The 224,757-nt window shown below is 72.4% G+C and carries 201 protein-coding genes, 5 tRNA genes and 2 riboswitches (1 of these 208 cut by a window edge); of the genes, 53 read left to right on the top strand and 153 right to left on the bottom strand.

Annotated features, from left to right (window positions below):
* A protein-coding gene (locus ACIP5O_RS08425) for an aminoglycoside phosphotransferase family protein (RefSeq protein ID WP_401290063.1) crosses the window boundary here: on the top strand, positions 1-541 show its 3' portion. Its footprint begins 359 nt before the window's first position; only the last 541 of its 900 coding nucleotides appear in the window; its start codon lies off the left edge, out of view; the stop codon is at positions 539-541.
* Positions 542-689: 148 nt separating this feature from the next.
* Complete coding sequence (locus tag ACIP5O_RS08420; protein ID WP_401290060.1) at positions 690-1,649, top strand: slipin family protein; 960 nt, start codon at positions 690-692, stop codon at positions 1,647-1,649.
* Between the two features lie 65 nt (positions 1,650-1,714).
* Here the strand turns inward: ACIP5O_RS08420 and ACIP5O_RS08415 are convergent, their stop codons facing one another.
* The 9 genes from ACIP5O_RS08415 to ACIP5O_RS08375 form a co-directional block, all read right to left on the bottom strand.
* The gene (locus tag ACIP5O_RS08415) at positions 1,715-3,415 is read right to left on the bottom strand and encodes a proline--tRNA ligase (RefSeq protein WP_401290057.1); all 1,701 of its coding nucleotides are present in this window, start codon (positions 3,413-3,415) and stop codon (positions 1,715-1,717) included.
* Between the two features lie 71 nt (positions 3,416-3,486).
* Entirely contained in the window at positions 3,487-4,032 is a 546-nt protein-coding gene (locus ACIP5O_RS08410; RefSeq protein WP_401290055.1) for a GNAT family N-acetyltransferase, read from the bottom strand.
* 28 nt (positions 4,033-4,060) lie between these two features.
* Positions 4,061-4,906, bottom strand: coding sequence for a GNAT family N-acetyltransferase (locus ACIP5O_RS08405; protein ID WP_401290052.1), 846 nt, complete (start codon positions 4,904-4,906; stop codon positions 4,061-4,063).
* A gap of 163 nt (positions 4,907-5,069) precedes the next feature.
* On the bottom strand, positions 5,070-6,227 hold the full coding sequence (gene ispG, locus ACIP5O_RS08400) for a flavodoxin-dependent (E)-4-hydroxy-3-methylbut-2-enyl-diphosphate synthase (RefSeq protein ID WP_356546995.1): 1,158 nt from the start codon (positions 6,225-6,227) through the stop codon (positions 5,070-5,072).
* Positions 6,228-6,330: 103 nt separating this feature from the next.
* Positions 6,331-7,638: a M50 family metallopeptidase gene (locus tag ACIP5O_RS08395; protein WP_401290048.1), complete on the bottom strand. Its 1,308-nt coding sequence runs from the start codon at positions 7,636-7,638 to the stop codon at positions 6,331-6,333.
* Positions 7,635-8,885 carry a 1-deoxy-D-xylulose-5-phosphate reductoisomerase gene (dxr, locus tag ACIP5O_RS08390; protein ID WP_401290046.1) on the bottom strand — a complete coding sequence of 417 codons (1,251 nt, stop codon included), beginning with the start codon at positions 8,883-8,885 and terminating at the stop codon, positions 7,635-7,637. The genes ACIP5O_RS08395 and dxr overlap by 4 nt, the downstream gene beginning before the upstream one ends.
* A gap of 34 nt (positions 8,886-8,919) precedes the next feature.
* Entirely contained in the window at positions 8,920-10,155 is a 1,236-nt protein-coding gene (gene aroA, locus ACIP5O_RS08385; protein ID WP_401290043.1) for a 3-phosphoshikimate 1-carboxyvinyltransferase, read from the bottom strand.
* Between the two features lie 177 nt (positions 10,156-10,332).
* Positions 10,333-11,778 (bottom strand): aldehyde dehydrogenase family protein, encoded by a 1,446-nt coding sequence (locus ACIP5O_RS08380; protein ID WP_401290041.1) that lies wholly within the window; start codon positions 11,776-11,778, stop codon positions 10,333-10,335.
* A gap of 160 nt (positions 11,779-11,938) precedes the next feature.
* On the bottom strand, positions 11,939-12,898 hold the full coding sequence (locus ACIP5O_RS08375) for an EamA family transporter (RefSeq protein ID WP_401290038.1): 960 nt from the start codon (positions 12,896-12,898) through the stop codon (positions 11,939-11,941).
* Between the two features lie 144 nt (positions 12,899-13,042).
* Here ACIP5O_RS08375 and ACIP5O_RS08370 point away from each other — a divergent pair, with 144 nt between their 5' ends.
* Entirely contained in the window at positions 13,043-13,261 is a 219-nt protein-coding gene (locus ACIP5O_RS08370) for a hypothetical protein (RefSeq protein WP_401290035.1), read from the top strand.
* A 50-nt stretch (positions 13,262-13,311) separates the two neighbouring features.
* Here ACIP5O_RS08370 and ACIP5O_RS08365 read toward each other — a convergent pair whose 3' ends face one another.
* Together ACIP5O_RS08365 and ACIP5O_RS08360 are read right to left on the bottom strand one after the other, a co-directional pair.
* Positions 13,312-14,865: a PucR family transcriptional regulator gene (locus ACIP5O_RS08365; protein WP_401290033.1), complete on the bottom strand. Its 1,554-nt coding sequence runs from the start codon at positions 14,863-14,865 to the stop codon at positions 13,312-13,314.
* A gap of 84 nt (positions 14,866-14,949) precedes the next feature.
* Positions 14,950-17,367, bottom strand: a complete 2,418-nt coding sequence (locus ACIP5O_RS08360; protein ID WP_401290030.1) for an ATP/GTP-binding protein — start codon at positions 17,365-17,367, stop codon at positions 14,950-14,952.
* Positions 17,368-17,689: 322 nt separating this feature from the next.
* Here ACIP5O_RS08360 and gabT point away from each other — a divergent pair, with 322 nt between their 5' ends.
* Both gabT and ACIP5O_RS08350 read left to right on the top strand, forming a co-directional pair.
* Positions 17,690-19,024 (top strand): 4-aminobutyrate--2-oxoglutarate transaminase, encoded by a 1,335-nt coding sequence (gabT, locus tag ACIP5O_RS08355; protein ID WP_401290028.1) that lies wholly within the window; start codon positions 17,690-17,692, stop codon positions 19,022-19,024.
* Between the two features lie 105 nt (positions 19,025-19,129).
* Positions 19,130-19,879: a phosphatase PAP2 family protein gene (locus ACIP5O_RS08350; RefSeq protein ID WP_401290026.1), complete on the top strand. Its 750-nt coding sequence runs from the start codon at positions 19,130-19,132 to the stop codon at positions 19,877-19,879.
* Here the strand turns inward: ACIP5O_RS08350 and ACIP5O_RS08345 are convergent.
* The 8 genes from ACIP5O_RS08345 to ACIP5O_RS08310 form a co-directional block, all read right to left on the bottom strand.
* A complete protein-coding gene (locus ACIP5O_RS08345) occupies positions 19,830-21,635 on the bottom strand; it encodes a chitinase (protein WP_401290024.1) in 1,806 nt (601 codons plus the stop codon). The two genes, ACIP5O_RS08350 and ACIP5O_RS08345, sit on opposite strands and share 50 nt — an antisense overlap.
* Before the next feature lie 122 nt (positions 21,636-21,757).
* Complete coding sequence (locus tag ACIP5O_RS08340; protein WP_401290022.1) at positions 21,758-22,237, bottom strand: hypothetical protein; 480 nt, start codon at positions 22,235-22,237, stop codon at positions 21,758-21,760.
* Positions 22,238-22,360: 123 nt separating this feature from the next.
* Positions 22,361-23,779, bottom strand: a complete 1,419-nt coding sequence (locus ACIP5O_RS08335; protein WP_401290020.1) for an NAD(P)/FAD-dependent oxidoreductase — start codon at positions 23,777-23,779, stop codon at positions 22,361-22,363.
* A 36-nt stretch (positions 23,780-23,815) separates the two neighbouring features.
* Complete coding sequence (locus tag ACIP5O_RS08330; RefSeq protein WP_356546967.1) at positions 23,816-24,613, bottom strand: ABC transporter permease; 798 nt, start codon at positions 24,611-24,613, stop codon at positions 23,816-23,818.
* Positions 24,613-25,545, bottom strand: a complete 933-nt coding sequence (locus tag ACIP5O_RS08325) for an ABC transporter permease (protein WP_401290016.1) — start codon at positions 25,543-25,545, stop codon at positions 24,613-24,615. Before ACIP5O_RS08325 ends, ACIP5O_RS08330 begins: the two co-directional genes overlap by 1 nt.
* Positions 25,542-26,723, bottom strand: a complete 1,182-nt coding sequence (locus tag ACIP5O_RS08320; protein WP_401290013.1) for an ABC transporter ATP-binding protein — start codon at positions 26,721-26,723, stop codon at positions 25,542-25,544. Before ACIP5O_RS08320 ends, ACIP5O_RS08325 begins: the two co-directional genes overlap by 4 nt.
* Before the next feature lie 45 nt (positions 26,724-26,768).
* The gene (locus tag ACIP5O_RS08315) at positions 26,769-28,016 is read right to left on the bottom strand and encodes a spermidine/putrescine ABC transporter substrate-binding protein (protein ID WP_401290010.1); all 1,248 of its coding nucleotides are present in this window, start codon (positions 28,014-28,016) and stop codon (positions 26,769-26,771) included.
* A 75-nt stretch (positions 28,017-28,091) separates the two neighbouring features.
* Complete coding sequence (locus tag ACIP5O_RS08310; protein WP_401290008.1) at positions 28,092-29,606, bottom strand: gamma-aminobutyraldehyde dehydrogenase; 1,515 nt, start codon at positions 29,604-29,606, stop codon at positions 28,092-28,094.
* A gap of 175 nt (positions 29,607-29,781) precedes the next feature.
* Here ACIP5O_RS08310 and ACIP5O_RS08305 point away from each other — a divergent pair, with 175 nt between their 5' ends.
* The gene (locus ACIP5O_RS08305; RefSeq protein ID WP_401290005.1) at positions 29,782-30,330 is read left to right on the top strand and encodes an NADAR family protein; all 549 of its coding nucleotides are present in this window, start codon (positions 29,782-29,784) and stop codon (positions 30,328-30,330) included.
* 72 nt (positions 30,331-30,402) lie between these two features.
* Here ACIP5O_RS08305 and ACIP5O_RS08300 read toward each other — a convergent pair whose 3' ends face one another.
* Positions 30,403-31,077: a DUF4190 domain-containing protein gene (locus tag ACIP5O_RS08300; RefSeq protein WP_401290002.1), complete on the bottom strand. Its 675-nt coding sequence runs from the start codon at positions 31,075-31,077 to the stop codon at positions 30,403-30,405.
* Positions 31,078-31,152: 75 nt separating this feature from the next.
* On the opposite strand from ACIP5O_RS08300, the gene ACIP5O_RS08295 reads away from it, so the two are divergent.
* From ACIP5O_RS08295 to ACIP5O_RS08285, 3 genes are all read left to right on the top strand, one after another.
* On the top strand, positions 31,153-32,184 hold the full coding sequence (locus ACIP5O_RS08295; protein WP_401289999.1) for an adenosine deaminase: 1,032 nt from the start codon (positions 31,153-31,155) through the stop codon (positions 32,182-32,184).
* Positions 32,185-32,252: 68 nt separating this feature from the next.
* Positions 32,253-32,939: a glycerophosphodiester phosphodiesterase gene (locus ACIP5O_RS08290; RefSeq protein ID WP_401289997.1), complete on the top strand. Its 687-nt coding sequence runs from the start codon at positions 32,253-32,255 to the stop codon at positions 32,937-32,939.
* Between the two features lie 73 nt (positions 32,940-33,012).
* Positions 33,013-33,792 (top strand): SAM-dependent methyltransferase, encoded by a 780-nt coding sequence (locus ACIP5O_RS08285; RefSeq protein ID WP_401290198.1) that lies wholly within the window; start codon positions 33,013-33,015, stop codon positions 33,790-33,792.
* Between the two features lie 4 nt (positions 33,793-33,796).
* Here ACIP5O_RS08285 and ACIP5O_RS08280 read toward each other — a convergent pair whose 3' ends face one another.
* The 4 genes from ACIP5O_RS08280 to ACIP5O_RS08265 all read right to left on the bottom strand — a co-directional run bounded on the left by ACIP5O_RS08280 (position 33,797) and on the right by ACIP5O_RS08265 (position 37,570).
* Positions 33,797-34,339, bottom strand: a complete 543-nt coding sequence (locus ACIP5O_RS08280) for a hypothetical protein (RefSeq protein WP_401289996.1) — start codon at positions 34,337-34,339, stop codon at positions 33,797-33,799.
* 62 nt (positions 34,340-34,401) lie between these two features.
* Positions 34,402-34,932, bottom strand: coding sequence for an HXXEE domain-containing protein (locus tag ACIP5O_RS08275; RefSeq protein WP_401289994.1), 531 nt, complete (start codon positions 34,930-34,932; stop codon positions 34,402-34,404).
* A 200-nt stretch (positions 34,933-35,132) separates the two neighbouring features.
* A complete protein-coding gene (locus ACIP5O_RS08270) occupies positions 35,133-36,008 on the bottom strand; it encodes a hypothetical protein (protein ID WP_401289992.1) in 876 nt (291 codons plus the stop codon).
* Complete coding sequence (locus tag ACIP5O_RS08265; protein ID WP_401289989.1) at positions 35,993-37,570, bottom strand: polymorphic toxin-type HINT domain-containing protein; 1,578 nt, start codon at positions 37,568-37,570, stop codon at positions 35,993-35,995. The genes ACIP5O_RS08270 and ACIP5O_RS08265 overlap by 16 nt, the downstream gene beginning before the upstream one ends.
* Here ACIP5O_RS08265 and ACIP5O_RS08260 point away from each other — a divergent pair.
* Together ACIP5O_RS08260 and ACIP5O_RS08255 are read left to right on the top strand one after the other, a co-directional pair.
* Positions 37,523-38,164 (top strand): hypothetical protein, encoded by a 642-nt coding sequence (locus ACIP5O_RS08260; RefSeq protein ID WP_401289986.1) that lies wholly within the window; start codon positions 37,523-37,525, stop codon positions 38,162-38,164. The genes ACIP5O_RS08265 and ACIP5O_RS08260 overlap by 48 nt on opposite strands.
* A 173-nt stretch (positions 38,165-38,337) precedes the next feature.
* Positions 38,338-38,850, top strand: a complete 513-nt coding sequence (locus ACIP5O_RS08255) for an FG-GAP repeat domain-containing protein (RefSeq protein ID WP_401289983.1) — start codon at positions 38,338-38,340, stop codon at positions 38,848-38,850.
* A gap of 67 nt (positions 38,851-38,917) precedes the next feature.
* Here ACIP5O_RS08255 and ACIP5O_RS08250 read toward each other — a convergent pair whose 3' ends face one another.
* The gene (locus ACIP5O_RS08250; RefSeq protein WP_401289980.1) at positions 38,918-40,108 is read right to left on the bottom strand and encodes a spermidine/putrescine ABC transporter substrate-binding protein; all 1,191 of its coding nucleotides are present in this window, start codon (positions 40,106-40,108) and stop codon (positions 38,918-38,920) included.
* Positions 40,109-40,249: 141 nt separating this feature from the next.
* Positions 40,250-41,686 (bottom strand): gamma-aminobutyraldehyde dehydrogenase, encoded by a 1,437-nt coding sequence (locus ACIP5O_RS08245; protein ID WP_401289977.1) that lies wholly within the window; start codon positions 41,684-41,686, stop codon positions 40,250-40,252.
* Between the two features lie 205 nt (positions 41,687-41,891).
* On the opposite strand from ACIP5O_RS08245, the gene ACIP5O_RS08240 reads away from it, so the two are divergent.
* The 4 genes from ACIP5O_RS08240 to ACIP5O_RS08225 all read left to right on the top strand — a co-directional run bounded on the left by ACIP5O_RS08240 (position 41,892) and on the right by ACIP5O_RS08225 (position 45,832).
* Complete coding sequence (locus ACIP5O_RS08240) at positions 41,892-42,383, top strand: Lrp/AsnC family transcriptional regulator (protein WP_062751981.1); 492 nt, start codon at positions 41,892-41,894, stop codon at positions 42,381-42,383.
* The gene (locus ACIP5O_RS08235; RefSeq protein ID WP_199812276.1) at positions 42,368-43,747 is read left to right on the top strand and encodes an aspartate aminotransferase family protein; all 1,380 of its coding nucleotides are present in this window, start codon (positions 42,368-42,370) and stop codon (positions 43,745-43,747) included. Before ACIP5O_RS08240 ends, ACIP5O_RS08235 begins: the two co-directional genes overlap by 16 nt.
* 214 nt (positions 43,748-43,961) lie before the next feature.
* Positions 43,962-44,690 (top strand): ABC transporter ATP-binding protein, encoded by a 729-nt coding sequence (locus tag ACIP5O_RS08230; RefSeq protein WP_401289973.1) that lies wholly within the window; start codon positions 43,962-43,964, stop codon positions 44,688-44,690.
* Positions 44,672-45,832 carry a hypothetical protein gene (locus tag ACIP5O_RS08225; RefSeq protein WP_401289970.1) on the top strand — a complete coding sequence of 387 codons (1,161 nt, stop codon included), beginning with the start codon at positions 44,672-44,674 and terminating at the stop codon, positions 45,830-45,832. The genes ACIP5O_RS08230 and ACIP5O_RS08225 overlap by 19 nt, the downstream gene beginning before the upstream one ends.
* A gap of 27 nt (positions 45,833-45,859) precedes the next feature.
* Here the strand turns inward: ACIP5O_RS08225 and ACIP5O_RS08220 are convergent, their stop codons facing one another.
* From ACIP5O_RS08220 to rpsB, 10 genes are all read right to left on the bottom strand, one after another.
* Positions 45,860-46,507: a dihydrofolate reductase family protein gene (locus ACIP5O_RS08220; RefSeq protein WP_401289968.1), complete on the bottom strand. Its 648-nt coding sequence runs from the start codon at positions 46,505-46,507 to the stop codon at positions 45,860-45,862.
* Between the two features lie 114 nt (positions 46,508-46,621).
* Positions 46,622-47,653: an ABC transporter ATP-binding protein gene (locus ACIP5O_RS08215; RefSeq protein ID WP_401289965.1), complete on the bottom strand. Its 1,032-nt coding sequence runs from the start codon at positions 47,651-47,653 to the stop codon at positions 46,622-46,624.
* On the bottom strand, positions 47,653-49,266 hold the full coding sequence (locus tag ACIP5O_RS08210; RefSeq protein WP_401290196.1) for an ABC transporter permease: 1,614 nt from the start codon (positions 49,264-49,266) through the stop codon (positions 47,653-47,655). Before ACIP5O_RS08210 ends, ACIP5O_RS08215 begins: the two co-directional genes overlap by 1 nt.
* A 131-nt stretch (positions 49,267-49,397) precedes the next feature.
* Positions 49,398-50,489, bottom strand: a complete 1,092-nt coding sequence (locus ACIP5O_RS08205; RefSeq protein ID WP_401289962.1) for a thiamine ABC transporter substrate binding subunit — start codon at positions 50,487-50,489, stop codon at positions 49,398-49,400.
* 80 nt (positions 50,490-50,569) lie between these two features.
* Positions 50,570-50,680, bottom strand: a riboswitch (TPP riboswitch).
* A 33-nt stretch (positions 50,681-50,713) separates the two neighbouring features.
* Positions 50,714-51,820, bottom strand: coding sequence for a 23S rRNA (adenine(2503)-C(2))-methyltransferase RlmN (rlmN, locus tag ACIP5O_RS08200; protein WP_125661713.1), 1,107 nt, complete (start codon positions 51,818-51,820; stop codon positions 50,714-50,716).
* A gap of 200 nt (positions 51,821-52,020) precedes the next feature.
* Positions 52,021-53,124, bottom strand: a complete 1,104-nt coding sequence (locus tag ACIP5O_RS08195; RefSeq protein ID WP_356546926.1) for a phosphatidate cytidylyltransferase — start codon at positions 53,122-53,124, stop codon at positions 52,021-52,023.
* The gene (frr, locus tag ACIP5O_RS08190) at positions 53,124-53,681 is read right to left on the bottom strand and encodes a ribosome recycling factor (RefSeq protein WP_383441537.1); all 558 of its coding nucleotides are present in this window, start codon (positions 53,679-53,681) and stop codon (positions 53,124-53,126) included. Before frr ends, ACIP5O_RS08195 begins: the two co-directional genes overlap by 1 nt.
* Before the next feature lie 94 nt (positions 53,682-53,775).
* The gene (gene pyrH / locus ACIP5O_RS08185) at positions 53,776-54,540 is read right to left on the bottom strand and encodes a UMP kinase (RefSeq protein ID WP_030217948.1); all 765 of its coding nucleotides are present in this window, start codon (positions 54,538-54,540) and stop codon (positions 53,776-53,778) included.
* 163 nt (positions 54,541-54,703) lie between these two features.
* Positions 54,704-55,540: a translation elongation factor Ts gene (gene tsf / locus ACIP5O_RS08180; RefSeq protein WP_401289955.1), complete on the bottom strand. Its 837-nt coding sequence runs from the start codon at positions 55,538-55,540 to the stop codon at positions 54,704-54,706.
* Positions 55,541-55,648: 108 nt separating this feature from the next.
* On the bottom strand, positions 55,649-56,560 hold the full coding sequence (gene rpsB / locus ACIP5O_RS08175) for a 30S ribosomal protein S2 (RefSeq protein WP_356546920.1): 912 nt from the start codon (positions 56,558-56,560) through the stop codon (positions 55,649-55,651).
* Between the two features lie 253 nt (positions 56,561-56,813).
* Between rpsB and ACIP5O_RS08170 the strand changes: the two genes are divergently transcribed.
* Positions 56,814-57,290: a murein hydrolase activator EnvC family protein gene (locus ACIP5O_RS08170; RefSeq protein ID WP_401289952.1), complete on the top strand. Its 477-nt coding sequence runs from the start codon at positions 56,814-56,816 to the stop codon at positions 57,288-57,290.
* A gap of 71 nt (positions 57,291-57,361) precedes the next feature.
* Here ACIP5O_RS08170 and ACIP5O_RS08165 read toward each other — a convergent pair whose 3' ends face one another.
* The 17 genes from ACIP5O_RS08165 to ACIP5O_RS08085 all read right to left on the bottom strand — a co-directional run bounded on the left by ACIP5O_RS08165 (position 57,362) and on the right by ACIP5O_RS08085 (position 70,917).
* The gene (locus tag ACIP5O_RS08165; protein WP_401290193.1) at positions 57,362-57,910 is read right to left on the bottom strand and encodes a TetR/AcrR family transcriptional regulator; all 549 of its coding nucleotides are present in this window, start codon (positions 57,908-57,910) and stop codon (positions 57,362-57,364) included.
* A 71-nt stretch (positions 57,911-57,981) separates the two neighbouring features.
* On the bottom strand, positions 57,982-58,818 hold the full coding sequence (gene whiG / locus ACIP5O_RS08160; RefSeq protein WP_062751998.1) for an RNA polymerase sigma factor WhiG: 837 nt from the start codon (positions 58,816-58,818) through the stop codon (positions 57,982-57,984).
* 245 nt (positions 58,819-59,063) lie between these two features.
* Complete coding sequence (gene dprA, locus ACIP5O_RS08155; protein WP_401289949.1) at positions 59,064-60,464, bottom strand: DNA-processing protein DprA; 1,401 nt, start codon at positions 60,462-60,464, stop codon at positions 59,064-59,066.
* Entirely contained in the window at positions 60,461-62,074 is a 1,614-nt protein-coding gene (locus tag ACIP5O_RS08150) for a YifB family Mg chelatase-like AAA ATPase (protein ID WP_401289946.1), read from the bottom strand. The genes dprA and ACIP5O_RS08150 overlap by 4 nt, the downstream gene beginning before the upstream one ends.
* Positions 62,074-62,520: a YraN family protein gene (locus ACIP5O_RS08145; RefSeq protein WP_401289943.1), complete on the bottom strand. Its 447-nt coding sequence runs from the start codon at positions 62,518-62,520 to the stop codon at positions 62,074-62,076. The genes ACIP5O_RS08150 and ACIP5O_RS08145 overlap by 1 nt, the downstream gene beginning before the upstream one ends.
* A 242-nt stretch (positions 62,521-62,762) precedes the next feature.
* On the bottom strand, positions 62,763-63,071 hold the full coding sequence (locus ACIP5O_RS08140; RefSeq protein WP_005311352.1) for a DUF2469 domain-containing protein: 309 nt from the start codon (positions 63,069-63,071) through the stop codon (positions 62,763-62,765).
* 55 nt (positions 63,072-63,126) lie between these two features.
* The gene (locus ACIP5O_RS08135; protein ID WP_401289940.1) at positions 63,127-63,630 is read right to left on the bottom strand and encodes an NUDIX hydrolase; all 504 of its coding nucleotides are present in this window, start codon (positions 63,628-63,630) and stop codon (positions 63,127-63,129) included.
* Between the two features lie 176 nt (positions 63,631-63,806).
* Positions 63,807-64,571, bottom strand: a complete 765-nt coding sequence (gene lepB / locus ACIP5O_RS08130; RefSeq protein ID WP_401289937.1) for a signal peptidase I — start codon at positions 64,569-64,571, stop codon at positions 63,807-63,809.
* Positions 64,572-64,624: 53 nt separating this feature from the next.
* Positions 64,625-65,545: a signal peptidase I gene (lepB, locus tag ACIP5O_RS08125; RefSeq protein WP_356546906.1), complete on the bottom strand. Its 921-nt coding sequence runs from the start codon at positions 65,543-65,545 to the stop codon at positions 64,625-64,627.
* Positions 65,514-66,497, bottom strand: coding sequence for a signal peptidase I (lepB, locus tag ACIP5O_RS08120; RefSeq protein WP_401289934.1), 984 nt, complete (start codon positions 66,495-66,497; stop codon positions 65,514-65,516). The genes lepB (ACIP5O_RS08125) and lepB (ACIP5O_RS08120) overlap by 32 nt, the downstream gene beginning before the upstream one ends.
* Positions 66,490-67,404 (bottom strand): signal peptidase I, encoded by a 915-nt coding sequence (lepB, locus tag ACIP5O_RS08115; RefSeq protein ID WP_401289931.1) that lies wholly within the window; start codon positions 67,402-67,404, stop codon positions 66,490-66,492. The genes lepB (ACIP5O_RS08120) and lepB (ACIP5O_RS08115) overlap by 8 nt, the downstream gene beginning before the upstream one ends.
* Positions 67,405-67,473: 69 nt before the next feature.
* Positions 67,474-67,824 carry a 50S ribosomal protein L19 gene (gene rplS, locus ACIP5O_RS08110; protein WP_030223083.1) on the bottom strand — a complete coding sequence of 117 codons (351 nt, stop codon included), beginning with the start codon at positions 67,822-67,824 and terminating at the stop codon, positions 67,474-67,476.
* Between the two features lie 129 nt (positions 67,825-67,953).
* On the bottom strand, positions 67,954-68,775 hold the full coding sequence (trmD, locus tag ACIP5O_RS08105) for a tRNA (guanosine(37)-N1)-methyltransferase TrmD (protein ID WP_356546898.1): 822 nt from the start codon (positions 68,773-68,775) through the stop codon (positions 67,954-67,956).
* Entirely contained in the window at positions 68,772-69,374 is a 603-nt protein-coding gene (gene rimM / locus ACIP5O_RS08100) for a ribosome maturation factor RimM (protein WP_401289927.1), read from the bottom strand. The genes trmD and rimM overlap by 4 nt, the downstream gene beginning before the upstream one ends.
* A gap of 108 nt (positions 69,375-69,482) precedes the next feature.
* The gene (locus ACIP5O_RS08095; RefSeq protein ID WP_020868149.1) at positions 69,483-69,722 is read right to left on the bottom strand and encodes an RNA-binding protein; all 240 of its coding nucleotides are present in this window, start codon (positions 69,720-69,722) and stop codon (positions 69,483-69,485) included.
* Positions 69,723-69,724: 2 nt separating this feature from the next.
* Positions 69,725-70,168, bottom strand: coding sequence for a 30S ribosomal protein S16 (rpsP, locus tag ACIP5O_RS08090; RefSeq protein ID WP_030690646.1), 444 nt, complete (start codon positions 70,166-70,168; stop codon positions 69,725-69,727).
* Positions 70,169-70,323: 155 nt separating this feature from the next.
* Positions 70,324-70,917 (bottom strand): hypothetical protein, encoded by a 594-nt coding sequence (locus ACIP5O_RS08085; protein ID WP_030223094.1) that lies wholly within the window; start codon positions 70,915-70,917, stop codon positions 70,324-70,326.
* 413 nt (positions 70,918-71,330) lie between these two features.
* Here ACIP5O_RS08085 and ACIP5O_RS08080 point away from each other — a divergent pair, with 413 nt between their 5' ends.
* On the top strand, positions 71,331-72,062 hold the full coding sequence (locus ACIP5O_RS08080; protein ID WP_401289925.1) for a class I SAM-dependent methyltransferase: 732 nt from the start codon (positions 71,331-71,333) through the stop codon (positions 72,060-72,062).
* Between the two features lie 85 nt (positions 72,063-72,147).
* On the opposite strand, the gene ftsH is transcribed toward ACIP5O_RS08080, so the two are convergent.
* The 6 genes from ftsH to ACIP5O_RS08050 all read right to left on the bottom strand — a co-directional run bounded on the left by ftsH (position 72,148) and on the right by ACIP5O_RS08050 (position 81,929).
* On the bottom strand, positions 72,148-74,106 hold the full coding sequence (gene ftsH / locus ACIP5O_RS08075) for an ATP-dependent zinc metalloprotease FtsH (protein WP_401289922.1): 1,959 nt from the start codon (positions 74,104-74,106) through the stop codon (positions 72,148-72,150).
* 133 nt (positions 74,107-74,239) lie between these two features.
* Positions 74,240-75,793, bottom strand: a complete 1,554-nt coding sequence (gene ffh / locus ACIP5O_RS08070; protein ID WP_401289919.1) for a signal recognition particle protein — start codon at positions 75,791-75,793, stop codon at positions 74,240-74,242.
* A 113-nt stretch (positions 75,794-75,906) separates the two neighbouring features.
* Complete coding sequence (locus tag ACIP5O_RS08065) at positions 75,907-78,375, bottom strand: [protein-PII] uridylyltransferase (protein ID WP_401289916.1); 2,469 nt, start codon at positions 78,373-78,375, stop codon at positions 75,907-75,909.
* Positions 78,376-78,397: 22 nt separating this feature from the next.
* The gene (locus tag ACIP5O_RS08060) at positions 78,398-78,736 is read right to left on the bottom strand and encodes a P-II family nitrogen regulator (protein WP_015036464.1); all 339 of its coding nucleotides are present in this window, start codon (positions 78,734-78,736) and stop codon (positions 78,398-78,400) included.
* Positions 78,733-80,082 (bottom strand): ammonium transporter, encoded by a 1,350-nt coding sequence (locus ACIP5O_RS08055; RefSeq protein WP_401289913.1) that lies wholly within the window; start codon positions 80,080-80,082, stop codon positions 78,733-78,735. The genes ACIP5O_RS08060 and ACIP5O_RS08055 overlap by 4 nt, the downstream gene beginning before the upstream one ends.
* Positions 80,083-80,447: 365 nt before the next feature.
* Positions 80,448-81,929, bottom strand: coding sequence for a hypothetical protein (locus ACIP5O_RS08050; RefSeq protein ID WP_401289911.1), 1,482 nt, complete (start codon positions 81,927-81,929; stop codon positions 80,448-80,450).
* A gap of 425 nt (positions 81,930-82,354) precedes the next feature.
* On the opposite strand from ACIP5O_RS08050, the gene ACIP5O_RS08045 reads away from it, so the two are divergent.
* A complete protein-coding gene (locus ACIP5O_RS08045) occupies positions 82,355-83,008 on the top strand; it encodes a bifunctional DNA primase/polymerase (protein ID WP_401289909.1) in 654 nt (217 codons plus the stop codon).
* A gap of 71 nt (positions 83,009-83,079) precedes the next feature.
* On the opposite strand, the gene ftsY is transcribed toward ACIP5O_RS08045, so the two are convergent.
* The 5 genes from ftsY to ACIP5O_RS08020 form a co-directional block, all read right to left on the bottom strand.
* Positions 83,080-84,306, bottom strand: coding sequence for a signal recognition particle-docking protein FtsY (gene ftsY, locus ACIP5O_RS08040; RefSeq protein ID WP_401289906.1), 1,227 nt, complete (start codon positions 84,304-84,306; stop codon positions 83,080-83,082).
* A 176-nt stretch (positions 84,307-84,482) separates the two neighbouring features.
* Positions 84,483-85,916 (bottom strand): sugar porter family MFS transporter, encoded by a 1,434-nt coding sequence (locus ACIP5O_RS08035; protein ID WP_401289903.1) that lies wholly within the window; start codon positions 85,914-85,916, stop codon positions 84,483-84,485.
* Positions 85,917-86,131: 215 nt separating this feature from the next.
* Positions 86,132-89,677 (bottom strand): chromosome segregation protein SMC, encoded by a 3,546-nt coding sequence (smc, locus tag ACIP5O_RS08030; RefSeq protein WP_401289901.1) that lies wholly within the window; start codon positions 89,675-89,677, stop codon positions 86,132-86,134.
* Between the two features lie 234 nt (positions 89,678-89,911).
* On the bottom strand, positions 89,912-90,130 hold the full coding sequence (locus ACIP5O_RS08025; protein ID WP_055641131.1) for a hypothetical protein: 219 nt from the start codon (positions 90,128-90,130) through the stop codon (positions 89,912-89,914).
* A 386-nt stretch (positions 90,131-90,516) separates the two neighbouring features.
* Positions 90,517-90,798: an acylphosphatase gene (locus ACIP5O_RS08020; protein ID WP_030690661.1), complete on the bottom strand. Its 282-nt coding sequence runs from the start codon at positions 90,796-90,798 to the stop codon at positions 90,517-90,519.
* Between the two features lie 169 nt (positions 90,799-90,967).
* Here ACIP5O_RS08020 and ACIP5O_RS08015 point away from each other — a divergent pair, with 169 nt between their 5' ends.
* Positions 90,968-91,966: a CAP domain-containing protein gene (locus ACIP5O_RS08015; protein ID WP_401289894.1), complete on the top strand. Its 999-nt coding sequence runs from the start codon at positions 90,968-90,970 to the stop codon at positions 91,964-91,966.
* A gap of 40 nt (positions 91,967-92,006) precedes the next feature.
* On the opposite strand, the gene mutM is transcribed toward ACIP5O_RS08015, so the two are convergent.
* The 9 genes from mutM to ACIP5O_RS07970 form a co-directional block, all read right to left on the bottom strand.
* The gene (mutM, locus tag ACIP5O_RS08010) at positions 92,007-92,870 is read right to left on the bottom strand and encodes a bifunctional DNA-formamidopyrimidine glycosylase/DNA-(apurinic or apyrimidinic site) lyase (RefSeq protein ID WP_401289892.1); all 864 of its coding nucleotides are present in this window, start codon (positions 92,868-92,870) and stop codon (positions 92,007-92,009) included.
* 156 nt (positions 92,871-93,026) lie between these two features.
* Positions 93,027-93,833: a ribonuclease III gene (rnc, locus tag ACIP5O_RS08005; RefSeq protein WP_401289889.1), complete on the bottom strand. Its 807-nt coding sequence runs from the start codon at positions 93,831-93,833 to the stop codon at positions 93,027-93,029.
* 20 nt (positions 93,834-93,853) lie between these two features.
* Positions 93,854-94,027, bottom strand: a complete 174-nt coding sequence (gene rpmF, locus ACIP5O_RS08000; RefSeq protein ID WP_015036448.1) for a 50S ribosomal protein L32 — start codon at positions 94,025-94,027, stop codon at positions 93,854-93,856.
* 2 nt (positions 94,028-94,029) lie between these two features.
* On the bottom strand, positions 94,030-94,683 hold the full coding sequence (locus ACIP5O_RS07995) for a YceD family protein (protein ID WP_401290189.1): 654 nt from the start codon (positions 94,681-94,683) through the stop codon (positions 94,030-94,032).
* A 162-nt stretch (positions 94,684-94,845) separates the two neighbouring features.
* A complete protein-coding gene (locus ACIP5O_RS07990; RefSeq protein ID WP_401289886.1) occupies positions 94,846-95,922 on the bottom strand; it encodes a cell division initiation protein in 1,077 nt (358 codons plus the stop codon).
* Between the two features lie 110 nt (positions 95,923-96,032).
* Positions 96,033-96,512, bottom strand: coding sequence for a pantetheine-phosphate adenylyltransferase (gene coaD, locus ACIP5O_RS07985; RefSeq protein WP_356549163.1), 480 nt, complete (start codon positions 96,510-96,512; stop codon positions 96,033-96,035).
* 26 nt (positions 96,513-96,538) lie between these two features.
* Complete coding sequence (gene rsmD, locus ACIP5O_RS07980) at positions 96,539-97,123, bottom strand: 16S rRNA (guanine(966)-N(2))-methyltransferase RsmD (protein WP_401289883.1); 585 nt, start codon at positions 97,121-97,123, stop codon at positions 96,539-96,541.
* Positions 97,124-97,205: 82 nt separating this feature from the next.
* The gene (gene recG / locus ACIP5O_RS07975; protein WP_401289880.1) at positions 97,206-99,398 is read right to left on the bottom strand and encodes an ATP-dependent DNA helicase RecG; all 2,193 of its coding nucleotides are present in this window, start codon (positions 99,396-99,398) and stop codon (positions 97,206-97,208) included.
* Between the two features lie 59 nt (positions 99,399-99,457).
* A complete protein-coding gene (locus ACIP5O_RS07970; protein ID WP_401289877.1) occupies positions 99,458-101,287 on the bottom strand; it encodes a DAK2 domain-containing protein in 1,830 nt (609 codons plus the stop codon).
* 237 nt (positions 101,288-101,524) lie between these two features.
* On the opposite strand from ACIP5O_RS07970, the gene rpmB reads away from it, so the two are divergent.
* On the top strand, positions 101,525-101,710 hold the full coding sequence (rpmB, locus tag ACIP5O_RS07965; protein WP_003957616.1) for a 50S ribosomal protein L28: 186 nt from the start codon (positions 101,525-101,527) through the stop codon (positions 101,708-101,710).
* Positions 101,711-101,871: 161 nt separating this feature from the next.
* Here rpmB and thiD read toward each other — a convergent pair whose 3' ends face one another.
* Entirely contained in the window at positions 101,872-102,672 is an 801-nt protein-coding gene (gene thiD, locus ACIP5O_RS07960; protein WP_356549149.1) for a bifunctional hydroxymethylpyrimidine kinase/phosphomethylpyrimidine kinase, read from the bottom strand.
* Complete coding sequence (locus tag ACIP5O_RS07955; protein WP_053644559.1) at positions 102,669-103,631, bottom strand: thiamine-phosphate kinase; 963 nt, start codon at positions 103,629-103,631, stop codon at positions 102,669-102,671. The genes thiD and ACIP5O_RS07955 overlap by 4 nt, the downstream gene beginning before the upstream one ends.
* A gap of 233 nt (positions 103,632-103,864) precedes the next feature.
* Between ACIP5O_RS07955 and ACIP5O_RS07950 the strand changes: the two genes are divergently transcribed.
* Together ACIP5O_RS07950 and ACIP5O_RS07945 are read left to right on the top strand one after the other, a co-directional pair.
* The gene (locus ACIP5O_RS07950) at positions 103,865-104,098 is read left to right on the top strand and encodes an Lrp/AsnC family transcriptional regulator (protein WP_015036438.1); all 234 of its coding nucleotides are present in this window, start codon (positions 103,865-103,867) and stop codon (positions 104,096-104,098) included.
* A gap of 20 nt (positions 104,099-104,118) precedes the next feature.
* On the top strand, positions 104,119-104,616 hold the full coding sequence (locus ACIP5O_RS07945) for a DUF3515 domain-containing protein (protein ID WP_401289873.1): 498 nt from the start codon (positions 104,119-104,121) through the stop codon (positions 104,614-104,616).
* Between the two features lie 136 nt (positions 104,617-104,752).
* Here the strand turns inward: ACIP5O_RS07945 and ACIP5O_RS07940 are convergent, their stop codons facing one another.
* From ACIP5O_RS07940 to ACIP5O_RS07930, 3 genes are all read right to left on the bottom strand, one after another.
* Positions 104,753-105,892 carry a D-alanine--D-alanine ligase family protein gene (locus ACIP5O_RS07940; RefSeq protein ID WP_401289871.1) on the bottom strand — a complete coding sequence of 380 codons (1,140 nt, stop codon included), beginning with the start codon at positions 105,890-105,892 and terminating at the stop codon, positions 104,753-104,755.
* Between the two features lie 114 nt (positions 105,893-106,006).
* The gene (locus ACIP5O_RS07935) at positions 106,007-107,008 is read right to left on the bottom strand and encodes an NAD(P)H-dependent glycerol-3-phosphate dehydrogenase (RefSeq protein WP_125663985.1); all 1,002 of its coding nucleotides are present in this window, start codon (positions 107,006-107,008) and stop codon (positions 106,007-106,009) included.
* Complete coding sequence (locus tag ACIP5O_RS07930) at positions 107,005-107,757, bottom strand: lysophospholipid acyltransferase family protein (protein WP_401289868.1); 753 nt, start codon at positions 107,755-107,757, stop codon at positions 107,005-107,007. Before ACIP5O_RS07930 ends, ACIP5O_RS07935 begins: the two co-directional genes overlap by 4 nt.
* 126 nt (positions 107,758-107,883) lie before the next feature.
* Here ACIP5O_RS07930 and cofC point away from each other — a divergent pair, with 126 nt between their 5' ends.
* The gene (gene cofC / locus ACIP5O_RS07925; RefSeq protein ID WP_401289866.1) at positions 107,884-108,531 is read left to right on the top strand and encodes a 2-phospho-L-lactate guanylyltransferase; all 648 of its coding nucleotides are present in this window, start codon (positions 107,884-107,886) and stop codon (positions 108,529-108,531) included.
* Between the two features lie 10 nt (positions 108,532-108,541).
* A complete protein-coding gene (locus tag ACIP5O_RS07920) occupies positions 108,542-108,751 on the top strand; it encodes a hypothetical protein (protein WP_030220621.1) in 210 nt (69 codons plus the stop codon).
* A 79-nt stretch (positions 108,752-108,830) separates the two neighbouring features.
* Here ACIP5O_RS07920 and ACIP5O_RS07915 read toward each other — a convergent pair whose 3' ends face one another.
* The 4 genes from ACIP5O_RS07915 to leuC all read right to left on the bottom strand — a co-directional run bounded on the left by ACIP5O_RS07915 (position 108,831) and on the right by leuC (position 112,029).
* Entirely contained in the window at positions 108,831-109,529 is a 699-nt protein-coding gene (locus ACIP5O_RS07915) for an HU family DNA-binding protein (protein ID WP_401289863.1), read from the bottom strand.
* A gap of 143 nt (positions 109,530-109,672) precedes the next feature.
* Entirely contained in the window at positions 109,673-109,900 is a 228-nt protein-coding gene (locus tag ACIP5O_RS07910; RefSeq protein ID WP_356549155.1) for a hypothetical protein, read from the bottom strand.
* Between the two features lie 104 nt (positions 109,901-110,004).
* Positions 110,005-110,598: a 3-isopropylmalate dehydratase small subunit gene (gene leuD, locus ACIP5O_RS07905; RefSeq protein WP_356549156.1), complete on the bottom strand. Its 594-nt coding sequence runs from the start codon at positions 110,596-110,598 to the stop codon at positions 110,005-110,007.
* Between the two features lie 6 nt (positions 110,599-110,604).
* Positions 110,605-112,029: a 3-isopropylmalate dehydratase large subunit gene (leuC, locus tag ACIP5O_RS07900; RefSeq protein WP_356549157.1), complete on the bottom strand. Its 1,425-nt coding sequence runs from the start codon at positions 112,027-112,029 to the stop codon at positions 110,605-110,607.
* 140 nt (positions 112,030-112,169) lie between these two features.
* Between leuC and ndgR the strand changes: the two genes are divergently transcribed.
* The gene (gene ndgR / locus ACIP5O_RS07895; RefSeq protein WP_005311436.1) at positions 112,170-112,886 is read left to right on the top strand and encodes an IclR family transcriptional regulator NdgR; all 717 of its coding nucleotides are present in this window, start codon (positions 112,170-112,172) and stop codon (positions 112,884-112,886) included.
* A gap of 149 nt (positions 112,887-113,035) precedes the next feature.
* Here the strand turns inward: ndgR and ACIP5O_RS07890 are convergent.
* From ACIP5O_RS07890 to ACIP5O_RS07850, 9 genes are all read right to left on the bottom strand, one after another.
* A tRNA-Glu gene (locus ACIP5O_RS07890) sits at positions 113,036-113,108 on the bottom strand.
* Positions 113,109-113,149: 41 nt separating this feature from the next.
* A tRNA-Gln gene (locus ACIP5O_RS07885) sits at positions 113,150-113,221 on the bottom strand.
* Positions 113,222-113,235: 14 nt separating this feature from the next.
* Positions 113,236-113,308 (bottom strand) — tRNA-Glu (locus tag ACIP5O_RS07880).
* A 61-nt stretch (positions 113,309-113,369) separates the two neighbouring features.
* Positions 113,370-113,442: transfer RNA gene (locus tag ACIP5O_RS07875), tRNA-Glu, on the bottom strand.
* A gap of 41 nt (positions 113,443-113,483) precedes the next feature.
* Positions 113,484-113,555, bottom strand: a tRNA-Gln gene (locus ACIP5O_RS07870).
* A 92-nt stretch (positions 113,556-113,647) separates the two neighbouring features.
* Complete coding sequence (locus ACIP5O_RS07865) at positions 113,648-114,370, bottom strand: HAD family hydrolase (protein WP_401289859.1); 723 nt, start codon at positions 114,368-114,370, stop codon at positions 113,648-113,650.
* 87 nt (positions 114,371-114,457) lie between these two features.
* Positions 114,458-115,972: a glutamate--tRNA ligase gene (gene gltX, locus ACIP5O_RS07860; protein ID WP_401289857.1), complete on the bottom strand. Its 1,515-nt coding sequence runs from the start codon at positions 115,970-115,972 to the stop codon at positions 114,458-114,460.
* Positions 115,965-116,768, bottom strand: a complete 804-nt coding sequence (locus ACIP5O_RS07855) for a fumarylacetoacetate hydrolase family protein (protein ID WP_401289855.1) — start codon at positions 116,766-116,768, stop codon at positions 115,965-115,967. Before ACIP5O_RS07855 ends, gltX begins: the two co-directional genes overlap by 8 nt.
* 127 nt (positions 116,769-116,895) lie before the next feature.
* Positions 116,896-117,099 carry a hypothetical protein gene (locus ACIP5O_RS07850; RefSeq protein ID WP_401290185.1) on the bottom strand — a complete coding sequence of 68 codons (204 nt, stop codon included), beginning with the start codon at positions 117,097-117,099 and terminating at the stop codon, positions 116,896-116,898.
* A 570-nt stretch (positions 117,100-117,669) separates the two neighbouring features.
* On the opposite strand from ACIP5O_RS07850, the gene ACIP5O_RS07845 reads away from it, so the two are divergent.
* From ACIP5O_RS07845 to ACIP5O_RS07810, 8 genes are all read left to right on the top strand, one after another.
* Positions 117,670-121,479 (top strand): nitrate- and nitrite sensing domain-containing protein, encoded by a 3,810-nt coding sequence (locus tag ACIP5O_RS07845; RefSeq protein ID WP_401289853.1) that lies wholly within the window; start codon positions 117,670-117,672, stop codon positions 121,477-121,479.
* A gap of 9 nt (positions 121,480-121,488) precedes the next feature.
* Positions 121,489-121,902 carry a roadblock/LC7 domain-containing protein gene (locus ACIP5O_RS07840; protein ID WP_015036421.1) on the top strand — a complete coding sequence of 138 codons (414 nt, stop codon included), beginning with the start codon at positions 121,489-121,491 and terminating at the stop codon, positions 121,900-121,902.
* Between the two features lie 175 nt (positions 121,903-122,077).
* Complete coding sequence (locus tag ACIP5O_RS07835; protein ID WP_017235980.1) at positions 122,078-122,482, top strand: DUF742 domain-containing protein; 405 nt, start codon at positions 122,078-122,080, stop codon at positions 122,480-122,482.
* The gene (locus tag ACIP5O_RS07830; protein WP_062752054.1) at positions 122,463-123,044 is read left to right on the top strand and encodes an ATP/GTP-binding protein; all 582 of its coding nucleotides are present in this window, start codon (positions 122,463-122,465) and stop codon (positions 123,042-123,044) included. The genes ACIP5O_RS07835 and ACIP5O_RS07830 overlap by 20 nt, the downstream gene beginning before the upstream one ends.
* Before the next feature lie 335 nt (positions 123,045-123,379).
* Positions 123,380-126,664 carry a nitrate- and nitrite sensing domain-containing protein gene (locus ACIP5O_RS07825; protein ID WP_401289851.1) on the top strand — a complete coding sequence of 1,095 codons (3,285 nt, stop codon included), beginning with the start codon at positions 123,380-123,382 and terminating at the stop codon, positions 126,662-126,664.
* Between the two features lie 7 nt (positions 126,665-126,671).
* Positions 126,672-127,085: a roadblock/LC7 domain-containing protein gene (locus ACIP5O_RS07820; RefSeq protein ID WP_026057603.1), complete on the top strand. Its 414-nt coding sequence runs from the start codon at positions 126,672-126,674 to the stop codon at positions 127,083-127,085.
* A 106-nt stretch (positions 127,086-127,191) separates the two neighbouring features.
* Positions 127,192-127,740, top strand: a complete 549-nt coding sequence (locus ACIP5O_RS07815; RefSeq protein ID WP_356549451.1) for a DUF742 domain-containing protein — start codon at positions 127,192-127,194, stop codon at positions 127,738-127,740.
* On the top strand, positions 127,721-128,302 hold the full coding sequence (locus ACIP5O_RS07810) for an ATP/GTP-binding protein (protein WP_015036414.1): 582 nt from the start codon (positions 127,721-127,723) through the stop codon (positions 128,300-128,302). The genes ACIP5O_RS07815 and ACIP5O_RS07810 overlap by 20 nt, the downstream gene beginning before the upstream one ends.
* Before the next feature lie 168 nt (positions 128,303-128,470).
* On the opposite strand, the gene ACIP5O_RS07805 is transcribed toward ACIP5O_RS07810, so the two are convergent.
* The 4 genes from ACIP5O_RS07805 to ACIP5O_RS07790 form a co-directional block, all read right to left on the bottom strand.
* Positions 128,471-128,674, bottom strand: a complete 204-nt coding sequence (locus tag ACIP5O_RS07805) for an acyl-CoA carboxylase subunit epsilon (protein WP_401289848.1) — start codon at positions 128,672-128,674, stop codon at positions 128,471-128,473.
* Between the two features lie 16 nt (positions 128,675-128,690).
* Positions 128,691-130,274, bottom strand: coding sequence for an acyl-CoA carboxylase subunit beta (locus tag ACIP5O_RS07800; protein WP_401289846.1), 1,584 nt, complete (start codon positions 130,272-130,274; stop codon positions 128,691-128,693).
* Between the two features lie 257 nt (positions 130,275-130,531).
* Positions 130,532-134,413 (bottom strand): endo-alpha-N-acetylgalactosaminidase family protein, encoded by a 3,882-nt coding sequence (locus tag ACIP5O_RS07795; RefSeq protein ID WP_401289843.1) that lies wholly within the window; start codon positions 134,411-134,413, stop codon positions 130,532-130,534.
* A 145-nt stretch (positions 134,414-134,558) separates the two neighbouring features.
* Complete coding sequence (locus tag ACIP5O_RS07790) at positions 134,559-135,068, bottom strand: hypothetical protein (protein ID WP_401289840.1); 510 nt, start codon at positions 135,066-135,068, stop codon at positions 134,559-134,561.
* 226 nt (positions 135,069-135,294) lie between these two features.
* Here ACIP5O_RS07790 and ACIP5O_RS07785 point away from each other — a divergent pair, with 226 nt between their 5' ends.
* Positions 135,295-135,906 carry a YceI family protein gene (locus ACIP5O_RS07785; protein WP_401289837.1) on the top strand — a complete coding sequence of 204 codons (612 nt, stop codon included), beginning with the start codon at positions 135,295-135,297 and terminating at the stop codon, positions 135,904-135,906.
* Between the two features lie 108 nt (positions 135,907-136,014).
* Here the strand turns inward: ACIP5O_RS07785 and ACIP5O_RS07780 are convergent, their stop codons facing one another.
* Positions 136,015-137,172 carry a serine hydrolase domain-containing protein gene (locus ACIP5O_RS07780; protein WP_401289834.1) on the bottom strand — a complete coding sequence of 386 codons (1,158 nt, stop codon included), beginning with the start codon at positions 137,170-137,172 and terminating at the stop codon, positions 136,015-136,017.
* A 176-nt stretch (positions 137,173-137,348) separates the two neighbouring features.
* Here ACIP5O_RS07780 and dnaN point away from each other — a divergent pair, with 176 nt between their 5' ends.
* Positions 137,349-138,452 carry a DNA polymerase III subunit beta gene (gene dnaN, locus ACIP5O_RS07775; protein WP_401289832.1) on the top strand — a complete coding sequence of 368 codons (1,104 nt, stop codon included), beginning with the start codon at positions 137,349-137,351 and terminating at the stop codon, positions 138,450-138,452.
* A gap of 14 nt (positions 138,453-138,466) precedes the next feature.
* Here the strand turns inward: dnaN and ACIP5O_RS07770 are convergent, their stop codons facing one another.
* From ACIP5O_RS07770 to ureA, 7 genes are all read right to left on the bottom strand, one after another.
* A complete protein-coding gene (locus tag ACIP5O_RS07770) occupies positions 138,467-139,816 on the bottom strand; it encodes a hypothetical protein (RefSeq protein ID WP_401289830.1) in 1,350 nt (449 codons plus the stop codon).
* A gap of 52 nt (positions 139,817-139,868) precedes the next feature.
* Complete coding sequence (cimA, locus tag ACIP5O_RS07765) at positions 139,869-141,485, bottom strand: citramalate synthase (RefSeq protein WP_401289828.1); 1,617 nt, start codon at positions 141,483-141,485, stop codon at positions 139,869-139,871.
* A 282-nt stretch (positions 141,486-141,767) separates the two neighbouring features.
* Positions 141,768-143,099, bottom strand: coding sequence for an MFS transporter (locus tag ACIP5O_RS07760; RefSeq protein WP_401289826.1), 1,332 nt, complete (start codon positions 143,097-143,099; stop codon positions 141,768-141,770).
* A gap of 75 nt (positions 143,100-143,174) precedes the next feature.
* Complete coding sequence (locus ACIP5O_RS07755; protein WP_401290182.1) at positions 143,175-143,720, bottom strand: TetR/AcrR family transcriptional regulator; 546 nt, start codon at positions 143,718-143,720, stop codon at positions 143,175-143,177.
* Positions 143,721-143,845: 125 nt separating this feature from the next.
* Entirely contained in the window at positions 143,846-144,862 is a 1,017-nt protein-coding gene (locus ACIP5O_RS07750; RefSeq protein ID WP_401289823.1) for an agmatine/peptidylarginine deiminase, read from the bottom strand.
* A 12-nt stretch (positions 144,863-144,874) separates the two neighbouring features.
* Entirely contained in the window at positions 144,875-146,557 is a 1,683-nt protein-coding gene (locus tag ACIP5O_RS07745; protein WP_401289821.1) for an urease subunit alpha, read from the bottom strand.
* Positions 146,557-147,285, bottom strand: coding sequence for an urease subunit gamma (gene ureA, locus ACIP5O_RS07740; RefSeq protein WP_401289820.1), 729 nt, complete (start codon positions 147,283-147,285; stop codon positions 146,557-146,559). Before ureA ends, ACIP5O_RS07745 begins: the two co-directional genes overlap by 1 nt.
* Before the next feature lie 190 nt (positions 147,286-147,475).
* On the opposite strand from ureA, the gene ACIP5O_RS07735 reads away from it, so the two are divergent.
* Positions 147,476-148,900, top strand: a complete 1,425-nt coding sequence (locus tag ACIP5O_RS07735) for a cytosine permease (protein WP_401289818.1) — start codon at positions 147,476-147,478, stop codon at positions 148,898-148,900.
* Between the two features lie 3 nt (positions 148,901-148,903).
* Here ACIP5O_RS07735 and ACIP5O_RS07730 read toward each other — a convergent pair whose 3' ends face one another.
* From ACIP5O_RS07730 to ACIP5O_RS07720, 3 genes are all read right to left on the bottom strand, one after another.
* Positions 148,904-149,992, bottom strand: a complete 1,089-nt coding sequence (locus ACIP5O_RS07730; protein WP_401289816.1) for a branched-chain amino acid aminotransferase — start codon at positions 149,990-149,992, stop codon at positions 148,904-148,906.
* Between the two features lie 259 nt (positions 149,993-150,251).
* Positions 150,252-151,292 carry a 3-isopropylmalate dehydrogenase gene (locus ACIP5O_RS07725; RefSeq protein WP_401289813.1) on the bottom strand — a complete coding sequence of 347 codons (1,041 nt, stop codon included), beginning with the start codon at positions 151,290-151,292 and terminating at the stop codon, positions 150,252-150,254.
* 81 nt (positions 151,293-151,373) lie between these two features.
* Entirely contained in the window at positions 151,374-151,514 is a 141-nt protein-coding gene (locus tag ACIP5O_RS07720) for a hypothetical protein (RefSeq protein ID WP_356548324.1), read from the bottom strand.
* A 409-nt stretch (positions 151,515-151,923) separates the two neighbouring features.
* Here ACIP5O_RS07720 and ACIP5O_RS07715 point away from each other — a divergent pair, with 409 nt between their 5' ends.
* On the top strand, positions 151,924-152,265 hold the full coding sequence (locus tag ACIP5O_RS07715; protein WP_383433645.1) for a PadR family transcriptional regulator: 342 nt from the start codon (positions 151,924-151,926) through the stop codon (positions 152,263-152,265).
* The gene (locus ACIP5O_RS07710; RefSeq protein ID WP_401289811.1) at positions 152,262-153,011 is read left to right on the top strand and encodes a hypothetical protein; all 750 of its coding nucleotides are present in this window, start codon (positions 152,262-152,264) and stop codon (positions 153,009-153,011) included. The genes ACIP5O_RS07715 and ACIP5O_RS07710 overlap by 4 nt, the downstream gene beginning before the upstream one ends.
* A gap of 66 nt (positions 153,012-153,077) precedes the next feature.
* Here ACIP5O_RS07710 and ACIP5O_RS07705 read toward each other — a convergent pair whose 3' ends face one another.
* Entirely contained in the window at positions 153,078-153,614 is a 537-nt protein-coding gene (locus ACIP5O_RS07705) for a GNAT family N-acetyltransferase (RefSeq protein ID WP_401289809.1), read from the bottom strand.
* Positions 153,615-153,731: 117 nt separating this feature from the next.
* Here ACIP5O_RS07705 and ACIP5O_RS07700 point away from each other — a divergent pair, with 117 nt between their 5' ends.
* Positions 153,732-154,619 carry an alpha/beta fold hydrolase gene (locus tag ACIP5O_RS07700; protein WP_401289807.1) on the top strand — a complete coding sequence of 296 codons (888 nt, stop codon included), beginning with the start codon at positions 153,732-153,734 and terminating at the stop codon, positions 154,617-154,619.
* Here the strand turns inward: ACIP5O_RS07700 and ACIP5O_RS07695 are convergent.
* The 3 genes from ACIP5O_RS07695 to ACIP5O_RS07685 all read right to left on the bottom strand — a co-directional run bounded on the left by ACIP5O_RS07695 (position 154,609) and on the right by ACIP5O_RS07685 (position 157,606).
* A complete protein-coding gene (locus ACIP5O_RS07695) occupies positions 154,609-154,845 on the bottom strand; it encodes a hypothetical protein (RefSeq protein ID WP_401289805.1) in 237 nt (78 codons plus the stop codon). The two genes, ACIP5O_RS07700 and ACIP5O_RS07695, sit on opposite strands and share 11 nt — an antisense overlap.
* Positions 154,846-155,013: 168 nt before the next feature.
* Positions 155,014-156,645: an L-glutamate gamma-semialdehyde dehydrogenase gene (gene pruA, locus ACIP5O_RS07690; protein WP_401289803.1), complete on the bottom strand. Its 1,632-nt coding sequence runs from the start codon at positions 156,643-156,645 to the stop codon at positions 155,014-155,016.
* A 34-nt stretch (positions 156,646-156,679) separates the two neighbouring features.
* A complete protein-coding gene (locus tag ACIP5O_RS07685; protein WP_401289800.1) occupies positions 156,680-157,606 on the bottom strand; it encodes a proline dehydrogenase family protein in 927 nt (308 codons plus the stop codon).
* 190 nt (positions 157,607-157,796) lie between these two features.
* On the opposite strand from ACIP5O_RS07685, the gene ACIP5O_RS07680 reads away from it, so the two are divergent.
* The 3 genes from ACIP5O_RS07680 (at position 157,797) to ACIP5O_RS07670 (ending at position 161,457) form a co-directional block, all read left to right on the top strand.
* Entirely contained in the window at positions 157,797-158,909 is a 1,113-nt protein-coding gene (locus ACIP5O_RS07680) for a PucR family transcriptional regulator (protein ID WP_401289798.1), read from the top strand.
* A 236-nt stretch (positions 158,910-159,145) separates the two neighbouring features.
* Positions 159,146-160,294 carry a DUF1266 domain-containing protein gene (locus ACIP5O_RS07675; protein WP_401289796.1) on the top strand — a complete coding sequence of 383 codons (1,149 nt, stop codon included), beginning with the start codon at positions 159,146-159,148 and terminating at the stop codon, positions 160,292-160,294.
* Positions 160,291-161,457: a DUF1266 domain-containing protein gene (locus tag ACIP5O_RS07670; protein WP_401289793.1), complete on the top strand. Its 1,167-nt coding sequence runs from the start codon at positions 160,291-160,293 to the stop codon at positions 161,455-161,457. Before ACIP5O_RS07675 ends, ACIP5O_RS07670 begins: the two co-directional genes overlap by 4 nt.
* 16 nt (positions 161,458-161,473) lie before the next feature.
* Here the strand turns inward: ACIP5O_RS07670 and ACIP5O_RS07665 are convergent, their stop codons facing one another.
* From ACIP5O_RS07665 to ACIP5O_RS07635, 7 genes are all read right to left on the bottom strand, one after another.
* The gene (locus ACIP5O_RS07665) at positions 161,474-162,049 is read right to left on the bottom strand and encodes a TetR/AcrR family transcriptional regulator (protein WP_401289791.1); all 576 of its coding nucleotides are present in this window, start codon (positions 162,047-162,049) and stop codon (positions 161,474-161,476) included.
* 76 nt (positions 162,050-162,125) lie between these two features.
* Entirely contained in the window at positions 162,126-163,715 is a 1,590-nt protein-coding gene (serA, locus tag ACIP5O_RS07660; RefSeq protein ID WP_401289789.1) for a phosphoglycerate dehydrogenase, read from the bottom strand.
* 236 nt (positions 163,716-163,951) lie between these two features.
* Positions 163,952-164,953, bottom strand: a complete 1,002-nt coding sequence (gene ilvC / locus ACIP5O_RS07655) for a ketol-acid reductoisomerase (RefSeq protein WP_030222543.1) — start codon at positions 164,951-164,953, stop codon at positions 163,952-163,954.
* Positions 164,954-165,049: 96 nt separating this feature from the next.
* Positions 165,050-165,577, bottom strand: coding sequence for an acetolactate synthase small subunit (gene ilvN / locus ACIP5O_RS07650; protein ID WP_125663775.1), 528 nt, complete (start codon positions 165,575-165,577; stop codon positions 165,050-165,052).
* Positions 165,578-165,614: 37 nt separating this feature from the next.
* Complete coding sequence (locus tag ACIP5O_RS07645) at positions 165,615-167,462, bottom strand: acetolactate synthase large subunit (RefSeq protein ID WP_401289786.1); 1,848 nt, start codon at positions 167,460-167,462, stop codon at positions 165,615-165,617.
* 240 nt (positions 167,463-167,702) lie between these two features.
* Positions 167,703-170,540 (bottom strand): putative bifunctional diguanylate cyclase/phosphodiesterase, encoded by a 2,838-nt coding sequence (locus ACIP5O_RS07640; protein WP_401289784.1) that lies wholly within the window; start codon positions 170,538-170,540, stop codon positions 167,703-167,705.
* A 498-nt stretch (positions 170,541-171,038) separates the two neighbouring features.
* Positions 171,039-172,004, bottom strand: a complete 966-nt coding sequence (locus ACIP5O_RS07635) for a 2-hydroxyacid dehydrogenase (RefSeq protein ID WP_401289782.1) — start codon at positions 172,002-172,004, stop codon at positions 171,039-171,041.
* Between the two features lie 75 nt (positions 172,005-172,079).
* Between ACIP5O_RS07635 and ACIP5O_RS07630 the strand changes: the two genes are divergently transcribed.
* The 3 genes from ACIP5O_RS07630 to ACIP5O_RS07620 all read left to right on the top strand — a co-directional run bounded on the left by ACIP5O_RS07630 (position 172,080) and on the right by ACIP5O_RS07620 (position 174,767).
* Positions 172,080-173,081: an aldo/keto reductase gene (locus ACIP5O_RS07630; protein ID WP_401289779.1), complete on the top strand. Its 1,002-nt coding sequence runs from the start codon at positions 172,080-172,082 to the stop codon at positions 173,079-173,081.
* A gap of 175 nt (positions 173,082-173,256) precedes the next feature.
* On the top strand, positions 173,257-174,411 hold the full coding sequence (locus tag ACIP5O_RS07625; protein ID WP_401289776.1) for a PQQ-dependent sugar dehydrogenase: 1,155 nt from the start codon (positions 173,257-173,259) through the stop codon (positions 174,409-174,411).
* A 26-nt stretch (positions 174,412-174,437) separates the two neighbouring features.
* Positions 174,438-174,767 carry a DUF6191 domain-containing protein gene (locus ACIP5O_RS07620; protein ID WP_401290179.1) on the top strand — a complete coding sequence of 110 codons (330 nt, stop codon included), beginning with the start codon at positions 174,438-174,440 and terminating at the stop codon, positions 174,765-174,767.
* Here the strand turns inward: ACIP5O_RS07620 and ACIP5O_RS07615 are convergent.
* The 10 genes from ACIP5O_RS07615 to ACIP5O_RS07570 all read right to left on the bottom strand — a co-directional run bounded on the left by ACIP5O_RS07615 (position 174,651) and on the right by ACIP5O_RS07570 (position 187,541).
* Positions 174,651-177,680 carry an AAA family ATPase gene (locus ACIP5O_RS07615; protein WP_401290177.1) on the bottom strand — a complete coding sequence of 1,010 codons (3,030 nt, stop codon included), beginning with the start codon at positions 177,678-177,680 and terminating at the stop codon, positions 174,651-174,653. The two genes, ACIP5O_RS07620 and ACIP5O_RS07615, sit on opposite strands and share 117 nt — an antisense overlap.
* A 271-nt stretch (positions 177,681-177,951) precedes the next feature.
* A complete protein-coding gene (locus ACIP5O_RS07610; protein ID WP_401289774.1) occupies positions 177,952-178,155 on the bottom strand; it encodes a hypothetical protein in 204 nt (67 codons plus the stop codon).
* Between the two features lie 374 nt (positions 178,156-178,529).
* Positions 178,530-179,039 (bottom strand): hypothetical protein, encoded by a 510-nt coding sequence (locus ACIP5O_RS07605; RefSeq protein WP_401289772.1) that lies wholly within the window; start codon positions 179,037-179,039, stop codon positions 178,530-178,532.
* 84 nt (positions 179,040-179,123) lie between these two features.
* Positions 179,124-179,642 carry a hypothetical protein gene (locus tag ACIP5O_RS07600; protein ID WP_401289769.1) on the bottom strand — a complete coding sequence of 173 codons (519 nt, stop codon included), beginning with the start codon at positions 179,640-179,642 and terminating at the stop codon, positions 179,124-179,126.
* Between the two features lie 29 nt (positions 179,643-179,671).
* Positions 179,672-181,018, bottom strand: a complete 1,347-nt coding sequence (locus ACIP5O_RS07595) for a hypothetical protein (RefSeq protein WP_401289766.1) — start codon at positions 181,016-181,018, stop codon at positions 179,672-179,674.
* Between the two features lie 31 nt (positions 181,019-181,049).
* Positions 181,050-181,466: a hypothetical protein gene (locus tag ACIP5O_RS07590; protein WP_401289764.1), complete on the bottom strand. Its 417-nt coding sequence runs from the start codon at positions 181,464-181,466 to the stop codon at positions 181,050-181,052.
* Positions 181,467-181,808: 342 nt separating this feature from the next.
* Complete coding sequence (locus ACIP5O_RS07585) at positions 181,809-182,408, bottom strand: hypothetical protein (protein WP_401289761.1); 600 nt, start codon at positions 182,406-182,408, stop codon at positions 181,809-181,811.
* Positions 182,409-182,462: 54 nt separating this feature from the next.
* Positions 182,463-183,047 carry a GNAT family N-acetyltransferase gene (locus ACIP5O_RS07580; RefSeq protein ID WP_401289758.1) on the bottom strand — a complete coding sequence of 195 codons (585 nt, stop codon included), beginning with the start codon at positions 183,045-183,047 and terminating at the stop codon, positions 182,463-182,465.
* Entirely contained in the window at positions 183,025-185,262 is a 2,238-nt protein-coding gene (locus ACIP5O_RS07575) for an MMPL family transporter (protein ID WP_401289756.1), read from the bottom strand. Before ACIP5O_RS07575 ends, ACIP5O_RS07580 begins: the two co-directional genes overlap by 23 nt.
* 200 nt (positions 185,263-185,462) lie before the next feature.
* Positions 185,463-187,541, bottom strand: a complete 2,079-nt coding sequence (locus ACIP5O_RS07570; protein ID WP_401289753.1) for a phosphocholine-specific phospholipase C — start codon at positions 187,539-187,541, stop codon at positions 185,463-185,465.
* A gap of 390 nt (positions 187,542-187,931) precedes the next feature.
* Here ACIP5O_RS07570 and ACIP5O_RS07565 point away from each other — a divergent pair, with 390 nt between their 5' ends.
* Positions 187,932-189,953, top strand: a complete 2,022-nt coding sequence (locus ACIP5O_RS07565) for a protein kinase (protein ID WP_401289750.1) — start codon at positions 187,932-187,934, stop codon at positions 189,951-189,953.
* A 78-nt stretch (positions 189,954-190,031) separates the two neighbouring features.
* On the opposite strand, the gene gatB is transcribed toward ACIP5O_RS07565, so the two are convergent.
* The 12 genes from gatB to ACIP5O_RS07505 all read right to left on the bottom strand — a co-directional run bounded on the left by gatB (position 190,032) and on the right by ACIP5O_RS07505 (position 203,671).
* A complete protein-coding gene (gene gatB / locus ACIP5O_RS07560) occupies positions 190,032-191,543 on the bottom strand; it encodes an Asp-tRNA(Asn)/Glu-tRNA(Gln) amidotransferase subunit GatB (protein ID WP_401289748.1) in 1,512 nt (503 codons plus the stop codon).
* A gap of 16 nt (positions 191,544-191,559) precedes the next feature.
* On the bottom strand, positions 191,560-191,793 hold the full coding sequence (locus tag ACIP5O_RS07555) for a hypothetical protein (RefSeq protein WP_356548322.1): 234 nt from the start codon (positions 191,791-191,793) through the stop codon (positions 191,560-191,562).
* Between the two features lie 5 nt (positions 191,794-191,798).
* Positions 191,799-193,298, bottom strand: coding sequence for an Asp-tRNA(Asn)/Glu-tRNA(Gln) amidotransferase subunit GatA (gene gatA, locus ACIP5O_RS07550; RefSeq protein ID WP_401289746.1), 1,500 nt, complete (start codon positions 193,296-193,298; stop codon positions 191,799-191,801).
* A gap of 6 nt (positions 193,299-193,304) precedes the next feature.
* Positions 193,305-193,601 carry an Asp-tRNA(Asn)/Glu-tRNA(Gln) amidotransferase subunit GatC gene (gene gatC, locus ACIP5O_RS07545; RefSeq protein ID WP_015036350.1) on the bottom strand — a complete coding sequence of 99 codons (297 nt, stop codon included), beginning with the start codon at positions 193,599-193,601 and terminating at the stop codon, positions 193,305-193,307.
* Positions 193,602-193,687: 86 nt separating this feature from the next.
* Positions 193,688-195,808: a putative bifunctional diguanylate cyclase/phosphodiesterase gene (locus ACIP5O_RS07540; RefSeq protein ID WP_401289744.1), complete on the bottom strand. Its 2,121-nt coding sequence runs from the start codon at positions 195,806-195,808 to the stop codon at positions 193,688-193,690.
* A gap of 316 nt (positions 195,809-196,124) precedes the next feature.
* Complete coding sequence (ligA, locus tag ACIP5O_RS07535) at positions 196,125-198,314, bottom strand: NAD-dependent DNA ligase LigA (protein WP_401289742.1); 2,190 nt, start codon at positions 198,312-198,314, stop codon at positions 196,125-196,127.
* A 32-nt stretch (positions 198,315-198,346) separates the two neighbouring features.
* Positions 198,347-199,360: a methionine synthase gene (locus ACIP5O_RS07530; protein WP_401289740.1), complete on the bottom strand. Its 1,014-nt coding sequence runs from the start codon at positions 199,358-199,360 to the stop codon at positions 198,347-198,349.
* A gap of 37 nt (positions 199,361-199,397) precedes the next feature.
* Positions 199,398-200,096, bottom strand: a complete 699-nt coding sequence (locus ACIP5O_RS07525; RefSeq protein ID WP_401289737.1) for an SDR family oxidoreductase — start codon at positions 200,094-200,096, stop codon at positions 199,398-199,400.
* A 14-nt stretch (positions 200,097-200,110) separates the two neighbouring features.
* Entirely contained in the window at positions 200,111-200,695 is a 585-nt protein-coding gene (locus ACIP5O_RS07520) for a hypothetical protein (protein ID WP_401289735.1), read from the bottom strand.
* Entirely contained in the window at positions 200,692-202,515 is a 1,824-nt protein-coding gene (locus ACIP5O_RS07515; RefSeq protein ID WP_401289732.1) for an alpha/beta hydrolase, read from the bottom strand. The genes ACIP5O_RS07520 and ACIP5O_RS07515 overlap by 4 nt, the downstream gene beginning before the upstream one ends.
* Entirely contained in the window at positions 202,512-202,955 is a 444-nt protein-coding gene (locus ACIP5O_RS07510) for a hypothetical protein (RefSeq protein WP_401289729.1), read from the bottom strand. The genes ACIP5O_RS07515 and ACIP5O_RS07510 overlap by 4 nt, the downstream gene beginning before the upstream one ends.
* 182 nt (positions 202,956-203,137) lie before the next feature.
* Positions 203,138-203,671, bottom strand: coding sequence for a TIGR00730 family Rossman fold protein (locus tag ACIP5O_RS07505; RefSeq protein WP_401289726.1), 534 nt, complete (start codon positions 203,669-203,671; stop codon positions 203,138-203,140).
* A gap of 76 nt (positions 203,672-203,747) precedes the next feature.
* On the opposite strand from ACIP5O_RS07505, the gene ACIP5O_RS07500 reads away from it, so the two are divergent.
* Both ACIP5O_RS07500 and ACIP5O_RS07495 read left to right on the top strand, forming a co-directional pair.
* Complete coding sequence (locus ACIP5O_RS07500) at positions 203,748-204,347, top strand: hypothetical protein (protein WP_401289724.1); 600 nt, start codon at positions 203,748-203,750, stop codon at positions 204,345-204,347.
* A gap of 9 nt (positions 204,348-204,356) precedes the next feature.
* On the top strand, positions 204,357-204,737 hold the full coding sequence (locus ACIP5O_RS07495; RefSeq protein WP_401289721.1) for an NIPSNAP family protein: 381 nt from the start codon (positions 204,357-204,359) through the stop codon (positions 204,735-204,737).
* Here ACIP5O_RS07495 and mnmA read toward each other — a convergent pair.
* Positions 204,734-205,879: a tRNA 2-thiouridine(34) synthase MnmA gene (mnmA, locus tag ACIP5O_RS07490; RefSeq protein ID WP_401289718.1), complete on the bottom strand. Its 1,146-nt coding sequence runs from the start codon at positions 205,877-205,879 to the stop codon at positions 204,734-204,736. The two genes, ACIP5O_RS07495 and mnmA, sit on opposite strands and share 4 nt — an antisense overlap.
* A 61-nt stretch (positions 205,880-205,940) precedes the next feature.
* On the opposite strand from mnmA, the gene ACIP5O_RS07485 reads away from it, so the two are divergent.
* Positions 205,941-206,591 carry an N-acetylmuramoyl-L-alanine amidase gene (locus ACIP5O_RS07485; RefSeq protein WP_401289715.1) on the top strand — a complete coding sequence of 217 codons (651 nt, stop codon included), beginning with the start codon at positions 205,941-205,943 and terminating at the stop codon, positions 206,589-206,591.
* 22 nt (positions 206,592-206,613) lie between these two features.
* Here the strand turns inward: ACIP5O_RS07485 and ACIP5O_RS07480 are convergent, their stop codons facing one another.
* The 12 genes from ACIP5O_RS07480 to ACIP5O_RS07425 form a co-directional block, all read right to left on the bottom strand.
* Positions 206,614-207,777, bottom strand: coding sequence for a cysteine desulfurase family protein (locus tag ACIP5O_RS07480; RefSeq protein WP_401289712.1), 1,164 nt, complete (start codon positions 207,775-207,777; stop codon positions 206,614-206,616).
* A gap of 158 nt (positions 207,778-207,935) precedes the next feature.
* Entirely contained in the window at positions 207,936-208,799 is an 864-nt protein-coding gene (locus ACIP5O_RS07475; RefSeq protein WP_401289709.1) for a thioesterase family protein, read from the bottom strand.
* Positions 208,800-208,822: 23 nt separating this feature from the next.
* Entirely contained in the window at positions 208,823-209,500 is a 678-nt protein-coding gene (locus ACIP5O_RS07470) for a trimeric intracellular cation channel family protein (RefSeq protein ID WP_125663640.1), read from the bottom strand.
* Positions 209,501-209,888: 388 nt separating this feature from the next.
* Positions 209,889-210,116, bottom strand: a complete 228-nt coding sequence (locus tag ACIP5O_RS07465; protein ID WP_401289707.1) for a hypothetical protein — start codon at positions 210,114-210,116, stop codon at positions 209,889-209,891.
* Between the two features lie 47 nt (positions 210,117-210,163).
* Complete coding sequence (locus tag ACIP5O_RS07460) at positions 210,164-211,528, bottom strand: ABC transporter ATP-binding protein (protein ID WP_401290174.1); 1,365 nt, start codon at positions 211,526-211,528, stop codon at positions 210,164-210,166.
* Between the two features lie 8 nt (positions 211,529-211,536).
* On the bottom strand, positions 211,537-212,646 hold the full coding sequence (locus ACIP5O_RS07455; RefSeq protein ID WP_401289705.1) for an ABC transporter ATP-binding protein: 1,110 nt from the start codon (positions 212,644-212,646) through the stop codon (positions 211,537-211,539).
* Positions 212,643-213,641: an ABC transporter permease gene (locus ACIP5O_RS07450; protein WP_401289703.1), complete on the bottom strand. Its 999-nt coding sequence runs from the start codon at positions 213,639-213,641 to the stop codon at positions 212,643-212,645. The genes ACIP5O_RS07455 and ACIP5O_RS07450 overlap by 4 nt, the downstream gene beginning before the upstream one ends.
* A gap of 114 nt (positions 213,642-213,755) precedes the next feature.
* Positions 213,756-215,525 (bottom strand): ABC transporter substrate-binding protein, encoded by a 1,770-nt coding sequence (locus ACIP5O_RS07445; protein ID WP_401289701.1) that lies wholly within the window; start codon positions 215,523-215,525, stop codon positions 213,756-213,758.
* Between the two features lie 109 nt (positions 215,526-215,634).
* Positions 215,635-216,663 carry an ABC transporter permease gene (locus tag ACIP5O_RS07440; protein WP_401289698.1) on the bottom strand — a complete coding sequence of 343 codons (1,029 nt, stop codon included), beginning with the start codon at positions 216,661-216,663 and terminating at the stop codon, positions 215,635-215,637.
* Between the two features lie 353 nt (positions 216,664-217,016).
* A complete protein-coding gene (locus tag ACIP5O_RS07435) occupies positions 217,017-217,808 on the bottom strand; it encodes an enhanced serine sensitivity protein SseB C-terminal domain-containing protein (RefSeq protein ID WP_401289696.1) in 792 nt (263 codons plus the stop codon).
* A 57-nt stretch (positions 217,809-217,865) separates the two neighbouring features.
* The gene (locus ACIP5O_RS07430) at positions 217,866-218,606 is read right to left on the bottom strand and encodes an enhanced serine sensitivity protein SseB (protein WP_401289693.1); all 741 of its coding nucleotides are present in this window, start codon (positions 218,604-218,606) and stop codon (positions 217,866-217,868) included.
* 125 nt (positions 218,607-218,731) lie between these two features.
* Entirely contained in the window at positions 218,732-219,394 is a 663-nt protein-coding gene (locus tag ACIP5O_RS07425; protein WP_401289692.1) for an AAA family ATPase, read from the bottom strand.
* Positions 219,395-219,562: 168 nt separating this feature from the next.
* A riboswitch (glycine riboswitch) is annotated at positions 219,563-219,677 on the top strand.
* A 168-nt stretch (positions 219,678-219,845) separates the two neighbouring features.
* Here ACIP5O_RS07425 and gcvT point away from each other — a divergent pair.
* The 4 genes from gcvT (at position 219,846) to ACIP5O_RS07405 (ending at position 224,277) form a co-directional block, all read left to right on the top strand.
* Entirely contained in the window at positions 219,846-220,970 is a 1,125-nt protein-coding gene (gene gcvT / locus ACIP5O_RS07420; protein WP_401289690.1) for a glycine cleavage system aminomethyltransferase GcvT, read from the top strand.
* Positions 220,971-221,047: 77 nt separating this feature from the next.
* Positions 221,048-221,428: a glycine cleavage system protein GcvH gene (gcvH, locus tag ACIP5O_RS07415; protein WP_030218599.1), complete on the top strand. Its 381-nt coding sequence runs from the start codon at positions 221,048-221,050 to the stop codon at positions 221,426-221,428.
* Between the two features lie 31 nt (positions 221,429-221,459).
* Complete coding sequence (glyA, locus tag ACIP5O_RS07410) at positions 221,460-222,725, top strand: serine hydroxymethyltransferase (protein ID WP_401289687.1); 1,266 nt, start codon at positions 221,460-221,462, stop codon at positions 222,723-222,725.
* A 181-nt stretch (positions 222,726-222,906) separates the two neighbouring features.
* The gene (locus ACIP5O_RS07405; protein ID WP_401289685.1) at positions 222,907-224,277 is read left to right on the top strand and encodes an L-serine ammonia-lyase; all 1,371 of its coding nucleotides are present in this window, start codon (positions 222,907-222,909) and stop codon (positions 224,275-224,277) included.
* Between the two features lie 57 nt (positions 224,278-224,334).
* On the opposite strand, the gene ACIP5O_RS07400 is transcribed toward ACIP5O_RS07405, so the two are convergent.
* On the bottom strand, positions 224,335-224,550 hold the full coding sequence (locus ACIP5O_RS07400) for an EF-hand domain-containing protein (RefSeq protein ID WP_015036303.1): 216 nt from the start codon (positions 224,548-224,550) through the stop codon (positions 224,335-224,337).
* Positions 224,551-224,757: the final 207 nt, after the last annotated feature.

Raw genomic sequence — 224,757 nt, 5'->3', positions numbered from 1 at the left:
GCCGGAGGCGAAGGCGCTCCTGGAGGCGGCCGGGACCGTGCGGAAGCTGTGGGTCGAGCCCCCGGCGGAGCACGGCTTCGAGTCGGTGGCCGGGCGGACGGCCCGGCAGGCGGAGGCGATGGACCGCTACCGCGCGGACGCGACCGTCGGCGAACTGACGGCGGCGGCGCTGGCGGCGCGCGAGGAGCTGGTGGCTGGGGAGGCCGAGACGGTGCTCCTGCACGGCAACTTCCGGCAGGGCAAGGTCCTGGCCGGCGACCGGGCGCCCTGGCTGGCCGTGGGACCCGAGCCGCTGGTCGGCGAGCGGGCCTACGACCTGGCCCGGCTGGTGCGGGACCGGGTGGAGGACCTGGTGGCGGCCTCGGCGGGCGCCTCGGCGGCCCGGCGGCGGGTGAACAAGCTGGCGGACTCGCTCGACGTGGACCGGGAGCGGCTGCGGGGCTGGACCCTGTTCCGCGCGGTGGAGTCGGGGACGCGGGCGCTGACGGCGGGGCGGCGGCAGGACGCGGAGCTGCTCCTGGAGTTCGCGGGCTGGCTGTAGGCCGCGCCGCGGGCCGGTCCCGGTTCGCCGGTCGGCCGTGGTTCGCCGGTCGGCCCGAGTTCGCGGGCGGACTGGAGGGGAATACCCTTTTTGTACCGTTCGCCGGGCGGCCGGGCCTCGACGTCCGGCCCGACTCCAGGGGGCCGTGATGATCGAAGAGCTGCTGATGGCGGTGGCCGGCGCGGGCGCGGCGGCCGCGGTGTACGCGGGCGCGGCGGCGCGGGTGGTCAAGCAGTACGAGCGCGGGGTCGTCTTCCGCTTCGGCCGGCTGCGCGGCCAGGTGCGCTCCCCCGGGTTCACCATGATCGTCCCCGTGGTCGACCGGCTGCACAAGGTGAACATGCAGATCGTCACGATGCCGGTGCCCGCGCAGGAGGGCATCACCCGGGACAACGTGACGGTCCGGGTGGACGCGGTCGTGTACTTCAAGGTGGTCGACCCGGCGGACGCGCTCGTGCGGGTGGAGGACTACCGGTTCGCGGTCTCGCAGATGGCGCAGACCTCGCTGCGGTCGATCATCGGCAAGAGCGACCTCGACGACCTGCTGTCCAACCGGGAGAAGCTCAACCAGGGCCTGGAGCTGATGCTCGACAGTCCGGCGTTGGGGTGGGGCGTCGCCATCGACCGGGTCGAGATCAAGGACGTGTCGCTGCCGGAGACCATGAAGCGGTCGATGGCCCGGCAGGCGGAGGCGGACCGGGAGCGGCGGGCGCGGGTGATCAACGCGGACGCGGAGCTCCAGGCGTCGAAGAAGCTGTCCGAGGCGGCGGCGGTGATGTCCGACCAGCCGGCGGCGCTCCAGTTGCGGCTGCTGCAGACGGTGGTGGCGGTGGCCGCCGAGAAGAACTCCACGCTGGTGCTGCCCTTCCCGGTGGAGCTGCTCCGCTTCCTGGAACGCGCGACCCCGGACGCCAAGCCGGACGCGGCGCCGCACGCGCCGCACCGGACCCCGGAGCGGGAGATACCGCCACTGATCGACGACGCCGACGCCGACGCCGACGCCGACACCGGCGCGTACCCGTGGAGCCGGACGGCGGCGGCGGAGGACGCCATCGAGGACCTGACGGGCACGTCGGTGGAGCCCGCTCCGGCGCCCCGGGAGGACTGACACGGCGACGGCCCCCGCTCCCCCCTGCGCAGGGGGGAGCGGGGGCCGTCGTGCGGCGGAGTGGGTCAGGCGGTCAGGCGGGCGATCGCCTCGTCCACCGTCAGCTCCTCGCGCTCGCCCGTGCGGCGGTCCTTCAGCTCCACGACGCCCTCGCCGGAGCGGCGGCCCGCGACGAGGATCTTCGGGACGCCGATGAGCTCCGCGTCGGTGAACTTGACGCCCGGGGAGACGCCCGCGCGGTCGTCGACCAGGACGCGCAGGCCCGCGGCGGACAGCTTGTCGGAGACCTCCAGGGCCAGCTCGATCTGGAGGGCCTTGCCGGCGGCGACCACGTGGACGTCGGCCGGGGCGACCTCGGCGGGCCAGCACAGTCCCTTGTCGTCGGCGGTCTGCTCGGCGAGCGCGGCCACGGCGCGCGAGACGCCGATGCCGTACGAGCCCATGGTCACGCGGACCGGCTTGCCGTTCTGGCCGAGGACGTCGAGCTTGAGGGCGTCGGCGTACTTGCGGCCGAGCTGGAAGATGTGGCCGATCTCGATGGCGCGGTCCAGCTTGAGGCCGGTGCCGCACTTCGGGCAGGGGTCGCCCTCCTCGACGACGACCACGTCGACGTACGCGGTGGCCTCGAAGTCGCGCCCCGCGACCACGTTCTTCGCGTGGACGTGCTCCTTGTTGGCGCCCGTGATCCAGGCCGTGCCCGGCGCGACGCGGGGGTCGGCGATGTAGGTGACCTTGTCGAGGCCCTGCGGTCCGACGTAGCCGCGCACGAGGTCGGGGCGGCCGGCGAAGTCGGTCTCGGTGACCATCTCGACGGTGGCCGGCGCGAAGTGCGCCTCGACCTTGCCGAGGTCGACCTCGCGGTCGCCGGGGACGCCCACGGCGACGATCTCGCCGTCGACCTTCACCAGGAGGTTCTTGAGGGTGGCGGAGGCCGGGACGCCGAGGGAGGCCGCGAGGGTCTCGATGGTCGGGGTGTCCGGGGTGGGGATCTCCTCGAGGACGGGCACGGCGGAGCCGTCCACGGCCTCCAGGGCGAAGGAGACCGCCTCGGTGTTGGCGGCGAAGTCGCAGTTCGGGCAGTCGGCGAAGGTGTCCTCGCCGGCCTCGGCCGGGGCGAGGAACTCCTCGGACTTCGAGCCGCCCATCGCGCCCGCCGTGGCGGCGCAGATGCGGTAGTCGAGGCCGAGGCGCTCGAACACGCGCCGGTAGGCCTGGCGGTGCAGGGCGTAGGCCTCGGCGAGGCCCTCGTCCTCGGTGTCGAAGGAGTACGAGTCCTTCATCAGGAACTCGCGGCCGCGCAGGATGCCGGCGCGGGGGCGGGCCTCGTCGCGGAACTTGTTCTGGATCTGGTAGAGGATGACCGGCAGGTCCTTGTAGGAGGACGCCTGGTCCTTCACCAGGAGGGTGAAGATCTCCTCGTGGGTCGGGCCGAGGAGGTAGTCGCCGCCCTTGCGGTCCTGGAGGCGGAACAGCTCGGCGCCGTACTCGTCCCAGCGGCCGGTCGCCTCGTAGGGCTCGCGGGGCAGCAGGGCCGGCAGGGAGACCTCCTGGGCGCCGATGGCGTCCATCTCCTCGCGGACGATCCGCTCGACGTTGGAGAGGACCTTCTTGCCGAGGGGCAGCCAGCTCCAGATGCCGGCGGCGGTGCGGCGCACGTACCCCGCGCGGACGAGGAGCTTGTGGCTGAGGACCTCGGCGTCCGCCGGGTCGTCGCGCAGCGTCTTCGCCATCAACTTCGACATGCGCTGGACCGGTGCGTTGGCCATGGTTCTCGTACTCCTGCCGGGACTTTGGGTGATGGGCCCGAGGTTAGCCGGGCGGCCCCGGGGACGAGAAATCAGTTACCCCGCGGCAGCGGCAGCGGGGCGCCCATCACGGCGTACGGGCGGGGGGCGCTCGGGAAGTGCACCCGGCGGGCGAGGTCCCGGTAGCCGAGGAACCGGTAGAGGGCCCGGGCGGGGCTCTCGGTGTCGATCGCGGAGAGGATCGAGCGCGGCTCGTCGGCCGTGTCGGTGATGGTGGTGATCAGCGCGCGGCCCGCGCCCCGGCCCTGGAAGTCGGGGTGGACGTGGAGCTCGGTGATGGTGAAGGAGTCGTCGAGCCAGTCGGCGGTGCCGGTGGCGCGCAGGTACGTCTCGACGACGGTGGACCACCAGTGGGTGCGGTCGTTGGGCATCCCGTACACGAAGCCGACGAGCCGTCCGCCGGGGGTGGTGGCCCCGTAGGCGCGGGCGCCGGGGCTGAGCAGGTGGCGCAGCACGATGTGGCGGCGCACGGCGACCTCGTCGGCGTCCAGGCCGAAGGCGACCGCCTGCACGGCCAGGGCCTCGTCCACCCGGGCGGCGAGGTCGACCGGCCCGATCACGATCTCCGCGTCATCCATGCGGCGCACCCTACAAGCGGCCCGCCCCTCAGAACAGCACGCTCGTGAAGGCCCCGGTCTCCCGGAAGCCGACGCGGCGGTACGCGGCCCGGGCGGGGGTGTTGTAGTCGTTGACGTACAGGCTGGCCACGGGGGCGACGTCGGCCAGGGCGTAGCGCAGGACGGCGGCCATGCCGGTCTCGGAGAGGCCCCTGCCGCGGTGCTCGGGGGCGACCCAGACGCCCTGGATCTGGCAGGCCTGGCGGGTGGCGGCGCCGATCTCGGCCTTGAAGACGACCTTGCCGTCCTCGATGCGGGCGAAGGAGCGGCCCGCGCCGACGAGTTCGGCGACCCGGGCCTGGTAGAGCAGGCCGCCGTCGTTGGCGAGCGGGGAGACGCCGACCTCCTCGGTGAACATGGCCACGCAGGCGGGCATGATCGTCTCCATCTCGTCCTTGCGGACGCGGCGCACCAGCGGGTCGGGCTCGACGGTGGTGGAGGGTTCCTCGGCGACCATCAGGGGCTGGTTGGCCCTGACGTCCCTGGCGGGGCCCCAGCTGGGCTCCAGGAGGCGCCACAGCTCGGTGGTGGGCCCGGCGGGGCCGACGATGGAGGAGCAGCGGCGGCCGGTCCTGCGGGCCCGGTCGGCGAAGGCGCGGACGGCCTGGGGGGTGGCGCAGATCGGGACCAGGTTGGCACCGGAGTAGCAGAGCGAGCGCAGCCGCCCCCCGGCGTACCAGCCCCACATCTCGCCGCCGAGGCGCCAGGGGTCGAGCCCGGCGAGCTGGACGCGGGCGGTCACGAACGCGTTCTCGACCGGGGCGCTCTCCAGGACGGCCAGTGCGGCGCCGAGGTCGGTGGGTTCGAGGACCCGAGTGGTGGTCTCTGTCAACACGAGGGGGCCTCACCGTGCGGTTCCGCTGATTCCACGCACTTTACCCGGAGGGCCCCGGACCACGCCTCCGACGGCGGAAAGCCCCGCCTCCCGGAGCGGGGGGCGGGGCTTCGCGGGGTCTTCCCGGGTGCTTTCCGGAAGGGTCCGGGAGAGGTCCGGGCCGTCAGCCGGCGACGGCGACCGACGGCTCGCCGCTGGCGACGCCGTCCTTCTCCATCTGCTCGGCGATCTTCAGCGCCTCCTCGATGAGGGTCTCGACGATCTTCGACTCGGGCACGGTCTTGATGACCTCGCCCTTGACGAAGATCTGGCCCTTGCCGTTGCCGGAGGCGACGCCGAGGTCGGCCTCGCGGGCCTCGCCGGGGCCGTTGACGACGCAGCCCATGACGGCGACGCGCAGCGGGACGGTCATGCCGTCGAGACCGGCGGTGACCTCCTCGGCGAGCTTGTAGACGTCGACCTGGGCGCGGCCGCAGGACGGGCAGGAGACGATCTCCAGGCGCCGCTGGCGCAGGTTCAGCGACTCCAGGATCTGGATGCCGACCTTGATCTCCTCGGCCGGGGGCGCGGAGAGCGAGACGCGGATGGTGTCGCCGATGCCCTGGGAGAGCAGCGCGCCGAAGGCGACGGCGGACTTGATGGTGCCCTGGAAGGCCGGGCCCGCCTCGGTGACGCCGAGGTGCAGCGGGTAGTCGCACCGGGCGGCGAGCTGGCGGTAGGCCTCGACCATGACGACCGGGTCGTTGTGCTTGACCGAGATCTTGATGTCGCGGAAGTCGTGCTCCTCGAAGAGGGACGCCTCCCAGAGGGCGGACTCGACGAGCGCCTCGGGGGTCGCCTTGCCGTACTTCTTGAGCAGCCGCGCGTCGAGCGAGCCGGCGTTGACGCCGATCCGGATCGGGGTGCCCGCGTCGTTGGCGGCCCGGGCGATCTCCTTGACCTTGTCGTCGAACTGCTTGATGTTGCCCGGGTTGACGCGGACGGCCGCGCAGCCCGCGTCGATCGCGGCGAAGACGTACTTCGGCTGGAAGTGGATGTCGGCGATCACCGGGATCTGGGACTTCCGGGCGATCGTCGCGAGGGCGTCGGCGTCGTCCTGGGTCGGGCAGGCCACGCGCACGATCTGGCAGCCGGAGGCCGTCAGCTCGGCGATCTGCTGGAGCGTGGCGCCGATGTCGGACGTCCGGGTGGTGGTCATCGACTGCACGGAGACGGGTGCGTCACCGCCGACGGCCACGGTGCCGACCTGGATCTGACGGCTCTTGCGCCGCTCGGCGAGCCGGGTCGGGACGGTAGGGATACCGAGAGAAATCGCGGTCATCTGTTGTGCAACCTCAAGGTTGTGCGTCGGCGGGCTCAGGTCTCCGAGGTTACCGCCCCGGCGGCGGAGGGCCGGACACCACCGGGTCCGGCCCCCCTGGGGTTCACGTCAGCTTCACCGGGTTGACGATGTCGGCGGCGAGGACGAGCAGGGTGAAGCAGACGAAGACGCCGGCCACCACGTACGCGGCGGGCATCAGCTTGGCCACGTCGAACGGGCCGGGGTCGGGGCGCTTGAAGATCCGGGCCGTGTGGCGGCGGACGGACTCCCACAGGGCGCCCGCGATGTGGCCGCCGTCGAGCGGCAGCAGCGGGAGCATGTTGAACAGGAACAGCGAGACGTTGAACATGACCAGCAGGTTCATGAACATCACGAGGATGCGCTCCGGCGGCGCGTCCACGGTCATCAGCTCGCCGGTGAGGCGGGCGGCGCCGAGGACGCCGACGGGCGAGTCGTCCGCCCGCTCGCCGTCGCCGAAGGTGGCGTCCCAGAGACCGGGGATCTTGCCCGGGAGGGCGATGACCGAGTGGACGCCGTTCTCCAGGAGGTCGGTCATCCGGTCGGTGGTCTCGCCGAAGGTGAGGGGCGCGACCTCGGTCTTGGAGGCGAAGCCGAGGTAGCCGGCGTCGATGTAGGTCAGCGGCTGGACGACCCTGCCGTCCTCGTCCTTCTTCGGGACCTTGTTGGTGACGAGGGTGGGGTGCAGGTCGACGCGCTGTCCGGCCCGCTCGACGGTGACCGTGGCGGGGCCGAGGGTGTCGCGGATGCGGTCGGAGAGGGTGTCCCAGTCGCTCACCGGCGTGCCGTTGAAGGCGACGATCCGGTCGCCCTCCTTCAGGCCGGCCGCGAACGCCGGGGAGACGGGGTCGCCCGCCGCGCACGTGTCGCGCTTCTCGCTCTGCTCGATGACGCACTTCTGGACGCCGGCGACCGCGGTCGTCTGGCCCTCCATGCCGAGCGTCATCATCGAGCCGAAGAAGAGCGCCGCCGCCAGGACCAGGTTCATGAACGGTCCGGCGAACATCACGATGACGCGCTTCCACGGCCTGCGCGTGTAGAAGAGCCGGGTCTCGTCGCCCTCCTGCAGCTCCTCGTACGAGGCCTCGCGGGCGTCCTCGATCATGGAGCGCCACGGAGAGGTGGAGCGGGCCTCGATCCGTCCGTCGTCGCCGGGCGGGAACATGCCGATCATGCGGATGTAGCCGCCGGCCGGGATCGCCTTGATGCCGTACTCGGTCTCGCCGCGCTTCCTCGACCAGATCGTGGGGCCGAAGCCGACCATGTACTGCGGGACGCGGATGCCGAAGAGCTTGGCCGTGGAGAGGTGGCCGAGCTCGTGCCAGGCGATGGAGACGAGCAGTCCGAACGCGAACAGCACGATGCCCAGGACGTACAGGAGCGTTTCGTTCATGCGCGGGCCTCCGCTGTTGCCTTCGCTGCGAGCTCTCGGGCCCGGGCCCGTGCCCAGGTCTCCGCTTCCAGGACGTCCGGCACGGTGAGGGAGGTTCCCGCGGCGGGGACGCCGTGCTCCGCCACGACCGCCGTGACCGTGTCCATGATGCCGTTGAACGGCAGCCGGCCGGCCAGGAACGCCTCGACGCACTCCTCGTTGGCGGCGTTGAAGACGGCGGGGGCGGTGCCGCCCAGCTCGCCGACGTGCCGGGCCAGGCCGACGGACGGGAAGGCCTCGGTGTCCAGCGGGAAGAACTCCCAGGTGGAGGCCTTGCTCCAGTCGAAGGCGGGGGCCGCGTCCGGGACCCGCTCGGGCCAGCCGATGCCGATGGCGATCGGGCCGCGCATGTCGGGCGGGGTGGCCTGGGCGAGCGTGGAGCCGTCGGTGAACTCCACCATCGAGTGGACGTACGACTGCGGGTGGACGACGACCTCGATGCGGTCGAAGGGGATGTCGTAGAGCAGGTGGGCCTCGATGACCTCCAGGCCCTTGTTCACCAGGGTCGCGCTGTTCACCGTGATCACCGGGCCCATGGCCCAGGTCGGGTGGGCGAGGGCGTCCTCGCGGGTGACGTGGGCCAGCTGCTCCCTCGTACGGCCGCGGAAGGGGCCGCCGGAGGCGGTGACGACCAGCTTGCGGACGTCGGCGCGGGTGCCGGCGGCGAGCGCCTGGAAGAGGGCCGCGTGCTCGGAGTCGACCGGGATGATCTGGCCGGGCTCGGCGAGCGCCTTGACGAGGGGGCCGCCGACGATCAGCGACTCCTTGTTGGCGAGGGCGAGGGTGCGGCCGGCTTCGAGGGCGGCGAGGGTGGGCGCGAGGCCGATGGAGCCGGTGATGCCGTTGAGGACGGTGTGGCACGGGGAGGCGGCCAGCTGCGTGGCGGCGTCCGGCCCCGCCAGGAGCTCGGGCAGGGGCTCGGAGCCGTACAGCGCCCTCAGGGCCTCGCGCAGCTCGGGCAGCGTCTCCTCGCGGGCGACCGCGACCGCGGCGACCCCCAGCTTGTGCGCCTGCTCGGCGAGCAGTCCGATCCGGCCGCCGGAGGCGGCCAGGGCGGTGACCCGGAAGCGGTCGGGGTTGCGCAGCACCAGGTCGATGGCCTGGGTGCCGATGGACCCGGTCGAGCCGAGGACGACGACGTCCCGGCGTCCTTCGGAGACGTCGAAGGCGACGTGCGGGTCGGCGAGGGGTGAGGGGCGGTCGGTCATGCCCCCCATTCTTGCCCCAAACGCGGCGCGGTCTTCACGGGGTCCGGACGAACGTGTCGAAGACCCGGTGGAAGTCGGGGAACGTCTTCCTCACGCAGCCGGGGTCGTCGAAGGTGACGCCCGGGGTGCGCAGGGCCGTGACCGCGAAGGACATGACGATCCGGTGGTCGCCGTGGGTGGCGATCTCGACGGGCCCGGCGGGCGTCCCCGGGTGGATCTCGATCCAGTCGGGGCCGGTGCGGACGGTGATCCCGAGGCGGCGCAGGTTCTCGGCGCAGGCGTCGAGCCGGTCGCACTCCTTGACCCGGGTGTTGGCGACGTCCTCGATGCGGACCGGTCCGTCGGCGAACGGCGCGATCGCGGCGAGGGTCGGCATGGTGTCGGAGATGTCCCGCATGGTGACGGTGAGTCCGCGCAGGGTGCCGGTGGAGCGGACGGTGGTGGCGTCCTCGCCGATCTCGACGTCGGCGCCCATGCGGCGCAGGACGTCGACGAAGGCGAGGTCGCCCTGGAGGGCGCCGGTGCCGAGGCCGGGGACGGTGACCGAGCGGCCGGGCTGGAGGGCGGCGGCCGCGAAGAAGTAGCTCGCGGTGGAGGCGTCGGGCTCGATGCCGTACGTCCTGGCCCGGTAGCCGGTGGGGGCGACGCGGTAGGTGCGCCCCTCCCGCCGGACCTCGGCGCCGAAGCTCCGCATCATGGCGAGGGTGATCTCGACGTACGGCTCCGAGACCAGGTCGGTGACGGTGATGTCGAGGCCCTCGGCGGTGAGCGGGCCGAGCATGAGCAGGGCGGTGAGGTACTGGGAGGACTGCCCGGCGTCCAGGGTGAGCGCGCCGCCCTTGACGCCGTGGGCGTGGACGGCGAGCGGGTGGTGGCCCTCCTGCCCGCCGTGCCGGAGGTCGACGCCGAGGGTGCGCAGGGCGGTGGTGAGCGGGCCGAGGGGGCGCCTGCGCATCTGGGCGGAGGCGTCGAAGCGGTACGTGCCGTGGCCGGCGGCGGCGAGGGCGGGCAGGAAGCGGGCGGTGGTGGCGCCGTCGCGGCAGTAGACGTCGGCGGTCTCCGCGCCGGGTCCGGCGGGCCGGCCCTCGACGTGCCAGGCGCCGGGCTCGCGGCGGACGGCGTAGCCGAGGGCGGAGAGCCCTTCGGCGAAGCCCTCGGTGTCGTCGGAGACGAGGGGCCGCAGGAGGGTGGTGGTGCCCTCGGCGGCCGCGGCGAGGAAGAGAGCGCGGGCGGTGACGGACTTGGAGCCGGGGATGTCGATGACGGTCACGGCGCCATCCTGCCGTCTCGCCCGGCGGGGCGGACCGGCGTTCCGCATGGCGGAACGGGGCCCGGCGGGCAGGGGAAAGGCGGCCCGGCTCCCCGCACAGTGGAGCCGGACCGCCTGGTCCGGGTGGGGCGTGCGCCCCGGAGGACGTACGGCCCGGAAGCCGTACGGCCTCGGGTCCTACAGGGCGAGGCCCGTCAGGACGAGGACGCGCTCGTAGGTGTAGTCGTCCATCGCGTACTTGACGCCCTCGCGGCCGACGCCGGAGCGCTTGGCACCGCCGTACGGCATCTGGTCGGCGCGGTACGAGGGGACGTCGCCGACGATCACGCCGCCGACCTCGAGGGCGCGGTGGGCGCGGAAGGCGGCCTGGAGGTCGCGGGTGAAGACGCCGGCCTGGAGGCCGAAGTCGGAGTCGTTGACCGCGGCGAACGCCTCGGCCTCGCCGTCGACCTTCGCGATCGTCAGGACCGGGCCGAAGACCTCGGCGCGGGCCAGGGTGACGCCGGCCGGGAGGTCGGTGAGGACGGTGGGGGCGTAGGTGGCGCCCTCGCGCTTGCCGCCGGTCAGGAGCGTGGCGCCGGCCTCGACGGCCTCGTCCACCCAGGACTCGACGCGCTTCGCGGCGGCCTCGTCGACGAGCGGGCCGACGTCGGTGGCGTCGTCCGCCGGGTCACCGGTGACCTGGGCCTCGACGGCGGCGACGATCTTCGGCAGCAGGCGGTCGTGGACGGAGGAGTCGACGATCACGCGCTGGACGGAGATGCAGGACTGGCCGCCCTGGTAGTTGGAGAAGGTGGCGATGCGGGTCGCGGCCCAGTCCAGGTCGGCCTCGGAGGACCAGTCGGGCAGGACGACGGCCGCGGCGTTGCCGCCGAGCTCCAGGGTGCAGTGCTTGTGCGGCACGGACTCCTGGATGGCGTAGCCGACCGTGTCGGAGCCGGTGAAGGAGATGACCGGGAGGCGCTCGTCCTGGACGAGGGCGGGCATCCGGTCGTTCGGCACGGTGAGGATCGACCAGGAGCCGGCCGGCAGGTCGGTCTCGGCCAGGATCTCGCCCAGGATCAGGGAGGAGATCGGGGTCGACGGGGCCGGCTTGAGGATGATCGGGGCGCCGACGGCGATGGCCGGGGCGACCTTGTGGGCGCTGAGGTTCAGCGGGAAGTTGAACGGCGCGATGCCGAGGACGACGCCCTTGGGGATGCGGCGGGTCAGCGCGAGCCGGCCCACGCCGCCGGCCTCGGTGTCGAGGCGCTGGGCCTCGCCGCCGTTGAAGCGGCGGGCCTCCTCGGCGGCGAAACGGAAGACGGAGACGGCGCGGCCGACCTCGCCGCGGGCCCACTTGACGGGCTTGCCGTTCTCGGCGGAAATCAGCTGGGCGATCTCCTCGGTGCGCTCGGCGAGCCGCTTCGACACGTGGTCGAGGGCGGCGGCGCGGACGTGCGCCGGGGTGGCGGCGAACTCGTCGACGACGGCGTGCGCGGCGGCGACGGCCTCCTCGACCTGGGCCTCGGTGGGCACGCTGACCTTGCCGACCAGACGTCCGTCGAAGGAGTTCGTGACGTCGAAGGCGGCCTCGCCGGTGGCCTCGCGGCCGGCGAGCCAGAAGGCGTGGGTGGTCGTCATTGCGTCCCGGCCCTTTCCGTATCGGGGGTGCGAGCGATTGCTCTCGTGACACGTTAGGGCCGGGGTGGCCGGTGTGGGTTTGTCCGGTGTGGAGTGGTGGGGCGGGGAGGCTGTCCGAATTGGCCGAAGGGCGGAGGGGGCCCGCCGGGTGGGCGTCGGCTCATTCCCTCCGCCCGGTCGACACGATCAGACAGACGCCGGCCACGACGATCGCGCCGCCGAGGACGACGGGCCAGGTCAGGGCCTCGTTCAGGAGGAGGGCGCCGAGGGCGACCGCGACGACGGGGTTGACGTACGCGTAGGTCGCGACGAGGGAGAGCGGGGCCGCCTGGAGGAGCCAGGCGTAGGCGGTGAAGGCGATCAGCGAGCCGAAGACGACCAGGTAGGCGAGGGCGGTCCAGGAGCGGGTGGAGACCTCGGCGAGGTCGAGGCCGTGGTGCTCGCCGCGGAACAGGCCGAGGGCGGCTCCGGCGAGGCCGCCCGCGATCATCTCGTACGCGCTGGCGGCGAAGGGGTTGGCGGGCATCGGGAGGCGCGCGGAGGAGAAGGAGCCCACGGACCAGCTCAGCGCGCCGGCGACCACGAGGAGGACGCCGCCGATGCCCACCTCGCCGGTCAGGCCGGGGAGGGTGAGGACGCCGAGGCCGGCGAGGCCGAGCAGGACGCCGCCGATCGCGCCGGGGCCGGGGCGCTCGCCGGCGGCGGTGCGCAGGACGACGACCCAGACGGGGACGACGGCGACGAGGAGCGCGGCGAGTCCGGAGGGGACGGAGGTCTCGGCGAGGACGACGAGGCCGTTGCCGCCGAGGACGAGGAGCAGGCCGACGAGGACGGCGGAGCCGAGCTGCCGGCGGGTGACCCTGAGGGCGGCGGGGCCCTGGCGCCAGGCGACGATCCCGGCGAGCAGCAGCCCGGCGACGACGAAGCGGGCGCCGGCGGAGAGGAACGGCGGCAGGGTCTCGACGACGACCCGGATGCCGAGGTAGGTGGACCCCCACACGACGTACACGATGCCGAGCGCGGCCCAGACGGCGCCGGTGATCCGGCGGGCGGGCGCCGGGGGCGCGGCGGGGAGGGCGGCACGGGTGCCGGGGGCCGGGTCGGCGGCGGGCTTCGTCATGAGCAGGAGGGTAGGGAGTGCGGGGCGGGGTCGGCCAGGACTTTGCCCGCGAGCGGGCAGGGGCGGCGGAGTGCGGACGGCGAGGGCGGAGAGGGAACGGAATGGAAGGATGAGAGGGACCGCAGAACCGCAAAGGGGAGACACATGTTCCTGTGGGTGATGTCCGCTGTCCTGGTCCTCGTCGTGGGCGGGTGCGTCTGCGTGGTGTGGGCGGCCCGGGGCGGCCCGCGCTGGGCCCGCGGGGTGGCGGCGGTGGTGCTCCTGGGCGGGGAGCTGGTGCGCGCCGGGGGCAGGCGGGGCGGCGGGAACAGGGGGTTGGGGAACGGCTACGTCGGGGGCGACGGCGGGGGCTCGGGCGACTGAGACGGGCGGAGCCCCGGGACTGGGGCCCGGGACTGGGGCCCGGGGGGGGCTTACTCGGCCCCCTCCCCCGTGGCCTTCAGGGCGAGCCACAGCTCCATCCGTACGTCCGGGTCGTCCAGGGAGCGGCCCAGGATCTCCTCCACGCGGCGCATCCGGTAGCGCAGGGTGTGCCGGTGGACGCCCAGGTCGGCCGCCGCCGCGTCCCACTGGCCGTGCCGGGAGAGCCAGGCGCGCAGGGAGGCCACCAGGTCGCCGCGGCCGGTGGCGTCGTGGTCGCGCAGGGCCCGGAGCATCCCGTCGGCGAAGGCGCGGACAGCGTCGTCGGCGAGGAGCGGCAGGACCGAGCCCGCCGCCAGGTCCTCGTGCTCGACGAGGGCCCTGCCCCGGCGGCGGGCCACCGAGAGCGCCTGCTCGGCCTGCTTGTACGCCGCGGCGGCCGCGATCGGGCCGGCCGGGGCGGAGAGGCCGACGACGACGCCGGCCTCCTCGGCCTCGCGTTCCGCGTACCCCTCGCAGGCGGTGACGACCGCGCCGCCGTCGCCGGCGAGGACGACGAGCCGCTGCTCGCCCTCGGGGACGGCGAGGACCGCCTCGCCCGCGCGGGCGGCGGCGGCCTCCAGGGCCTCGGCGAGGACGGGGAGGGGCGGTTCGGCGGCCGGTTCGCCGCCGGCGGGTTCGGCGACGAGGATCCGGAAGGGGGCGTCGAGGAGCCCGCCGTACACGTCGCCGGCCACCGCGCGCGCGTGGTCCGGCTGTCCGGCGAGCATCATGCGCAGGACGGCGGCGCCGAGGCGCTGTTCGGCGGCCTGGAGGGAACGGGAGCGTTCCGTGGTGAGGGTGAGCAGGGCGATGGCCGAGTGGACGGCGTACCGCTCGGCGGTGCCGAGGGGGGCGCCGGTGCCGACGGCGAGGGCGCCCCGGACGCGGCGGCCGGTGCCGAGCGACTGGAGCTCGACGCGGTCGTCCGTGCCGCCGACGACGGCGCTGGCGGGGGCGGGGCGTTCGCGCAGCCGCTCCACGTCGGGGGTGAGGCGGGCGGCCCGGCGGGCGGCCCACTCGGGCGAGACGGCGACGGGCTTGCCGGAGGTGTCGTAGAGGGCGGCCCAGCCGTCGACGTGCGCGGCGAGGCGGGCGACGACGGCCTCGGGGCCTTCCGCGAGGGCGGCCCGGGTCAGCTCGCGCTGCACTTCGAAGCCGGCGGTGACGGCGCGGTACTGGTCGGCGGAGATGGCGGCGGAGACGGCCTTGCTGATGGCGAGGAAGGGGGTGCGGCGCGGCACTTCGAGGAGCGGCAGGTGCTCCTCCCGGGCCGCTTCGAGCAGCGCCGCCGGGATCTCCTCGTAGTTCACCCCCACGGCGAACCCGAGCCCGACGACCCCCGCCCCCAGCAGCCGCCGCACGTAGCGGCGCATCGCCTCCAGGTCCTCCGCGTCCAGGGTGAGCGCGGTGGTGAGCAGCAGCTCGCCCCCCTCCATGTACGGCACGGGATCGGTGAGCTCACTGACGTGCGCCCAGCGGACGGGGGTGTCGAGACGGTCCTCACCGGCCCGGACGACGAGCTTGAGGGCGGAGTGCTGCGCGAGCGAGGCGAGGGTGGGCGGCATTGGCGACCGTCGGACCTTTGGGGGGAGGGGGCGCCGCTCAGCCGAGCGGCGCCCCCGATTGTGCCAGGGGTGGGGGGCGGGTGCTCAGTTGCGGAGGTCGACGAGGAGGGGGGGTGTGTGCTCGCCGCGCACGTGGGCGAGGGAGAGGACGGCATGGCCGGGCGGGACGGCATGGGCGAGGTCGGACGCGGACCAGCGCTGCCGCTCCACCTCCCGCACGGTGACGGCCTCCGCGGTGGTCGCCCGGCCGGTGACCAGGCGCCGCATGAAGTGCAGGGCCTTGGTCAGCGGCTCGTCCGCGATGATCTGCCGGTTGGTGACGTCCCGGGTCTGCACCCACTCGGTGCCCCAGGCCTCGGCGAACCGTCCGCCGTCCCAGGGCGCGATGCCCGCGAAGGCCATCCGGCAGCCGACCGAGCCGAGCAGCGGCTCGCGCAGCGGCTCGGACACGTCCTCCAGACTGCGCAGCGCGAGGAGGACGCCCGCGTTGACGGAGCGGAGCCGCTGCAGGGTTCGTACGGAGTCGCCGGTGACGGTGTGGGCGGCGTCGTCGAGGACCAGGCAGGCGAAGAGGGAGCGGTCCCGGCGGGCGAGGGCGGCCTCCGTGAACTGGGCGAGCAGCAGCCTGGAGACGATCCGCGAGGCCTCGGCGTGGCCGCGCTCGGGCAGGTCGACCCGGACCCGGAGGGGGTGCTCGATCGCCCGGAACGAGAACTTCGGCCGGTCTCCGCCTTCGCCCCGGCCGGGCCCGCTCTCCGTACGGAAGAAGTCGGCGAAGGCGGGCCGGTCGAGGAAGGTGATGCGCTCGGCGAGCAGGACGCCGACGTCGTCGCCGCGCTCGGCCTGCCGCTGCCGTGCGTCGAGCTCGCGCAACTGGGCGGGGTCCCCGGCGACGGAGGCCCGGAGGGCGGCGAGCGCCTCGGGTGCCCCGCCGAGCAGTTCGCGCAGTTCGGGCACTCCGGGGAAGCGGCCGTACGCGGCCAGGAACGGTCCGATCAGCTGGGCGAGCGCCGTGGCGGCCCGGCGGCTGTCGGCGACCAGGTCCCCCACGAGGCCCTCGGCGAGGATGCGGGCGGCCTCGTCGGGGTCGTCGGCCCCGCCGTAGAGGTCGAGGTCGTGGGTGGACTCGCGCTGCCCGACGGAGACGACGACGTCGAAGGCGCCGTCCGGGCCGAGGACGGCGCCCTGAGTGGTGACGGCGACGACGGCGACGCGGTTGGCGAGCGCCTGGAGGCAGAGCGCCTCGACGACGGGCCGCACCAGCCGTACGGTCTTCCCGGATCCGGCGGGGCCGACGGCGAGCAGCGAGGTCCCGAGCACGCCCGGCTCCAGGGCGACGCCGGTGGTGCGCCGGGCGTAGGGGTTGCGCGGGTGGTCGGCGGCGGTGCCGATGAGGACCTGCCCGGTGGCGAGGTCGTGGGTGGCGGTGCGGACGGGCAGGTCGCGCAGGCCGGAGGGGTGGCCGCACGCGGCGGCGCCACGGGCGCGCACGGCGTCCGTGAAGGCGGCGAGACGGTCGGGCCGGGCCCGTACGCCCTCCCACGCACGGTGGATCCGGGCGTAGTCGACGTCCCCGAGCGCGCCCTGGCGGGTGGCTTCGGCGAGCCGGCCCGCGGCCTCGGTCAGCCCGGCGTCACGCAGTTCGGGCCACTCCGCGGGGTCGGTGCCCGGTGGGGCCTGCGGTGGCGGGGTGAGTGCCTGTGGGTCACCGGTTCCGAAGCGCCGTCGCACGGGGGGCCAGGTGCCGGCCCGGCCGACGGCCGCGACGAGGGCGGCGGCCAGCAGCACGTAGTAGAGGTTGGAGACCCAGGTGAGCCAGGTGAGCGTGCGGGGCATCTCGCGCCAGACGCCCGGCAGGAGCACGAACAGGGGCCACACGGGGACTCCGTAGCGCTGCCAGATCTCCCTCCAGTTGCCGACGCGGCCGAAGGCGACGGCGAACAGGGTGAGGACGACGGCGTACCAGAGGTAGAGCGCACCGATGTACACCTCGAAGTCGGGGCTTTCGGGGTTCCGCCAGTCGGAGGGCACGAGCCACAGCATCGGCAGCAGCCACCACTCGTCGACGAAGATCCACCCCCCCTCCAGGTAGCCGTTCCACAGCAGCGACCAGAGGAGCCAGCCGGAGAGGTACGCGATGAACGCGCCAGTGATCAACTGGCGGCCGGCCACGAGTTCCGGTTCCCGCTCGGGCCGCTCGCGGTGCCCGAGCCGCCAGATGCCGGGGGCGGCCGCGGGACGGGGGATGCGGAGCCACTCGGCGACTCCGAGCCGGGCGGGCGCGCGGGTGGGCGGCGGCGGAACCGGGGGCGGGGCGGCGGGCCGCGGGCCCGCCCCGGGCCGCGGTGCCGCCCCGGGCCGCGGTGCCGTCCCGGGCTGCCCGGGGTACGGCGCGGGAGGCGGTCCCTGGTTCGGGGGGAACGGCGGTACGGGCGGCCCCGCCGGGCGCGGCACCGCGCCCCCCGTGGTGTCGCGTGACTCGTACGTGCCGTCGGTCTCCATGAACCCCTGCCCCCTGACCAGCCAGGTCGCCGCGTCTGTGCCCTCGTCAATCTAGTGGGCCCGCGGCGCCCCGGAGGGATTTCGACCACCCGTGCGGCCGATCCCGCGCGGACGCGTCCCGGCGCCCGGGGCGGCCCCGCCCGAGAGAAGCCCCGCCCGCGGAACGGACCGCCTCCCACGGCGAGGCGCGGCCCGTCCTGTCCATCCCGGACAACGACACACCCGCCACCACTCCCGATCGGCGCATGCCTCTCCCCCTCCGCCCCGCCTAGCCTGCGGAGGAAACCCACAAGTGCGTCCAGATCACCCCCAGGAGCCCCGCATGAACGCTGTCCCGCAGGAGCGGCGCGTCGTCACCGCCATCCCCGGTCCGAAGTCGCAGGAGCTTCAGGCCCGACGCCTCGACGCGGTCGCCGGTGGCGTGGGCTCCACGCTGCCCGTCTTCACCAAGCGGGCCGGCGGCGGCATCATCGAGGACGTCGACGGGAACCGTCTGATCGACTTCGGCTCCGGCATCGCCGTGACCTCGGTCGGCGCCTCCGCCGAGGCCGTCGTGCGCCGCGCCTCCGCGCAGCTCCAGGACTTCACCCACACCTGTTTCATGGTGACGCCGTACGAGGGTTACGTGGAGGTCTGTGAGGCGCTCGCCGAGCTGACCCCGGGCGACCACGCCAAGAAGTCGGCGCTGTTCAACTCGGGCGCCGAGGCCGTCGAGAACGCGGTCAAGATCGCCCGTTCGTACACCAAGCGCCAGGCCGTCGTCGTCTTCGACCACGGCTACCACGGCCGTACGAACCTGACGATGGCGCTCACCTCGAAGAACATGCCGTACAAGCAGGGCTTCGGTCCGTTCGCGCCCGAGGTGTACCGCGTGCCGGTGGCCTACGGCTACCGCTGGCCCACCGGTGCCGAGAACTGCGGCCCCGAGGCCGCCGCCCAGGCGATCGACCAGATCAGCAAGCAGATCGGCGCCGACAACGTCGCCGCGATCATCATCGAGCCGGTCCTCGGCGAGGGCGGCTTCATCGAGCCGGCCAAGGGCTTCCTGCCGGCGATCGTGAAGTTCGCCAACGACAACGGCATCGTCTTCGTCGCGGACGAGATCCAGTCCGGCTTCTGCCGCACCGGCCAGTGGTTCGCCTGTGAGGACGAGGGCATCGTCCCGGACCTCATCACCACCGCCAAGGGCATCGCGGGCGGCCTGCCGCTCGCCGCCGTCACCGGCCGCGCCGAGATCATGGACTCCGTCCACGGCGGCGGCCTGGGCGGCACCTACGGCGGCAACCCGGTGGCCTGCGCCGGTGCGCTCGGCTCCATCGAGACGATGAAGGAGCTCGACCTCAACGGCAAGGCCAAGCGCATCGAGGAGGTCATGAAGGACCGCCTCACCGCCATGCAGGAGAAGTTCCCGGCCATCGGCGACATCCGCGGCCGCGGCGCCATGATCGCCATCGAGCTGGTGAAGGACCCGGCGACCAAGGAGCCGTACGCGGAGGCCGCCGGCGCCCTGGCGAAGGCCTGTCACGCGGAGGGCCTCCTGGTCCTGACCTGCGGCACCTACGGCAACGTGCTCCGTTTCCTGCCGCCGCTGGTCATCGGCGAGGACCTGCTGAACGAGGGCCTCGACATCATCGAGAACGCGTTCGCCCAGATCTGACGCACGGGTCCGTGAGGGCCGTGGTGTGAAGACTCTGTGGGGGGCCGATGGCGGGACGCGTTTCCCGCTGTCGGCCCCCCTTCCTCTGGCGTACGGTTCCCACGGATGAGAGAAACACCCCGGGCGGAGCCTCCCCAGCCCCGTCCACACCGTGCCTCCGCGCACGCCGCCGGCGCCTCGTGCCCCGGCACTCCTCACCGATCGGATGGCCGCACGCCCCATACCCCCCGGGGCGCGCGGCAGCCCGATCCCCTCGGCCGCCCTGGAACCACCCCCCCTGTTCCAGGGCGGCCGGCTCTCTTCTCGGCGCTCGTCGCCCTCGCCGTCGTGACCTGGCAGGTGCTCGTCCACGGCCCCCTGGCCAGGCTCGACGAGCGGGTGTCCCGGGCCCTGGTGGACACGGTCCCCCGGCCCCTGAGCGAACTCGCCTCCGACCTCGGCAACATGACGGTCGCCCTGCCCGTGCTCGGCTGCGCCGTGGCGTACGCGGTGGGGCGCGGGCGGTGGCGGGCCGCCCTGTGCGCGGGCCTCGCCATGGCCGCCGTACCCCTGCTCGTGATTCCGCTGAAGGAGTGGACCGCCCGGCCCGGGCCCCTGGAGCCGTGGGCGCACGGCTACTACCCGTCGGGCCACACGGCCACCGCGATGGTGGCCTACTTCGGCGCGGCCCTCCTCGTCTCGAACCGGCTGGTCCCCGTCGCCGCCGTGCTGACGGCGGTGACGGGGACCGGGCTGGTGCTGCGGGGCTACCACTGGCCGCTGGACGTGGTGGCCAGCCTCTGTCTGGGGCTGTGGATCCTGGCCGTCAGCTCCACTTGTACGCGTCGAAGTTCTGCGAGAACTGCCACTGGTTGAAGCGGTCCCAGTTGATGGACCAGGTCATCAGGCCGCGCAGGGCGGGCCAGGTGCCGTGGGTCTGGTAGGAGCCGCAGTTGACCTTCTTCGTCAGGCAGTCCAGGGCCTTGCCGACCTCGGACGGGCTGGTGTGGCCGTTGCCCGCCTGGGTGGAGGCCGGGAGGCCGATGGCGACCTGCTCGGGGCGGAGCGCCGGGAAGACGCGGTCCGTGTTGCCGGCGACCGGGAAGCCGGTGAGGAGCATGTCGGTCATGGCGATGTGGAAGTCCGCGCCGCCCATGGAGTGGTACTGGTTGTCCAGGCCCATGATGGAGCCCGAGTTGTAGTCCTGGACGTGCAGCAGGGTGAGGTCGTCGCGCAGGGCGTGGATGACCGGCAGGTAGGCGCCGGCGCGCGGGTCCTGGCCGCCCCAGGGGCCGGAGCCGTAGTACTGGTAGCCGAGCTGGACGAAGAAGGTCTCCGGGGCCATGGTCAGGACGAACTTCGCGCCGTACTTGGCCTTGAGGGTCTTGACCGCCTGGATCAGGTTGACGATGACCGGGCTGGTCGGGCTGCGGAAGTCGGTGTCGCCGGTCTGGAGCGAGAGGGAGTGGCCCTCGAAGTCGATGTCCAGGCCGTCGAGCCCGTACTCGTCGATGATCTTCGAGACGGAGGTGACGAAGGCGTCGCGGGCGGCCGTGGTCGAGAGCTGGACCTGGCCGTTCTGGCCGCCGATGGAGATGAGGACCTTCTTGCCGGCGGCCTGCTTGGCCTTGATCGCCGCCTTGAAGTCGGCCTCGGACTCCACTCCCGGGCATTCGGTGGCCGGGCAGAGCTTGAAGCGGATGTCGCCCGAGGTCACCGAGGTCGGCTCGCCGAAGGCCAGGTTGATGACGTCCCAGGAGTCGGGGACGTCGGCCATGCGGGTGTAGCCGGAGCCGTTGGCGAAGCTGGCGTGGAGGTAGCCGACGAGGGCGTGCGCGGGCAGGCCGTTGTTGCCGCCGTTCCCCCCGCCGCTGGTGGTGGTCGCGGTGACGGCGGCGGACTTCGGGGACTCGCCCGCCGCGTTCACGGCGCTGACCTGGAAGGTGTACGCGGTGGAGGCGGTGAGGCCGGTCGCGGTGGCCGAGGTGCCGGTCACCGTCTGGATCCTCGTGGCGCCCCGGTAGACGTGGTACGAGGTGGCGCCGGAGACCGCGCTCCAGGTCAGCGGCACGGTGGTGGAGGTCGGGGAGCCGGCCACGAGCCCGGTGGGGGCGGTGGGGAGCTGGACCGGGTCGCCGCCGGGGCCGTACAGGGAGAGGTCGTCGGCCTGGTAGGCGGGGGTGCCGTACCAGCCGTGGGTGTAGATCGTGACCGAGGTGGTGGAGGGGCCCGTGGTGAAGCTCGTGCCGAGCTTCTGCCAGTCGGGGGCCGAGCCCGTCCAGGTGGAGACGTCGGTGGTGCCGGTGCCGGTGGCGCCCAGGTAGACGTAGCTGCCGCGCACCCAGCCGCTCAGCGCGTACGTGGAGTTGGGCTTCACGGTGACGGTCTGGGAGCAGCGGGCGTTGTCGCTGCCGGCCGGGGTGGCCTGGAGCGCCTTCGTCCCGCCGTGCACGGGCGAGGAGACGGCGGCGCCGCTGCCCGCCGTACAGGTCCAGCCGTCGAGTCCGGCCTCGAAGCCGCCGTTGCGGGCGAGTTCGGCGTCGGCGGCCTGGGCGCCGGGGGTGAGCGCGAGGAGTCCACCGGCGGCGAGGGCGCCCGCCAGTATCAGGGTGAGGGGTCTGGAGCGGGCCACAACTGCCTCCGGGGGAAGGGAGATCGAAGGGGGATCGAGGGGGTGGGGAATCGAAGGGAGCGCGGCACAGCATGGTCCAGACCAATCGAGTGGTCAAGACCTCTGTACGGACGACGCCTCCGTTAGCCCTCGTTCGCTCCCCCTCCTCCCCCGGCCAGTCGGCCCGCCGCCTCGTGCATCGCCAGCTCCAGGAGCGGGGCGTCGGTGAGGGTTCCGGTGCCGTCCGGCACCACCAGCCAGCGCACCGCGCCGGTCGCCCGGCCCGGGTACGGGACGACGATCCAGGTCCCGGCGCCCGCGCTGCGGATCCCGGTGCCGAGCCAGCGGGCGGCGGTGCCCGGCGGGACGAAGAAGCCCATCCGGGCGTCGCCGAAGTCGGCCAGGACCGGACCCGGACGGCCCACCAGGCGGGTCAGCACGTCGAGCGCGGGATAGCCCAGCTCGGCCGGCAGGATCAGCACGTCCCACCGCACGCCGGCGGGCAGGAGCGCGACCCCGTGCGGGTTGCGCTCCCACTCCCACCGGCAGGCGTCGGGATCGGGCGCGGCCGAGACCAGCCACTCCACCGCACTCCTGGCGCCCGCGGCCCCCGTACCAGTCATCGCGACGTCCTCCTTCCGTGTGGACACGGTGTCCATACGGAGAGAGCGGGGAGGGCGGCTCCTCTTACGCGGCTTCGCCTGCTCGCCGGTTGTGACGTGCGTCACTCGGCCGACGGCGACCGATCAGCTGTCGAAGCCCAGGCCCAGGCGGTCCATGGTCTTCAGCCACAGGTTGCGCCGGCCGCCGTTCTCGTCGGCGCGGGCGAGCGACCACTTGGTGAGCCCGATGCCGGCCCAGGCGACCGGCTCGGGCGGGAACGGCAGCGGCTTGGAGCGGACCATCTCCAGGTCGGTGCGCTCGGTGCGCTCCCCCGCGAGCAGGTCGAGCATCACGTCGGCGCCGAAGCGGGTGGCGCCGACGCCGAGGCCGGTGAACCCGGCCGCGTACGCCACCTTCCCCTTGTGGGCCGTGCCGAAGAAGGCCGAGAAGCGGGAGCAGGTGTCGATCGCGCCGCCCCAGGCGTGGCTGAAGCGGAGCCCCTCCAGCTGCGGGAAGCAGTGGAAGAAGTGCTCGGCCAGCTTGAGGTACGTCTCGGGGCGGTGGTCCCTCTCGGCGCTGACCTTGCCGCCGAAGGGGTAGATCGCGTCGTAGCCGCCCCACAGGATCCGGTGGTCGGCGGTGATCCGGAAGTAGTGGAACTGGTTGGCGGAGTCGCCGAGACCCTGCCGGTTCTTCCAGCCGATCGAGGCGAGCTGCTCCGGGCTGAGCGGCTCGGTCGTCAGGGCGTAGTCGTAGACCGGGACCGTGTAGGCCCGGACGCGCTTGACGAGGGACGGGAAGACGTTGGTCCCGAGCGCGACCCGGCGGGCGAGGACCCTGCCGTACGGGGTGCGCACGCCCATGCCGGCGCCGACGGAGACCAGGTCGAGGCCGGGGGTGTTCTCGAAGATCCGGACGCCCAGGCCGAGGCAGGCCCGCTTGAGGCCCCAGGCCAGCTTGGCGGGGTTCAGCATGGCGACGCCGCGGCGGTCCCAGAGGCCGCCGAGGAAGGTCGGCGAGTCGACCTCGGCGCGCACCGCGTCCCGGTCGAGGAGGTCGACGCCGTCCGCGAGGCCGAGCCGGTCGAGCTCCGCGTGCACCTCGTGCAGCTCCTCGACCTGGTACGGCTCGGTGGCCACGTCGATCTCGCCGGTGCGCTCGAAGTCGCAGTCCAGGGAGTAGCGGGCGACGGCCTCCTCGATGGCGTCGAGGTTCCGCTCGCCCAGCTCCTCCAGCTTCGGCAGCTCGCCCGGCCAGCGGGCGAGCCCGTTGCCGAAGCCGTGGGTGAGGGAGGCCGCGCAGAAGCCGCCGTTGCGGCCCGAGGCGGCCCAGCCCACCTCGCGCCCCTCGATCAGGACGACGTCCCGGGAGGGGTCGCGCTCCTTGGCCAGGAGCGCGGTCCACAGGCCGCTGTATCCGCCGCCGACCACGAGGAGGTCGCACTTCTCGGTGCCGGTGAGGGCGGGCAGGGCTCCGGGCTTGCCGGGGTCTTCCAGCCAGAAGGGGACGGGCTGGGCGTCGGAGAGAGATTGGGCGGCGAGACGCATGGCGACTGGGGCCATGGTTTCCAACTCCTTCGGTGCCTGGGCGGCCTTCGCTCAGGCTGTTGCTGTTTTCTTGCGCCGGTTCGTAATGATTTGCCCGGCCACGACCACCAGTACCGCGAGGACGAACATCGCGGTGCCGATGACGTTGATCTGAACGGGTGTGCCACGCTGCGCCGAGCCCCAGACGAACATGGGGAAGGTGACCGTGGACGGTCCCGCGTTGAAGTTGGTGATGATGAAGTCGTCGAACGAGAGCGCGAAGGCGAGCAGCGCGCCGGCGGCGATGCCGGGGGCGGCGATCGGCAGGGTGACGCGCAGGAAGGTCTGCGCGGGCCCCGCGTAGAGGTCGCGCGCTGCCTCCTCCAGGCGCGGGTCCATGGACATGACCCGGGCCTTGACCGCCGTCACGACGAACGACAGGCAGAAGGTGATGTGGGCGATCAGGACCGTCCAGAAGCCCAGCTCGATCCCCATGTTGAGGAAGAGGGTGAGCAGCGAGGCGGCCATGACGACCTCGGGCATCGCCATCGGCAGGAAGATCAGCGAGTTGATCCCGCCGCGCGCCCGGAAGCGGTAGCGGACGAGCGCGAAGGCGATCGCCGTGCCGAGGGCGACGGCGCCGAGGGTGGCCCAGGCGGCGAGCTGGAGCGAGAGCGACAGCGACTGGCACATGTCGGCGACGCCGCAGGGGTCCTTCCAGGCGTCCAGGGAGAACTGCTGCCAGGAGTAGTTGAAGCGCCCGTTCGGCTTGTTGAACGAGAACGCCATCACGACGAGGTTCGGCAGGATCATGTACGCGAGCGTCAGCAGGCCCGCGACGACGACGAGGTTCTTGCGGATCCAGCGCATCAGACGAGGTCCTCCGTTCCGGCGCGGCGGATGTAGACGGTGACCATGACCAGGACGATCGCCATGAGGATGAAGGAGAGCGCGGCGGCCGTCGGGTAGTCGAGGACCCGCAGGAACTGCGACTGGATGACGTTGCCGACCATCTTGGTGTCGGTCGAGCCGAGCAGTTCGGAGTTGACGTAGTCGCCGCTCGCCGGGATGAAGGTGAGCAGGGTGCCGGAGACGACGCCGGGCATCGACAGCGGGAAGGTCACCTTGCGGAAGGTGGTCGCCGGGGAGGCGTACAGGTCCTGCGCGGCCTCGTGGAGCCGTCCGTCGATCCGCTCCAGGGAGCTGTAGAGGGGCAGGATCATGAAGGGCAGGAAGTTGTACGTGAGGCCGCAGACGACCGCCATCGGGGTGGCGAGCACGCGGTCGCCCTCGGTCCAGCCGAGCCAGCTCGTCACGTCGAGGACGTGCAGCGCGTTCAGCGCGTCGACCACGATGCTGTCGTCCGCCAGGATCGTCTTCCACGCCAGGGTCCGGATGAGGAAGCTGGTGAAGAAGGGGGCGATGACGAGGACGAGGAGCAGGTTGCGCCAGCGGCCGGCCCGGAAGGCGATCAGGTACGCGAGCGGGTAGCCGAGGAGCAGGCAGAGGACGGTCGCGGTCCCGGCGTAGAGCAGGGAGCGGACGAACTGCGGCCAGTACTCCTGGAGGGCCTCCCAGTAGGTCTGGAAGTGCCAGGTGACCTGGAAGCCGGCTTCGAGGGAGCCGGTCTGGACCGAGGTGGAGGCCTGGTAGACCAGCGGCAGCGCGAAGAAGACGAGCAGCCAGACGATGCCGGGGAGCAGCAGCCAGTAGGGGACGAGCCGCTTGCGGGTGGCGGGCTTGCGCAGAACCGGTTCCTCGACCGACTCCGGCGCCTCCTTCGCGAGGGTGGGGGCGCTCATCCGGCGTCCTCCACGCTCTCCACACCGGCGTCGATGGCCTGGTCCGCGTCGAGCCCGAAGGTGTGCGCCGGGTTCCAGTGCAGGACCACCTCGGCGCCCGGGACCAGCCGGGTGTCGCGCTCGACGTTCTGCTCGTACACCTGGAGTTCCGCGCCCGCCGGGCTGTTCACCACGTACTGGGTGGAGACGCCGATGAAGGAGGAGTCGGTGATCCGGCCGGTGACGCGGTTGCGGCCGTCGGCTATCGCGCCGGCGTCGTCCGCGTGCGTGAGGGAGATCTTCTCGGGGCGGACGCCCACGAGCAGCTTGCCGCCCGCCCGGACGGCGGGGGTACAGCGGCCGCCGGGGATCCTGAGCTTGCCGCCGCCCGCCGTGACGAGCACGTCGGAGCCGGTGGAGCCGGTCTCCAGGACCTCGGCCTCGATGAGGTTGGAGGTGCCGAGGAAGTTGGCGACGAAGGTGGTCCGCGGGTTCTCGTACAGGTCGGCGGGGGCGCCGAGCTGCTCGACCCGGCCGCCGTTCATCACCGCGACCTGGTCGGCCATGGTCATGGCCTCCTCCTGGTCGTGGGTGACGTGCACGAAGGTGATGCCGACCTCGGTCTGGATCCGCTTGAGCTCCAGCTGCATCTGGCGGCGCAGCTTGAGGTCGAGGGCGCCGAGCGGCTCGTCGAGGAGGAGGACCTGCGGGTGGTTGATGAGGGCGCGGGCCACGGCGACGCGCTGCTGCTGGCCGCCGGAGAGCTGGTGCGGCTTGTGCCGGGCCTTGTCGCCGAGCTGGACAAGCTCCAGCATGTCGTCGACCTGCTTCTTGACCGACTTGATGCCGCGGCGGCGCAGGCCGAAGGCGATGTTCTCGGAGATGTCCATGTGCGGGAAGAGCGCGTAGGACTGGAAGACGGTGTTGACCGGCCGCTTGTAGGGCGGGAGGTCGGTGACGTCGGTGTCGCCGAGGAAGACGGTGCCGGTGCTGGGGTCCTCCAGGCCGGCGATCATGCGCAGGGTGGTGGTCTTGCCGCAGCCGGAGGCGCCGAGGAGGGCGAAGAAGGAGCCCTGCGGGACGGTCAGGTCGAGCGGGTGGACGGCGGTGAAGGAGCCGTACGTCTTGCTGATCCCGGTGAGACGGACGTCGCCGCCGCCGCCCGTGTTCTTTCCAGTGTGAGCAGTGTTGTCAGTCATGGGTCGTGGTCCCGGGGGAGTGAGAGGGGGTGGACGAGGCCGGACTCAGGCGCCGATGAGCTTGGCGAACTTCTCCTCGTACGCCGTCTCCTCCGCGCCGGTGAGCGAGCGGAAGGCGTGCGACTTCTTCGCCATGGCCTTGTCCGGGAGGATCAGCGTGTTGTCCGCGAGTTCGGGGTCGATCTTCGCGAGCTCGTCCTTCACCCCGTCGACGGGGCAGACGTAGTTGATGTACGCGGCGAGCTGGGCGGCGACGGGGAGCTCGTAGTAGTGGTCGATGAGCTTCTCGGCGTTGGTCTTGTGCCGGGACTGCGCGGGGACGAGCAGGTTGTCGGTGGAGGTGATGTAGCCGGCCGCCGGTATGGAGTAGCGGATGTCGGGGTTGTCCGCCTGGAGCTGGATGATGTCGCCGGCCCAGGCGAGACAGGCGGCTATGTCGCCCTTGTCGAGGTCGGACGTGTAGTCGTTGCCGGTGAAGCGGCGTATCTGCTTCTTGTCGACGCCCTTCTGGAGGCGTCCGATCGCCGCGTCGAAGTCGGCGTCCGTGAAGCTGCCCGGGTCCTTGCCGAGGTCGAGCAGGGCCATGCCGACGGTGTCGCGCATCTCGGTGAGGAAGCCGACCCGGCCCTTGAGCGAGGGGTCGTCCAGGAGCTGGGTGACCGAGTCGACCTTCTTCCCGCCGGTCGCCTTCACGTTGTACGCGATGACGGTGGAGATGCCGGTCCAGGGGTACGAGTGGGCGCGGCCCGGGTCCCAGTCGGGGTTGCGGAACTGGGCGGAGAGGTTGCTGTACGCGTGGGGGAGGTTCGCGGGGTCGAGCTTCTGCACCCAGCCGAGCCGGATCATCCGGGCGGCGAGCCAGTCGGTGACGCATATGAGGTCGCGGCCGGTGTCCTGGCCGGCGGCGAGCTGCGGCTTGATCTTGCCGAAGAACTCGACGTTGTCGTTGATGTCCTCGGTGTACTTGACCTTGATCCCGGTGCGCTTCTCGAACGCCTCCAGGGAGGGGCGGGACTTCTCGTCCTCGCTGACGTCCATGTACTCGGTCCAGTTGGAGAAGGCGACGGTCTTCTCCTTGGCCGAGTCGTCCGTGGAGGCGGGGCCCTGGCCCTCCCGCTTGGCGGGAGGGATGCCGCAGGCGGTCAGGGACGCGAGGCCGCCGACGGTGAGCGCGCCCACGCCGCCCGCGCGCAGCATCGAACGGCGGCTGAGGGCGCCCCGGCCGCTCGTCAGACTGCGGCGTATCGCCGCGAGCTGCGCCGCGGACAGGCTGTCGGGCTCGTACTGCTCCATGCGCTGTGCCCTTTCGGGATGGTTGCGTCGCCGGTCGGGCAACGGGCCACGCGGCGGTAGCCGCATTTCGGATGCTTATCGGTCCCCGAAGATCGTGCGGTGCCAGTCCTTCGCGGCGACCGCGGTGTTGTCGTACATCACGTGCTTGACCTGCGTGTACTCCTCGAAGGAGTACACCGACATGTCCTTTCCGTAGCCCGAGGCCCGGGTTCCCCCGTGGGGCATCTCGCTGATGATCGGGATGTGGTCGTTGACCCAGACGCAGCCGGCCTTGATCTCCCGCGTGGCGCGGCCCGTCCGGTAGACGTCGCGGCTCCAGGCGGAGGCGGCGAGGCCGTAGGGGGTGTCGTTGGCGAGCTCGATGCCCTCGTCGTCGGTGTCGAAGGGCAGGGCCACCAGGACCGGACCGAAGATCTCCGACTGCACGACCTCGCTGTCCTGCGCGGCGCCGGTGATCAGGGTCGGACGGTAGTACGCACCGTCCTCCAGGTCCCCGCCGGGGGCTTCGCCGCCGGTGACGACGGTGGCGTAGGCGCGGGCGCGGTCGACGAAGCCGGCGACCCGGTCGCGCTGGGCGTGGCTGATCAGCGGGCCGAGGTCGGTGTCAGGGGCGAAGGGGTCGCCGAGCCGGACGGACTCCATGAGCGCGGCGACGCGGGCGGTGAAGGCGTCGAAGAGGGGACGCTGGACGTACGCGCGCGTGGCGGCGGTGCAGTCCTGGCCGCTGTTGATGAGGGAGGCGGCGACGGCGCCCCGGGCGGCGGCCTCCAGGTCGGCGTCGTCGAAGACGACGAAGGGGGCCTTGCCGCCGAGTTCGAGGTGGAGGCGCTTGACGGTGGCGGTGGCGATCTCGGCGACCCGCTTGCCGACCGGGGTGGAGCCGGTGAAGGAGGTCATGACGACGTCGGGGTGGCCGACGAGGTGCTCGCCGACGGTCCGGCCGGCCCCGTTGACGATGTTGATCACGCCGTCGGGGATGCCGGCGTCGGTGGCGGCCTGCGCGAACATCAGGGAGGTGAGGGGGGTGAGCTCGGCGGGCTTCAGGACGATCGTGTTGCCGGCGGCGACCGCCGGGAGGATCTTCCAGGCGGCCATCTGGAGGGGGTAGTTCCAGGGGGCGATGGAGCCGACGACGCCGAGGGGCTCGCGCCGTACGTAGGAGGTGTGGTCGCCGGAGTACTCGGCGGCGGCCTGGCCCTGGAGGTGGCGGGCGGCCCCGGCGAAGAAGGCGGTGTTGTCGACCGTGCCGGGCACGTCGAACTCGGTGGTGAGCTTCAGCGGCTTGCCGCACTGGAGGGACTCCGCGCGGGCGAAGTCCTCGGCGCGCTCGGCGAGGACGCCGGCGAAGCGGTGCAGCGCGTCGGAGCGCTCCCCGGGGGTGGCGCCCGCCCAGCCCGGGAAGGCCGCCTTGGCGGCGGCCACGGCCTCGTCCACGTCGGCGGTGGAGGCCAGCGCGTACGTGTACACGGTCTTCCCGGTCGCCGGGTCGATCACGTGGTGGTCCTGGCCGGACGTTCCGGGGCGGAGCCTGCCGCCGATGTACTGTGCGCCGTCCGCGAAGCGGTCCGTCACCTGGAAGCGGTTGCCCATGACGCTCTCCGTTGTCCCAGCTCGAATTGAGTGCCGATCCTGACAGAGGGACGACTACCCAACAAGTGATTCCGTTGTTGCCTTTTGGTTACGCGACGGATTCGGTCGACCATGTGTCGAGGTCGCCGGAAAATCTCCGTACGGAGTGTCCGTGGCGGATGCCAGACTCGCATGCATGAGCGCGATCGAGGAGCTGACACAGCAGGTCAGCAGGGGTGACAGGGTGAAGTGGCTGCACTTCTGGGGTCACCGTCCGCACCCGGACGGACACCTGTCGGCGAGCTGTCTCAGCCAGTGGTGGCCGTCCCCCTTCACGGTCGACGGGGTGGCGTACGCGAGCGCCGAGCACTGGATGATGGCCGCCAAGGCGCGGCTCTTCGGGGACGCGGACGCCGAGCGGGCCGCGCTGGCCGCCCGCACCCCGGCGGAGGCCAAGAACGCGGGCCGGCTCGTGCGGGACTTCGACGGCGCGGTGTGGGAGCGGGAGCGGTTCGGGATCGTCGTCGAGGGCGGCGTCCACAAGTTCTCGTCGGACGGCGCCCTGCGCGCGTATCTGCTCGGCACCGGCGACCGCGTCCTGGTGGAGGCCAGTCCGGTGGACCGGATCTGGGGCATCGGGCTCGCCGCGACCGACCCCGGCGCCCACGACCCGGCCCGCTGGCGCGGCCTCAACCTCCTGGGCTTCGCCCTCATGGAGGCGCGGGAGCGGCTGCGGAGCGCCTGACCCCGTGAGGAAGCGGAGAAGGGCCCCGCACCGGGTGTCCGGTGCGGGGCCCTTCCGGGTGCGTACGCCGTCTCAGCGGGTGATCTCCAGGACCAGGGACGAGGCGAACGGGTCCTCGTCGGAGGTGCCGGAGTCCTCGAAGGTCGAGGGGTCCTGGGCGACCGCCCAGATGACGAAGCCCAGGAAGACCGCGCTGACCAGGGTGCCGATGGCACCGAGCACGATGCCGGCGATCGCCATGCCCCGGTTGGTCGCCTCGCCCCGGCCCGCCTTCTTCACCCCGATGATCCCGAAGATCACGCCCAGGACGCCGAGGACCACGCCCAGGCCGTACAGGCAGAAGCCCGCGACCGAGACGATGCCGAGCACCATCGCGGCCGTGCCCATGCCGTTGGAGGGGGCCTGCGGCCAGGCCTGCTGGCCGCCGTACCCCGGATATCCGGGATAGCCGTACCCGGAGGTCGCCATGGGCGTCGGAGCGGCCGGGTAGCCGTAGCCCCCGGTGGTGTCCGCCGGATAGCCGTACCCGCCGGGCGTCGCCGCCGGGCCGCCGGGCGCGACCGGCGGCGGCGGGACGTCACCGCCGGGGCCGGGCGCCGCCGGCATGGACGTCACGGTCTGCTGGTCGTGCACCGGCGGGGGCGACGGCGCCGCCGGCTTGCTCAGTTCCACCCCGTCGCGGTTCGGCGGAGCCCACGGGTCCGCCGGGTCGTAGCCGCCCGGCTGCTGGTCTCGGTTGTCAGACATGGGCCTCCCCCATCGTGGTCACGTCATGCTAAGGCCTCACTCCTGCGGGGGAACCGTCCGGCCTACGATGACCCGATGACCGATCTGCACCCCTTCATCGCGGGCCTCCCCAAGGCCGAGCTGCACGTCCACCACGTGGGCTCCGCCTCGCCCCGGATCGTCGCCGAGCTCGCGGCCCGCCACCCGGACTCCAAGGTCCCCACGGACCCGGAGGCCCTGGTCGACTACTTCACGTTCACCGACTTCGCGCACTTCATCGACGTCTACCTGTCGGTCGTCGACCTGGTCCGCACCCCCGAGGACGTCCGGCTGCTGACCTTCGAGGTCGCCCGGGACATGGCCCGGCAGAACATCCGCTACGCCGAGCTGACCATCACCCCCTACTCCTCCACCCGCCGGGGCATCGACGAGAACGCGTTCATGGACGCGATCGAGGACGCCCGCAAGGCGGCCGAGGCCGAGTTCGGCACGGTCCTGCGCTGGTGCTTCGACATCCCCGGCGAGGCCGGGCTCGAAGCCGCCGAGGAGACCGCGCGGCTCGCCACGACCGAGGGGCTGCGCCCGGAGGGCCTGGTCTCCTTCGGCCTCGGCGGCCCGGAGATCGGGGTGCCGCGCCCGCAGTTCAAGCCGTACTTCGACCGGGCCCGGGCGGCCGGCCTGCGCTCCGCGCCGCACGCGGGCGAGACGACCGGCCCGGAGACCGTCTGGGACGCGATCCGCGAGCTGGGCGCCGAGCGCATCGGCCACGGCACCAGCTCCGTCCGGGACCCGGAGCTCCTGGCGTACCTGGCCGAGCACCGGATCGCCCTGGAGGTCTGCCCGACCTCCAACATCGCCACCCGGGCCGTCGCCACCCTGGACGAGCACCCGATCCGGAAGATGGTGGACGCGGGGGTCCTCGTCACCGTCAACAGCGACGACCCGCCGATGTTCGGCACCGACCTGAACAACGAGTACGCGGTCGCCGCCCGGCTCCTGGAGCTCGACGAGCGCGGCCTCGCCGCCCTCGCCAAGAACGCGGTGGAGGCCTCCTTCCTGGACGCGGCCGGAAAGGCCCGGATCGCCGCCGAGATCGACGCGTACACCGAGGCGTGGCTGACGCGCTGACGACACGGAAGGTCATCGGGGCCGACGCGCCGACGACACCGGCGGGCGTCCCCGGCGACAATGGCCCCATGCGATCCGTCACTGTCGTAGGTCACCGCGGCGACCCGTACCGCTTCCGCGAGAACACGCTCCGTTCGATCTCCTCGGCGATCGAACGGGGCGCGGACGCGGTCGAGGTCGACGTCCGGCTGACGAGGGACGGGGTGCCCGTCCTCCTGCACGACGACACCCTCAAGCGCCTCTGGGGCCCGGACCGGGCGCTCTCCGCGCTCTCGTACGAGCAGGTGCGGGAGGTGACGGCGGACGGGGTGCCGACCCTGCGGGAGGCGCTGCTCGCCGCCGGGGACCACCGGCTGATGCTGGACCTGCCGGGCGGGAACGAGCACTCGGTCCGGAAGATCGTCGGCACGGTCCGCGAGTGCGGGGCCGGGGAGCGGGTCTACTACTGCGCCGGGACCGTCGCCATGCTCCAGGTGCGGGCCGCCGACCCGGCCGCCGAGATCGCCCTGACCTGGACCTCGCTCGCGCCGCCCCGGCCGGTGCTCCTCGACGCCGTGCGCCCGCGCTGGCTCAACTACCGCTTCGGCCTGGTGAGTCGGGAGCTGGGCGAGCGGGTGCACCGGGACGGGCTGCTCCTGTCGGCCTGGACGGCGGACACGAAGCGCACCATGCGTAAGCTGATCATGAACGGGGTGGACGCGATCACCACGAACCGCGTCGACGCCCTCGCCGCCGTCCTGCGAGAGGACTCCTGAGGTGAACGACAGCGCGCACGACAGCGCGAACGAGAACGTGACCGAGACCGCGAGCGTGAGCGAGACCGCGAGCGTGACCGACCGGATCCGCACCGACGTCGCCCACAACGCCCGCGTGTGGAACTACTGGCTGGGCGGCAAGGACAACTACCCGGTGGACCGCGCGGTCGGCGCGCAGGTCACCGGCTTCTACCCGAGCATCGGCGAGGTGGCCCGCGCCGACCGGGCGTTCCTCGGCCGGGCCGTGACCCACTTGGCCGCCGGGGAGGGCGTCCGGCAGTTCCTGGACATCGGCACCGGCCTGCCGACCGCCGACAACACCCACGAGGTGGCGCAGCGGGTCGCGCCCGGGGCCCGGATCGTCTATGTCGACAACGACCCGATCGTCCTCACCCACGCCCGCGCGCTCCTGACGAGCGCCCCGGAGGGCGTCACCGAGTACGTCGACGCCGACGCGCACGACCCGGAGCGGATCCTGGCGGCGGCCTCGGCCACCCTCGACCTCTCCCGTCCGGTCGCGGTGATGATGCTCGGCATCCTCAACTTCGTGATGGACACCGACGAGGCCCGCTCCATCGTGCGGACCCTGATGGCCGCCGTCCCCTCCGGCAGCTTCCTGGTCCTCACCCACCCCACCCTGGAGCCGGAGCTCGGCGGCGAGGGCAACGAGGCGGCGATGGCCTTCTGGAACGAGCACGCGACCCCGCCGATCACCGCCCGCACCCGCGCCGAGTTCGCCTCCTTCCTGGACGGCCTCGACCTGCTCCCGCCGGGCATCGTCTCCTGCTCCCGCTGGCGCTCCGAGGAGGGCGACGTGGTGGCGCAGTTCGGCGCGGTGGGCCGCAAGCCGTAAACGACTACGCGGGTACGGCCTCCGGGGCCGGGGCCGTCGCCGTGGCGGCCTCCAGGCGCTTGATCAGCCGGCGGACGAGGAGCAGCGGCAGGATGCCGAAGACGCCGAAGGACATGTCGACGAGCGACCACCAGAAGGGGATGTCGCGGATCGGACCGCAGATCAGGGCGAGCGGGATGATGCCGGCACAGGCGATCATGCCGAACTCGACGACCCAGACGTTGCGGACGGGGTCGCGCCAGACGCCGTAGAAGGCGACGGCGATGACGAGGTGGGCGAAGGCGAGCCAGTCGTTGCCGTAGAGGAGGTAGGGGGCGTCCCGGTCGGCGCCCTCCAGGCCTCCCCGGACCCGGTGGATCCACTCGGCGAGCCCGGGGAGGGCGTCGCCCACGGGGGCGGCCCAGCCGGTCAACGCGGAGTCGAGGAGCCGGAGTTCGGTGACGAGCGGGAAGGCGGTGAGCCCGCTCAGGACCAGACAGACGACGAAGAGGACCAGCCAACGACGGATGCGCTCAACAAGGGCTCTCGGCCCGTTCGTGTCGCTCATGGGGACAGCGTACGCCCGCTCTGAACGTGTTCAAAAGCTGGGGGCCGCTTTTTGGAACATGTTCAAAAGGCGCGGGCCAGTCGTCGTCCCACGCCGTGCGCGACCACGGTCGCCCCCGCCGCCACCGCGAGCCCCGCCACCATGTCCCGGGCCCTGGTGGGCCGCAGCACCCCGGCGCGCCGCAGCCGGCCGCGCACCCACAGGGAGAAGGGGACGACGACGAGCGGCGAGGTGACCGAGCCGGGCGTCCGGCCGCGCACGGTCGCCGCCTGCTCGAGGTGGACGAGGCCGTGGAGCCCGAAGCCGTCGACCGCGCCCTGATAGAAGGCGGACCGTCCGCCGGAGCGCCCGCCGGCCACGGCGGCGGCGCCGACGATCACCGCCATCACCCCCACGGCCGCCGCGAATTCGCGCTCGTCGACCTCCTCGACGGCCCGCCAGACGCCCTCCGGCACCCCGGGGAAGCGCTCGCGCAGGGCTGGCAGGTTCTCCCGGAGCCAGCGCGGCCCGTACGCGAGCTCCTCGGCGTCGTGAACGGCCCAGGCGAGGAACAGGCCGTACGTGGCAAGGGGGTTGAGGCGTGAGTCCGTCATACCGTGACCAACCCACAGCCTCACGATCGAGTTCCGTCTCTTCACGGGAACACGGGCCCTTGATGGATCACCCGGGCCGCGAGGGGAGCGGAACACGGGCAGCGATCACAGCAGCCGTCGTCCGTTCGGCCCCGCATCGCAACGGCACCTGCGATCCGTCCCTCCTCGGCGACCTTTGCCTCAGGAACTCGACGACCGGGCTACGACTCTCCCGGGTTTTCCCACCGCGTCCCACTCTCCCCGTCCGAGTCCGGCATCACGGCACACCGTTCACCCAGCACCTTGTCCGCCAGCATGAGGGAGAATCCCTCGCCCGTGACCTCGGAAAGGGTATCGGCGCCGCCAGGGTAGGACCGGTAAGTCAATTCTCCGGGCATCAGCGGATCCACGAAAGCGGTGAAGTCGTCCTCCAACAGGTCGGACCTGAGCCGCAAGTCCGGCTCAGTGACCACGCACACCAGCGAGCGCGGCCTCATGAGCCGGACCAGTTCGGCCGCGTTCTCCCGAGTCACGCGATACCAGGTGCACCCGTAGGCCCCGTAGGCCCAGCGTTCACAGAGCAAGGTGAAGCGTTCGGAGACTTCTGCCACTGCCGCCCAGAACTGCTTGTCCGCGACAGCGACGACTGGGTTCGAGATCTCCACGGGCTCAGGAGCCGCGTCGCGCCACCGGAGGACCGTGTGCCGGCCATGGAGTTCTGCCAGATCGGCCGCCACGGCCTTCGTGGTGTAGAGGTGTACGGCCCCGTCCCACCCCGACTCGATCTGAATTCGCTCCGGAAAAGAAAGCCGACAGTACGGCCCACGTCCCGCCGCCATTCCTTCGACGAGATCAATCGCCTGCCGAGTCCGGACCTTCGCCCCATTACGAAGATCGAGGTGAGCTTCGGAGAGAGGCTCGCCCACCAACAGGTCGTCGACCGTCAGGGAGTCGGCGCCACTCTTTTCGATCGCCTCTCCGATGACCTGCCGCAGCTCTGCCGCATAGGAAACCCAGGCATCCGCGTCGGCCAGATCCTCTCGCACACACTCACTGCGAGGACTGATGATCAACTCTCTGTTCACTTCTTCAGCCACTTGAGACCCAGCACCTCTCCGTTCGACCCGATGTCCAGCCCATAGGTCCCGTCTCGATCCGAGCTGCTGGTCGACTGGAACGCGTTCCGGTCATTCGACCCCTTGAACACGGCTGCCTTGTTGTGACCAGTCCGGTCGAAGGTGATGAACTTGGGTTGACCGGCTCCGGCCTTCTTGTTCTCCCAGATCGGAGTCTTCCCCGCAGACAACCTCTTGGACTTCGTGTATCCGAGGTATTTCGCAATATCGTCGGACTGGGCACGCGTAAGCGAGTTGATATTGCAGTTGCTGTTGTGCACGAGGACCGGCGTGGCCCCTGCCAGCACATAGTACGTGTGAAGGTCCGAAACGGACAGGTTGTAGACCTTGGCGCCGAGAGCCGTCCAGCGCTTGAGGTCCTTGATCCGGACGGAGGATCCATTGACCGTCTGGAGCCGCTCGTCGGAGCGAAGGCCGGCGGCCTCGATCCATTCGCCCTTCTCGGGGGACCAGAAGGGGTGGCCGTCCGTCGCGGTCACCGATGCGGTGCCCCCGTCGGTTTCGACCGTGACCCTGACGAGCCGCTTCAGCCCCTCTCCCTTGATCTCCGCGGTGACGGTCTCGGCACGGGTGGTCCCGGTGTTCGGGTCTCCGGCCAGTACCTCGTCGCCCACCTTCACTTCCTCGATGGGCTTCGTGGAACCGTCGGCCATGAGCACCTCGGTGCCCGGCAGGAAGCTGTTGCAGGGGGTCATCTGCTGGAGCTTCTTGGTGTACGACTTGGAGACCGCGGCACCGGTCAGACGGCCGCCGTCCTCGAAGAGGCCGGCCTGTGCCGCCTTCTCGAGCTCCACCAGTTTGAGCGCGTCATCCATTCCCCCCGAGCAGTCGAGGGCGTCGGGACCGGCACAGATGTTGGCCGCGGTGGAGAGCTTGTCGTTGGACGACACCTCGTGCCGCCTGCGCATGATCTTGTCGAGCTCGCCCTGGTAGGCGCGCATGAAGTTCCAGTACGTCTCGCCGGAGAGGTGCTTGGCGGCAAGGCTCGTGACCAGGTCGCCCGCGGCCTGGCTCTCCGTGTTCCAGGCGTAACCGGGGTCTCCGGCCGCGTCCAGCTCCGTGGCGGTCGCCGGGTGGTACTTGTCGTACTCGCTGGTCTTCTTCTCGTCCCAGGTCCCGTCCGGGCCGAGGGAGCAGCTGACGCCGTGTTCGGCGCATTCGATCGGCGCGAGGCCGGTCGGGTCGCTCTGGGAGACGGGACTGTTGTTGGCGTAGGCGTACCCGTTCATCTGGAGCGGGTCGGCGAAGTCGATGAGCGGGTCGGCGGAGAGGAAACGTCCGGTGCTCTGGTCGTACTCACGAGCGCCGATGTGGGTGAGTCCACTGATGGTGTCGTCGATGCCGACGCCGAGGTAGCCGCGCTTGTCGGGCCAGGCGGACGGCTTGGGGCCGCGGAGTTCGCCGTAGGGCTTGAAGGAGCGGCGGGTGACCGGCTGGCTGCCTCCGAGCTCGACACTGGTGTGGGCCGTGCCGAGGTGGTCGGTGAGAAGGGCGCTCAGTTTGGCGCCCGCGGAGGTGACCATGCGGACGACGGTGGGTGCGCCGGCCTGGCCGTAGGAGCGGGAGGCCTGGGTGATCAGACCGACCTTGTCCGTGGTGAGTCCGGTTTCACCGAGGTAGAGCGTGCTGCCCGTGGGCGAGTTCTCCAGGATCCGGTCGCCTTCGGCACGAAGGTCCCCTACCGCTTCGTCTTCGACAGCGCCGCCCCCGAGGCACCACGCGTCCGTTCCGTCGACTTCCCGGACGCCGACGGCAACGAGAACACCTTCGGCAACGACGCCGAGGACGCCGAGGACGCCGAGGACGCCGAGAACTGGTCGAAGAAGAAGTTCGGCGCCCCCGGCACCTTCTACTTCCGTGCCCTGGACAGCGACGTCAAGCGGTACGAGTACGGGTACGACACCGGCAGCTTCCCCTACTCCGTGAACCGCACCGCGGGCACCTCCACCACCGTGGAAGCGGTGGTCCCCGACGTGAAGCCCCACCCGGCGGGCCCCAACGTCCTCTACGTCAGGACCGTCGACGGGGCGGACCACGTCTCCGAACCCAGGAAGTACTTTTCTACGTCACCCCGCGCGACCAGGCCGACACCGCCGGCGACTTCACCGGCGCCCTGATCACCCACAACGGAGACTTCTACGGCGGCGACGGCCTCCAGGACCTCGTCGCCCGCGTCGCCGGGAAGCTGTGGGTCTACCCGGGCGACGGCTACGGGGCCGTCAACATCACCAAGCGCCGCGAGATCCTGCTGCCGGCCAACGCTCCCGCTCCCGCCGCGCTCAGCCAGATCGTGGCCACCGGGGACGTCACGGGGGACGGGCTCCCCGACCTCTTCGCCACCACGGGCGACCAGCTCTGGGTCTTCATCGGCTACACCGGCGGTGCCTTCACCGAGGCCCGCATGCTGAGCAGCGCGCCCTGGGCCACCCGTGACATCGTCGGCGTCGCCGACATCGGCGGCGACCAGGTGCCCGACCTCCTCTTCCGGGGCGAGGAGGCCGGACGCGGCCTGCTGCTGCGGCACGGCAAGCCCGGTGCGGACGGTGGCGTCGACCTGAACTCGCTCGCGATAGCGGTGAACTCCAAGACCGGCAAGGACGAGGTCTACGGGACCGGCGGCTGGGCGGCGGCATCCATGCCCAAGATCATGGGCACCCCCGACGCCAACGGCGACGGCGTTCCCGACCTCTGGGCGGTCGCGGCGGACGGGTACCTCTACTTCTACCCCGGCACCCGCACCGTGCACGGCACCCGTTTCATCGCCAGCGGCGTCGGCTGGATGAGCAGCCTCGCCATCGGCTGAGCGAAGCCGGGAAGCAGGGAGGGGCCCGCCGTACGACGGCGGGCCCCTCCCGTGCATCGGGGCCGGCTCACAGCCCCACGATCGAGTTCCACCTCTTGGCGAAGGTGAGGCGCTCCTCGGCGGTGATGTCGCGGGCGATGGCGAGCCGGCTGCGCATGGCGGAGTCGGGGAAGATCAGCGGGTCCTCGGCGAGCGCGGCCAGTTCCTCGTCGCCGGAGTCCGCGAGGACCTGCTGCGCGGCCGGCACGGGGCAGACGTAGTTGACCCAGGCGGCGAGCTCGGCGGCGACCTCGGGCTCGTAGTAGTGGTCGACCAGCTTCTCGGCGTTGGCCTTGTGCCGGGCGAGGTCGGGGACCATGAGGGACTCGGCCCAGAGCTCGGCGCCCTCCTCGGGGACGACGAACTCGATGTCCGGGTTGTCGGCCCGGAGCTGGATGACGTCGCCGGAGTACGCCTGGCAGGCCAGGACGTCGCCGGTGGAGAGGTCCTTGATGTAGTCGTTGCCGGTGAAGCGGCGGATGTGCTTCGCGCGGACGAGCCGCTCGGTCCGCTCGCACACGGCGTGGAAGTCGTCGGCGGTCCAGCGGGTCACGTCGACGCCGTCGCCCAGCATGAGCAGGGCGAAGGACTCGTCGAGCCCGGACAGCAGGGTGACCTTCCCGCGCAGGTCGTCGGCCCACAGCTCCTCGACGGAGCGCAGCTCGCGGCCCAGCTTCCTGCGGTTGTACGCGATGCCGGTGATGCCGGACTGCCAGGGCACGGTGTGCAGCCGGCCGGGGTCGAAGGCGGGCGAGCGCAGCTGCGGGTCGAGGTGCGCCGTGACGTTCGGCTGGGCGGCGCGGTCCATCTCCTGGACCCAGCCGAGGCGGACGAAGCGGGCGGCCATCCAGTCGCTGAGGACGATCAGGTCGCGCCCGGTCTCCTGATGGTTCATCAGGGAGGGGCTGATCTTGCCGAAGAACTCGTCGTTGTCGTTGATCTCCTCGGTGTAGCGGACGGATATCCCGGTCCGCTTCCGGAAGGAGTCCAGGGTGGGGCGCCTCGACTCGTCGTCCTCGTCGGTGTCGATGTAGAGCGGCCAGTTGGCGAAGTCGAGGATCCGGTCGCGGGCCGAGAGGTCCCGGGCGGCGGCCCGGTCGCCCTCCTCGACGAAGGCGGCGGGGACCCCGCACCCGGCGAGCAGGGCGGCCGCCCCGGCACCGCCGATGCCGCGCAGCAGGGACCGGCGGGACGTGTTCTTCCTGGCTGTCGCTCTCATCCGGGCAGCATTCCGGCCGGTCGGCCCCCACGGCAATGGACGCTCCGTCCGGGCGACGCGGCGCGGCCCCGACACCCTGTCGAGCGGGGTGCCGGGGCCGCGCGGTGGACCGGCCGACACGTCGGCCGGCCGGTCGGCGGATCAGCCGAGGGAGGTCATGACGTGCTTGATCCGGGTGTAGTCCTCGAAGCCGTAGCCCGAGAGGTCCTTGCCGTAGCCGGACTTCTTGAAGCCGCCGTGGGGCATCTCGGCGACCAGCGGGATGTGGGTGTTGATCCACACGCAGCCGAAGTCGAGCGCCTTGGACATGCGCATCGCGCGCGCGTGGTCCTTGGTCCAGACGGAGGAGGCGAGGGCGTACTCGACGCCGTTGGCGTACTCCAGGGCCTGGGCCTCGTCCGTGAAGGACTGGACGGTGATGACCGGGCCGAAGACCTCGTTCTGGACGATCTCGTCGTCCTGCTTGAGGCCGGAGACGACGGTCGGGGCGTAGAAGTAGCCCTTGTCGCCGACGCGCTGACCGCCGGCCTCGACCTTGGCGTGGGCCGGGAGGCGGTCGATGAAGCCGGAGACCTGCTTGAGCTGGTTGGCGTTGTTGAGCGGGCCGTACAGCACGTCCTCGTCGTCCGGCTGCCCCGTCTTGGTCGCGGCGGCGGCCTTGGCGAGGGCGGAGACGAACTCGTCGTGGATGGACTCGTGGACGAGGACGCGGGTGGCGGCCGTACAGTCCTGGCCGGCGTTGAAGAAGCCCGCGACGGAGATGTCCTCGACGGCCTTGTCGATGTCGGTGTCCTCGAAGACCACGACGGGGGCCTTGCCGCCCAGCTCCAGGTGGACGCGCTTGACGTCCTTGGCGGCCGACTCGGCGACCTGCATGCCGGCGCGGACGGAGCCGGTGATGGAGGCCATGGCGGGGGTCGGGTGCTCGACCATCGCGCGGCCGGTGTCGCGGTCGCCGCAGACGACGTTGAAGACGCCCTTGGGGACGATCTGCCCGATGATCTCGGCCATCAGGACGGTCGACGCGGGGGTCGTGTCCGAGGGCTTGAGGACGACGGTGTTGCCCGCGGCGAGGGCCGGGGCGAACTTCCAGACGGCCATCATCATCGGGTAGTTCCACGGCGCGACCTGGGCGCAGACGCCGACGGGCTCGCGGCGGACGATGGAGGTCAGGCCCTCCATGTACTCGCCGGCCGAGCGGCCCTCCAGGAGCCGGGCGGCACCCGCGAAGAAGCGGATCTGGTCCACCATCGGCGGGATCTCCTCGCTCGCGGTGAGGGCGACCGGCTTGCCGGTGTTCTCGACCTCGGCGGCGATCAGGTCCTCGGCGCGCTCCTCGAAGGCGTCCGCGATCTTGAGGAGCACCTTCTGGCGCTCGGCCGGGGTGCTGTCGCGCCAGGCGGGGAAGGCGGCCGCGGCGGCCTCCATGGCGGCGTCGACGTCGGCCTGGCCGGAGAGCGGGGAGGTCGCGTACACCTCGCCGGTGGCCGGGTTGATCACGTCGATCGTGCGGCCGTCGGCCGCGTCGCGGAACTCCCCGTTGATGTAGTTACGCAGCCGGCGCAGCTCGGTGGTCACTTGCCACCCCTCCTGTCACGTTCTGACCGTGCACGTCCTCGTGCGTGGTCCCGATGGGTGAGACACCCCAGCCTAATCGCTCGGCTGACGCTTTCAACAGGCCCGACCCCCCACAACTTCGGATTCAGTGATATCTGGAGCCTCACACAACGAATTACATCGCTTCGGGGTTGCAAGACTGACGAGTCTCGGTGCACAGTGAGGTGTGGCCAGTCGAAGCGCAGACTCCAGAACCGGAACCGGTTCGTCCCCGACGATCGACGCCGTCTCCCTGGCGATCATCGAACAGCTCCAGGAGGACGGTCGCCGTCCCTACGCGGCGATCGGCAAGGCCGTCGGCCTCTCCGAGGCCGCCGTGCGGCAGCGCGTCCAGAAGCTGCTCGACCAGGGCGTCATGCAGATCGTCGCCGTCACGGACCCGCTCACCGTGGGCTTCCGGCGGCAGGCGATGGTCGGCATCAACGTCGAGGGTGACCTTGATCCGGTTGCGGAAGCGCTGACGGGCATGGCCGAATGCGAGTACGTGGTGATGACCGCGGGCTCCTTCGACCTCATGGTGGAGATCGTCTGCGAGGACGACGACCACCTGCTGGATGTGATCAACAAGCGCATCCGCACCCTCCCCGGCGTGCGCTCCACCGAGAGCTTCGTCTACCTCAAGCTCAAGAAGCAGACCTATATGTGGGGAACCCGATAGCCGTGAGCAAGGACCTCTCCAAGACCGCCTACGACCACCTGTGGATGCACTTCACCCGCATGTCGTCGTACGAGAACTCGCCCGTTCCCACCATCGTGCGTGGCGAGGGCACCTACATCTTCGACGACAAGGGCAAGCGCTACCTCGACGGTCTCGCGGGCCTCTTCGTGGTCAACGCCGGACACGGCCGCCAGGAGCTGGCCGAGGTCGCGTACAAGCAGGCCCAGGAGCTCGCGTTCTTCCCCGTGTGGTCGTACGCGCACCCCAAGGCCGTCGAGCTGGCCGAGCGCCTCGCCGACTACGCCCCGGGCGACCTGAACAAGGTCTTCTTCACCACCGGTGGCGGAGAGGCCGTCGAGACCGCCTGGAAGCTCGCCAAGCAGTACTTCAAGCTGCAGGGCAAGCACACCAAGTACAAGGTCATCTCGCGCGCGGTCGCCTACCACGGCACCCCGCAGGGCGCCCTGTCCATCACCGGCCTGCCGGCCCTCAAGGCCCCCTTCGAGCCGCTGGTCCCCGGCGCGCACAAGGTGCCGAACACCAACATCTACCGCGCCCCGATCCACGGCGACGACCCCGAGGCCTTCGGCCGCTGGGCCGCCGACCAGATCGAGCAGCAGATCCTCTTCGAGGGCCCCGACACCGTCGCGGCCGTCTTCCTGGAGCCGGTGCAGAACGCCGGCGGCTGCTTCCCGCCGCCGCCCGGGTACTTCCAGCGGGTCCGCGAGATCTGCGACCAGTACGACGTGCTGCTCGTCTCCGACGAGACGATCTGCGCCTTCGGCCGCCTCGGCACGATGTTCGCCTGTGACAAGTTCGGCTACGTCCCGGACATGATCACCTGCGCCAAGGGCATGACCTCGGGCTACTCCCCGATCGGCGCCTGCATCGTCTCCGACCGCATCGCGGAGCCGTTCTACAAGGGCGACAACACCTTCCTGCACGGCTACACCTTCGGCGGCCACCCGGTGTCGTCGGCGGTCGCCATCGCCAACCTCGACATCTTCGACAAGGAGGGCCTCAACCAGCACGTCCTGGACAACGAGGACGCCTTCTTCTCGACGCTGAAGAAGCTGCACGACCTGCCGATCGTCGGCGACGTCCGCGGCAACGGCTACTTCTACGGCATCGAGCTCGTCAAGGACAAGGTCACCAAGGAGTCCTTCACGGACGAGGAGACCGAGCGCGTCCTGTACGGCTTCCTCTCCAAGGCGCTGTTCGACAACGGCCTGTACTGCCGTGCCGACGACCGCGGCGACCCGGTCATCCAGCTGGCCCCGCCGCTGATCGCCGACCAGGGCACCTTCGACGAGATCGAGGGAATCCTGCGCTCGGTGCTCACCGAGGCGTGGACCAAGCTCTAGCAGGACCTCACGCCGCCCTCACGGCGTGACACCACGGCCCGGGTCTGCCCGCCATCCGAGTGGATGGCGGCGGCCCGGGCCGTGTGCTGTCCCTACGAACCGATCCGAATACTTACGGTGCCGAGTGACCGACAGGCCCGCCCTTCGTTCACCCGTACGGGGGAAACCCCCTCCGGACGGGGGGACACAGATCGGATCGACAGAGGTGTACGCGATGGCCCCACCGGACGACGACGTGCTCTGGGCGCGTTCCCTGCACTGCTCCCTGGACGGCGCGGAGGCCCTCAGCGGCGTCTCCCTCGGCGTCCGCGAGGGCGAGGTCCTCGCCCTGACCGGCCCGCGGGGCAGCGGCAAGACCACCCTCCTGCGCTGTCTCTCCGGCCAGCTCGTCCCCCAGCAGGGCGAGGTCTGGTTCAACAGCGGCCCCGTGCACACCCTGGGCCCCGCCCAGCGCGAACGGCTCCGCCGCGAGCGCTTCGGCTGGATCGGCCCCGAGCCCGGCCTCGTCCCCGAGCTCACCGGCTGGGAGAACACCGCCCTGCCCCTGCTGCTGCGCGGGGTCTCCCGCCGCGCCGCGAAGACCACCGCCCTGGAGTGGCTGGACCGGCTCGACGCCGGGGCCTGCGCCCGCAAGCGCCCGGGCGCCCTCACCCGGTCCCAGCGCCAGCGGATCTCGATCGCCCGCGCCCTCGTCACCACTCCCCCGGTGCTCTTCGCCGACGAGCCGACCGCCGCCCTGCACCGCGCCGACGGCGCCCAGGTGCTGCGCACCCTGACGGCCGCCGCCCGCTCGCACGGCATCACCATGGTCCTCGCCACCCACGACGCGGAGGTCGCGGCGTTCGCCGACCGCACGGTCGCGCTCCTCGACGGGCGCCGGGCCGACGCCGTACCCCCGGCGACCGGGGCGGAGGGCGTCGCCGCGTGCTCGCTCTCCGTCTGACCCGGGGCACCCACCCCCTCGTCCTGGCGCGCCGGCTGCTCGTCGCCGCCGCGTCCGCCGGGGTGGGCTTCCTCCTGCTCTGCACCCTCGGCCACGCCCTCGGGCACCCGGAACAGTCCTCGGCCTCGGCGCTCCGGCTCCTCTGGTGCGTCCTGCCGCTCGCCGCCACCGTCCAGTTCGCGGTCGCGGTGGCCCGCACCGACCCCAGCACCCGGCCGCGCCCCGGGCTCTCCGCGATCGGCCTCGGACCGGCCCGGCTCACCCTGCTCGCCGCCGCCTCGACGGCCGTCACCTGCACGCTCGGCTCGGCGGTCGCGCTCCTGCTCTACCTGCACCTGCGCGGCGACCTCACGGGCCTGCCCCTCGACGGGGCGGCCGCCGGGCTGCTCGCCGCCGACCAGCCGGTGCCGCTCGCGGCCGTCCTCACCCTGCTCGCGATCGTCCCCGTGACCGCCGCCGCGGCCGCCGCCCTGGCCCTGCGCCCCCGCGCCACGCCCACCGCGCCGGAGGGCGGGGAGGACGCCGAGGAGAGCATGCCGTCCGGGCTTCCGTGGGGCGTCGCCCTGGTCGCGATCGGCCTCGCCGTCGAGACGTACGCGGGCCGGAGCGGCGGCGGGGACGGCCTCCCGCTGCCGGGCCGCTTCGACGGCAGCCCGGCGGCCGTCCTGGCCGGCTGGGTCCTCACCGCGATCGGCCTCGCGACGGCGGGCCCCGGCCTCGTCCACGGCTGCGGCCGCCTCCTCCAGGCGGTCCGCCCGGGCGCCGTCCGGCTGCTCGCGGGCCGCGTCCTGACGGCGGAGGCCCGCCGCATCGGCCGGCCGCTCGGCGTGGTCTGCGCGGTGCTCTCCGGGATGCTCGCGGCGGCCACGGTGTACGCGTCGCACACGGGCTCCGACGCGTTCGGGCCGCTCACCGGCCTGGGCGCCACCCTGATCCTGGCCTGCACCGGCGCCACGCTCCTGACCGCGGCCCTGGAGTCCCGGCAGAGCCGCGCCCCCGTCACCGAGGCCCTCCTGCGCGTCGGCGCCCCGCCCGCGACCCTCCGCAGGGCGGCCCTCCTGCGCGCGGGCGCCCTGCTCGCCGTCTTCCTGCCCCTGACCTGGGCGGTGGCGGAACTGGCGGCGCTGCCGCTGAAGGGGTGATCCGGCAGCTCCGTCCGGGGCCCTCGCTCACTTCCGCCAGAACAGGTGGTGCGTGACCGTGCCGCCCGGACTGGGCACGACGTCGCGGTGGTAGCGGTCGAGGAGTTCGTCGGACGACTCCCAGAGCCGCGACCCGGAGCCGAGCTCCACCGGCGAGACCGCGACGTGCAGGGTGTCGACGAGGCCGGCGTCGAGGAACGCGCGGATGGTGGCGGCCCCGCCGCCGAGCCGCACGTCCTTGCCGTCCGCCGCCTCCCGCGCCGCCGCGAGGGCGGTGGCCGGGTCGGCGTCGAGGAAGTGGAACGTGGTGTCGCCGAGCGCGAACGAGGGGCGCGGGTGGTGGGTCAGGACGAACACCGGCGTGTGGAACGGCGGCTCGTCGCCCCACCAGCCGCGCCACTCGTGGTCCCGCCAGGGCCCGCGCTGGGGCCCGAACTTGTTGCGGCCCATGATCTCGGCGCCGATGTTCCGCCCGTAGTCCCGCGTCAGGTAGTCGTCGAGGCCGCGGCTGCCGCCGGGGTCGGTGCGCCGGGGCCAGCTCGCCGTGGCACCGGCCCAGGCGAACATCGCCCCCGGGTCCGCGTGCCCGAAGGGCCGTTCGAGGCTCTGCCCCTCCCCGGCGCCGTACCCGTCGGACGAGACGTTGAAGTTCTGGACTCTGAGCAGCTGGGCCATGGTGTTCCTCCCGTGCGGGACGTGCGGGACGTGCGGGCGGCGGAGACGCCGTACGTGGCAGTACGTACGGGAGACTCCCCCGGCGGGCGGAACTCATCGCACCCACGGTGCTCGCTACGGCGTGTCGTCGCCTAGCACCACCACGTCCTCCGGCCGGAAGGCGATCCCGGTCTCCGTGCCCTCCTCCGGCGCGTCCCGCAGCGGGAGCTCGGCCTCCAGGGGCGGGCCGTCGGCCGGCCGGAGCCGTACGACGACGTGGCTGCCCCGGAAGGTCCGGGACTCCACCGTCCAGGCCGCCGCACCGTCCCCGGCGGGGACCGGGCGCACGCCGCCGGGGCGGACGAGGAGCCGCCGCTCGCCCTGCGGGCAGCCCTCCGGCACCGGGACCTTCCCCCAGGCGGTCTCGGCGACCGTCCCGGTGACCCGGGCGGGCACCACGTTGTCGAAGCCGAGGAAGCGGGCGACGAACTCGGAGGCCGGGCGGCGCCACACCTCGACGGGCGTCCCCGACTGGGCGATCCGCCCGTCCCGCATGACCACGACCCGGTCGGCGAGCGCGAAGGCCTCGCCCTGGTCGTGGGTGACGGCGAGGACCGTCGTCCCGAGCCGCCCGAAGAGCTGCCGCAGCTCCACGACGAGCCGCTCCCGCAGGCCCCGGTCGAGTTGCCCGAGGGGCTCGTCGAGCATGAGGAGCCGGGGCCGGGGCGCGAGCGCCCGGGCGAGGGCGACCCGCTGCTGCTCGCCGCCGGAGAGCGCGGCGACGGACCGCCGCCCGGCGCCCGGCAGGCCGACGAGGTCGAGCAGCTCCCGCACCCGCTCCGCCCGCTCGGCCTTCCCGTCGCCCCGCATCCGCAGGCCGAAGGCGACGTTGCCGCCGACGTCCCGCTGCGGGAAGAGCTGGTGGTCCTGGAACATGAGCCCGACGCCCCGCCGGTGCGTCGGCACCCCGGCCTGGTCGGCGCCGCCCAGGAACACCCGGCCGCCGTCGAGCGGCTGGAGGCCCGCGACGGCCCGCAGCAGCGTGGACTTGCCGCTGCCGCTGGGGCCGAGCACGCACACGGTCTCGTGGTCGGCGACCTGCAGGTCCACGGCGTCGAGCACGGCCCGCGCCCCGAACCGTACGGTCGCCCCGTCGAGTCTCAGCATCAGAACTCCCCGGAGGTCCGGTCGGTGCGGAGCCGTTCGAGCAGCAGCAGGGACACCGCGCACACCACCATCAGAATCGTCGAGAGGGCCATCGCCTGGCCGTAGTTGAGCTCGCCGGGCCGGCCGAGCAGCCGGGCGACCGCGACCGGCAGCGTCGGACTGTCGGGCCGTGCGATGAACACGGTCGCGCCGAACTCGCCGAGCGAGACGGCGAACGCGAACCCGGCCGCGATGAGCAGCGCCCGCCGCACCAGCGGCAGGTCCACCTCCCGCCAGGCCCGCCACGGCGAGGCGCCGAGCACGGCCGCCGCCTCCCGCAGCCTCTCGTCGACCGCGCGCAGGACCGGCAGCATCGTCCGGACGACGAAGGGGACGCCGACGAGGGCCTGCGCGAGGGGGACGAGGATCCAGCTCGCCCGCAGGTCGAACGGCGGCTCGTCGAGCGTGATGAGGAAGCCGAAGCCGACGGTGACGGCGGAGACCCCCAGCGGCAGCATGAGCAGCGCGTCGAAGCCCCGGACGAGCCGTCCCGCCCGCCGGGTGAGCGCCGCCGCCGCGAGCCCGCCGATCACGACGGCGATGGCGGTGGCGGCCAGCGCGTACCGCAGCGAGTTCCCGATCGCCTCCAGGGGCGGCACCAGGAAGGTCCCGCTCTCGTCGAGCGAGCCGAGCGCCCGGTAGTAGCCGAGCCCGTACCCCCCGGGACCGGCGAACGACCGCTCCACGAGCACGCCGAGCGGCAGCAGGATCAGGAGGGCCACCGAGACGAGGACGCCGCCGAGCAGCGCCCACTGTCCGGCGCCGCGCGGCCGGCGCGCGGTCCGCTCCGGCGGTACGAGCCGCAGCGCGGTCTCCCGCCGCCGCACCGTCCACGCGTGCAGGGCGAGGATCGCGCCGACCGCGACGAACTGCACGAGGGTGAGGACGGCCGCGGTCGGCAGGTCGAGCAGCCGGGCGGTCTGCCGGTAGATCTCCGCCTCCAGGGTCGTGTACGCGTCCCCGCCGAGGATCTGCACGACGCCGAAGGAGGTGAAGGTGAAGAGGAAGACCATCAGGGCCGCCGCCGACACGGCCGGGACGAGCGCGGGCAGCGTCACCGTCCGCCAGGCCGTGAAGCGGGAGGCGCCGAGGACCCGGGCGGCCTCCTCCTGGCGCGGGTCGAGCTGCGCCCAGAGGCCGCCGACGGTCCGGACGACGACCGCGTAGTTGAAGAAGACGTGGGCGAGCAGGATCGCCCACACGCTCGTGTCGAGCCGCAGCCCCCACAGCTCGTCGGTGAGCCCGTTCCGGCCGACGAGGGCCAGGAAGGCGGTGCCGACCAGAACGGTGGGCAGCACGAACGGCACCGTGACCACGGCCCGCAGGACGGTCTTGCCGGGGAAGTCGAAGCGGGCGAAGACGTACGCGCCGGGCAGCGCGACGAGCAGGGTGAGGCCGGTGGAGGCGAGGGCCTGCCAGGCGGTGAAGCCGAGCACGTCGAGAATGTCCGGCCGGCTCAGCGTCTCGCCGATCCGGCCGAACCGCCAGTCGCCACCGGGCCGCAGCCCCCGGTCCGCGATGGACACGACGGGCCACGCGAAGAACACCGCGAAGAACGCGACGGGCAGGGCCATGAGCCCGAGCCGCGCCGCGTTCCCGCGCACGCCCTTCGTGTGCCCCGAGCGCCTGCCCGCCGGGCCCCCGCCCACCGGGCGCTCACCTGCCGGACGCTCACCCACCGGGTCCTCGCCCACCGGGCGCTTGTCTACCGGGCGATCGAGGACCACTGCTGGATCCACGCGTCGCGCTTCTCGGCGATCTTCCCGGGCTCCATCGTCTCCGGCTTTTCGACGACCACGCCGTGCTTGGTGAACAGCTCGGGCAGGGCCGCGTCCTTCGCCACCGGGTTGACGAACATCTGGAGCGGCATGTCCTCCTGGAACTTCTTCGAGATCAGGAAGTCGATCAGCGCCTTGCCGCCCTCGGGGTTCTTCGCCCCGTTCAGCAGGCCCGCGAACTCGGTCTGCCGGAAGCAGGTGCCGGTGGAGACGCCGGTGGGCGCCACCTTCGGCTGCGGCTCGCCGTACAGCACCTCGACCGGCGGGCTGGAGGCGTATGACACGACCAGCGGCCGGTCGCCCTTGGCCTGCTTGCCGCCGGCCGAGCCGGAGAACTCCTGGTTGTAGGCGAGCTCCCAGCTGTCGACGGTCTTCACGCCGTTGGCCTTGAGCTTCTTCCAGTAGTCCTGCCAGCCGTCGTCGCCGTACTTCGCGGCCGTGCCGAGGAGGAAGCCGAGGCCCGGGGAGGAGCGCTCCGGGTTCTCGACGACGAGCAGGTCCCTGTACGCCGGCTTCGCCAGGTCGTCGAAGGTCACCGGCGGCGCCAGCTTCTTGTCGGCGAAGTACTTCTTGTCGTAGTTGACGCAGATGTCGCCGGAGTCGATCGGGGTGACCCGGTTCTCCTTGTCGAGGCGGTACTCCGCCGGGACCCGGTCCAGGCCCTTCGCCTCGTACGGCACGAAGATCCCGTTGTCGAGGGCGCGGGAGAGCAGGGTGTTGTCGACGCCGAAGAAGACGTCGCCCTGCGGGGAGCCCTTGGTCAGGATCTCCTTGTTGACGGCCTCGCCGGCGTCCCCGGCCTTGAGGACCTTGACGGTGAACCCGGTCTGCTTCGTGAACTCGGCCAGGACCTCCTTGGAGGCGTTGAACGAGTCGTGGCTGACCAGGGTCACGGTCTTCGGCGCGGGCGCGCCGGTCTTGCCGGCGGCCTTGCCGGCGTCGTCGGTGCCGCAGGCGGCGAGGGCGGTGACGCCGAGCGCCGCGAGGACCGCGACGGCGGCCTGCTTCTTGATGCTCACTGAATTTCCTCCTGGGTGGGACCAGGAAGAGACGCGGCCCCGCCCCGTCCGGCGGACCGGACGCGGGCAGGGCGCAACAGCTCGAGTTACGACCGAACTCCCTACCCAGAATGACCTGGGCGAGGTTCAGAGGGTCTGCGGTCTGAAGGTCACCGCACTCTCAGCGCTGTGGCGCTCCCCTGTCGGAATGGCTATGAAGATGTGTTCGAGCTCAGAGTACAAGGTCAGCGTTCGGCGGCCGCGAGCTGTCCACAGGCGCCGTCGATCTCCTGGCCCCGGGTGTCGCGCACGGTCACCGGCACGCCGTGGCGGGCGATGGCCTCGACGAACGCCTTCTCGTCCTCCGGGCGGGAGGCGGTCCACTTCGACCCGGGCGTCGGGTTCAGCGGGATCAGGTTGACGTGCACCCGCTTGCCCTTGAGCAGCCTGCCGAGCAGGTCGCCGCGCCAGGCCTGGTCGTTGATGTCCCGGATGAGGGCGTACTCGATGGAGATCCGGCGCCCGGACTTCTCCGCGTACTCCCAGGCCGCGTCGAGGACCTCCCGGACCTTCCAGCGCGTGTTGACGGGCACGAGGGTGTCGCGCAGCTCGTCGTCCGGGGCGTGCAGGGAGACCGCGAGCCGGCACTTGAAGCCCTCGTCGGCGAAGCGCAGCATCGCGGGCACGAGTCCGACGGTGGAGACGGTGATCCCGCGCTGGGACAGGCCCAGGCCGTCCGGCTCGGGGTCGGTGAGGCGGCGGATGGCGCCGACGACCCGCTTGTAGTTGGCGAGCGGCTCGCCCATGCCCATGAACACGATGTTCGACAGGCGCGCCGGGCCGCCGGGGACCTCGCCGTCGCGCAGGGCCCGCATGCCGTCCACGATCTGGTGCACGATCTCGGCGGTCGACAGGTTCCGGTCGAGGCCGGCCTGTCCGGTCGCGCAGAACGGGCAGTTCATCCCGCAGCCGGCCTGCGAGGAGATGCACATGGTCACCCGGTCCGGGTAGCGCATGAGCACCGACTCCACGAGCGTGCCGTCGTGCAGCCGCCACAGGGTCTTGCGGGTGGTGTCGTCGTCGCACGAGATGTGCCGCACCACGGACATCAGGTCGGGCAGCAGCTCCCCGGCCAGCTTCTCCCGCGAGGCGGCCGGGATGTCGGTCCACTCGGCGGGGTCGTGCGCGTACCGCGCGAAGTAGTGCGTGGACAGCTGCTTGGCGCGGAAGGGCTTCTCGCCGATCGCGGCGACGGCCTCCTTCCGCTCGGCGGGCGTGAGGTCGGCGAGGTGCCGCGGCGGCTTCTTGGCTCCGCGGGGGGCGACGAAAGTGAGTTCTCCGGGCTTGGGCATGGTGCTACCAGTGTCGCAGAGATACGAAGAGGGACCCGCCGTCCTGTGGACAACGGGCCCCTCGTCCGAAGAACCGCAGGTCAGCCGGTACCGACGAACAACGCGAGCAGCAACCACACCACCGGCGCCGTCGGCAGCAGGGAGTCCAGCCGGTCCATGCTGTGTCGACGTGCGGCTCCGCCGCCTGGCGCCATGGCCGGTCAGCCGGTACCGACGAACAACGCCAGAAGCAGCCACACCACCGGCGCCGTCGGCAGCAGGGAGTCCAACCGGTCCATGATGCCGCCGTGGCCGGGCAGCAGCGTGCCCATGTCCTTGATGCCCAGGTCGCGCTTGATCATCGACTCGCCGAGGTCGCCGAGCGTCGCGCTCGCCGCCACCGCGAGGCCGAGGATCAGGCCCTGCCACCAGACCCCGTCGTCGATCATGAACTGCATGCACAGCGCGCCCGCCGCCATCGCGAACGTCACCGCGCCGACCAGGCCCTCGCGGGTCTTGCCGGGGCTGATCCTCGGCGCCAGCTTGCGCTTGCCGAAGCGCCAGCCGATCGCGTACGCCCCGGTGTCGCTGACCACCGTCAGGAGCAGGAAGGTCAGCACCCGCCACGGGCCGTCGTCCGCGGCGAGCAGCAGCGACACGAACGTCGCCAGGAACGGCACGTAGAACGCGGCGAACACGCCCGCCGTGACGTCCTTCAGATAGCCCTCGGGCGGCTCCGTCATGCGCCACACCAGGACCGCGAGCGCCGTCAGGGCCATCGCGACCCAGGCGCCCTCGGCACCGCGCACGTACCCGGCGACGACCATCGCCGCGCCGCCGACCGCGAGCGGCACCAGCGGCGCCTTGATCCGCTTGCGCTCCTGGAGCCGGGAGGTCAGCTCCCACAGCCCGACCACCACGGCGACCGCGACCACCCCGACGAAGGCCGCCTTCCAGATGAACAGCGAGGCGATGATGACGGCGCCGAGACCGACCCCGACCCCTATGGCCGCGCCCAGGTCGCGCCCCGCGCTCTTCTTCTGCCGTGGCGCCTGCGGCGCGGGCGGCGGAGGCGGGGTGCGGCTGGACATGGGCTCCTGCGGGTGCTCGTGCGGGGTCTCGTCGCGGAACAGGGGACCGCTCGGGTGAGCGGCCCCCCGGCCGTGACCGTCCTGGAATCCGCCGGCGGGAACGTCGGGCACGATGGGCATGGGGCGAGTCTGCGCCGCCGGATGTCCCTCGTGGGCGGGACCCGCCGGGGCGGGCCCCTGGTGGGGTCCCCCGCGGCCGGAACCGGCCGGGGCATCCCAGGAAGAGTCGTTCATCAGACCTCGAGCAGCTCGGCTTCCTTGTGCTTGAGCAGCTCGTCCACCTGCGTGACGTACTTCGCGGTGGTGTCGTCGAGCTCCTTCTCCGCGCGACGGCCCTCGTCCTCGCCGACCTCGCCGTCCTTGACGAACTTGTCGATGGTCTCCTTGGCCTTGCGGCGCACCGAGCGGATCGAGATCTTCGAGTCCTCGGCCTTGCCCTTGGCGACCTTGATGTACTCGCGGCGGCGCTCCTCGGTCAGCTCGGGGAACACCACCCGGATGATGTTGCCGTCGTTGCTCGGGTTGACGCCGAGGTCGGAGTCGCGGATCGCCTGCTCGATGTTGCGCAGCGCGCTCTTGTCGAACGGGGTCACCACGGCCATCCGCGGCTCGGGCACCGAGAAGGACGCGAGCTGGTTGATGGGCGTGAGGGCGCCGTAGTAGTCCGCCACGATCTTGTTGAACATCGCCGGGTGCGCACGGCCGGTGCGGATCGCGGCGAAGTCCTCCTTGGCGACCACGACGGCCTTCTCCATCTTCTCCTCGGCCTCGAGGAGGGTCTCTTCGATCACCACATGCTCCTGCGTGTCGTCGCGTTGTGTCCTGCACGGTGTACGACCGGCAGGGCTGTCGTCCAGCCCCGTGCGGGGCGGTTCCCGGTTCGGGTCAGGCCCGGGTGCCCTGGTCGCTCACGAGCGTGCCGATCTTCTCACCCTTCACCGCGCGCGCGATATTGCCCTCGGCGAGCAGTTCGAAGACGAGGATCGGGAGGTTGTTGTCCCGGCACAGGGTGACGGCGGTGGCGTCGGCGACCTTGAGGTCGCGGGCGATCACCTCGCCGTACTCGAGCGCGTCGAACTTGACCGCGTCGGGGTTGCGCTTCGGGTCGGAGTCGTACACGCCGTCGACGCCGTTCTTGCCCATGAGCAGGGCCTCGGCGTCGATCTCCAGGGCGCGCTGGGCGGCGGTGGTGTCCGTGGAGAAGTACGGCATGCCCATGCCCGCGCCGAAGATGACCACGCGGCCCTTCTCCAGGTGGCGCACGGCGCGCAGCGGGATGTAGGGCTCGGCGACCTGGCCCATGGTGATGGCGGTCTGGACGCGGGAGTCGATGCCCTCCTTCTCCAGGAAGTCCTGGAGGGCGAGGCAGTTCATCACGGTGCCGAGCATGCCCATGTAGTCGGAGCGGGCCCGGTCCATGCCGCGCTGCTGGAGTTCGGCGCCACGGAAGAAGTTGCCCCCGCCGATCACGATCGCGATCTCCGCGCCGTCGCGGACGACGGCCGCGATCTCACGCGCGATGGCGTGCACGACGTCGGGGTCGACGCCCAGGCCGGTACCGCCGGAGAAGGCTTCTCCGGACAGCTTCAGCATGTAGCGGCCGGCCTTTTTGCCGTTGTTGTCGTCGCCCTGTACGGCGCCCTGGTTCATGGAGTTCTCCTCGTGCACATACGAAGGAGGCCATTGCCTTGGGTCCTCGCGGTATCCCGTGCGGCAATGGCCTCCTCGTCAGATCTGCGGTCGTCCTGCGCGGGCGCGGACGACTGCTTCAGACCCTACCGGGGTCCGGTGTCCGTCGCGTTCGCGACCGGACTCAGATGCCGACCTTGATGCGGGCGAAGCGCTTCAGGGTGACACCGGCCTCGTCCAGGATCTGCTGGACGGACTTCTTGTTGTCCAGGGCGTACGGCTGGCCGAGCAGCGTAGCGTCCTTGAAGAAGCCGTTGACGCGACCCTCGACGATCTTGGCGATCGCGGCCTCGGGCTTGCCCTCGGCGCGGGTGGTCTCCTCGGCGATGCGGCGCTCGGACTCGACGACCTCGGCCGGGACGTCCTCACGGGTGAGGTACTTCGGCGCGAAGGCGGCGATGTGCTGCGCGACGCCCTTGGCGACCTCGGCGTTCTCCTTGTCGAACTCGACGAGGACACCGATCTGCGGCGGGAGGTCGGGCATGGTGCGGTGCATGTACGCGGAGACGTAGCCGTCGGCGTACTGCGCGAAGCGGTCGAGGACGATCTTCTCGCCGAGGTTGGCGTTGGCCTCGTCCACGTAGGCCTGCACGGTCTTGCCGGGCTCGATCTCGGAGGCGAGGAGGGCCTCGATGCCGGCCGGGGCGGTCGCGGCCACGTGGGCGGCGAGCGCGTTGGCGACGGCGAGGAACTTGTCGCCCTTGGCGACGAAGTCCGTCTCGCACTTCAGCTCGACGAGGACGCCGGAGGTGTTGTCGTCGGCGATGAGGGAGACCACGGCGCCGTTCTCGGCGGAGCGGCCCTCGCGCTTGGCGACACCCTTCTGGCCCTTGATGCGCAGGGCCTCGACGGCCTTGTCGACGTCGCCGTCGGCCTCGTCCAGGGCCTTCTTGCAGTCCATCATGCCGGCGCCGGTGAGCTCGCGGAGCTTCTTGACGTCAGCGGCGGTGTAGTTCGCCATGAGTCTGTTTCTCTCTCGAAGTCTGAAAGATCGGGCGGGTCCACGGGAGGACGGCGGGGGCTTCGTGGGCCCCCGCCGTCGTCACCCGAGGACCTGGGTCCTGAAGGGTCAGGCCTGCTCGGCGGCCTCGGCCGGAGCGTCGGCGGCCTCGGCGTCCGCGACCTTCTCGGTCTCGGCGGAGGTCTGGACCTCGGCGGCCTCGGCGGCGGCCGGGGCCTCGGCCTCGGTCTCGTCGGCCTTCTTCTCACCCTCGAGCAGGTCGCGCTCCCACTCGGCGAGCGGCTCGCCCTGGGCCTTCTCGCCCGGCTTCGAGTCGCCGGTCGCGGCGCCGGAGCGGGCGATGAGGCCCTCGGCGACGGCGTCGGCGATCACGCGGGTGAGCAGGGTGACGGAGCGGATCGCGTCGTCGTTGCCCGGGATCTTGTAGTCGACCTCGTCGGGGTCGCAGTTGGTGTCGAGGATCGCGACGACCGGGATGTGGAGCTTGCGCGCCTCACCGACGGCGATGTGCTCCTTCTTGGTGTCGACGATCCAGACGGCGCTCGGCACCTTCTGCATCTCGCGGATGCCACCGAGGGTCTTCTCCAGCTTGGCCTTCTCGCGGGAGAGGACCAGGAGCTCCTTCTTGGTGAGACCCGAGGCGGCGACGTCCTCGAAGTCGATCTGCTCGAGCTCCTTGAGGCGCTGCAGACGCTTGTAGACGGTGGAGAAGTTGGTGAGCATGCCACCGAGCCAACGCTGGTTGACGTACGGCATGCCGACGCGCGTCGCCTGCTCGGCGATGGCCTCCTGGGCCTGCTTCTTCGTACCGACGAACATGATGGAGCCGCCGTGCGCGACGGTCTCCTTGACGAACTCGTAGGCGCGGTCGATGTACGACAGCGACTGGAGCAGGTCGATGATGTAGATGCCGTTGCGCTCGGTGAAGATGAAGCGCTTCATCTTCGGGTTCCAGCGACGGGTCTGGTGACCGAAGTGGACGCCGCTCTCCAGCAGCTCCCGCATCGTGACGACGGCCATGGCCGTATCTCCTTGGGTTTCTCGGTTGTGTTCCTGACGCCCCGGCGCGCCATGCCCACGAGGGACCGAAAGGCGCTGCCACCGTCGGAGGACCGTGGCGGGGCGTGCGAAGTCGACCCGGTGACCCGAGTCGCCATAGGAAGTGTACGGGACCCCGGGGGCAACGGGTGACGGCACTGTCCACAACCGGTGAGTAGTCCACAGGAACCGCCCGCGACCCGTACGGACCGGACGGCCGGGGGAGCCTTCCCCCATGCACTTCACGACCTGCCTCACGACGTCGCTCACGGCCCTGCTCCTGGCCGTCGGCCCCTTCTGGCCGGTGGACGGCACGCCCCCGCCCGGGATCGTCCGCGGCTGGCAGCCCCCGCCGGGCCCGTACGCGGCGGGCCACCGCGGCGTCGACCTCGCCGCACCACCGGGCACCCCGGTCCTGGCTCCCACGGCGGGCACGGTGACCTTCGCGGGTCCGGTCGGCGGCCGGGGGGTCCTCACCCTGACCCTCCCGGGCACGGGCACTCCCCCGCTGCGCACGACCTTCTCCCCGGTGACCCCCCTGGTCCTGGCCGGCACCACGGTCCCGGCGGGCACCCCGATCGCCCGCGTCACCCCCGGCACCCACTGCCCGGAAACCTGCCTCCACTGGGGCCTCCGCAGGGGCGACCACTACCTGAACCCCCTGCTCCTGACGAAAAGGGCACCGTCGCGGCTGCTGCCGCTGGGGGGCTGAGAAACGGAGGGGGGTGGGGGGGTGGGGGGAGGGGAGGGGGGAGGGGGGTCCCGGACGTTTTCTTCGAGCGGTCAGGCCGGGGAGCCGTTGACGCCGTGGAGGGCCATCGTGACCGCCGCCTCGGTGATCTCCGCGGGGTCCTCGGCCGCGCCGAGTTCGAGGCGGCGGACGGCGGCGTCGACGACGCCTTGGAGGAGCATGGCGGCCAGGCGGGGGCGGGGCTGTCCCAGGGCGGCGAGCGCTTCGACGACCATGGTGACGAGGCCGCCGTGGGCCGCGCGGATCTTCTCGCGGGCGCCGTCGTCCAGCTCGCCGGCGGAGATGGCGACGACCGCGCGGTGGCGCCGGTCCCCGACCAGCTCCAGCTGCTTGCGGACGTACGCCTCGACCTTGTCCTGGGGCGTCTCCGCGTCGGCCATGGCCAGCTCGACCTCGGCGGCCCAGACCGGGAAGTCGACGGCGCACAGCTCCTCGACGACGGCGGCGCGCGATCGGAAGTACTCGTAGACCGACGAGCGGGCGAGGCCCGTGCGCTCGGCGAGTGCGGGGAAGGTCAGCGCCTCCGTCCCGCCCTCGGACAGCAGGGAACGCGCGGCGTCCAGCAGGGCGCCGCGCTGCATCGTCCGGTGCTCGGCCACGGAGGCCGCTCGAATCCTGGGCACGGCTCCACTGTACGACCGGACCGCGTCGCTCAGCGTCCGACGTCGGCCAGCTTGGCGCGGAGCTGGAGGACGGACTTGGTGTGGATCTGGCTGACGCGGCTCTCGGTGACGCCCAGGACGTGGCCGATCTCGGCGAGCGTGAGGCCCTCGTAGTAGTAGAGGGTGACGACCGTCTTCTCGCGTTCGGGGAGCGTGTTGATGGCGCGGGCGAGCAGCCGGCGCAGCTCGCGGTCCTCGGCGATCTCGACGGGGTTGTCGGCGGCCGTGTCCTCCAGCGTGTCCATCAGGGAGAGCCGGTCCCCGCCCTCGCCGCCGACGTGCAGCAGCTCCTCCAGGGCGACCACGTTGGCCAGGGACAACTGGCTGAAGACCGCGTGCAGTTCCTCCAGCGTGATGTCCATCTCCGCGGCGACCTCGCTCTCGGAGGGGGTGCGGCGGAGCTGGGCCTCCAGGGTGGCGTAGGCGCGTTCGACGTTCCGCGCCTTCTGCCGGACGGAGCGCGGGATCCAGTCGAGGGCGCGGAGTTCGTCGATCATGGCGCCGCGGATGCGGGTGATGGCGTACGTCTCGAACTTGATGGCGCGTTCGACGTCGAACTTCTCGATGGCGTCGATGAGGCCGAAGACGCCGGAGGAGACGAAGTCGGCCTGTTCCACGTTGGACGGCAGCCCGACGCTGACCCGTCCCGCGACGTACTTGACGAGGGGCGAGTAGTGCAGGATCAGCTGCTCCCGCAGCCGCTCGTCGCCCGTGTCCTTGTACGACCGCCACAGTTCGTCGAGGGAGGTCGGTGCGGGCGGTCGCACGGTGCCCCGGGCCGCTGGGGGCACCGCAGCGCGGTCAGACCCGGAGGTGTGCTGGGGCATGCGTTGCCTTGAGCCGTTCTGCTGTCGGGTGTGTCGGTGTGGGCGTGGGTGTCGTGGAGGGAATCCCGGTGAGCGTAGCGTGAGTGTGCCGTCGCGGTGAGCGAACATCGGTGGATCGCGCCGCTCCCGGTGGACCCCGTCGGTCACGTCTTCGAACCGGGGCCGTGGCGCGGGTCGGCCCCTCGGAGGCGGTCGAGGGAACTCGATTGTTCATCGGCTTCACCTTTTCACCCGAATGCTCCAGGTCAAGTACCGCCTCGCCGCGCGTTCGACGCCTGTGTGGCGCTGTTCGTCAACTGCCAGCCCACTCCGTACCGTTCGACGAAGCCGAGGGAGTGGAGTTCGTACAGCTTGGCGAGGGTCTCGTCGGGGTGGGTCCCGGCGCGCTGGGCGATGACGGTGGTGGGGGTGGGGCCGCGGGCGGGGACGGCCTCCAGGACGTGCGCCGTGGCGGGGGCGAGGAGGTCGCGGGGCAGGACGGGACCCCGGCGCGCCGGGGCGAGCTGGCCCATGTCCCCGACGAGTTCCACGATCTCCTCGGCGTCGGTGACGAGGGTGGCGTCACCGCGCAGGAGTTCGTGCACGCCCGCGGAGAGCGCGCTGGTGGCCGGCCCGGGCACGCCCATGGTGTGGCGGCCGAGCCGTGCGGCAGCGCGAGCGGTGGAGAGGGAGCCGCTGCGGTGCTGCGCCTCGACGACGACGGTTCCGCGGGTGAGGGCGGCGATGACGCGGTTGCGGAGGATGAAGCGGCTGGGGGTGGGGTGACTTCCGGGCGGCAACTCCCCTGCTACCAGGCCCTGTTCGGTGATGCGCCGGATGAGCCGGTCGTGGCCGCGGGGGTAGGGGACGTCGACGCCGCAGGCGAGGACGGCGATGGTGGCGCCCTCGGCGGCGAGGGCTCCCCGGTGGGCGGCGGCGTCGATGCCGTAGGCGGCCCCGGAAACGACGACCCAGCCTTTTCTCGCGAGGCCGGTGGCGAGGTCGGTGGCGATGTGGGCGCCGTAGGGGGTGCAGGCGCGGGCGCCGACCAGGGCGACGGAGCGCAGGGCCCAGGTGCGCAGATCGGCGGGGCCCCGGAGCCAGAGGCCGACGGGGCGGGCGTCTCCGAGGTCGTCGAGCTGCCGGGGCCATTCGGTGTCGCCGGGGATGAGGAAGCGGCCGCCGAGGGCGTGGACGGCGTCGAGGTCGCGGGCGGGTTCGGCGGCGGTGGCGCGCAGTCGCCAGGAGGCGACGCGTTTGCGACCGGTGCCGGGGAAGGGGCCCCTGTCGGGGTGGGTGCCGTCGTCGGAGTGAGTGTGGTCGTCGGGATGAGTGTGACCGTCACGGCGGGTGCCGTCGTCGGGACGGGTGCCGTCGTCGAATCGGCCGTCCTCGGGACGGGTGCCGTCGCCGGATCGGCCGTCCTCGGGACGGGTGCCGTCGCCGGATCGGCCGTCGTCGGGACGGGTGCCGTCGCCGGATCGGCCGTCGTCGGGGTACAGGAGTCGTTCGAGGAAGCCGGTGGCCCCGTACCGGCGGATCCAGCGGCCGGCGTGTTCGTCACCGGGTTCGACGGTGCGGGTGAGGGCGGCACGGGCGAGCCGTTCGTCCGTGGAGGCGGTGGAGGCGGCAGAGGCCGCGGAGGCGGTGGGAGTGTCGGGGGTCATGCGCGGCCTCCCGTTCCGACGGGCACGCCGCGGGCGACGCCGGTGCGCATCTCCAGGGCGAGGGCGATGTCCCGGTGGTCCGGCCGGTCGTGTCCGGCCAGGTCGGCGACGGTCCAGGCGACGCGCAGGACGCGGTCGAGGCCGCGGGCGGTGAGCAGTCCGCGTTCGATGTCGCGTTCGGCCTCGGCGAGGGCTCCGGGCGCCGCGTGGTAGCGGGTGCGGAGCTCGTGGCCGGGGATCTCGCTGTTGACCCTCCAGGGGGTGTCGGCGAGCCGGGCGGCGGCCCGGGCGCGGGCCTCGCGGACGCGCTCGGCGACGACGGCGGTGGTCTCTCCCCTGCCGCCCTGCCCGAGGAGGTCGGCGCGGGTGACGGGCTCGGCCTCGACGCGCAGGTCGACCCGGTCGAGCAGGGGTCCGGAGAGGCGTGCCTGGTAGCGGCGGACGAGCGAGGGCGGGCATTCGCAGCCGGCGCCGTACAGGGTGTGCCGTCCGCAGGGGCAGGGGTTGGCGGCGAGGGCGAGGAGGAAGCGGGCGGGGAGGCGGACGACGCCGGCGGCACGGGCGATGACGACGTGCCCGGATTCGAGGGGCTGGCGGAGCGCGTCCAGTGCCTTGCCCGAGAATTCGGGGGCTTCGTCGAGGAAGAGGATGCCGCGGTGGGCGAGGGAGACGGCACCGGGCCTGGGGAGTCCGTTCCCGCCGCCGACGAGGGACTGCATGGTGGCGGAGTGGTGGGGCGCGCAGTAGGGGGCGCGGCGGACGAGGGGTTCGCCGGGCGGGAGGATGCCGGCGACGGAGTGGACGGCGGTGACCTCCAGGGACTCCTGTCGGGTGAGGGGCGGGAGGATGCCGGGGAGGCGCTCGGCCAGCATGGTCTTCCCCGCTCCGGGCGGTCCCGAGAGCAGGAGGTGGTGGCTGCCGGCGGCGGCGATCTCCAGGGCGCGGCGGGCGTGGTGCTGGCCGGCGACGTCGGCGAGGTCGGGTCCTTCGGCGGGGTCGGCGGCGAGGCCGGTGCCGATGCCGGCGCCGGGGACGAGGAGTCCGGCGAGCATGGCGTCGGGCCGTCCCTCCTCGGTGGGTTCCTCGTCGGGGACGGGTTCGTCCGTGAGGACGGCGATCAGTTGGCGCAGGCTGCGGACGCCGAGGACGGAGACTCCGGGGACGAGCGAGGCCTCGCCCGCGGTCTGCTCGGGGACGACGACCTGCCGGTATCCGGCGTCGGCGGCGGCGAGGACGGCAGGCAGGATGCCGCGGACGGGGCGGACGCGTCCGTCGAGTCCGAGTTCGCCGATGAGGACGAGGTCGGCGATGGTGCGCGGGTCGATCCGCTCGGCGGCGCCGAGTACGGCGGCGGCAACAGCAAGATCAAAACCGCTGCCACCTTTCGGGACGGACGCCGGGCTCAGGCCGACGGTGAGCTTCTTCTGGGGCCATTCACCGCCGGAATTGACGACGGCGGCGCGGACGCGGTCGCGGCTCTCGGTGAGGCTCTTGTCGGGGAGGCCGACGAGGGCGAAGGCGGCGACGCCGGGTTCGAGGTCGGCCTGTACTTCGACGACGACGCCCTCGACGCCGACGAGGGCGACGGAGCAGGTGCGGGCGAATCCCATCAGGCCACCCCCTGGGCGTGGGTGAGGACGGGGGCGCCGCGGCGGGGCAGGACGATGCCGACGAGGTCGATGCGGACGCCTCCGGCGGGGGCCGGGGTGCCGCTGCGGTCGAGCCAGCAGTCGGCGAGGCGGCGGAGCCGTTCGGCCTTGCGGGGCGTGACGGCGGCCATCGGGTGTTCGTAGGCGCCGTGGCGCCGGGTCTTGACCTCGCAGATGACGAGGGTGTCGCCGTCGCGGGCGACGATGTCGATCTCGCCGGCCCGGCCGCAGCGCCAGTTGCGGGCGAGGATGTGCATGCCGGTCGCGGTGAGCCGGCGGGTCGCCAGCTCCTCCCCGTACCGTCCGAGCGCACGGGTGGCGCCGGTCCTGTCCGTCGCGCCGGTCGGATCAGTCGTATCGGTCGGGTCAGTCGTATCGGTCGGGTCAGTCGTATCGGTCGTGTTCATACGGACCACCTCCGTCACCGACTGTGACGGGGTGAGGCGTTCCGTGTGCGGGGCTGTGGACGGCCGGGGTGCTGTGGAGAACCCCCTCACCCGTGGGGGTGATCGTCCGGCAGCACCCCAACCGCCGGACCCCACCACCGCCGGACCCGACCGCCGCCGGACCCGGTTGCCGTCGGACCCGGTTGCCGTCGGACCCGACCGTCACCGGACCCGGTTGCCGTCGGACCCGATTGCTACCGGCCTCAGCTGCCGGGAAGTTCGAGGTCGCTCTTGTTGAGCTCCTCGATGTTCACGTCCTTGAACGTGAGCACACGGACCTGCTTGACGAACCTGGCCGGCCTGTACATGTCCCAGACCCAGGCATCCGCCATGCTGACCTCGAAGAAGACCTCACCCTGCACCGAGTGGACCTGCATCTCGTAGTCGTTGGTGAGGTAGAAACGCCGCTCGGTCTCGATCACGTATTTGAACAGGCCGACGACGTCGCGGTACTCCCGGTAGAGCTTCAGCTCCATCTCGGTCTCGTACTTCTCGAGGTCCTCGGCGCTCATGGCATGTTCCCCTTCAGCCGTGCGTCCCCCCATTGTGCGCCAGCCGTACGCGTCCCTAGACGATTTCCGGGGCGAGGACGACCGGTGCACGCGGAGGTCCCTCGTCGAGCAGCGTGCGCAGCAGCTCGGCGAGCCTGGTCGGGTACACCGTCTCACGGGCGGCCGACAGTTCGGCGGAGGTCCACCATCTCAGGCCCGAGAGACTGCGGGTCTCCAGCTCCGTGAGGGCCCGCGGCCCGGGCGCGGCCCCGGCCCGGCGGGTGCGGGCGAGGTAGTACCACTCGTCCTGGTCCCAGCGCCGTCCGGCGAAGGGGAAGGAGCAGTGCCGGGTCCAGAGGACGGGTCCGAGGTCGACGTCGGTGATGCCGGTCTCCTCCGCCAGTTCGCGCAGCGCGGCCGCTTCCCGGGTCTCGTCGCCCTCCAGTCCCCCGCCGGGCGTGAACCACCAGGAGAGGCCGGGGTCCTCGGGCTCGTGGCCGTGCAGCAGCAGGACGCGGTCCTCCGGGTCGAGCAGGACGACCCGCGCGACCTTCCGGACCACGGGCCCCGCACCCGGCACGGACTCCCCCGCACTCGCGGAGGGCTCTCCCGTACTCGCGGAGGGCTCTCCCGCACTCGCGGAGGGCTCTCCCGCACTCGCATAGGGCTCCCCCGCAGCCGGTACGGCCTCGTCCCCGCCCGGCAAAGGCTGCTCCCCCCTACCCGTAACCGCCTCCGTCTCCCGTACGGGCTCCGTCATACTCCCGCCCCCTCCCGGGCCCCGGTCCGCCGGCCGTCCGGTCGCCGGCCCAGGAGCCGCGCCACCGGCCCGTACGCGGCTCCCGCGAAGACCAGTACGCCGCCGGCCCCGATCACCGCGAGGAGGGTCGTGAACGGCCCCGGCCGCGAGACGCCGCCCGGAAGGCCCGCGAAGCCCGTGGGGCGGTCCAGGAGGCCCTTGGCGGGCCAGACGACGGCGTCGACCCTGGCGACGACCGTGGAGCGGGGCACGGAGCCCCGGCCGGCCTCTTCGAGGTGGGTGCGGGAGTCGAGGGAGGTGTGCCGGTCGTCGCCGAGGAGGAAGAGGCTGTCCTCGGGGACGGTCACGGAGAACTCCCGGTCGGAGGCGATCGTACGGCCGCCCATCCCGGGCCTGAGGTACGGCTCGTCGACGGCCTTGCCGTTGACGGTGAGCCGCCCCTCCGCGTCGCAGCAGGCGACCGTGTCGCCGCCGACGGCCACGACTCGCTTGACCATGGGCGAGGAGCCCCAGAGGGGGTCGTTGAAGACGACGACGTCACCGCGCTTCACCTCGGCCCCGTCGACGCGCTCGGCGAGCACGCGCGAGTTGACGTCGAGGGTGGGGGTCATGGAGTCGGTGGGGACGGTGAACGGCCGGTAGAGCACGGCGCCCCAGACGAACCCGCCGAGGAAGAGCACACAGCCGACGGCCACGGCCAGCCCCGACAGCACGCTGCCGAGGCGGCCGCGGCCGCCCTTGGTCCGTATGGTTCCGCTCATGTGCACCCCAGAGGTCTGTCGACGGTCCGGGACGGCACACTACCCGCGGGTCGTTACCCGGCGGTATGCCGCGCGAGCTGCTTCTTCCGGCGCCACAGCACCAGCGGGAGCGCTCCGGCGACGCTCGCCGCGCCCAGCGGGGCGGCCGCCATCGCCTTGTTGAGCGCGGGGTTGTCGAAGATGCCGGGCACGGGGAGCGTGGCCCAGCGGGTGACCGGCCAGGCGACGACGACGGCGCGGCCCACGACCAGGTCGTTGGCGACGGTGCCGCCACCCGGGAGCTCCTGGTGGAAGCGGGAGTCCAGGGAGTTCTGCCGGTTGTCGCCCATGACCCAGATGCGGCCCTCGGGGACCTTGATCGGGCCGAAGGAGTCCTGGCAGGGGACGGAGCCGGGGTAGAGGTACGAGGTCTCGTCGAGCGGCACCCCGTTGAGGACGACCTTGCCGCCCTCCTTGCAGGAGACGGTGTCGCCGCCGACCGCGATGACGCGCTTGATGAGGTCCTTCTCCTCGGCGGACGGCATGAGGCCGATGAAGCTGAGGAACTTCTGGACGACGTTCGGCTTGGGCGTCGCGGCAGTCTCCAGCCAGCCGCCCGGGTCGTGGAAGACGACGACCTCGCCGCGCTCGGGTTCGGAGCCGAACCACGGCGTCAGCTTGTCGACGAGCACCCGGTCGCCCTTCTTGAGGGTGTTCATCATCGATTCCGAGGGAATCGAGAACGCCTGCACCAGGAAGGTCTTGATCAGCAGCGCGAGCACCAGCGCGATGCCGACGAGGAGCGGCAGTTCCTTCCAGAAGGAACGCTGCTTCTTCGGGGCCCTGCCGGACCCGCCCGTCTCGTCGTCACGCGGCGCGCCGTCGCCGTGCGACACCTCGTCATCCGTCACGTTGCCACCCGTCACGTCGTCGGCCCTGGCCTCGTCGGCCCTCTTCTCGGGCTCATCGTGTCCGGATCGTGCGCCGACGGCCACATCCCCCACATCCACTCCTCAGTCCGTGCGAACGCCTGCCCCGGAACAGGGACAGGCCCACCACTCCCATAACGAGCAGAAGTTCCGCAGGGGTCGGGAGCCCGGGCAATCCGTTCAGATTCCGCGAGGACACACTATGCGACGGACCGAGCGCCCCATCGGAGCCCGCACGGGGGTCCGGCACTCCGGCGAAGGTCCCCCGTTCCTCCAGACCCCGCCAGTGGCCGACGGGCCAGACGATCGCCACGGCGCGCCCCACGACCTGCTCCTCCGCGACCGTGCCGTGGTCCTCCTCGTCGAGGTGGAAGCGGGAGTCGGCCGAGTCGGAGCGGTGGTCGCCGAGGACGAAGATCCGGCCCTCGGGGACCTTCACCTCGAAGGGGATGGTGGACGGCGGATTCCCCGGGTGGAGGTACGGCTCGTTCAGGGGTACGCCGTTGACGGTGATCCGCCCGTCCGCGTCGCAGCAGCGGACGGTGTCGCCGCCGACGGCCACGACCCGCTTGATGAGGTCCCGTTCGTCGGCCGAGGGCAGCAGCCCGATGAAGGTCAGCGCCTGCTTGGCCTGTCTGATGCCGACGGGGTCGTCGGCGGGGGGCACGGGGTCCTCGTGGAGCCAGCCTCCGGGGTCCTTGAAGACGACGACGTCGCCGCGCTCCGGGCGGGAGCCGAACCAGGGGGTCAGCTTGTCGACGACCACCCGGTCGCTGATCCGGATCGTCTGCTCCATGGAGCCGGAGGGGATGACGAACGCCTGGACGAGGAAGGTCTTGAGGACGAGGGCGATGAGCACGGCGACCGTGATCAGGATCGGGATCTCCCGGATCGCGGAGCGCTGCCGGCGTCGCTTGACCTTGCGGGCGAGCTTGCGCCGTTCGGCGCGTCCGGGCCGGGCGGAACCGTGCTCGGGGGCGTGACCGGCCCCGCCGGCCGGGCGGCCCCGGCTACCCACGGGTCCCCGCCCCGCCGCCCGCGGGTCCCGCCGGGTGTCCGCCGGGCGGTGGCGCCGGCACGGCGTCGAAGCCGTCCGTGCCCGCCACGCCGGTCCAGCGGCCGAAGGGCCAGACGATCCGGTCGGCGCGTCCGACGACCTCGTCGACGGGGACCATGCCGCCGCCGGGGCTGCCCAGGTGGTCCCGGGAGTCGCTGGACTGGCTGCGGTGGTCGCCCATGACCCAGAGCCGGCCCGGGGGGACGACGATGTCGAAGGGCACGCCGGAGGGCGGGTCCCCGGGCATCAGGTATCGCTCCACGACGGGGACGCCGTTGACGGTGAGCCGGCCGTCCTCGTCGCAGCAGACGACCCGGTCGCCGCCGGTGCCGACGACCCGCTTCACGAAGTCGGTCTCGGCGGGTTCCGCGAGTCCGAGGGCGGCCGCCGCATCGCGCAGCAGGCCGGTGACGGGGTTGCCCTCGGGCTCCTCCGGCACGAAGGAGCCGGTGCCGTCGAAGACGACGACGTCACCGCGGTGCGGCTCGTCCCCGAAGCGGTACGCCAGTTTGTTCACCAGGATCCGGTCGCCGACCTGGAGCGTCGGCTCCATGGAGCGGCTGGGGATGAGGAACGGCTGCATGACGAAGTGGCTCAGGAGCAGCAGGAAGGTCACGCAGGCGCCGCCCACGAGGGCCGTGCGCCGCCAGGAGGACACGAACCCGGCGTCCTCGGAACTCCCGGAGTCAGAGCCGGAGCCGGAGCGAGAGTCAGAGCTGGAGCCGGAGCCGGAGCGAGAGTCAGAGCCGCAGTCCTCCGGATCCCCGGAAACGCGCGCGGAGCGCGGCCCTTCCCCCGTACCGGAGTCCCTGTCGGGGTCCGTGTCGGAAGAGGGGCCGCGCTCCGTGTGCTGTGCTTCGGTGTCCATCGCCGGGCAAGCCTATCCGGCCTGTCCGTGCGCGGAGTCGGAAGCGCGGTGCGTGCCGGGAGCCGGGGCTCAGCGGTCGCGCTTCTCCTTGATCTTGGCGGCCTTGCCGCGCAGCTCGCGGAGGTAGTAGAGCTTGGCGCGACGGACGTCACCGCGGGTCACGAGCTCGATCTTCTCGAAGATCGGGCTGTTGACCGGGAAGGTGCGCTCGACGCCGACGGAGAACGAGACCTTGCGGACCGTGAAGGTCTCGCTGACGCCCGAGCCCTGGCGGCGGATGACGACGCCCTTGAACTGCTGGATGCGGGAGCGGTTGCCCTCGATGACGCGGACGTGCACGTTGACGGTGTCGCCCGGGCGGAAGGCGGGGAGGTCGGAGCGGAGCGAAGCCGCGTTGACCTGGTCGAGCAGGGAGGCCATGGAGGTCTCTTTCCTCGCTGATGCCACAGGTCATCAGCGGTACGTTCGAAGGTGATGTCAGAGGCCGTCCGCTCCTGGCGGCGTCGTTCCCCCTGTGGCAGGGGCGCGCGCCGGACGGACGACAGCGGCCTATTCTTCCACGCCCTCGACCCTGCGCCAAAATCGGCCGCCGGGCTCGGGGGCCCACCCCAGCATGGAGAGGATCTCCCGGTCCTTCTTGTCGAAGGCGGCCGGGTCGCAGCGCTCGATGAGGTCGGGCCGGTGGGCGGCGGTGCGGCGGAAGGCCTCGTCGCGCCGCCAGCGGGCGATCTTCCCGTGGTGGCCGCTGAGGAGGACGTCGGGGATGTCCCGGCCGCGCCACTCGGGCGGCTTGGTGTAGACGGGGCCCTCCAGGAGGTTGGCCATGGCCCCGGGGGCGAAGGAGTCGTCCCGGTGGGACTCGGCGTTGCCGAGGACGCCGGGCAGGAGGCGGGCGACGGCCTCGGTGACGACGAGGACGGCGGCCTCCCCGCCGGCCAGGACGTAGTCGCCGATGGAGACCTCGTAGACCGGCATCCGGGTCGCGTACTCGTCCATGACGCGGCGGTCGATGCCCTCGTAGCGGGCCGGGGTGAAGATCAGCCAGGGCCGCTCGGAGAGTTCGACGGCCAGTTCCTGGGTGAAGGGGCGGCCGCTGGGGGTGGGGACGACGAGGACGGGGCCGTGGGCGCCGCCCTCGTAGCCGTCGGCGAGCGTCTGGTCGAGCGCTTCGCCCCAGGGCCCGGTCTTCATGACCATGCCGGGGCCGCCGCCGTACGGGGTGTCGTCGACCGTGTTGTGCCGGTCGTGGGTCCACGCGCGCAGGTCGTGGACGTGGACGTCGAGCTGCCCTCGCGCGCGTGCCTTGCCGACGAGGGAGACGTTCAGCGGTTCGAGGTACTCGGGGAAGATCGTGACGACGTCGAGCCTCACGCGTCCCCCTCGCGGGACTCGTCCTCGGACTCCTCGCGGGACTCGTCCTCGTCGTCCTCGTCGTCCTCGCGGGAGGAGGCGATCTCGGCGCGGTCGTCGATCAGGCCGGGCGGCGGGTCGATCACGGCCCGCTGCTCCTCCAGGTCGATCTCGGTGACGATCTCCCCGACGAAGGGGATCATCAGCTCGGTGCCGTCGGGGCGTTCGACGATGAAGAGGTCCTGGGACGGCAGGTGGGAGATCTCGGTGATGCGCCCGATCTCGGTGCCGTCGGCGAGGACGACGTCGAGGTCCATGAGCTGGTGGTCGTAGTACTCGTCCTCCTCCTCGGGCATCTCCGTGGGGTCGACCTCGGCGATGAGGAGGGTGTTGCGCAGGGCCTCGGCGGCGGTGCGGTCGCGGACGCCCTCGAAGCGCAGCAACAGGCGGCCGCTGTGGACGCGGCCGGTCTCGATGGTCAGCGGCCCGGTGGAGGCCGGGTCGGTGAGCAGGACGGCGCCGGGGCCGAGCCTGAGCTCGGGCTCGTCCGTACGCACCTCGACGGTGACCTCGCCCTTGATGCCGTGGGCGCGCCCGATCCGCGCGACTACCAACTGCACTGCTTCACTCTCTCCTGTCACACGGCTCGTACGACAACGGGCCGGGGCGGGCTCGTAAGCCCTCCCCGGCCCGTGCCGGCACAACTCAAGGTGATGCTGCCGAACTTCTCAGCGGACCTGGTCCACGTCGACGAGGTCGACCCGGATCCCACGGCCACCGATGGCCCCCACGACGGTGCGCAGCGCACGCGCGGTGCGGCCGTTGCGGCCGATCACCTTGCCGAGGTCGTCGGGGTGGACCCGGACCTCCAGCACGCGGCCCCGGCGCAGGTTGCGCGAGGCGACCTGCACCTCGTCGGGGTTGTCGACGATGCCCTTCACGAGGTGCTCGAGAGCCTCCTCGAGCATGATCAGGCCTCGGTCGACTCGGTGGACGCGGCCTCGGCCTCGTCCGCCTTCTTGTCGGCCTTCTTGGCCTTCGGGGTGATGGCCTCACCCTTGTCGTCGCCGCCCTCGAGGGTCTTCGCGAACTCGTCGAACGAGGCGCGCTTCGCCTCCTTGGTCGCCGGGACGAGCAGAGCCTTCTCGGGGGCCGGGAGGCCCTTGGCCTTCTGCCAGTCGCCGGTGAGCTTCAGGATGGCGAGGACCGGCTCGGTCGGCTGGGCGCCGACGGACAGCCAGTACTGCGCACGCTCGGAGTCGACCTCGATGCGCGACGGGTTGTACGTCGGGTGGTAGAGGCCGATCTCCTCGATCGCGCGACCGTCACGGCGGGTGCGGGAGTCGGCGACGACGATGCGGTAGTGCGGCTGGCGGATCTTGCCGAGGCGCTTGAGCTTGATCTTGACTGCCACTGGAGTGGTGTCTCCTGGTCTATGACGTGGTTGGGCACTTGAGATGCCACGTGGGGTTGCGGTACTCGGATGCCCGATGGACGCGTCAGCCGGAGGAGAGAGGGGTCCTGTGCGACTGTCGAGTACAGCTAGCCATTGTGCCACACGCCGCGGGGTCAGTTGGCGGCGCCCACCGTCTCCGGGATGCGGAAGGGCTTGCCGCAGCCGCCGCAGACGATCGGGGCCTGGGCGAGCACCGACGGGACCACGCGCACGTTGCGCCCGCAGTCGCAGACGGCCTTGACGCGCACGCCGCCGCCCGAGGAGCCGTGCCGGGCGGCCGGTCCGCGGAAGGAGCGCTTGGTGTCGGCGGCCGTGGCGACCGTGTGGGCCTTGAGGGCGCGCTGGAGCCGCTCGATGGTGGGGCGGTAGCGCCGCCTGGCCTCCGCGTTGAGCGTGACCAGGGAGAAGCCGCTGCTGGCGTGCGGCTCCTCGGGGTGGTCGAGGCCCATCTCCTCGGCGATCGCGAGGAAGCGGCGGTTGTGGTAGCGGCCGGCGCGGGAGGTGTCCCGGACACCTCTGGCGGCGGCGATGCCGTGGACTGCCTCGTGGAGGAGTCGTTCGAAGGAGAGTTCGGCGCCGCAGGCGGACGAGGACTCTCCGATGAGGGATTCGGGCGCGGCAAGGTCGGGCAGCTCGGGGTGGTGCCGCTGAATGTCGGCCCACGCCTGTGCCAGCTCTGCGGCGAGAACAGGTGGTGTCGTGCTCACGTCGGGTACAACGAGCCGGAGTGCCCCCGGGTTCCATTCCGGGGCATCCCAAATATTTTGCACTTACCAGTCAGTTTGCGATGGATGCGTCCCGACGAGGGCCAGTGCGTCGAACTGCGGAGAAGCCGCGCGGGAGGCGCCAAGCCCGTACGTAGCGGCGCATACGCCCCGGCGCGTGGCCCGGCCGCGTACGCCCCCGTGTTCCGGGGGACCCGAGCGCGTGCACCCCTTCCGCGAGGGGGCCCGGAACGGGCGCGAAGTGTTGCGGGGACATTACCGGGTCGGCGCGCGCGGGCGCACACCGCCCCTCCCCCGGACGAATCGGTCCGCCCCGACCACTGGACGCGGCACCGGATGCGCAGTTCCCTGACTACGGGGGGCTGTCGTCCGAGCACTGATTGGGGCGCTTATCCATGACACCTACGCTCGTCCCGCACCACCCCGCGCGCGACTGGGCCGAGATCCAGGAACGGATGCTCGTCCCCCTCTACGACGCGGTGTACGACCGCCTCGGCGTGGGCGGGAACTCCCGGGTCCTCGGCCTGGGCTGCGGCTCGGGCCTGGCCCTCCTCATGGCGGCCGCGCGGGGCGCCCGGGTGGCCGGCGCGGACCGGGACCACGCGCGCGTGGAGCTGGCCAGGGAGCGGCTCCCGGAGGACGTGGCCGTCACCGACGAGCCGCCGGAGTGCACCCCGTACGACGTGGTCACCGCCTTCCACGCGACGGGCGCCCTGCTCCCGGAGCTGGCGGCCGTCACCCGTACGGCCCAGCCGGGCACGACCGTCGTCCTCGCCGGCTGGGGACCCCCGGAGCGGTGTGCCACGGAGCCGGTCCTGCGGGTCGCGGCCCGGCTCGCCGACCGCCGTCCGGCGGCGGGGCTCGGGCCCGACCTGGACGCGCTCGCGGCCTCGGCGGGACTGCGACCGGCCGGTTCGGGCCGGGTGTCCTGCCCCTTCGGGTACGCGGACGGGACCAGCGCGGTGCGGGGCCTCCTGTCGACGGGCGCCTTCGACGAGGCGGTCCGGGCCACGGACCCCTCGCAGGTGGAGAAGGAGATCGAGGAGGCGCTCGCCCCGTACGTCCGCCCGGACGGGACGGTGTGGATGCCGAACGTCTTCCGGTACGTGCTCACCCGCACGCCCTGAGACCCGTACGCGCCGCTGCCGCCACGCCCTGAGGCCCGTACGCGCCGCTGCCGTCACGCCCCGGGACCCGCGCGTCCCGCTGCCGTCACGCCCCGGGCCGCTCCGGGTTCGGGCCCACGCCCGGCTCGGGGCCCGGGGCCGGGCGGACGATGCCCGCCGCGCGGTAGGCCGCGTCCTCCTCCAGCGTCTCGTTCGCCAGGAGGGCCTCGGCCAGGGCGTCCAGCTTGTCCCGGTGGTCGTCGAGCCGCCGCAGCGCGACCTCGTAGCACTCGTCGACGATCCGCCGCATCTCCCGGTCGACGGTGTCGAGGGTCGCGGGGGCCGCCGACAGGCCGTACGCCTGCTGGGCGTCGCTCGGGATGGCGGTGAGGCGGCCGACGCGCTCGCTCATCCCCCACCGGCCCGCCATGCCCCGGGCGATGGTGGTGACCTGCTCCAGGTCGCTCTCGGCGCCGGTGGTGACCACGCCGAAGACGACCTGCTCGGCCGCCATCCCGCCGAGGGCGCCGACGATCCGGCCGCGCAGGTACTCCTCGGTGTAGGCGTACTTGTCGGCGTCGGGGGTCGACAGGGTGACGCCCAGGGCCCGGCCGCGCGGCACGATGGTGATCTTCCGGACCGGGTCGGCGCCGGGCTGGAGCATGCCGAGCAGGGCGTGGCCGCTCTCGTGGTACGCGGTCCGCCGCCGCTCCTCCTCCGGCATCACCAGGGGCCGTTCCGCGCCGAGCTGGACCTTCTCCAGGGCGTCGGACAGATCGGACCGCGTGACGGCCTTCCGGTCGCGCTTGACCGCGAGGAGCGCGGCCTCGTTGGCGAGGTTGGCGAGTTCGGCGCCGGTCATGCCGGGGGTCGTGCGGGCCACCTGCTCCAGGTCGACGTCCTTGGCGAGCGGGATCTCCCGGGTGTGGATGCGCAGGATGGCCTCGCGGCCGCCCCGGTCCGGCGGGTTGACGTGGACGATCCGGTCGAAGCGGCCGGGCCGGGTGAGGGCGGGGTCGAGGACGTCGGCGCGGTTGGTGGCGGCGAGGACGATGACCCCCTCGGAGCCGGTGAAGCCGTCCATCTCGGTGAGGATCTGGTTGAGGGTCTGCTCGCGCTCGTCGTGGCCGCCCATCCCGGAGCCGCCGCCCCGGGCCCGGCCGATGGTGTCGATCTCGTCGATGAAGACGATCGCCGGGGCGACCTTGCGGGCCTCGGAGAACAGCTCCCGCACCCGGGAGGCGCCCACGCCCACGATCATCTCGATGAACCCGGAGGCGGAGGCCGAGAAGAACGGCACCCCGGCCTCGCCCGCGACGGCCCGCGCGAGGAGCGTCTTGCCGGTGCCGGGAGGCCCGGCGAGGAGCACGCCGCGGGGCATCTTGGCGCCCATCGCCCGGTAGGCGTCCGGGTTCTTGAGGAAGTCGACGACGTCGTTGAGCTCGCCCTCGACCTCGTCGATGCCGGCGACGTCGGCGAAGGTGGTGCGCTTCCCGGTCTCCAGCTCGACCGGCTTGGGCGGCTGCTTGCGGCCCAGCATGCCGCCGGCGCCGCCCATGCCCGCGCTCATCCGGCGGGCGATGAACACCCAGAGCAGGACGAGCAGCAGCATCGGCGCGAGCGAGAGGAGCAGATTGGCCAGGAAGCTGCGCTCCTGGACGACCGGCTCGGCGGTGACGACGACGTTCTGTTTGGTCAGCTGCGCCCACAGGCCGTCGTCGGCGAAGGCGGGCCGCTGGGTGGTGAACTTGGTGTAGTCGCCCTTGCCGTCGGGGACGGGCCGCTTGTCCTTCAGCTGCCCCTGGATCGCGTCGCCCTTGGAGTAGATCTTGGTGACGTTCCCGGCGGCGACCTGCTTGTCGAACTCGGTGTACGAGATCGTCGGACCGTCGCCGTCGTTGAAGAACGACAGGACGATGTTGGTGATCAGGTAGACGACGAGCGCGGTGAGGATCAGTCCGCCCCAGCCGCCCGGCATCCGCTTCTTCGGCGACGGGGGCGGCGGGGCCCCTTCCGAGCGCCAGGGCTGGTCGGTCCGGTCGCGCGGGGGTGCGGGGTCGGCCACGTGACTCTCCTCGGGGCGGCAGTGGCCCCAGTATCGAAGAGCGGGAGGAACCGGGCATCGCGGGCGGTCCGGAGGGATGAGAAGGGGCCCGGGGCGGTTTCCCACCGCCCCGGGCCCCTTCTCGTACGGGCCGTCAGCCCATGAACTTCTTGAACTCGTCCGGCAGCTCGAAGTCCTTCGGGCTCTGGCCCGCCCCGGGCAGACCGAAGGCGCCGCCCTGCTGCGCCTGCTCGCGGCGCTCGGCGGCGGCCTGCTCCTCGGCCTTCCGCTTCATCGGGTTGCCGCTCTTGCGCTTGCCCTTGGCCTGCTTGACCTGCTTCTTCTGCCGGCCGGGACCGCCGCCCATGCCGGGGATGCCGGGCATGCCCGGGAGGCCGCCGCCCTGGGCCATGCGGGACATCATCTTGCGGGCCTCGAAGAACCGCTCGACCAGGCCCTTGACCGCGCTGACCTCGACGCCGGAGCCCTTGGCGATGCGGGCGCGGCGGGAGCCGTTGATGATCGTCGGGTCCTGGCGCTCGCCGGGGGTCATCGACTTGATGATGGCGGCGGTGCGGTCGACGTCCTTCTCGTCGATGTTGTTGATCTGGTCCTTCATCTGGGCCATGCCCGGAAGCATGCCGAGCAGCTTCGAGATGGAGCCCATCTTGCGGACCTGCTCCATCTGGGCCAGGAAGTCGTCGAGCGTGAACTCCTGGCCCTTCTTCGACGCGAGCTTCGAGGCCATCTTGGCGGCCTCTTCCTCGTCGAAGGTCTGCTGGGCCTTCTCGATGAGGGAGAGCATGTCGCCCATGCCGAGGATGCGGGACGCCATGCGGTCCGGGTGGAACGCGTCGAAGTCGTCCAGCTTCTCGCCGTTGGAGGCGAACATGATCTGCTTGCCGGTGACGTGCGCGATGGAGAGCGCGGCACCGCCCCGGGCGTCGCCGTCGAGCTTGGAGAGCACGACGCCGTCGAAGCCGACGCCGTCGCGGAAGGCCTCGGCGGTGTTGACCGCGTCCTGACCGATCATGGCGTCGACGACGAAGAGGATCTCGTCGGGGCTGACGGCGTCGCGGATGTCCGCGGCCTGCCGCATCAGCTCCTGGTCGATGCCGAGGCGGCCGGCGGTGTCGACGATGACGACGTCGTAGAGCTTGGTGCGCGCGTGCTCGATCGAGTCCTTGGCGACCTGGACCGGGTCGCCGACGCCGTTGCCCGGCTGGGGGCCGTAGAAGGCCACGCCCGCGCGGTCGGCGACGACGGAGAGCTGGTTGACGGCGTTGGGGCGCTGGAGGTCGCAGGCGACGAGCAGCGGGGAGTGACCCTGGCCCTTGAGCCAGAGGCCGAGCTTTCCGGCGAGGGTGGTCTTACCGGCACCCTGGAGACCGGCGAGCATGATCACGGTCGGCGCGGTCTTGGCGAACCGGAGGCGGCGGGTCTCGCCGCCCAGGATGGAGACCAGCTCGTCGTTGACGATCTTGATGACCTGCTGGCTCGGGTTCAGAGCCTTGGAGACCTCGGCCCCGAGGGACCGCTCCTTGACGTTCCGGATGAACTCGCGCACGACCGGCAGGGCGACGTCGGCCTCGAGGAGGGCGATACGGATTTCCCGGGCCGCGCTGTCGATGTCCTGCTCGGAAAGGCGACCCTTGCCCCGGAGGTTCTTGAAGGTCGCGCTCAGGCGGTCGGAGAGAGTATCGAACACGGCGCTCGTCGGTCCTTGAGGTCGGGGGCGGAGAATCGCCCTCCAGGGTATCCGGCCCGGCAAAGGAATCGTCCCCGCCCACCGGATCGGACGGACGGGGACGCGTCCCCGGGTCACCCCAGCGCCGTCTCCAGCGTCCTCGCCAGGCCCGCCGCCTCCTCCGGCGGCAGCAGGGAGCCGTCCGGCCGGGTCACGTACAGGGTGTCGACGGCGTTGGCGCCCAGGGTGGAGACGTGCGCGCTCCTGACCCGGACCGCCGCCCCCTCCAGGGCGCGGCCGATTCGGTGCAGGAGCCCGGGGGCGTCCTGGGCGCGGACCTCGATGACGGTGGCGAGGCGGGAGTCGGCGGCGGCGACGGTGACCCGGGGCGGCGGGGCGGTGAGGCCCCGCCGCCGGGGATAGGCGGCCTCGCGTTCGGCGAGGCGGGCGGGGATGTCGAGGGAGCCGTCGAGGGCGCGGACGAGGTCGGCGCGGAGCCGGGCGGCCTCGGGCAGGGAGCCGTACTCGGCGGCGACGCGCCAGTCGAGGACGAGGACGGAGCCGGATCCCAGGCCGGTGGGGAGGTCGACGGCCCGCAGGTCGGCGGCGCGGACGGTGAGGCGGTGCAGGGCGAGGACGCCGGCGACGGCGGGCAGGACGCCGGGCCGGTCGGGCAGGGCGATGACGAGTTCGACGCCGACGGGCTCGGGAGCGGGTTCGTCGGGGCCGGCCGTGTGCTCGTCCCGGGTGTGGAGGGCGAGGACGGGTTCGCCGGTGCGCAGGGCCTCGATGGCGAGGCGTTCCTGTTCGGCGCTGGGGGCGGCGGCCTCGGGGTCGGGCAGGGGTTCGCCGGCGAGGACGCCCGCGACCCGTTTGACCAGGTCGGCAACCAGTGAGGCGCGCCAGGAGGACCAGGCGGCGGGGCCGGTGGCGAGGGCGTCGGCCTCGGTGAGGGCGTGCAGGAGCTCCAGGGTGCCGAGGGTGCCGACGGCGGTGGCGACGGCCTGGACGGTGGCGGGGTCGTCGAGGTCGCGCCGGGTGGCGGTCTCGACGAGGAGCAGGTGGTGGCGGACGGCGGTGGCGACGGTGGCGGTGTCGGTGCGGTCGAAGCCGACGCGGGCGGCGAGGTCGCGGGCGATGGTCTCGCCGGCGACGGAGTGGTCGCCGGGCCAGCCCTTGCCGATGTCGTGGAGGAGGGCGGCGACGAGGAGGAGGTCGGGGCGGCCGACGCGGCGGGTGAGCGAGGCGGCGCGGACGGCGGTCTCGACGAGGTGGCGGTCGACGGTCCAGGTGTGGACGGGGTTGCGCTGGGGGCGGCAGCGGACGCGTTCCCAGTCGGGGAGCAGCCGGGTGACGATCCCCTCGGCCTCCAGGGCCTCCCAGACGGGGACGGTGGCCTCGCCGGCGCCGAGGAGGGTGACGAGTTCCTCGCGCGCCTCGGCGGGCCAGGGCACCGGGAGGGGCTTGGCGGTGGCGGCGAGCCGGCGTACGGCGTGCGGGGAGAGCGGCAGGCCGGACTGGGCGGCCGCGGCGGCGGCCCGCAGGGGCAGGACGGGGTCGCGCTCGGGCCGGGCGGTGCGGGCGAGGACGACCTCGCCGTCCATCTCGACCACGCCCTCGGCGAGCGGGGTGCGCTCGACCGGAGGTTTGCCTCCTGGGCGACCGGTTCCGGATCGGCCGCCCAGGAGGGACCGGAGCCGGGGGCGGGCCGAGCGGGCCTTGAGGACGCGGTTGACCTCGCGCCAGGTGACGTCGGTGGCGTACGAGATGGTCCGGGCGGCCTCGTACACCTCGCGGAGCAGGGTGTCGGCGTCGAGGAGGCCGAGTTCGGCGGCGACGGCGTCCTGTTCCTGGAGGGCGAGCCGGTCGGTGGCGCGGCCGGTGACCAGGTGGAGGGCGTCACGGGTGTCGAGGAGGCGGCGGCGGGCGCGATCGAGGCCCTCGCGGGGGGCGTCGGCGAGCCAGGAGGCGGCGACGGCGCGCAGGGCCTGGGCGTCGCGCAGTCCGCCGCGGGCCTCCTTGAGGTCGGGTTCGAGGAGGAACTGGAGCTCGCCCATGCGTTCGGCGCGTTCGCGGCAGAGCTCGTCGAGTGCGGGGAGGCGCTTGGGGGCCTGGTTGCGCCAGTCGGCGAGGACGGTGGTGCGCAGGGCGGCGACGAGTCCGGCGTCCCCGGCGAGGGGCCGGGCGTCGAGGAGGCCGAGGTGGACCTTGAGGTCCTCGGCGGCGGTGGTGCGGGCCTCGGCGGGGGTGCGGACGGAGTGGTCGAGGGCGAGGCCGAGGTCCCAGACGGGATACCAGATGCGGTCGGCGAGGGCGGCGATCGCGGCCTTGTCGGCGGTGCCGTCGTGGAGCAGGAGGAGGTCGAGGTCGCTGCGGGGGGAGAGTTCGGAGCGGCCGTAGCCGCCGACGGCGACGAGGGCGGTGCCGCGGGGCGGCGCGGCGGCGGCGAAGAGGCCGGCCAGCCAGTCGTCGGTGAGGCGGGCGAGGGCGGTACGGCGCGGCGGCCCGGACCGCTCCTTCTCGTGGAGGAGGAGCAGCCGGGCCGCCGCGTAACCGCCGGGTCCCGCGTCTTCGTTCTGCGTGCTGACTTCGAGGCTCGTCACCCGGCGGCTCCTCACGTGTTCCCTACAGTGCGTCCGGACCGCGCTCGCCGGTGCGGACCCGTACGGCGGTCTCGACCGGCACGCTCCACACCTTGCCGTCTCCGATCTTGCCGGTTCGGGCGGCCTTGACGACGACGTCGATGAGCTGTTCGGCGTCCTCGTCCTCGACGAGGACCTCGATGCGGATCTTGGGGACCAGGTCGACGGTGTACTCGGCGCCCCGGTAGACCTCAGTGTGGCCGCGCTGGCGGCCGTAGCCGCTGGCCTCGGTGACGGTGAGGCCGTGGACGCCGAACGCCTGGAGGGCCTCCTTGATCTCGTCGAGCCGGTGCGGCTTCACGACCGCGGTGATGAGCTTCATGCGTCCACCTTCTTGTTCTGCGTGACGGCCGGGGCGGGGGCGGCGGCGGTGGTGCGGGAGGAGGTGCCGCCGCCGGCGCCGCTGAAGTCGTACGCGGTCTCGGCGTGCTCGACCTGGTCGATGCCGGAGACCTCGTCGTCCTCGCTGACCCGCATCCCGATCGTCTTGTCGACGATCAGGGCGAGGATCGCGGAGGCGATCAGAGAGTAGGCGAGGACCGCGAAGACGCCGACGGCCTGCTTGCCGAGCTGCTCCAAGCCGCCGCCGTAGAAGAGGCCCTTGGCGTCGGACTGGACGCCGCCGGTGGCGAAGAAGCCGACGAGGAGGGAGCCGATGACGCCGCCGACGAGGTGGACGCCGACGACGTCGAGGGAGTCGTCGTAGCCGAACTTGTACTTGAGGCCGACGGCCATGGCGCACAGGAGGCCGGCGATCGCGCCGACGGCGATGGCGCCGAGGGGGCTGACGGAGCCGCCGGCGGGGGTGATGGCGACGAGGCCGGCGACCGCGCCGGAGGCGGCGCCGAGGGTGGTGAAGGAGCCGTGGCGGATCTTCTCGTACGCGAGCCAGGCGAGCATGGCGGCGGCGGTGGCGACCTGGGTGTTGACGAACATCACGGCGCCGACGCCGTCGTCGTTGCCGAGCCAGGAGCCGGCGTTGAAGCCGAACCAGCCGAACCAGAGGAGCGCGGCGCCGAGCATGACCAGCGGGAGGCTGTGCGGGCGCATCGGGTCCTTCTTGAAGCCGACGCGCTTGCCGATGACGAGGATGACGCCGAGGGCGGCGGCGCCGGCGTTGATGTGGACGGCCGTGCCGCCGGCGAAGTCGATGACGCCCATCTCGAAGAGCCAGCCGCCGGAGCCCCAGACCCAGTGGGCGACGGGGAAGTACACGATCGTGACCCAGAGGGTGATGAAGAGGGTCCAGGCGGTGAACTTGACGCGGTCGGCGAGGGCGCCGCTGATGAGGGCGGGGGTGATGATCGCGAACATCAGCTGGAAGACGGCGAAGACGTAGACGGGGATGGTGTAGCCGTCCCACAGTTCGGTGATGCCGATGCCGCTGAGGCCGACGTAGTCGGAGGACCAGCCGACGATCGAGCCGACGTCGGTGCCGAAGGCGATGCTGAAGCCGTAGAGCACCCACAGGATCGTGACGATCCCGAGGCTGACGAAGCTCATCATCAGCATGTTGAGGGTGGACTTGACGCGGACCATGCCCCCGTAGAAGAAGGCGAGTCCCGGGGTCATCAGCATGACCAGGGCGGAGCAGATGAGCATGAACCCGGTGTTGGCGGCGGACAGCGCGGGGGCGTCTGCGGCCAGGGTCGTGATGGCTGCTGCCATCGGCGTCTCCTCGTCGTCGGTACGGCCTGTGCGGGGCGGGGCCGGAGAGCGGCCGGCCGTGAGGGATGGCCGGTTATGGGCCAGAGATTCGCGCAGCGCGGTTTCCGGCGGTGCCGCTCGATGTTTCGGAGCCGTGACGAAGGGGTGGGGCGTGTTACGTGACCGTGAACACGCGGGTCACGGGCAGGTAACGGCGTACTCTCCGCCCGTACGGTGCCGGGCGGGCGGCCGGTACGGGCCGGGGGACGCGAAACCGGCCGCGTCGGCGTCCGTGTGTCCTTGCGGCGGGGGAGCCGAGTCGGGCAGTACGGGACGTCCGGCGCGGCCGGGGTCCTGGCGGGCCCTCGGGGCCCGGGCGGGAGGGGTCAGACGGCTTCGGCGGCCTCGGGGAGGAGCTGGGCGAGCCGGTCGGTGAGCTGGACGACCTCGGCGACGTCGCCGAAGCCGCGGGCGGCGTGGTCGACGGTCTTGCGGAGCCGGGTGTTGACCCGCTCGGAGCGGATGCTGCGGGCGACGCCGAGGGCCTTCCCGGCGAGGACGACGGACTGCTCGGGCTCGCGCTTGAGGAGGTGGACGGTGGCCAGGCCGATCAGGTTGAGGGCGTAGGACCGCTGGTGGTCGGGGTCCTTCTCGAAGAGCTCGACGGCCCGCTCCATGAGGGGCTCGGCGAGCGAGGCGTACGTCGGGGAGCGTCCGGCGACGTAGGCGAGGTCGCGGTAGGAGTGGGAGTTCTCGCCGTTGAGCTCGGCCTCGGAGAAGAACCTGATCCAGTCGGGCTCGGGCTCGCCCTCGAGTCCGGCGTCGGCGAAGGTGTCCTCGGCCATCCGGACGGCCCGCTTGCACTTGGAGGGCTGGCCCATGTTGGCGTAGGCGCGGGCCTCCATCGCATACAGCATGGCCTGGGTGCGGGCGGTGGCGCAGTCGCGGCTGCCGTACTGGGCGAGGTGGATGAGTTCGAGGGCGTCGTCGGGCCGGCCGAGGTGGATCATCTGGCGGCTCATGGACGAGAGGATGTACGAGCCGAGGGGCTTGTCCCCGGCCTCCTTGGCGGCGTGCAGGGCGAGCACGAAGTACTTCTGGGCGGTGGGCTGGAGGCCGACGTCGTAGCTCATCCAGCCGGCGAGCTCGGCGAGTTCGGCGGCGCAGGTGAAGAGGCGCTTGGAGACGTCGAGGGGCTGGGCCTCCTGGAGGAGGTCGGTGACCTCGTGGAGCTGGCCGACGACGGCCTTGCGGCGCAGTCCGCCGCCGCACTGGGCGTCCCACGTGCGGAACATCGCGGTGGTGGACTCCAGGAGGTTGAGCTCGGCCTCGGAGAGCCGGTGCGGACGGCGGGCGTCTGCGGAGGGGGCGGGGGCGGGGCGCTCGACGTCGCCGGCCGGGGTGGGGACGAGCCAGCGCTGCATCGGTTCGATGAGGGCGGGTCCCGCGGCGAGGGAGAGGGAGGAGCCGAGGAAGCCCCGGCGGGCGAGCATGAGGTCGCTGCGGGAGAACTCGCTGAGCAGGGCGACGGTCTGGGGACCGGCCCAGGGGAGGTCGACCCCGGAGACGGAGGGCGACTGGTGGGCGGTGCGCAGGCCGAGGTCCTCGACGGCGACGACGGATCCGAAGCGTTCGGAGAAGAGCTCGGAGAGGATCCGCGGGATGGGTTCGCGGGGCTGCTCGCCGTCGAGCCAGCGGCGCACCCGCGAGGTGTCGGTGGAGATGTGGTGCGCGCCCATCTGGCGCGCCCTGCGGTTCACCTGGCGCGCCAGCTCGCCCTTGGACCAGCCGCTGCGCACGAACCACGAGCCCAGCTGCTCGTTCGGGCGCTTGCCGGCAGTCGTACCGTCTGCGCCGTTGCCGCCCACTGGAACGCCCCCATCCACCTGATTGCCTGTCGTGCGAACCCTTACCAGAATGCCGTCTCTCGCGGCCCCCGTCCGGCGTTCCCACTCCTTCGAACTGGAAACCGGGTTGCCACCGGCATACCCACGCGTGCAGTGCGCCCCGTGGTTCGAGTACCGAAAGTAACCCTACGATCACCTCTCTACGAGAGGGATTCAAGAAACGCCACCATTCGCCACCCCTTCGAATGAACCCGCCACCCGTGGAACGCGCTTCACTTGACATGCGACGAACCGGAGTCGGCGGACGGATGCGCGGAGAGGCGCGTGTCGCGGCCCGCGCCACCCCCCGTACGGCCGTGCGCCACTCGCGATGACGGAGCGTGACGGGGAGTGACGAAGGCACTCCTGGTCGTAACCACCGGCGCGCTCGACCCGTTGGAGGGGACATGGGTTTCACGATCGGCGGCATTCGTGAGATGCGGTCCGGCGCACGCCGCCGCGTACGCGCCACGGAGTGCACAGCGGTGGCGGAGTACACGGGGCTCTGGGGCTGGGACGTGGTCCCCGGCGCGCGGGCCGTCTCCGGCCGGTGCTCCTGCGGCGATCCGGTGTGCGCGGCCCCCGGGGCGCACCCGCTCTCCTTCGCGGAGCCGGTCCCGGCGGGCGCCGGGCTCGACGACGCGACCAGGGCGTGGTCGGAGTACCCGGGCGCGGCGCTGCTCCTCCCGGTGGGCCGGGCCTTCGACGTGATCGAGGTGGCGGAGGCGGCGGGCCGGCGGGCCCTGGTCCGCCTGGAGCGCATGGGCCTTCCGCTCGGCCCGGTGTGCGCGACCCCGACCGGGCGGGCGCGCTTCTTCGTGGCGCCGGGGGCGGCGGCCGAGCTGCCGCAGCTGCTGTACCGGATGGGCTGGGACGACGCCGATCTGGACCTGCACTGCCTGGGCCCCGGCTCGTACGTCACCGCTCCCCCGTCGGACCTGGGCGGCCTCGGTCCCGTGCGCTGGCTGCGGCCCCCGACCCTGGACACGGCGGGCGCGCCGCCGCAGGCGCGGCTGCTGCTCGGCACCCTGGCGTACATCTGCCACCGCACGCACTACTGACGGCCGTACGTGTGAAGGGCCCCCGCCGTTTCCCGGCGGGGGCCCTTCTACGCGTGCGCGTGGACGTGCGGTCAGTCGCCGATCAGGGCGTCGACGAAGGCGCCCGGCTCGAAGGGGGCCAGGTCGTCCGGGCCCTCGCCCAGGCCGATCAGCTTGACCGGGACGCCCAGCTCGCGCTGGACGGCGATGACGATGCCGCCCTTGGCGGTGCCGTCGAGCTTGGTCAGGACGATGCCGGTGATGTCGACGACCTCGGCGAAGACGCGGGCCTGGATCAGGCCGTTCTGGCCGGTGGTGGCGTCGAGGACGAGGAGGACCTCGTCGAGCGGGCCGTGCTTCTCGACGACGCGCTTGACCTTGCCGAGCTCGTCCATGAGGCCGGTCTTGGTGTGGAGGCGGCCGGCGGTGTCGATGAGGACGACGTCGGCGCCCTCCGCGATGCCCTCCTTGACCGCGTCGAAGGCGATCGACGCCGGGTCGCCGCCCTCCGGGCCCCGGATGGTGCGGGCGCCGACGCGCTCGCCCCAGGTCTGGAGCTGGTCGGCGGCGGCGGCGCGGAAGGTGTCGGCGGCGCCGAGGACGACGGACTTGCCGTCGGCGACGAGGACGCGGGCCAGCTTGCCGGTGGTGGTGGTCTTGCCGGTGCCGTTGACGCCGACGACCATGACGACGCCGGGGACGTCCGCGGGGCTCTCGGTCTTCACCGTGCGGTCGAGGTCGGGGCCGAGGAGGGTGATCAGCTCCTCGCGGAGCAGGCCGCGCAGCTCCTCGGGGGTGCGGGTGCCGAGCACCCTGACGCGCTCGCGCAGCCGCTCGACGAGCTCCTGGGTGGGGGCGACGCCGACGTCGGCGGTGAGGAGGGTCTCCTCGATCTCCTCCCAGGTGTCCTCGTCGAGGTGCTCGCGGGACAGGAGCGTGAGCAGCCCCTTGCCGAGCGAGTTCTGGGAGCGGGCGAGGCGGGCCCGGAGCCGTACGAGACGGCCGGCGGTGGGCTCGGGGATCTCGATCACGGGGGCCGGGGGCTCGGCGACGACCGGGTCCTCGACGGCGGTCGGGGTCCCGGTGGCCTCCTCGGCCGTGGGGAGCTCGACCTCCTCGACCGTGCGGCGTGGTTCTTCCCGCGACGTCTCCGCCTCATCGCCGACGCGCGGCTCGGCGGGCGGAGCGGTGATGGTCGGCGGGGTGGACGGCGGCTCGGCCGGGGGCAGCTGCTTCTTCTTGCGGCCGCTGACCACGAGCCCGCTCGTCACGGCGACCGCGACGACCAGAGCGATGACTACAGCAAGGATGAGTTCCATAACGGGTCCAGTATGGCGTCACCCCGTCCGCGCCCCCCGTACTCCCCGTGGGGCACGCCCCCGCGCACCGGACCGGTCCGCCGTTCGGCGGCGCCGGACACGAGGACCGCCCCGGTCCGGGGCGCGGGCCTCGGAGCGGGGCGGTCTCGATGAACGAGGAGAGAGGGCAGCGGGGGTCAACCCATCTCCTCCAACGCCTTGCCCTTGGTCTCCTTGACGTACCGGAGCACGAAGGGGATCGAGAGCACGGCGAAGACCGTGTAGATGATGTAGGTGCCGGAGAGGTTCCAGTCCGCGAGGGACGGGAAGCTGGCGGTGATGGCCCAGTTGGCGATCCACTGGGCGGAGGCGGCGACGCCGAGGGCGGCGGCGCGGATCCGGTTGGGGAACATCTCGCCGAGGAAGACCCAGACCACCACGCCCCACGAGAGGGCGAAGAAGAGCACGAAGACGTGGGCGGCGACGAGGGCCACGACGCCCTGGGTGTTGGGCAGCTTGCCGTCGACGAGGTCGGCGGAGAAGGCCCAGGCCTCGAAGGCGAGGGCGATCGCCATGCCGGCGGAGCCGACGAGGGCGAGCGGCTTGCGGCCGACCCGGTCGACCAGGACCATCGCGATCACGGTGCCGATGATGTTGATGATCGACGTGGTGAACGAGTAGAGGAACGAGCTGGACGGGTCGATGCCGACGGACTGCCAGAGGGTCGCGGAGTAGTAGAACGCGACGTTGATGCCGACGAGCTGCTGGAAGACCGAGAGTCCGATGCCGACCCAGACGATGGGCAGCAGCTTGAAGCGGCTGCCGGAGACGAACAGGTCCCAGAAGCTGGACTTGTGCTCGCGGCGCATGGCCTGCTGGATCTCGTCCACCCGGTGGTCCAGGTCCACGCCCTTGCCCTCGACCTCGGAGAGGACCTGCTTGGCCTTGTCGAGCTTGCCGACGGAGATCAGGAAGCGGGGGGACTCGGGGATCGCGAAGGAGAGCAGGCCGTAGAGGAGGGCGGGCACGACCATGACGCCGAGCATCCACTGCCAGGCCTCCAGGCTGCCGATCTTGCCGCGCTGGTCGCCGTCGGCGAGCTGGAGGATGCCGTAGTTGACCAGCTGGGAGATGGCGATGCCGATGACGATGGCGGCCTGCTGGAAGGAGCCGAGCCGGCCGCGGTAGGCGGCGGGGGCGACCTCGGCGATGTAGGCGGGGCCGATGACGGAGGCCATGCCGATGGCGAAGCCGCCGATGATCCGCCAGAAGGCGAGGTCCCAGAGGGCGAAGGGCAGGGCCGAGCCGATCGCGCTGATGGTGAAGAGGACGGCCGCGATCTGCATGCAGCGGATGCGGCCGATGCGGTCGGCGATCCGGCCCGCGGTGGCGGCGCCGATGGCGCAGCCGATCAGCGCGATGGCGATGACCTGGGCGAGGGTGCCGGAGCCGATGTCGTACCGGTGGCGGATCGCCTCCACGGCGCCGTTGATGACGGAGCTGTCGTAACCGAAGAGGAAACCGCCCATCGCGGCGGAGGCCGTGATGAAGATGACGTGACCGAGGTGGTCCGGGTGGGCGGCGCGGCCTTCGGAGGGGGGCGGCGGAGGCGCCTGCTCAGTACTGGTCACATGGACTCCTGGTGGCTCCGGCAGCGTTGTCGGGGCATGGGGGGCGAACCCTTCCAGTGGCGCACAACTTCACGCCGCCCACCACTTGAAGGTAAAAGCAACGTTGCAGAGACTATGCCTTCAAGTTTCGAAGTCAATACCCACCCTCTGAACGAACAGAAGACAAGGCAGTGCCTCACGCGTTCAATTCTTGAATGCGGGCTCAGGCGGAGCCGCTAACGCAGCCTTTGGCTGATGACCTTGGATACCCCGTCGCCCTGCATGGAAACGCCGTACAGCGCGTCCGCGACCTCCATCGTCCGCTTCTGGTGCGTGATCACGATGAGCTGCGAGGACTCCTGGAGTTCCTGCATGATCCGGATCAGCCGCTGGAGGTTGGTGTCGTCGAGCGCCGCCTCGACCTCGTCCATCACGTAGAACGGGCTGGGCCTGGCCTTGAAGATGGAGACGAGCAGCGCCACGGCCGTCAGCGAGCGCTCGCCGCCGGAGAGCAGCGAGAGCCGCTTGACCTTCTTGCCCGGCGGGCGGGCCTCCACCTCGACGCCGGTGGTGAGCATGTCGTCCGGATCGGTGAGGACCAGACGGCCCTCGCCGCCCGGGAAGAGGCGCGAGAAGACGCCCTCGAACTCACGGGCCGTGTCCCGGTACGCCTCGGTGAAGACCTGCTCGACGCGCAGGTCGACCTCCTTCACGACCTGAAGCAGGTCGGCCCGGGTCTTCCTCAGGTCCTCCAGCTGCTCCGAGAGGAACTTGTGCCGCTCCTCCAGGGCCGCGAACTCCTCCAGGGCCAGCGGATTCACCTTGCCGAGCTGGTGGTGGGCCCGTTCGGCGGCCTTCAGCCGCTTCTCCTGCTCCGAACGGACGAACGGCCGGGGTTCCGCGGGCTCCGCGCCCTCCTCCCCCTCGACCGCGGGCGGCGGGGGGACGGGCTGGTCGGGGCCGTACTCGGCGACCAGGGCGGCCGCCCCGACGCCGAACTCCTCCAGGGCCTTGGCCTCCAGCTGCTCGATCCGCAGCCGCTTCTCGGCGCCGAGGACCTCGCCCCGGTGGACCGAGTCGGTCAGCTTGTCCAGCTCGGCCTTGAGGTCCCGGCCCCGGGCCCTGGCCTCCGTGAGCCCCCGCTCCCGGTCGGCCCTGGCCGCCTCGGCGACCGCCCGCTCCCGCTCGGCGCGGGACAGCGAGACCTCGACGTGGGCCAGGAGCGTCCGGGCCCCGGCGGCGACCGCGCCGGCGACCTCCGCCTCGTGGCGGAGCCGGGTCCGGCGCTGCTCGGCACGCGCGCGTGCCTCCCGTTCGGCGCGGGCGGCCCGGTCGAGGGAGTCGGCCCGCCCGGCGAGTCCCCTGACCCGCTCCTCGTGGGTACGGACCTGGAGCCGCGCCTCCATCTCGGTCTGGCGCGCCCGGGAGCCGTCGGCCGCGAGCCGGTCGCGGACGGCGGTGTCGGGCTCCTCGTCCCCGTCCTCCCCTGCGGCCTCCTCGGCCACCAGGAGCCGTTCGGCCAGCTCCTCGGCGTCGGCGGCGGCCTTCTCCAGGGCCTCCTGGGCGCGGGCCGCGGCCGCGGCGGCGCGCTCGGCCTCCTCCGCCGCTCCCCTGGCCTGTCCGGCGAGCCGACCGAGCCGCTGGGCGACGGCGGACTTCTCGCGCTCGGCGGTACGGCGGCGGGCGTCGAGCTCCTCGACGAGCGCGGCGGCGGTGCGGCGCCGCTCCCCGGCCTCCTCCCGCGCGGTCGCCAGCGCCTCGCACCGCGCGCCCAGTTCGTCGAGCTCGGCGGCGGCCTCGGCCACGGAGGCCTGGACCTCCAGGAGGCTGGGGGCGCCGGCGGAACCGCCGTGCGCGAAGTGCGCGCCGAGCACGTCCCCCTCGGTGGTGACGGCGGTCAGCGCGGGCCGGGTCCTGACGAGCTCCGCGGCCTCGTCCAGGTCGTCCACGACGACGACGCCGTCGAGCAGGCGGCGGACGGCGCCCATGAGTTCGGCGGGTCCCCGGACGAGGTCGGCGGCGAACGGGCGGCCTCCGGGCGCGGGGCCCACCGGCTCCGGAGCCGGGTCCCGGGCCCCGGTGAGGAGCAGGGAGGCCCGGCCCGCGTCCTGCTTGCGCAGCAGCCGGAGGGCCTCGGCGGCGGCGGAGGGTCCGGCGGCGACCGCGTCGGCGGCCGCGCCGAGGGCGGCGGCGACGGGGACCTCGTACCCGGGGGTGACGGTGAGCAGGTCGGCCGCCGGGCCGAGGAGTCCGGCGATCCCGGCGGCGAGCAGGGCGCCCGTGCCGTCCTTGCGGCGCAGTCCGAGGGCGAGGGTGTCGTGGCGGGCGCGGGTCGCGGCGCGGCGGCGCTCGGCGGCGTCCAGGGCTTCGCGGGCGGCGCCCAGGGCGGTCTCGGCCTCGGCGAGCTCGCGGCGGGCGCCCTCGTGCCGTTCGGCGTGCTCGGTGTCCTCCGCGTCGAGGTCGTCGACCTCGGCCCTGAGCCGTTCGTACTCCTCCCGGGCGGCGGCGGCCCGCTCGGCCGCCTCGTCCCGGGCGGCGGCGAGCCGGTCGATCTCGGCCCGGGCGGCGGCGGCGCGCGAGCGGGCCGCGTTGACCTGGCCGTGGAGGCGGGCGAGTCCCTCGCGCCGGTCGGCGAGCGCACGGGCGGCGTCCTTGAGGCGGCGCTCCTCGTCCGTCAGCGCCCGCTCCAGGTCGGAGCGGTGGGCGACGGCGTCCTCCAGGGCGCGTTCGGCGGCCTCCAGGGCGGCTTCGAGCTCGGCCTCCTGCTCGCGGACGCGTGCCGCCTCCCGTTCCAGGTCCTCGGGGTCGCGGCCGCGCCGCTCCTCGGGGGGCGCGGTGGTGGCGCTCTTCACGCGCGCGTCGGCCAGGGAGACGGTGCCCCGGACGCGTTCGGCGAGCTGGGAGAGGTCGTACCAGGTCTGCTGGGCGCGTTCCAGGCGGGGCACGAGCGCGCGGGCCCCGGCCTCCAGGGCGGCCTCCCGCGCGAGGGCGGCGCGCAGCTCGGTCCCGGTGGCCTCCTTGCGCGCGAGGAGGGCCGCCTCGTCGGCGATCTCGGCGCCGAGCGCCGCCCTGAGGTGGACGAGGTCGTCGGCGAGGAGGCGCAGGCGGGCGTCGCGCAGGTCGGCCTGGATGACGACGGCCCGGCGGGCGACGGCGGCCTGCCGGCCCAGCGGCTTGAGCTGGCGGCGCAGTTCGTCGGTGAGGTCCTGCACGCGCGCGAGGTTGGCCTGCATCGCGTCGAGCTTCCGCAGCGCCTTCTCTTTCCGCTTGCGGTGCTTGAGGACGCCGGCGGCCTCCTCGATGAAGGCGCGGCGGCCCATCGGGTCGGCGTGCAGCACGGAGTCGAGCTGTCCCTGTCCGACGATGACGTGCATCTCGCGTCCGATGCCGGAGTCGGAGAGCAGGTCCTGGAAGTCGAGCAGGCGGCAGGTGTCGCCGTTGATCTGGTACTCGCTGCTGCCGCCGCGGAACATGATCCGGGTGAGGGTGACCTCGGCGTAGTCGATGGGCAGGGCGCCGTCGGAGTTGTCGATGGTCAGCGAGACCTCGGCGCGGCCGAGCGGGGGGCGCCCGGTCGTGCCGGCGAAGATGACGTCCTCCATCTTGCCGCCGCGCAGCGACTTGGCGCCCTGTTCGCCCATGACCCACGAGAGGGCGTCCACGACGTTGGACTTGCCCGATCCGTTGGGGCCCACGACACAGGTGATTCCCGGTTCGAACCTCAGCGTGGTGGCCGAGGCGAACGACTTGAATCCGCGGAGCGTCAAGGCCTTGAGGTGCACGTCGGGGACTCTACCGGGGCCCGCGCGTTTCACCCGCGAACGTGCAGGGCAGATCCTCGGATGAGGAAGGGGGCGGCAGGGGGGACTCCGGGGAAACAGTGGGTGAAAGCAAGAAGGGACGCCGAAGCGCCCCTTGCGTGTCCAGCCGACATGCGTCGAACTCCATATGCGGCTGTACGGCGGCCGGCCGAGCCGACCTGTCTGTTTCCCACCTGGCCCCTCGGGGCTGGGTTGTCAGGTGAGCGCAGGCTCCGCCTGGGGTACGTCGAGATCGATGCTGTCCAGCAGCGACTCTCCCTGGTGCTGAGCGGCGGCAGCGGCGAGCGTGTCGTTCTCGGACTGGATCCGTACCAGCTCGGATTCGAGGTCCTGGACGCGCTGCTGGAGCCGTCGCATCTCGGCGAGGAGTCGCGGGTCGGAGCCGCCGACGTAACCGAGAAGCGCCTTTGCCATGATGGATGGTCCTCCACAATGAGTGACCGACCGAAGCGGTGTGGGTCGTGAGGGATTGGCACCCGCGGTGTTCGGCAGTGACGTGTTGTGCCGGTTCCACTGCCCCACAGCCAAGGTGCGCGGGGCTTCCAGAGTCTCACCAAAAAGTTTGACGGTCAACACGATCACGCCCCGTTTGAAGGGGCGGCCGGGGAGTCCACCGCCGCTCAGGGGCGGCGGCGCGTCTCGACCCGGCGCCTCGGGGGCGTCGCGCTCCATCTCATCGCGCAGCCTTCCACGGCGGGCGCTCCTTGGCAACCACCAGGCGCTTTCCCCTTCACACGCCCGTTACGGCGCGTTCGCGCGGCGCCCCGCCGGGTCACCGGAGGGGTGTCGGAGAGTGATCGTCAGCGGATGGCGAAGCCGTCGTAACCGCCGCGCGGGGTGTCCCAGATCTCAGTGACTCCGTCCACGCGTCCGGGTGTGTCGTCGGAGTGGAGCCAGTCGAGCAGACGGTGGCAATTCTCACGCGGCCCCTCGGCCACGACCTGGACCCGGCCGTCGTCGAGGTTGAGGGCGAAGCCCACCAGGCCGCCGATCTCCAGGGCGTTTGCCCTGGTGAACCAGCGGAAGCCCACTCCCTGTACCCGGCCGCGCACCCAGGCGGTCATCCGTACGTCGTCGCTCATGGCTGCACGCTAACGGGCAGCCCCGCCGAAGAGCACATCGCCCCCTGCTTCCCACTCGCGTACAGTCCCGACGAACGCGCCTCACCCGTTCGGGCGCGCGCCGTTCGACTGTCGGACCGCAACGGTACCGACCGCAAAGATCAGCAAAGACCAGCAGGAGGGCAGAGCCATGGGACGCCACCGTCGCTCCGGCGCCGCACCCGCCGCAGAAGACTACGCGGCCGGTACGGACCGCCGTCACCGGGGTGACCGCCGCAGGCGGACCGTGCGCACCGGTCTGCTCGGCGCCTCCGCGGCGGTCGCGGTCGGCGCGGTCGCGGTCGCCTCGGGCCTCCTGCCCGGCGGGGACACGCTCACGGTCGGCAGCACCGACACGGTCGAGCACCGGGCGCCCTCCTCCCGGCAAGCCCCGCAGCTGACGACGCAGGGCGGGGCGACGGAGACCCCGGCGGCCCCGCGCACGGGGACCGGCAGCGGGAAGCCGGTCCCTCCGTCGGCGAAGCCCGGCACGAAGCCGAAGGCCACGAAGACGGCGACCCCGAAGCCCTCGAAGACCACCGCCTCCCCGAGCGCGAAGCCGAAGCCGACGCCGCCCCCCTCCCCCGCGCCGAAGGCCACGAAGAAGACGGCCCCGAAGCCGGTGCGGACGGCCGCCCCGAAGACCTCGGCCGCGCCCACCACCGAGGCGCCCGCGCCGAAGCCCGACCCGACCACGCAGGCCCCCACCACCGAGGCCCCCACCACCGAGGCCCCGGTCCGGAAGGCCGCGCCGACCTCCACCGCGAACCGGAACGACGCCGCCGAGGCGGAGGTCCTCCGCCTGGTCAACGCCGAGCGCGCCACCGTGGGCTGCACCCCGGTGACCACCGACGTGCGGCTCGCCTCGCTGGCGGGCGCGTTCAGCGCGGACATGGCCGCCCGCGGCTTCTTCGACCACACGGACCCCGACGGGAACACCCCGTGGGCGCGCGCCCAGAAGGCGGGCGTCTCGACCCTGGCCGGCGAGAACATAGCCCGCGGCCAGACGGACGCGGCGGCCGTGATGGAGTCCTGGATGAACAGCGACGGCCACCGCGCCAACATCCTGAACTGCGACTTCAAGACGATGGGCGTCGGCGTGTACTTCGGCGACGGCGGCCCGTGGTGGACCCAGGACTTCGGCTACTGACCCCGGTCACCGGCCCCCGCTCCCGCCCCGTACGGCCGGCTCACGCCGTGGCGACGCGTGGCGGGCGCTGGCAGCGGGGGCAGAAGTAGCTGGAGCGGTTCATCCAGGGGCGGCGGCGCATCGGGGTGCCGCAGCGGCGGCAGGGCTCGTCCTCGCGGCCGTAGGCGTCGAGGGAGCGGTCGAAGTAGCCGGATTCGCCGTTGACGTTGACGTACAGGCTGTCGAAGCTGGTGCCGCCGACGGCGAGCGCCGCGTTCATCACGTCCCGGACGTGCCCGAGGAGTTCGGTCGAGCGCGGCCGGGTCAGGGTGGCGGTCGGCCGGTCGTAGTGCAGCCGCGAGCGCCAGAGCGCCTCGTCCGCGTAGATGTTGCCGACGCCGCTGATCAGCGACTGGTCCAGGAGGGCCCGCTTGATCGTCGTACGGCGCAGGCGCAGAGCGGCCTGGAAGGCGGCGTCATCGAACGCCGGGTCCAGCGGATCGCGGGCGATGTGCGCGATGACGTCCGGGAGCCCGTCCGGGCTCTGGTCGTGGAGCGAGAGCCCGCCGAAGGTGCGCTGGTCGACGAAGCGGAGCTCGGTGCCGACGGCGTCGTCGAAGCGGACCCGGATCCGCAGGTGCTTCTCGTCGGGGGCGTCGTGCGGCTGGACGAGCAGCTGGCCGCTCATGCCGAGGTGTCCGAGGACGGCCGTCCCGGTGTCGGCCAGCGGCAGCCAGAGGTACTTGCCGCGCCGGCGCGCGCCCTCGACCCGCTGCCCCTTCAGCCGGGCCGCGAAGTCCTCGCCGCCCGCCAGGTGGCGACGCACGGCCCTGGGGTGCAGGACCTCGACCTCGGTCACGGTCCGTCCGGCGATCCAGCGCTCCAGACCGCGCCGTACGACCTCGACCTCGGGCAGCTCGGGCACGGTGTTCCTCCGGACTCGTTCGTCACTTCTTCACTTCTTCGACGGCGGAACCACCCTACTGCCGTCCGGATCACGCGCGGAAAAGCGCGGAAAAGACGAGAACCCCGCCCTGGGGCGGGGTTCCCGGAAGGCTCCGAAAGCGAGCAGGACGAAAGATCAGGCCGAGGCCCGGTCCTTGGCAGGAGAGGGGTCGGCGACCGCTCCCGCCTCGGCCGCGGCCTTCGCCGCCGCGATCCGCTCGTCCGCGGCCGCGCGGATCGCGCGCCACGCGGACTCCGCCGCCTGCTGTTCCGCTTCCTTCTTGCTGCGGCCGGTGCCGGTGCCGTACGAGACACCACCGACGCGGGCGGCAGCGGTGAAGGTCTTCTCGTGGTCCGGGCCCTCCTCGGAGACGAGGTACTCCGGGACGCCCAGGCCCTCGGCCGCGGTGAGCTCCTGGAGGCTGGTCTTCCAGTCCAGGCCGGCACCGAGGTTCGAGGACTTCTCGATCAGCGGGTCGAAGAGCCGGTGCACCAGCTCGGACGCCGCTTCGAGGCCCTGGTCGAGATAGACCGCGCCGATCACCGCTTCGAGGGTGTCGGCGAGGATGGACGCCTTGTCCCGGCCGCCCGTGCCCTCTTCGCCCCGGCCGAGCCGGATGAAGGAGCCGAGGTCGAGTCCGCGGCCCACGTCCGCCAGTGCACGAGAGTTGACCACCGCGGCCCGCAGCTTGGCCAGTTGGCCCTCGGGCAGGTCGGGGTGGGTGCGGTACAGCGTGTCGGTGACCACCAGGCCGAGCACGGAGTCCCCGAGGAACTCCAGGCGCTCGTTGGTGGGCAGACCGCCGTTCTCGTACGCGTACGAACGGTGGGTCAGCGCACGCACCAGAAGGGCGGACTCGAGCGTGTAGCCGAGCCGCCCTTCCAGAAGCGTGTGGGACGAGGCATGGTCCGTCTTGTCGTCCGTCTTGCGGGACTCAGACATTGCGCCTCTCACCAGCCCAATCAGACCGAGAGGACCTGGCGCTTGTTGTAGGTGCCGCAGCTCGGGCACGCGATGTGCTGCAGCTTCGGCTCCTGGCAACGCTCACACGAAACCAGGGTGGGGACCGCAGCCTTCCACTGCGACCGGCGGTGGCGCGTGTTGCTGCGCGACATCTTCCGCTTCGGAACAGCCACGGCTACTTCTCCTGCTTCTCGGCGGCGCTTCGGACGTCCCCGTCAGAGGCTTTGCCGCTCATGTTGTCCTTCTCATCGGTTCCCAGCGAACCGGCGAGTCCCTGCAGTGCCGCCCAACGGATGTCGACGGCGTCGTGGTGGTGGTCCGGGTTCTCGTTCAGGTTGGTTCCGCACTCGGAACACAGGCCCGCACAGTCCTCCCGGCACACCGGCTGCATCGGCAGTGCGAGCACCACCGCATCACGCAGCACGGGTTCGAGGTCGAACATGCCGTCCTCGAGGGGGGTCATGTCCTCTTCGCCCTCGGTCTCGTCGTCCGCGGCCGCCCTGGAGCGGCCCCGGTCGTCGGACTCGGGGTACGAGAACATCTCCTGGAAGTCCACGTCGAGCTCCAGCTCGACGGGCTCCAGACACCTTACGCACTCCCCCTCGGCCGATGCACGGGCGGTGCCTGTGACAAGCACCCCTTCCATGACCGACTCAAGACGGAGATCGATGTCGATCGGGGAGCCCTCGGGCACTCCGATCACTCCTTCGACGCCCATGGCCGCGGGGGCCTCGACCGATCGCGAGAGCCGCTGCAGGGCACCAGGACGCCGCCCCAGCTCGTGCGTGTCGAACACGAGGGGGTTGCGGTGGTCGAGGCGCGTGCTCAGGGCTCTTCCTGCTTTCGGATCGTTCTGCGTCGTGGAAGGTTCGTGGGCTGCCGACCGTGGGCAGCACGGGTCACGGGCATACGCGTGACCGAAGAGCCAGGATACTGGACGCTTCGCCCAGGGCCCAATCCGGGCCCTTCGCCCGTTCCCGCGCCCGCTCGTCTACTGCTGCTGCCCCTGGTCGTACTGCTGCTCGTAGCGGCGCAGCTGGTCCAGGTCGATCATGCTCGTGTCGAAGAAGCTGGTCTCGTCGAGCGCGGCGGCCTGCTGGGGCTGGTGGGCCGGCGGGGCCGGCTGCTGGTACGCGTAGGGGTCCTGCTGCTGGTACCCGTACGGGTCGGCCGGCTGCTGGTACGCGTAGGGGTCCGGCTGCTGCTGGACCTGCTGGTACCCGTAGGGGTCCTGCTGGTAGCCGTACGGGTCGGGCTGCTGCTGCGGCGGGTCCGGGACGTGCGCCGGGGTCTGCGCCGGAGTCTGCGCCGGGATCGGGGCCGGCTCCGGGTCGGAGAGTTCCGCGAGGCCGGCCAGGTAGTCGGCGTCGCTGGTGTGGACCGTGCCGCCGAGGCCGTCCTGGGCGGCCATGTGCTCGCCGAGGGCGTCGGTGGCGGTCCGGCCGTGCAGCTTCTGCCGGCCCCGCCCGACGGCCTCCAGGGTCTTGCTGAGGACCGCCTCGAAGGCGCCCAGCTTGGCGGCGATGAAGTCATCGGCCCCGTCCGCCCGGTGGATCAGGGTCTGCGGGTCGGCGCTGTACTCGGGGGCGTCCTCGTCGGCGTAACCGTCCGGCCCGAGCCCCGGCCCGCGGCCGAGGAGCTTCTCGCGGCCCCGGTCGACGGAGCCGATGGTCTTGTTGAGGACGACCTCGAAGTTGGCGAGCTTGGAGTCGACGTAGTCGTCGGCCTCGGCGCGGATCTCCTCGGCCTCGCGGCGGGCCTCGGAGAGGATCCGGTCGGCCTCCTCCTGCGACTGCCGGGCGACCTGGGTGTCGGAGACGATCGAGCCCCGCTCGGCGTGGGCGGCCTCGATGATCCGGTCGGCCTCCCGGCGGGCCTCCTCGACCATCTGCTCGCGGCCGCCGATCAGCTCCCGGGCCTGGGCGAGGGAGCCGGGCAGGGCCTCCCGCACCTCTTCGAGCAGGGCGAGCAGCTCGGCGCGGTTGACCACGCAGGATGCCGACATGGGCATGGAGCGGGCGCCCTGCACGGTCGCCACGATCTCGTCGAGCTTCTTCTGCACGTCCACCTGGTGCTCGCCACTCTCTACAGCCGGTTGGAGAAGGACGGGACGACTGTAAGGGCAGTCGGCGCCCGTCCGACACCAGGTGACGGAGCGTCAGCGGCGGTGGCCGCGCGTCACTTCTGCGCGAGCCGTTCGGTCAGGCGTCCGAGGACCAGCGGCGGGACCAGGTGGGAGACGTCGCCGCCCCAGGCCGCGACCTCCTTGACCAGGGAGGAGGAGAGGAAGCTGTACGTCGGGTTGGTGGGGACGAAGAGGGTCTCCACGCCCGAGAGGCCGTTGTTCATCTGGGCCATCTGCAGCTCGTAGTCGAAGTCGCTGACCGCGCGCAGGCCCTTGACGATGGCGGGGATGTCGCGCTGCTTGCAGAAGTCGACGAGCAGGCCGTGGAAGGACTCCACCCGGACGTTGCCGAAGTCGGCGGTGACCTCGCGGATCAGCTCGATCCGCTCGTCGACCGTGAAGAGGCCCTTCTTCGACTGGTTGATCATCACGGCCACGTGTACGACGTCGTACAGCTTGGAGGCGCGGGCGATGATGTCGAGGTGTCCGTTGGTGATGGGGTCGAATGACCCCGGACAGACGGCGCGGCGCAACGTGGGTCCCTCGCTCTCCGGTCCGGTCATCGTGCGTCTTCGCACGTAGAGGCGGCGCGACCGTACCAAAACGTTCCCTCGCCGTAACGACGGGCCCGCAGTGGCTCGAAACCGGCCGGCCAGCCGAATTCTCCGCCTCGGGTGCTGCGCTCCACGGTGACGAGGGCATCCTCGCTCAGCCAGCCCCCCGAGCGCAGTGTGAGGAGAATCTCCCGGAGACCGGCGTCCTCGACGGCGTACGGCGGGTCGAGGAAGACCAGGTCGTACGGGTCGGCGGGGGCCGGTCCGGTCACGATCTGCTCGGCCTTGCCGGTACGGAGCTCCGCGCCCGGCAGGCCGATCGCGCGGACGTTCTCCCGGATCGTCCGGGCGGCGCGGGGGTCGGCCTCGACGAGGAGGGCGTGGGCGGCGCCCCGGGAGAGCGCTTCGAGGCCGATGGCGCCGGAGCCCGCGTACAGGTCGGCGACCCTGGTCCCGTCGAGGGTGCCGAGGAGCGCCTCCCAGGTGGAGAAGAGGCCCTCGCGCGCCCGGTCGGAGGTGGGGCGGGTGCCGTTGCCGGGCGGCACGGCCAGGCGCCGGCCGCCGGCCGTGCCGGCGATCACGCGGGTCATCGGTGTCCTCGTCCTGCGTCGTCCAGTGCGTACGTCCAGTGCGTACGTCTCAGGATATGGCCGCGGTCGGACCGGTGGACGGTCAGCCCTTCTCCAGGTACTCCTCCCGGTCCTCGTCGAGGAGGGCGTCGAGGGCGGTGCGCAGGCCCGGGTGGACGCTGAGGTCCGGGTCGGCGAGGACGAGGGCGGTGGCCTCCTCGCGGGCGGCGGTGATGACCTCCTCGTCGTCGATGACGGTGAGGACCCGCAGGGAGGAGCGGACGCCGGACTGGGCCTGGCCGAGGACGTCGCCCTCGCGTCGCTGTTCGAGGTCGATGCGGGAGAGCTCGAAGCCGTCGAGGGTGGAGGCGACGGCGCCGAGGCGCTGCCGGGCGGGGCTCGCCTCGGGCATCTCGGTGACGAGGAGGCAGAGGCCGGGGGCGGAGCCGCGGCCGACGCGGCCGCGGAGCTGGTGGAGCTGGGAGACGCCGAAGCGGTCCGCGTCCATGATGACCATGGCGGTGGCGTTGGGGACGTTGACGCCGACCTCGATGACGGTGGTGGCGACGAGGACGTCGAGGTCGCCGGCGGCGAAGCGGCGCATGACGTCGTCCTTGTCGTCGGGGTGCATGCGGCCGTGCAGGACGGCGATCCGCAGGCCCGTGAGGGGGCCGGTGCGGAGCTTCTCGGCGACGTCGAGGACGGCGAGCGGGGGCCGCTTCTCCGCGTCGTCCTCCGCGGACGCCCTGGGCTTCTTCTTCTGGTCCTCCTCGTCCCCGATGCGGGGGCAGACCACGTACGCCTGGTGTCCGTTCTCGACCTCCTCGCGGACCCGTTCCCACGCGCGCGCGAGGAAGTGCGGCTTGTCGGCGGCGGGGACGACGTGGCTGGCGATCGGGGAGCGGCCGGCGGGCAGCTGGTCGAGGACGGAGGTCTCCAGGTCGCCGAAGACGGTCATGGCGACCGTGCGCGGGATGGGCGTCGCGGTCATGACGAGGAGGTGCGGGGGCTGCTTGCCCTTGCCGCGCAGGGCGTCGCGCTGCTCGACGCCGAAGCGGTGCTGCTCGTCGACGACGACCAGGCCCAGGTCGTGGAACTGCACCTTGTCCTCGATCAGGGCGTGCGTGCCGATGACGATCCCGGCCTCCCCGGTGACCAGGTCGAGGAGGGCCCGGCGGCGGGCGGCGGCGCCCATGGACCCGGTGAGCAGGACGACCTTGGTGGCACGGTCCGCACCGCCGAGCATCCCTCCTTCCGCCAGCTCGCCCATCATCTCGGTGACGGAGCGGTGGTGCTGCTGGGCGAGGACCTCGGTGGGCGCGAGCATCGCGGCCTGTCCCCCGGAGTCGACGACGGCGAGCATGGCGCGCAGGGCGACCATGGTCTTCCCGGATCCGACCTCGCCCTGGAGCAGGCGGTGCATGGGGTGGTCGGTGGCGAGGTCGTCGAAGATCTCCGCGGACACCTTCCGCTGGCCGTCGGTGAGGGTGAAGGGGAGCTTGGCGTCGAAGGCGTCGAGGATGCCGTCGGGGGCCGGCTTCCGGGGGACGGCGGGCAGCTGGGTGTCGGCGTGCCGGCGGCGGGCGAGGGCGACCTGGAGGACGAAGGCCTCGTCCCACTTGAGCCGGTCCCGGGCGGCGGCGATGTCGGCCTTGGTGCGGGGCCGGTGGATCATCCGCAGGGCGTCGGGCAGTTCGGCGAGGCCGCGGCCCTCGCGCAGGGCGTCCGGGAGCGGGTCGACGGCGTCGGTGACGCTCGGCAGGACCGCGTCGACGGCCTTGGCGATCTTCCAGGACTCCAGCTTGGTGGTGGCCGGGTAGATCGGGATGAGGGCCCCGGCCCAGACGTCCACGGCCTCCTCGCGGTCGCCGCGCAGGAGTTCGTACGACGGGTGGGCGAGCTGGAGGCGCCGGTTGAAGAGCGAGACCTTGCCGGCGAACATCGCGCGGGTGCCGGGCAGCAGGTCCTTGTGCGGCTTGTGCACGCCCTTGCCGAAGAAGACGAGCTGCACGCGGCCGCTGCCGTCGGTGATGGTCACTTCGAGGCGCTGGCCGCGCCCCTTGGAGCCGTTGAAGGTGAGCACACGGGCGTCGGCGACCTGCGCGACCACCGTGACGTGCTCGTCGAGCGGCAGGTCGGAGAGGGTGGTCAGCTCCCCCCGCTCGGCGTACCGGCGGGGGTAGTGGTGCAGCAGGTCCCCGACCGTGTGCAGGTCGAGCGCCTCGGCCATGACCTTGGCGGTGGCGGGGCCGAGGGACTTCTTGAGTGGTTCGTCGAGCGCGGGCACGCGTTCCATTGCACACCACGGGACCGACAGTCGGGGCGAGGCCTGTGGACGACCTCCGGGAGCGGCGCCTATTCCACCCCGATGAGCAGCGGCGGAGCCTCCGCGCCCGCGTGGTACGTGGTGGTGTCGACGGCCAGGTAGCCGCGCCGGACGTGGCGTTCGAGGTCGGCGGCGAGGCCGGGCGGGGTGTCGTCGGCGACGACGAGGGTGACGAGTTCGCCGCCCGCCGAGAGCATCCGGTCCAGGACGGTGCGGGCGGTCTCGGTGAGGTCCTGGCCGATGACGGCGACGTCGCCCTCGATGAGGCCGAGGATGTCGCCGGCCTGGCAGACGCCGGCCGAGGTGAAGGAACGGTGCTCGGCGACGGCGAGTTCGGCGTAGCGGGTGGCTCCGGCGGCGGCCGTCATGGCGACGACGTCCTCGTCGAAGCGCCGGTCGGGCTCGTGGACGGCGAGGGCGGCGATGCCCTGGACGGCGGCCCGGGTGGGGACGAGGGCGACGCGGATGCCCTCGGCCCTGGCGCGTTCGGCGGCCGCGGCGGCGGTCTCGCGCAGGTCGGTGTCGTTGGGCAGGAGGACGACCTCGCGCGCGTGCGCCCGCCGGAGGGCCTCGACGAGTTCGTCCTCGGCGGGGGGCTCGCCGGGGCGGGTCCGGACGGTGGTCGCGCCGGCCTCGGCGCAGAGCCCGGCGAGGCCCTCGCCGGGGACGACGGCGACGACCGCGCGCCGGACGCGGGGCGCGTCTCCGGCGGGGCCGATGGGGCCGGTGGGGCCGGGGCGTCCGGCGTGCCCGGCGGCCCTCTCCTCCCCGTCCCCGTGGCCGTCCCCGTGTCCGGCTCCGTGACCGCATCCGCCCCCGCGGCCCTCCCCGCCCCCGTCGCCGGTTCCGTGCACGGCCCCGCGCCCGGCCTCGTACCCCGCCCCGTAACCGGCCTCGTACCCGTCCTCCCGGGCCGGGGCGGTGGTCCCGGTCGGCGTGGTGGACGCGAAGTGGGTGATCCGGATGCGGTGGGGGCGGCCGGCCTCGACGCCGGCCTCGACGGCGGCGCCCGCGTCGTCCGCGTGCACGTGGACGTTCCAGAGCCCGTCGCCGCCGACGACGACCAGGGACTCCCCCAGGGCGTCGAGGCGGGAGCGCAGCAGTTCGACGGCCGTGTCGTCGGCCTCCAGGAGGTAGATCACCTCGTAGGCGGGCCCGTCCTCGCCCGCGCACTTCTCGCGGGGGGCGGCCGACGGGAGCGGCGCGGCCCCGGGCCGGTCCGGGTTCCGTCCGGTGACGGTCTCCAGGAGGGCGCCGAGGACGGCCACCAGGCCCCTGCCGCCCGCGTCCACGACCCCGGCGCGTTCGAGGACGTCCAGTTGGCCGGAGGTGGCCGCCAGGGCGGTCGCGGCGCCCTCGTGGGCGACGCGGGCCACCTCCACGAGCGTGCCGCCCGCCGCGCACGCCTCGGCGGCGGCGCTCGCCACGGTGAGGATGGTCCCCTCCACGGGACGGGCGACGGCCCGCCGGGCCGCGCGCGCGGCCTCGGCGAGGGCGCGGGCGAGGTGATCACCGTCACATCCGTCGGCGAGGACGGTCGCCGTGCCGCGCAGGAGCTGGGAGAGGATGGTCCCGGAGTTGCCGCGGGCCCCGAGGAGGGCGCCGTGGGCCATGGCCCGCACGGCCTCGGCCGTGTCCGGGCGGGAGGCCGCGAAGACCGCTTCGACGGCCCGGTGGGCGGCTTCCGCCGTCAGGTAGAGGTTGGTGCCGGTGTCCCCGTCCGCGACCGGATAGACGTTGATCGCGTCGATCTCCTCGCGCTCCCGTCCGAGGGCGTCGAAGGCCCTCGCGCACCAGGTCCGGACCGCTTCGGCGTCGAGCTCGACGAGCTCCTCGCCAGGCTGAAGGGCTCGCGACAACGGGGGGTCCTCCTTCGGCGGTGAGCTCACCGCAGGGTAGACCGGAGGTGTCCCGGGCGTGACCGGGGCCCGGGGCGGGGCCGGCGGGGAACATGGTAGTTTCGTTCCACGGAAGCAGGCGTTGTATGCTGCTTCGGTTGCCCGGTTCAGTCCGGGCCGTTCCCCGGCAAGCCACTTCAGACTCCTGATTCCGGTGCGCCGGTTTTCACTGTAATTCTGAAGTCTTTGGAGTGACCCGTGGCTGCCAACTGCGACGTCTGCGGCAAGGGGCCGGGCTTCGGCAACAACATTTCGCACTCGCACCGCCGTACGTCCCGTCGCTGGAACCCGAACATCCAGCGCGTGCGTGCCGTGGTCGGTCGGACGCCGAAGCGGCTCAACGTCTGCACCTCGTGCATCAAGGCCGGCAAGGTCTCGCGCTAACCGCGACGTTCCGTCGTAGCGCAGCCCCTGCGGTTGCCTTGAGAGGCCGGTTCACCTCGGTGAACCGGCCTTTTGCCATGCCCTGAGGCAGGTTTGCCGTGCCCGGGGATCGGTACGGGGCGGGTCCGGGAGCCGTCGGCGCCCCGGACCCCTCGTGCCGCTCAGTCCCTGAACCGCCAGCCGTGGTCGACCGGGCCTATGCCCGCGCCCAGGGCGAATCCGGCGCCGATGGCCCCGGTCACGTACTCCTTGGCCTCCCGCACCGCCTCCGGCACCGTGCGTCCCTTGGCGAGCCCGGAGGCGACCGCCGAGGCGAGCGTGCAGCCCGTCCCGTGGGTGTGCCGGTTGTCGTGGCGCGGGGCGCGGAGCCAGTGCTCCTCCTCGCCGTCGGTGAGCAGGTCCACGGCCTCCCCGCCCGTGGGCAGGTGCCCGCCCTTGATCAGGACCCAGGCCGGTCCGTACGACAGGATCCCCTCGGCGGCGTTCCGCATGTCGCTCTCGTACACGACGTGCACGCCCGTGAGCTGCGTCACCTCGTCCAGGTTGGGCGTGGCGACGGTCGCGAGGGGCAGCAGCTTCGTGCGGACGGAGTCGAGCGCGGACGCGGCGAGGAGCGGGTCGCCGTGCTTGGAGACCCCGACCGGGTCCACGACGACGGGCGCTCCGGTGTCCGCGAGGAGTTCCGCGACGGTCTCCACGAGCGGGGCGGTGGCCAGCATGCCGGTCTTCACGGCCCGGACGCCGATGTCGTCGACGACGGACCGGTACTGGGCGCGCACGGCCTCCACCGGCAGTTCCCAGACGCCCTGGACGCCCCGGGAGTTCTGCGCGGTGACGGCGGTGAGGACGCTCATGCCGTGGACGCCGAGCGCCAGCATCGTCTTCAGGTCGGCCTGGATGCCGGCGCCGCCGCCGGAGTCGGACCCGGCGACGGTGAGGACGAGCGGAGGCGCGGCGCTCACTCCGTCTCCCCGAAGTGGTCCCAGCCGCCGACCGCGTGCCAGGGCGCGCCGTCCACGGTGACCTGGGGCAGCGCCGAGGGGTTGAGGACCTCGCCGATGACCTTCCAGCGGGCGGGCAGCTTCACGTCCGGCGGGAAGGTGGCGACGATGGCGTGGTCCTCTCCCCCGGTGAGCACCCACTGCATGGGGTCGACGCCGACGGCCTGGCCGATGTCGTTCATCTGGGTGGGGATGTCGATGAGTCCGGAGCGCAGGTCGATGCGGACCTTGCTGGCCTCCGCGATGTGGCCGAGGTCCGCGATGAGGCCGTCGCTGACGTCGCACATGGCGGTGGCGCCGAGCCCCGCGGCGGCCGGGCCCGCGTGGTACGGCGGTTCGGGCCTGCGGTGCGCCTCGACGAAGGCGCGCGGGGAGCGGAAGCCGCGCGAGAGGACCGCGTACCCGGCGGCGGACCAGCCGAGCCAGCCGGTGTAGGCGACGACGTCGCCGGGCTGCGCGCCGCCCCGGGTGACCGGGTCGTGGTTGCGCAGGTCGCCCAGGGCGGTGATGGAGACCATGATCGTGTCGCCGCGCACGACGTCGCCGCCGACCACGGCCGCGCCCGCGACCTGACATTCGTCGCGCAGGCCGTCCATGAGTTCGGTGGGCCAGGTGACGGGGAGTTCGGCGGGGACGACGAGGCCGAGGAGGAGCGCGGTGGGGACCGCGCCCATGGCGGCGATGTCGGCGAGGTTCTGCGCGGCGGCCTTGCGGCCGACGTCGTACGCCGTCGACCAGTCGCGGCGGAAGTGACGTCCTTCGAGGAGGATGTCCGTGCTGGCCACCACGCGCCGGTCGGGGGCGGAGACGACCGCGGCGTCGTCGCCGGGGCCGATCCGTACCGCCGGGGTGGAGGTGAGCCGGGACGTGAGCTCTCTGATGAGCCCGAACTCGCCCAGCTCTCCGACTGTGCCCTTCACCGCGTCTCACCTCGTGTCTTCGTGCCGGCCGGCGGGCGGGGGCGCGTCCGTGCGCGCCGCGGGTCGCGGGCCGTCACCGTGCTGGGTACCGTCAAGTAGACCGTCAACTTCTGTCCTGCGTACGCCACGCCCCGGGTGCGCCGGGACGCGCGGGTCTCCCCGTGGCCCGCGGCGACGCGGTACCGTGGCGTCCCTTTCTCCCACAAGATCCTCGTGGTCGCCCTGGAGGTTCCGTGGTACAGGCGTACATCCTCATTCAGACCGAGGTGGGCAAGGCGTCGACCGTCGCCGACACCATCTCCAAGATTCCGGGGGTGCTCCAGGCGGAGGACGTGACCGGTCCGTACGACGTCATCGTGCGCGCGCAGGCGGACACGGTCGACGAGCTGGGCCGCATGGTGGTCGCCAAGGTCCAGCAAGTGGACGGCATCACGCGCACCCTCACCTGCCCGGTCGTTCATCTGTAGCCCCCGTCTACGCTTGGCCGGTGACGTCTTCCCACCGGCCCTTCGGCCTGCCCGCCGCCGTCGCGGCCGCCGTGCTGCTGCTGGCGTCCGCCGGCTGTTCCGCGTCCGGCGCCTCGGCGTCCGTCGCGGTTCCCAGCCCTCCCGCGGAGGAGGCCGCCCTCTGCCAGGCGCTGGCGAAGGAGCTGCCCGACACCGTGGCGGGGCTGGAGCGGAGTGACCCGGAGCCCGGCTCCGAGTTGACCGCCGGGTGGGGTGACGGTGCGATCGTACTGCGCTGCGGAGTCCCCCGGCCCGAAAAGATGAGCGATCCGAAGGCGCAGGGCGTCGAGGTGAACGGGGTCAACTGGATGCTGGAGCGTCCGGAGGGCTCCGGGCCCCGGTTCACCTCGGTGTACCGGAAGGCGTACGTCGAGGTGAGCCTCGACGCGCGGTACGAGCACGACGCGGGACCGCTCGGCGATCTCGCCGCTCCCGTGGCGGAGACGGTCCCGTGCGCGCTCGCGGAGGAGTGCTCCTGAGGCCGTCCGGACGTGCTCGCGGAGGAGTGCTCCTGACGCCGTTCCGGACGTGCCCGGGAAGGTGCGCTCCTGACGCCGTCCGGACGTGCCCCGGGAGCCGGTCGCGCGTGCGCGTCCGGCTCCCGGTCGCGGTCCGCTAGCGCAGGCCCGTGGAGCGGGTCAGCGCGGCCTGGAGGAGCCGGTCGACCAGCTCGGGGTAGCTGACGCCGCTCTCCTGCCACATGCGCGGGTACATGGAGATGGGCGTGAAGCCCGGCATGGTGTTGATCTCGTTGATGACGAAGTCGCCGTCCTCGGTGAGGAAGAAGTCGGCGCGGACCAGGCCCTCGCAGGAGACGGCCTCGTAGGCGGCGACGGCGAGGCGCTGGATCTCGGCGGTGGCCCCGTCCCCGATGGGCGCGGGCACGATGCCGGAGGCGGAGTCGATGTACTTCGCCTCGAAGTCGTAGAAGTCGTGGTCGGTGACGGGCGGGATCTCGGCCGGGACGCTGGCGCGCGGGCCGTCCTCGAACTCCAGGACGCCGCACTCGATCTCGCGGCCGCGGACCAGCGCCTCCACGATGACCTTGGGGTCGTGGCGGCGGGCCTCCTCGATCGCCTCGTCGAGGCCGGAGAGGTCGTCGACCTTGGTGATGCCCACGGACGAGCCGCCGCGGGCGGGCTTCACGAAGAGCGGCCAGCCGTGGTCGGCGGCGAACTCGACGATCTTCTTGCGGGCGGCGGCCGGGTTCTGCTCCCACTCGCGCGGCCGGACGACCTCGTACGGGCCGACCGGGAGGCCGAAGGAGACGAAGACCCGCTTCATGTACTCCTTGTCCTGGCCGACGGCGGAGGCGAGGACGCCGGCGCCGACGTAGGGGACGCCGGAGAGTTCCAGGAGTCCCTGGAGGGTGCCGTCCTCGCCGTACGGGCCGTGGAGCACGGGGAAGACCACGTCGACCTCGCCGAGGGCGCGCGGCACGGCGCCGGGCTCGGCGAGGACGACCTCGCGGTTGGCGGGGTCGACGGAGAGGACGACGCCGCCCTGCTCGGACTCGGCGAGGTCGGCGACGTTCGGCAGGGCGCGGTCGGCGATGGCCATGCGCTCCGGGGCGTCGGCGGTGAGCGCCCAGCGCCCGTCCGTCGTGATGCCGATGGGCAGCACGTCGTACTTGTCCCGGTCGATGGCGCTCAGGACGGCGCCGGCCGTGACGACGGAGATGGCGTGCTCGGAGCTGCGTCCGCCGAAGACGACGGCCACGCGCGGCTTGCGGGGGCTCTGGGTGTTCTCGCTCATATCGCGATGAGGGTACCTTGCGGTTCCCGAACTCCTGAGCGCCCCGCCGCGCGCGCGTCCGAGTCGTCCGGGCTCGCGCGGACTCGCCCCGGTACCCGGTCTCCGGCCCCCGGGTCAGCGGCGCTCGGACTTCGCCGAGCGCGACATGAGTTCCTTGAGGGCGACGATCGGCGGCTTGCCCTCGTGGACGATCGAGACGACCGTCTCGGTGATCGGCATGTCGACGCCGTGGCGGCGGGCCAGATCGAGCACGGACTCGCAGGACTTGACGCCCTCGGCGGTCTGCCGGGTGGCCGCGATGGTCTCCTGGAGGGTCATCCCGCGGCCCAGGTTGGTGCCGAAGGTGTTGTTCCGGGAGAGCGGCGAGGAGCAGGTGGCGACCAGGTCGCCGAGGCCGGCGAGGCCGGCGAAGGTGAGCGGGTCGGCGCCCATGGCGAGGCCGAGCCGGGTGGTCTCGGCGAGGCCCCGGGTGATGAGCGTGGCCTTGGAGTTGTCGCCGAGCCCCATGCCGTTGGCGATGCCGACGGCGAGGCCGATGACGTTCTTCACGGCCCCGCCGAGCTCGCAGCCCACCACGTCGGTGTTGGTGTACGGGCGGAAGTACGGGGTCATGCAGGCGGTCTGGAACCGCTGGGCGACCGTCTCGTCGACGCAGGCGACGACGGCGGCGGCGGGCTGCCGGGAGGCGATCTCCAGGGCCAGGTTGGGGCCGGAGAGGACGGCGACGCGCTCGGCGGGGACGTCGGCGACCTCCATGACGACCTCGCTCATCCGCTCGGCGGTGCCGAGTTCGACGCCCTTCATGAGGGAGACGAGGACGGTGTCGGGGGCGAGCAGCGGCTTCCAGGCGGCGAGGTTGCCGCGGAGGGTCTGGGAGGGGACGACCAGGACGGTGAAGTCGGCGTCCGCGGCGGCCTCGGCCGGGTCGGCGGTGGCCGTGATCGCGCCGGGGAGTTCGATCCCCGGCAGGTAGTCGGGGTTGGTCCGGGTGGTGTTGATCTCCTTCGCGAGCTCGGCGCGGCGGCCCCAGAGGCTCACCTCGCACCCCGCGTCGGCGAGCACCATGGCGAAGGCGGTGCCCCAGGACCCGTTGCCGAAGACGGCTGCCCTGGTCATTTGGCGCCCCCTTCGGCGGCCTTGCGCCGCTGTTCCAGGCGGGCCCTGCGGTGGTCGTACGGTTCGGCGGGCGCCTTCTCGCCGCGGACCTCCTCCAGGAGGGCGGTGATGGCGGCCATGATGGTCTCGGTGGCCTCGCGGAGCACCTCGGGCGTGGGTTCGAGCCCGTGGAAGCGGGAGAGGTCGACCGGCAGACCGGCCTGCACGATCAGCGTCTTGCGGGGGAACAGCCGGAACTTGTTCTCCTTGGCGTACGGCGGCATCGCGAGGTTCGCGCCCCACTGGGCCACCGGGATGACGGGGACCTTGGTGAGCAGCGCGACGCGGGCGGCGCCGGTCTTGCCGGCCATGGGCCACATGTCGGGGTCGCGGGTCAGGGTGCCCTCGGGGTAGAAGGCGACGCACTCGCCGCGCTCGATGGCGGCGACGGCGGCGCGGAAGGCGTCGAGGGCGTCGGTCGTCTCGCGGTAGACGGGGATCTGCCCGGTGCCGCGCAGCATCGTGCCGACGAAGGAGCCCTTGAAGAGGGCGGCCTTGGCGAGGAAGCGGGGGACGCGGCCGGTGTTGTACTGGTAGTGCGCGTAGGAGAGCGGGTCCAGGTAGGAGTTGTGGTTCACGGCGGTGATGAATCCGCCGTCGGCCGGGATGTGTTCCGTGCCGCGCCAGTCCCGCTTGAACAGAACCACCAGGGGGGGTTTGGCGATGACCGCCGCGAGGCGGTACCAGAAGCCGATTCTGCGGCGGGGCACGCGGACACCTTTCTCCGGGACTGGCTGGCAGGGGGTCAGTGTCGCCCCATGCTCCTGCTCTGTCGAGTGACACCGTACGCCCCGGCCCCTCCGGCGGGCCGCACGGGCGGGACAGAATGGTCCGCGATGAACACCGATGCGGACGACGGCTGGTCCCTCGTCGTACCCCTGAAGCCCCTTGCCCTGGCGAAGAGCAGGCTGGCCGCGGCGGCGGGCGGGCGGCTGCGCCCCCGGCTCGCGCTCGCGTTCGCCGAGGACACCGTGGGGGCGGTGCTGGAGTGCGCGCGGGTGAGGGAGGCGGTGGTCGTCACCGACGACCCCGCGGCCGGCGCGGCCCTCGCGGCGCTGGGCGCGCGGATCGTGCCGGACGCGCCGGCGGCGGGGCTCAACGCGGCGCTCGCGCACGGGGCGCGGGCCGTGCGGGCCCGGCGTCCGCACGCGCGCGTGGCGGCGCTCAACGCGGACCTCCCCGCGCTGCGCCCGGCGGAGCTGGCCCGGGTCCTGGACGCGGCCCTGGGATTTCCGAGGGCATTTCTCGCGGACGCCGCCGAAATCGGTACGACATTCCTCTCGGCTGCTCCGGGGGTGGAATTGGCACCGGCATTCGGGGGGGCGTCGAGGCGGCGGCATTTGTCGTCGGGCGCGGTGGAAATCCGGCTCGCGGGGGTGGATTCCGTACGCCGGGACGTGGACACCGGGGAGGACCTGGCGGCGGCCCGGGAGCTGGGACTCGGCCCGCGGACGGCCGCCCAATGGCTGCCGGCGGCCGGATAGGCTGCGGTCCATGCAGGCGACCGCGTACACGTACGACCCCGAGACCCGCAGCGGCAGCGTGCTGCTCGACGACGGCACCCCGGTGGAGTTCGGGGCGGAGGCCTTCGAGGCGGGCGGGCTCCTGCTGCTGCGGCCGGGCCAGCGCGTGCGGATCGAGACGGAGCCGGGCGGTCCGGGGGGCGGCCCGCGGATCACCCTGGTGACGCTCCAGACGTTCTGAGCCCTCCGGGGCTGTTCAACGCGCCGCGGGCCGGGCTCCCCGAGGGGAGCCCGGCCCGGCGGATCGTTCCCGCACCGTCCTACTTCTTGGCGGCGGTCTTCTTGGCGGTGGTCTTGCGCGCCGTCGTCTTCTTGGCGGGCGCCTTCGTCGCCGTGGCCTTCTTCGCGGCCGGCGCGGTCTTCTTGGCGGCCGAGGTCTTCTTGGCCGCGGCGGCCGTGGTGGTCTTCTTCGCGGCGGCGGAGGTCTTCTTGGTCGCGGCCGTGGTCGCGGTCTTCTTCGCCGGGGTCGTCTTCTTGGCGGCGGCCGTGGTGGTCTTCTTGGCGGGCGTCGTCTTCTTCGCGGCGGCCGCGGTGGTCTTCGCCGGGGTCGCCTTCTTCGCGGCGGCCTTCTTGGCGGTGGTGGCCTTCTTGGCGGCGGCCTTCTTGACCGTCGCGGAGGCACCGCCGGTGAGGCTGCCCTTGGGGGCCTTCTTGACGGAGACCTCGCCGCCCTTGGGGAGCTTCTTCGAGCCGCTGACCAGGTCCTTGAAGCCCTGACCGGCGCGGAAGCGGGGGACGGAGGTCTTCTTCACGCGGACCCGCTCACCCGTCTGCGGGTTGCGGGCGTAGCGGGCCGGCCGGTCGACCTTCTCGAACGAGCCGAAACCCGTGACGGAGACCCGGTCGCCGGCGACCACGGCACGCACGATGGCGTCGAGCACGTGGTCGACGGCTTCGGCGGCCTGCTGGCGACCGCCCATCTTGTCGGCAATCGCTTCTACGAGCTGCGCCTTGTTCACGTCTTCCCCTTCGGAGACATTGCCAGAACGAAAGTGTTCAAGCTTTTTCGCACGTTAGGCATGTATATACCGCAAATCAAACACGAAACGGTCTAATCACCCTAGTGCCGCAACGCGGAAGAGCCGTTGCGGAGTTCCTGGTGTCAGTCGTCCTCTGGGAATCGGCCCTCGTCGAGGTCCTTCATCAACCGGTCCAGACGCGCAGCCGCGTCCTTGAGATCGTGCTTCGCCGCGGCCGTCACGACCAGCAGCTTCCGGGACAGCGCCATCCTTACGCCCTCCGGGACTTGCAGTGAGCGCACCCTTGTGTGCGCTTCTTTCAATCGGGCGGCGACCGTCTCGTAGAGCTCGAGTTGACTGTCGCGTTCCATGCACCGATTGTGCCATCTGGGGCGAGTTGTCGCCCGACAGGGGCTCAACAAGCGACTGCGCCCCCCACCGGAGGGTGGGGGGCGCAGTCTTGGAAAAGCGCTGCTCAGACCGTAATTGTACGGGGTTTGAAGGAGGGCCTGGCCGCCTCGTAGGCCGCGATGTCGGCTTCGTTCTGAAGGGTGAGGCTGATGTCGTCGAGTCCGTTCAGGAGGCGCCAGCGGGCGTTCTCGTCGAGCTCGAAGTCGGCGTCGATCCCGGCGGCCAGGACCTTGCGGCGCTCCAGGTCGACGGTGACCTCGGCGGTCGGGTCGGCCTCGGTCAGCTCCCAGAGCGCGTCCACCGTCTCCTGCGGCAGGACGACGGTCAGCAGGCCGTTCTTCAGCGAGTTGCCGCGGAAGATGTCGGCGAAGCGGGAGGAGATCACGGCCTGGAAGCCGTAGTTCTGGAGCGCCCAGACGGCGTGCTCGCGGGAGGAGCCGGTGCCGAAGTCGGGGCCGGCGACCAGGACCGTGGCGCCCTGCCGCTCGGGGCGGTTGAGGACGAACGCGGAGTCCTTGCGCCAGGCCTCGAAGAGACCGTCCTCGAAGCCGTCGCGGGTGACCTTCTTCAGCCAGTGCGCGGGGATGATCTGGTCGGTGTCGACGTTGCCGCGGCGCAGCGGGACGGCCCGGCCGGTGTGCGTGGTGAAGGCTTCCATGGTTCCTCAGACTCCCGCGGGCGTGGCGACGTCGGACAGATCGGCCGGAGAGGCCAGATGGCCCAGTACGGCGGTGGCGGCGGCGACCTGGGGCGAGACCAGGTGGGTCCGGCCGCCCTTGCCCTGCCGGCCCTCGAAGTTGCGGTTGGAGGTGGACGCGGAGCGCTCGCCGGGGGCCAGTTGGTCGGGGTTCATGCCCAGGCACATCGAGCAGCCCGCGTGCCGCCATTCGGCGCCGGCCTCCTTGAAGACCTTGTCCAGACCCTCCTCGACGGCCTGGAGGGCGACCCGGACGGAGCCGGGGACGACCAGCATCCGGACGCCGTCGGCGACCTTGCGGCCCTGGAGCAGGTCCGCGGCGTTGCGCAGGTCCTCGATGCGGCCGTTGGTGCAGGAGCCTACGAAGACGGTGTCGACCTTGATGTCGCGCAGCGGCTGGCCGGCGGTCAACCCCATGTACTCCAGGGCCTTTTCGGCGGCGAGGCGCTCCGAAGCGTCTTCGTACGAAGCCGGGTCGGGGACGTTCGCCGAAAGCGGGGCGCCCTGGCCGGGGTTGGTGCCCCAGGTGACGAACGGCGCCAGGGAGGCGGCGTCGATGACGACCTCGGCGTCGAAGACCGCGTCCTCGTCGGACCTCAGGGTCTTCCAGTACGCGACGGCGGCGTCCCAGTCCTCGCCCTCGGGGGCGTGGGCGCGGCCCTCCAGGTAGGCGAAGGTGGTCTCGTCGGGGGCGATCATGCCCGCGCGGGCGCCGGCCTCGATCGACATGTTGCAGATGGTCATCCGGGCCTCCATCGAGAGCTTCTCGATGGCGGAGCCGCGGTACTCCAGGATGTAGCCCTGGCCGCCGCCGGTGCCGATCTTCGCGATGATCGCCAGGATCAGGTCCTTGGCGGTGACGTCCTCGGGCAGCTCGCCGTCGACCGTGATGGCCATGGTCTTCGGGCGGGCCAGCGGCAGGGTCTGGGTGGCGAGGACGTGCTCGACCTGGCTGGTGCCGATGCCGAACGCCAGCGCGCCGAAGGCGCCGTGCGTGGAGGTGTGGGAGTCGCCGCAGACGACGGTGGTGCCGGGCTGGGTCAGGCCCAGCTGGGGGCCCACGACGTGGACGACGCCCTGCTCGACGTCGCCCAGCGGGTGCAGGCGGACGCCGAACTCGGCACAGTTCTTGCGGAGGGTCTCCAGCTGGGCGCGGGAAACGGGGTCGGCGATCGGCTTGTCGATGTCGAGGGTCGGGGTGTTGTGGTCCTCGGTGGCGATGGTGAGGTCGAGGCGCCGCACCTGGCGGCCGTTCTGGCGGAGACCGTCGAAGGCCTGCGGGCTGGTCACCTCGTGCAGCAGGTGCAGATCGATGAAGAGGAGGTCGGGCTCGCCCTCGGCGCGCCGGACGACGTGGTCGTCCCAGACCTTCTCCGCGAGTGTCCTACCCATCGCTTTCCCTCCGGCCGACGTCTACGCCGGCACAACTAGAGACCCGTTTCGCGGGCCGTTGTGCGGCCGCCCCACCAGAGTGACAAGTTCCTCGGGAAATTGAACTTGCGTTTCACAGAGTGAGACGCGAATATCGTTGCATGGACAACTCTAGCGGCGTAGGCGTTCTCGACAAGGCAGCCCTTGTCCTGAGCGCCCTGGAGTCCGGTCCGGCCACCCTCGCAGGACTGGTCGCGGCGACGGGACTCGCACGACCCACGGCACATCGTCTCGCCGTGGCACTGGAACACCACCGGATGGTGGCGCGTGACATGCAGGGCCGGTTCATCCTCGGACCGCGCCTCGCGGAGCTCGCCGCCGCGGCCGGCGAGGACCGTCTCCTCGCGACCGCGGGCCCGGTGCTCACGCACCTGCGCGACGTCACCGGCGAGAGCGCCCAGCTCTACCGGCGCCAGGGCGACATGCGCATCTGCGTGGCGGCGGCCGAGCGGCTCTCGGGCCTGCGGGACACGGTCCCGGTCGGTTCGACGCTGACGATGAAGGCCGGCTCGTCGGCCCAGATCCTGATGGCCTGGGAGGAGCCCGAGCGGCTGCACCGCGGCCTCCAGGGCGCCCGCTTCACGGCGACCGCCCTGTCGGGCGTGCGGCGCCGCGGCTGGGCCCAGTCGATCGGCGAGCGGGAGCCGGGCGTGGCGTCCGTCTCCGCGCCCGTGCGCGGCCCCTCGAACCGCGTGGTGGCCGCCGTGTCGGTCTCGGGCCCCATCGAGCGCCTGACGCGCCACCCGGGCCGCATGCACGCCCAGGCGGTCATCGACGCCGCCGCCCGCCTCTCCGAGGCGCTCCGCCGCAACGGCTGACGCTCCACCGCTCCCCCGTTCGTCCCGGCCCACCGCTCCAACGCCGCAGCGGTGGGCCGGAGTTGTGTCCGGGTCCGGGCGCCGCGGAGACGGCGAAGAGGGGGACAGCGAAGAAGCCCTCCCCCGAAGGGAAGGGCTTCTTCCGTGCGTACCCCCGACCGGATTCGAACCGGCGCTACCGCCTTGAGAGGGCGGCGTGCTAGGCCGCTACACAACGGGGGCCTTGTGGATCATCGTCCACGGTTGCAGATGAGCTCTGCGAGCTGGCCTACCTGGACTCGAACCAAGAATGACGGTACCAGAAACCGTAGTGTTGCCAATTACACCATAGGCCATGGTGGTTAAACCGTACCCCCGACCGGATTCGAACCGGCGCTACCGCCTTGAGAGGGCGGCGTGCTAGGCCGCTACACAACGGGGGCCCTAGCGATCCTGCATCGGGCTCACCGGGAGCTACCCAGGTGATCCCGCGGGAAGGATCTGTACCCCCGACCGGATTCGAACCGGCGCTACCGCCTTGAGAGGGCGGCGTGCTAGGCCGCTACACAACGGGGGCTTTGTGGATGATCGTCCACGGTTGCAGATGAGCTCTGCGAGCTGGCCTACCTGGACTCGAACCAAGACTAACTGAACCAGAATCAGTCGTGCTGCCAATTACACCATAGGCCACCGGGGCAACGTCCCCACCAGGGGGATCCTGCTCGGTTTGCGCTTTCCGGGATCTTGCCTTTCGGCTTGCTCCCCTCGGCGCAGGAAGAACATTACCCGAAGGTGGACCGCGCTCCAAAACGGGTATCCCGGCGCAGCAGGTCGGGGAGGGCGCTCAGCTCCGTGATCCGGTGCAGCTCGGGCCGCCCGCCGGTGTCCGCGCGGTCCAGCCAGATCCCCAGGAGCCCCGCCTCCACCGCGCCCCGGGCGTCGATGTCCGGCTGGTCCCCGACGTACGCCACCTGGTGCGGGGGCAGGCCCAGGGCGGTGCAGGCGGCGTGGAAGGCCTCCGGGGCGGGCTTGGCCACGCCGAGCTCGGCGGCGCACAGGACGGCCTCGAAGCGGTCCCGGATGCCCAGGATCCGCAGCTTGCGCTCCTGGTTGCGGATGCTGGAGTTCGACAGGACCGCGTGACGGTAGTCACGGGCCAGGAGGTCGAGCACGGGCACGGTGTCGGGGAAGAGCGCCCAGGCCGCCTCGTAGTGGACGACGTACCGGTCGAACCAGGCGTCGGCCTCGCCGGGGGTGAGCTCCGGCCTGCCGAGGAAGTCGCGGACCCGGTCGCGGCGCTGGTCCAGGAAGTCGCCGCCCTCCCGCTCGAAGCGGCGCCAGTGGAGGGCGGTGAGCTCCCGCCACCGGTCGAGGGCCGCCTCCACCGAGCCGAACCCTTCGAGGAGCCCCTCGGCCGCGAGGTGGCCGCGCATCCCGGCCGTGTCGGCGGTGGCGTAGTCGAAGATCGTGTCGTCGATGTCCCAGAGGACCGCCCGGATGGTCATGGGGCCACGGTACCGACGGCGGGGACGCGCCGGAGGGCGGCGACCGGAATCCGGTCGCCGCCCTCCTCCCGTACACCGGCGCGGTGCCTACGCGGCGAGCTTCGCCAGGGCCGCGTCGATGCGGGCCAGGGTCTTCTCCTTGCCCAGGACCTCCAGGGACTCGAAGAGCGGCAGGCCGACCGTGCGGCCGGTGACCGCGACGCGGACCGGGGCCTGGGCCTTGCCGAGCTTGAGGCCGTGGGCCTCGCCGGCGGCCAGGACGGCGCTCTTGAGGGACTCGGGGTCGCTCCAGTCGGCGGCGTCGAGCTTCTCGCGGGCGGTGGTGAGGAGCGCGGCGGGCTCGCCCTTCATCGCCTTGTCCCACGAGGGCTGGTCGAAGACCGGCTCGGGCAGGAAGAGGAAGTCGACGTTGGCCGTGATGTCCGAGAGGACGGTCAGGCGGGTCTGGGCGTGCGGCGCGACGGCCTCCCAGGCGGCCCGGTCGAAGTCCTCGGGCGCCCAGGGGGCGTGCGGGGCGCGCAGCCAGGGCTCGCAGGCCTCGGCGAACGCCTTCACGTCCAGCCTGCGGATGTGGTCGGCGTTGATCGACTCGGCCTTCTTGAGGTCGAAGCGGGCCGGGTTGGCGTTGACGTCGGCGATGTCGAACTTCTCCACCATCTCGGGGACGGTGAAGAGGTCCTGGTCGGCGGAGAAGGACCAGCCGAGCAGGGAGAGGTAGTTCAGCAGGCCCTCGGGGAGGAAGCCGCGCTCCCGGTAGAGGTTGAGGGAGGCCTGCGGGTCGCGCTTGGAGAGCTTCTTGTTGCCCTCGCCCATCACGTACGGCAGGTGGCCGAAGGCGGGGATCTCCTTGGCGACGCCCAGCTCGATCAGCGCCTTGTAGAGCGCGATCTGGCGCGGGGTGGAGGAGAGCAGGTCCTCGCCGCGCAGGACGTGGGTGATCTCCATCAGGGCGTCGTCGACCGGGTTGACCAGGGTGTAGAGCGGGGCGCCGTTGGCCCGGAGGATGCCGTAGTCCGGCACGTTCTCCGGGGTGAAGGTGAGCTCGCCGCGGACCAGGTCGGTGAAGGTGATCGGCTCGTCGGGCATCCGGAAGCGGACGATCGGCGTGCGGCCCTCGGCCTCGTACGCGGTCTTCTGCTCGTCGGTGAGGTCGCGGCAGTGGCCGTCGTAGCCGGAGGGGCGGCCGGCGGCGCGGGCGGCCTCGCGGCGCTCGTCGAGCTCCTCGGTGCTGCAGTAGCAGGGGTACGCGTAGCCGCCGGCGACCAGCTTGTCGGCGACGTCCTTGTAGACGTCCATCCGCTGCGACTGGCGGTACGGCGCGTGCGGGCCGCCGATCTCCGGGCCCTCGTCCCAGTCGAGGCCGAGCCAGCGCAGCGAGTCGAGCAGCTGCTGGTACGACTCCTCGGAGTCGCGCGCCGCGTCGGTGTCCTCGATGCGGAAGACCATGGTGCCCTGGTTGTGCCGGGCGAAGGCCCAGTTGAAGAGGGCGGTGCGGACCAGGCCCACGTGGGGGTTGCCGGTCGGCGAGGGACAGAAACGGACGCGGGGGGGTACCCCCTGCTCGAGCGAAGTCGAGAGCTTGGGGGAGTTCGCGTTAGCCACGCTTGATCACCTTATTGGTGAGAGTGCCGATGCCTTCGATGGTGACGGCGACCTCGTCGCCGACGTTGAGGGGGCCGACTCCGGCCGGGGTGCCGGTGAGGATGACGTCGCCGGGGAGCAGGGTCATCGCCTCGCTGATGTGGACGACCAGGTCCTCGATGGAGCGGATCATGTCGCTCGTGCGCCCGAGCTGGCGCTGCTCGCCGTTGACCGTGGCCTGGACGGTCAGGTCGCCGGCCTGCGCGAGGCTCAGGCCGGTCTCCACCCAGGGGCCGAGCGGGCAGGAGGTGTCGAAGCCCTTGGCGCGGGCCCACTGCTTCTCGCGCTTCTGGACGTCGCGGGCGGTGACGTCGTTGGCGCAGGTGTAGCCGAAGATCACGTCCTGGACGCGTTCGCGGGGGACCTCGCGGCACATGCGGCCGATCACCACGGCCAGTTCGGCCTCGTGGTGCAGCTCTTCGGAGAAGGAGGGGTACTCGATGGCGTCGCCGGGGCCGATCACCGAGGTGGTGGGCTTGAAGAAGGCGACGGGCACGTCGGGGACCTCGTTGCCGAGTTCGGCGGCGTGCTCGGCGTAGTTGCGGCCGATGCCCACGACCTTGTTGGGGAGCACGGGCGGCAGGAGCCGTACCTTGCTCAGCGGGACCTTGGTGCCGCTGAGTTCGAAGTCGGTGTACGGGATGCCCTTGATGATGTCGAGGACGAGGCCGCCGGACGCGGCGGACTCGGCAGGTCCCTCGCCCTCGACGGCGCCGAAGGCCACATTGCCGTCGATGGAGAATCTGGCGATGCGCACGAGTGCTGTCGCCCCTCACTTGGTACTGGCTGGAGTCTGACGCTCCAGGCTAACGCGGCGAGGGGTCGCCGAACGGCGATGTGCGGGCGTACGGGCCGGTGGGGGCGGGGCCCCGGGGGCGCGACCGTCAGCGGGCGACCGTGGCGTACGGGGCGGGCTCGTACGGGGCCGGGGGCTGCATGAGGACGGTGCGGCGCGGATTGGCCGTCCGGCCGGGCAGCTCGGCCGCGTACTCGGGCCGGGCGCCCCGGTCGAGCTGTGCGGCGTCCGCGAGGTGGACGAGGGTGGAGCGGCGGGGGTTGGCCGTGGTGCGGAGCGTCGTCTTCTTCATCGCGGTGATCAGACCTTGTTCCGGGACGGGCGCCCGGGCGGGCGCGTAAGGGGCGTAAAGCGTCAGGCTAAACATGGGATTCCCTTCGAATGCATGGCTAAGGCATCGATCGGCGTGTGAGTTTGCTCACCCGTGACGGTAGATTCCAGGCATTACGGACAGCCACCGGTCACCACGGAAAGGGGCATTTCGCCACTGAATACTGCATTCCGCTCCTGATCATGTCGACTGGGACACACGGGGACGCCGGGTCATTGGCACGGAAAAGTCCGAATCCTCCGTGATCATCTTCTACATGGGGTGACACGCCGTGCACGCGTTGTCATACCCTTCCCGGCGCGACACGCGGCCCTTGTTGGAGATCCGGCACTGTGCTGGAATTCCCGCACCGCCGCGGGTTTCAAGCCGGCGCGCAGGAGGCGCAACGCAGCGCCGGCCGAGTGGCGGGACGAAGGGGGAACTGCGCCGGTCACCGACGACCACCTGGGGTGCTCCACACACCCCGATCGACACCGACACCGCCCTCTCCGTTCATCCGGAAGGGCGCCTGGTCCAGAGGTTGCGACGCTAGTGCAGGGACGTTTCAAGAGGGATGGCTCGGGGTCTCCCCAGGCCCGCCAGGGCCGAGCGGATGCTCCGGCGGAGCAGGAACCGCGTGCCGGGATCGACCGCGGTCCCTCGGCCTCGCACACCCCGAACCAGGGTCAGGGACCGTCCGGCGAGGGCGGTGACGGCGGCCGGCGCGCGGGCGCCGCGGCCGCTTCGTCCGAGCCGTCGGCCGCCCCCGCGCCCAAGGCCGAGAACGAGGTCGGCCCCCGAATAGCCCTCCGCAACTGGCGCATCTCCACGCGTCTGGTCGCGCTCCTCACCCTCCCCGTGGTCGCGGCGACCGCCCTGGGCGGCATCCGCATCAACGAGTCGCTCCAGGACATGGAGCAGCTCGACCACATGCAGCTGCTCACCAAGCTGACCCGTGAGGCGACGGACCTCGCCAAGGCCCTCCAGGCCGAGCGCGACCACTCCGCCGGCCCGCTGGCCAACGACCGCCCGGTCAGCGACTACCAGGTCGCCAACCCGCGCCGGAAGACGGACCTCGAACTCAAGGCCTTCCTCGCCGCCACCGAGGAGATCCCCTCCTCCGACAGCGACGAGGCGCTGCGCAGCATCCGGCAGAACGTCAGCCAGATCGCCTCGCAGGTCACCGAGCTCCACTCGATCCGGGGCAGCGCCTACAAGAAGGACGTCTCCAACTCGGTGACGGTCGAGGCCTACAGCCGCCTCATCCGCTCGCTCCTGAGCCTGTCCCAGGACATGGCGCAGGCGACCAGCAACCCCGAGATGATCAAGCGGACCCGCGCGCTCGCCGCGTTCTCGTCCGCCAAGGAGTACGCCTCCATCCAGCAGGCGATCATCGCGGCGGCGCTGCCCCCGAGCGACCGGACCAAGGGCAGGATCGCCCAGGGCGACCGGCTGTACGGCGAGGCCGCGCGCAACAGTGAGAACGTCGAGCTCAAGTCCTTCCAGGCGATCTACAAGTCGATCGGCGGCGACGCCGACGAGCTGACCTCGACCCTGAACCGGGGCAACCCCTCCATCTCGAACGCCGACAAGTACGCCGAGCGCGTGCTGAACTCGGACAACGCGATGCAGAGCGGTGCCCCCCGCGGTCACCTGAACTTCACCGACGAGTACGGCACCAAGATCGCCGCCATGGACCGCATCGAGAGCGTCCTGCTCGGCGACATGGAGTCCATGGCCCGTGAGCTGCGGCAGGAGTCGCAGCGCGAGGCCATCATCAACGGTGCGCTGATCCTGCTCGTCCTCGGCGTCTCCCTCGTCGGCGCCTTCGTCGTGGCGCGGTCCATGATCCGCTCGCTGCGCCGGCTCCAGGACACCGCCACCAAGGTCGCGCAGGAACGCCTGCCCGAGCTCGTCAAGCAGCTCTCCGAGTCCGACCCGCAGGACGTCGACACCTCCGTCGAGTCCGTCGGCGTGCACTCCCGGGACGAGATCGGCCAGGTGGCCGCGGCCTTCGACGACGTGCACCGCGAGGCCGTCCGCCTCGCCGCCGAGCAGGCCCTCCTCCGGGGCAACGTCAACGCGATGTTCACCAACCTCTCGCGCCGCTCCCAGGGCCTCATCCAGCGCCAGCTCTCGCTCATCTCCGAGCTGGAGTCCCGCGAGGCCGACCCGGACCAGCTCTCCTCGCTCTTCAAGCTCGACCACCTCGCGACCCGCATGCGCCGGAACGGCGAGAACCTCCTCGTCCTCGCCGGCGAGGAGCCGGGCCGCCGCTGGACCCGCCCGGTCCCGCTGGTCGACGTCCTGCGCGCCGCCGCCTCCGAGGTGGAGCAGTACGAGCGCATCGAACTGGCCGCGGTCCCGGCGACCGAGGTCGCCGGCCGGGTCGTCAACGACCTCGTGCACCTCCTCGCCGAGCTCCTTGAGAACGCCACCTCGTTCTCCTCCCCGCAGACCAAGGTCCGGGTCACCGGTCACGCGCTGCCCGACGGCCGGGTGCTCGTCGAGATCCACGACACCGGCATCGGCCTCTCCCCCGAGGACCTCGCGGCGATCAACGAGCGGCTCGCCTCGCCGCCCACCGTGGACGTCTCGGTCTCCCGCCGCATGGGCCTCTTCGTGGTCGGCCGCCTGTCCCTGCGACACGGCATCCGCATCCAGCTGCGCCCCTCCGACTCGGGCGGCACCACCGCGCTCGTCATGCTCCCGGTCGACGTCGCCCAGGGCGGCAAGAAGCCCATGCCCAAGCCGGGCGCGGGCGGCCAGGGCGCGATGCCTCCGGGCGCCTCCGCCCCGGGCGGCCGGCTGCCCGGCGGCCCCGGCGCGGCCGGCGGTCCCGGCGGACGTCCGGGCCAGGGCGGCGCGCCGTCCTCGGCGGCCGGGCGCCTCGGCGCCGGTGCCGGTGCCGCGCGCGGCCAGGTCGGCGGGGGCGGCCCCCGTGCCGCGCTGCCCGCCCGTGACGGCGCCCCGCTCGCCGGCGGCCCGCAGGGCGCGCCGCAGCAGCGCACCCCGCAGCCGCAGAACGCGCAGTCGGAGCAGACCGGCCGGCTGCCGCAGGTCCCCCAGACCCCGCAGGCGCCCCAGGCCCCCGAGGCCCCGCGCCCGGGCGGCGGCGGCCTCATCGGCGGCGCCGCGAGCGCCATCCCCTCCCGTACGGACGTGTGGGGCAACCAGGGCGCCCCGCAGGCCGGACCGGGCCCGCAGCAGCAGGCGCCGCAGGGCGGGTACGACTTCCCGCGCGCCGAGCTGCCGGGCGGCAACCCCCAGCAGCAGCGTCCGCAGGCCGCGAGCTGGGGCACCGAGCAGGCCCCGCAGCAGCCGGTGCGGCGTCCGCAGCAGGAGATGTCCCCGCTGGACGCTCCGCGCGGCCACGAGGACCCGGAGGCCACGGGCCGGTTCGCGGCTCCGCAGGCCCCGCAGGGTCCGGGCGTCACGGGCCAGTTCCCGCGCCCCGACTTCGGCGCGCAGCAGCAGGCCCCGCAGCAGCCGCACCAGCCGCAGGCCCCGCAGGGGTACCAGGGCGGTGCGCAGGACCCGGCGTCCACGGCGCAGTTCCCGCGCCCGGACTTCGGCGCCCCGCAGGGTCCCGGCTCCACCGGCCAGTTCGCCCGCCCCGACTTCGGCGCGCAGCAGCAGGTCCCCCAGCAGCCGCAGCAGCCCCAGGCCCCGCAGGGGTACCAGGGCGGCCAGCAGCAGCAGTTCGGCCGGCAGCCCTTCGCACCGCAGGCGCAGCAGCAGCCGCAGCACCAGCAGCAGCCCCCGGCGCCGAACCGGCCGGCCGGCGGGAACGACTTCGGTGTCCCGCGTCCGGCCGAGCCGGTCCGGCAGCAGCCCCAGCAGCCGCAGCTCCAGCAGCCGCGCCGTCCGGAGGCGCTGCCGCCGGCGGGCGGCGCGGGCGACGGCCGCACGCCGCTGTACGACAACCTGGAGACCGACTGGTTCCACCAGGACCAGGCGGCCCAGCAGGCCCAGGCCCAGGACCCGGCGCAGACGGGGCAGACCCCGGTCGTGCCGCGATCGTCCGCCCCGGCCCCCCGTCAGGGCGGCGACCAGAACGGCGGGGCCGCCTGGCGGTCCTCGCCCAACGACGAGCTGGTGCGCCAGGCCGAGCGGGTGCGCAAGCCCGCGGCCGGCGGCGTCACCACCTCCGGCCTCCCCCGGCGCGTGCCGAAGGCCAACCTCGTACCCGGGACCGCGCAGGAGCAGGCCCACACGGCCGGCCCCCAGGTCTCGCGTGCACCCGACGACGTCCGCGGCCGGCTCACCAATCTGCGCCGCGGCATTCAGCAGGGCCGTCAGGCCGGTAACTCGACCACGGGTACTCACCACCTCGGTCCGAACCATCAGCAGGAGCGTTAGTTGAACGCGATGAGCCAGGCGGCGCAGAATCTGAACTGGTTGATCACCAACTTCGTGGACAACACCCCCGGGGTGTCCCACACGGTGGTGGTCTCCGCCGACGGACTCCTGCTGGCCATGTCCGAAGGATTCCCCCGCGACCGTGCCGACCAGCTGGCGGCGGTCGCGTCCGGACTGACCTCGCTGACCGCGGGCGCGTCCCGGATCTTCGAGGGGGGACCGGTCGCGCAGACCGTCGTGGAGATGGAGCGCGGCTTCCTCTTCCTCATGCAGGTCTCGGACGGCTCCTCGCTGGCCGTGCTCGCCCACCCGGAGTGCGACATCGGCCTCGTGGGCTACGAGATGGCGCTGCTGGTCGACCGGGCCGGCAGCGTGCTCACCCCGGACCTCCGCGCGGAGCTCCAGGGCAGCCTGCTCCACTAGCGGGACCCGGAACCCCGGACCCCGGACCCCCAAGCCCCCGTACGTACCGAATGACCGACGGGGCGGTGCGCCCCTCCGTACCGCCCCGGACACCGTTCACCGTCCGGCCGCCCCACCCGGCCCCCCACCGGCCCCATCAGACGGCAGAAGTCTTGCTGTCACGCCCGGAGGATTCATGACCCCGCCCCCCGCCTCTCACGATCCGTACGGCGCCTCAGTCGACGAGTACGGGCACGAGGGCGACCAGCCGCTGGTGCGTCCGTACGCGATGACCGGCGGCCGGACCCGGCCGCGCTACCAGCTCGCCATCGAGGCGCTGGTCAGCACCACGGCCGACCCGGCGCACCTCGCCACGCTGCTCCCCGAGCACCAGCGGATCTGCCACCTGTGCCGCGAGGTCAAGTCGGTGGCCGAGGTGTCGGCCCTCCTGTCGATGCCGCTCGGCGTCGCCCGGATCCTCGTCGCCGACCTGGCGGAGGCCGGCATGGTGGCGATCCACCAGCCGGGCAACGGAGAGACCGGCGGCACGCCGGACGTGACTCTGCTCGAAAGGGTGCTCAGTGGACTTCGCAAGCTCTAACGGCGGTGCGGCCCGGTCGACCACCAGCGCGAAGATCGTGGTGGCGGGTGGCTTCGGCGTGGGCAAGACCACGTTCGTCGGCGCGGTCTCGGAGATCAACCCGCTGCGTACCGAAGCCGTCATGACGTCCGCCTCCGCGGGCATCGACGACCTCACGCACACGGGTGGCAAGACCACGACGACCGTGGCCATGGACTTCGGCCGCATCACCCTGGACCAGGACCTGATCCTGTACCTGTTCGGTACGCCGGGTCAGGACCGCTTCTGGTTCATGTGGGACGACCTGGTGCGGGGCGCCATCGGCGCCGTCGTGCTCGTGGACACCCGCCGGCTCGCGGACTGCTTCCCGGCGGTCGACTACTTCGAGAACTCGGGCCTGCCGTTCGTCATCGCCCTCAACGGCTTCGACGGCAACCAGCCCTACCAGCCCGAGGAAGTCCGCGAGGCCCTCCAGATCGGCCCCGACACCCCCATCATCACCACCGACGCCCGCCACCGCGCCGACGCCAAGAGCGCGCTCATCACCCTCGTCGAGCACGCCCTCATGGCCCGGCTCAAGTAGGAGGGCGGAACGGGCCGTTGTCCCGTGCCGCCGGGGCGGTCTGTGTCGTTCGACACGGCCGCCCCCGTATTCATAACGTTTCGACAGAGAATTGGGGCGCCTCGGACACCCGACGCATCCGATCGGTGTCACTGCGCTCACATGAGCCCCGCTTTTTGGCGGGGCTCGCTCTTTATGCCCGTTTTATTCGCGGTCCGGACCACTGAAAGTAGCGGTGTCCCACTGTTTGGAAGGGACCCCCTTCACGTGCTGCAATTCATGAACTCCCGAGTAGTACGGCCCTGAACGAAACACCGGCACAACGTAGGTGCCGACGCCGAGAGGTTGTTGGTCGAGTGAGGCGAAGCAAGGAAAGCTCCGCGGAGCAGGAGACGCGGGGCAACTTCACGCCGCCGTCGCGCACAGCGGTGTCGCCCGCGGACGCGCCCGTCACGCCGCCGCCCGTCGAGGCGGTCGCGGGGAGCTCCAGCAAGCTGTCGCCCCGCAACTGGCGGGTGCCCACCCGCCTGAACGCGATCCTCCTCATACCCGTGCTCGTCGGCCTCGTCATGGGCGGCTTCCAGGTCAAGGGGTCGATCGACACCTGGCAGGAGGCCCAGGACGCCGAGAAGACGGCGCTCATCGTGCGCGCCGCCTCGGAGTACAGCACCGCGCTGCTCAACGAGCGGGACCTCACCGCGGCCCCTCTCCTCGTCGCCAAGACCCCCGAGGACCGCAAGGCCGACGAGGTCCAGCGGGCGTACGCCGCGACCGACGCCGCCCGCCTCAAGTTCGACGAGGCGGCCAAGAACCTGCCCTCGGGCCAGGGCCTGGAGCGCCGGCTGCGCCTGTTCAAGGACGAGGAGCCGAAGCTCGAAGCGCTCCGCAAGGGCGCCTACTCCCGCTCCTACGACCCGGTGAACACCCAGCTCGGGTACACGGCCGTCCAGCACTACCTGACCGAGTTCTCCAACGAGCTCGGCCTGGGCACCGGCAACATCACCAGCTACGGCCGCAGCGTCTACGCGGTCCAGCTCTCCAAGGGCGCCGAGTCCCTCCAGCGGTCCATCGGCACCCAGCTCCTCGTCCGCCCCAGCGGCGACGAGGCGGTCTTCGCCCAGCAGTCCGTGGCGTTCAACTCGTACAACTACCTGGAGCAGATCGCCCTCGGCGAGTTCAGCTCCGGCGGCATGCCCGAGGACGTCGAGCTCCTCAAGAAGGTCATGGCCGCCAAGGCCGCCGAGGGCGCCAAGCAGATGCAGGCCGCCGACGTCGAGCTGCCCAAGGGCAAGGACGGCTCCGTCTACTCCGGCGTCGCCGCCGCGATCGGCACGGCCAAGGGCCCCGAGGGCATCAAGGACCTGAAGGCCCAGGGCATCACCCCCGAGACCTGGATGGCGATCGCCACCGCCAAGTTCGAGGGCTACAGCGAGGTCGAGAAGGCGCTCGTCGACAAGGCCGTGACCGAGGCCGTCGCGATCTCCGACGACGCCAAGTCCGACGCCTGGCTCAACGGTGCCATCGTCGTCATCGCCCTGCTCGCCGCGTTCATCCTGGCCGGGATGATGGCCCGCCAGATGAGCCGCTCGATGCGCACCTTGCGGACCGCCGCCTTCGGCATCGCCGAGCAGCGCCTGCCGATGCTGGTCGACCAGCTCTCCCGCACCGAGCCGGGCCGGGTCGACACCCGCGTCCAGCCGATCCCGATCGACTCCCAGGACGAGATCGGCGAGGTCGCCCGCGCGTTCGACCAGGTCCACCGCGAGGCCGTCCGGCTCGCCGCCGAGCAGGCCATGCTCCGGGGCAACGTCAACGCGATCTTCACCAACCTCTCGCGCCGCAACCAGTCGCTGATCGAGGGCCAGCTGACCCTCATCACCGACCTGGAGAACAACGAGGCCGACCCGGACCAGCTGGAGAACCTCTTCAAGCTGGACCACCTGGCGACCCGCATGCGCCGCAACGGCGAGAACCTCCTCGTCCTCGCCGGCGAGGAGCCGGGCCGCCGCTGGGACCAGCCGGTCCCCCTGGTCGACGTCATGCGCGCCGCCTCCTCCGAGGTGGAGCAGTACGAGCGCATCGAGCTGGCGGGCGTCCCGGAGGCCGAGATCCACGGCCAGGCCGTGACCGACCTCGTGCACCTGCTCGCCGAGCTCCTGGAGAACGCCACCACGTTCTCCTCCCCGCAGACGAAGGTCCGCGTCACCGCGACCCGTCTCCCCGACGGCCGCGTGATGGTCGAGATCCACGACAAGGGCATCGGCCTCACCGCCGAGGACTTCGCGGACATCAACCACAAGCTGGCCAACCCGCCGACCGTGGACGCCGCCGTCTCGCAGCGCATGGGCCTCTTCGTGGTCGGCCGGCTCGCCGACCGGCACGGCATCCGGGTCCAGCTCCGTCCCTCGGGCGAGCAAGCCGGGACGACCTCGCTCGTCATGCTGCCGGACGCGATCACGCACGGCGGTGGCGGCGAGCAGCCGGTCCAGGACGACTTCACCGTCTCCCAGATCATCCCGGAACAGCAGCAGCAGCCGCAGAACGCCTTCGAGGCCGCTCCCGCGCAGCCGATGCTGACCGCGGCCGACCTCGGCTTCGACGACTCCCGCTACGAGCAGCAGCCGGACGGGGAGCAGCCGAACCTCGACCCGGTCAACCGCTCGCTGCGGCGGGAGGGGCGGCGCGCCGCCCTGGGCGACCGGGTGCAGAGCGGCGACCGTCCGCTCTTCCGCGACGAGGCGGAGCAGCAGCAGGGCGAGTACGGCCAGGCCCGGGAGTACGGGCAGGAGCAGGCCGCCCGGGGCCAGGAGTACGCCCAGGAGCAGCCGCAGGGCCAGGAGTACGCGGCGGAGTACGCCCCCGCGCAGGAGTACGGCCAGCCGCAGCAGTCGCAGCAGCAGCAGGAGTACGGCCAGGAGTACGCGGCCGGCTACCCGCAGCAGGACGGTTACGGGTACGCGCAGCAGGGCTACGAGGCGTACCCTCAGCAGGGCTATGCGGAAGCCTCGTACGCAACTCCGGAAACCGAACACCAGCAGTACGAGCAGGCGTTCGATCCCCAGTCCCACCAGGCGGAGTGGCCGGATCAGAACGCCTATCAGGGCGGTTACGCGCAGGAGTACCGGGCCGAACCGGAATCTGCCCAGGCCGCTCCCGAACAGGCCGCCGACCGCGTAGGCTTCGACCGTCCGGGTCCGACTCCTCCGAATCCCGCCCCGGACGCCGGCCACGCGCTGACCGACGCCGGACTGCCGCGCCGCGGCAGCGTCGCCCCGCCGACGCAGCGGACGCCGCAGCCGGCCGAGCCCGCGCAGCCGGAACAGCAGCAGAACGAAGCCGGCGGCACCGACGCATGGCGCTCGACCAACGACGAGCGCTGGCAGCGGGCCGGAAAGCTCAAGGACCCGAAGGCGGGCGGGGTCACCTCGTCCGGTCTCCCCCGACGCGTCCCGAAGGCCAACCTGGTCGAGGGAACGGCTGAGCAGACCCCGCAGGGCGGCCCCCAGGTCTCCCGCGCACCCGAGGACGTACGGGGCAGGTTGAGCAACCTGCGCCGGGGCGTTCAGCAGGGACGCAACGCGGGAACGGACACGAACGGATCGGGCCTCGGCCCGGGCAGTACCTACAACCAGGAGCGTTAGTGTGAGCATGAGCCAGGCGGCGCAGAATCTGAACTGGTTGATCACCAACTTCGTGGACAACACCCCCGGGGTGTCCCACACGGTGGTGGTCTCCGCCGACGGACTCCTGCTGGCGATGTCCGAGGGCTTCCCCCGGGACCGCGCCGACCAGCTGGCGGCCGTCGCGTCCGGACTGACCTCGCTGACCGCGGGCGCGTCCCGGATCTTCGAGGGCGGTGCGGTCAACCAGACCGTGGTGGAGATGGAGCGCGGCTTCCTCTTCATCATGTCGATCTCGGACGGCTCCTCGCTGGCCGTACTCGCCCACCCCGAGGCGGACATCGGCCTCGTGGGCTACGAGATGGCCCTGCTCGTGGACCGTGCGGGCACCGTCCTGACCCCCGATCTCCGGGCGGAACTCCAGGGCAGTCTTCTCAACTGACCGTTCTCAACCAACAGACAGATCGTGCGTTTCGCGCCACCGCCCCGTAAGGTGCGGTGGCGCGGCTCCAAGGGACATGGACCGCGAGGCAGTCGGAGGAGGAAACGTGGGAACACCCCCGGGCGGGAGCCCTTACAACGGTTATGACGCGCACCGGACGCCGCTGGGCGACACCGCGCAGAACCGGTTCAACTTTCCCTCCGCACCGAGCGGACAGGGCGTGGCGCAGCCCTACCGGCAGCCGCACGCCCCGTCGGCACCCGCCGGCCCGTCCGCCTCGCGCGGCCCGTCCGCCCAGGGCGGTTCGGGCGGGCACAACCCGCTGGTGCGTCCGTACGCGATGACCGGCGGCCGGACCAGGCCGCGTTACCAGCTCGCCATCGAGGCGTTGGTCAGTACGACGGCCGATCCGTCCCGGCTGCAGGGGCAGTTGCCCGAGCACCAGCGGATCTGCCGGCTCTGCTTCGAGATCAAGTCGGTCGCCGAGATCTCGGCACTTCTCTCCATCCCCCTCGGCGTCGCCCGAATCCTCGTCGCCGACCTGGCCGAGGCCGGACTCGTCGCCATCCACCAGCCCGGCGGCGACGAGGCCGCCGGCGGTCAGCCAGACGTGACACTGCTCGAAAGGGTGCTCAGTGGACTTCGCAAGCTCTAGCGGCGGCGCGGCCCGTTCAACCACCAGCGCGAAGATCGTGGTGGCGGGTGGCTTCGGCGTGGGCAAGACCACGTTCGTCGGCGCCGTCTCGGAGATCAACCCGCTGCGTACCGAAGCCGTCATGACGTCCGCCTCCGCGGGCATCGACGACCTCACCCACACCGGCGACAAGACGACGACGACCGTCGCCATGGACTTCGGCCGCATCACGCTCGACCAGGACCTGATCCTGTACCTGTTCGGCACCCCCGGACAGGACCGCTTCTGGTTCATGTGGGACGACCTCGTCCGCGGCGCCATCGGCGCCGTCGTCCTCGTCGACACCCGCCGGCTCGCCGACTGCTTCCCGGCGGTGGACTACTTCGAGAACTCGGGCCTGCCGTTCGTCATCGCCCTCAACGGCTTCGACGGCAACCAGCCCTACCAGCCCGAAGAAGTCCGCGAGGCCCTCCAGATCGGCCCCGACACCCCCATCATCACCACCGACGCCCGCCACCGCGCCGACGCCAAGAGCGCGCTCATCACCCTCGTCGAGCACGCCCTCATGGCCCGGCTGCGGTAGCTGTCCCCAGGCGTTCCGTTCGTTCCCCCGCTCGTCCCGAAGGCCGCGCTCCCCGGAAGGGGGCGCGGCCTTCGGCGTGCGTACGGGCCCTTTGGCGGCGTACGGGCAGCGCGAAGGGCCGGGACCCGGTCTCCCCGGGTTCCGGCCCTTCGGCGTGTTCGGCGGCGGTCAGCGCCAGCTGTGCGGGGCGCGGAAGCCGTGCTCGCGCTCCAGGCGCCGCCAGCCGGCGGCGGTGCGGCCGCGGTGGGCGCCGGCGGTGTCGGCGGCGGGCTGGGCGGCGGCGCGGGCGAGGAGCACCGCGGTGATGGCGGCGAGCTCCTCGGGGTCGGCGTGGCCCTTCTCGACGCGCAGGAGATTGGCGGGAATGGTCATGGGAAGCGGGCTCCTCTTACTGCGGCGGGTTGCCGTGCTTGCGGGAGGGCAGGTCGGCGTGCTTGGTGCGGAGCATGGCCAGGGAGCGGATGAGGACCTGGCGGGTGTCGGCGGGGTCGATGACGTCGTCGACCAGGCCGCGCTCCGCGGCGTAGTACGGGTGCATCAGCTCGGCCTTGTACTCCTTGACCATGCGGGTGCGCATGGCCTCGGGGTCCTCGGCCTCCGCGATCTGCTTGCGGAAGATCACGTTGGCGGCGCCCTCGGCGCCCATGACCGCGATCTCGTTGGTCGGCCAGGCGTACGTCAGGTCGGCGCCGATGGACTGGGAGTCCATCACGATGTACGCGCCGCCGTAGGCCTTGCGCAGGATCAGGCTGATCCGGGGCACGGTCGCGTTGCAGTAGGCGTAGAGCAGCTTGGCGCCGTGCCGGATGATCCCACCGTGCTCCTGGTCGACCCCGGGAAGGAAGCCGGGGACGTCCAGAAGGGTGATGATCGGGATGTTGAAGGCGTCGCACATCTGGACGAAGCGGGCGGCCTTCTCGCTCGCCTCGATGTCCAGGACGCCGGCGAGGGTCTGCGGCTGGTTGGCGACGATGCCGACGACCTGGCCGTCCAGGCGGGCCAGGGCGCAGATGATGTTGCGCGCCCAGCGCTCGTGGACCTCCAGGTAGTCGCCGTCGTCGACGAGCTCCTCGATGACCTTGTGCATGTCGTACGGGCGGTTGCCGTCGGCCGGGACCAGGTCGAGCAGGACGTCGGAGCGGCGGTCGGCCGGGTCCTCGGAGGGGGTGGCCGGGGGGTTCTCGCGGTTGTTCTGCGGGAGCATCGACAGGAGGTAGCGGACCTCCGCGATGCAGGTCTCCTCGTCGTCGTACGCGAAGTGCGCCACGCCGCTGGTGCCGGCGTGCACGTCCGCGCCGCCCAGGCCGTTCTGGGTGATCTCCTCGCCGGTGACCGCCTTGACGACGTCCGGGCCGGTGATGAACATCTGCGAGGTCTCGCGGACCATGAAGACGAAGTCCGTCAGGGCGGGGCTGTAGGCCGCGCCGCCGGCGCACGGGCCGAGCATGACGCTGATCTGCGGGATGACGCCCGACGCGCGGGTGTTGCGCTGGAAGATGCCGCCGTATCCGGCGAGGGCGGAGACGCCCTCCTGGATGCGGGCGCCGGCGCCGTCGTTCAGGGAGACCAGCGGGGCGCCGGCCGCGATGGCCATGTCCATGATCTTGTGGATCTTGGTGGCGTGGGCCTCGCCGAGGGCGCCGCCGAAGATCCGGAAGTCGTGCGCGTAGACGAAGACCGTGCGGCCCTCGACCGTGCCCCAGCCGGTGATGACGCCGTCGGTGTAGGGCTTCTTCGCCTCCAGGCCGAAGCCCTGCGCGCGGTGCCTGCGCAGCTGCTCGACCTCGCTGAAGGAACCAGGGTCGAGGAGGAGCTCGATGCGCTCGCGCGCGGTCAGCTTGCCCTTGGCGTGCTGCGCCTCGGTCGCCCGCTCGCTCGGGCCCGCCAGGGCCTGCTCGCGCAGGACGTGCAGCTCGGCCACGCGGCCACGGGCGTCGGCGGGCTCGCTCGGGATCTGGTCCACAACGGTCATGTACCGACCCTACGAAGTCGGACAAGAAAACCTTGCCGTCGACTCCGTACAGTCTCGCGTGTCGATTCCTGGCGGGGCCGAACAGAACCGTGTCCCGTACGTCCCGAGTCAACAGCCGGACACCCCTTGTGTTTGTAGGGGTTCGACATAGACCTCGGCGGGGGACTCGCGTCGGCGGACGGCACCCACCCTACCGGGGTGCCGCCCGCCTTCTTCGCTTCCCTACAAGTTCCCCCCGCCGGGAGGGGCCGTACGGGCTACCCGCCGCAGTGGAAGCGGGCGCTCCCCCAGTCCGCGTGGTCGTTGCCGTTGCCGTCGCCGCCGTCGTCGGCCACCAGGTCGACGTAGGACGCGCCGGTGACGTCGGCGGTGAGGGACCAGGCGGGGTCCGCGGCCTTGAGGACCGGGGACTTCGCCTTCTCCGCGCCGTCGGCGAGGACGGTGAACCGGACGCTGCCCCGGCCGACCTGGGTGTCGTCCACGCCGACCTCGGCGGTGAAGGAGGCGCACCGGCCGCCGAGGTAGTAGCGGACGGTGGCGGGGGCGTGGGTGCCCAGGCCCTTGGCGTGGGCCACTCCCCCGATCTTCAGCGGGGAGCCGTCCCCGGCGGCGGTCCCGCCGTTGGAGAGGTCGCGCTCGACGGGTCCCCAGCCGCTGGTCGCCGAGGTCCAGTCGTGGTCGCTCGCCCAGGTGTCGGCGGTGGGCGGCGGGGGCAGGGTGCGGGCGGTGGTGGTGGCGGTCAGCCTCCGCCCGCCCCCGCCGGCGGTGTACGTGAGGGAGGCGCTCAGCGGGTACGACCGGTGGGCCGCGTCCACCGGCGGGGTCACCTGCCAGGTGGCGGTGGCCTTCCCGCCCGCCGCGACCGCGCCGAGGTCGACGGGCGCGGCCGGTTCGGCGGTCCAGCCGTCCGGCAGGGCGAGGGCGGCCAGGGCGCCGGTGACCCCGTCGGCCTCGTCGTTGCCGAAGGTGACGGTGACCCGGTTCGGGCGGCCGGGCTCCAGGGTCTCGGGCGCGGCGACGGCGAGGGTGCCGCAGGCGGCGCGCTCGGGGGCCGGGCCGAGGTCGGTCACGGTGAAGCCGTCCAGGACGAAGTCGGCGCCGTCGGGGGCGTCGGCGCGCTTGCGCAGGCCGGTCCAGGTGTCGCCGCAGCCCGCCGTGACGGTCTCGGTGAAGTGCCCGGTGGTCCTCTGCTGCCCGATCGGGGTGCGCCGGGTCTCGACGGCCGCTCCGGTGCCGCTGGTGCGGTCGTAGCCGGTGACCCACTCGTACGCGCCCGCGTGGCTGGACTGGTAGGCGTACTCCACGCGGTACCGGCGGCCGTCCTCCATGGGGACGGTCCAGGGGGCGGTCCGGTAGACGAGGCCGCTGTTCTCGTCGTGCGACTTGAGGGACTCGGCGCCGCCGATGACGTCGTCCACGAGCTTCCCGTTCCAGCCGGCCTGGGTGTAGGGGGCGTGGAGCTGGGCGATGTGGGTGCGCGGGTCGTTCGTCCCGCCGGCGTCGCCCTTGAGGAAGGGGCCCCAGCCCTGGTCGACGGCCTCGAAGTCCTCGTACGCCGTGGCTCCCTCCTTGGTGGCGGGGGCGTCGGCGACGATCCGGACGTCGTCGATCCGGACGGCGGCGGGGCTGCCGCCCGCGGCCCCGATCCTCAGGGTGGTGGCGCCGCGCGGCGCGGTGAAGGTGACCTTGGCGCGCTGGAGGCGGGTGTCGTTCCAGTCGGAGGCGGCGATCCGGTTCTGGAGCGGGGAGCGCTCGACGGTGACGGACGCGCCGCCGGCGGAGAGGGTGGTGGGGCGGGTCTTCCCGGGTTCGACCTCGATCAGGGCGGAGGCGGTGTACCGCTCGCCGGGGGTGAGGCCGGTGATCCGCTGGCCGACCGAGGCGGCGGCGGTGCCGGTGAGCTTGGCGCTGGTGCGGCCCTGCCCGTCGGTGTCACGGGCGACGGCGCCGGTCTTCGTCCAGCCGGCGAGCTTCGCGTCGTTGAAGCCGGGGTCCTTCACCGGGGTGCCCCGGCCCCACCGCGGGTCGGCCTGGGCGGGGGCCTTGTCGGGGTAGAGGACGTAGGCCTGTCCGGCGGCGGCCTCCAGGGTGACCTTCCCGCCGGCGGGCCGCACGGTGGCGGTCTTCACGCGCCCGTTGTCGGTGAGCCGGTACACGGTGTACGAGCGGGTGCCGGACGGGACCTGCCAACTGGTCGTGCCGCCGGACTCGTTGTAGTGGTAGAGCTTCTTGCCGCCGTCCCAGGGGAGCAGGTAGCTCTCGCCGTCGAGGACCTTGCGGCCGTTCTCGTAGAAGGTGCGGCGGCCGTCCTCGACGGTGCCGCGGACGCCGCCGGTGAAGGTGATGTCGTTGCCGTTCCAGCGGGTGATCTTCTGCTGCTGGAGGTACTTGGCGGGCAGGTTGCGCTGCCAGACGTTGGCGGTGAAGGCGTTCCAGTCGGTCTCGCCGGTCCAGCCCTCGAAGTCGACGAGGGCGGTCTGGCCGAGGACCGGGTGGTCGTTCCAGACGTCCTTCTCGCCGTTGCGGATGAAGCGGATGATCTGCGAGTTGAGGCCCTTGTTGGTGGCGCCGCCGTAGTCGAGGTCGTTGGCCCAGTGGGACCAGAGGGAGGAGCGCTCGAACTTGTCCGCCCATTCGGTGGCGACGTTCCAGCCCTGTGCCCGCACCGCCTCCATCGTCTTGTCGGCGATCCAGCCGTGCGTGTAGTAGACGTCGATGTAGAGCATGGAGAGGTTGGGGTCGGTCTCGTCGCGGAGCTGCTGGAAGCGGCGGGCGAGGTCGCCGCTGTTGATGTCCCGGCGCTGGTCGATGTAGTAGCTCTGGTTGAGCCAGTTCCAGCCGGGCTTGGTCCTGTCGACGAGGGTCTCGCTGAAGTTCTCGGCCTCGGGGTACGACTCGGTGGCGTTCACGTGGACGCCGAAGCCGGCGTTCCACTTCCTGCCCTCCTTGAGGAGGGTGTTGAGGTCGGCGAGGCCGCCGGCGCGCTTGTTGTAGTTGCCGCCGTAGTCGGGGTGGGCGGAGTCGTGGCCCTCGGAGCCGTACCCCTTGAGCAGGGCGAACTGGCCGAGTCCGTCGGTGGCGAGCGAGATCCGCTTGACGTCGTCGAGGGTGCGCAGGAAGGGGTGGGTGGCCTGGGAGGCGAAGTTGAACGGGATGTGGGCGACGACCCGGCCGGGGGTCTGCTCGCTGCCGGGGGCCTTGATCCCGATCGTGCGGAAGGCGACGGCGCCGTCCTGCCAGTCGACGGTGCCGTCGGCGTTGGCGTCGGGGGTGACGACGACCTTGGCCCAGGGCAGGCCGTCGCCGCTCTCGGGCTGCGGGGCGCCTTCGCCGCGGTGGGTCCACTGGCCGGACCAGACGCCGACGCGGGTCTCGGCGCCGTTCTTGCGGGCCTGGTGCCAGAAGCGGGCGCCGTCGCGGGCGGAGGCGCCGGAGGGCTTGTCGTAGCTGGAGTTGGACTCGACGGCGGCGGCGAGGCGGCCGGTGCTGACGATCGCGTACGAGGCGCCGGCGGGACCCGCCTCGGCCGGGGTGGCGTCGGTGACCCGCGCGAAGACGTCGGCGGTGCGGGTGGAGTCCGGGTCGAGGCGGGTGAAGGCGGTCGCGGCGCCGCCGGCGTCCGAGGAGCCCACGGAGACCAGGTCGTGGCCGGGTATGTCGATCGTCCCGACCCGGAAGGCCTCGGTGTCGCGGACGGCGGTGATCCGGAAGGTGGTGGTCCGGCCCTCGACGCCCAGCCGCGCGTCGATCTCGACGCCGGGCAGGTCGGGGAAGACGAGGGTGTACGCGGCGGAGGCGGGCTTGAGGACGGGGGCGGCCTTGGTCCGGACGGTGCGGGCGGTGCCGTTGAGGACCACCTCGGTGACCGGGGCCGTACTGCCGAGGAGGCGGGCGCCGCTCGCGCGGTCGGTGTACGAGAGGACGCGGGGGAAGTCCCCGGCGACGGCGACGGAGAGCTGCCGGGAGGCGATGACGGCGTCCGCGGAGGTGTCCGGGGCGGCGTCCGGGGCGGTCCCGGCGGGCGGGGTCCGGGGGTCGGCCAGGGCGGGTCCCGCCAGGGCGAACACGGCGGAGGAGGCGACGGCGAGGGCGCAGGCCGCACGGATCCTGCGGCCTCGTGGCGAGTGAGGGAGGGGCATGCGCACCAGTTGGCCCCGGGCCCGGCGGCACCGTCAACGAGATCGCGCCGCACGGGCCCCTCCAGTCCAACAACCCCCTCCGGTTAGTCCAAGTGGACTCCGGAGGGGGCCGGTCGGTCCTTGCGTGGCCGGTCTTCCCGTGGGGTCAGCAGCCGCCGCAGTTGTAGAAGGTCACGTCCCAGTGGTTGCCCTCGTCGGCGTAGACGTTGCCCGCGCCGGACTTCCACTGCGGGGCTCCGTCACCGCGCACGCCGATGTAGGCGAAGGTGTTCTTGACGTAGGTGGTGAGGCAGGTGGCCTTGGCGAAGTCGAGCTTGTAGCCGTTCCAGTGGGAGTACGTGCCGCTCGCGTGCCCGGTCTCGGTGCCGCCGGTGATGTTGAGGGCGCACCCGCTGGCGCTCTTGAGGGTCTGGGCGCCCTGGGCGGTGGCGAGGTTGAGCTGGTCGAAGGACGTGCAGGTCGCGACGTTGCGGTTGGAGCAGCCGCCGGACGAGGACCAGGTGATCCCGGAGGACCGGAACATCGAGGTCGCGGTGGCGTGGCTGATCTTGGTGACCGCGTGGGCCTCGCCGGCGGAGGCGAGGACGCCGACGCCGGGCGCGAAGAGCGCGCCGAGGACGAGGGCGAGGGCGGTCAGGACGGAGCGGAGCTTCATCGGGGGTTCCTCCTGCTGGTGACCGTGAGGGGGTGGGGACGGCGGTGCAGGTGGTGCGAAGGGCGCAGGGAGATGGTGACGCAGTTCTACGCGCGTCCGGAAGAGGGCCTCGGCGCTTTCGCGGGGGCTTCCGGGTGAACATCTTCCGAAGATGTTGAATGTTGAACGGAATGGGGCTACAGTCATTCTCGTTGAAGGTTCAACCAATCCCGAGCAAGGAGCATTCATGGGTCTCTTCGGCCGCAAGAACACCGAGTCCGCCACCGCCGTCGCCACCCTCCCGGTGGACCCGGCCCTGGCCGCCCTGACCGGCGACTACACCATCGACCCCGCCCACAGCAGCATCGGCTTCACCGTCCGCCACGCCATGGTCACCAACGTCCGCGGCACCTTCGCCGAGCACGAGGGCACGCTGAAGCTGGACGGGACCGACCCGGGCGCCTCCACCGCCTCGATCGACGTGAGGATCGCCTCCGTCGACACCGGCATCGCCGACCGCGACGGCCACCTGCGCAGTGGCGACTTCTTCGACGCCGAGCGGTTCCCGCTGATGACCTTCCGCTCCACGCGGGCCGAACAGCTCGGCGGCGACGCGTACCGGATCACCGGCGACCTGACCATCAAGGACGTCACCCGGCCGCTCTCCATCGACCTGGAGTTCAACGGCAGCGCGACGGACGTCTACGGCAACGAGCGCGTCGGCTTCGAGGGCTCCGCCGAGATCCTGCGCTCCGAGTGGGGCCTGACCTGGAACGCGGCCCTGGAGACCGGTGGCGTCATGGTCAGCGACAAGGTCAAGCTGAACTTCGACATCTCCGCGATCAAGAGCGCCGCCTGATCCCCCGGTCCCGAGGCCGCACGAGCGCGCCCGCCCTCCGCAGCAGTACGGCGGACGGCGGGCGCTCGGCGTCTCCGGGGCCCGGGGCCCCTACGGCCCGGGGTCCTTTCAGGCCGCCTTCGCCGCCGCCTCCACCACCGCCGGAACCAGGCGGTCGTTCTCCGGCGCGCCCGGACCCGCCATGAAGGCGAAGCGGCGGCGGGCGTAGCTGTAGGCGAGGCCGGTGGACGGGTCCGCGAAGGCCTGGGAGCCGGGGGCGCCGCTGTGGCCGACCGCGCCCGCGCCCAGCGACGGGTAGCGGGTGGCGAGCGGGACGAAACCGAGCCCGAAGGCGTTCTCCGAGCCCGTGACGAGATCCGTGCCCGCCGAGTGGATCCGGGCGAACTCGGCCAGGGTGCCGGGGGCCAGGAGCGGGGGCCGGCCGTCCAGCTCCCCCGCGATCGCCGCGTACATCCGGGACAGGCCCCGGGCGGAGCCGACGCCGCCGCCGGAGAGCGGCGCCCGCGCCCGTACGGCACGGCTGTTGGCGTACGCGACGTCGTCGAACGGCGGGTCGGCGTGCAGGTCGAAGGCGACGGCGAGCAGGCTGTCGGGCGCGACCGGGTTCTCCGCGAGGAACGCCCGCTGCCCGGGGGTGGGGACCAGCGGCAGGGCCGTGCGGAAGCGGGGTTCGAGCTCCTCGGGCAGGCCCAGGTGGTAGTCGAGGGCGTACGGGGCGCGGACCCGCTCCTCGAACAGCTCCTGGACCGTCCGGCCGGTGGCGCGCAGGACCACCTCGCCGACCAGGGCGCCGATGACGAGGGCGTGGTAGCCGTGTCCGGTGTCCGGCTCCCAGAAGGGGCGCTGGCCCGCGAGGCGGGCGGCGGTCCTGCGGTCGTCGGCGAGCTCCTCCAGGGAGAGGCCGCCGTCCGCGCCGATCACCCCGGAGCGGTGGGCGAGGAGCTGGCGCAGGGTGATCTCCCCCTTGTCCTCGGCGGCGAACTCGGGCCACCAGGAGGCGACCGTGCGGTCGAGGTCCAGGACGCCGTCCTGGACGAGGAGGGCGGTGACCAGGGCCATGGCGCCCTTGGAGCAGGAGTAGAGGGCGAGCAGGGAGTCCCCGTCGACGCCGTCACCGCCCCAGAGGTCGACCACGAGGCGGCCGCGGTGGTGGACGGCGAGCTGCGCGCCGCCGTCCCGCGCCTCGTCCGCGGCGACCCCCGCGAACACCTCCCGTACGGACTCGAAACCGGGCTCCGCCGTGCCGTGGACGTGGACGTCGTTCATCGCGCCTCTTCCCCTGCGGGCCGCGTGCCGCCGCAGCCGTGGTCGTCTCTTCCGACCGTAACGGCCGCCACTGACAACGGAGTCGGCGCCCGGGCGGCCGGGGGCGGCGTCGGGGCGGCCGGGGGCGGGCCCGCGGGCCGGGGGCGTTGTCAGTGGCGGCCGTTAGCGTCGGCGGCATGGAATTCCGTATCGACAGCGCCGTGTTGACCGATGCCGTGGCCTGGGCCGCGCGCGTCCTGCCGGCCCGCTCCCCGATGCCCGTCCTCGGGGGCCTGCTCCTGGAGGCAACGGAGGACGGGCTGCGCGTCTCGGGGCTCGACCACGAGGCCTCGGCGCGGATCGAGGTCGAGGCCGAGACGGTCGCCGGGGGCCGGGCGCTGGTCCTGGGCCGGCGGCTGCTCGACATCTGCAAGGTGCTCCCCCGGGGCCGCGCCGAGCTCGCCGTGGAGGGCGCCCGCCTCTCGGTGACCTCGGGCGACGCCCGGTTCGGCCTCTCGCTGCTGCCGCTCGACGACTACCCGGCCCCGCCGCCGCTGCCCGAGGTGCTCGGTCTGGTCGACGGGGACGCCTTCGCGGCGGCGGTCGGCCAGGTGGCGGTGGCGGCGGGCCGGGACGACTCGCTGCCCGTCCTCACCGGGGTGCGGCTCTCCCTGGACGGGCCGGTCATGACCCTCGCCGCCACCGACCGCTACCGCTACGCCGTCCGCGCCCTGGAGTGGAAGCCCGGGGCCGGGGCGGAGGCGGCGGACGCCGACGTGGTCGTCCCGGCCCGGCGCCTGGCCGAGATCGCCCGCTCCCTCACCGGCGCGGGCCCGGCCCGGATCGCGCTCGACTCCGGGTCCCTGGGCTTCGAGAGCGGCGGCACGCGGACCACCACCCGGCTGCTCGACGGCCGGCTCCCCCGCCACGACAAGCTCTTCGCCCTCGGCGAGCACGCCCTCGCGGTCACCGAGCGGGCCCCGCTGACCGAGGCCGTGAAGCGGGTCGCGGTCGTCGCGGAGGGCGACAGCCCGGTCCAGCTGGCCTTCTCCCCCGCGGGCCTGCACCTGCGGGCGGGGTACGAGGACGACGTGGCGTCCCAGCGGCTGCCGGCCTCCCTCACCGGGGCGGACTCCCTGACGGTCGCCTTCAACCCCGGGTACCTCCTGGACGCCCTGACCGCCCTGGACAGCCCGGAGGTCCGCTTCCACCTCCTGGGCCCCGGCCAGCGGGCCCTGCTCACCGACGGCCCGGACCCGGTCCACCGCCATCTGCTGATGTCGGTGAAGCCGCTGGTCTGAGACCTGGACAGGCCCTAGAACCCGCCCCCGCCGTCGAAGCCGCCGCCCCCTCCGAAGTCCCCGCCGCCTCCGAAGCCGCCTCCGTCGAAGCCGCCCCCGCCGTCGGAGCCGCCGAAGTCGCCGGAGGAGAAGTCGCCGCCCTGGAAGTCGTCGCCGCCGTACTCGGAGGCGTAGGCCGGGGTGGAGAGCATGGAGCCGAGGACCGTGCCCATGAGGAGGCCGGGGAGCAGGCCGCCGCCGAAGTAGCCGCCGGCCCAGGGGCCGTAGGCGGGTCCCGCCTCCCAGTAGGGGCGGCGGCCGTACTCGGTGTCGACCGTGCGGACGGCGGGGTCGAGGCCGTCGTCCAGGCGGGCCGCGTCAGCGGCGCAGACCGGGACCTCGCGGGCGGCTCCGCCGGCCGGGGTCCAGAGCCGGTCCCCGGTGGAGGGACCGTGGCGCGGGTCGAAGAAGCAGGGGGCGCGCCGCTCGGGCAGCGGGCGGTGCTCGCGGCGGGCGGCCAGGACGGCGAGGGAAAAGCGGCCGTCCTCCAGCGCCTCGGTCACCCCGCGCACGTCGTGCGGGCGGGCGGCGGAGCCCATGAGGGACTTGGCCCGGTCGTAGGCGTCGAGGGCGCGCTCGTAGTCGCCGCGCATGGCGTCGTCGGCGCCGGCCTCGGCGGGGTGGAAGTCGAGGCGGTCGAGCTCCTCGCCGAAGGCGGTGATGTCCTCGTCGACGACGACCCGGAGCTTCTCCAGGGCGGCCCGCTCCTCGGCCTCCTTGCGGAGCCGGTTGCGGCGGACGACCGCGTAGGCGCCCGCGCCGCCCGCGACGACGACGCCGCCGAGGACGGCGAGTCCGGCGACCGGCACCCCGGAGTCGGAGCCGGCGGAGCCCCAGGAGGAGGGGGCGGAGCCGTGCAGGGCGGGCAGGGCCTGGTCCACGAAGGCGTTCAGCTCGGTGGCCGCGTCCACGCCCGGCGTACGGACGGAGGCGGCGAGGTTCCGGACGGCCGCCGGGGACATCACGCGGGGGTCGACCCCGGCGTCGAACCGGTCGCCGAGCCGTACGGCGTACAGGCCGGTGGCACCGGTCTGCGCCCGCAGGTTGTCGATGAGCCCCTGCGGCGGGAACTGGGCGTTCGCGGGCAGCACGGCCACGAAGAGCGGCTTGTCCGCGTCCTCGATCTTCCGCGCGAGGGCGTCCGCGTCGGCCTTGGAGAGCTGGCCGGCGGCGCCGGGGTCGACGTAGACCGGGCCCTGGCGCAGGGCGGCGGCCGCGTCGGACACGCCCGTGGCCCCGGCACCCGCGGCGGGCACCAGGACCAGGAGCAGCAGCAGAATCAACCCGCCGAGAGCCGCGGGGCGGGCGAGCGACCTGGTCCTCATACGTCGACGCTACCCGAACGGCGTCGAACAGAACATAAAAGACCAAAGGCGGCTATTCGGCGGGGTCGACTCCCGCCCTCAGCAGGCCGTAGGTGAAGGCGTCCTCCAGGGCCTGCCAGGAGGCGGCGATGACGTTCTCGCCGACGCCGACCGTGGACCAGTCGCCGTTGCCGTCGCTGGTGGTGACCAGGACCCGGGTGGTGGACTCGGTGCCGTGGCGGCCCTCCAGGATGCGGACCTTGTAGTCGGTCAGCTCGAACTTGGCGAGCTGCGGGTAGATCCGCTCCAGGCCGACCCGGATCGCCCGGTCGAGGGCGTTGACCGGGCCGTTGCCCTCGGCGGTGGCGACGATCCGCTCGCCCTTGGCCCAGAGCTTCACGGTGGCCTCGTTGGCGTGGGTGCCGTCGGGGCGGTCCTCGACGATCGCCCGCCAGGACTCCGTACGGAAGTAGCGGCGGGCCCGGCCCTCGGCCTCCTCGCGCAGGAGCAGCTCGAAGGAGGCGTCGGCGGCCTCGTACGTGTAGCCCCGGAGTTCGCGCTCCTTGACCCGCTCGACGACCCGGGCGACGAGCGCCCGGTCGCCGCCGAGGTCGACGCCCAGCTCCTTGCCCTTGAGCTCGATGGAGGCGCGGCCGGCCATGTCGGAGACCAGCATCCGCATGGTGTTGCCGACCAGCTCGGGGTCGATGTGCTGGTAGAGGTCGGGGTCGACCTTGATCGCGGAGGCGTGCAGTCCGGCCTTGTGGGCGAAGGCGGAGACGCCCACGTACGGCTGGTGGGTGGAGGGGGTGAGGTTGACGACCTCGGCGATGGCGTGCGAGATCCGGGTCATCTCGGCGAGGGCGCCCTCGGGCAGCACCCGCTTGCCGTACTTGAGCTCCAGGGCCGCGACGACGGGGAAGAGGTTGGCGTTGCCGACCCGCTCGCCGTAGCCGTTGGCGGTGCACTGGACGTGGGTGGCGCCCGCGTCGACGGCGGCGAGGGTGTTGGCGACGGCGCAGCCGGTGTCGTCCTGGGCGTGGATGCCGAGGCGGGCGCCGGTGTCGGCGATGACGGTGGCGACGACGGCCTGGACCTGGGCGGGGAGCATGCCGCCGTTGGTGTCGCAGAGGACGACGACGTCGGCGCCGGCCTCGTGGGCGGCGCGGACGACGGCCTTGGCGTAGTCCGGGTTCGCCTTGTAACCGTCGAAGAAGTGCTCGCAGTCGACGAAGACGCGGCGGCCCTGCCCGCGCAGGTGGGAGACGGTGTCGCGGACCATCTCCAGGTTCTCTTCGAGGGTGGTGCGCAGGGCCAGTTCGACGTGCCGGTCGTGCGACTTGGCGACCAGGACGACGACCGGGGCGCCGGAGTCGAGGAGGGCCTTGACCTGCGGGTCCTCGGCGGCGGTGCCGCCGGCCCTGCGGGTGGCGCCGAAGGCGACGAGCTGCGCGTTCTTGAACGCGATCTCCTGGCGGGCGCGGGCGAAGAACTCCGTGTCGCGGGGGTTGGCGCCGGGCCAGCCGCCCTCGATGAAGCCGACGCCGAAGTCGTCGAGGTGCCGGGCGATGGTCAGCTTGTCCGCGACGGTGAGGTTGATGCCCTCGCGCTGCGCCCCGTCGCGCAGCGTCGTGTCGAAGACGTGGAAACTGTCGTCGAGGGGTGAGGCCTCGGCGTTCTCCGTGGTCATGGCTGTCATGGCTCCTGTCGGATGTGGCTCCGGAAGGTCTGGCTCCACTTGCCCCCATTCTCGCGCCGCCTCCGTCTCCGGCGTGGGTGGGGCCGGAAAACGAAAAAACCCCTCGCGGGTGCGAGAGGTCTGCGCGCGGGTCTGGGGCACGGTGTCCGCCTGCGTGGGGGTCGTTCCACGCCTCAGCGGCCACTGCGGACCGGCGCGCCGCTGCCGATAATCATCGTGGTAGCAGGCACGCCGGAAGTCTGGCACAGGTGGCCGCCCCGCGGGGCGGGGATCTCACGATACGGGCAGGCTGTCCGGTTTCCGTCCGGTCGCGGCGCCGTCGCCGCCCTTCCCCACCCGGCCGAGGTCGATGTCGCGGGTCTCGCGCATCGTGAGGTAGACGACCAGGGAGACGGCCGCGCAGCCGGCCACGTACCAGGAGAAGCCCGACTCGATCCCGGCGTCCTTGAACCAGAGGGCCACGTATTCGGCGGTGCCGCCGAAGAGGGCGTTGGCGACGGCGTACGGGAGGGCGACGCCGAGGGCGCGGACGCCGGTGGGGAAGAGCTCGGCCTTCACGCAGGCGTTGATCGAGGTGTAGCCGGTGACGACGAGGAGCGCGAGGAGGGAGAGGCCGAGGGCCGGCCAGAAGGAGCCCGCGTGCCGGAGCATCGCCATGATCGGCACGGTGAGGAGGGTGGAGCCGACCGCGAAGGTGATGAGGAGGGGGCGGCGCCCGATCCGGTCGGAGAGCCGGCCGGCGAGCGGCTGGAGGCAGGCGAAGACGATCAGGGCGCAGAAGGAGACCAGGGTGGCGGTCCGCTTGGGGAGCCCGGCGGAGTTCGAGAGGTACTTGGTGAGGTAGGTGGTGTACGTGTAGTACGCCACGGTCCCGCCCATGGTGAGCGCGACGACGAGGAAGGCCTCGCGCCGGTGCGCCCAGAGGGCCCTGAGGGTGCCCTGCTGTCCCCGCTCGACGCCGTCGCCCGCGGACTCCTCGTAGACCTCGGTCTCCAGCATGGTGCGGCGCAGGTAGAAGACGACGGCCGCGCCGAGGGCGCCGACGACGAAGGGGATCCGCCAGCCCCAGGAGTGCAGGGCCGCGTCGGAGAGGGTCTGCTGGAGCAGGAGCAGCAGGCCGAGGCCGAGGACCTGGCCGGCGGTCATCGACACGTACTGGAAGCTGGAGGCGAAGCCGCGGTGCTCGGGGGCGGAGGCCTCGGTGAGGTAGGTGGCGCTGGCCGCGTACTCGCCGCCGACGGAGAGGCCCTGGAGGAGGCGGGCGGCCAGGAGGACGGCGGCGCCGCCGTACCCGGCGACGGCGTAGGTGGGGGCGACGGCGATGAGGACGGCGGAGGCCGACATCAGGGTGACGGTGAGGGTGAGGGCCGCCTTGCGGCCCCTGCGGTCGCCGACGCGGCCGAGGAGCCAGCCGCCGACCGGGCGCATGAAGAAGCCGACGGCGAAGATGCCGGCGGTGTTCATGAGTTTGGCGGTGTCGTCGCCCTCGGGGAAGAACGCCCCCGCGAAGTAGGGGGCGAAGCTCGCGTACACGAACCAGTCGAACCACTCGACCATGTTGCCGGCGGAGCCGACCCAGATCTTCTTCCAGTGCTCTCGTCCCATGGGCAGGAACCGTGCCGGAGCACCGGCCCGGGCAACAAGGGTGCCGGGGACAACGATCCTGTGTACTTGCGTGCGTTACGGTCGCGCGAGCAGGTCCTGTTCGACGAACTCCCGTACGTGTTCGAGGACGTGGCCCCGTCCCGTGCCGGGGATGCCGACGGCGACGTGCACGCTGAAGCCGTCGAGCAGGGCGCGCATCCGGGTGGCGAACCGGTCCGGGTCGACCGGCCGGAACTCGCCGCGCGACACGCCCTCGGCCAGGATCGCGACCAGGTCCCGGTGCCAGGCGCCCTCGATGGCGGCCTGGCGGGCGCGGGCGTCGCCGTCGGCGTTCTGCGAGCGGTTCCAGACCTCCAGCCAGAGCGTCCAGTGCGGGTCGCGGGGCCCCTCGGGCACGTACACGTCCACGTACCCGTCGAGCCGTTCGCGGACGGTCCCGGGCCGGGAGAGCAGGGCGCCGCGCCGGGCCCCGAGCCGTCCCTCGCTCCACTCCAGGGTCTGGAGCAGCAGCTCGTCCTTGGTGCGGAAGTAGTACAGCAGGTGCCCGCTGCTCATCCCGACCTGCCGCCCGAGCCCGGCCATGGTGAGCCCGTCGAGCCCGCGCTCGGCGATGGTCCCCATGGCGGCGGCGAGCACCTCCTCGCGGGGAGGCGCGGCCTGGTTGCGGCGACGGGGGTGGGACGGCGGGCTGCTGCTCTGACTCACTCGTACGTTCTACCCGATGACCGGCCCGGGAGGTCCGGCCGTCAGACCTTCGGCTGCTGCTGGGTGATGCAGTGGATGCCGCCCCCGGCCGCGAAGATCGTGCGGGCGTCGACCAGGACGACCTCGCGGTCGGGGAAGAGCCGGCGGAAGATCTCGGCGGCGAGTTCGTCGTGGGGGTCGTCGAAGGCGCAGAGGACCACGGCGCCGTTGCACAGGTAGTGGTTGATGTACGAGTAGTCGACCCAGTCGCCCTCCTCGTCCTTGAGGACGGTGGGGGCCGGGACCTCGATGACCTCCAGGGGGCGGCCCCGGGCGTCGGTGGCGGCGCGCAGGATGCCGGCGTGCATCCGGGAGCGCTCGTAGTCGGGGTGGGCCGGGTCCTGCTGGCTGTGGACGAGGACGGTGCCGGGGCGGGCGAAGGCGGCGACGATGTCGACGTGGCCCTGGGTGCCGTACGTGCCGTAGTCGGCGGTGAGGCCGTGCGGGAGCCAGATCGCCTTCGTGGTGCCCAGCCTGGCGTGGATCTCGGCCTCGACCTGCTCACGGGTCCATCCGGGGTTGCGGCCGGAGCCGAGCTGGACGGTGTCGGTGAGGAGGACGGTGCCCTCGCCGTCGACGTGGATCGCGCCGCCCTCGTTGACCAGGGGGCTGCTCACGACGGGGACGCCGGCCACGTCCGCGACGTGGCGGGCGATCTTGGAGTCGTGCTCCCAGCGGGCCCAGTCCTGGGCGCCCCAGCCGTTGAACACCCAGTCCACGGCGGCCAGTCCGGTGCCGTCCGTGACGAAGGTCGGGCCGATGTCCCGCATCCAGGCGTCGTCGAGGTCGCGCTCGACGAGGTCGACGTCCTCGCCGAGGAGCGCGCGGGCGCCCTCCGCGTCGCCGGGGGCCACGACCATGGTGACCGGCTCGAAGCGGCGGACGGCGCGGGCCACCGAGGCCCAGGCGGCGCGGGCGGCGGCCAGCTCCTCGTCGTCGGTGAAGGTGGGGTTGGGGCCGGGCCAGGCCATCCAGGTGCGCTCGTGCGGCGTCCACTCGGCGGGCATGCGGTACGTCATGATCAGCGGGTCCTAGAGGAAGTAGAGGCGGTTGAGGGAGACGGACTCGACCGCCTCGGAGCGGATCGGGGAGCCGTCGAGCGAGACGAGGCCGGTCCGGTCGTCGACCTGGACGTCGCCGACGCGGGAGTTGAGCCGCAGGTCGGCCGGGCCGATGCCGCGCGTGCCGCGCACGGGGACGCGCCGGCGGCGGGTCGGCATGCGGTCGGCGCCGAGGTCGACGGCGGCCTGGGCGACGAACGCCACGGAGATGTCGGCGGCGGTGGCGCCGTGGGCGCCGAACTGCGGGCCGAGGACGAGCGGTTCGCAGGTGTCGGTGGCGGCGTTGGGATCGCCCACGACCCCGTACGCGGGGAAGCCCGCCTTGAGCACCAGCTGCGGCTTGGCGCCGAAGAACTCGGGCCGCCACAGCACGATGTCGGCGAGCTTGCCGGCCTCGATCGAGCCGATCTCGTGCGCGAGGCCGTGGGCGATCGCCGGGTTGATGGTCAGCTTGGCCATGTAGCGCAGGACGCGCGCGTTGTCGTCGTGCGCGCCGTCGCCCTCCAGGGGGCCCAGCTCGGCCTTCATCTTCCCGGCCATGGCGAAGGTCCGGCGTACGGTCTCGCCGGCCCTTCCCATCCCCTGCGCGTCGGAGGAGGTGATCCCGATCGCGCCGAGGTCGTGCAGGACGTCCTCCGCGCCCATCGTCCCGGCCCGGATCCGGTCGCGCGCCATGGCGGCGTCGCCGGGGAGGTCGGTCTTCAGGTCGTGGACGGAGACGATCATCCCGTAGTGCTCGGCGACCGCGTCGCGGCCGAAGGGCAGGGTGGGGTTGGTGGAGGAGCCGATGACGTTCGGCACGCCCGCCATCTTCAGGACGTTGGGGACGTGTCCGCCGCCGCAGCCCTCGATGTGGAAGGCGTGGATCGTGCGCCCCTCCAGGACGCGCAGGGTGTCCTCCACCGACAGGCACTCGTTGAGGCCGTCGCTGTGCAGGGCGACCTGCACGTCGTGCTCCTCGGCGACCCGCAGGGCGGTGTCCAGGGCGCGGGTGTGGGCGCCCATGTCCTCGTGGACCTTGAAGCCGGACGCGCCGCCCTCGGCGAGCGCCTCGACCAGGGGGGCGCCGTCGGAGGACGAGCCGCGGGCGAGGAAGCCGATGTTGACGGGCCAGGCGTCGAAGGCGTTGAAGGCGTGCTTCAGGGCCCAGGGGGAGTTGACGCCGACGCCCCAGACGGGGCCGAACTCCTGGCCGATGACGGTGGTGACGCCGGAGGCCAGGGAGGCCTCCATGATCCGGGGCGAGAGGAGGTGGACGTGGGTGTCGACGGCTCCGGCGGTGGCGATGAGGCCCTCGCCGGAGACGATCGAGGTGCCGGTGCCGACGACGACGTCGACGCCGTCGAGGGTGTCGGGGTTGCCGGCCCGGCCGATCGCGTGGATCCGGCCCTCGCGGATGCCGATCGACACCTTGCGGATGCCCTGGACGGCGTCGATGACCAGGACGTTGCTGATGACGACGTCGCAGGTGTCGCGGACGGCGGCGGCCTTGAGGTGGAGTCCGTCGCGGGCGGTCTTGCCGAAGCCGGCGAGGAACTCGTCGCCCGGCTTCTGGGAGTCCGACTCGACCCGGACGACGAGGCCGGAGTCGCCCAGGACGACGCGGTCGCCGGCGCGGGGGCCGTGCACGGAGGCGTACTCGTAGGGGTCCATCAGCTGTCCCCGCCCTTCTCGTCGGTCTTCTCGCCGGCCTTCTCGTCCACCGGGACCCCCAGGTAGCCGCAGGCCGCCGCGCGCCGCAGGGCCTCCTCCTTCGCGCCGGGCGCGTCCAGGGGGCCGTCGACCAGGCCCGCGAAGCCGATGGCGACGCGGGCGCCGCCGATCGGCACGAGTCCGACCTCGGCCGCGCCGCCCGGGTCGAAGCGGAAGGACGCGCCGGCCGGGATGGCGAGCCGCATGCCGTAGGCGGCGGCCCGGTCGAAGTCCAGGCGCGGGTTGACCTCGAAGAAGTGGAAGTGGGAGGTGACGCTGACGGGGACGGTCGCGGTGTTCCGTACGGGGAGGGTGAGCGCGGGCTCGGTCTCCGGGTGGGCGGGTCCCGGCCGCAGCGCGCCGGGCGCGTCCGGGCCGAGGCCGCCCCCGCCGATCGGGTCGGAGACCACCGCCAGGCGGGAGCCGTCGTCGAAGACGGCCTCGACGTGGATCTCGGTGACCACGTCGGCGACGCCGGGGAGGACGTCGTCGGGGCCGAGGACCGAGCGGGCGGCCTCGATCGCCTCGGCGAGTCGCTTGCCGTCGCGGGCGGCCTCGCAGACCGTGTCCGCGACGAGCGCGGTCGCCTCGGGCACGTTGAGCCGCAGTCCGCGGGCCCGGCGGGCCCGGGCGAGCTCGGCGGCGCCGAAGAGCAGCAGCCGGTCGCGTTCCGTGGGGGTCAGTCGCACGTCCCAAACACCTCCTGTTTGAGCGACACTCTAAATGTTGAGACGCGCTGTTCCAAGCATTGACGCGGGGTACGGGCACAGGTCACATTGAGCGCCACTCTAAAAGCCGCCCGCCAGCCCCCTCTCTCAGCTCTCTCCCTCCCCCTCTCAGCTCTCTCCCCCCTCCCCTCTCAGCTCCCCAGGAGGCGCCATGCCGATAGAACAGCGCGGAGTCGACACCATCCCCGAGGCCGAACGGACCAGCGGCCCCCGCGACCTCGTCTCGATCCTGCTCGGCTCCAACCTCTGCCTGGGGGTGATCGTCTTCGGCTGGCTCCCCGTCTCCTTCGGCCTGGGCCTGTGGGCCTCGGTGACCTCCGTCGTCACCGGCACCCTCGTCGGGGTCGCGGTCACCGCCCCGCTCGCGCTGGTCTCCCTCCGCACCGCGACCAACCTCTCCACCTCCTCCGGCGCCTTCTTCGGCGTCCGCGGCCGGCTCGTCGGCTCGGTGGTGGGGCTGCTGCTCTCGCTCGGCTACACCGCCCTGACCCTCTGGATCGGCGGCGACGTCGTGGTGGGGACCCTCGCCCGGCTGACCGGTCTGCCCACGGGCGGCGCCGCCCACGCCGTCGTCTACGCGCTGCTCGCCGCCTGCACGGTGGTCGGCGCGGTGTACGGCTACCGGCTGCTGCTGCGGCTGAGCAAGGCGCTCGCGGTCGGCATGACCGTGCTCCTCGCCGTCGGCCTGGCCGCGTACGCCGGGGACTTCACGACGGCGGCGGTGCCGGACACCCCGTACCTCCTGGGCTCCTTCTGGCCGACCTGGCTGCTCTCGGCGGTGGCGGCGGGGCTCAGCGGGCCGGTCGCCTTCATCACCCTGCTCGGCGACTACACGCGGTACGTCTCCCCCGAGCGGTACGGCACGCGGACCGTGTGGCGGGCGACCTGTCTGGGGCTGGTCGTGGGCCTGCTCGTCCCGCAGCTCTTCGGCACGTACACGGCGCTCGCGGCCCGCGGGGCGCTCGACTACGCCGGTCCGCTCGTCGCCGCCTCGCCCGGCTGGTACCTGGCGCCGCTGCTCGTCGCGGCCACGGCCGGCACCGTCGGCAACGCCGGTCTGATGCTGTACTCCATGGGGCTCGACCTGGACGCGATCCTGCCCCGGGCCACCCGGGCGCGCGCCACCCTCGTGGTCGCGGCGGTGGCCACGGCCTTCGTCTTCCTGGGCCACTTCGCCTCGGACGCGCAGACGGCGATGACCTCGTTCGTGCTGCTGCTCACCGCGATCGGCACCCCGTGGGCGGTGATCACCCTGATCGGGCACGCGCGCTGCGGGGGCGTCTACGACCCGGAGGCGCTCCAGGTCTACAACCGGCGCTCGCGCGGCGGGATCTACTGGTACGCGGCGGGCTGGCACCCGCGCGCCACCGCCTCCTGGGCGATCGGCGCGGCGGTCGGCCTGGCCGCGGTGTCGACGCCGCTCTACGAGGGGCCGCTGCTCGCCCTGACGGGCGGGGTCGACTGCAGCTTCGTGCTCTCGGGGATCGTGGGCGGCGCGCTGTACGCCGTACTGACGCCGAACGGGGCCCCCGGGACCGTGACGGCCCCGGAGACCCCGCTGCGGGTGGAGTCGTAAGGGCTAGCCCAGCTCGTGCATCCAGCCGTGGGTGTCCGCGGCCCGGCCGGTCTGGACGGCGAGGAGCGCCTCGCGCAGCTTCATCGTGACCGCGCCGGGCTCGCCGCCCGACTGGGTCCACTCGCCGCGCTCGGACTTGACCGTGCCGACCGGGGTGATGACGGCGGCGGTGCCGCAGGCGAAGACCTCGGTCAGGGTGCCGTTCTCGCTGTCGGCCTGCCACTGGTCGATGGAGACGCGGCCCTCCTCGGCCTCCAGGCCCAGGTCGGCGGCGAGCTTGAGCAGGGAGTCGCGGGTGATGCCGGCGAGCAGCGAGCCGGTGAGGGTGGGGGTGACGATCTTGTTGCCGTACACGAAGTACAGGTTCATGCCGCCGAGCTCCTCGACCCACTTGTGCTCGACGGCGTCGAGGTAGGCGACCTGGTCGCAGCCCTTGGCCGCCGCCTCGGCCTGCGCGAGCAGGGAGGCCGCGTAGTTGCCGCCGGTCTTGGCGTCGCCGACGCCGCCGGGGACCGCGCGGACGCGGTTCTCGGAGAGCCAGATGGAGACGGGCTTCACGCCGCCGGGGAAGTACGGGCCGGCCGGGGAGGCGATGACGACGAAGAGGTACTCGTTCGCCGGGCGGACGCCCAGGCCGACCTCGGTCGCGATCATGAACGGGCGCAGGTAGAGCGAGGCCTCGCCGCCGTGCTCCGGGACCCACGCCTTGTCGTGCTGGACGAGGACGTCACAGGCCTCGACGAAGGTCTCGACGGGCAGCTCGGGCATGGCCAGGCGGCGGGCGGAGGCCTGGAAGCGGCGGGCGTTGGCGTCGGGACGGAAGCTGGCGACCGAGCCGTCGGGGCGGCGGTAGGCCTTCAGGCCCTCGAAGATCTCCTGCGCGTAGTGCAGGACGTTGGTGGCCGGGTCGAGCGCGAGCGGGCCGTACGGGACGAGCTGGGCGTCGTGCCAGCCGCGGCCCTCGGTCCACCGGATGGTGACCATGTGGTCGGTGAAGTGGCGGCCGAATCCCGGGTTGGCCAGGATCGCCTCGCGCTCCGCGTCGGACAGCGGGCTGGAGGAGGGCTTGAGCTCGATCGTGGGCGTCGTCATGAGTGCGTGTCCTTCACCGGTCGTGTGGGGAGGACCGCGCGCGTACGCCGCCGTCGGAGACGTTCGTCCCCGGCGGGGTGGACGTCCGGGCATGCCCGCATGCCGCGGCCCCACGTTCGATTATCGCTCGCGGGGACCGGTGCGGGAAACGGGTGTGCGCGGTCCGGGAGGGAAGAGGGGTGCGCTCCCGGTGGCCGCGCAGGAGACAGCCGCCGGGCGCTGTGCGACCCGGCGGCTGTCTGGTGTCAGTCGGCGCGGGTCAGCTCGCTACTCGCGCGGCGAGCGCGTCGCCGATCTCGTCCGTGGTGCGGACGGCGTCGCCGCGCTCGGTGAGGTCGGCGGCGACGGCCTCCTCGACGCGGACGGCCTCGGTCTCGTAACCGAGGTGGCGCAGGAGGAGGGCGACGGAGAGGACGGTGGCCGTGGGGTCGGCCTTGCCCTGGCCCGCGATGTCCGGCGCGGAGCCGTGGACCGGCTCGAACATGGACGGGAAGGCGCCGCTCGGGTTGATGTTGCCCGAGGCGGCGACGCCGATGCCGCCGGAGACGGCCGCGGCGAGGTCGGTGATGATGTCGCCGAAGAGGTTGTCGGTGACGATCACGTCGAAGCGGGCCGGGTCTGTGACGAGGAAGATCGTCGCGGCGTCGACGTGCAGGTAGTCGGTGGTGACCTCGGGGAACTCCGCGGCCACGCGGTGGAAGGTGTCCGTCCACAGGTGGCCGGCGAAGGTCAGCACGTTGTTCTTGTGGACCAGCGTGAGCTTCTTGCGCGGGCGGGCCTGGGCGCGGGCGAAGGCGTCCCGGACCACGCGCTCGACGCCGAAGGCGGTGTTGACCGAGACCTCGGTGGCGACCTCGTGCGGGGTGCCCTTGCGGATGGTGCCGCCGTTGCCGGTGTACGGGCCCTCGGTGCCCTCGCGGACCACGACGAAGTCGATCTCGGGCTGGCCGGCGAGCGGGGTGGCGACGCCGGGGAGCAGCTTCGAGGGCCGCAGGTTCACGTGGTGGTCGAAGGCGAAGCGGAGCTTCAGGAGGAAGCCGCGCTCCAGGACGCCGGAGGGCACCGACGGGTCGCCGATGGCACCGAGCAGGATGGCGTCGTGCTTCTTGAGGGAGTCGAGGTCGGCGTCGGTGAGGGTCTCACCGGTGGCGTGGTAGCGCTTGGCGCCGAAGTCGTACTCCTCGGTCTCCAGCTTCACGTCCCGGGGAAGGACGGCCGAGAGGACCTTGAGGCCCTGGGCCACGACCTCCTGGCCGATGCCGTCGCCGGGGATGACTGCGAGATCGATGCTGTGAGACATGTCGGCACCCTACTGGTCGTCCCATCGTCTGACACGTCACGTCCACCATGTGGACGAACGTCCGAGGGGGGAGCGCTTGGTTCAGTGGCCGGTGGAGCCGCCGTTGTCACGGCGGTCGAGGGCGCGCTGGAGGGCGGCGGCGGCGTTCTGGCGGGCCTCGTCGGCGGGACGGGCGGCGGAGTGGCGGACGCGGCGGGCGGCCTGGGCGGCGATGGGGGCCATGGGGATCGACTCCTCGAGATCAGTGGTGATCCGGCGTACGGAGATCTGCGACGTACGGGACCGGTGGCGATCCGCGACCGGTGACGGCCGGGGAACGGTGGAGGTCGGCGACGTGCGGGGATCAGTGGTGATCGAAGGCGCCGGAAGGGGCGGGGAGCGCCGCCGCGGGGGTTGCCCGCACGAGGCGTCGCGCTCTCGACCGCCATTCGCTGATGAAGCGAGACGTTCGGCTCCTACAAAGCTAGGGCAGGGCGCCGCATCTGTCTCCACAATTACTCGGACTTCCTACTATCTGAGACGGCGGGGCACCGAGGGTCGCCCCGCGACGGCCCGCGACTCCGATACGCCCCCTTGAGTCGGCACACCCACCTAGGTTGTCTTCCTACCTAGGTAGTGGTGGAATGTGCCCATGGCCGCAGACCGCAGATCCAGCTGGCTCAAGGGAGTCCTCGACCTGCTCGTCCTCTCCTGCCTGACCGACGGCGAGAGTTACGGGTACGAGATCGCGAAGGCGCTCGCCGGGGCGGGCCTGGGCGAGATCAAGGGCGGGACGCTCTATCCCGTGCTGAACCGCCTGGAGGAGGCCGGTCTGGTGGAGGCCGAGTTCCGCGCCGCCGAGCGCGGGCCGGGCCGCCGCTACTACCGGCTCACCGGGCCGGGCCGGGAGCACCTGGCGGCCGAGGGCGCGGCCTGGAGCGAGTTCCACCGGGCCGTACGGACGCGACTGCACGCAGGGGGAGCAGCACCATGACCACCGACGCCTACTTCGAGGAACTGACGGGCGCGCTGCGCGCGGCGGACGTGCCCGGGGAGCAGATCGACCGGACCGTCGCCGAGCTGCGCGGGCACCTCGCGGAGACAGGGACCGCGCCGGAGGAGGAGTTCGGGCCCGCCGCGCGGTTCGCGGCCCGGCTCGGCGGGCTCGCCCCGGCCCCCGGGGAGCCGGACGGGGCGGCGGAGCACTGGACGTGGACCGCGGACCTCTTCAACGACCGCCGGATGCTGGCCGTCCACGGGGACCAGGGGTGGGAGGTGGAGTCCCTGGACGCGGTCGGCCGGTTCGTCTGCCGCCGGACGCCGGGGGCCGCGCTCGCCTGGGAGTACCGGCGCGAGGTGATCACGGACCGCCGCCGCGCGCAGGTCCTGGAGGAGCTGGAGCCGGAGGGCTGGGAGCTCTGCGGCGAGTGGCTGACGTACGGCTACTTCAAGCGCCCGAAGGCGGCGACCACGGGGCCCGAAGGGCGCCTGGAGGTGCTGCCGGCCCGCCCGCACGGGTGGCTGTTCCTCAGCCGCCGGGGCAAAGCGCTGCTGGTGGTCTGGGCGATCGCCGTCCTCGCCTGCCTGACGGTGGCCCTGAGCGGCCTCGGACTGCCGGGCTGCACGATCGCGCTGTTCGGCTTCAGCTACGCGATCAGCATGACGTACATGACGAAGAAGGGGACGGAGAAGGGCCGGGTCCACGCGGACCGCGCGGCGACGGGGAACGACGGGAGCTGACGCCCCTCTCCCCCTGACGCCCCCTCCCCCTGACACCCCTTTCCCCCTGACACCCCTCTCCCCCTCTTAGGTCACGTCGCCGTCCCGCCAGTCGAAGACGAGCGGGACGGCGGGGTCCGGCAGGGACCCCGTGCCCGCCGGGCGCAGGAAGACGCCCCCCTCCTCCTCCGGGAGGTGGACGATCCCGTCGGGCGTGAGCGCCTCGACGCGCCCCTCCCAGAGCTGCCAGCCGCGCCCCCGGTAGAGGGCGGCGCCCGCGTCCGAGGCGGCGAGCGCCCCGAAGGCGTACGCCCCGTCGATCACGCGCTCCAGCTCGGCCATGACCGCCCCGCCGAGTCCCTCGCGGCGCAGGTCGGCCCGGACGGCGACCCCCTCCACGTACCCGACGCGGTGCGAGCGCCCCCCGTGGAGCAGCCGGCGCATGACGACGGCGCCGTGGGCGGCGATCCCCCGCCCGTCCTCGATCCAGGCGTGGAGGCCGCCGAGGGTGTGGTCCCAGTCCTCGTCGTCGAAGTTCCCCTCGAAGGCGAGGTCGAGCATCTCGCGTACGGAGCGGAGCCGGGCGGCTCCGAGTTCATGGGTGGGCGCGGTCCTCACGGTCATGCGCCTCACCCTTCCACACCCGCCTAACTATCGAAAGTGAATTGACAGGTTACTCCCGGCCTGCTGGAATCACCCCGTCGACACCTAACCATTCATTCGCTTGCAAGGGGTTAGAAGATGTCCGTACTGCCGACCCACCACCGCACCGTCACCGTCCGCGGGCACGAGATCGCCTACCGGGAGGCGGGCCCGGCCGACGCCCCCGCGCTGCTCCTGCTGCACGGCTTCCCGACCAGCTCGCACATGTTCCGCGACCTGATCCCGCTGCTGGCCGACCGCTACCACCTGATCGCCCCCGACCACCTGGGCTTCGGCCGCAGCGCCGCGCCCTCCGCCGACGACTTCGCCTACTCCTTCGCCGAACTGGCGTCGCTCACCGCCGAGTTCACGGAGGCCGTCGGCCTGGACCGGTTCGCGCTCTACGTCCAGGACTACGGCGCCCCCATCGGCCTCCGGCTCGCCCTCGCCCACCCCGAGCGGATCACCGCGATCGTCACCCAGAACGGCAACGCGTACGAGGAGGGGCTCGGCGCCGAGGCCTGGGCCCCGGTCCTCGCCCTGATCGAGGAGCGCACCCCGGAGACCGAGGAGCCGGTCCGCGCCATCCGCTCCCTCGACGGCATCCGGTGGCAGTACGAGACGGGCGTCCCCGCCGAGTACCGCGATCTCCTCAGCCCCGACGCCTGGCACCACGACGCCGCCCTGATGGCCCGCGAGGGCCAGGACGGCGTCCAGCTGGCCCTGATCACCGACTACGGCTCCAACTTCGCCCTCTACCCGGCCTTCCAGGAGTACTTCCGCACCTCCCGGGTCCCCCTCCTCGCCGTCTGGGGCGAGGGCGACCAGGTCTTCGTCCCGGCGGGCGCCGAGGCCTTCCGCCGCGACCTCCCGGACGCCGAGGTCCACCTCCTGCCCACCGGCCACTTCGCCCTGGAGACCCACGCGCCGCGGATCGCCGCGCTGATCGACGGCTTCCTCGCGCGGCGCGTCCTCGTCAGGCCGTAGCCTTCTCCAGGTCGCGGGCCATGCGCTCCACCCAGTCGGTGAAGCCCTCCCGGTGGCGGCCGTCACCCTCGATCAGGGCCGCGACCTGCGCGTCCGTGAGCCGGTCGGGTCCCGACCCGGTCAGCAACCGGTGCAGCTCCTTCATCAGGGACGTCATCCGCAACGCGTCGAGGTGCTCGATCGCGTCGACCCCGTGTCCGGGGCCGAGGGTCGTCGAACCGGGCATGTCGTGCCTCCTCACCGATCCCCCTCCCAGCAGCGTAAGCCTCCCGCAGGAGAACCGCCCCCGACCTCGGTTGGGGGACCGGGGTCGGGGGCGGTGTCGGGGGCCTGCCCGGAGGGGCAGGGGCTGTCCCGGGGGGGGGACAGCGGCCGCTCGCGCGGCGGGCGGGCGTCAGCCCATGTGCGGGTAGCCGTACTCGGTCGGCGGGACCAGCGTCTCCTTGATCGCGCGGGTCAGCGTCCAGCGCATCAGGTTCTGCGGGGCGCCGGCCTTGTCGTCGGTGCCGGAGGCGCGGCCGCCGCCGAAGGGCTGCTGGCCGACGACGGCGCCGGTCGACTTGTCGTTGATGTAGAAGTTGCCCGCGGCGTAGCGGAGCTTCTCCATCGTGTACGCGGCGGCGGCGCGGTCGTTGGCGATGACCGAGCCGGTGAGCGCGTAGTCCGAGACCGACTCCATCTGGGTCAGCATCTCGTCGTACTTGTCGTCCTCATAGACATGGACGGCGAGGATCGGACCGAAGTACTCGGTCGTGAAGACCTCGTTCTCCGGGTCGGTGCACTCGATGACGGTCGGACGGACGAAGTAGCCGACCGAGTCGTCGTAGGTGCCGCCCGCGACGATCGTGCACGCCGGGTCGGACTTGGCGCGGTCGATCGCCGCCTTGTTCTTGGCGAACGAGCGGTCGTCGATGACGGCGCCGATGAAGTTCGACAGGTCGGTGACGTCACCCATGGTGATGCCGTCGACCTCGGCCGCGAACTCCTCCTTGAAGCCGTCGTTCCAGATCGAGGCCGGGACGTACGCGCGCGAGGACGCGGAGCACTTCTGGCCCTGGTACTCGAAGGAGCCGCGGGTCAGCGCGGTCTTCAGGACGGCGCGGTCGGCGCTGGGGTGGGCGACGACGAAGTCCTTGCCGCCGGTCTCGCCGACGATCCGCGGGTACGAGCGGTAGTTCTCGATGTTGTTGCCGACCGTCTTCCACAGGTGCTGGAAGGTCTTGGTCGAGCCGGTGAAGTGGATGCCGGCCAGGTCGCGGTGGTTCAGGGCCACCTCGGAGACGGCGATGCCGTCGCCGGTCACCAGGTTGATGACGCCCTTGGGCAGGCCGGCCTCCTCCAGGAGCTCCATGAGGAGCACGGCGGCGTGGGTCTGCGTCGGGGACGGCTTCCAGACCACCACGTTGCCCATGAGGGCGGGGGCGGTGGGCAGGTTGCCCGCGATGGCCGTGAAGTTGAACGGCGTGATCGCGTAGACGAAGCCCTCCAGCGGGCGGTGGTCCAGGCGGTTCCAGACGCCCGGCGAGTTGGCCGGGGGCTGCTCGGCCAGGATCTGGCGGGCGTACGCCACGTTGAAGCGCCAGAAGTCGACGAGCTCGCACGGGGTGTCGATCTCGGCCTGCTGGGCGGTCTTGGACTGGCCGAGCATGGTGGACGCGGCCAGCGTCTCGCGCCACGGACCGGCGAGCAGCTCGGCGGCGCGCAGGATGATCGCGGCGCGGTCGTCGAAGGACATCGCGCGCCAGGCCGGGGCGGCGGCCAGGGCGGCGTCGATCGCGTCCTGGGCGTCCTGCTGCGTGGCGCCCCGGAAGGTGCCGATGACGGCCCGGTGGTTGTGCGGCTGGACGACCTCGAACTCCTCGCCGCCGCCCAGGCGCTTCACGCCGCCGATGGTCATCGGCAGCTCGCGCGGGTTCTCGGCCAGCTCCTTGAGCTTGAGCTCCAGACGGGCGCGCTCGGGGGAGCCGGGGGCGTAGCCGTGCACCGGCTCGTTGACGGGAGTGGGGACCTGGGTCACAGCGTCCATGAGTCTCTGTACTCCTTCGGAGGGGTGGTGGGGCTCAGCCCTTGGTGAGGATGGAGCGGACGAAGAAGAGGAGGTTGGCCGGCTTCTCCGCCAGGCGGCGCATGAAGTAGCCGTACCAGTCGGTGCCGTACGCGGTGTAGACGCGCATGCGGTGCCCCTCGGCGGCGAGGCGGTTCTGCTCCTCGCTCCGGATGCCGTACAGCATCTGGAACTCGTACTCGTCCGGCTTGCGCCCGGCGCGGCGGGCCAGCTCCTGGCCGACGGAGATCAGGCGCGGGTCGTGGGACCCGATCATCGGGTAGCCCTTGCCCTCCATCAGGATCTTCATGATCCGGACGTACGCCTTGTCGATCTCCGGCTTGTCCTGGATCGCGACGGAGGCGGGCTCCTTGTAGGCGCCCTTCACGATCCGGACGCGGGAGCCGTTCGCGGCGAGGCGGCGGGCGTCGTCCTCGGTGCGGAAGAGGTACGCCTGGATGACGCAGCCGGTCTGCGGGAAGTCCTTCCGCAGCTCCTCGTGGATGGCGAACATCGAGTCGAGGGTGGTGTGGTCCTCGGCGTCCAGGGTGACGGTGGTGCCGATCTCGGCGGCGGCCTCGACGACCGGCCGGACGTTGGCGAGCGCCAGCTCGTGCCCGTTGTCGAGCGACTGGCCGAACATCGACAGCTTCACGGACATCTCGGCGCGCTCGCCGAGGCCCAGCTCCTTCAGGCGGCCGATCAGCTCCAGGTAGGCGTCCCGGGCGGCGTGCGACTGCTCGACGGTGGTGATGTCCTCGCCGACGACATCGAGGGTGACCTCCAGGCCGCGCTCGCTCAGCTCCCGCACGATCGGGACGACGTCGTCCACGGTCTCGCCGGCGATGAAGCGTGCCACGACCTGCTTGGTCCCGGGCGCGGCCGACACGAAACGGCGCATCTTGTCGCTGCGCGACGCGGCGAGGATCACGGGACCCAGCACGGGGCACCTCCAGAGGGCAAGGGTAGAACGGGGCCGTACCCGGATGAGGCTCACGAAGCAAGCGAACCGGAACAGCACGGATAACCACTGTGAAACCTACGAATCGCTCCGATCGTCCGCCACCTACACCTGTCACGCATCCGTGGCCCGCCTCTCATACACCTGTCTGAGAGGGTGCGAGAATGGGTCGGTGAAGGGCGATTACCAAGACCTGGTGGACGAGATCTCCGCGCTCCTCGGGGCCCCGGCGACGCTGGAGAACCGCGACTTCGGCCTGATCGCCTTCGGCGCCCACGACAGCGACGACGACACCGCGATGGACCCGGTCCGGACGCGGTCGATCCTGACCCGGCGGTCCACCCCGGCGGTCCGCGCCTGGTTCGAGGGCTTCGGCATCACCCGGGCGGAGGGCCCGGTCCGCATCCCCGCCTCCCCGGACGCGGGCGTCTTCCGGGACCGCATCTGCCTTCCCGTACGCCATCGGGGCGTCGTCCTCGGGTACGTGTGGCTGCTCGACGCCGAACCGGGGCCCCCGCCCGAGCGGCTGGCGGCGGCCATGGAGGTGGCCGCCCGGATCGGCGGGCTCCTCGCGGACGAGGAGCGGGCGGGCGCGGACCTCTCGCGCGAGTTCGCCGCCGCCCTGACCGCCGGGCGCGGCTGGCAGAGCGACATGGCCGTCGCGGCGCTGCGGGCGGCCCTGGGACCCAGCGCGGACGGGCTGCACGCCGTCGTCTGCGTGACCCCGTGGCAGGGCGAGGCCCCCTCGGTACGGGCCGTGCCCGGCGCGGCGGCGGTCGCCGCCCTCCCGGACGCCGCGTCCCTCGCCGTCCTCGTGCGGCTGCGCACGGCCGAGGACCCCTCCCCCGCCCGCTCGGCCGCCGAGCGGCTGCGGGGGGACGCCCCGGCCGGGATCGCCACCCCCCGGCGGGGCCTCGGGGAGCTCCCGGCGGCCTGGCGGGAGGCGAGCACGGCGGCCCGTGCCGCGACGGCGCAGCCGAGGCTGGGCCCGGTCGCGGAGTGGGCGGGCATCGGCCCGTACCGCCTCCTGGCGGCGCTCTACCACCCCGAGGTCGACCCGGCCGTCGCGCCGCTGCTCGCCCCCGCCCACACGGAACTGGCCCGCACGGCCGAGGCGTACCTCGACCACGCGGGCCAGGCGGGGCGCACGGCGGCGGCCCTGGGCATCCACCGGCAGACCCTCTACTACCGGCTGTCCCGGGTGGAGCAGCTCACCGGCCTGGACCTCGACGACGGCGAGGACCGGCTGCTGCTCCACATGTCCCTGAAGTCGGCCAGGCTCTAGGGCCTGTCCGGCGGATCAGGGTCGGGTAGGCCGCGGCGTCTGGTGCATGGGGTCTCCCCAGGCCCTCAAGGGCCTAGGGGAAGCATCGCAAGGCGCCGGAGCGGCTCGATAGCGGAGCTGTCGGGACGTTTCGGCAACGCGGCGAGGTACCGTGCCAGGCGCCGCGGCCCCGGCCATGATCCGCCGGCCAGGCTCTAGGTGTCCGGGCCCACCGGAGCGATTTATAGGATCTCCCCATGACCACGGGGAGTTGGACGCCGCCGACGGACACCGAGCGGCTGCTGCACGAGGCCGGGGCGCGGGGGGACCGGGGAGCCGTCCTGGACGCCCTCGGGCGGACGCGGCTGTACGTGCTCGTCGCACGGCTGCACGCCGACGCACCGGGCTCCGGGACGTTCCTCCTCCACCGGCGCGACAAGACCGCCCGGCGCACGGTCGTGCCGGTGCTGACCGAGGGCATGCTGCCGCCGTGGCACCCGGACTGGGTGTTCCGGCAGACCACCCTCGACGCGCTCGCCGGGACCTGGCCGCACGACAAGTGGTGGCTCGCGGTCAATCCGGACACTCCGTTCGAGGCCGCCCTGCCCGCCGGGGCCGCCGACCGGCAGGCCTGGCGGGAGGCGGGCCGGAGGGGCGGCGGGCCCGCGCGGCCGCGCCTGCTCACCCACGCCGGCGGGCACCTGCACGGACCGGTCGCGCACGCCCTCGCGCTCGGCGCGCACCTCGCCGTGCTCAACGGCCTGGTGTGGAACGGGCTCGGCGCGCAGTACGAGGACTACCCCACCGACGTGGCCCGGCTGCGCCGCCCCTGGGCCGTCCACCACCGGGCGGGCTTCCGGGAGACGCTGCGGACCCTGATCGCCACCCGTCTCGTCGGCCGGGTCCCCGAGTCCGTCCTGGGGATCCGGCACCGTCTCACCGCACGACTGGGCGGCGCCCCCACGGAGGAGCAGTGGGCGGCGGCGGTCGCCACCGCGTTCGATCCGGACGGCCTCCACGGCGAGCACCGGGCCGAAGCCGCGGAGTTCCTGCGCCGGATCGTCCACTACGAGGCCCGGTTCCGCGCCGACGGCCTCCTTCCGGCGAACGGCCGGGTCGACACCCTCGCCGCCTTCGACCACGGCCGCGCCGTGAACGTCGTCCGGCTGGCGCTCGGCGCGCGGTACTGCGACCCCCTGGAGGCGGAGCGGTCCGTGCTGCGGGTCGCCGAACCCGCCCGGCGGGCGTACGGATCGTGGGAGGCGTTCTCGCTCGGCTATCTGCTCGCCCGGCTGATCCACTTCGACGAGGACGGCGCCGAGTCGGCGTACCAGGAGTCCGTCGCCCTCCACCGCGCCCTCACCCGGACCCCTTCGAGCCCCTACCGGAACATCCCCTGGTCATGAGCCTTCACCACCCCTTCCCCGCCGCCCCGTGGATCCCGCCGTCCGAGACCGAGCAGGCGCTCCACGAGGCCGCGCTGCGCGGCGACGTCACGGAACAGATCCGCGTCCTCGCCGAGGCCGAACTCTTCATCGCCGCGCCCAAGGCCGAGGTGGACGCGCAGCTCGACACGGTCTACTGGCGTCCCCGGCAGGTGGCGAAGGACCTCTCCGTCCGTCCCGTCCTCACCCGGGGGATGCTGCCGCCCTGGCATCCGGACTGGGTGTTCCACCAGGTCAACCTCCGGTGGATCGCCGAGTTCCGCTGGAGCGATCCGCGGGTGCTCCTCGCGGTCAACGACGGGACCCCCGGGCGGTTGCTGCTGCCCGCCACGCCGGAGCACCGCGCGTGGTGGCTGCGCGCGTACGCCGAGAAGGAGCGGGGTCCGGGCAACCGTTTCACCGCCCTGCGCCACGGCCCCCTGCATGGCCCGCTGGCCTTCGGCCTCGCCTGCGGCGCCCATCTGGCGTTCGGCAACGGGGTGCCGTGGAACGACGTCGGCTCGGTCTACACGGGGTACACCGACGAGCTGGAGATGCTCCGCGACTCCTGGGGCGTCACCGACCGGGCGGGCTGGCGGGAGCAGCTGGACGCGCTGCTGGACGGGCGCAACAGCCCGCCGGAGCCGGACTTCGCCCTCCGGGTCCGCGAGGAGCTGCGGATCGGGCGGGGGACGGTGCCGTCGCCCGACGAGTGGCGCGAGACGGCCGCCGGGCACGCGCAGGACCTGGGCGCGGGCCCGGCCTCGGTGCGGCACGTCGAGGAACTGGTGCGCCGGATCCTGCGCTACGAGGCCCGGTTCCGCGCCGACGGCCTGCTGCCCCCGGAGGGACGGGTGCGCAAGACGGTCGCGTACGACTACGGCCGGGCGGTGAACATGGCCCGCTGGGGGCTCTCGACCCGGTTCTGCACCCCGCACGAGGCCGAGCAGGCCGTCGTCCACGCGGGCGCGCTGAGCAGGGCGGCCTACGGGTCCTGGGAGGACTTCTCTGCGGGGTACGCGCTGGGCAGGGTGCTGCGGTTCGACGGGGAGGAGTACGGCTCCTGGTACGAGGGCAACGTCGCCGGCCACCGCGTCCTCACCGCACACGAGGGCAGCCCCTGGAGACACCTCCCCTGGCGCTGAGGCGCCCGTCCCTCCGTCAGTCCCGCTCCCCCATCAGCACCTTGAGCCCCTCCGTGAGGTCGTCCGCCGTCGGGGCCGTCTCCGGGTCGACCATCCACTGGATCATGACGCCGGCCGCCAGGGCCTGGCAGAGCAGCCCGGCCACCCGGGCCTTCTCCGGTTCCTTCTCCGGGTCGATGCCGAGGAGCCCCTCGGCCATGCCGAGCCGGCCCTCCCGCTGCGGCCCCTTGATCGCCTCGCGCAGCCGCTCGTCGTCGTCGAGCCGGGTGACGACCTCGGTCCGGAGCTTCCAGACCGGGCGGCTCGCCTCCGCCGTCGCGACGACCCGCTCCCAGACGGCGCGGAAGCGCCCGTACGGGTCGGCCGGGAGTTCGTGCCCGGCGGGCTCCGCCGGGCCGATCCGGTCGCCCCACTCCTCGGTGAGGGCGAGGAAGGCCTGCTGGAGCAGGGCGTCCTTGGAGCCGTAGTGGTAGCCGATGGAGGCGAGGTTGGTGCCAGAGGCGGCGACGACGTCGCGCGCGGTGGTCCGTCCGTACCCCTTCTCCAGGAGACAGCGCTTGGCGCCTTCGAGGAGGTCTTCCTTGTGTCCCATGACAGCACCGTACCCGGCCGCTAGACGCTCGTATAAGACGAGCGTCCGGCAACCGGGTACGGGCGGCTCCGGCGCGTCAGATCAGGTTGACCGAGCGGGCCGAGTTGGCGCCGATCTCCGCCGAGATCTCCGAGAGCACCGTCGGCGGGACGGTGTCGTCCACGGTGAGCACGACGAGCGCCTCGCCGCCCTCCTCCGCGCGGGAGACCTGCATGCCGGCGATGTTCAGACCGGCCTCGCCGAGGATGCGGCCGACCGTGCCGACGACGCCCGGGCGGTCCTCGTAGCGCAGCACGACCATGTGGTCGGCGAGCGCCAGGTCCACGTCGTACTCGCCGACGGCGACGATCTTCTGGAGGTGCTTGGGGCCGGCCAGGGTGCCGGAGACCGAGACCTCCTCGCCGCTGCCGAGGGTGCCGCGCACGGTGACCACGTTGCGGTGGTCGGGCGACTCGGAGCTGGTGGTCAGGCGCACCTCGACGCCGCGCTCCTGCGCGAACAGCGGGGCGTTGACGTACGACACGGTCTCGTCGACCACGTCCTCGAACACGCCCTTGAGCGCGGAGAGTTCGAGCACCTTCACGTCGTGCTGGGTAATCTCGCCGTAGACCTCGACGTCGAGCCGGGCCGCGACCTCGCCCGCGAGGGCGGTGAAGATCCGGCCGAGCTTCTCGGCGAGCGGCAGACCGGGCTTGACGTCCTCGGCGATGACGCCGCCCTGGACGTTGACCGCGTCCGGGACCAGCTCGCCGGCGAGCGCCAGGCGCACCGAGCGGGCGACGGCGATGCCGGCCTTCTCCTGGGCCTCGTCCGTGGAGGCGCCGAGGTGCGGGGTGCAGACGACCTGGTCGAGCTCGAAGAGCGGGGAGTCCGTGCAGGGCTCCTTCGCGTAGACGTCGAGGCCGGCGCCGGCGACCCGGCCCTCCTTGAGCGCCGAGTACAGCGCCTCCTCGTCCACGATCCCGCCGCGCGCGGCGTTGACGATGCGGACGGAGGGCTTGACCTTGTGCAGCGCCTCGTCACCGATGAGACCGAGGGTCTCCGGGGTCTTCGGCAGGTGGACGGTGATGAAGTCCGCGACCTCCAGGAGCTCGTCCAGGGTCAGCAGCTTCACCCCCATCTGGGCGGCGCGGGCCGGCTGCACGTAGGGGTCGTACGCGACGATCTTCATGCCGAAGGCGGACATGCGCTGGGCGACCAGGACGCCGATGCGGCCGAGGCCGACGACGCCGAGGGTCTTCTCGCTCAGCTCGACGCCGGTGTACTTGGAGCGCTTCCACTCGCCGTTCTTCAGCGCCGTGTTGGCCTGCGGGATGTTGCGCGCGGTGGCGACGAGCAGACCGCACGCGAGCTCGGCGGCGGTGACGATGTTCGACGTCGGGGCGTTGACGACCATCACGCCGGCCTTGGTGGCGGCGGAGACGTCGACGTTGTCCAGGCCGACGCCGGCGCGGGCGACCACGCGCAGCTTCTGCGCGGCGGCGATGGCCTCGGCGTCGACCTTGGTGGCGGAACGGACCAGGATCGCGTCCACGTCCGCGAGGGCGGGGATCAGCTCGGCGCGGTCGGCGCCGTTGCAGTGCCGGATCTCGAAGTCCGGGCCCAGCGCGTCGACGGTGGCGGGCGACAGCTCTTCAGCGATGAGTACGACAGGTTTCGAGCTCACGTGAGTCCTCACAGGTCCAGTGCGGACGGCCGTCCCGACGGCCGCAGGCGGTGGAGGGGGCTTGCCGCGTGAAAGCGCACGACGCTGTGGGCCTGACGCGTATGTTGTTGAGAAGTGTAGTGGTGCGCGGGCGCCGTTCGTGCGCCTCGTCGGCAGGATCACCCGTCCGTGTTGGACGGTGTGTCCAACGACGCGGAACGGGGCCGGACGGTGTGTCCGGCCCCGTTCCGGAAGGCTTACGCCTCCTCGTCGTTCACCCAGCTCATGAGCTTGCGCAGCTCCTTGCCGGTGGTCTCCAGGAGGTGCTGCTCGTCCTGGGTCTTGTACTCGTTGTACTTCTTCAGGCCGCCGTGGTACTCGTCCATCCAGTTCTTGGCGAAGGTGCCGTCCTGGATGTCGGTGAGGACCTTCTTCATCTCGGCCTTGGTGGCGTCGGTGATGATGCGGGGGCCGGTGACGTAGTCGCCCCACTCGGCGGTCTCGGAGACCGACCAGCGCATCTTCTCCAGGCCGCCCTCGTACATGAGGTCGACGATCAGCTTCAGCTCGTGCAGGCACTCGAAGTAGGCGATCTCCGGCTGGTAGCCGGCCTCGACCAGGGTCTCGAAGCCGGCCTTGACCAGCGCCGAGGCACCGCCGCAGAGGACGGCCTGCTCGCCGAAGAGATCGGTCTCGGTCTCCTCGGTGAAGGTGGTCTTGATGACGCCGGCGCGGGTGCCGCCGATGGCCTTGGCGTACGAGAGCGCCAGGGCGAAGGCGTTGCCGGTCGCGTCCTGCTCGACGGCGGCGATCGCGGGGACGCCGCGGCCCTCCTCGTACTGGCGGCGGACCAGGTGGCCCGGGCCCTTCGGGGCGACCAGGGCGACGTCGACGCCGGCCGGGGGCTTGATGAAGCCGAAGCGGACGTTGAAGCCGTGCGCGAAGAAGAGGGCGTCGCCGTCGTTCAGGTTCGGGGCGATGGACTCCTCGTAGACCTGGGCCTGGATCGGGTCCGGGATGAGGATCATGATGACGTCGGCCTCGGCGGCGGCCTCGGCGGGCGTGACCACGCGCAGGCCCTGCTCCTCGGCCTTGGCCTTGGACTTGGAGCCCTCGTGCAGACCGACGCGGACGTCGACACCCGAGTCACGGAGCGACAGCGCGTGGGCGTGCCCCTGGCTGCCGTAACCGATCACCGCGACCTTGCGGCCCTGGATGATGGACAGGTCGGCGTCGGCGTCGTAGAACAGCTCGGCCACTGGGATTCTCCTTGGTGTGCTGGTGTTGCGTCCCACCGTACGGCGGGCGGGGGAAGGGAGGTCGTGCGGTCTCGTCAGGCGGAACGGGCGTACGGCTCAGGCGGAGCGGTCGAGGGACCGCAGGGACCGGTCCGTGATGGACCGGGCGCCACGCCCTATGGCGATCGTGCCGGACTGGACGAGCTCCTTGACGCCGAACTGCTCCAGCATCTTGAGCATGGCGTCCAGCTTGTCACTCGAACCGGTGGCCTCGATGGTGACGGCCTCGGGCGAGACGTCCACGGTCTTGGCGCGGAAGAGCTGGACGATCTCGACGATCTGGGAGCGGGTCTCGTTGTCGGCGCGGACCTTCACCAGGACGAGTTCGCGCTGGATCGCGGCGCTGGGCTCGAGTTCGACGATCTTCAGGACGTTGACCAGCTTGTTGAGCTGCTTGGTCACCTGCTCCAGGGGCAGGCCCTCGACGTTGACCACGATGGTGATGCGGGAGATGTCGGGGTGCTCGGTGACGCCGACGGCGAGCGAGTCGATGTTGAAGCCGCGGCGGGAGAACAGGGCGGCGATCCGGGCGAGGATGCCGGGCGTGTTCTCGACGAGGACGGAGAGCGTGTGCTTGGTGGACATGTCTGGGTCTCTTCCTTTTCGCTGTCGCTCTTCGTACTCAGTCGTCTTCGCCGTCGCCGAAGTCGGGGCGGACGCCCCGGGCGGCCATGACCTCGTCGTTGGAGGTGCCGGCGGCCACCATCGGCCAGACCTGGGCGTCCTCGTGGACGATGAAGTCGACGACGACCGGACGGTCGTTGATGGCGTTGGCCTCGGCGATGACCTTGTCCAGGTCGGCCGGGTCCTCACAGCGCAGGGCGACGCAGCCCATGGCCTCGGAGAGCTTGACGAAGTCGGGGACGCGGGTGCCCCGGTTCGCCTTCTGCTCGTCCGGACCGGAGTGCAGGACGGTGTTGGAGTAGCGCTGGTTGTAGAAGAGGGTCTGCCACTGGCGGACCATCCCGAGGGCGCCGTTGTTGATGATGGCGACCTTGATCGGGATGTTGTTCAGGGCGCAGGTGGTGAGTTCCTGGTTGGTCATCTGGAAGCAGCCGTCGCCGTCGATCGCCCAGACGGGGCGGTCGGGCATGCCGGCCTTGGCGCCCATCGCGGCGGGGACCGCGTAGCCCATCGTCCCGGCGCCGCCGGAGTTCAGCCAGGTGGCCGGCTGCTCGTAGTCGATGAAGTGGGCGGCCCACATCTGGTGCTGGCCGACGCCCGCGGTGAAGATCGTGTCGTCGGGGGCGAGCTGTCCGATGCGCTGGATGACCTGCTGCGGCGAGAGGCTGCCGTCCTCCGGCAGGTCGTAGCCGAGCGGGTAGGTCTCGCGCCAGCGGTTCAGGTCGCTCCACCAGGCGCTGTAGTCGCCCTTGTTGCCCTCGCTGTGCTCGGCCTGGACGGCCTGGACCAGGTCGGCGATGACCTCGCGGGCGTCGCCGACGATCGGGACGTCGGCGGTGCGGTTCTTGCCGATCTCGGCCGGGTCGATGTCCGCGTGGACGACCTTGGCGTACGGGGCGAAGCTGTCGAGCTTGCCGGTGACGCGGTCGTCGAAGCGGGCGCCGAGGGCGACGATCAGGTCGGCCTTCTGCAGCGCGGTGACGGCGGTGACCGAACCGTGCATGCCCGGCATCCCCACGTGCAGCGGGTGGCTGTCGGGGAAGGCGCCGAGGGCCATCAGGGTGGTGGTGACCGGGGCGCCGGTGAGCTCGGCGAGGATCTTCAGCTCGGCGGTGGCGCCGGACTTGATGACGCCGCCGCCGACGTACAGGACGGGCCGCCTGGCGGCGCTGATCAGCTTGGCGGCCTCGCGGATCTGCTTGGCGTGCGGCTTGGTGACCGGGCGGTAGCCGGGCAGGTCGGTCTGCGGCGGCCAGCTGAAGGTGGTCTTCGCCTGGAGGGCGTCCTTGGCGATGTCGACCAGGACCGGGCCGGGGCGGCCGGTGGAGGCGATGTGGAAGGCCTCGGCGATCGTCCGCGGGATGTCCTCGGCCTTGGTGACCAGGAAGTTGTGCTTGGTGATGGGCATCGTGATGCCGCAGATGTCCGCCTCCTGGAAGGCGTCCGTGCCGATGGCCTTGGAGGCGACCTGGCCGGTGATCGCGACGAGCGGGACGGAGTCCATGTGCGCGTCGGCGATCGGGGTGACCAGGTTGGTCGCGCCGGGGCCGCTGGTGACCATGCAGACGCCGACCTTGCCGGTCGCCTGGGCGTAGCCGGTGGCGGCGTGGCCCGCGCCCTGCTCGTGGCGGACCAGGATGTGGCGCACCTTCTGCGAGTCCATCAGCGGGTCGTAGGCCGGGAGGATGCAGCCACCGGGGAGACCGAAGATGGTGTCCGCGCCCACCTCTTCGAGAGAACGGATGAGGGACTGCGCGCCCGTGACGTGCTCGACGGGGGAGGTCGTCGCGCCGTTGCGGGGCCGCGGCTGCGGATGGTGCCCGGTGGCCTGCTCGGTCATCAGCATCTCTTCTCGAAGCAGAGGGTTGGTGCGAGGGTTTTTGCGAGGTGTTTTACGAGGGTTTAAGGCGATTTCAAAGTGAGCCGGTGCAACAAAAAACCCCTCGTGCCGTGAGGCAAGCGAGGGGAGCGCGTCGGGTGCGTTCTAAGCCGGGCCTACGGTGGCCCTGCTTCAGCCGACGCGCTGTCCAAGTACGAGAATTCGGGTGCGCATGGCACTGACCCTCTCCCTCAGCCCACTTCACTGTCAAGTGGGTGGGACGGGCGTCTCACTATTCGAGCCGATCGGGGGTCGGTTTCCGACAGGCACGGGGACCGCCCCGGGCAGCGGGTACTCGTCCCGGACCAGGGCCCTGCGCAGCCGGTACTCGTCGAGCGGGCCCGAGAAGGCCATGCCCTGGGCGTGGGTGCAGCCCATGGCGCGCAGGGCGACGACCTGCTCCGGGACGTCCACGCCATCGGCGACGGTCCGCAGGCCCAGGTCGCCGGCGAGGCGGAGCACCCCGCGGGTGATCTTGCGGAGCCGGGCGGACTCCACCACGCCCTCGACGAGCCCCCGGTCCAGTTTCAGTATGTCGACGGGGAGCCGCCGCAGGGCGTTGACCGCCACGTGTCCGCTGCCGAAGCCGTCGAGCGCGATCCGCACCCCGAGCCTGCGCAGGGCGGCCAGGCGCTGCTCCAGCTCGTCGAGCGGGATCCGGGGGTCGCTGTCGGCGAGCTCGACGATCAGCGAGCCGGACGGGAGGCCGTGCCGGGTGAGCAGGGACTCCACGGAGCCGAGCGGCAGCGAGCGGTCCAGGAGGCGGCGGGCGGAGAGCCGGATGGAGACCGGGGTGCGATGGCCGATTCCCGCCCGTTCGGCGGCCTGCTCCACGGCCTCCTCCAGGAGCCAGCGGCCGAGCTCGGCGGTGCGCTCGCCGTCGTCGGTGACGCGGAGGTACTCGGCGGGGGTGAAGAGGATCCCCTGGGCGGAGCGCCAGCGGGCCTGGGCGCTGACGGCGGCGATGCGGCCGGTGGCGAGGTCGACGACCGGCTGGTGGAGCAGGGCGAACTCGCCGTCGTGGAGGGCGGTGCGCAGCCGGGCGGCCAGCTCGGTCCGCCGGACGACCTCGGCCTGCATCTGGGGGGCGTAGAGCTCGACGCGGTCCTTGCCGGCGGCCTTGGCGCGGTACATGGCGAGGTCGGCGTTGCGCAGCAGGTCGCCGGCGTCGATGCCGGGCTCGGCGAAGGCGACGCCGATGGAGGCGGCGACCCGCACCTCCTGGCCGCCGTCCAGGCGGTACGGCCGGGAGAGCGTGAGCCTGAGCCGGTCGGCGATCTCCTGGACCTGGTTCCTGCGGGCCGTGCGGTCGCGGCCGCCGTCGCCGAGGATGAGGGCGGCGAACTCGTCGCCGCCGAGCCGGGCGGCCGTGTCCCCGGTCCGCACGGAGTCGTGGAGGCGGCGGGCGGCCTGGACGAGGAGGTCGTCGCCGGCCTGGTGGCCGAGGCGGTCGTTGACCGCCTTGAAGCCGTCGAGGTCGATGAAGAGCACGGCGGTGCCGGGGTCGGAGGCGCGGCGGCCGCCGAGGGCCTGGCGGACCCGCCGGGTGAAGAGGGCCCGGTTGGGCAGGTCGGTGAGCGGGTCGTGCTCGGCGTTGTGCTGGAGCTGGGCCTGGAGCCGGACGCGCTCGGTGACGTCCCGGCTGTTGAAGAGCAGGCCGCCCTGGTGGCGGTTGACGGTCGACTCGACGTGGAGCCAGTCCTCCCCGTGGCCGGAGCGGAAGCGGCACTCGATCCGGGTGGTGGGCTCCTCGGCGGGCGAGGCGGCCAGGAAGCGCCGCACCTCGTGGACGACGGCGCCGAGGTCGTCGGGGTGGATGAGAGCGGCGAGCTCGGTGCCGATGAGCTCGTCGGCGTCCCGCCCGTACACCCCGGAGGCGGCGGGGCTGACGTAGTGGAGCCGGCCGTTGGGCGCGGCGATCATGATGACGTCGCTGGAGCCCTGCACGAGCGACCTGAAGTGGTTCTCCTTGTGGGCCAGCTCGTGGGTGAGGGCGATGTTGTCGAGGAGCATGATGCCCTGCCGCACGACGAGGGCGAGCACCACCGCGCAGCCGGTGAGGACGACGACGCGGTCGACCCGGCGCCCCTCCACCACGTTGTAGAGGATCCCGAGGGTGCAGACGGCGGCGGCGAGGTACGGGGTGAGGGCGGCGAGCGAGCCGGCGACCGGGCGGCTGTGGAGCCCCTGGCCGCGCGCGGCGGCGGCGCCGTCCGGGAGCCGGCGGACCCCCCAGGGCGCGTAGGCGAGCAGCAGGGACCCGGCGAACCAGCCGGCGTCGAGGAGCTGGCCGGAGGCGTAGTTCTCGCGGAGCAGCGGCGAGGTGAACAGGGCGTCGCACAGGACGGTGAGCGCGAGGGCGGCGATCGCGGTGTTGGTCGCGGAGCGGTTCGCCTGCGCGCGCCGGAAGTGCAGGACGAGCACCATGCTGACGAGGACGATGTCGAGCAGGGGGTACGCGAGGGAGAGCGCGGCCCGGGCGACGGACTCGCCCTCGACGTGGGCGGTGCGGGCGAGGGCCAGGCTCCAGGAGAGGGTGAGCAGGGAGCCGCCGATGAGCCAGGTGTCGAGGGCCAGGCAGACCCAGCCGGCCCGGTTGGCCGGCTTCTTGGCCAGGACGAGGAGGCCGACGATGGCGGGCGGCGCGAAGAGCAGGAAGAAGAGGTTGGCGACGGAGAAGTCCGGCACCTCGGTGCGCAGGACGACCTCGTACCAGCCCCACACGGCGTTGCCCGCGGCGGCCATGAACGAGGAGAAGGCGAAGAGCAGCCAGGCGGGGCGGGCGCTGGTGCGGTGGGCCCGGGCGTAGAGGTAGCAGGAGATCGCGGCGGTGAGGGCGGCGGCGCTCAGTCCGAAGTCGCCCATGAAGAGCGCCGTCTCCGGCGAGCCCCAGCCGAGGGAGGCGCCGGTCGTGTAGCCCGCGCACAGGAGTCCCAGGGCGATCTGGGCGAGGACCGCCCCGGTGCCGGGGCGGGCGGCGGGCGGGGGCCCCGGGGCCTTGTCGGCGACGGGGCGGCGTGCGAGGACGGCCCCGGGCGCGCTCACCGGGCCCTCCGGTGCCGGGCTCCCGCACGCGGCCGCGTCGTGCGGCCGGGCGGGCGGCTCGTCGGCACTCCCGGGGGCGTGCCCGTCGCAGTCGTGGGGGCCGGGGGCGGCGCCGCGGCCCGGGGGCGCGACGCCGGCCACCGCGCACCCGCCGGGGTCCGGCGGCCCCGTACGGCCCGGCGTAAGGTGCGGCGCGGCCTGGTCCGGCACCGCGCACACGAGGCCGGCGGCGAGGCGCGGAAGGCCGGCGGACGGCGGCGCCGTCGCGTCGGATCGTCGGTCCTCAGGCCGTGCTCCACCCGTCGCCCCCCTCGGAATCTGATGTCCCGTCACTTCGCTCCCCGGCGTCAGCCCGTACTCGACGCAGTCCCCCGCTCTGGGACGATACACCAGGTTGGTCACTCAGGGACAGGGTCGCAGTACTCTCCGTGACGGGCCCGGGGGTTGTGCCCGGATGCGCCCGGCGTGCGCCGGGCGGCCGCGGCGCACGGGCGCGGCTCAGCCGGTGGTGAGGAGGACGTTGGCCAGGTCCTCCCCCGCCGCGAACCGCCGCACCTGTCCCGCGATCAGCCGCTTCGCCCTCGGCATGAAGGCGGAGGTGGAACCGCCCACATGGGGACTGATCAGGACACCGGGAGCGTGCCACAAAGGATGCCCGGCCGGCAGCGGTTCCGGGTCGGTGACGTCGAGCGCCGCCGTGATCCTGCCGCTCTCGACCTCCTTGAGCAGGGCGTCCGTGTCGACGACGGGGCCCCGGGCGATGTTCACGAGGAGCGCCCCGTCCTTCATCCGCGCGAGGAACCCGGCGTCGGCGAGACGCCTGGTCGCGGGCGTGAGCGGAGTGGAGAGGACCACCACGTCCGCCTCCGGGAGGAGCGCCGGCAGGTCGCTCAGGGCGTGGACCGGGCCGCGCCCTGTGGTGCGTGCGGAGCGTGCGACGCGCGCCACCCGCGCGCACTCGAAGGGTGCAAGCCGGTCCTCGACGGCGGCGCCGATCGAGCCGTACCCGACGATCAGGACGGACTTGTCGGCGAGCGCCGGGTAGAAGCCGGCCCGCCACTCCTCGGCGTCCTGGCCGCGCACGAATCCGGGAATCCCGCGCAGCGAGGCCAGGATCAGGGCGAGCGCGAGTTCGGCGGTGCTGGCCTCGTGGACGCCCTTGGCGTTGCACAGGGCGACGCCGGGCCGCAGCGATCCGATGCCGGGGGTGACGTGGTCGATGCCCGCGGAGAGGGTCTGCACGACCCGGACCGAGGTCATCGCGGCCAGCGGCCGGACGGCGATCTCCGAGCCCTTCATGTACGGGACGACGTAGAAGGCACACTGCGCGGGATCGGCCGGGAACTCCGGTCCGCCGTCCCAGAAACGGTAGTTCAGGCCCGACCCGCCCGGCTCGGGGAGATCCTCGATCTCGTCCGCGGGAATCGGAAGCCACACGTCAGCGGTCGTGTCTTCGCATCTCATGTCCGGGAGGCTATGCGAAGAATCCCGTGCCCCATTGGTTACTTTGGGGGACGGCACAGGGAGGGGTACCGGCAGGTGGAGCGCAGGACTATCGGGGCGACGGCGCTCGACGTGGGTGCGATCGGCCTGGGGTGCATGCCGATGAGCTGGGCGTACAGCCGTTCGCAACAACGCGGGGACCGCTCGCTGCGGACCGTGCACGCGGCCCTCGACGCCGGGGTGAACCTGCTCGACACCGCCGACATGTACGGCCCGTTCACCAACGAGCTGCTCGTGGGGCGGGTGTTGAAGGAGCGCCGGGCCGACGCGTTCGTCTCGACGAAGTGCGGGCTGCTCGTCGGCGACCAGCACGTGGTGGCCAACGGGCGCCCGGGGTACGTGCGTCGGGCCTGCGACGCCTCGCTGCGGCGGCTCCAGACCGATGTCATCGACCTGTACCAGCTGCACCGGGCGGATCCCGAGGTGCCGGTCGAGGAGACCTGGGGCGCGATGGCCGAGCTGGTGTCGGCGGGCAAGGTGCGGGCGCTCGGGCTCTGCGCCGTCGGCGCCCGGCCGGGGCGCCGGGGCACGGGCCGCGACGCCCACGAGGGAACGATCCGGCAGCTGGAGCGGATCCAGCAGGTCTTCCCGGTGGCGGCGGTGGAGGCCGAGCTGTCGGTGTGGTCGCAGGAGGCGCTGGCGCGGCTGCTGCCCTGGTGCGCGGCCCGGGGCGTCGGGTTCCTGGCGGCGATGCCGCTGGGCAGCGGCTTCCTGACCGGGACGCTGACCCCGGGCGGCGGTTTCGAGCCGGACGACCCGCGGGCCCGGCACCCCCGGTTCACGGCGGAGATGATGGCCGCGAACCAGCCGCTCGTGGCGGGCCTGCGGCGGGTGGCCGCGCGGCACGGGGCGGACGTCACCCCGGCGCAGGTGGCCCTGGCGTGGGTGCTCGGCCGGGGGCGGCACGTCGTGCCGGTGCCGGGGACGAAGCGGGAGCACTGGGCGGTGGAGAACGCGGCGGCGGCCTCGCTGCGGCTGACGGCGGAGGACCTGACGGAGATCGCGGCGCTCCCGGCGCCCCGGGGGTCCTGGGACTGAGCGGGTCGGGGCCGGGGAGGGACCGGGGCCGGACGAACCGGACCGGACGGACCGGGATCGGACGGCCCGGGACCGGACGGACCGGCGGGAACCCCGTCGGGTCGGGAGGTGTTCTCAGGGTAGGGATGCCGTTCGACCCGTCGAGCCCGCCGGATCCTCCGAAGGGGAGCCCGCCATGAAACGTCCTGTCGTCGTGAAGGCCCTGGGGGGCGTCGCCGCGCTGGTCCTGGCGGCGGGCTGCTCCTCGGGGGGCGCCGCTTCGGGGAGCGCCTCCTCGGGGAGCGCGCAGGAGCGCCCGGGAGCGGCCCCGCCGTCGTCGGCCTCCGCGCCCGCCTCCCCCTCCGCCCCGGCCCCGGCCGCCGCCGGGGTGACGGTGGCGGGGACGCTGACCGAGGGCCTGAAGTCGCCGTGGGGGCTCGCGGAGCTGCCCGGCGGGGACCTGCTCGTCTCCTCGCGGGACGAGCGGACGATCACCCGGATCGACGGGCGCACCGGCGCGAAGACGCCGCTCGGCGAGGTGCCGGGAGTCGTGCCGGGCGGTGAGGGCGGACTGCTCGGCCTCGCGTTCCGGGACGGCCGGGTGTACGCGTACCTGACGGCGGCCTCGGACAACCGGATCGTGCGCATGGCATACGGGGGCGGGGCCGGCGACCGGCTCGGCCCGCCGGAGGCGGTCCTGACCGGCATCCCCAAGGGGTTCACGCACAACGGCGGACGGATCGCGTTCGGCCCCGACGGGATGCTGTACGCGGGGACGGGCGAGACCGGCCGGACCGGCCTGGCGCAGGACCGGGAGTCGCTGGGCGGGAAGGTCCTGCGGATGACGCCGGAGGGCCGCCCGGCGCCCGGCAACCCCTTCCCGGACTCGGTCGTCTACTCGTACGGCCACCGGAACGTGCAGGGGCTCGCCTGGGACGCGGACGGGCGCCTGTGGGCGGCCGAGTTCGGACAGAACACCTGGGACGAGCTGAACCTGATCGCGGCCGGGCGGAACTACGGCTGGCCGGAGGCCGAGGGGAGGGCCGGGCGGGAGGGGTTCACGGACCCGGTGGCCCAGTGGCCGACCTCGGAGGCCTCCCCCAGCGGGATCGCGTACGCGAAGGGCGCGATCTGGATGGCCGGGCTCAGGGGCGAGCGGCTGTGGCGGATCCCGCTCTCCGGCGCGGAACGTTCCGGGGACCCCGAGGCGTTCCTCCGGGGCGACCACGGACGGCTGCGGACCGTGCTCGCGACGGGCGGCGACCGGCTCTGGCTGGTGACGAGCGAGACCGACACCCGGGGCACGCCCGGGCCCGGTGACGACAGGATCCTCCGCCTCCGGGTGGGGTGAGGGAGGCGGTGACCGTGTTCGGTCCGATGGCGGAGCTGTTCGCACCGGGGCGCAGGCACGCGGAGGACGAGCGGCAGCGGCTGGCCCTGACCCGGGAGGACCAGGGGGACGCGGATCCGGGGCGGGGGCCGATAGACCTGCGGTCGGGACGGGTGACGATACGGGTCCCCCGCGCGGAGGAGGGCTCCGGCTCCGGGTCGGGCTCCGGCCCCGGGCCCGGGTCGGGCTCCGGCTCCGGGTCAGAGGGGGACGTCGAGCAGGTGCAGGCGGTGGGCCAGGGCGGCGGCCTCGCCGCGGCCGGCGACCCCGAGCTTGGCGAGGATGTGGGAGACGTGGACGCTGGCCGTCTTCGGTGAGATGAACAGCTCCTCGGCGATCTGGCGGTTGGTGCGGCCGGCCGTGACCAGGCGCAGCACGTCCTGTTCGCGGCGGGTCAGGCCGAAGGCGTCGTCCCCGGGCTCCGCCGGTGCCGGGGGCCGCTCCTCGGGGGCGAGGGAGAGCCGGGCGCGGGCGGCGAGGAGCTCCACGTCCTCGCGGAGCGGGCGGGCGCCGAGGAGTTCGGCGGTGGCGCGGGCCTCGCGCAGCAGGGCCGCGGCCTCCTCGCGCCGGCCGCCCTCGACGAGCAGGACGTCGGCGAGGCGGTAGCGGGCGCGGGCCAGCTGGGCGGGGCGGTCCAGCGGCTCGTAGGCGGCGACGACCTCGGCCCAGCGGGCGGCGGTCTCGCGCCCCTCGGCGCGGGCCAGCTCCTCGGAGACGTGCCGGGAGTGCGCCGCCCAGACGGGGACCGGGGCGGCCAGGGCGCGCAGGCAGCGGCGGATCAGGGCGAGGGCCTCGGCGCGCCCCTCGTCGGCGGCGGGCAGCCCCCGGCTGTCGGCCTCTGCGGTGACGGCGGTGAGCACGAGCGGCCAGCCGTAGCGGTGGGTGCCGGGCGGGAAGCCGCCCCGCTCGGCGGCGGCCAGCTCGGCCCGCACGTCGGCGACGCGGCCCTCGGCGGCGGCCGCGGCGACCGCGACCTGGGCCATGGGCAGGGTGTACTGCGGGATCGGGTCGCGGGTGCCGTAGACGGCGCGGGCGTCGGCGAGGTGGCGGACGGCGGCGGCCGGTTCGCCCCGGGCGGCGGCGAGCTGGGCGAGGCGGAGGGACGCGGAGCCCCGGGGCTTGGTGCTGCTCGCCGAGCGCAGCAGCCGCTCGGCGGCCTCCCGGACCTCCTCCCACCGGCCCAGGGAGAAGAGGGACTCGGCCCGGTTGGCCTCGGCCCAGCCGACGCTGTCGACGAGCCCGTACTTACGGGCGAGGAGGATGCCGGCCTCGGCGGTCTCGACGGCCTCGTGGGAGCGGCCGAGGAACTCCAGGGCGGAGGAGATGTTGATGTGGGCGCGCGCCGTCTCGGTGAACTGGCCCAGGACGCGGGTCCGTTCGCGCACCTCGTGCATCTCGGCGAGGCCGGCGTCCACGTCGCTGGCCGCGACCATGATGGTGCCGAGGGTGAGGCGGGCGTTGAGCTCGATCGACTCGGCCTTGACGAGGCGGGCGTACTCGACGGCGCGTTCGGCGGCGGCGAGTGCGTCGGGTCCGGGGTCGCGGAGCATGCCCCAGCCGGCGGCGCCGACGAGGACGACGGCGTGGACGGCGGAGGGCGGCAGGCCCTTGACGAGCTCCTGGGCGCGGGCGATCTCATCCCGGCCGTCGCCCCGGCCGAGGTTGGACTGGAGGCGGGCCTTCTCGGTCCAGAACCAGGCGGCGCGCAGGGGGTCGCGCTCCTCTTCGCCGCCGAGGATCCGCAGCGCCCTCTTGCAGATCGTGAGGGCGCGTTCGCGCTCGCCGCTGAGCCGGGCGGCGACGGCGGCCTCGGCGAGCAGGTCGAGGTGGCGCAGGGGGGTGGTGTCGGGGTCGCAGCCGCAGGGCGGGTAGGCGTCGGCGTAGTCGATGGGGCGCAGCGCGGCCCGGACCTCGGCGGGGGCCTCGTCCCAGAGTTCCATGGCCCGTTCGAGGAGCCGGAGCTGCTCGGCGTGGGCGTGGCGCTTGCGGGTGGCGACGGAGGCGCGCAGGACGGCGGGCAGGGCCTCGGCCGGGTCGTGGGCGTGGTACCAGTACGTGGCGAGCCGGGTGGCGCGCTCGTCGGCCCGCACCAGCGCCGGGTCGGCCTGGAGGGCCTCGGCGTAGCGGCGGTTGAGGCGGGAGCGCTCGCCGGGCAGCAGGTCGTCGCTGACGGCCTCGCGGACGAGGGAGTGCCGGAAGCGGTAGCCGTCGCCGTCGGGCACGGCGAGCAGGATGTTGGCGCCGACGGCGGCCCGCAGCGCCTCGATGAGTTCGTCCTCGGTGAGCCGGGCGACGGCGGCGAGCAGGCCGTACTCGACGGTGGAGCCGCCCTCGGCGGCGATCCTGACGACCCGCTGGGCGTCCTCGGGGAGGGCCTCGACCCGGACCAGGAGGAGGTCGCGCAGGGAGTCGCTGAGCTGTCCGGGGGCGCAGCCGGCCTCGTGGGAGACGACGAGCTCCTCGACGAAGAAGGCGTTGCCGTCGGAGCGTTCGAAGACCTCCTCGACGAGGCCGGGGTCGGGTTCGGCGGCGAGGATGCCGGTGAGCTGGCGGTGCACCTCGGTGCGGGTGAAGCGGGGGAGTTCGATGCGGCGGATGGTGCGGAGCCGGTCGAGCTCGGCGAGGAGGGGGCGCAGCGGGTGGCGGCGGTGGATGTCGTCGGCGCGGTAGCTGGCGACGACCACGATCCGGCCGCGCCGGAGGGTGCGCAGGAGGTAGGTGAGCAGGTGCCGGGTGGAGGTGTCGGCCCAGTGCAGGTCCTCCAGGACGAGCACGATCGTGCGGTCGGCGGCGAGCCGCTCCAGGAGCCGTACGGTCAGCTCGAAGAGGCGGGCGGTGGAGTCCTCGTCGGCGGGGTCGTGGCCGCCGGGGTCGCCCAACTCCGGCAGCAGCCGCGCGAGTTCGCCGTGCTGGCCGTCGGCGGCGGCGGTCAGCTCGTCGGGGAGCCGGCGGCGGAGCGCGCGCAGGGCGGTGGAGAAGGGGGCGAAGGGCAGTCCGTCGGCGCCGAGTTCGACGCAGCCGCCGAGGGCGACGACGGCGCCCCGGTCGCGGGCCGTGCCGGTGAACTCCTCGATGAGCCGGGTCTTCCCGACGCCCGCCTCGCCGCCGATGAGCAGCGCCTGGGGCTCTCCCGCGGTCGCGCGGGAGAGCGCCTCGGTGAGGGCGGTGAGTTCGCCGGCCCGGCCGACGAAGACGGGACTGACGGACCTGGTCTCCACGGAGCCGAGCATCGCACAGGGGCCGCCGGGGGCGCTCGTACGGGGGTCGGGGTCGGTGTGGGGGCGGGGGTCGGGGTCGGCGCGAGGGCCGGTGCGGGAGCCGGGGTCGGCGCGGAGGCCGGGGTCGGGGTCGGCGCGAGGGCCGGTGCGGGAGCCGGGGCCGGTACGGGAGCCGGGGCCGGCGCGGAGGCCGGGGTCGGGGTCGGCGCGAGGGCCGGTGCGGGAGCCGGGGCCGGCGCGGAGGCCGGGGTCGGCGGCCGGGGGAAGGAGGTCCATGCGGACGTCACGCGGCCCGGACGAAGCGGCCGGAGCCGTCGCCGTCCGCCGGGCCCTCCGCGTCCCGGTCCGCGGCCCGGTCCCCGCTCCGGCGGCCGGAGCGGTGCGACTCCCGGGCGGCGGACGCGGCGGCCTCGCGGGACAGGCGCCGGACGGCGGCCTCGCGGACGAGCTGGGCGTGGTTCATGCGGTCGATCTCGTACTCGAACATCGGGTGCTCCCTGGGTGGGTCCGGTATCGGCGCCGCTTCTCGCGACGCCTCCACGGTCGTCTCCCAGGGGGCCCGGCCGCATCGGGCGAGTGCCGCATGTTCGGGGGGCGGGGGGCCTTAGGCGCTCCTCGGGGGTGCCTTAGACCGTGCCCTCCATGGCCGGCTGTCCGTGTGCCGGTCATCGGGGGCGGAGGGTGGAGACGGACCGTTCCGGACGCGCCGGGGGAGACGGCGGGACCGTTTCCGCCTCCTGCTCGCGTGCGACCGCAGGACGGTGGGGTCGCGAACGTCGACGACGAGGCCGGCCGCACCAGAAGGTGCTCCAGCTCCCGGACGGCCACGGTCCGGACGGGGTGAGGCCCGGTGGACGGGGGTCAGAGCTTGAGGACCGCTCCGCGCCAGGTCCATCCCGCGCCGAGGACCGCGGCCCGCAGCGGGTCCTTCATGTCCGAGGTGTCGAAGCGGTAGAACTCCGTCGCCCGGAGGTCGCCCTCGGCCTCCCGCTCGACCGACCGGCGCCACGACACCGTCTTCACCTGCCCTCGTGACGCTTCGGCCGACACGGCCAGTGTGGGCGTACCACCGACCCACGAGACCTCGAACTGGCGATCGATGGTGCGGACTTCACGAGACGCCGGGACCAGACGCATCCTGAACTGGGTGACCCGGCTCACCTGGGTGCGGACGAAGAACGTGTGCCAGGCGGGATCCGAGATCCGCCATTCCGCCACGAGGTCGGCCCCTTCAGCGGCGCCACCGCGCACGACGAACGGCACGTCCGGCCCGTTGAGCGCGAGCAGCGCCGCCCGGACCTCCTCCGCGGAACGCGGGGGAGTGCCACGATCGGGACGCTCGGTGCCGGTCAGTCTGTCGAAGATGCCCATCCGCTCAACCTACGAAGCTCCGGCCCCGACCACAACATCTCCCTGCGGCGGGACCGGATCCGTCCAGCCCGTCACCTTGCGTGATCAGGCGTTGTCAGGACCGCCGGAGGGCACCTGCCCGGTGTCCGGGCGGACTGTCCGGAGGAAGTCCTGGAAGTCTTCCAGGACATGGTCGTGCTGTGTCGCGGTGGCAGTCAGGATCAGCCGGATCACGGCGCGTCGCTTGGGGTCCGTGCTGTCCAGCATGGCCAGGTAGACCTGCGACTGGACGAGGTTTCGGCGTACGCCTTGCACGACAGCCGTAAGCGCCAGCCGCTGTGTGAGGCCGGGAGCCTGCGCGGATCCGACGTCGCGACGCTGGACCACCGCCACGGACTCGGCGCCGTCACGCAGACGTTCCACCGCGTCGTCGGCGACGCCTTCCAGCGTCTCGGCCTCCGACAGGAAGTCACCGTCGATGGTGATGTTCGCCGTGAATCCGGCGTCCGCCCGCGGATGCAGAGCGACGAAGGCCACGGCCGGGGCGTCGACCTCGTCCGGCGGTGCCGGGGTCCAGCCCTCCGGCAGGCGGAACTCGATCGGGAGGGGCAGGGTCGTGGCCATTCAGGTCCTTCCTTCCACTGAGACGCACATCAGTCGAACCAACTGGTGACTTCGTCCTTGACGGAGCCGGCGGCGTCGCCGACCGCACCGGCCGCATCCCCGACGGCGTTGGCGGCGTCGCTCGCGGCGGCCGAAACCTTGGCCGGATCGACCGTGAACTCCCCGCCCAGCTTCCCGCCCAGGCCGACGGCGACGCCGAGTTCGCCACCGATGTGGAACTTGCCGTCCTCGCCCTTGCCGAAGGTCACCTTCGCCTCGGCGCCCGCACCGGCCCATCCCTCGGCCGTCCCGCCGGCGCCGATCCCGGCGAGCTCCCCACCCGCCGCGTACGAGGCCTTCGCCCCGGCGAAGGCCTTGGCACCCGCGTTGACGCCGCTCAGGCTCGCCCCCGCGCTGACTCCGGCCTCGGCTCCGGCGAACCCCTCGCCGCGCATGTAGGAGCCCATGTGCCCGTACTCCGCCCGGCCCTCGGCCAATGCCCGCCCGCCCACGGACGCCTCGGCCTTGCCGGTGAGACCGCTGTCGGTGAACCCGACGTTGGCGGTGGCCCGGGCCCCCGCGTAGGCGTCGGCGATGCCGGAAAGCTTCGTGGACCCGTTGGTCAGGGATCCTTCGGCGGTGGCATGGCCGAGGTCGGCATAGGCCTTGGCCGAGGCCTCCTTGCCGTACTGGGGGCCGTAGGCGGAAACGCCTGCCGCAGGACCGGTCGCCGAGGCCTTGCCCTCGGACTGCCACCCGTCGGTCTTCGTGGTGGCGTCCTCGTCGGCTGCCCTCGGCATCGGAACCTTCGCCAGGTCTCCCTCGGCGTCGGCGTTGAAACCGTTGAGGGTCTGGTCGGCACCCTTGCCGAAGTTGTCCTTGTTGCTGTCGACCACAGCGGCCTCAAGAGCGATCTTGACGTGCTCGTCCGCCTGGGTGATGGCCTTCACCCGTTCGTCGATGTACTGCTGCCACTTGGCGACCGCGGTGCGGATCGAGGTCTCGCCGTCGGGGTCGTGCTGGTAGGCGCTGCGCTCGGCGGGGGTGAGCTTGGCGTAGTCGAAGGCCACACGCCCCTGCTCCGAAACGGTCATGCCGGCGGCTATCGCCTCGGCCCGGGCGCTCTCGACGCGCTTCTTCAGATCCGTGAACTGCGCATGGGCGTCCCGCAACAGGCCGGCGATCGCCTTGGCCTGGATCTGCGCGGCCGAGTACTCGTAACGAGTCGCCGTGAAACCCGTCTGCGCGGTGCCGGCACTGACGCCGACCCAGTTCTGACCGCCGGTCGACGTCTTCTGCACGGTTTCCCCGTAGCGGGTCCCGACCTTGTGCAACTCGCCCGCCATGGCGTCCCACTTGGCGGCCGCCGTCGTCAGTAGGCCCAGGTCCGTGGTCATGACTTCGTGGTACGTAGGCACGGCGGTCCCCCTACAGGCCGTTCAGCTTCGACTGCGACAGGAACTGGTTGCCGAGGCCGGTGTCGTTGCGAACGAAGAGGCCCGAGGCGCCGCGCAGCGCGCTCTTCTCGCCGGCGAGGCGGCCCAACAGAGTCTTCACCTGCTGGTCCCAGGTGTCCGCCACCTTCTTCAGACCGGCGGCCGTGTCCCAGCCCTCGAAGCCCTTCTGGGCCGACCCTGTGGCGTCGTCCGCGTGCTCCGAAGCCTTCTTGGTATTCGGCTCCAGCTCCGTCTCGATCGTGCCGGCCGCTGCCTTCTTCTCCGCGGGCGTCGAGGCGAAGTCCTGGGACCCGCCCGGAGAGAACAGTCCCGCCGAGGGCGGAGTGAAGCCCGGGGCGTACGGCCCAGGCGGTCCACTGTTCAGCCGCAGGCCCGCGTCCTGCTCCACGCTGCTCGCACTTTCGAGAACCGGTTCCCTTTCGGAACTCCCTGACATGCCGCGCCTCCCCGTTGACAGGCACCGATCATAGGATCATCGCTCGTTCCGGAGGTGAACGGGGGTCCTGCCGCGCCGAACCGGTGACGGGCCGGGAGGACTCCGCCGAGCAGCGCGGACCCGGCGCGCTCCGAAAGAAACGACCTGACGAGCTCGTACGCGGCAGGCGGCGACGCGCGGCGGCAGAGCCCGCCACGCGCGTCCACCGACGAGCACGTGGACCATCGCGGCGAACACCGCCCCGTCATCGATGTTCGTGACCCCACCGCCCCACCGCCCTGCGGCCGGGCGGACTCAGGAGCCGGCGGTCGGGAGGGACAGGAACAGGTCGAAGTAGGTGCCGACCGACAGGAGCAGGCCGAGACCGGCCAGGACGGCGCCCGCGACGGCGACGGCGCGGACCCGGGCGGGGCGCCGGGGGAGGACGAGCACGGCGACGGCGACGATCAGGGCGATCAGGGCGAAGACGCCGTTCACCAGCGCGGTGCTGTGCCAGGCGTCGCCGTAGATCTCGCTGATCTGCTGGGCGGGGGTGCCGGAGCCGGAGGTCTTGATCTGGCCGACGAGCGTCTCGCGCTCGGAGACGACCCGGCCGGCCCAGGTGCCGGTGAGCGCGACGGCGCCGAGGGCGGCGGAGACCACGGCGGCGGCGCCGGAGCCGACGCCGGTGCCCTTGCCAACGGGGGCCTCCTCGTCGAGGTCCTCGGCCGGTTCGTCGAGGCCCTCGGCCGTGCCCGTCGCCGTCTCCACCGCTCCGTCGACCTGCTCGGCCTTCTCGGTCGTCCCGACCTTTTCGATCGTCTCGGCCTTTTCGATCGTCTCGGCCTTCTCAGCGGGCTCGGCCGTCTCGGCGGTCTCGGTCGCCCCGGTCTTCTCGGTCGTCTTGATGTCCATGCGGCGCACGCTAGGGGTCCCGCATGAGAGCGGTCTTAACGCGCCCGCCCCGGGCTACTCCCCCGCCCGCTCCTCCTTCTCCCTCTCCTTCTTCGCCGCGCGCCACTCCGGGGCCAGGACCGACCAGAGCTCCGTGCTCGTGCGCGAGCCCCGGTGCGGGTAGTTCTCGCGCAGGACGCCCTCCTTCGTCATCCCGAGGCGGCGGGCGACGGCGACGCTGGCCTCGTTCTCCGTGGAGGCGTACCACTCGACGCGGTGGATGCCGCGCTCCTCGACCGCCCAGTCGATGATGATCCGGCAGGCCCGGGTGACCAGGCCCTTCCCGGCGGCGGACGGCTCCAGCCAGCAGCCCGCCTCGGCGGTGCCGTGCGCCACGTCCATGGTCCGGAGCATGACGCCGCCGACGAGGGTGCCCCCGGTCCAGATGCCGAGGATCCGGCCGGTGTCGTTCGCGGCCTTCTCGGCGTACGAGCGGAGGAAGGAGCGGGCGGAGTCCGGGTCCGTGACGATGTCCGGGAGGCCGATGTGCCGTCCGACGTACTCCCGGCCCCGGTCCATGTGGGCCAGGAACTCCTCGGCCCGCCAGGGTTCCAGGGGCCGCAGCTCGGCGCCGTCGTCACCCAGCGATATCGCGAACATCCTCGTTCTCCTCCGTGGTCGGGACCGTCGGACCCTGTGCGGGGATCTTCGCACGCGCGTCGGCGGTGGCCCGGCACTCCGGGGGTTCGATGCTGATCCGGGGCAGCAGGCGGTCAAGACCCTTCGGCAGCCACCAGTTCGCGCCGCCGAGCAGGTGCATGAGGGCGGGGACCAGGAGGGTGCGCAGGACGAAGGCGTCGAGGGCGACGGCGGCGGCGAGCGCGATGCCGAACATCGCGACGACCCGGTCGCCGGAGAGCACGAACGCCAGGAAGACGGAGATCATGATGACGGCGGCGGAGTTGATCACCCGGCTGGTCTCGGCGAGGCCGACCCGGACCGCCCGCCGGTTGTCGCCGGTCTCCAGCCACTCCTCGTACATCCGGCTGACCAGGAAGACCTGGTAGTCCATGGAGAGTCCGAAGAGGACGGAGACCATGATCACGGGGAGGAAGGGCTCGATCGGACCGGCGCTGCCGAGGCCGAGGAGTTCGCTCCCCCAGCCCCACTGGAAGACCGTCACGACGACGCCGAAGGCCCCGGCGACGGCCATGACGTTCATGGCGGCGGCCTTGAGCGGGATGCCGATCGAGCGGAAGGCGAGCAGGAGCAGCAGGCAGCCGAGGGCGATGACGACGCCGACGAAGAGCGGCAGCTTGCCGACGATGATCTCGGCGAAGTCGTCGTACGAGGCGGTGACGCCGCCCACGTTCACGTCGAGGGAGGTGCCCGCCTCCGCCCTCGGCAGGACGTCCTGGCGCAGCCGGTCGACCAGCTCGCTGGTGGCCTTCGACTGCGGCGAGGAGTCGGGGACGACGGTGAGGACGGCGGTGTCGCCGGAGCTGTTGTACGTGACCGGGGAGACGCCCGCGACGCCCTTGGTGGCGGAGAGCGCGGCCGGCAGCTGGTCCAGGGCGACCCGGTCGTCGGCGCCGTCGAGTCCGGCGACGAGGGTGAGGGGTCCGTTGACGCCGGGCCCGAAGCCCTCGGCGAGCAGGTCGTAGGCCTTGCGCGTGGTCGCGGTGGCCGGGCCGTTGCCCTGGTCGGAGGTGCCGAGGTGGAGCGAGAGGGTGGGCAGCGCCAGGACCGCCATGACGACGGCGGCGACGGCCCCGAGGAGCTTGGGACGGCGCTCGACGAAGGCGGACCAGCGGGCGGCGAAGCCGGTGGGCAGCTCGGGCTGCGGCCCGTGCTCGGCGAGGGTGCGGCGCTCGCGCCGGGACAGGGCGCGCATGCCGATCAGGGAGAGCAGCGCGGGGAGGAGGGTGACGGAGGCGGCGACCGTGAGGACGACGGTGAGGGAGGCGGCGACGGCGACGCCGTTGAGGAAGCTCAGCCGCAGGATCAGCATGCCGAGCAGGGCGATGCAGACGGTGGCCCCGGCGAAGACGACGGCGCGGCCGGTGGTGGCGACGGCGGTCTCGGCTGCCTCGGCGACGGACAGGCCGCGTTTGAGGCCCCGGCGGTGCCGGGTGACGATGAAGAGCGCGTAGTCGATGCCGACGCCGAGGCCCACGAGCATGCCGAGCATGGGGGCGAAGTCGGCGACGGTCATGAGGTGGCCGAGCAGCACGATCCCGGAGTACGCGATGCCGACGCTGACGAGCGCGGTGGCGATGGGGAGCGCGGAGGCGGCGAGCGAGCCGAAGGCGAGGAAGAGGACGACGGCTGCGACGGCGACGCCGACGACCTCGGCGACGTGCCCGCCGGGGGCCTCGGTGAGGGCGACGGCGGTGCCGCCCAGCTCCACCTGGAGGTCGTCGGTCGCGGCGGCCTTGGCGGCGCCGACGAGGGCCTTCGCCTGCCCCTCGGGGATGTCGTCGGCCTGCGCGGCGAAGGTGACGGTGGCGTAGGCGGTGCGTCCGTCCTCGCTGATCCGTCCCGTCGCGTCCCCGTAGGGGGAGGTCACGGCGGCGACGCCGGGCAGGTCGGTGACCTCGCGGAGGACGCCGGTCATGCGTTCCCGGACGGCGTCGGCGCGGACGCTGCCCCGTTCGGTGTGCCAGACGATGGTGTCCTCGTCGCCGCCGAGGCCGTGGAAGCCGCGTTCGAGGAGGGCGGTGGCGCGGCCGGACTCGGTGCCGGGGACCTCGTAGTCGTTGGAGTACGCGTTCCCCGCGAGGATCGCCCCGGTGCCGGCCCCGCCGAGGGCGAGGAACCAGAGGAGGACGGCGACGAGGCGGTGCTTGATGCACCACCGGGCGATGGCTGCCAACGGACGTGCTCCCTGGGTGGTTCGTGGCTCTTTCCGGGGAACGGCCCGATAAAGAACGCATGACCTACGTGCGCCCACTCTCGCAGCCAAACGTGATCGTTTGCCCCTTTCGTGTCGATGGTCACACACGTGTGGTTCACCGGGGCGCGAGGACGTCTCCGCCCGCGCCCCGGCTCGTCCTCCGCGCTCGTCCTCCGCGCTCAGCCGGAGACGCTGGCGCGGCCGTTCTCGACGTGGCCCATGAGCCGGCGGCGGAAGCCCCCGGGGGCGGTCACCTCGACGTCGTACCAGCCGTGCGCGTCGGCGGCGGAGTGGACGACGGTACGGGTCTTCCCGGGCCTCACGGTGACGGTGCGGGTCCAGTCCGCGAGGTCGTCCTCGTCCACGTACCCCAGCGGCCGGACGGTGAAGGAGACGGGGGCGCGGCCGGTGTTCCGTACGGTGAGGTGCAGGTCGCGGTCGTGGTGGTCGATCCGGGTGGCCAGCTCGGCGCCGCCCGTCGCGGGGCCCTCGAACTCGCGCCGGAAGCCGTTGGGGCCGGTGATCGTGAAGCGGTAGCGGTCGCCGGGGACGGGGACGGTCCACTCTTCCGCACCCCTGACGTCCCGGTGCTGCGGGACGTCGAACTCGCCCGCGTACGGGTAGAGGGCGAAGTGCGCGCTCGCCCTCCCCCGGTTGCTCAGCGCGACCGTGACGGCGCCGGCGCGGACGGTGGCGGCGGCGTCCGGCTGGTAGGGCAGGGGGCGGGCGGGGCGGACGCCGGGCTCCTGGACGGGCATCCGCTGCACGGCCGGGGGCTGGGGCCGCCAGCGGCCGGTGAACGGCGGGACCGGCCCCGGCCGCTCGACCTCGGGCTGCCTGCGGCCCCGGTGGAAGTCGAAGGCGGAGGTGAGGTCGCCGGTGACGGTCCGGCGCCAGGGGGTGATGTTGGGCTCGCGGACGCCGGTGAGCTTTTCCAGGAAGCGGATCACGGAGGTGTGGTCGAAGGTCTCGGAGCATACGTAGCCGCCGACCGACCAGGGCGAGACGACCAGCAGCGGGACGCGGATGCCGAGGCCGGTGGGCTGCCCCTTCCAGCGCTCGTCCGTGTCGTCGGCGGGCGGGACGGGCGGCGGGACGTGGTCGAAGAAGCCGTCGTTCTCGTCGTAGTTGATCAGGACGACGGTGTGGCGCCAGACGTCCGGGTGGGAGCCGAGGGCGTCGAGCACCTTGTAGACGAGGGTGGCGGAGGCGATCGGGGAGGAGGAGCCGGGGTGCTCGGAGTCGATCGCGGAGGGCACGAGGTACGAGACCTCGGGCAGGGTGCCGGCGGCGACGTCGGCGCGGAAGGCGTCGGCGAGGGTGCCGCTCTCGACGCGGCGGAGGCCGCGCTCGAAGAGGGAGCGCTCGGCCTTCGTGAGCTCCGCGACGCCCTCGTCGAGCAGGCCCAGGAGCCGGGTCCGTTCGGCGGGGTCCTTCGTGCCGCGCACGGCGGCGTAGAAGGACTCCATGAAGGTGTGGCCGCCGGTGCGGGCGAGCGCCTTGCGGGCGATCTTCTTGAAGGTGGTGAAGAACTCGATGTTGTTGTCGGTGAAGTTCTCCCACTCGGTGTACGTCTTCCAGCTCCGCCCGGCGGCTTCGAGCCGCTCGGCGTAGGTGGACCAGCCGTAGCCGGGGTGGGTGCCCTCGGCGTAGGCGGCGTTGCTGACGGCCCGGCTGCCGTCGGCCTCGTAGCCGGTCCAGCCGGACCAGAGGTGGTTGCGGTTGGGGCTCGTCGAGGTGTGGATCGACGAGTGGTAGGCGTCGCAGACGGTGAAGGTGTCCGCCAGCTCGTAGTGCAGGGGGATGTCACGGCGGTCGTAGTACGCCATGGTGGCGGCGGTCTTGGCCGAAACCCAGCCGTCCATCCAGCCGCCGCGCCAGGCCTTGGCGCCGCCGCCCCAGGAATGGTCGAGGTCGCCGATGTACTGGAGGTCCTTCTTCTGCGTCTCGGCGGCGTCCCGGATCGGGAAGGGGAGGACCGCCTTGTCGGCTCCGGCGGGCTGCTCGAAGACCGGCCTGCCGGAGGGAAGCTCAATGGCATTGCGGTCGCCGAATCCGCGGACCCCGCGGAGGGTGCCGAAGTAGTGGTCGAAGGAACGGTTCTCCTGCATCAGGATCACCACGTGCCGGACCGCCGACAATCCCCCGGAGTGGGACTCCGCGGCCATCGCGGCCTGCAGGGACGGCGGCAGCAGCGATCCGGCCGCGGCGGTGCCGAGGGCGCCGCCGCCCAGTGCGAGGAGCCTTCTGCGGGACATCTCGGACGACAAGACCGACCTCCAGTCGACGGCCAATGGTTCTCCTTCGAGCCATTGGGTGGTTCGTCGGGGACGGTAGTGAGACGGGGTGACGGCGAGAAGACCCGGCGGGGGCGCGGTGGTGAACGTCCAAGGGGACGCGAAGGGAATCCAATCGATTTCCGGCCATCTCCCCGTGCTTCACCGAGGTCGCGGGGGAACCGAGGAGGCCCGGCCGGACGGGCGCGCGGGCCCGATCGGACAGGCGGGTGGACCCGGTCGGACGCGTGAACGAATCCGGCCGGACGGGCGGCGGGACGGGAGGATTCCGCGCACACGCAGCCGCGTTGACCCCGGGCCCGCCGGAGCGGCAAGCTGAGCGTCTGTCAATCACTGTGCCCTGGGGGAAACTTGAGCAAGACGGCACACCACATCGGCCCCGACTCCGCTCCCGACCGGTACCGCCTCCTGCGGTCCATCGGACGCGGCGGCGAGGCCGTGCTCTACCTCGCGGAGATCGAGCTGGCCGGCGGCACGGAGCCGGTCGTCGTCAAGGTCCTCGACTCGAAGACGACGATCACGCCCGAGATCTTCGAGCGGATCAGCCAGAAGTGGAACGAGCAGGCCGAACTGCTCCGCTTCGTGCACCGACCCGGCGTCGTCGGCGTGCGGGAGCACTTCCAGGGCCCGCCGATCCACCGGCCCGGCGACTCCGGGACGATCACCGGCCGCGCCCTGGTGCTCGTCATGAACCACGTCGACGGCCTCGACCTGCGCGACTGGCGGGCCGAGCGCACCCTCACCTCCCCCGCCGAGCGGCGCGAGGTGATGCGGACCCTGGAGCAGCTCGCGGACGTCCTCGACTGGCTGCACTCCGGGAAGGCCACCCCGTCCGGACGCACGGTCGTCCACGGCGACCTCTCGCCCGGCAACGTCATGGTGGACGAGCACGGGCAGGCGACCCTCGTCGACTTCGGCCTCAGCAAGCTGACCGCCGACCACCAGACCGCCGAGGTGTGGTTCACCCCCGGCTACGCGGCCCCCGAGGTCTTCGAGGGCAAGCGCACCCCGGCCACCGACCGGTACGCCTTCGGTGCCCTCGCGTACTTCCTGCTCAGCGGGCAGTCCCCGCCCACCGCGCCCGAGCAGCTGGTCTCCGCGTTCCGCGCGCTGCCGCAGATCGCCGGGCTGCCGGAGGAGCAGCGCGACCGGGTCCTGAGCATCGCCTCGGCCGAGGCCGGGCGGCGCCCGATCTCCCTGTCGTCCTGGGTGAAGGACGTACGGCACGGGGTGGTGTCCACCACGACGACCTCGCGCCCGGCGACGGTCGCGGACGCGGTCCCGGCGGTCGCGGACGCGGTTCCGCCGGCTCCCACCGCCCCGCCGGTCCCGACGACCGCGCCGCCCACCGCGCCGCCGCGGCCCGCGAGCCCGCCGCCGGGCGCGGCCGCCACGGCGGCGCCGGAGGACCGGCCGTCCGCGGCGCCCGTCGTGTCGCCGCCCCCGGTCGTGACCCCGCAGCCGGTGGTCGCCCCGCCCGTCGCCGCCCCCGCGTCCCCCGTCGCCCCGCAGCACGCCGCGTACCGGTCGTCCGCCGAACCGCCCGCCGTCGCCACGCCCGTCGCCGACGGTCCCGGCTTCGGCGGCCCCGGCTTCGGCGGCCCCGGTTCCGGCCCCGGCTTCGGAGCACCCGGCTTCGGTCCGCCGACGCCTTCCCCGGCGTCGGGCCCGGCCACCGCCCCCACCCCGGCCCCCGAGCCGCGCCGCCGTCGCCGCAGGGGCCCGCTGATCGGCGCCGTGGCCGGTGTCGTCGTGATCGCCGCCCTCGCGGTGGCCGGCGTCCGGTTCCTCGGCGACAAGGAGGACGACGGCAAGAACGCCGCCGCCGGCCCGGTCTCCACCTCCCCGGTCGCCACCACGGAACCCGCCCCGGACCCCGCCACCGAGAGCCCGTCGGAGGAGCCCACGAGCGAGGCGCCGACCGAGGAGTCCGCCTCGCCCTCGGAGTCGGCGAGCCCGACGGACGACCCCGGCTCGGTGCCGGACCTCCCCGTGGCCGATCTGACCACGCTCGCCTCCGTCAGCGATCCCGACGACTTCACCGTCGGCGCCGCCAAGATCAACACCAAGGAGTACGGCGCGGCCCTGATCGGCGACTGCTACAGCGGCGCCTACGTGGAGTACGACCTCAACCGGGAGTGGAAGAACTTCGAGTTCACCGCCGGGATCGACGACGGCTCGAAGATCGAGTCCGCCCGGGTCGTCGTCTCCGTCGACAACCAGCCCGCCCTCTTCAACGAGACGGTGGAGCTGGGCAAGCCGATCACGGAGAGCCTGAAGATCGACGGGGCCCTGCGGCTGCGCCTGAAGGTCGAGGCCACCTGCACCGACACCGGCAACGCCGTCATCGCCGCCCCGCTCCTCAAGCGGTAACCGGGACGCACGACAGCGGCCCCGCACCGGAGTTCCGGTGCGGGGCCGCTGTCGTGTCCGTACGCGTACGCCGCGGGATCAGCCCTCGCTGACGCCCAGCTTCTCCAGGATCAGGTCCTTGACCCTCGCCGCGTCCGCCTGGCCGCGGGTGGCCTTCATGACCGCGCCCACCAGGGCGCCGACCGCCGCGACCTTGCCGCCGCGGATCTTGTCCGCGATCGCCGCGTTGCCCGCGATGGCCTCGTCGACCGCCGTGCCGAGCGCGCCGTCGTCGGAGACGACCTTCAGACCGCGCTTCTCGACGACCTCGTCCGGGGTGCCCTCGCCGGCGAGGACGCCCTCGATGACCTGGCGGGCCAGCTTGTCGTTGAGGTCGCCGGAGGCGACCAGGGCCGAGACCCGGGCCACGTCCGCCGGGGTGATCGCCAGCTCCTCCAGGGAGACGCCCTGCTCGTTGGCGTTCCGGGCGAGCTCGCCCATCCACCACTTGCGGGCCGAGGCCGCGTCCGCGCCCGCCTCGATCGTGGCGACGATCGGGTCGACCGCGCCCGCGTTGAGGATGGACTGCATGTCCAGCTCGGACACGCCCCACTCCTCGCGCAGCCGGTTGCGGCGCACGCGCGGCAGCTCGGGCAGGCCTCCCCGCAGCTCCTCGACCCACTCGCGGGAGGGGGCCACCGGCACCAGGTCCGGCTCCGGGAAGTAGCGGTAGTCCTCGGCGTTGTCCTTGATGCGGCCGGAGGTGGTGGAGCCGTCGTCCTCGTGGAAGTGACGGGTCTCCTGCACGATCGTCCCGCCGGAGGACAGGACGGCCGCGTGCCGCTGGATCTCGAAGCGCGCCGCGCGCTCCACCGAGCGGAGCGAGTTGACGTTCTTCGTCTCCGAGCGGGTGCCGAACTTCTCGGTGCCGTGCGGGCGCAGCGACAGGTTCACGTCGCAGCGCATCTGGCCCTTGTCCATGCGCGCCTCGGAGACGCCCAGGGCGCGGATCAGCTCGCGCAGCTCGGCGACGTACGCCTTGGCGACCTCGGGGGCCCGCTCGCCCGCGCCCTCGATCGGCTTGGTGACGATCTCGATGAGCGGGATGCCGGCCCGGTTGTAGTCGAGCAGCGAGTGCGAGGCGCCGTGGATGCGGCCGGTCGCGCCGCCGATGTGGGTGGACTTGCCGGTGTCCTCCTCCATGTGGGCGCGCTCGATCTCCACGCGGAAGACCTCGCCGTCCTCCAGCTGGACGTCCAGGTAGCCGTTGAAGGCGATCGGCTCGTCGTACTGGGAGGTCTGGAAGTTCTTCGGCATGTCCGGATAGAAGTAGTTCTTCCGGGCGAAGCGGCACCACTCGGCGATCTCGCAGTTGAGCGCGAGGCCGATCTTGATCGCGGACTCGACGCCGATCGCGTTGACGACCGGGAGGGAGCCGGGCAGGCCGAGGCAGGTCGGACAGGTCTGCGAGTTGGCGTCCGCGCCCAGCTCGGTGGAGCAGCCGCAGAACATCTTGGTCCGCGTGCCGAGCTCGACATGGACCTCCAGGCCCATGACGGGGTCGTACTCGGCGAGCGCCGCTTCGTACGACAGCAGTTCAGTGACAGTCACGGTGAGACTTTCCCTCTCAGCCCAGCAGGACGTCTTCGTCGCCCAGGCGCTTCAGCTCCCGGTAGAGGATCGCCAGGCCGGTGACGATGGCGGCGGCGGACACCGCGGCGTCGATCAGCCGCAGGGCGTCGCCGTCGTTGCGGGCCAGCTTCGCCTGCTTGGCGACGCTGACGGCACCGAAGGCGGTGCTGGCCAGCGAGACGTACAGACCGGTCTTCGACTTCTTGAAGTTCTTGGCCTTCTTTGCCATGGCACTCACAGCGACGGAGCCTCCTCGAGCAGCGGGTGCCCCCACTTTTCCACGAAGGCGGCCTCGACGGCTGCTCCGACCCTGTAGAGCCGGTCGTCCTTCAGGGCGGGGGCGATGATCTGCAGACCGACCGGCAGGCCGTCCTCGGGCGCGAGGCCGCAGGGCAGCGACATGGCGGCGTTGCCGGCCAGGTTGGTCGGGATGGTGCACAGGTCCGCGAGGTACATGGCCATCGGGTCGTCGGCGCGCTCGCCGATCGGGAAGGCGGTGGTGGGGGTCGTCGGGGAGACGATCACGTCCACCTCCTCGAAGGCCTTCTCGAACTCGCGGGTGATGAGGGTGCGGACCTTCTGGGCCGAACCGTAGTACGCGTCGTAGTAGCCGGAGCTGAGCGCGTACGTGCCGAGGATGATGCGGCGCTTGACCTCGTCGCCGAAGCCGGCCTCGCGGGTGAGGGCGGTGACGTCCTCGGCGGACCGGGTGCCGTCGTCGCCGACCCGCAGGCCGTAGCGCATGGCGTCGAAGCGGGCCAGGTTCGAGGAGCACTCGGACGGCGCGATCAGGTAGTACGCCGAGAGGGCCAGGTCGAAGGTGGGGCAGTCCAGCTCGACGATCTCGGCGCCCAGCGACTTCAGCAGCTCGACGGACTCGTCGAAGCGCTGCACGACGCCGGCCTGGTAGCCCTCGCCGCGGAACTGCTTGACGACGCCGACGCGCATGCCGGCGACGGAGCCGTTGCGGGCGGCCTCGACGACCGGCGGGACCGGGGCGTCGATGGAGGTGGAGTCGAGCGGGTCGTGCCCGGCGATCGCCTCGTGCAGCAGGGCCGCGTCCAGGACCGTGCGGGCGCAGGGGCCGCCCTGGTCGAGGGAGGAGGAGAAGGCCACCATGCCGTAGCGGGAGACCGCGCCGTAGGTCGGCTTGACGCCGACGGTGCCGGTGACGGCGGCGGGCTGGCGGATGGAGCCGCCGGTGTCCGTGCCGATGGCGAGGGGGGCCTCGTACGCGGCGAGGGCGGCCGACGAGCCGCCGCCGGAGCCGCCGGGGATCCGGGTGAGGTCCCAGGGGTTGCCGGTCGGGCCGTAGGCGCTGTTCTCGGTGGAGGAGCCCATCGCGAACTCGTCCATGTTGGTCTTGCCGAGGATGACGACGTCGGCGGCCTTCAGGTTCTTGACCAGGGTCGCGTCGTACGGCGGGATCCAGCCCTCCAGCATCTTCGAGCCCACGGTCGTCGGGATGCCGACGGTGGTGAAGATGTCCTTGAGCGCGAGCGGCACACCGGCGAGCGGGCCGAGCTTCTCGCCCCGGGCGCGCTTCTCGTCCACGGCGCGGGCCTGGGCGAGGGCGCCGTCGCGGTCGACGTGCAGGAAGGCGTGGACCTTCTCGTCGACGGCCTCGATGCGGGCGAGGTGGGCCTCGGTGACCTCGACGGCGGTCAGCTCGCCGGCGGCGATCTTCCCGGCGATCTCGGCCGCGGTGAGCTTGATGATGATGTTGTCCGTCATGACTTCTTAGTCCTCCCCCAGGATCTGCGGCACCTTGAAACGCTGCTGCTCCTGGGCCGGGGCGCCGGAGAGCGCCTGCTCGGGGGTGAGCGACGGACGGACCTCGTCCGCGCGCATGACGTTGGTCAGCGGCAGCGGGTGGGAGGTCGGCGGTACGTCTTGGTCGGCGACCTCGGAGACGCGGGCGACCGCGCCGATGATGTCGTCGAGCTGGCCGGCGAAGTGATCGAGTTCTTCGCCCTTCAGCTCCAGACGCGCCAGCCGTGCGAGGTGGGCGACCTCCTCGCGCGTGATGCCAGGCATGCGGATCCTCACGGGGTGAGCTTGATGTGTGGGTCCATCCTATGGGGCCGGTGCCATAGCCCGTGAAACGGTTTCGCCGGACCGGGTCAGGCCCGGGGGACGACCTGGCCCGAGGGGTGGTCCAGGTCGGTCGGGGGCGCGAGGTCGGCGGGGCGGCGCCAGCCGTGCTCGCCGCGGGCCAGGAGCCAGGCGGTCGCCTCGTCGGACGGCATGGCGGCGGCGACCAGCCAGCCCTGGACGGCGTCGCAGCCCAGGTCGCGCAGCCGCTCCCAGGTCTCGTCGTCCTCGACGCCCTCGGCGACGACGAGGAGGCCGAGGGAGTGGGCGAGGTCGACGGTACAGCGGACGATCTCGGCGTCCTCGGTGTCGACGGCGAGCCGGGCGACGAAGGAGCGGTCGATCTTCAGTTCACTGACCGGCAGCCGGCGCAGGTGGACGAGGGAGGAGTAGCCGGTGCCGAAGTCGTCGAGGGACATCTTGACGCCGTGGCCGGTGAGTCCGTTGAGCGTGTCGGCGGCCCGCTGGGGGTCCTCCAGGAGCACGTGCTCCGTTATCTCCAGCTGGAGGGAGCCGGCCGGGACGCCGTGGCGGGCGAGCCGGGCGGCGACGGCGCCCGCGAAGCCGGGGGTGTGGACGTCGCGCGGCGAGACGTTGACGGCGACCGGGACGTCGAGGCCCTGGGCGCGCCAGCGGGCGACCTGGGCGAGGGCGGTCTCCAGGACGTACTCGGTGAGGTGGGGCATCAGGCCGGAGGACTCGGCGATGGCGATGAACTCGTCCGGGGGAACCTTTCCGCGCTCGGGGTGGACCCAGCGGACGAGCGCCTCCAGACCGGCGACCTGGCCGTCGAAGCGGACCTTGGGCTGGTAGTGGAGCTGGACCTCGTGGGCGTCGAGGGCGCGGCGCAGGTCGCCGAGGAGGCCGAGCCGGTCGGGGGTGTTGGAGTCGCGCTTGGACTCGTAGACCTCGACGCCGGTGCGGTCGCGCTTGGCCTGGTACATGGCGACGTCGGCGCGGCGCAGCAGCCCCTCGGCGTCGAGGGCGTGGTCGGGGAAGACGGCGACGCCGGCGCTGGCCTCCAGGACGAGGGTGAGGCCGTCGAGGTCGAGCGGGGAGGAGAGCTCGGCGACGAGGTGGCGGGCGACGCGCTGGGCGCTGGTGGTGGAGTCGGCGGTGGGCAGCAGGACGGCGAACTCGTCGCCGCCGAGCCGGGCGGCCTCGGCGCCGCGGGGCAGGGCGAGGCGGAGCCGGTCGGCGATCTGGAGGAGCAGCCGGTCGCCGGCGAGGTGGCCGAGGGTGTCGTTGACCGAGCGGAAGCGGTCGAGGTCGATGAGGACGAGGGCGGCGCGGGCCCCCTGGTCCTCGGCCTCCTCCAGGGCGGTCCAGGCCCGCTCCAGGAGCCACTGGCGGTTGGGGAGCCCGGTGAGGGGGTCGCGCAGCTGCTCCTCGGCGCGGGCGCGGGCGATCCAGAGGGTGGAGTCGAGGGCGATGAGGGGGACCGCGAAGAGCGGCAGGAGGACCGGGCGGCTCGCGACGACGGCGCAGATGAGGGGGGCGATGCCGAGGAGGGCGACGGCGACGAGGCCCTGCCGGAGGAGGGCGGTGCGGGCGACGGTGGGCAGTCCGCGGCCCTGGGGGGCGAGCGTGTACCACAGGAGGAGCCGGGTCACCACGAGGTAGGCGGCGGCGGCGAGGACGATTTCCGGGAGGTCCCCGATCGTCCAGTCGAGGGGCCGCCAGGGCTGCTCGACGGTCGGCACGTCGCCGAAGAGGGCGAGGACGAGGGCGGCGGCGCCGACGCCGAGGACGTCGGCGGCGCCGTGCAGCAGGCCCTGTCGCCAGCGGTGGTGGCGGGCGGCGCCGACGAGGGTGACGACGGTCAGCGAGACGAGTCCGGCGGGCACCCAGCCGTACAGCAGGAGGACGGCGAGGGTGAGGGCGGCGCCGGAGCCGGTGCCGCCCCACCAGCGGTCGCGGCCGAGGGCGACCAGGTGGCCGACGATGAGGCCGGTGAGGACGGCGAGGGACCAGCCGGTGACCCCGCCGGGGAAGAGTCCGTGCCCGGTGGTGAGGGCCTGCTGGAGTCCGGCGGCGAGCAGGACGGCGGCGATGCCCACCACGGCTGCGGGCAGCCGGGAGGTGGAGCCCCCGGGGGCCACGCGGCCGTGCGGCCGGGGGACCGGGGCGGCGCTCTCGGTCGGTTCCATTTCCGTCCCTCTCACAGGCGGCGGTGCCGTCGGTGTGCCTTGGGCCGCGGTGGGGCGGCCGTCCGTCGTGCGGCCGCCGTCGTCCGGTGCGGGGCCGCCGGCGGGCGGCCGCTCCTCGTGTCACGGGGCCGTTGTCCTGACGCCACGACCGGCAGAGCCCTCGCGCGGCCGTGCAGGACGAGACGCACGGTCACCACACTAGGCCGCCGAGGGCTCCGACGGGCAGCGCTCTCCGTGTCTTGCCCGAATGAGACCCGGCCACCCCTCCCGGTCTGGTATGCGCCGAACGGGTGATGTTCTCCGGGACGGAAAGGGACTACTGGGGAGTCTCGGGTACGGGGACCGCGGCCTCCCGGGCGGCGTCGGGTCCCTGTTCGAGCAGGATCGAGAAGCCTTCCTCGTCCAGAACCGGAACTTTGAGCTGCATCGCCTTGTCGTACTTCGAACCAGGGTTTTCGCCCACCACGACGAAGGAGGTCTTCTTCGAAACGGAACCGGTCACCTTCGCTCCGAGCCGCTGGAGCGACTCTTTTGCGCCATCCCTGGTGAACTTCTCCAGGGTGCCGGTCACCACGACCGTGAGCCCCTCCAGCGGGCGCGGACCCTCGTCCTCGCCGGCGCCCTCGTCCTCCAGGGCGACCCCGGCGGCCCGCCACTTGCGCACGATCTCGCGGTGCCACTCCTCGGCGAACCACTGCTTCACCGCCGCCGCGATGATCCCGCCGACCCCGTCGACGGCCGCAAGCTCCTCCTCGCTCGCCTGCTCGATCCGCTCCAGGGAGCGGAACTCGCGGGCGAGGGCCGCGGCCGCGACCGGCCCCACGTGCCGGATCGAGAGCCCGTTGATGAAGCGGGCCAGCGGGCGCGTCTTCGCCGCCGCGATGTTCTCCAGCATGGCGAGCGCGTTCTTCTTCGGCTCGCCCTTCTGGTTGGCGAAGACGGTGGCGATCTTCTCCTCGCCGGTCTTCGGGTCCCGCTTGGGCAGCCCGCTGTCCGGGTCGAGGACGTACGCCCGGATCGGCAGGAGCTGCTCGACGGTGAGGTCGAAGAGGTCGCCCTCGTCCCGGAGCGGCGGCTCGGCCGGCTCCAGGGGCTGGGTCAGGGCGGCGGCGGCCACGGCGCCGAACTTCTCGATGTCCAGGCACTCGCGGCCGGCGAGGAACTCGACGCGCTCGCGGAGCTGGGCCGGGCAGGCCCGGGCGTTCGGACAGCGGAGGTCGATGTCGCCCTCCTTCATCGGCTTCAGCGGCGTCCCGCACTCGGGGCACTCGGTCGGCATCACGAACTCCCGTTCGGTGCCGTCCCGCAGGTCCGCGACCGGTCCGAGGATCTCCGGGATGACGTCGCCGGCCTTGCGCAGCACGACCGTGTCGCCGATCAGGACGCCCTTGGCCCTGACCACCTCCTGGTTGTGGAGGGTGGCGAACTCGACCTCGGAGCCGGCCACGGTCACCGGCTCCACCTGCGCGTACGGGGTGACGCGGCCGGTCCGGCCGACGCCGACCTTGATGTCGAGCAGCTTGGTGTTGACCTCCTCCGGCGCGTACTTCCAGGCGATGGCCCAGCGCGGGGCGCGGGCCGTGGAGCCCAGCCGGCCCTGGAGGGGGATCTCGTCGAGCTTGACGACGACGCCGTCGATCTCGTGCTCGACGGAGTGCCGGTTCTCGCCGAAGTACGCGATGAACTCCCGCACCTCGTCGAGCGTCTCGACCACCTTGTTGTGCCGGGCGGTGGGCAGGCCCCACTCGTGGAGCAGCGCGTACGCCTCCGAGAGCCGGGCGATGTCGAAGCCCTCGCGGGCCCCGATGCCGTGCACCACCATGTGGAGCGGGCGGGAGGCGGTGACCTTCGGGTCCTTCTGGCGGAGCGAACCGGCCGCCGCGTTGCGCGGGTTGGCGAAGGGCTTCTCGCCGGCCTCGACCAGGCGGGCGTTGAGCCCGAGGAAGGCCTCCATCGGGAAGTAGACCTCGCCGCGGATCTCCACGAGCGCCGGGATCCGGTCGCCGCCCAGCCGCTCCGGGACGTCCTCGATCGTGCGCACGTTGGGCGTGATGTCCTCGCCGGTGCGTCCGTCGCCGCGGGTCGCGGCCCGGGTGAGGCGTCCGTGCTCGTACGTCAGGTTCACGGCCAGGCCGTCGACCTTCAGCTCGCACAGGAAGTGGTGGTCGGGCGTGCCGACGTCCCGGGCGACGCGCTCGGCCCAGGCGGCCAGTTCCTCGTCGTCGAAGGCGTTGTCCAGGGAGAGCATGCGCTCGCGGTGCTCGACGGCGGTGAAGTCGGTCTCGTACTGCCCGGCGACCTTCTGGGTCGGCGAGTCGGGGGTCCGCAGCTCCGGGTACTCCTCCTCCAGCGCCTCCAGGGAGCGCAGCAGCCTGTCGAACTCGCCGTCGCTGATGACCGGCTGGTCCTTCACGTAGTACCGGAAGCGGTGCTCCTCGATCCGCTCGGCCAGGTCCGCGTGCTTCTCCCGTGCCTCGGCGGGCAGGGCCCCCTCGTCGACTGCCACCTTCGTCCGTCCTCCCGTGCCTCGGTCCCCGGTCACTCCGGGTTGTCCGCGAGCGACTTCGCAGCCCGGACGCAGTGGGCGAGCGCCGCGCGGGCGTGGGCGGGCGACGCGCCCGCGAGCCCGCACGTGGGGGTGATCACCACGGACTCCGCGAGGGTCCCCGGATTCAGCCCCAGCCTGCGCCACAGCGTCCTGACACCCATGACGCTACCCCCCGGGTCCGACAACGGGCCGTCGGTGGACGGCACCACACCGGCGAAGAGCTTCGTGCCGCCCTCCACGGCCTCCCCGATCGCCTCCTCGTCACGCTCGGTGAGCAGCCCGAAGTCGAACGAGATCCCGGCGACGCCGGCCCGGCGCAGCAGCGCGAAGGGGACGTCGGGGGCGCAGGAGTGGACGACCACCGGCCCGTCGTGGACCGCGGCCACCTCCCGCAGGGCGCCCTCCACGACCTGCCGGTCCACGGCCCGGTAGGTGCGGTAGCCGCTGGCGGTGCGGACCTGTCCGCGCAGCACGGCGGTGAGCGAGGGCTCGTCGAGCTGGAGGACCACCCGGGCGCCGGGCACGCGCCTGCGTACCTCGGCCAGGTGCAGGCCGAGCCCCTCGGCGAGCGATCCCGCCAGGTCCCGGCAGGCACCCGCGTCGCCGAGGGCGGCCTCGCCGCCGCGCAGCTCCAGGGCGGCGGCGAGCGTCCAGGGGCCCACCGCCTGCACCTTGAGCGCGCCCTCGTACCCCTGGGTGAACTCCTCCAGGGCGTCGAGGTCCTCGCCGAGCCAGGAGCGGGCCCGCCGGGTGTCGCGGCCGGGCCGGTCGCTGATCCGCCAGCCGCTCGGCTCCACGTGCGCGTACAGGTCGACGAGCATCCCGATCGTCCGGCCGATCATGTCGGCGCCGGGCCCGCGCGCGGGCAGCTCCGCGAGGAACGGGAAGTCCTCGAAGGAGCCGGTGACGGTCTTGGCGGCCTCGCGGGCGTCGCCGCCGGGCAGGGATCCGACGCCGGTGGCGGGGCCCCAGGGGAAGTCGTTCTTCTCGATCGTGTCGCTCACCGGGGAAGCGTACGTCCCGGGGGCCCGGCCCTCTCCGTCAGCGTCCCGGGCGGACGGTGAGGTCGTTGATCTCGGCGTCGCGCGGCAGGTCGAGCGCGGCGAGGATCACCGTCGCGACCGACTCGGGGTCGATCCACCGCGACGGGTCGTACTCCTTGCCCTCCTGCTGGTGCACCTTCGCCTGCATGGGGCCGGCGGTGCGGCCCGGGTAGACCGAGGTGACCCGGACGCCGTGGGCGTGCTCCTCGTGGCGCAGGGAGTCCGCGAGGGCCTTCAGGCCGTGCTTGGAGGCGGCGTACGCGCCCCACTCGGCGTGCGCGTTGAGCCCGGCGCCCGAGTTCACGAAGACGACGTGCCCCTGGGAGACGCGCAGTTGGGGCAGGAAGTGCCGGGTGAGCTCGGCGGGGGCGACCAGGTTCACGTTCAGCTGGTGGTGCCAGGTCTTGGGGGTGAGCTCGCCGACCGGCCCGAGGTCGACGACGCCCGCGACGTGCAGCAGCCCGTCCACCCGCTCGGGCAGGCTCTGGTGCGAGAACGCCCAGGAGAGCCGGTCCGGGTCCGCGAGGTCCCCGACGAGGGTGCGCGCGCCCGGGAACGCGGCGGCGAGCTCCTTGGCCCGCCCCGCGTCGCGCGCGTGGAGCACGAGGTCGTCCCCGCGCGCGTGGAGGCGGCGCGCGACGGCCGCGCCGATGCCGGAGCCGGCTCCGGTGATCACATGAGTAGCCATGGCCCCCATGCTCGCACCCGTGGTCAGGAGGAGGGGCCGGGGACGGGGGTCGTGGCGGACCAGAAGTCGGAGCGGACGTCGGGGGTGGGGACGTCCCCTTCGTACGTGGGGCCGTTCGACGGCTTCTCGGGACCGGTCACTTCCGACTTGTCCACGCAGGGGGTCGTGACTTCGAAGAACGCCTGCCCCTTGTACCCGAAGACCAGGCTGATTCCGAAGCCTTCCGGGGATACCGCGTAGAGCCGGGGACGTTCCTTGCTCGCGTGCATCCCCGTGATCTTGTAGCCGCTCTTCTTCCAGAACCGCTCGACCACACCCAGGAAACTGCCACGCCGCTCCTCGGAGACGACGGTCATCACCACCCAGTAACGCGTGACGTCACAGCTGCCCGTCGTCGTCGTGTCGTGGACCCACACGATCTCCGGCTTGATCGCCCCGACCGTCGCGTAGAGCATCGCGTCGGCGTGCTCCGCCGCGCCCTGCATGTTCATACCCGCCACCACTCCTCCTGGGCCCTTCATGTCGTCCAGCGGCCCGCACCCCGCGAGCAGTACGCCGGCCACGACGAATGCGGAGAGCATGCGAACGGTCCGCGCCATGCGTCTCATCGATGGCCTTCCTTTACTACGTCCTCGGGGCGCCCCGCGACGATCGCCGCGATGTTGTCCGCGGAGATCTGGTCCTTCTCCGGCGTGAAGTACTGCGAATGCGCGTCGAACAAGCCGCGGTCCCAGACCATCCTCGGCCCGTCGTCGACGAGGAAGCGCCGCGCCCCGAACGCCTCGCTCGCCGGGTCCTTGCCGAAGTACAGGTCGTCGTTCCCCACGTCGAAGAGGTCGCGGGCGATCCGGACGCCCGTCACCGCCCCCAGCGGGGTCCCGCCCAGCGCCAGGCCCAGCGCCGCCTCGTCCTTCGTCGGCAGGTGCGTGACCGGGTCGTTGTCGGCGGCGCCGACGAAGACGTGGTCCCTGCCCACGCCGAGGTCCTGCGCCCTGTCCACCCCCACTCCGGGGCTGCCGAGCAGCACGACGTCGTCCACGCCCGGGATCCCGCCGGACCGCTCGGCGGCCGTGCCCACGGTGAGCGAGCCGTACGAGTGGCCGATCGCCGTCACGTGGGGGTCCTTGTTCCCGTTGGTCGCCGAGAGCCCCTCCATGAACCGGTTGTACGCGGGGGCGCCCCGCTCGGCGTCGCCCTTGGTCATGACGTCCACGTGCTGCGGGGCGTCGTACCCGAGCCAGACGATCGAGGCGCTGGACGGGTCGAAGCGCCGGGCGCCCTTGGCGGTGTCCTGGGCCCGCTTCAGCGTGTCCGTGGCGAACTCGCCGTCCAGCTTGGTCATCAGGCCCGGCACGTACGCCGAGACGTTCTTCGACGTGTCCGGGTTGCCGTACGAGACGATCGCGCGCCCGTTGCCCTCGTCTCCGATGCCGAGGAGGAACATCGGCGGGTCGCTGGGCCCGTTCAGCTTGTCCCGGATGGTGCGGAGGGCGTCGAGCTTGGTCGCGGAGTCGTCGTCGTCCTTGCGGGACAGGTCGTCGATCAGGACCGGCAGGTAGGCCCGGTTGGCCTCGTCCCGCGCGGCCGCGGGAATGCCGTCGAGGTTGCCGACCAGGTCCGGTGCGACCTCCAGGTACTCCTGGCGCTGCTCGTCGGTGAGCCCGTCCCACCACTTCTTGCGCTCGGCGGGGCTCTTGTCCTCCGGGACGCCCTCGCCGAGGTGTCCGCCGGCGGTGGAGCGGACGTCGGCGGTGTCGCGGAAGACGTCCTTCAGCGTGGCCTCGGTGACGTCGAGGCCCTTCTCCGCCTTGAGGCCGTTCAGGGTCTTCGCGTACCGGTCGTCCACGTCCCGCGCGGACCGCACCGCCCTGACGATGCGGTCGGCCACCTCCTGCGCCTTGGCCGCGTTCGGATTGAGCGGCGTGAAGCCCGAGTACGCCGGGTACAGCGACGGCCGGCCGTCGGCGCCGAGGAGGGGCGGGGCCGGGGCGAGCCCGTCGTGGCCGCGGAGCGTGCCGCCCGGTGTCTCCTTCTTCGCCCCGGTCAGGTCCTCGACCTCGGCGGCCGGATAGCCGACGGAACCGTCCTCGTGGACGGTGAGGTGCAGGGCGGCGGCGTCCGCGAGGGCCTGCTTGAGGAGGTTCTGCGGCTCGGCGAGGTCGGCGGCGAGGCCGTTGAGCGCGGTGCGGACGAGCCCGCACTCGGTGTGCAGGTACTGGAAGTTGCGGCCGAGGCGCCGGAGCCTGCCGAGGGCCGCTCCGGCCGACTCGCTCTCCTGGGTCTCGCGGAGCTTCGCGGACATGGCCCGGTCGACCCTGACCCGGTCGGAGTCGGAGCGGTTCGAGACCTTGTGCCAGGCGTCGCCCGCCTCCGTGAACTCCGAGGTCCTGAGGTCGCGAAGCTGCCGCCAGGTGAGCGTTCCGGTCACCGCCGCGCCCCCGCCTTCTCCCCGGCCGTGCCGGCGGACCCGAAGGACTTCTCGACCGCGGTCTCGGTCTCGCCCATCTCCTTGGCAACCGTGAGCAGGGACCCGCTGAGCCGGTCGCACTCGTCCCGTACCGTCCGCAGACGGTCCTCCCAGGACGTCAGTACGGCCCTGAGGGCCGCGACCGAGCCGAGGCCCGCGGCTCCCGCCTCGACGCCCTCGTGCCCGGGGCCGAGCGCGGAGCGGCTCGCCTCGGTGCTGGTGCGGAGGTCGTCGGCGGTGCCGGAGGCGCTGGTCCAGGGGCCGCCCCGGTGCTTGAGCGTCCCGGTGCCGCCACCCGGTCCGGCTTCCGGCGCCGCCGAGGCGAGACGCGTCGACGGCTCGCCGGCCGAACCTCCGCCGATCGGTCCGAACAGCTCCTGCCAGCGCTCCGAATAGGACATGATCCCCCGCTCCCCGTACGTTCCGCTTCCGCGCTCGACGACGTTAACGCGGCACGCGCGCGCGTACACAGTCGCGAAGGGGGTCCGGGGCGAGAAAACCCCGTGTCCCTTAGCAGAGCGGGAAAGGGCCGCGCAAGAGTGCCCGTGCGCAGTTCGCCGGTGCGGGGTATCCGTCGTCCCGCTCAGCCCAGCTCCGCTTCCAGATACGCGAGGGCCGCCGCGCCGTCGTCCGCGAAGAAGACGAGGTCGGCGAGGGGGAGCGGGAGGAAACCCTCCTCCTCCATGCGCCGGAACTGGTCCTTCAGGCCGTCGTAGAAGCCCTCCGTGTTGAGCAGGACCACCGGCTTGCGGTGCTTGCCGTGCTTCTTCAGCTCCAGGATCTCGGTGGCCTCGTCGAGGGTGCCGGTGCCGCCGACCATGACGACGATCGCGTCGGACTTGGCGAGGAGCAGGGCCTTGCGCTGCGCGAGGTCCTCGGTGACGACCATCTCGTCGGCGTTCGGGCGGGCCTTGTGGGCGAGGAAGTCGACGGAGACGCCGACGAGCCGGCCGCCCGCCTCCTGGACGCCGTCCGCGACGACCTTCATCAGGCCGGTGTCGGAGCCGCCCCAGACGAGGGTGTGCCCCGCCTTGCCGAGGAGCGCGGCGAAGTCACGGGCCGGGGCCGTGTACCGCTCGTCGAGCCGGGCGGCGGAGAGGAAGACGCAGATGTTCATGGCCCCCACCGTACGGCTCCCGGAAAAGTCCGGGCCGCGGCGATGAGTTCCGGCGACAGCCCCGGTCTGCCCTGCCATGGACGAGGTGAACAGGTTCGGGGGACGCGTCACGTCACGGGACGGGACGACGGTCGCGTACGAGCGGTACGGGGAGGGGGACGGGCCGCCGCTCGTCCTGGTGGGCGGGGCCCCGGGGGCGGCGGACGGGCGGGCGCTGGCCGGGCTGCTCGCCCGGCACCTCCCGGTCGTGGCGTACGACCGCCGGGAACGCGGGGGTGCCGAGCGGGAGGTCGAGGACCTGGCGGCCGTCCTGGCCGCGGTGGGGCCGGGGGCGGCGGTGCACGGCACGGGCACGGGGGGCGTCCTCGCGCTCGCCGCCGCGGCGGCCGGGCTGCCGGTGGGCCCGGTCTCGGTGTACGAGCCGCCGCACGCGGACGTGCCCCTCGGGCGGGTCTCCGCGCGCGTGCTCGTGGTCGACGGGGGCTTCAGCCCGGCGGAGACCCGGCGCGCGGCCCGCGAGCTGGCGGCGGCCCTCCCCCGCGCCCGGCACCGCACCCTGACGGGCCAGACCCACGAGGTCGCCCCGCACGTCCTGGCCCCGGTCCTGGCGGAGTTCCTCACGGAATTCCTCGTGGAATCCCTCGTGGAGGAGCGGGGCTTTCCGGGCGGGTCCTAGCCTTGGCCCATGATCACATGCGTCGTGCGGTACACGATCGACCCGAAGCAGATCGCGGCCTTCGAGCGGTTCGGCCGACGCTGGATGGAACTGGTGCAGGCCCACGGCGGCACGCACCACGGCTACTTCCTTCCGGCGGAGGGTGCGAGCGACGAGGCCCTGGCCCTGTTCAGCTTTCCCGGACTGGCCGCCTACGAGGAGTACCGGCGGCTCTTCGGACGGGACCCCGAGTTCGTCGAGGCGGACCGCATCCGCGACGACAGCGGATGCGTGCTGCGGTACGAGCGCACCTTCATGCGTCCGCTGCTGCCCGGCGATCCCGCGGCGGCCGGCACCGCGCCCGGACCGGCGGCCGGGGGCCCGGAGGAGACGCCCCGGTCCGGCTCCTAGGCGCCGGCCGGTTCCGTCGTCCGGCGGACCGTCGTGGCGATCGTCGCCGAGCCCACCACGCGCGTGCCGTCGTACAGCACGATCGCCTGGCCGGGGGCGACGCCCCGGACGGGCTCGTCGAAGGTGACCCGCAGTTCGCCCTCCTCCATCGCCGCGCTCACCGGCGTCTCGCCGCCGTGGGCGCGGAGCTGGGCGGTGTAGCGGCCGGGGCCCTCCGGGGCGGTGCCGCACCAGCGGGGCTTGATCGCGGTGAGGGCGGTGACGTCGAGGGCCTCGACGGGGCCGACCGTGACGGTGTTGTTCACGGGCGAGATGTCGAGGACGTAGCGGGGCTTGCCGTCCGGAGCCGGGTGGCCGATCCGCAGGCCCTTGCGCTGGCCGATGGTGAAGCCGTACGCGCCCTCGTGGGTGCCGACCTTCGCGCCCGCCTCGTCGACGATGTCGCCCTCCGCCGTCCCCAGGCGGGCGGCCAGGAAGCCCTGGGTGTCGCCGTCGGCGATGAAGCAGATGTCGTGGCTGTCGGGCTTCTTCGCGACCGCGAGCCCGCGCCGCTCGGCCTCCGCCCGGATCTCGTCCTTGGTGGTGAGGGTGTCGCCCAGCGGGAACATCGCGTGCGCGAGCTGCTTCTCGTCGAGCACGCCGAGGACGTACGACTGGTCCTTGGCCGTGTCGGAGGCGCGGTGCAGCTCGCGGGTGCCGTCCTCGCCCAGGACGACGGTGGCGTAGTGGCCGGTGCAGACCGCGTCGAAGCCGAGGGCGAGCGCCTTGTCGAGGAGCGCCGCGAACTTGATCTTCTCGTTGCAGCGCAGGCAGGGGTTGGGGGTGCGGCCGGCCTCGTACTCCGCGACGAAGTCGTCCACGACGTCCTCGCGGAACCGCTCGGCCAGGTCCCACACGTAGAAGGGGATGCCGATGACGTCGGCGGCCCGGCGCGCGTCGCGGGAGTCCTCGATCGTGCAGCAGCCGCGCGCTCCGGTGCGGAACGACTGGGGGTTCGCGGAGAGGGCGAGGTGGACGCCGGTGACGTCGTGGCCCGCCTCGGCGGCACGGGCGGCGGCGACGGCGGAGTCCACGCCGCCCGACATGGCGGCGAGGACCCGGAGGGGGCGGGCGTGGGGGCGCTGGGGCGGGGTCTGAGTCATAGCCCCACCAGGGTACGGGGCGCCGGGAACCACCGTCGCGGTAGTAAGCGTTCTCGAAGGCATGGGGAGCAAGGGGAACGGGGCGGTGGGGCGGCGGGCCGTCCTGCTCGGCGGCGGGGCCGCGGTGGTGGGCACGGCCGTGCTCGCCCGGGAGGAGCTGGCGCGCTTCTGGTGGCGGCTGCCGGGGTCGCAGAGGAAGCGGGTGGAGGGGGAGCTGGACCACGCGGGCGCGGAGTGGACGTCGGCGGCGCGGGCGAACTGGCGGCGGGCGGACCGGCCGGACGACTACACGATCGACCGGGTCGTGATCCACGTCGTGCAGGGCAGCTACGCGACCGCCCTGCGGGTCTTCAAGAACCCGGGGCACGGGGCCGCCGCGCACTACGTGGTCCGCAAGGACGGGCACGTGGCGCAGATGATCCGGGAGCTCGACGTGGCCTTCCACGCCGGGAACCGGGACATGAACGAGCGGAGCATCGGCATCGAGCACGAGGGCTTCGTGGACCGGCCGGAGGACTTCACGGCGGCGATGTACGAGGGGTCGGCGCGGCTGACCGCCGACATCTGCGCCCGGTACGGGATACCCGTGGACCGGGAGCACGTCATCGGGCACGTCGAGGTCGAGGGCACCGACCACACCGATCCCGGTCCGCACTGGGACTGGGACCGGTATCTGCGGCTGGTGCGGGAGGCGTCGAAGAAGCCGGCGTGAGGGGGCGGGGGCGGGGCCGGGCTCAGGTGAGGCCGGCCGTGCGGGCCCGCTCCACGGCCGGGCCGATCGCGTCGGCGACCGCCGCCACGTCCTCCTTGGTGGAGGTGTGGCCGAGGGAGAAGCGCAGGGTGCCCCGGGCCAGGTCGGGGTCGGTGCCGGTGGCGAGCAGGACGTGGCTGGGCTGGGCGATGCCGGCGGTGCAGGCGGAGCCGGTGGAGCAGGCGATGCCGGCCGCGTCGAGCAGCAGGAGCAGCGAGTCGCCCTCGCAGCCCGGGAAGGTGAAGTGGGCGTTGGCGGGGAGCCGGTCGACCGGGTCGCCGCCGAGGATCGCGTCGGGGACGGACGTGCGGACGGCGGTGACGAGCTCGTCGCGCAGGGCGCCGACCTCGCGGGCGAACTCCTCGCGCCGCTCGGCGGCGAGCCGGGCGGCGACGGCGAAGGCTGCGACGGCCGGGACGTCGAGGGTGCCGGAGCGGACGTGCCGCTCCTGGCCGCCGCCGTGCAGGACGGGCACGGGGGTGTGCTCGCGGCCCAGGAGCAGGGCGCCGATGCCGTAGGGGCCGCCGATCTTGTGGCCGGAGACGGTCATGGCGGCGAGTCCGGAGGCGGCGAAGTCGACCGGGACCTGTCCCACGGCCTGGACGGCGTCGGCGTGCAGGGGGACGCCGAACTCGGCGGCCACGTCGGCGAGTTCGCGGACCGGCATGAGGGTGCCGATCTCGTTGTTGGCCCACATGACGGTGGCCAGGGCGACGGTCTCGGGGTCGCGGGCGAGCGCCTCGCGCAGGGCCTCGGGGTGCACCCGGCCGTGGCGGTCGACGGGCAGGTACTCGACCCGCGCGCCCTCGTGGACGGCGAGCCAGTCGACGGCGTCGAGGACGGCGTGGTGCTCGACCGGGCTGGCCAGGACGCGGACGCGGCGGGGGTCGGCGTCGCGGCGGGACCAGTAGAGGCCCTTGACGGCGAGGTTGTCGGCCTCGGTGCCGCCGGAGGTGAGGACGACCTCGCTCGGCCGGGCGCCGAGGGCGGCGGCGAGGGTCTCGCGGCCTTCCTCGACGGTCCGCCGGGCCCGCCGTCCGGCGGCGTGGAGGGAGGAGGCGTTGCCCGTGACGGCGAGGTGGGCGGTCATCGCCTCGATCGCCTCGGGCAGCATGGGCGTGGTCGCGGCGTGGTCGAGGTAAGCCATGGTGGGTCGATTCTACGAGCCCGCCGCGGCGCTCCCGGCGCCCGGCCCGTTCGCGCCGCCGTACCCGGGTGTGCCGCCGCCCCGCCCCTGTGCGGCAAGGGCGGGGCGGCGGTGGTCCGGGCGTACGGGTGTACGTACGGGGGTGCGGGCGTACGGGCTCAGCCGCGCGGGGCGCGGGCGAGCTGGCGGGACTGGGCGACCAGGCGGTCGGCGCTGTCCCAGACCTCGGCGTCCTCCTCCAGGAAGCCGCCGGCCAGGTTGCGGGTGGTGATGGAGACCCGCAGCGGGCCGGGGGCCGGGCGGCAGCGGACGTGGGCGGTGAGCTCGACGGTCGGGGTCCAGCCCTTGAGGCCCAGCTCGAAGGAGGTCGGCGGCAGGGCGTCGACGGTGAGCAGCAGGGAGAGGGCGTCGGGCTCGCGCCCGTCGGCGAGGCCGAACCAGGCGCGCATCTCGCCCTTGCCCGAGGGCGCGCCGATCGCCCAGCCGACGCAGGCCGGGTCGAGGCGGATGTCGAGCCGCTCGGTGATGGCGGAGGAGCCGGGGATCTGCGGGGTGGGGCCGTCGGAGGCGCCGAAGCAGTTCTCGATCGGGGCCATCGCCGGGGGCGTCGCGCTGGTGCGGACGTCGTCGGGGAGGGCGTCGAGGTCGCCGTACGAGGCGAGGACGCGGATGCGCTCGACCTCGGTGCCGTCCTCGGCGTACTGGAAGAGCGAGGCCTGTCCGGTGGAGAGGGTCCGGCCGGTGCGGACGGTCTCGGTCCGGATCACCGCGGGGCCCGGGACGGACGGCGTGAGGTAGTGCGCCGAGATCGTGAACGGGTCGGGGTGCGGGAGGTGGTGGCCGAGGGCGCGGCCGAGCAGGGCGAGGAGGTAGCCGCCGTTGACGGCGTGGATGATCGTCCAGCCGGCGGAGAGGTCGGCGTCGTAGACGCCGGGCTCCCGGAGGGTGACGGCGGTGTCGCGGTCGAACTCGTTCGTGACGACGGCGTCCGTCCCGGCGTCCGTCTCGGTGCTCGTGCTCATGGATCCGAAGGTACCGCAGGTTACTACTGAGCGGTAGCTTTCTCCGGCTCCTCGCTGGTGGAGGAGCGGCGGTTCCAGGCGCGGGGCGCGCGCCAGTGGTAGCGCATCGCGAGGAGGCGCAGCACGAAGGCGGTGAGGACGGCGGCGCCGCTCGTGAAGGCGTTGAGGGTGTCGAAGCGGATGCAGAGCACGACCGTCGTCGCACCCACGATCGCCGGGACGGCGTACAGGTCCCGGTCCCAGCGCAGCAGCGAGGGCACCTCGTTGGCGAGCACGTCGCGCAGGACGCCGCCGCCGACGGCGGTGGCGAGGCCGAGGGCGGCGGAGGAGGTGAGGCCGAGGCCGTAGTCGTACGCCTTCGTCGTCCCCGTCACGCAGAAGAGGCCGAGCCCGGCGGCGTCGAACACGTTGACGGCGGCCTGGGTGCGCTCCACCTGGGGGTGCAGGAAGAAGACGAGGACCGTCGCGACCAGGGGCATGAGGAAGTAGCCGAGGTCGGTGAAGGCGGCGGGGGGCACGGCGCCGATGATCAGGTCGCGGAAGAGGCCGCCGCCGAGGGCGGTGACCTCGGCGAGGACGGCGATGCCGAAGACGTCGAAGTTCTTCCGGACGGCGAGGAGGGCGCCGGAGATGGCGAACACGAAGATGCCGACGAGATCGAGGGCGTGTTGGACGGAGGGGGTGAACAGGTCGTGGAGCACCGCCCAATTGTGCCGGTAGTTCCCGTGGGGGGTGGGCGTCGGCCTGTGGGGCGGGCCCGGTGCGCCGGCGCCCTCGGCGGGGCCGGAGCGTCCCCCGCGTCTCGCTCCGGCCCCCTCCGGTGGGTGGGGAGGGGATCTCCCCCACCCCGCCCCTTCCCGAAACCCTGACGGGACCGGGGGCCGCGCCCCCGAACCCCCCTGACGCGAGCGCTCCGCGCCGCGAGCCGGTGCCGCCCTCGGGTCCGGCGCCCCGGGCGGTCCGGCCGGCCCGCCGGGCGTGACCCGACCGGAGCGGTCCGGCCGACACGCCGGGCGGGCGCGGTCCGGCCGGGGCGGTCCGGCCAGGGCAGTCCGACCGGGGTGGTCTGGCCGGGGCGGTCCGGCCGACTCACCGGGCGGGCGCGGTCCGGCCAGGGCAGTCCGGCCGACTCACCGGGCGGGCGCGGTCCGGCCAGGGCAGTCCGGCCGGGGCGGTCCGGTCGACCCGCCGCGCGGGGCGCTCGGCCCTGCCGGGCGCGGAGCCCAGGGCGGGCGCGGAGCCCAGGGCGGGCGCGGAGCCCAGGGCGGGCGCGGAGCCCAGGGCGGGCGCGGAGCCCAGGGCGGGTGCTGCCCGCACACGCGAGAGGTCCCCGTCGCCCGGTGGCGACGGGGACCTCTCGGGGTTCACGCCTTCGGCGCGTCGCCCTCGGCGGCGGGGTCGGCAGCGACCTCGGCCGACTTCGTCGCCTCGGGCGCGGGCTCGGCAGCGACCTCGGCCGCCCCGCCCGTCTCGGCGGGCGCCTCGGCAGGTGCCCCGGCCTTGGCCCGGACGTCCGCCTCCGAAGCCGCCCCGGCCTTGGCCGAAGCCTCCGCAGGCTCCCCGGCCTTTGCCAGGGTTTCCGCCTCCACGGGCACCTCCACCTCGACCGGGACCTCCGCCCCCGCAGCCGCCCCGGCCTCGACCGGAGCCTCCGCCCCCGCAACCGTCCCGGTGGTGGCGGCCGACACCGTCGGCTCCGGGCGTTTCGTGATCTCCACCGACTCCCGTGCCCCCGGCAGCGTCACGCCCTCCGTGTTCTCCGGGTGGTGGCAGGCCACGCGCTGGCCCGGGCGGAGTTCCAGGAGCGGGGGCTCCTGGGTCTTGCAGATCTCCGTCGCCTTCCAGCAGCGGGTGTGGAAGCGGCAGCCCGGCGGCGGGGCGATCGGGGAGGGCACGTCCCCGTTGAGGAGGATGCGCTCGCTCTTGACGCCCCGGCGGCGCGGGTCCGGGACCGGGACCGCCGACATCAGGGCCCGGGTGTACGGGTGCATCGGGGCCGTGTACAGGGACGTGCGGTCCGCGAGCTCGACGATCTTGCCGAGGTACATCACGGCGATGCGGTCCGAGACGTGCCGGACGACCGAGAGGTCGTGCGCGATGAACACGTAGGTGAGGCCCAGCTCGTCCTGGAGGTCGTCCAGGAGGTTGACCACCTGCGCCTGGATGGAGACGTCCAGGGCCGAGACCGGCTCGTCCGCCACGACCAGCTTCGGCTTGAGCGCGAGCGCGCGGGCGATGCCGATGCGCTGGCGCTGGCCGCCGGAGAACTCGTGCGGGTAGCGGTTGTAGTGCTCCGGGTTGAGGCCCACCAGGCCGAGGAGGCGCTGCACCTCCTTCTTCACGCCGCCCTCGGGCTCGACGCCCTGGAGCCGGAAGGGCGCCGAGACGATCGTGCCGACCGTGTGGCGCGGGTTCAGCGAGCCGTACGGGTCCTGGAAGATCATCTGGATGTCCCGGCGGAAGGGACGCATCCCGGACACCCCGAGGTGGGAGATGTCCTCGCCCTGGAACTCGACCGTGCCGCCGGTCGGTTCGAGCAGGCGGGTGATGAGCCGGCCCATCGTCGACTTGCCGCAGCCGGACTCGCCGACGACGCCGAGGGTCTCGCCGGGGTAGACCTCGAAGTCGAGGCCGTCGACCGCCTTGACCGCGCCGGTCTGGCGCTGGAGCAGGCCCTTCCGGATGGGGAAGTGCTTCTGCAGGCCGGTGACCTTGAGCAGGGGTTCCATGGTCTCGCTCACAGCTTCGGCGCAATCTCTTCGGTCCAGATGCGGGTGCGCTCCTCCTGCGGCATGTGGCAGGCGGAGTAGTGGCGCTCTCCGACGAGCTCCAGCTCGGGCCGCTGGGTGCGCGTGATGCCGCCCTCGGGGACGTCCGCGTACGGGCAGCGCGGGTTGAAGGCGCAGCCGCTCGGGATGTTGATGAGGCTGGGCGGGTTGCCCTTGACCGGGATGAGGCGGTCGGTCTGCTCCCGGTCGATGCGGGGCATCGAGCCGAGCAGACCCCAGGTGTAGGGGTGCTGCGGCTCGTAGAAGACCTGCTCGGCCGGGCCGCGCTCGACGCAGCGCCCGCCGTACATGACGAGGATGTCGTCGGCGAGCTCGGCGACGACGCCGAGGTCGTGGGTGATGATGACGACCGCGGAGCCGAACTCCTTCTGGAGGTCCCGCATCAGGTCGAGGATCTGCGCCTGCACGGTCACGTCGAGGGCCGTGGTCGGCTCGTCGGCGATGAGCAGCTCGGGGTTGTTGACGAGCGCCATGGCGATCATCGCGCGCTGCCGCATGCCGCCGGAGAACTCGTGCGGGTAGTTGTCGAACCGCTTGGCGGGCTCGGGGATGCCGACCCGGTCGAGGAGTTCGACGGCCCGGGTGCGCGCCGTCTTCTTGTTCACGTCGTGGTGGACGCGGTACGCCTCCACGATCTGGGCGCCCACCGTGTAGTACGGGTGCATCGCGGAGAGCGGATCCTGGAAGATCATGGCCATCTCGCGGCCGCGCATCCGGCGGACCTCTTCCGGGTCGGCCGAGAGCAGCTCGCGCCCGTTCAGCCAGATCTCGCCGGAGATCCGGGCCTTCTGCCGGCCGTACTGGCCGACCGTGTGCAGGCCCATGATGCCGAGCGAGGTCACCGACTTGCCGGAGCCGGACTCGCCGACGATGCCGAGGGTCTTGCCCTTCTCCAGCTGGAAGGAGAGGCCGTCGACCGACTTGACCAGACCGTCGTCGGTCGGGAAGTGGATCTTCAGGTCGCGGACGTCGAGGAAGGCGCCGGACGGGGCGGAGCCGCCCGCGGTGGCGGCGGGCTCCTCCACCGCCGTTCCGGTCTTCGGCAGCTTGTCCGTCATGCGAGCCTCACTCGGGGGTCGATCACCGCGTACAGAAGGTCCACCACGAGGTTGGCGATGACCACGGAGGCGGCCGTGATGAGGGTGACCGCGAGGATCACCGGCAGGTCGCGGTCGCCGACCGCCTTGAAGGCGGCGTTGCCGAGGCCCGACAGGTTGAACGCGGTCTCGGTCAGGACCGCGCCGCCGACGAGGGCGCCCAGGTCCATGCCGAAGATGGTCAGGATGGGGGTCATGGTGGAGCGCATCGCGTGCTTGCCCAGGACGACCGACTCCGGCAGGCCCTTGGCGCGGGCGGTGCGGATGTAGTCCTCGCCGAGGACCTCCAGCATGGTGGCGCGGGTGAGGCGCGCGTACATCGCCGCGTAGAGGAAGGCGAGGGTGACCCAGGGCAGCAGCAGGCCGACGAACCACTCGCCCGGGGACTCGGTGAACGGCACGTACGTGGCGTCCAGCCAGCCGAGCTGGGTGCGGAAGAGGAACATCGCCAGCATGGCGGTGAAGTAGATGGGGAGCGAGACGCCGGCGAGCGCGGTGACCATCGCGGCCCGGTCGACCATGGTGCCGCGCTTGAGCGCGGAGACGACGCCGGTGGTGACGCCCATGAGGAGCCAGAGCACGGCCGCGCCGAGGACCATGGAGAGGGTGACCGGGATCCGGTCGACCAGCATGGTCCAGACGTCCTGCTCGGTCTTGAAGGAGTAGCCGAAGCACGGGGCCGCGCAGTGGATGCTGTCGCCGCCGCCGACGTAGTCGCGGCCGACGAAGATGCCGGAGACGAAGTGCCAGAACTGCACCAGGATCGGCTCGTCCAGGCCCAGCTTCTGCCGGATGCCCTCGATGGAGGCCGGGTCCGCCTGCTTGCCGACGAACATCGCGGCAGGATCGCTGCCGGTCAGCTTGGGAATGAGGAAGAAGATGCTGAGCGTCACGAGCGTGACGACGAGCAGCATCACGACGACCGCGAAGAGTCGCCGGACTATGTATGCAAGCATGCGGTCGGCCGGTCGGCGGCCGGGGGACCCGATCGGGTCCCCCGGCCGCCGCCCTCGGCCATCACCTGCCCTTCGGACCTGGCGGCGGGTGGTGCGCCGGTGGAGCGGGTCGGATTACTTGACGACGCCGAGCGACGCGTAGTCGTAGCGGCCGTTGTAGGCGTCCGCCGTGTAGACGTTGGTCAGCCGGGAGCTGCGCCAGATGATGTTCTTCTCGTGGGTGAAGGGCAGGTAGACCGCGGCCTCCGACACCTTCGTGTTGATCTGCTTGTAGAGCTCGCCGGCCTTGACCGGGTCGGTCTCCTTCAGCGCCTGGTCGAACAGGCCGTTGACGGCCTTGTCGTTCAGCTCCGAGAAGTTGTTGTTGCCGCTCTGGAGGATGAAGCGGCCGTCGACCAGCGGCTGGAGGAAGCCCTGGCCCGACGGGAAGTCGGCGCCCCAGCCCATGATGATGATGCCGTAGCCCTTCTCCTTGACCACCTTCGGCGAACCGATGATGCCCGAGGTCTGGGCGCCGTCGAACTGGTCGATCTGGGCCTCGATGCCGACGGCCTTCAGCGACTGCTGGAGGGACTCGGCGGTGGCGATCTCGATCGGCTTGTTGTTGCGGACCGCGATGGTGGTCTTGAAGCCGTTCGGCTTGCCGCACTTGGCGAGGGCCGCCTTGGCCTTCGCCACGTCCGCCTTGCCCGCGAGCTTGCCGTACGGGTCGGCCTTCGGGTCGGCGCCCTTGATCGCCGGGGGCAGCATGTTGGAGGCGATGTCGCCACCGGCCTGCGGGCCGCCGCGGGCGGTCTGGAGGGACTTCGAGTCGGCCGCGTAGATGATGGCCTTGCGGCACTCGACGTTGTCGATGACCGTCTGCGGGAAGACCGCGTAGCGGATGAAGCCCGTCTGCGGGTTGTCGACGTTCTCCTTGTGCTGCTGGAGCACCTTCTGGCGGGCGGCGGCGCCGACGCCGGTCGCGTTGATGTCGAGGTCGTACTCGCCCTCGATCAGGCGGTTGTCCATGTCGTCGGCGTTCGTGGTGAACGTGACGCTGATCTTGTCCGGCAGGGCCTTGCGGACGGTGTCCGTCTTGGCGTCCCACTTGTCGTTGCGGACGAGCTTGATCGACTTGTTGGGGGTGTACGACTCCCACTTGTACGGGCCGGAGGAGAAGGGCTTCAGGCCGTACTTGGACTTGGTGTCCTTGTCCTGGCGGACCGGGGAGGCCGCGGGCATCGCCAGCATCTGCAGGAAGTCGCCGTTGGCGACCGGCAGCTTGAAGACGATGGTCTTGTCGTCCGGGGTCTCGATCGCCTTCAGGCCGAGCTTGTCCGCGGAGGTGTCCTTGTACGGGCCCTTGTACTCGCCCTTGGGGTCGAGGACCTGCTGGAGGTAGATCGGGCCGCCGGAGATGACGTCCTGGGCCCAGATGCGCTCGATGCCGTACTTGATGTCCTTGGAGGTGATCGGCTTGCCGTCCTCCCAGGTGACCCCGTCCTTCAGGGTGAAGGTGTAGGTGAGGCCGTCGGCCGAGACCTTGCCGGTGTCGGTGGCGAGGTCGGAGACCAGCTCGGTGGAGGCGGCGCCCGGCTCGGCCTTGAAGGTGACCAGCTGGCGCGTGTAGTAGCGGGCGAAGTCCCACACGAAGCCGTAGTAGCCGCGCTGCGGGTCCCAGTTGTCGGCCTCCTGCGAGCCGATGAACTTCAGCTCGCCGCCCTTCTTGTCGGAGGCGTTGAGGACCTTGTTGACGCCGCCGTTGAAGGCGAGGCCGTCCTTGCCCTTGTCGCCGCCGCTGCCGCCGTTGCCGCCGCCGCAGGCCGTGGTGACGACCATCGTGGCCGCCGCGAGCAGCGCGCCCGCGGCGATTCTGCGCCTCTGAGAGCTCATCAGGGTCATGGGTCTCGCAACCTCCGGGATAGTGGCGGCCGTTACGGCGGTCCGCCGGTGGGGATGGGCCTCCTGTCGCCAGCGGCAGGGGCGGTTCGTGCGGGTCGTCGGCGTACGGTCAGCGGGAGCCCTTCGGGTCCAGCGCGTCGCGCACGCCGTCGCCGAAGAGGTTGAACGCCAGGACGGTGATGAAGATCGCGAGGCCGGGGATCACCATGAACAGGGGGTCCGACTCGTAGGTGTTGACGGCCTTGGACAACATCTGTCCCCAGGAGGCGGTGGGCGGCTTCACGCCGGCGCCGAGGAAGCTGAGGGCCGCTTCGGTGAGGATGTTGGTGGGGATCATGAGGGTCGCGTAGACCGTGATCGGGGCCACCAGGTTGGGCAGCAGCTCCTTGCGGAGGATGTAGAGGCGGCCGGCGCCCAGGCTGCGGGCGGCCTCCACGTACTCGCGCTCGCGCAGCGAGAGGGTCTGGCCGCGGACGATGCGGCCGACGTACGGCCAGCCGAAGAAGCCGATCACCAGCACGAGGGCGGCGATGCGCACGCCCGACCCCTCGATCCCGAACAGTTCGGGGGGCAGCACCGAGACCAGCGCGATCGTGAAGAGCAGCTGCGGGAAGGCGAGCATGACGTCCATGACCCGGCTGAGGGCCGCGTCGATCCAGCCGCCGAAGTAGCCCGCGACGATGCCGAGGACCGTGCCGAGGAGGACCGCGAAGACCGCCGCCAGGAAGGCGACGAGCAGCGAGATCCGGGCGCCGTAGACGATGCGGCTGAAGACGTCGCGGCCGTTGACCGGCTCGACCCCGAGGAGGAAGTCGGAGCTGATGCCGCCCCAGGAGCCGATCGGGGTGCCGAAGAGCGGGTCGATCCGGTCCTCGTGGAACTCGTCCGGCGGGTGGCCGAGGAGACCGACGATGAGCGGCGCGAAGATCGCGACCAGGATGAGGAAGAGGACGACGCAGGCGCCGGCGAGGGCGAGCTTGTCGCGCTTGAGGCGGGTCCAGGCGATCTTCCAGGGCGAGCGGCCCTGGATCCCCTTCTCGGGAGTGCCGGGGGTGCCGGAGGAGCCGGGATCGGCGGGCACGCCGTCGACGGTGGCGGTCGACGCGCCCGCACTGGTCTCGTGCAGTGGTGCCGTCATCGTGGTGAGGACCCCTCTCGGCCGCCGGTAGCCGGCCCTTGCCCGCCGCGGGTAGCGGCTCGGTGGAACAACCTGCCGGGTACCTGCTCGAAAAGGAGCGGAACACCCGGTGTTCCGGGGAGTCTTCAATGCGCTCGTGATCACCCGCCAGCCCTGACGAGGAATGTTTGCTCAAACGTGATGCGGTGCTGCGACTTCCGTTATCCGGACGTCGTGCGGGCGTGAGCGGACCATCTCGGGCCCTCTTCCCCCCAATCGGACATGTCACCCAACTGGGCGTTTGAGCTCTTCAATTGGGGCGAACGAAGGCTTCCGACGGGACCCGTGGGGCGGACGGGGAGACAGGGGCCGTCTCAGTATCCGGACGGCGCCGCCGGCGGGTAGCCGTATCCCGGGGCGGGGGCCGGGCCGCGCCCCGCGTGCGCCTCGCGGTCGTAGAAGGGGCGCGCGTTCGCCCGCAGCCAGAGCGCCACCGGGTCGTACGCGTCGGAGAGGGCGACCGTCGAGACGGGCAGCCCGTCGGGGACGGAGCCGATGGACCGGCTCATCATCGACCGGACCGTGTCGACGGCCGCCGGGGAGGTGTCGTACAGGTCGAGCCCGATGACGAGGTACGGGGAGCCGAGCGCGGGCTGCACCCAGCCGCGGCGCAGCGCCCGGACGGCCGGGGTGCGGTGCGCGTTCTGGGTGATCAGGGCGTAGAACTGCGGGATCTCCAGGGCGGGCTCGGTGACGCGCAGCGGCCCGGCGGGCATCCGGTCGAGGCCGGTGGCGATCCGGCGCAGGTCGGCCCAGGGGATGCCGACGCCGCCGCCGGGGGCGTGCGGGTTCAGCCAGACGCCCCAGCGGTCCGGGTAGAGGGCGCGGGCGATCTCGCGGCCGGTGACGCGCTCGTGGCCGCGGTTCCAGCCGGAGGCGGCGAGCTCCTGGTCGGAGGTGACGCAGGGCGCGTAGCCGAAGCCGTCGACCTCCATGTTCCCGTACTGGGCGTCGGGCGAGCCGGGCGTGCCCTGCCAGAGGAGCATCCGCAGCTCGCCGTCGGCGAGGGCGTGCAGCAGCCGCTCGTACGCGTCGTAGCGTCCGGGTGCCACCTGGCGCAGCATGTGCTCGACCTGACCGGCCGCAGCGGTGCCTGACGCACTCACCCTGGGTCCCGCCCCTCTTCCGTCCACCGAATCAGTTCAGCTTAAACAGGGAGCCGCTCACACGGCGGCGCGCTGGTAGAAGGGGCGGACCCGCTCCACCATCCAGTCCCCGACCGGGTCCTGCGCCATGTCGAGCAGGATGAGGTTGACCGGCCAGGCGACCTCGACGCGGCCGAGGGCCCGGCCGAGGGCGTCCAGGGGGGCGGTCCGGTCGGCGCCCTCCCAGTGGGAGAGCTGGACGCCGATGAAGAGGGCCGGCTCGGTGCCCTCGACGCTGGCGAGGGCGCGGCGGGCGGTGGCGACGACGCCGGTGGCCTCGAACTCGGCGGAGGCGGCGGCGAGGAAGTCGACGGGGTCGTCCTGCCAGTCGGGCTCGAAGAGCCGGACGCGGCCGCCGGACGCGGGGCCGTCGAGCGGGGTCCGGCCGGCGCGGCAGAGCTCGGCGACGGCGGGCGGGGGCAGCGGGACGCCGACGGTGCCGCCGGGGTTCACGGCGATGCCGAGCTGCGGGGGCAGGCCGCGGGCGAAGTCGCGGGCGGGGGCGACGGCGAAGGACATGTGGTCGCCGGCGCAGGCGCGGAGCTGCTGCTCGGAGCTGAAGACGGGGACGTAGGCCGCGCCCTCGATCTCCATGGTGGCGAGGTCCAGGTCGGGGCTGTCGGGTCCGCCGCCGTTGGGCAGGGGGACCCAGACCGGGCTGCGGCCGAGCACCTCCAGGAGGCGGCCTCCCGCCCCGGGGTTGCCGAGCGAGGCGGCAAGCACCTCTTCGAGCTCGTTGCCCGGCCACGTCACGTCCACGGTCCCGTTCCCCTTCTCGCACGGCCTGCCGTACCCGGCGGCCCGGCAGCACCCTAACGCCGCCCGGGCGCCGCCGTGGCCGGAAGGAAGGGGGTACGGGCGCCCCGGACGGGTCACGGGCGCGATCAGGCCGCCTCCCCGAAGCCGATCGTCCGGAGGGCGTCGGCGGCGTCCCGGTCGAGCAGGGTCACCGAGGCGCAGCCGTGCGGGAGCCGGCCGGTCCCGGCGGCCCGCAGCAGCCGGCCGACCGCGCGCCGGTGCCGGGCGAAGGCGTACGCGGAGACGCCCCGGCCCCGGGCGTGCTGCCCGGCCCTGGCGGTGTCCGGGGTGACGTCGAGGAGGACCAGGTGCAGCTCGCTCCCCCGCCGGCGGGCCTCGCGGGCGAGCCAGCCGCGCACCCAGGACTGGGTGCCGCAGTCGTGCACGACCACGCTCGCGCCGGAGCGCAGGGCGCGGCGCAGCCCGGCGTAGTGCGCGACCCGGACCAGGGGGCGGTAGAGCGCGTACGGCAGGAGGCGGGGCATCCGGGCCTCCCAGCGCTCCCGGGCGTCCTGGGAGTCGACGCCCCGGTCCCCGGCGGCCCGCTTCATGAGGGTGGACTTGCCGCTGCCGGGCAGCCCGGAGACGACCACGAGGTCCCCGGCCGCGAAGGCCAGGGCGCGGGGGCCCCGGCCGCCGCGCTCGCGCAGGTCCCGCAGGATCCGGCCCCGTCCCCGGGTCCGGGCGCGGGCCCGTGGGGACGGTATGCCGGTACTCGTCGCGTACGCGCCGGTGTGCTGGATCGTCATCGCCTTCTCCCCCTGACGGGCCTCGGGAGACCCTTCCCAAGAAGTGTAAAGAAACGGTAATGGGGCACAAGCGATTTGCCGCGCCGACACCGCGTGCAATGATGTGCCCGCCAGGACCTGTCCGGCCCTGGGCGCGCACAGTCGCCGTACAACCGCATACCGGCCGTTCGAATCCGCGCGGGAGAGTTCCGGAGCGCGACGTGGGTCACCACGGAGTGTGTCCGGGCGCCGAAGGAGCAAGACCCTCCCTTGAATCTCTCAGGCCCCGTACCGCGTGGATGAGGCAGATCTGAAAAGCGGGACACCGTCGTGTCCCCACCCAAGGTGCAAGCCGGGCTCTCGGTGACGAGATGCCCCCGGTGAACCTCTCAGGTTCCATGACAGATGGGGAGGACGTCCTCGCCCGTCATGTCTTCGTCACCGAACGCCCTTGGGACCCGGGAGCCACCCCATGACCTCTGCCCCCCGCCTGACCGCCCTCGACGCGCTGCATCGTTCGCTGGGCGCGACCATGACCGACTTCGCGGGCTGGGACATGCCCCTGCGGTACGGCAGCGAGCGCGACGAGCACAACGCCGTCCGCACCCGGGCCGGCCTCTTCGACCTGTCCCACATGGGCGAGATCACCGTCACCGGGCCGCAGGCCGTCGAGCTCCTCGACTTCGCCCTGGTCGGCAACATCTCCACGGTGGGCACCGGCCGCGCCCGGTACACGATGATCTGCCGCGAGGACGGCGGCATCCTGGACGACCTGATCGTCTACCGCCTCGGTGAGACCGAGTACATGGTGGTGGCCAACGCCTCCAACGCCCAGACCGTCCTGGACGCCCTCACCGAGCGCGCGGCCGGCTTCGACGCCGAGGTCCGCGACGACCGCGACGCGTACGCCCTGATCGCGGTCCAGGGCCCGGAGTCCCCCGGCATCCTGAAGTCGGTGACCGACGCCGACCTGGACGGCCTGAAGTACTACGCCGGCCTGCCGGGCACGGTCGCGGGCGTGCCCGCGCTCATCGCCCGGACCGGCTACACCGGCGAGGACGGCTTCGAGCTCTTCCTGAAGCCGGAGCACGCCGAGGGCGTGTGGAAGGCGCTGACCGGGGCGGGCGAGGGCGTCGGCCTGATCCCCTGCGGCCTGTCCTGCCGCGACACGCTCCGCCTGGAGGCGGGCATGCCGCTGTACGGCCACGAGCTGACCACCTCCCTCACCCCCTTCGACGCCGGCCTCGGCCGGGTCGTGAAGTTCGAGAAGACGACCAACGAGGGCCGCTTCGTCGGCCGCGAGGCCCTGGAGAAGGCCGCCGAGCGCGCCGAGACCGCCCCGCCGCGCAAGCTGGTCGGCCTGGTCGCCGAGGGCCGCCGGGTCCCGCGCGCCGGGTTCTCCGTCGTCAAGGACGGCGAGGTCGTCGGCGAGGTCACCTCCGGCGCCCCGTCCCCGACCCTCGGGAAGCCGATCGCGATGGCGTACGTGGACGCGGCGCACGCGGAGCCGGGCACCCCGGGCGTGGGCGTGGACGTCCGGGGCACCCACGAGCCGTACGAGGTCGTGGCGCTGCCCTTCTACAAGCGCCGGAAGTGACGCATCCGTCCCATCCGGCGTCTCACCCCGCAAGACCGACGTTCATCAGCACTCCCCCGATCCAGGAGAATCAGGTCATGAGCAACCCCCAGCAGCTGCGGTACACCAAGGAGCACGAGTGGCTGTCGGACGCCGAGGACGGCGTCGCGACCGTCGGCATCACGGAGTTCGCGGCCAACGCGCTCGGTGACGTCGTCTACGCCCAGCTCCCCGAGGTCGGCGACACCGTCACCGCGGGCGAGACCTGCGGCGAGCTGGAGTCGACGAAGTCCGTGAGCGACCTGTACTCCCCCGTCTCGGGTGAGGTCGTCGCCGCCAACCAGGACGTGGTGGACGACCCGTCCCTGGTGAACACGGCTCCGTTCGAGGGTGGCTGGCTGTTCAAGGTGCGCGTCGCGGGTGAGCCGGACGACCTGCTCACCGCCGACGAGTACGCCGCGTTCTCCGCCGGGAACTGAGACCGGGCCCGAGACCCCTAGGGATCGATTCATGTCGCTTCTGAACACTCCCCTCCACGAGCTGGACCCCGACGTCGCCGCCGCCGTCGACGCCGAGCTCCGCCGTCAGCAGTCCACCCTCGAGATGATCGCCTCGGAGAACTTCGCTCCGGTCGCGGTCATGGAGGCCCAGGGCTCCGTCCTCACCAACAAGTACGCCGAGGGCTACCCGGGCCGCCGCTACTACGGCGGCTGCGAGCACGTCGACGTGGCCGAGCAGATCGCGATCGACCGGATCAAGGACCTGTTCGGCGCCGAGTACGCCAACGTCCAGCCGCACTCCGGCGCCTCCGCGAACCAGGCCGCCCTCTTCGCGATCGCCCAGCCGGGCGACACGATCCTGGGCCTGGACCTGGCGCACGGCGGCCACCTCACCCACGGCATGCGCCTGAACTTCTCCGGCAAGCAGTTCGACGTGGTCGCGTACCACGTGGACGGGGCCGGTCTGGTCGACATGGCCGAGGTCGAGAGCCTCGCCAAGGAGCACCGCCCGAAGGTGATCATCGCGGGCTGGTCGGCGTACCCGCGCCAGCTGGACTTCGCGGAGTTCCGCCGGATCGCGGACGAGGTCGGCGCCTACCTGTGGGTCGACATGGCCCACTTCGCGGGCCTGGTCGCCGCCGGTCTGCACCCGAACCCGGTGGAGCACGCGGACGTGGTGACCTCCACCACGCACAAGACGCTCGGCGGCCCGCGCGGCGGCATCATCCTGGCGAAGAAGGAGTTCGCCAAGAAGCTGAACTCCTCCGTCTTCCCGGGCTTCCAGGGCGGCCCCCTGGAGCACGTGATCGCGGCCAAGGCCGTCTCCTTCAAGGTCGCGGCCTCGGAGGAGTTCAAGGAGCGCCAGGAGCGCACCCTGGAGGGCGCCCGGATCATCGCCGAGCGCCTGGTCCAGGACGACGTCACGGCCCACGGCGTCTCGGTCCTGTCCGGCGGCACGGACGTGCACCTGCTCCTGGTCGACCTGCGCGACTCGGAGCTGGACGGCCAGCAGGCCGAGGACCGCCTCCACGAGGTCGGCATCACGGTCAACCGGAACGCGGTCCCGAACGACCCGCGTCCCCCGATGGTCACCTCCGGCCTGCGCATCGGCACGCCGGCGCTCGCGACCCGCGGTTTCGGGGCCGAGGACTTCCGCGAGGTCGCGGACGTCATCGCCGAGACCCTCAAGCCGGGCTTCGACGCCGACAAGGCCGAGGCCCTCAAGGCCCGGGTGACCGCCCTCGCGGACAAGCACCCGCTGTACCCCGGCCTGTAGTGACACCGCAGTAATAGTGACACCGTAGTAATTTCGTACGCTTTTGTTCGTACGGACTTCCGGGGCACCGCGCACACTGGAACAACGGGCGCGGTGCCCCGACCCGTGTCCCCCGCCCCCACGCGCTCTCTGCACCACCCCGGCAGACAACGACGTCCAGCCCCCCACAAGGAGTCATCCCGTGGCCATCTCGGTCTTCGACCTGTTCTCGATCGGCATCGGTCCGTCGAGCTCCCACACGGTGGGCCCCATGCGCGCGGCCCGGATGTTCGCCCGCCGACTGAAGAACGAGGGCCTGCTGGCCCACACCGCGAAGGTGCGGGCGGAGCTGTACGGCTCCCTCGGCGCCACCGGCCACGGCCACGGCACCCCCAAGGCCGTCCTGCTCGGCCTGGAGGGGAACTCGCCCCGCACGGTCGACGTGGAGCACGCGGACGAGGAGTTCGAGCGGATCAAGGCGAGCGGCCGGATCAACCTGCTCGGCGCCCACGAGATCCCCTTCGACTTCGACGCCGACCTGATACTGCACCGGCGCAAGGCGCTCCCGTACCACGCCAACGGCATGACGGTCTTCGCGTACGACGCGGAGGGCGGGCTCGTCCTGGAGAAGACGTACTACTCGGTGGGCGGCGGCTTCGTCGTCGACGAGGACGCCGTGGCGGGCGAGAACCCGATCGTGCCGGACGACACGGTCCTGAAGTACCCCTTCCGCACCGGCGACGAGCTGCTCCGCCTCGCGAAGGAGACCGGCCTGTCGATCTCCGCGATGATGCTGGAGAACGAGAAGGCCTGGCGCACCGAGGACGAGATCCGCGCGGGCCTCCTGGAGATCTGGCGGGTCATGCAGTCCTGCGTCTCGCGCGGCATGTCCCGCGAGGGCATCCTGCCCGGCGGCCTGAAGGTCCGCCGCCGCGCGGCGAACTCGGCCCGCAAGCTGCGCTCCGAGGGCAACCCCGAGGCCCACTCGATGGAGTGGATCACCCTGTACGCGATGGCGGTGAACGAGGAGAACGCGGCGGGCGGCCGGGTGGTCACGGCCCCGACGAACGGCGCGGCCGGCATCATCCCCGCCGTCCTGCACTACTACATGAACTTCGTCCCCGGCGCGGACGAGGACGGTGTGGTCCGCTTCCTCCTCGCGGCCGGCGCGGTCGGCATGCTCTTCAAGGAGAACGCCTCGATCTCCGGCGCCGAGGTCGGCTGCCAGGGCGAGGTCGGCTCGGCCTGCTCGATGGCGGCCGGCGCCCTCGCCGAGGTCCTGGGCGGCTCCCCGGAGCAGGTGGAGAACGCCGCGGAGATCGGCATGGAGCACAACCTGGGCCTGACCTGCGACCCGGTCGGCGGCCTGGTCCAGATCCCCTGCATCGAGCGCAACGGCATGGCGGCGGTCAAGGCCGTCACGGCCGCGAAGATGTCGATGCGCGGCGACGGCAGCCACCTGGTCTCCCTCGACAAGGTCATCAAGACCATGAAGGAGACGGGTGCCGACATGAGCGTGAAGTACAAGGAGACGGCGCGGGGCGGCCTCGCGGTGAACATCATCGAGTGCTGAGCCCCTGGCCCCGGACGGGCGGCGACCACGGTCGCGCGGCCCGTCCGGGCGGGCGGGTCAGGCCTTGCTGAGGTGCGACCAGAACTCGTCCCACGACAGCCGGCCGTCGCCGTTGTCGTCGCGCTGCTTGATGAGCGCCTCGGCGACCGTCTCGGTGACGTTGAAGTCGCCCAGCTGGGCCATCACGCTCTTGTACTCCGCGGCGGTGATGAAGCCGTCCCCGTCCACGTCGTACCGGTTGAATGCCGTGCGTGCCGACTCGATGTCCGCCACTGTTTCCGCCCCTTCATGGTGCTTGTCTGACGGGGGTCAGATTAGCCGCCCCGGCCCGGCCGGGTGCGGGTGGTCCCGGCGGAAGGGGGCGTCGGGGTCCGTCGGTGGCGGTCGAGGCGATTCGGGGGTGTTCGCGCACCCCCGTCGACCATCCAGCATGCGGACAACCCCGGGAAACAAACAACGAACCGCATAGTCATTCACTAT

It is taken from the genome of Streptomyces sp. NPDC088915 (assembly GCF_044749825.1).
GTDB lineage: Bacteria > Actinomycetota > Actinomycetes > Streptomycetales > Streptomycetaceae > Streptomyces.
This window is presented reverse-complemented; position numbering and strand designations above follow the sequence as displayed.

Bases quoted from the DNA above. Each gene is read 5' to 3' on its own strand.
- ACIP5O_RS08025 (WP_055641131.1), bottom strand. From the start codon at position 90,130: ATGGCAAAGGCGCTTCTCGGTTACGTCGGCGGCTCCGACCCGCGACTC.
- rplS (WP_030223083.1), bottom strand. From the start codon at position 67,824: ATGGCCTCCCTGCTCGACCAGGTCAACGCGGCTTCGCTCCGCTCCGAC.
- rsmD (WP_401289883.1), bottom strand. From the start codon at position 97,123: ATGACCCGCGTGATCGCCGGCACGGCCGGCGGCCGGCGCCTGGCCGTG.
- ACIP5O_RS07595 (WP_401289766.1), bottom strand. From the start codon at position 181,018: ATGACCACGGACCTGGGCCTACTGACGACGGCGGCCGCCAAGTGGGAC.
- leuD (WP_356549156.1), bottom strand. From the start codon at position 110,598: ATGGAAGCCTTCACCACGCACACCGGCCGGGCCGTCCCGCTGCGCCGC.
- ACIP5O_RS07800 (WP_401289846.1), bottom strand. From the start codon at position 130,274: ATGACCGTTGTGGACCAGATCCCGAGCGAGCCCGCCGACGCCCGTGGC.
- ACIP5O_RS07710 (WP_401289811.1), top strand. From the start codon at position 152,262: ATGACCACCGACGCCTACTTCGAGGAACTGACGGGCGCGCTGCGCGCG.
- pruA (WP_401289803.1), bottom strand. From the start codon at position 156,645: ATGGACGCTGTGACCCAGGTCCCCACTCCCGTCAACGAGCCGGTGCAC.
- ACIP5O_RS07865 (WP_401289859.1), bottom strand. From the start codon at position 114,370: ATGACCATCCGGGCGGTCCTCTGGGACATCGACGACACGATCTTCGAC.
- ACIP5O_RS07445 (WP_401289701.1), bottom strand. From the start codon at position 215,525: ATGACCCTGATGAGCTCTCAGAGGCGCAGAATCGCCGCGGGCGCGCTG.
- ACIP5O_RS07835 (WP_017235980.1), top strand. From the start codon at position 122,078: ATGACCCCGCCCCCCGCCTCTCACGATCCGTACGGCGCCTCAGTCGAC.
- ACIP5O_RS07720 (WP_356548324.1), bottom strand. From the start codon at position 151,514: ATGGCCCCCATCGCCGCCCAGGCCGCCCGCCGCGTCCGCCACTCCGCC.
- ACIP5O_RS08340 (WP_401290022.1), bottom strand. From the start codon at position 22,237: ATGACTGGTACGGGGGCCGCGGGCGCCAGGAGTGCGGTGGAGTGGCTG.
- ACIP5O_RS07455 (WP_401289705.1), bottom strand. From the start codon at position 212,646: ATGACGGACAAGCTGCCGAAGACCGGAACGGCGGTGGAGGAGCCCGCC.
- ACIP5O_RS08305 (WP_401290005.1), top strand. From the start codon at position 29,782: ATGAGCGCGATCGAGGAGCTGACACAGCAGGTCAGCAGGGGTGACAGG.
- gcvH (WP_030218599.1), top strand. From the start codon at position 221,048: ATGAGCAACCCCCAGCAGCTGCGGTACACCAAGGAGCACGAGTGGCTG.
- ACIP5O_RS07540 (WP_401289744.1), bottom strand. From the start codon at position 195,808: ATGGAACCGACCGAGAGCGCCGCCCCGGTCCCCCGGCCGCACGGCCGC.
- ACIP5O_RS07460 (WP_401290174.1), bottom strand. From the start codon at position 211,528: ATGGAACCCCTGCTCAAGGTCACCGGCCTGCAGAAGCACTTCCCCATC.
- ACIP5O_RS07770 (WP_401289830.1), bottom strand. From the start codon at position 139,816: ATGAGGACCAGGTCGCTCGCCCGCCCCGCGGCTCTCGGCGGGTTGATT.
- ACIP5O_RS07785 (WP_401289837.1), top strand. From the start codon at position 135,295: ATGGGTCTCTTCGGCCGCAAGAACACCGAGTCCGCCACCGCCGTCGCC.
- rpsB (WP_356546920.1), bottom strand. From the start codon at position 56,560: ATGGCCGTCGTCACGATGCGGGAGCTGCTGGAGAGCGGCGTCCACTTC.
- ACIP5O_RS07600 (WP_401289769.1), bottom strand. From the start codon at position 179,642: ATGGCCACGACCCTGCCCCTCCCGATCGAGTTCCGCCTGCCGGAGGGC.
- ACIP5O_RS08365 (WP_401290033.1), bottom strand. From the start codon at position 14,865: ATGCCGCCCACCCTCGCCTCGCTCGCGCAGCACTCCGCCCTCAAGCTC.
- ACIP5O_RS07745 (WP_401289821.1), bottom strand. From the start codon at position 146,557: ATGGACCCCTACGAGTACGCCTCCGTGCACGGCCCCCGCGCCGGCGAC.
- ACIP5O_RS07780 (WP_401289834.1), bottom strand. From the start codon at position 137,172: ATGAACGACGTCCACGTCCACGGCACGGCGGAGCCCGGTTTCGAGTCC.
- ACIP5O_RS07610 (WP_401289774.1), bottom strand. From the start codon at position 178,155: ATGTTCGAGTACGAGATCGACCGCATGAACCACGCCCAGCTCGTCCGC.
- ACIP5O_RS07725 (WP_401289813.1), bottom strand. From the start codon at position 151,292: ATGTCTCACAGCATCGATCTCGCAGTCATCCCCGGCGACGGCATCGGC.
- ACIP5O_RS08265 (WP_401289989.1), bottom strand. From the start codon at position 37,570: ATGGTCACCTCCGCGGGCGCCAAACTGAGCGCCCTTCTCACCGACCAC.
- ACIP5O_RS07700 (WP_401289807.1), top strand. From the start codon at position 153,732: ATGTCCGTACTGCCGACCCACCACCGCACCGTCACCGTCCGCGGGCAC.
- ACIP5O_RS08360 (WP_401290030.1), bottom strand. From the start codon at position 17,367: ATGGAGACCGACGGCACGTACGAGTCACGCGACACCACGGGGGGCGCG.
- ACIP5O_RS08250 (WP_401289980.1), bottom strand. From the start codon at position 40,108: ATGAGAGCGACAGCCAGGAAGAACACGTCCCGCCGGTCCCTGCTGCGC.
- ACIP5O_RS08150 (WP_401289946.1), bottom strand. From the start codon at position 62,074: ATGGGATTCGCCCGCACCTGCTCCGTCGCCCTCGTCGGCGTCGAGGGC.
- ACIP5O_RS07790 (WP_401289840.1), bottom strand. From the start codon at position 135,068: ATGAAGCTCCGCTCCGTCCTGACCGCCCTCGCCCTCGTCCTCGGCGCG.
- ACIP5O_RS08325 (WP_401290016.1), bottom strand. From the start codon at position 25,545: ATGAGCGCCCCCACCCTCGCGAAGGAGGCGCCGGAGTCGGTCGAGGAA.
- ACIP5O_RS08315 (WP_401290010.1), bottom strand. From the start codon at position 28,016: ATGGAGCAGTACGAGCCCGACAGCCTGTCCGCGGCGCAGCTCGCGGCG.
- ACIP5O_RS07635 (WP_401289782.1), bottom strand. From the start codon at position 172,004: ATGAGATGCGAAGACACGACCGCTGACGTGTGGCTTCCGATTCCCGCG.
- ACIP5O_RS07605 (WP_401289772.1), bottom strand. From the start codon at position 179,039: ATGGGCATCTTCGACAGACTGACCGGCACCGAGCGTCCCGATCGTGGC.
- gcvT (WP_401289690.1), top strand. From the start codon at position 219,846: ATGACCTCTGCCCCCCGCCTGACCGCCCTCGACGCGCTGCATCGTTCG.
- whiG (WP_062751998.1), bottom strand. From the start codon at position 58,818: ATGCCCCAGCACACCTCCGGGTCTGACCGCGCTGCGGTGCCCCCAGCG.
- ndgR (WP_005311436.1), top strand. From the start codon at position 112,170: ATGGACAACTCTAGCGGCGTAGGCGTTCTCGACAAGGCAGCCCTTGTC.
- cofC (WP_401289866.1), top strand. From the start codon at position 107,884: ATGAACACCGATGCGGACGACGGCTGGTCCCTCGTCGTACCCCTGAAG.
- ACIP5O_RS07450 (WP_401289703.1), bottom strand. From the start codon at position 213,641: ATGCTTGCATACATAGTCCGGCGACTCTTCGCGGTCGTCGTGATGCTG.
- pyrH (WP_030217948.1), bottom strand. From the start codon at position 54,540: ATGAACCAGGGCGCCGTACAGGGCGACGACAACAACGGCAAAAAGGCC.
- gatC (WP_015036350.1), bottom strand. From the start codon at position 193,601: ATGCCTGGCATCACGCGCGAGGAGGTCGCCCACCTCGCACGGCTGGCG.
- ACIP5O_RS08230 (WP_401289973.1), top strand. From the start codon at position 43,962: ATGGCCCCACCGGACGACGACGTGCTCTGGGCGCGTTCCCTGCACTGC.
- ACIP5O_RS08275 (WP_401289994.1), bottom strand. From the start codon at position 34,932: ATGACGGACTCACGCCTCAACCCCCTTGCCACGTACGGCCTGTTCCTC.
- ACIP5O_RS08015 (WP_401289894.1), top strand. From the start codon at position 90,968: ATGGGACGCCACCGTCGCTCCGGCGCCGCACCCGCCGCAGAAGACTAC.
- gatA (WP_401289746.1), bottom strand. From the start codon at position 193,298: ATGACGGACAACATCATCATCAAGCTCACCGCGGCCGAGATCGCCGGG.
- ACIP5O_RS07625 (WP_401289776.1), top strand. From the start codon at position 173,257: ATGAAACGTCCTGTCGTCGTGAAGGCCCTGGGGGGCGTCGCCGCGCTG.
- ispG (WP_356546995.1), bottom strand. From the start codon at position 6,227: ATGACCGCGATTTCTCTCGGTATCCCTACCGTCCCGACCCGGCTCGCC.
- dxr (WP_401290046.1), bottom strand. From the start codon at position 8,885: ATGACCGACCGCCCCTCACCCCTCGCCGACCCGCACGTCGCCTTCGAC.
- rnc (WP_401289889.1), bottom strand. From the start codon at position 93,833: ATGTCTGAGTCCCGCAAGACGGACGACAAGACGGACCATGCCTCGTCC.
- ACIP5O_RS08220 (WP_401289968.1), bottom strand. From the start codon at position 46,507: ATGGCCCAGCTGCTCAGAGTCCAGAACTTCAACGTCTCGTCCGACGGG.
- ACIP5O_RS07820 (WP_026057603.1), top strand. From the start codon at position 126,672: ATGAGCCAGGCGGCGCAGAATCTGAACTGGTTGATCACCAACTTCGTG.
- ACIP5O_RS07495 (WP_401289721.1), top strand. From the start codon at position 204,357: ATGATCACATGCGTCGTGCGGTACACGATCGACCCGAAGCAGATCGCG.
- ACIP5O_RS07570 (WP_401289753.1), bottom strand. From the start codon at position 187,541: ATGTCCCGCAGAAGGCTCCTCGCACTGGGCGGCGGCGCCCTCGGCACC.
- ACIP5O_RS07750 (WP_401289823.1), bottom strand. From the start codon at position 144,862: ATGACGTACCGCATGCCCGCCGAGTGGACGCCGCACGAGCGCACCTGG.
- ACIP5O_RS07580 (WP_401289758.1), bottom strand. From the start codon at position 183,047: ATGTTCGCGATATCGCTGGGTGACGACGGCGCCGAGCTGCGGCCCCTG.
- mnmA (WP_401289718.1), bottom strand. From the start codon at position 205,879: ATGACTCAGACCCCGCCCCAGCGCCCCCACGCCCGCCCCCTCCGGGTC.
- ACIP5O_RS07695 (WP_401289805.1), bottom strand. From the start codon at position 154,845: ATGCCCGGTTCGACGACCCTCGGCCCCGGACACGGGGTCGACGCGATC.
- lepB (WP_401289931.1), bottom strand. From the start codon at position 67,404: ATGGACACCGAAGCACAGCACACGGAGCGCGGCCCCTCTTCCGACACG.
- ACIP5O_RS08380 (WP_401290041.1), bottom strand. From the start codon at position 11,778: ATGACGACCACCCACGCCTTCTGGCTCGCCGGCCGCGAGGCCACCGGC.
- ACIP5O_RS08210 (WP_401290196.1), bottom strand. From the start codon at position 49,266: ATGGCCCTGCCCGTCGCGTTCTTCGCGGTGTTCTTCGCGTGGCCCGTC.
- ACIP5O_RS07795 (WP_401289843.1), bottom strand. From the start codon at position 134,413: ATGCCCCTCCCTCACTCGCCACGAGGCCGCAGGATCCGTGCGGCCTGC.
- ACIP5O_RS07755 (WP_401290182.1), bottom strand. From the start codon at position 143,720: ATGGGGACCATCGCCGAGCGCGGGCTCGACGGGCTCACCATGGCCGGG.
- ACIP5O_RS07840 (WP_015036421.1), top strand. From the start codon at position 121,489: ATGAGCCAGGCGGCGCAGAATCTGAACTGGTTGATCACCAACTTCGTG.
- ACIP5O_RS07935 (WP_125663985.1), bottom strand. From the start codon at position 107,008: ATGACCAGGGCAGCCGTCTTCGGCAACGGGTCCTGGGGCACCGCCTTC.
- ilvN (WP_125663775.1), bottom strand. From the start codon at position 165,577: ATGTCCACCAAGCACACGCTCTCCGTCCTCGTCGAGAACACGCCCGGC.
- ACIP5O_RS07670 (WP_401289793.1), top strand. From the start codon at position 160,291: ATGAGCCTTCACCACCCCTTCCCCGCCGCCCCGTGGATCCCGCCGTCC.
- ACIP5O_RS07760 (WP_401289826.1), bottom strand. From the start codon at position 143,099: ATGGGACGAGAGCACTGGAAGAAGATCTGGGTCGGCTCCGCCGGCAAC.
- ACIP5O_RS07940 (WP_401289871.1), bottom strand. From the start codon at position 105,892: ATGAGCGAGAACACCCAGAGCCCCCGCAAGCCGCGCGTGGCCGTCGTC.
- ACIP5O_RS08350 (WP_401290026.1), top strand. From the start codon at position 19,130: ATGAGAGAAACACCCCGGGCGGAGCCTCCCCAGCCCCGTCCACACCGT.
- ACIP5O_RS08375 (WP_401290038.1), bottom strand. From the start codon at position 12,898: ATGACGAAGCCCGCCGCCGACCCGGCCCCCGGCACCCGTGCCGCCCTC.
- ACIP5O_RS08140 (WP_005311352.1), bottom strand. From the start codon at position 63,071: ATGAGCGCCGAGGACCTCGAGAAGTACGAGACCGAGATGGAGCTGAAG.
- ACIP5O_RS07425 (WP_401289692.1), bottom strand. From the start codon at position 219,394: ATGACGATCCAGCACACCGGCGCGTACGCGACGAGTACCGGCATACCG.
- ACIP5O_RS07705 (WP_401289809.1), bottom strand. From the start codon at position 153,614: ATGACCGTGAGGACCGCGCCCACCCATGAACTCGGAGCCGCCCGGCTC.
- ACIP5O_RS07525 (WP_401289737.1), bottom strand. From the start codon at position 200,096: ATGGGGGCCATGGCTACTCATGTGATCACCGGAGCCGGCTCCGGCATC.
- ACIP5O_RS07480 (WP_401289712.1), bottom strand. From the start codon at position 207,777: ATGGCTTACCTCGACCACGCCGCGACCACGCCCATGCTGCCCGAGGCG.
- gabT (WP_401290028.1), top strand. From the start codon at position 17,690: ATGAACGCTGTCCCGCAGGAGCGGCGCGTCGTCACCGCCATCCCCGGT.
- ACIP5O_RS07620 (WP_401290179.1), top strand. From the start codon at position 174,438: ATGGCGGAGCTGTTCGCACCGGGGCGCAGGCACGCGGAGGACGAGCGG.
- ACIP5O_RS08370 (WP_401290035.1), top strand. From the start codon at position 13,043: ATGTTCCTGTGGGTGATGTCCGCTGTCCTGGTCCTCGTCGTGGGCGGG.
- dnaN (WP_401289832.1), top strand. From the start codon at position 137,349: ATGGAATTCCGTATCGACAGCGCCGTGTTGACCGATGCCGTGGCCTGG.
- recG (WP_401289880.1), bottom strand. From the start codon at position 99,398: ATGGAACGCGTGCCCGCGCTCGACGAACCACTCAAGAAGTCCCTCGGC.
- ACIP5O_RS08060 (WP_015036464.1), bottom strand. From the start codon at position 78,736: ATGAAGCTCATCACCGCGGTCGTGAAGCCGCACCGGCTCGACGAGATC.
- rlmN (WP_125661713.1), bottom strand. From the start codon at position 51,820: ATGCCCAAGCCCGGAGAACTCACTTTCGTCGCCCCCCGCGGAGCCAAG.
- ACIP5O_RS08410 (WP_401290055.1), bottom strand. From the start codon at position 4,032: ATGGATGACGCGGAGATCGTGATCGGGCCGGTCGACCTCGCCGCCCGG.
- ACIP5O_RS08310 (WP_401290008.1), bottom strand. From the start codon at position 29,606: ATGGGCAACCGCTTCCAGGTGACGGACCGCTTCGCGGACGGCGCACAG.
- ACIP5O_RS08080 (WP_401289925.1), top strand. From the start codon at position 71,331: ATGACACCTACGCTCGTCCCGCACCACCCCGCGCGCGACTGGGCCGAG.
- ACIP5O_RS08170 (WP_401289952.1), top strand. From the start codon at position 56,814: ATGCACTTCACGACCTGCCTCACGACGTCGCTCACGGCCCTGCTCCTG.
- ACIP5O_RS08290 (WP_401289997.1), top strand. From the start codon at position 32,253: ATGCGATCCGTCACTGTCGTAGGTCACCGCGGCGACCCGTACCGCTTC.
- ACIP5O_RS07850 (WP_401290185.1), bottom strand. From the start codon at position 117,099: ATGAAGAAGACGACGCTCCGCACCACGGCCAACCCCCGCCGCTCCACC.
- cimA (WP_401289828.1), bottom strand. From the start codon at position 141,485: ATGACCACGGAGAACGCCGAGGCCTCACCCCTCGACGACAGTTTCCAC.
- ACIP5O_RS08145 (WP_401289943.1), bottom strand. From the start codon at position 62,520: ATGAACACGACCGATACGACTGACCCGACCGATACGACTGACCCGACC.
- ACIP5O_RS07505 (WP_401289726.1), bottom strand. From the start codon at position 203,671: ATGAACATCTGCGTCTTCCTCTCCGCCGCCCGGCTCGACGAGCGGTAC.
- dprA (WP_401289949.1), bottom strand. From the start codon at position 60,464: ATGACCCCCGACACTCCCACCGCCTCCGCGGCCTCTGCCGCCTCCACC.
- lepB (WP_401289937.1), bottom strand. From the start codon at position 64,571: ATGAGCGGAACCATACGGACCAAGGGCGGCCGCGGCCGCCTCGGCAGC.
- ACIP5O_RS07735 (WP_401289818.1), top strand. From the start codon at position 147,476: ATGCCGATAGAACAGCGCGGAGTCGACACCATCCCCGAGGCCGAACGG.
- ACIP5O_RS07910 (WP_356549155.1), bottom strand. From the start codon at position 109,900: ATGGAACGCGACAGTCAACTCGAGCTCTACGAGACGGTCGCCGCCCGA.
- ACIP5O_RS08020 (WP_030690661.1), bottom strand. From the start codon at position 90,798: ATGAGCGACGACGTACGGATGACCGCCTGGGTGCGCGGCCGGGTACAG.
- ACIP5O_RS08195 (WP_356546926.1), bottom strand. From the start codon at position 53,124: ATGAACGACTCTTCCTGGGATGCCCCGGCCGGTTCCGGCCGCGGGGGA.
- ACIP5O_RS07500 (WP_401289724.1), top strand. From the start codon at position 203,748: ATGGACGAGGTGAACAGGTTCGGGGGACGCGTCACGTCACGGGACGGG.
- ACIP5O_RS07675 (WP_401289796.1), top strand. From the start codon at position 159,146: ATGACCACGGGGAGTTGGACGCCGCCGACGGACACCGAGCGGCTGCTG.
- ACIP5O_RS07485 (WP_401289715.1), top strand. From the start codon at position 205,941: ATGGGGAGCAAGGGGAACGGGGCGGTGGGGCGGCGGGCCGTCCTGCTC.
- ftsY (WP_401289906.1), bottom strand. From the start codon at position 84,306: ATGGAACTCATCCTTGCTGTAGTCATCGCTCTGGTCGTCGCGGTCGCC.
- ACIP5O_RS08335 (WP_401290020.1), bottom strand. From the start codon at position 23,779: ATGGCCCCAGTCGCCATGCGTCTCGCCGCCCAATCTCTCTCCGACGCC.
- ACIP5O_RS08395 (WP_401290048.1), bottom strand. From the start codon at position 7,638: ATGAACGAAACGCTCCTGTACGTCCTGGGCATCGTGCTGTTCGCGTTC.
- ACIP5O_RS07510 (WP_401289729.1), bottom strand. From the start codon at position 202,955: ATGTCCTATTCGGAGCGCTGGCAGGAGCTGTTCGGACCGATCGGCGGA.
- ACIP5O_RS07615 (WP_401290177.1), bottom strand. From the start codon at position 177,680: ATGCTCGGCTCCGTGGAGACCAGGTCCGTCAGTCCCGTCTTCGTCGGC.
- tsf (WP_401289955.1), bottom strand. From the start codon at position 55,540: ATGGCGAACTACACCGCCGCTGACGTCAAGAAGCTCCGCGAGCTCACC.
- ACIP5O_RS07585 (WP_401289761.1), bottom strand. From the start codon at position 182,408: ATGGACATCAAGACGACCGAGAAGACCGGGGCGACCGAGACCGCCGAG.
- ACIP5O_RS07520 (WP_401289735.1), bottom strand. From the start codon at position 200,695: ATGAGACGCATGGCGCGGACCGTTCGCATGCTCTCCGCATTCGTCGTG.
- ACIP5O_RS07920 (WP_030220621.1), top strand. From the start codon at position 108,542: ATGCAGGCGACCGCGTACACGTACGACCCCGAGACCCGCAGCGGCAGC.
- ACIP5O_RS08295 (WP_401289999.1), top strand. From the start codon at position 31,153: ATGACCGATCTGCACCCCTTCATCGCGGGCCTCCCCAAGGCCGAGCTG.
- ACIP5O_RS08045 (WP_401289909.1), top strand. From the start codon at position 82,355: ATGGGTTTCACGATCGGCGGCATTCGTGAGATGCGGTCCGGCGCACGC.
- ACIP5O_RS07555 (WP_356548322.1), bottom strand. From the start codon at position 191,793: ATGGCAAAGAAGGCCAAGAACTTCAAGAAGTCGAAGACCGGTCTGTAC.
- ACIP5O_RS07805 (WP_401289848.1), bottom strand. From the start codon at position 128,674: ATGACCATTCCCGCCAATCTCCTGCGCGTCGAGAAGGGCCACGCCGAC.
- ACIP5O_RS08320 (WP_401290013.1), bottom strand. From the start codon at position 26,723: ATGACTGACAACACTGCTCACACTGGAAAGAACACGGGCGGCGGCGGC.
- ACIP5O_RS08165 (WP_401290193.1), bottom strand. From the start codon at position 57,910: ATGCAGCGCGGCGCCCTGCTGGACGCCGCGCGTTCCCTGCTGTCCGAG.
- ACIP5O_RS08420 (WP_401290060.1), top strand. From the start codon at position 690: ATGATCGAAGAGCTGCTGATGGCGGTGGCCGGCGCGGGCGCGGCGGCC.
- ACIP5O_RS08415 (WP_401290057.1), bottom strand. From the start codon at position 3,415: ATGGCCAACGCACCGGTCCAGCGCATGTCGAAGTTGATGGCGAAGACG.
- ACIP5O_RS08055 (WP_401289913.1), bottom strand. From the start codon at position 80,082: ATGGCAGCAGCCATCACGACCCTGGCCGCAGACGCCCCCGCGCTGTCC.
- ACIP5O_RS08300 (WP_401290002.1), bottom strand. From the start codon at position 31,077: ATGTCTGACAACCGAGACCAGCAGCCGGGCGGCTACGACCCGGCGGAC.
- leuC (WP_356549157.1), bottom strand. From the start codon at position 112,029: ATGGGTAGGACACTCGCGGAGAAGGTCTGGGACGACCACGTCGTCCGG.
- ACIP5O_RS08330 (WP_356546967.1), bottom strand. From the start codon at position 24,613: ATGCGCTGGATCCGCAAGAACCTCGTCGTCGTCGCGGGCCTGCTGACG.
- glyA (WP_401289687.1), top strand. From the start codon at position 221,460: ATGTCGCTTCTGAACACTCCCCTCCACGAGCTGGACCCCGACGTCGCC.
- ACIP5O_RS07645 (WP_401289786.1), bottom strand. From the start codon at position 167,462: ATGCTGATGACCGAGCAGGCCACCGGGCACCATCCGCAGCCGCGGCCC.
- ACIP5O_RS07730 (WP_401289816.1), bottom strand. From the start codon at position 149,992: ATGACGACGCCCACGATCGAGCTCAAGCCCTCCTCCAGCCCGCTGTCC.
- ACIP5O_RS07715 (WP_383433645.1), top strand. From the start codon at position 151,924: ATGGCCGCAGACCGCAGATCCAGCTGGCTCAAGGGAGTCCTCGACCTG.
- ACIP5O_RS07665 (WP_401289791.1), bottom strand. From the start codon at position 162,049: ATGGGACACAAGGAAGACCTCCTCGAAGGCGCCAAGCGCTGTCTCCTG.
- ACIP5O_RS08095 (WP_020868149.1), bottom strand. From the start codon at position 69,722: ATGCTCGAGGAGGCTCTCGAGCACCTCGTGAAGGGCATCGTCGACAAC.
- ACIP5O_RS08280 (WP_401289996.1), bottom strand. From the start codon at position 34,339: ATGAGCGACACGAACGGGCCGAGAGCCCTTGTTGAGCGCATCCGTCGT.
- ACIP5O_RS07440 (WP_401289698.1), bottom strand. From the start codon at position 216,663: ATGACGGCACCACTGCACGAGACCAGTGCGGGCGCGTCGACCGCCACC.
- ACIP5O_RS08215 (WP_401289965.1), bottom strand. From the start codon at position 47,653: ATGCTGAGACTCGACGGGGCGACCGTACGGTTCGGGGCGCGGGCCGTG.
- ACIP5O_RS07475 (WP_401289709.1), bottom strand. From the start codon at position 208,799: ATGAGCACGAGCACCGAGACGGACGCCGGGACGGACGCCGTCGTCACG.